This window comes from Formosa sp. Hel1_31_208 (assembly GCF_900104785.1).
Lineage (GTDB): Bacteria > Bacteroidota > Bacteroidia > Flavobacteriales > Flavobacteriaceae > Psychroserpens.
On sequence record NZ_LT629733.1, the window covers coordinates 2,108,676 to 2,339,361 of the forward strand.

199 protein-coding genes (2 of these 199 only partly in view) are annotated in these 230,686 nt (G+C 34.3%); 129 read left to right on the forward strand and 70 right to left on the reverse strand.

Annotated elements, in window-relative coordinates:
* Positions 1-830, forward strand: partial view of a DEAD/DEAH box helicase gene (locus BLT57_RS09540; protein WP_091425232.1) — the 3' portion only. The gene continues 292 nt to the left of window position 1, outside the view; only the last 830 of its 1,122 coding nucleotides appear in the window; its start codon lies off the left edge, out of view; it ends in the stop codon at positions 828-830.
* Positions 831-1,006: 176 nt separating this feature from the next.
* Here BLT57_RS09540 and BLT57_RS09545 read toward each other — a convergent pair whose 3' ends face one another.
* The 3 genes from BLT57_RS09545 to BLT57_RS09555 are packed head-to-tail and all read right to left on the reverse strand — an operon-like array spanning position 1,007 to position 3,035.
* Positions 1,007-1,453, reverse strand: a complete 447-nt coding sequence (locus tag BLT57_RS09545) for a toxin-antitoxin system YwqK family antitoxin (protein ID WP_091425233.1) — start codon at positions 1,451-1,453, stop codon at positions 1,007-1,009.
* Positions 1,454-1,464: 11 nt separating this feature from the next.
* Positions 1,465-2,421 (reverse strand): PD40 domain-containing protein, encoded by a 957-nt coding sequence (locus BLT57_RS09550; protein WP_091425234.1) that lies wholly within the window; start codon positions 2,419-2,421, stop codon positions 1,465-1,467.
* Positions 2,418-3,035 (reverse strand): GntR family transcriptional regulator, encoded by a 618-nt coding sequence (locus BLT57_RS09555; protein ID WP_091425236.1) that lies wholly within the window; start codon positions 3,033-3,035, stop codon positions 2,418-2,420. Before BLT57_RS09555 ends, BLT57_RS09550 begins: the two co-directional genes overlap by 4 nt.
* Positions 3,036-3,145: 110 nt before the next feature.
* Between BLT57_RS09555 and BLT57_RS09560 the strand changes: the two genes are divergently transcribed.
* Entirely contained in the window at positions 3,146-4,423 is a 1,278-nt protein-coding gene (locus BLT57_RS09560; RefSeq protein ID WP_091425238.1) for an FAD-dependent oxidoreductase, read from the forward strand.
* A 64-nt stretch (positions 4,424-4,487) separates the two neighbouring features.
* Positions 4,488-5,060, forward strand: a complete 573-nt coding sequence (locus BLT57_RS09565; RefSeq protein WP_091425240.1) for a DUF4251 domain-containing protein — start codon at positions 4,488-4,490, stop codon at positions 5,058-5,060.
* Positions 5,061-5,082: 22 nt separating this feature from the next.
* On the opposite strand, the gene BLT57_RS09570 is transcribed toward BLT57_RS09565, so the two are convergent.
* Entirely contained in the window at positions 5,083-5,673 is a 591-nt protein-coding gene (locus BLT57_RS09570) for a hypothetical protein (protein ID WP_091425242.1), read from the reverse strand.
* Positions 5,674-5,750: 77 nt separating this feature from the next.
* Between BLT57_RS09570 and BLT57_RS09575 the strand changes: the two genes are divergently transcribed.
* Complete coding sequence (locus BLT57_RS09575; RefSeq protein ID WP_231928675.1) at positions 5,751-6,668, forward strand: winged helix-turn-helix domain-containing protein; 918 nt, start codon at positions 5,751-5,753, stop codon at positions 6,666-6,668.
* Here BLT57_RS09575 and BLT57_RS09580 read toward each other — a convergent pair.
* Positions 6,665-7,573 (reverse strand): M23 family metallopeptidase, encoded by a 909-nt coding sequence (locus tag BLT57_RS09580; protein WP_091425244.1) that lies wholly within the window; start codon positions 7,571-7,573, stop codon positions 6,665-6,667. The two genes, BLT57_RS09575 and BLT57_RS09580, sit on opposite strands and share 4 nt — an antisense overlap.
* A 255-nt stretch (positions 7,574-7,828) precedes the next feature.
* On the opposite strand from BLT57_RS09580, the gene BLT57_RS09585 reads away from it, so the two are divergent.
* Positions 7,829-9,949 carry a translation factor GTPase family protein gene (locus BLT57_RS09585; RefSeq protein WP_091425246.1) on the forward strand — a complete coding sequence of 707 codons (2,121 nt, stop codon included), beginning with the start codon at positions 7,829-7,831 and terminating at the stop codon, positions 9,947-9,949.
* Between the two features lie 12 nt (positions 9,950-9,961).
* A complete protein-coding gene (locus BLT57_RS09590) occupies positions 9,962-10,342 on the forward strand; it encodes a hypothetical protein (protein WP_091425247.1) in 381 nt (126 codons plus the stop codon).
* Between the two features lie 97 nt (positions 10,343-10,439).
* Here the strand turns inward: BLT57_RS09590 and BLT57_RS09595 are convergent, their stop codons facing one another.
* The 6 genes from BLT57_RS09595 to BLT57_RS09620 form a co-directional block, all read right to left on the reverse strand.
* Positions 10,440-11,444 (reverse strand): type IX secretion system membrane protein PorP/SprF, encoded by a 1,005-nt coding sequence (locus BLT57_RS09595; protein ID WP_091425249.1) that lies wholly within the window; start codon positions 11,442-11,444, stop codon positions 10,440-10,442.
* Positions 11,445-11,475: 31 nt separating this feature from the next.
* Positions 11,476-19,692: a T9SS type B sorting domain-containing protein gene (locus tag BLT57_RS09600; protein WP_091425250.1), complete on the reverse strand. Its 8,217-nt coding sequence runs from the start codon at positions 19,690-19,692 to the stop codon at positions 11,476-11,478.
* A gap of 71 nt (positions 19,693-19,763) precedes the next feature.
* Entirely contained in the window at positions 19,764-22,277 is a 2,514-nt protein-coding gene (locus BLT57_RS09605; protein WP_091425252.1) for a PorP/SprF family type IX secretion system membrane protein, read from the reverse strand.
* A 1-nt stretch (position 22,278) separates the two neighbouring features.
* Positions 22,279-23,742: a gliding motility-associated C-terminal domain-containing protein gene (locus tag BLT57_RS09610; protein ID WP_091425254.1), complete on the reverse strand. Its 1,464-nt coding sequence runs from the start codon at positions 23,740-23,742 to the stop codon at positions 22,279-22,281.
* 67 nt (positions 23,743-23,809) lie between these two features.
* A complete protein-coding gene (locus tag BLT57_RS09615; RefSeq protein WP_091425255.1) occupies positions 23,810-25,123 on the reverse strand; it encodes a hypothetical protein in 1,314 nt (437 codons plus the stop codon).
* A 273-nt stretch (positions 25,124-25,396) separates the two neighbouring features.
* Entirely contained in the window at positions 25,397-25,849 is a 453-nt protein-coding gene (locus tag BLT57_RS09620; RefSeq protein ID WP_091425256.1) for a hypothetical protein, read from the reverse strand.
* Between the two features lie 456 nt (positions 25,850-26,305).
* Here BLT57_RS09620 and BLT57_RS09625 point away from each other — a divergent pair, with 456 nt between their 5' ends.
* The 10 genes from BLT57_RS09625 (at position 26,306) to BLT57_RS09670 (ending at position 36,200) form a co-directional block, all read left to right on the forward strand.
* Positions 26,306-26,938 carry a hypothetical protein gene (locus tag BLT57_RS09625; protein ID WP_091425258.1) on the forward strand — a complete coding sequence of 211 codons (633 nt, stop codon included), beginning with the start codon at positions 26,306-26,308 and terminating at the stop codon, positions 26,936-26,938.
* Between the two features lie 356 nt (positions 26,939-27,294).
* Positions 27,295-28,806 (forward strand): tyrosinase family protein, encoded by a 1,512-nt coding sequence (locus BLT57_RS09630; protein WP_091425260.1) that lies wholly within the window; start codon positions 27,295-27,297, stop codon positions 28,804-28,806.
* Between the two features lie 93 nt (positions 28,807-28,899).
* Positions 28,900-30,507, forward strand: a complete 1,608-nt coding sequence (locus tag BLT57_RS09635) for a hypothetical protein (protein WP_091425261.1) — start codon at positions 28,900-28,902, stop codon at positions 30,505-30,507.
* 10 nt (positions 30,508-30,517) lie between these two features.
* A complete protein-coding gene (locus tag BLT57_RS09640) occupies positions 30,518-30,949 on the forward strand; it encodes a hypothetical protein (RefSeq protein WP_091425262.1) in 432 nt (143 codons plus the stop codon).
* Positions 30,950-31,212: 263 nt separating this feature from the next.
* Complete coding sequence (locus BLT57_RS09645; protein WP_369825358.1) at positions 31,213-32,346, forward strand: fatty acid desaturase; 1,134 nt, start codon at positions 31,213-31,215, stop codon at positions 32,344-32,346.
* 57 nt (positions 32,347-32,403) lie between these two features.
* Positions 32,404-32,622, forward strand: coding sequence for a cold-shock protein (locus BLT57_RS09650; protein ID WP_369825359.1), 219 nt, complete (start codon positions 32,404-32,406; stop codon positions 32,620-32,622).
* Between the two features lie 213 nt (positions 32,623-32,835).
* Positions 32,836-33,891, forward strand: coding sequence for an NAD(P)-dependent alcohol dehydrogenase (locus tag BLT57_RS09655; protein WP_091425263.1), 1,056 nt, complete (start codon positions 32,836-32,838; stop codon positions 33,889-33,891).
* 84 nt (positions 33,892-33,975) lie between these two features.
* Positions 33,976-35,082 (forward strand): nickel-binding protein, encoded by a 1,107-nt coding sequence (locus BLT57_RS09660; protein WP_091425264.1) that lies wholly within the window; start codon positions 33,976-33,978, stop codon positions 35,080-35,082.
* A gap of 81 nt (positions 35,083-35,163) precedes the next feature.
* Entirely contained in the window at positions 35,164-35,781 is a 618-nt protein-coding gene (locus tag BLT57_RS09665) for a hypothetical protein (RefSeq protein WP_091425265.1), read from the forward strand.
* Positions 35,782-35,810: 29 nt separating this feature from the next.
* Positions 35,811-36,200, forward strand: coding sequence for a hypothetical protein (locus tag BLT57_RS09670; RefSeq protein WP_091425266.1), 390 nt, complete (start codon positions 35,811-35,813; stop codon positions 36,198-36,200).
* A 133-nt stretch (positions 36,201-36,333) separates the two neighbouring features.
* Here the strand turns inward: BLT57_RS09670 and BLT57_RS09675 are convergent, their stop codons facing one another.
* Positions 36,334-39,588: a glycosyl hydrolase gene (locus tag BLT57_RS09675; RefSeq protein ID WP_231928677.1), complete on the reverse strand. Its 3,255-nt coding sequence runs from the start codon at positions 39,586-39,588 to the stop codon at positions 36,334-36,336.
* A gap of 894 nt (positions 39,589-40,482) precedes the next feature.
* On the opposite strand from BLT57_RS09675, the gene BLT57_RS09680 reads away from it, so the two are divergent.
* Complete coding sequence (locus tag BLT57_RS09680; RefSeq protein ID WP_091425269.1) at positions 40,483-42,663, forward strand: amino acid permease; 2,181 nt, start codon at positions 40,483-40,485, stop codon at positions 42,661-42,663.
* Positions 42,664-42,839: 176 nt separating this feature from the next.
* Here the strand turns inward: BLT57_RS09680 and BLT57_RS09685 are convergent, their stop codons facing one another.
* From BLT57_RS09685 to BLT57_RS09705, 5 genes are all read right to left on the reverse strand, one after another.
* Positions 42,840-43,289: a KTSC domain-containing protein gene (locus BLT57_RS09685; protein ID WP_091425271.1), complete on the reverse strand. Its 450-nt coding sequence runs from the start codon at positions 43,287-43,289 to the stop codon at positions 42,840-42,842.
* Between the two features lie 300 nt (positions 43,290-43,589).
* On the reverse strand, positions 43,590-44,906 hold the full coding sequence (locus BLT57_RS09690; protein ID WP_091425273.1) for a DEAD/DEAH box helicase: 1,317 nt from the start codon (positions 44,904-44,906) through the stop codon (positions 43,590-43,592).
* Between the two features lie 5 nt (positions 44,907-44,911).
* Positions 44,912-46,252 carry a DEAD/DEAH box helicase gene (locus BLT57_RS09695; protein ID WP_091425275.1) on the reverse strand — a complete coding sequence of 447 codons (1,341 nt, stop codon included), beginning with the start codon at positions 46,250-46,252 and terminating at the stop codon, positions 44,912-44,914.
* 115 nt (positions 46,253-46,367) lie between these two features.
* On the reverse strand, positions 46,368-48,863 hold the full coding sequence (locus BLT57_RS09700) for an ABC transporter permease (RefSeq protein ID WP_091425278.1): 2,496 nt from the start codon (positions 48,861-48,863) through the stop codon (positions 46,368-46,370).
* A 35-nt stretch (positions 48,864-48,898) separates the two neighbouring features.
* Complete coding sequence (locus BLT57_RS09705; RefSeq protein ID WP_091425280.1) at positions 48,899-49,588, reverse strand: ABC transporter ATP-binding protein; 690 nt, start codon at positions 49,586-49,588, stop codon at positions 48,899-48,901.
* 26 nt (positions 49,589-49,614) lie between these two features.
* On the opposite strand from BLT57_RS09705, the gene BLT57_RS09710 reads away from it, so the two are divergent.
* The 3 genes from BLT57_RS09710 to BLT57_RS09720 all read left to right on the forward strand — a co-directional run bounded on the left by BLT57_RS09710 (position 49,615) and on the right by BLT57_RS09720 (position 51,825).
* A complete protein-coding gene (locus tag BLT57_RS09710; RefSeq protein WP_091425282.1) occupies positions 49,615-50,364 on the forward strand; it encodes an arylesterase in 750 nt (249 codons plus the stop codon).
* Positions 50,365-50,447: 83 nt separating this feature from the next.
* Positions 50,448-51,017, forward strand: a complete 570-nt coding sequence (locus tag BLT57_RS09715) for a Crp/Fnr family transcriptional regulator (protein ID WP_091425284.1) — start codon at positions 50,448-50,450, stop codon at positions 51,015-51,017.
* 67 nt (positions 51,018-51,084) lie between these two features.
* Positions 51,085-51,825 (forward strand): acyl-CoA desaturase, encoded by a 741-nt coding sequence (locus BLT57_RS09720; protein ID WP_091425286.1) that lies wholly within the window; start codon positions 51,085-51,087, stop codon positions 51,823-51,825.
* 102 nt (positions 51,826-51,927) lie between these two features.
* Here the strand turns inward: BLT57_RS09720 and BLT57_RS09725 are convergent, their stop codons facing one another.
* The 4 genes from BLT57_RS09725 to BLT57_RS09740 all read right to left on the reverse strand — a co-directional run bounded on the left by BLT57_RS09725 (position 51,928) and on the right by BLT57_RS09740 (position 56,379).
* On the reverse strand, positions 51,928-52,119 hold the full coding sequence (locus BLT57_RS09725; protein ID WP_091425288.1) for a cold-shock protein: 192 nt from the start codon (positions 52,117-52,119) through the stop codon (positions 51,928-51,930).
* 224 nt (positions 52,120-52,343) lie between these two features.
* Positions 52,344-53,018 (reverse strand): DUF6090 family protein, encoded by a 675-nt coding sequence (locus BLT57_RS09730; RefSeq protein WP_157717163.1) that lies wholly within the window; start codon positions 53,016-53,018, stop codon positions 52,344-52,346.
* A gap of 44 nt (positions 53,019-53,062) precedes the next feature.
* Positions 53,063-53,788 (reverse strand): hypothetical protein, encoded by a 726-nt coding sequence (locus BLT57_RS09735; protein ID WP_091425293.1) that lies wholly within the window; start codon positions 53,786-53,788, stop codon positions 53,063-53,065.
* 116 nt (positions 53,789-53,904) lie between these two features.
* Positions 53,905-56,379, reverse strand: coding sequence for a zinc-dependent metalloprotease (locus tag BLT57_RS09740; protein WP_091425295.1), 2,475 nt, complete (start codon positions 56,377-56,379; stop codon positions 53,905-53,907).
* A gap of 195 nt (positions 56,380-56,574) precedes the next feature.
* Here BLT57_RS09740 and BLT57_RS09745 point away from each other — a divergent pair, with 195 nt between their 5' ends.
* From BLT57_RS09745 to BLT57_RS09760, 4 genes are all read left to right on the forward strand, one after another.
* The gene (locus tag BLT57_RS09745) at positions 56,575-57,402 is read left to right on the forward strand and encodes an OmpA family protein (RefSeq protein ID WP_091425296.1); all 828 of its coding nucleotides are present in this window, start codon (positions 56,575-56,577) and stop codon (positions 57,400-57,402) included.
* 121 nt (positions 57,403-57,523) lie between these two features.
* Positions 57,524-59,692, forward strand: coding sequence for a T9SS type A sorting domain-containing protein (locus BLT57_RS09750; RefSeq protein WP_091425298.1), 2,169 nt, complete (start codon positions 57,524-57,526; stop codon positions 59,690-59,692).
* A gap of 47 nt (positions 59,693-59,739) precedes the next feature.
* Positions 59,740-60,027, forward strand: coding sequence for a DUF3817 domain-containing protein (locus BLT57_RS09755; protein ID WP_091425299.1), 288 nt, complete (start codon positions 59,740-59,742; stop codon positions 60,025-60,027).
* A 2-nt stretch (positions 60,028-60,029) separates the two neighbouring features.
* Positions 60,030-61,268 (forward strand): mechanosensitive ion channel family protein, encoded by a 1,239-nt coding sequence (locus tag BLT57_RS09760; protein ID WP_091425300.1) that lies wholly within the window; start codon positions 60,030-60,032, stop codon positions 61,266-61,268.
* Here BLT57_RS09760 and BLT57_RS09765 read toward each other — a convergent pair whose 3' ends face one another.
* Positions 61,269-61,658, reverse strand: coding sequence for an acyl-CoA thioesterase (locus BLT57_RS09765; protein ID WP_091425302.1), 390 nt, complete (start codon positions 61,656-61,658; stop codon positions 61,269-61,271).
* A gap of 146 nt (positions 61,659-61,804) precedes the next feature.
* On the opposite strand from BLT57_RS09765, the gene BLT57_RS09770 reads away from it, so the two are divergent.
* Positions 61,805-62,218, forward strand: a complete 414-nt coding sequence (locus tag BLT57_RS09770; protein ID WP_091425303.1) for a glyoxalase — start codon at positions 61,805-61,807, stop codon at positions 62,216-62,218.
* 2 nt (positions 62,219-62,220) lie between these two features.
* Here the strand turns inward: BLT57_RS09770 and BLT57_RS09775 are convergent, their stop codons facing one another.
* The 3 genes from BLT57_RS09775 to corA all read right to left on the reverse strand — a co-directional run bounded on the left by BLT57_RS09775 (position 62,221) and on the right by corA (position 64,691).
* Positions 62,221-62,901, reverse strand: coding sequence for a DUF2461 domain-containing protein (locus BLT57_RS09775; RefSeq protein ID WP_091425305.1), 681 nt, complete (start codon positions 62,899-62,901; stop codon positions 62,221-62,223).
* A 92-nt stretch (positions 62,902-62,993) separates the two neighbouring features.
* Positions 62,994-63,497 carry a Dps family protein gene (locus BLT57_RS09780; RefSeq protein ID WP_091425307.1) on the reverse strand — a complete coding sequence of 168 codons (504 nt, stop codon included), beginning with the start codon at positions 63,495-63,497 and terminating at the stop codon, positions 62,994-62,996.
* A 120-nt stretch (positions 63,498-63,617) separates the two neighbouring features.
* Entirely contained in the window at positions 63,618-64,691 is a 1,074-nt protein-coding gene (gene corA, locus BLT57_RS09785; protein WP_091425308.1) for a magnesium/cobalt transporter CorA, read from the reverse strand.
* A gap of 199 nt (positions 64,692-64,890) precedes the next feature.
* On the opposite strand from corA, the gene BLT57_RS09790 reads away from it, so the two are divergent.
* From BLT57_RS09790 to BLT57_RS09800, 3 genes are all read left to right on the forward strand, one after another.
* Positions 64,891-65,115, forward strand: a complete 225-nt coding sequence (locus tag BLT57_RS09790) for a hypothetical protein (RefSeq protein ID WP_091425310.1) — start codon at positions 64,891-64,893, stop codon at positions 65,113-65,115.
* 129 nt (positions 65,116-65,244) lie between these two features.
* Positions 65,245-65,682 carry a hypothetical protein gene (locus tag BLT57_RS09795; RefSeq protein WP_091425312.1) on the forward strand — a complete coding sequence of 146 codons (438 nt, stop codon included), beginning with the start codon at positions 65,245-65,247 and terminating at the stop codon, positions 65,680-65,682.
* A 110-nt stretch (positions 65,683-65,792) separates the two neighbouring features.
* On the forward strand, positions 65,793-67,526 hold the full coding sequence (locus BLT57_RS09800) for a sodium:solute symporter family protein (protein ID WP_091425314.1): 1,734 nt from the start codon (positions 65,793-65,795) through the stop codon (positions 67,524-67,526).
* 82 nt (positions 67,527-67,608) lie between these two features.
* Here the strand turns inward: BLT57_RS09800 and BLT57_RS09805 are convergent, their stop codons facing one another.
* The 4 genes from BLT57_RS09805 to BLT57_RS09820 all read right to left on the reverse strand — a co-directional run bounded on the left by BLT57_RS09805 (position 67,609) and on the right by BLT57_RS09820 (position 75,071).
* On the reverse strand, positions 67,609-68,469 hold the full coding sequence (locus BLT57_RS09805) for a BadF/BadG/BcrA/BcrD ATPase family protein (protein ID WP_091425315.1): 861 nt from the start codon (positions 68,467-68,469) through the stop codon (positions 67,609-67,611).
* Between the two features lie 61 nt (positions 68,470-68,530).
* Entirely contained in the window at positions 68,531-69,532 is a 1,002-nt protein-coding gene (gene gap / locus BLT57_RS09810; protein WP_091425316.1) for a type I glyceraldehyde-3-phosphate dehydrogenase, read from the reverse strand.
* A 35-nt stretch (positions 69,533-69,567) separates the two neighbouring features.
* The gene (gene pfkA / locus BLT57_RS09815) at positions 69,568-70,554 is read right to left on the reverse strand and encodes a 6-phosphofructokinase (protein WP_091425318.1); all 987 of its coding nucleotides are present in this window, start codon (positions 70,552-70,554) and stop codon (positions 69,568-69,570) included.
* Between the two features lie 137 nt (positions 70,555-70,691).
* Entirely contained in the window at positions 70,692-75,071 is a 4,380-nt protein-coding gene (locus BLT57_RS09820; protein ID WP_091426742.1) for a translocation/assembly module TamB domain-containing protein, read from the reverse strand.
* 127 nt (positions 75,072-75,198) lie between these two features.
* Here BLT57_RS09820 and tsaD point away from each other — a divergent pair, with 127 nt between their 5' ends.
* Positions 75,199-76,221 carry a tRNA (adenosine(37)-N6)-threonylcarbamoyltransferase complex transferase subunit TsaD gene (gene tsaD, locus BLT57_RS09825; protein WP_091425319.1) on the forward strand — a complete coding sequence of 341 codons (1,023 nt, stop codon included), beginning with the start codon at positions 75,199-75,201 and terminating at the stop codon, positions 76,219-76,221.
* A gap of 15 nt (positions 76,222-76,236) precedes the next feature.
* On the opposite strand, the gene BLT57_RS09830 is transcribed toward tsaD, so the two are convergent.
* The 21 genes from BLT57_RS09830 to BLT57_RS09930 form a co-directional block, all read right to left on the reverse strand.
* On the reverse strand, positions 76,237-77,019 hold the full coding sequence (locus tag BLT57_RS09830) for a tRNA pseudouridine(38-40) synthase TruA (RefSeq protein ID WP_091425321.1): 783 nt from the start codon (positions 77,017-77,019) through the stop codon (positions 76,237-76,239).
* Positions 77,020-77,117: 98 nt separating this feature from the next.
* Entirely contained in the window at positions 77,118-77,714 is a 597-nt protein-coding gene (hisIE, locus tag BLT57_RS09835; RefSeq protein WP_091425322.1) for a bifunctional phosphoribosyl-AMP cyclohydrolase/phosphoribosyl-ATP diphosphatase HisIE, read from the reverse strand.
* 44 nt (positions 77,715-77,758) lie between these two features.
* On the reverse strand, positions 77,759-78,514 hold the full coding sequence (gene hisF, locus BLT57_RS09840) for an imidazole glycerol phosphate synthase subunit HisF (protein WP_091425323.1): 756 nt from the start codon (positions 78,512-78,514) through the stop codon (positions 77,759-77,761).
* A 3-nt stretch (positions 78,515-78,517) separates the two neighbouring features.
* Positions 78,518-79,234: a 1-(5-phosphoribosyl)-5-[(5-phosphoribosylamino)methylideneamino]imidazole-4-carboxamide isomerase gene (gene hisA / locus BLT57_RS09845; RefSeq protein ID WP_091425324.1), complete on the reverse strand. Its 717-nt coding sequence runs from the start codon at positions 79,232-79,234 to the stop codon at positions 78,518-78,520.
* A gap of 87 nt (positions 79,235-79,321) precedes the next feature.
* Positions 79,322-79,903 carry an imidazole glycerol phosphate synthase subunit HisH gene (hisH, locus tag BLT57_RS09850; protein ID WP_091425326.1) on the reverse strand — a complete coding sequence of 194 codons (582 nt, stop codon included), beginning with the start codon at positions 79,901-79,903 and terminating at the stop codon, positions 79,322-79,324.
* A gap of 46 nt (positions 79,904-79,949) precedes the next feature.
* Entirely contained in the window at positions 79,950-81,083 is a 1,134-nt protein-coding gene (gene hisB / locus BLT57_RS09855; RefSeq protein WP_091425328.1) for a bifunctional histidinol-phosphatase/imidazoleglycerol-phosphate dehydratase HisB, read from the reverse strand.
* Positions 81,084-81,123: 40 nt separating this feature from the next.
* On the reverse strand, positions 81,124-82,170 hold the full coding sequence (hisC, locus tag BLT57_RS09860; protein WP_091425330.1) for a histidinol-phosphate transaminase: 1,047 nt from the start codon (positions 82,168-82,170) through the stop codon (positions 81,124-81,126).
* Positions 82,170-83,453 carry a histidinol dehydrogenase gene (gene hisD, locus BLT57_RS09865; protein WP_091426744.1) on the reverse strand — a complete coding sequence of 428 codons (1,284 nt, stop codon included), beginning with the start codon at positions 83,451-83,453 and terminating at the stop codon, positions 82,170-82,172. Before hisD ends, hisC begins: the two co-directional genes overlap by 1 nt.
* Positions 83,453-84,310 carry an ATP phosphoribosyltransferase gene (hisG, locus tag BLT57_RS09870; RefSeq protein WP_091425332.1) on the reverse strand — a complete coding sequence of 286 codons (858 nt, stop codon included), beginning with the start codon at positions 84,308-84,310 and terminating at the stop codon, positions 83,453-83,455. The genes hisD and hisG overlap by 1 nt, the downstream gene beginning before the upstream one ends.
* A gap of 231 nt (positions 84,311-84,541) precedes the next feature.
* Positions 84,542-85,357, reverse strand: a complete 816-nt coding sequence (locus tag BLT57_RS09875) for a prohibitin family protein (protein ID WP_091425334.1) — start codon at positions 85,355-85,357, stop codon at positions 84,542-84,544.
* 11 nt (positions 85,358-85,368) lie between these two features.
* Positions 85,369-87,402: a hypothetical protein gene (locus BLT57_RS09880; protein WP_091425336.1), complete on the reverse strand. Its 2,034-nt coding sequence runs from the start codon at positions 87,400-87,402 to the stop codon at positions 85,369-85,371.
* A gap of 3 nt (positions 87,403-87,405) precedes the next feature.
* Entirely contained in the window at positions 87,406-87,945 is a 540-nt protein-coding gene (locus BLT57_RS09885) for a hypothetical protein (RefSeq protein ID WP_091425338.1), read from the reverse strand.
* Positions 87,946-87,955: 10 nt separating this feature from the next.
* Complete coding sequence (fabG, locus tag BLT57_RS09890) at positions 87,956-88,702, reverse strand: 3-oxoacyl-[acyl-carrier-protein] reductase (RefSeq protein WP_091425340.1); 747 nt, start codon at positions 88,700-88,702, stop codon at positions 87,956-87,958.
* A 105-nt stretch (positions 88,703-88,807) separates the two neighbouring features.
* A complete protein-coding gene (sucD, locus tag BLT57_RS09895; RefSeq protein ID WP_091425341.1) occupies positions 88,808-89,680 on the reverse strand; it encodes a succinate--CoA ligase subunit alpha in 873 nt (290 codons plus the stop codon).
* A gap of 103 nt (positions 89,681-89,783) precedes the next feature.
* A complete protein-coding gene (locus BLT57_RS09900; RefSeq protein ID WP_091425343.1) occupies positions 89,784-90,188 on the reverse strand; it encodes a nuclear transport factor 2 family protein in 405 nt (134 codons plus the stop codon).
* On the reverse strand, positions 90,189-91,124 hold the full coding sequence (locus BLT57_RS09905) for a UDP-3-O-(3-hydroxymyristoyl)glucosamine N-acyltransferase (RefSeq protein WP_091425346.1): 936 nt from the start codon (positions 91,122-91,124) through the stop codon (positions 90,189-90,191). It lies immediately after the preceding gene.
* A gap of 2 nt (positions 91,125-91,126) precedes the next feature.
* A complete protein-coding gene (gene efp / locus BLT57_RS09910; protein ID WP_091425348.1) occupies positions 91,127-91,693 on the reverse strand; it encodes an elongation factor P in 567 nt (188 codons plus the stop codon).
* Positions 91,694-91,716: 23 nt separating this feature from the next.
* Entirely contained in the window at positions 91,717-92,502 is a 786-nt protein-coding gene (gene lpxA, locus BLT57_RS09915; RefSeq protein ID WP_091425350.1) for an acyl-ACP--UDP-N-acetylglucosamine O-acyltransferase, read from the reverse strand.
* A gap of 90 nt (positions 92,503-92,592) precedes the next feature.
* Positions 92,593-93,999, reverse strand: coding sequence for a bifunctional UDP-3-O-[3-hydroxymyristoyl] N-acetylglucosamine deacetylase/3-hydroxyacyl-ACP dehydratase (locus BLT57_RS09920; RefSeq protein ID WP_091425351.1), 1,407 nt, complete (start codon positions 93,997-93,999; stop codon positions 92,593-92,595).
* Positions 93,986-95,014: a UDP-3-O-(3-hydroxymyristoyl)glucosamine N-acyltransferase gene (lpxD, locus tag BLT57_RS09925; RefSeq protein WP_091425353.1), complete on the reverse strand. Its 1,029-nt coding sequence runs from the start codon at positions 95,012-95,014 to the stop codon at positions 93,986-93,988. Before lpxD (BLT57_RS09925) ends, BLT57_RS09920 begins: the two co-directional genes overlap by 14 nt.
* A 31-nt stretch (positions 95,015-95,045) precedes the next feature.
* A complete protein-coding gene (locus BLT57_RS09930) occupies positions 95,046-96,266 on the reverse strand; it encodes an HD domain-containing protein (RefSeq protein ID WP_091425354.1) in 1,221 nt (406 codons plus the stop codon).
* Between the two features lie 35 nt (positions 96,267-96,301).
* Between BLT57_RS09930 and BLT57_RS09935 the strand changes: the two genes are divergently transcribed.
* The 4 genes from BLT57_RS09935 (at position 96,302) to BLT57_RS09945 (ending at position 99,229) form a co-directional block, all read left to right on the forward strand.
* Positions 96,302-97,855: a PglZ domain-containing protein gene (locus tag BLT57_RS09935; protein ID WP_091425356.1), complete on the forward strand. Its 1,554-nt coding sequence runs from the start codon at positions 96,302-96,304 to the stop codon at positions 97,853-97,855.
* Between the two features lie 118 nt (positions 97,856-97,973).
* A complete protein-coding gene (gene tsaE, locus BLT57_RS09940; RefSeq protein WP_091425357.1) occupies positions 97,974-98,438 on the forward strand; it encodes a tRNA (adenosine(37)-N6)-threonylcarbamoyltransferase complex ATPase subunit type 1 TsaE in 465 nt (154 codons plus the stop codon).
* Positions 98,439-98,595: 157 nt separating this feature from the next.
* The gene (locus BLT57_RS14135; protein WP_172827444.1) at positions 98,596-98,742 is read left to right on the forward strand and encodes a hypothetical protein; all 147 of its coding nucleotides are present in this window, start codon (positions 98,596-98,598) and stop codon (positions 98,740-98,742) included.
* Between the two features lie 13 nt (positions 98,743-98,755).
* Entirely contained in the window at positions 98,756-99,229 is a 474-nt protein-coding gene (locus BLT57_RS09945) for a hypothetical protein (protein WP_091425358.1), read from the forward strand.
* Here BLT57_RS09945 and BLT57_RS09950 read toward each other — a convergent pair.
* The 3 genes from BLT57_RS09950 to BLT57_RS09960 form a co-directional block, all read right to left on the reverse strand.
* Positions 99,226-99,834: a hypothetical protein gene (locus BLT57_RS09950; RefSeq protein WP_157717164.1), complete on the reverse strand. Its 609-nt coding sequence runs from the start codon at positions 99,832-99,834 to the stop codon at positions 99,226-99,228. The two genes, BLT57_RS09945 and BLT57_RS09950, sit on opposite strands and share 4 nt — an antisense overlap.
* 99 nt (positions 99,835-99,933) lie before the next feature.
* Complete coding sequence (locus tag BLT57_RS14065) at positions 99,934-100,101, reverse strand: hypothetical protein (RefSeq protein WP_157717165.1); 168 nt, start codon at positions 100,099-100,101, stop codon at positions 99,934-99,936.
* Between the two features lie 145 nt (positions 100,102-100,246).
* Complete coding sequence (locus tag BLT57_RS09960; protein ID WP_091425362.1) at positions 100,247-101,632, reverse strand: hypothetical protein; 1,386 nt, start codon at positions 101,630-101,632, stop codon at positions 100,247-100,249.
* A 283-nt stretch (positions 101,633-101,915) separates the two neighbouring features.
* On the opposite strand from BLT57_RS09960, the gene BLT57_RS09965 reads away from it, so the two are divergent.
* The 3 genes from BLT57_RS09965 to BLT57_RS09975 all read left to right on the forward strand — a co-directional run bounded on the left by BLT57_RS09965 (position 101,916) and on the right by BLT57_RS09975 (position 104,544).
* Complete coding sequence (locus tag BLT57_RS09965) at positions 101,916-102,278, forward strand: hypothetical protein (protein WP_091425364.1); 363 nt, start codon at positions 101,916-101,918, stop codon at positions 102,276-102,278.
* Between the two features lie 673 nt (positions 102,279-102,951).
* Positions 102,952-104,151 (forward strand): alanine dehydrogenase, encoded by a 1,200-nt coding sequence (locus tag BLT57_RS09970; protein WP_091425366.1) that lies wholly within the window; start codon positions 102,952-102,954, stop codon positions 104,149-104,151.
* 18 nt (positions 104,152-104,169) lie between these two features.
* The gene (locus BLT57_RS09975; RefSeq protein ID WP_091425367.1) at positions 104,170-104,544 is read left to right on the forward strand and encodes a hypothetical protein; all 375 of its coding nucleotides are present in this window, start codon (positions 104,170-104,172) and stop codon (positions 104,542-104,544) included.
* Between the two features lie 63 nt (positions 104,545-104,607).
* Here the strand turns inward: BLT57_RS09975 and BLT57_RS09980 are convergent, their stop codons facing one another.
* Positions 104,608-108,501 (reverse strand): T9SS type A sorting domain-containing protein, encoded by a 3,894-nt coding sequence (locus BLT57_RS09980; RefSeq protein WP_091425369.1) that lies wholly within the window; start codon positions 108,499-108,501, stop codon positions 104,608-104,610.
* A 583-nt stretch (positions 108,502-109,084) separates the two neighbouring features.
* Between BLT57_RS09980 and BLT57_RS09985 the strand changes: the two genes are divergently transcribed.
* The 20 genes from BLT57_RS09985 (at position 109,085) to BLT57_RS10080 (ending at position 133,116) form a co-directional block, all read left to right on the forward strand.
* Entirely contained in the window at positions 109,085-109,840 is a 756-nt protein-coding gene (locus BLT57_RS09985; RefSeq protein ID WP_091425371.1) for a hypothetical protein, read from the forward strand.
* Positions 109,841-110,195: 355 nt separating this feature from the next.
* Positions 110,196-111,173, forward strand: a complete 978-nt coding sequence (locus BLT57_RS09990) for a hypothetical protein (protein ID WP_157717166.1) — start codon at positions 110,196-110,198, stop codon at positions 111,171-111,173.
* Positions 111,160-112,392: a lipopolysaccharide biosynthesis protein gene (locus tag BLT57_RS09995; protein WP_091425374.1), complete on the forward strand. Its 1,233-nt coding sequence runs from the start codon at positions 111,160-111,162 to the stop codon at positions 112,390-112,392. Before BLT57_RS09990 ends, BLT57_RS09995 begins: the two co-directional genes overlap by 14 nt.
* A complete protein-coding gene (locus BLT57_RS10000) occupies positions 112,385-113,395 on the forward strand; it encodes a polysaccharide biosynthesis protein (RefSeq protein WP_091425377.1) in 1,011 nt (336 codons plus the stop codon). The genes BLT57_RS09995 and BLT57_RS10000 overlap by 8 nt, the downstream gene beginning before the upstream one ends.
* The gene (locus BLT57_RS10005; protein ID WP_091425379.1) at positions 113,388-113,819 is read left to right on the forward strand and encodes a WxcM-like domain-containing protein; all 432 of its coding nucleotides are present in this window, start codon (positions 113,388-113,390) and stop codon (positions 113,817-113,819) included. Before BLT57_RS10000 ends, BLT57_RS10005 begins: the two co-directional genes overlap by 8 nt.
* Before the next feature lies 1 nt (position 113,820).
* Entirely contained in the window at positions 113,821-114,954 is a 1,134-nt protein-coding gene (locus BLT57_RS10010; RefSeq protein WP_091425381.1) for an NAD-dependent epimerase/dehydratase family protein, read from the forward strand.
* 3 nt (positions 114,955-114,957) lie between these two features.
* The gene (gene wecB / locus BLT57_RS10015) at positions 114,958-116,091 is read left to right on the forward strand and encodes a non-hydrolyzing UDP-N-acetylglucosamine 2-epimerase (RefSeq protein ID WP_091425382.1); all 1,134 of its coding nucleotides are present in this window, start codon (positions 114,958-114,960) and stop codon (positions 116,089-116,091) included.
* A 7-nt stretch (positions 116,092-116,098) separates the two neighbouring features.
* Positions 116,099-117,337: a glycosyltransferase gene (locus BLT57_RS10020; protein WP_157717167.1), complete on the forward strand. Its 1,239-nt coding sequence runs from the start codon at positions 116,099-116,101 to the stop codon at positions 117,335-117,337.
* 41 nt (positions 117,338-117,378) lie between these two features.
* On the forward strand, positions 117,379-118,527 hold the full coding sequence (locus BLT57_RS10025) for a glycosyltransferase (RefSeq protein WP_091425386.1): 1,149 nt from the start codon (positions 117,379-117,381) through the stop codon (positions 118,525-118,527).
* Positions 118,528-118,531: 4 nt separating this feature from the next.
* Entirely contained in the window at positions 118,532-120,430 is a 1,899-nt protein-coding gene (asnB, locus tag BLT57_RS10030) for an asparagine synthase (glutamine-hydrolyzing) (RefSeq protein ID WP_091425388.1), read from the forward strand.
* Between the two features lie 38 nt (positions 120,431-120,468).
* Positions 120,469-121,614 carry a glycosyltransferase family 4 protein gene (locus tag BLT57_RS10035; protein ID WP_231928679.1) on the forward strand — a complete coding sequence of 382 codons (1,146 nt, stop codon included), beginning with the start codon at positions 120,469-120,471 and terminating at the stop codon, positions 121,612-121,614.
* Positions 121,614-122,252, forward strand: a complete 639-nt coding sequence (locus tag BLT57_RS10040) for a sugar transferase (RefSeq protein ID WP_091425391.1) — start codon at positions 121,614-121,616, stop codon at positions 122,250-122,252. The genes BLT57_RS10035 and BLT57_RS10040 overlap by 1 nt, the downstream gene beginning before the upstream one ends.
* The gene (locus BLT57_RS10045; protein WP_091426745.1) at positions 122,242-123,264 is read left to right on the forward strand and encodes an ATP-grasp domain-containing protein; all 1,023 of its coding nucleotides are present in this window, start codon (positions 122,242-122,244) and stop codon (positions 123,262-123,264) included. Before BLT57_RS10040 ends, BLT57_RS10045 begins: the two co-directional genes overlap by 11 nt.
* Positions 123,265-123,344: 80 nt before the next feature.
* Entirely contained in the window at positions 123,345-124,586 is a 1,242-nt protein-coding gene (locus BLT57_RS10050) for a GNAT family N-acetyltransferase (protein ID WP_091425393.1), read from the forward strand.
* Between the two features lie 142 nt (positions 124,587-124,728).
* Positions 124,729-125,607: a cupin-like domain-containing protein gene (locus BLT57_RS10055; protein ID WP_091425394.1), complete on the forward strand. Its 879-nt coding sequence runs from the start codon at positions 124,729-124,731 to the stop codon at positions 125,605-125,607.
* A gap of 47 nt (positions 125,608-125,654) precedes the next feature.
* Positions 125,655-126,662 (forward strand): polysaccharide deacetylase family protein, encoded by a 1,008-nt coding sequence (locus BLT57_RS10060; protein ID WP_091425396.1) that lies wholly within the window; start codon positions 125,655-125,657, stop codon positions 126,660-126,662.
* A gap of 216 nt (positions 126,663-126,878) precedes the next feature.
* Positions 126,879-128,003 carry a DegT/DnrJ/EryC1/StrS aminotransferase family protein gene (locus BLT57_RS10065; RefSeq protein WP_091425397.1) on the forward strand — a complete coding sequence of 375 codons (1,125 nt, stop codon included), beginning with the start codon at positions 126,879-126,881 and terminating at the stop codon, positions 128,001-128,003.
* Complete coding sequence (locus BLT57_RS10070) at positions 128,000-129,892, forward strand: nucleoside-diphosphate sugar epimerase/dehydratase (RefSeq protein ID WP_091425398.1); 1,893 nt, start codon at positions 128,000-128,002, stop codon at positions 129,890-129,892. The genes BLT57_RS10065 and BLT57_RS10070 overlap by 4 nt, the downstream gene beginning before the upstream one ends.
* 23 nt (positions 129,893-129,915) lie before the next feature.
* Positions 129,916-130,722: a polysaccharide biosynthesis/export family protein gene (locus BLT57_RS10075; RefSeq protein ID WP_091425400.1), complete on the forward strand. Its 807-nt coding sequence runs from the start codon at positions 129,916-129,918 to the stop codon at positions 130,720-130,722.
* A 36-nt stretch (positions 130,723-130,758) separates the two neighbouring features.
* Complete coding sequence (locus BLT57_RS10080; RefSeq protein WP_091425401.1) at positions 130,759-133,116, forward strand: polysaccharide biosynthesis tyrosine autokinase; 2,358 nt, start codon at positions 130,759-130,761, stop codon at positions 133,114-133,116.
* 47 nt (positions 133,117-133,163) lie between these two features.
* Here the strand turns inward: BLT57_RS10080 and BLT57_RS10085 are convergent, their stop codons facing one another.
* Both BLT57_RS10085 and BLT57_RS10090 read right to left on the reverse strand, forming a co-directional pair.
* Positions 133,164-134,165 carry a GNAT family N-acetyltransferase gene (locus tag BLT57_RS10085; protein WP_091425403.1) on the reverse strand — a complete coding sequence of 334 codons (1,002 nt, stop codon included), beginning with the start codon at positions 134,163-134,165 and terminating at the stop codon, positions 133,164-133,166.
* A gap of 107 nt (positions 134,166-134,272) precedes the next feature.
* The gene (locus tag BLT57_RS10090) at positions 134,273-135,445 is read right to left on the reverse strand and encodes a proline dehydrogenase family protein (RefSeq protein ID WP_091425404.1); all 1,173 of its coding nucleotides are present in this window, start codon (positions 135,443-135,445) and stop codon (positions 134,273-134,275) included.
* 94 nt (positions 135,446-135,539) lie between these two features.
* On the opposite strand from BLT57_RS10090, the gene aroB reads away from it, so the two are divergent.
* The 26 genes from aroB (at position 135,540) to BLT57_RS14070 (ending at position 162,772) form a co-directional block, all read left to right on the forward strand.
* Positions 135,540-136,622: a 3-dehydroquinate synthase gene (aroB, locus tag BLT57_RS10095; RefSeq protein ID WP_091425405.1), complete on the forward strand. Its 1,083-nt coding sequence runs from the start codon at positions 135,540-135,542 to the stop codon at positions 136,620-136,622.
* 86 nt (positions 136,623-136,708) lie between these two features.
* Positions 136,709-137,896, forward strand: a complete 1,188-nt coding sequence (gene xerA / locus BLT57_RS10100) for a site-specific tyrosine recombinase/integron integrase (RefSeq protein ID WP_091425407.1) — start codon at positions 136,709-136,711, stop codon at positions 137,894-137,896.
* A 58-nt stretch (positions 137,897-137,954) separates the two neighbouring features.
* Entirely contained in the window at positions 137,955-138,755 is an 801-nt protein-coding gene (locus BLT57_RS10105; protein WP_157717168.1) for a lipocalin family protein, read from the forward strand.
* Positions 138,756-138,990: 235 nt separating this feature from the next.
* Positions 138,991-139,917 (forward strand): ester cyclase, encoded by a 927-nt coding sequence (locus BLT57_RS10110; protein ID WP_157717169.1) that lies wholly within the window; start codon positions 138,991-138,993, stop codon positions 139,915-139,917.
* A 120-nt stretch (positions 139,918-140,037) separates the two neighbouring features.
* A complete protein-coding gene (locus BLT57_RS14170) occupies positions 140,038-140,655 on the forward strand; it encodes a DUF6090 family protein (protein ID WP_197675469.1) in 618 nt (205 codons plus the stop codon).
* A 167-nt stretch (positions 140,656-140,822) separates the two neighbouring features.
* Entirely contained in the window at positions 140,823-141,689 is an 867-nt protein-coding gene (locus tag BLT57_RS10120) for a CPBP family intramembrane glutamic endopeptidase (RefSeq protein ID WP_091425411.1), read from the forward strand.
* 173 nt (positions 141,690-141,862) lie between these two features.
* Positions 141,863-142,813, forward strand: a complete 951-nt coding sequence (locus BLT57_RS10125; RefSeq protein WP_091425413.1) for an alpha/beta fold hydrolase — start codon at positions 141,863-141,865, stop codon at positions 142,811-142,813.
* Between the two features lie 166 nt (positions 142,814-142,979).
* Entirely contained in the window at positions 142,980-143,618 is a 639-nt protein-coding gene (locus BLT57_RS10130; RefSeq protein ID WP_091425414.1) for a hypothetical protein, read from the forward strand.
* 202 nt (positions 143,619-143,820) lie between these two features.
* On the forward strand, positions 143,821-144,522 hold the full coding sequence (locus tag BLT57_RS10135; RefSeq protein ID WP_172827418.1) for a DUF6090 family protein: 702 nt from the start codon (positions 143,821-143,823) through the stop codon (positions 144,520-144,522).
* 160 nt (positions 144,523-144,682) lie between these two features.
* Positions 144,683-145,405 (forward strand): DUF6090 family protein, encoded by a 723-nt coding sequence (locus BLT57_RS10140; protein ID WP_091425417.1) that lies wholly within the window; start codon positions 144,683-144,685, stop codon positions 145,403-145,405.
* 161 nt (positions 145,406-145,566) lie between these two features.
* The gene (locus BLT57_RS10145; protein WP_091425418.1) at positions 145,567-146,592 is read left to right on the forward strand and encodes a DUF6090 family protein; all 1,026 of its coding nucleotides are present in this window, start codon (positions 145,567-145,569) and stop codon (positions 146,590-146,592) included.
* A gap of 238 nt (positions 146,593-146,830) precedes the next feature.
* On the forward strand, positions 146,831-147,493 hold the full coding sequence (locus tag BLT57_RS10150; RefSeq protein WP_157717170.1) for a hypothetical protein: 663 nt from the start codon (positions 146,831-146,833) through the stop codon (positions 147,491-147,493).
* A gap of 164 nt (positions 147,494-147,657) precedes the next feature.
* The gene (locus BLT57_RS10155) at positions 147,658-148,692 is read left to right on the forward strand and encodes a hypothetical protein (protein WP_091425421.1); all 1,035 of its coding nucleotides are present in this window, start codon (positions 147,658-147,660) and stop codon (positions 148,690-148,692) included.
* A gap of 29 nt (positions 148,693-148,721) precedes the next feature.
* On the forward strand, positions 148,722-149,408 hold the full coding sequence (locus BLT57_RS10160; RefSeq protein WP_172827419.1) for a DUF6090 family protein: 687 nt from the start codon (positions 148,722-148,724) through the stop codon (positions 149,406-149,408).
* Between the two features lie 287 nt (positions 149,409-149,695).
* Positions 149,696-150,214 carry a hypothetical protein gene (locus tag BLT57_RS10165; protein WP_091425425.1) on the forward strand — a complete coding sequence of 173 codons (519 nt, stop codon included), beginning with the start codon at positions 149,696-149,698 and terminating at the stop codon, positions 150,212-150,214.
* A 366-nt stretch (positions 150,215-150,580) separates the two neighbouring features.
* Positions 150,581-152,146 (forward strand): serine hydrolase, encoded by a 1,566-nt coding sequence (locus BLT57_RS10170; protein ID WP_091425426.1) that lies wholly within the window; start codon positions 150,581-150,583, stop codon positions 152,144-152,146.
* 2 nt (positions 152,147-152,148) lie between these two features.
* On the forward strand, positions 152,149-152,673 hold the full coding sequence (locus BLT57_RS10175; RefSeq protein WP_091425428.1) for a hypothetical protein: 525 nt from the start codon (positions 152,149-152,151) through the stop codon (positions 152,671-152,673).
* Positions 152,674-152,871: 198 nt separating this feature from the next.
* The gene (locus tag BLT57_RS10180) at positions 152,872-153,609 is read left to right on the forward strand and encodes a hypothetical protein (protein ID WP_091425429.1); all 738 of its coding nucleotides are present in this window, start codon (positions 152,872-152,874) and stop codon (positions 153,607-153,609) included.
* 161 nt (positions 153,610-153,770) lie between these two features.
* Positions 153,771-155,114, forward strand: coding sequence for an ankyrin repeat domain-containing protein (locus tag BLT57_RS10185; RefSeq protein ID WP_091425431.1), 1,344 nt, complete (start codon positions 153,771-153,773; stop codon positions 155,112-155,114).
* A 167-nt stretch (positions 155,115-155,281) separates the two neighbouring features.
* A complete protein-coding gene (locus BLT57_RS10190) occupies positions 155,282-156,493 on the forward strand; it encodes an alpha/beta fold hydrolase (protein ID WP_091425432.1) in 1,212 nt (403 codons plus the stop codon).
* A gap of 121 nt (positions 156,494-156,614) precedes the next feature.
* Positions 156,615-157,670, forward strand: a complete 1,056-nt coding sequence (locus BLT57_RS10195) for a class I SAM-dependent methyltransferase (RefSeq protein ID WP_091425434.1) — start codon at positions 156,615-156,617, stop codon at positions 157,668-157,670.
* 161 nt (positions 157,671-157,831) lie between these two features.
* On the forward strand, positions 157,832-159,697 hold the full coding sequence (locus BLT57_RS10200) for an erythromycin esterase family protein (protein WP_157717171.1): 1,866 nt from the start codon (positions 157,832-157,834) through the stop codon (positions 159,695-159,697).
* 141 nt (positions 159,698-159,838) lie between these two features.
* Positions 159,839-160,558: a hypothetical protein gene (locus BLT57_RS10205; protein ID WP_172827420.1), complete on the forward strand. Its 720-nt coding sequence runs from the start codon at positions 159,839-159,841 to the stop codon at positions 160,556-160,558.
* 190 nt (positions 160,559-160,748) lie between these two features.
* Positions 160,749-161,456 (forward strand): hypothetical protein, encoded by a 708-nt coding sequence (locus tag BLT57_RS10210; RefSeq protein WP_157717172.1) that lies wholly within the window; start codon positions 160,749-160,751, stop codon positions 161,454-161,456.
* A gap of 163 nt (positions 161,457-161,619) precedes the next feature.
* Complete coding sequence (locus BLT57_RS10215) at positions 161,620-162,555, forward strand: hypothetical protein (RefSeq protein ID WP_091425442.1); 936 nt, start codon at positions 161,620-161,622, stop codon at positions 162,553-162,555.
* Between the two features lie 37 nt (positions 162,556-162,592).
* Positions 162,593-162,772 carry a hypothetical protein gene (locus BLT57_RS14070; RefSeq protein WP_157717173.1) on the forward strand — a complete coding sequence of 60 codons (180 nt, stop codon included), beginning with the start codon at positions 162,593-162,595 and terminating at the stop codon, positions 162,770-162,772.
* A gap of 396 nt (positions 162,773-163,168) precedes the next feature.
* On the opposite strand, the gene BLT57_RS10220 is transcribed toward BLT57_RS14070, so the two are convergent.
* Entirely contained in the window at positions 163,169-164,965 is a 1,797-nt protein-coding gene (locus BLT57_RS10220; RefSeq protein WP_091425443.1) for a glycoside hydrolase family 15 protein, read from the reverse strand.
* An 82-nt stretch (positions 164,966-165,047) separates the two neighbouring features.
* On the opposite strand from BLT57_RS10220, the gene BLT57_RS10225 reads away from it, so the two are divergent.
* From BLT57_RS10225 to BLT57_RS10255, 5 genes are all read left to right on the forward strand, one after another.
* The gene (locus BLT57_RS10225) at positions 165,048-167,240 is read left to right on the forward strand and encodes a bifunctional alpha,alpha-trehalose-phosphate synthase (UDP-forming)/trehalose-phosphatase (RefSeq protein WP_091425445.1); all 2,193 of its coding nucleotides are present in this window, start codon (positions 165,048-165,050) and stop codon (positions 167,238-167,240) included.
* Positions 167,241-167,431: 191 nt separating this feature from the next.
* The gene (locus tag BLT57_RS10230; RefSeq protein WP_091425446.1) at positions 167,432-167,743 is read left to right on the forward strand and encodes a hypothetical protein; all 312 of its coding nucleotides are present in this window, start codon (positions 167,432-167,434) and stop codon (positions 167,741-167,743) included.
* Between the two features lie 532 nt (positions 167,744-168,275).
* The gene (locus BLT57_RS10240) at positions 168,276-169,052 is read left to right on the forward strand and encodes a DUF1295 domain-containing protein (protein ID WP_091425451.1); all 777 of its coding nucleotides are present in this window, start codon (positions 168,276-168,278) and stop codon (positions 169,050-169,052) included.
* Between the two features lie 523 nt (positions 169,053-169,575).
* A complete protein-coding gene (locus BLT57_RS10250; protein WP_231928682.1) occupies positions 169,576-169,953 on the forward strand; it encodes a DUF4242 domain-containing protein in 378 nt (125 codons plus the stop codon).
* A gap of 79 nt (positions 169,954-170,032) precedes the next feature.
* Positions 170,033-171,130 (forward strand): nickel-binding protein, encoded by a 1,098-nt coding sequence (locus BLT57_RS10255; protein WP_091425455.1) that lies wholly within the window; start codon positions 170,033-170,035, stop codon positions 171,128-171,130.
* 224 nt (positions 171,131-171,354) lie between these two features.
* Here BLT57_RS10255 and BLT57_RS10260 read toward each other — a convergent pair whose 3' ends face one another.
* Together BLT57_RS10260 and BLT57_RS10265 are read right to left on the reverse strand one after the other, a co-directional pair.
* Positions 171,355-171,843, reverse strand: a complete 489-nt coding sequence (locus BLT57_RS10260; RefSeq protein ID WP_091425456.1) for a hypothetical protein — start codon at positions 171,841-171,843, stop codon at positions 171,355-171,357.
* A 108-nt stretch (positions 171,844-171,951) separates the two neighbouring features.
* Positions 171,952-172,428 (reverse strand): Hsp20/alpha crystallin family protein, encoded by a 477-nt coding sequence (locus BLT57_RS10265; RefSeq protein ID WP_091425458.1) that lies wholly within the window; start codon positions 172,426-172,428, stop codon positions 171,952-171,954.
* Positions 172,429-172,857: 429 nt separating this feature from the next.
* Between BLT57_RS10265 and BLT57_RS10270 the strand changes: the two genes are divergently transcribed.
* From BLT57_RS10270 to BLT57_RS10280, 3 genes are all read left to right on the forward strand, one after another.
* Positions 172,858-173,112: a hypothetical protein gene (locus tag BLT57_RS10270; RefSeq protein WP_091426748.1), complete on the forward strand. Its 255-nt coding sequence runs from the start codon at positions 172,858-172,860 to the stop codon at positions 173,110-173,112.
* 369 nt (positions 173,113-173,481) lie between these two features.
* Entirely contained in the window at positions 173,482-174,678 is a 1,197-nt protein-coding gene (locus BLT57_RS10275; RefSeq protein WP_091425460.1) for an alpha/beta fold hydrolase, read from the forward strand.
* 104 nt (positions 174,679-174,782) lie between these two features.
* Positions 174,783-175,268: a nuclear transport factor 2 family protein gene (locus BLT57_RS10280; protein WP_091425462.1), complete on the forward strand. Its 486-nt coding sequence runs from the start codon at positions 174,783-174,785 to the stop codon at positions 175,266-175,268.
* A 323-nt stretch (positions 175,269-175,591) separates the two neighbouring features.
* Here BLT57_RS10280 and BLT57_RS10285 read toward each other — a convergent pair whose 3' ends face one another.
* Positions 175,592-176,410 (reverse strand): hypothetical protein, encoded by an 819-nt coding sequence (locus BLT57_RS10285; RefSeq protein WP_091425463.1) that lies wholly within the window; start codon positions 176,408-176,410, stop codon positions 175,592-175,594.
* Between the two features lie 251 nt (positions 176,411-176,661).
* Between BLT57_RS10285 and BLT57_RS10290 the strand changes: the two genes are divergently transcribed.
* The 12 genes from BLT57_RS10290 to BLT57_RS10355 all read left to right on the forward strand — a co-directional run bounded on the left by BLT57_RS10290 (position 176,662) and on the right by BLT57_RS10355 (position 189,998).
* Entirely contained in the window at positions 176,662-177,141 is a 480-nt protein-coding gene (locus BLT57_RS10290) for a nuclear transport factor 2 family protein (RefSeq protein WP_091425465.1), read from the forward strand.
* A gap of 189 nt (positions 177,142-177,330) precedes the next feature.
* Positions 177,331-179,307 (forward strand): M1 family metallopeptidase, encoded by a 1,977-nt coding sequence (locus tag BLT57_RS10295; RefSeq protein ID WP_231928684.1) that lies wholly within the window; start codon positions 177,331-177,333, stop codon positions 179,305-179,307.
* A 220-nt stretch (positions 179,308-179,527) separates the two neighbouring features.
* Positions 179,528-179,995 carry a DUF423 domain-containing protein gene (locus BLT57_RS10300; RefSeq protein ID WP_157717174.1) on the forward strand — a complete coding sequence of 156 codons (468 nt, stop codon included), beginning with the start codon at positions 179,528-179,530 and terminating at the stop codon, positions 179,993-179,995.
* A gap of 238 nt (positions 179,996-180,233) precedes the next feature.
* Positions 180,234-180,722 (forward strand): hypothetical protein, encoded by a 489-nt coding sequence (locus BLT57_RS10305; protein ID WP_091425467.1) that lies wholly within the window; start codon positions 180,234-180,236, stop codon positions 180,720-180,722.
* 259 nt (positions 180,723-180,981) lie between these two features.
* Entirely contained in the window at positions 180,982-181,701 is a 720-nt protein-coding gene (locus tag BLT57_RS10310; RefSeq protein ID WP_091425469.1) for a CPBP family intramembrane glutamic endopeptidase, read from the forward strand.
* 335 nt (positions 181,702-182,036) lie between these two features.
* Entirely contained in the window at positions 182,037-185,312 is a 3,276-nt protein-coding gene (locus tag BLT57_RS10315; RefSeq protein ID WP_091425471.1) for an exo-alpha-sialidase, read from the forward strand.
* Between the two features lie 301 nt (positions 185,313-185,613).
* The gene (locus BLT57_RS10320; RefSeq protein WP_091425473.1) at positions 185,614-186,132 is read left to right on the forward strand and encodes a nuclear transport factor 2 family protein; all 519 of its coding nucleotides are present in this window, start codon (positions 185,614-185,616) and stop codon (positions 186,130-186,132) included.
* A 156-nt stretch (positions 186,133-186,288) separates the two neighbouring features.
* Complete coding sequence (locus BLT57_RS10325) at positions 186,289-186,768, forward strand: hypothetical protein (protein ID WP_091425475.1); 480 nt, start codon at positions 186,289-186,291, stop codon at positions 186,766-186,768.
* A gap of 313 nt (positions 186,769-187,081) precedes the next feature.
* Positions 187,082-187,405, forward strand: coding sequence for an EthD family reductase (locus BLT57_RS10335; protein ID WP_091425478.1), 324 nt, complete (start codon positions 187,082-187,084; stop codon positions 187,403-187,405).
* A gap of 488 nt (positions 187,406-187,893) precedes the next feature.
* A complete protein-coding gene (locus tag BLT57_RS10345; RefSeq protein WP_091425482.1) occupies positions 187,894-188,613 on the forward strand; it encodes a hypothetical protein in 720 nt (239 codons plus the stop codon).
* 230 nt (positions 188,614-188,843) lie between these two features.
* Positions 188,844-189,608, forward strand: a complete 765-nt coding sequence (locus BLT57_RS10350) for a class I SAM-dependent methyltransferase (RefSeq protein WP_197675470.1) — start codon at positions 188,844-188,846, stop codon at positions 189,606-189,608.
* A 165-nt stretch (positions 189,609-189,773) separates the two neighbouring features.
* Positions 189,774-189,998, forward strand: coding sequence for a hypothetical protein (locus tag BLT57_RS10355; RefSeq protein ID WP_091425484.1), 225 nt, complete (start codon positions 189,774-189,776; stop codon positions 189,996-189,998).
* Positions 189,999-190,141: 143 nt separating this feature from the next.
* On the opposite strand, the gene BLT57_RS10360 is transcribed toward BLT57_RS10355, so the two are convergent.
* Complete coding sequence (locus BLT57_RS10360) at positions 190,142-190,540, reverse strand: cyclic nucleotide-binding/CBS domain-containing protein (RefSeq protein ID WP_091425486.1); 399 nt, start codon at positions 190,538-190,540, stop codon at positions 190,142-190,144.
* Between the two features lie 374 nt (positions 190,541-190,914).
* Here BLT57_RS10360 and BLT57_RS10365 point away from each other — a divergent pair, with 374 nt between their 5' ends.
* From BLT57_RS10365 to BLT57_RS10375, 3 genes are all read left to right on the forward strand, one after another.
* Entirely contained in the window at positions 190,915-191,277 is a 363-nt protein-coding gene (locus BLT57_RS10365) for a VOC family protein (protein WP_091425488.1), read from the forward strand.
* A gap of 134 nt (positions 191,278-191,411) precedes the next feature.
* On the forward strand, positions 191,412-193,256 hold the full coding sequence (locus tag BLT57_RS10370; RefSeq protein WP_091426752.1) for a PLP-dependent transferase: 1,845 nt from the start codon (positions 191,412-191,414) through the stop codon (positions 193,254-193,256).
* 231 nt (positions 193,257-193,487) lie between these two features.
* Positions 193,488-194,960, forward strand: a complete 1,473-nt coding sequence (locus BLT57_RS10375) for a vanadium-dependent haloperoxidase (RefSeq protein WP_172827445.1) — start codon at positions 193,488-193,490, stop codon at positions 194,958-194,960.
* A gap of 445 nt (positions 194,961-195,405) precedes the next feature.
* On the opposite strand, the gene BLT57_RS10380 is transcribed toward BLT57_RS10375, so the two are convergent.
* A complete protein-coding gene (locus tag BLT57_RS10380) occupies positions 195,406-196,164 on the reverse strand; it encodes a DUF481 domain-containing protein (RefSeq protein WP_091425492.1) in 759 nt (252 codons plus the stop codon).
* A 404-nt stretch (positions 196,165-196,568) separates the two neighbouring features.
* On the opposite strand from BLT57_RS10380, the gene BLT57_RS10385 reads away from it, so the two are divergent.
* The 7 genes from BLT57_RS10385 (at position 196,569) to BLT57_RS10415 (ending at position 203,275) form a co-directional block, all read left to right on the forward strand.
* Positions 196,569-196,901 carry a helix-turn-helix transcriptional regulator gene (locus tag BLT57_RS10385; RefSeq protein ID WP_091425494.1) on the forward strand — a complete coding sequence of 111 codons (333 nt, stop codon included), beginning with the start codon at positions 196,569-196,571 and terminating at the stop codon, positions 196,899-196,901.
* 39 nt (positions 196,902-196,940) lie between these two features.
* Complete coding sequence (locus BLT57_RS10390) at positions 196,941-197,573, forward strand: low molecular weight phosphatase family protein (protein ID WP_091425497.1); 633 nt, start codon at positions 196,941-196,943, stop codon at positions 197,571-197,573.
* Positions 197,574-197,576: 3 nt separating this feature from the next.
* A complete protein-coding gene (arsB, locus tag BLT57_RS10395; RefSeq protein WP_091425499.1) occupies positions 197,577-198,626 on the forward strand; it encodes an ACR3 family arsenite efflux transporter in 1,050 nt (349 codons plus the stop codon).
* Between the two features lie 50 nt (positions 198,627-198,676).
* On the forward strand, positions 198,677-199,291 hold the full coding sequence (locus BLT57_RS10400; protein ID WP_091425500.1) for a class I SAM-dependent methyltransferase: 615 nt from the start codon (positions 198,677-198,679) through the stop codon (positions 199,289-199,291).
* A gap of 411 nt (positions 199,292-199,702) precedes the next feature.
* Entirely contained in the window at positions 199,703-201,448 is a 1,746-nt protein-coding gene (locus BLT57_RS10405) for a T9SS type A sorting domain-containing protein (RefSeq protein WP_091425502.1), read from the forward strand.
* 249 nt (positions 201,449-201,697) lie between these two features.
* Positions 201,698-202,693 (forward strand): UDP-3-O-(3-hydroxymyristoyl)glucosamine N-acyltransferase, encoded by a 996-nt coding sequence (lpxD, locus tag BLT57_RS10410; protein WP_091425504.1) that lies wholly within the window; start codon positions 201,698-201,700, stop codon positions 202,691-202,693.
* 69 nt (positions 202,694-202,762) lie between these two features.
* Positions 202,763-203,275: a RidA family protein gene (locus BLT57_RS10415; protein ID WP_091425506.1), complete on the forward strand. Its 513-nt coding sequence runs from the start codon at positions 202,763-202,765 to the stop codon at positions 203,273-203,275.
* A gap of 198 nt (positions 203,276-203,473) precedes the next feature.
* Here the strand turns inward: BLT57_RS10415 and BLT57_RS10420 are convergent, their stop codons facing one another.
* A complete protein-coding gene (locus BLT57_RS10420; protein WP_091425508.1) occupies positions 203,474-204,541 on the reverse strand; it encodes a methyltransferase in 1,068 nt (355 codons plus the stop codon).
* A 246-nt stretch (positions 204,542-204,787) separates the two neighbouring features.
* Between BLT57_RS10420 and BLT57_RS10425 the strand changes: the two genes are divergently transcribed.
* From BLT57_RS10425 to BLT57_RS10445, 5 genes are all read left to right on the forward strand, one after another.
* Positions 204,788-205,009, forward strand: coding sequence for a hypothetical protein (locus BLT57_RS10425; RefSeq protein WP_091425510.1), 222 nt, complete (start codon positions 204,788-204,790; stop codon positions 205,007-205,009).
* Positions 205,010-205,199: 190 nt separating this feature from the next.
* Positions 205,200-206,057 (forward strand): mechanosensitive ion channel family protein, encoded by an 858-nt coding sequence (locus BLT57_RS10430; RefSeq protein WP_091425512.1) that lies wholly within the window; start codon positions 205,200-205,202, stop codon positions 206,055-206,057.
* 47 nt (positions 206,058-206,104) lie between these two features.
* Positions 206,105-206,833, forward strand: a complete 729-nt coding sequence (locus tag BLT57_RS10435; RefSeq protein WP_091425514.1) for an acetolactate decarboxylase — start codon at positions 206,105-206,107, stop codon at positions 206,831-206,833.
* Between the two features lie 91 nt (positions 206,834-206,924).
* Positions 206,925-209,237 (forward strand): type IA DNA topoisomerase, encoded by a 2,313-nt coding sequence (locus BLT57_RS10440; protein ID WP_091425516.1) that lies wholly within the window; start codon positions 206,925-206,927, stop codon positions 209,235-209,237.
* Between the two features lies 1 nt (position 209,238).
* On the forward strand, positions 209,239-209,811 hold the full coding sequence (locus tag BLT57_RS10445) for a pseudouridine synthase (RefSeq protein WP_091425518.1): 573 nt from the start codon (positions 209,239-209,241) through the stop codon (positions 209,809-209,811).
* Between the two features lie 56 nt (positions 209,812-209,867).
* Here BLT57_RS10445 and BLT57_RS10450 read toward each other — a convergent pair whose 3' ends face one another.
* On the reverse strand, positions 209,868-210,329 hold the full coding sequence (locus tag BLT57_RS10450; protein WP_091425520.1) for a cold-shock protein: 462 nt from the start codon (positions 210,327-210,329) through the stop codon (positions 209,868-209,870).
* 163 nt (positions 210,330-210,492) lie between these two features.
* Between BLT57_RS10450 and BLT57_RS10455 the strand changes: the two genes are divergently transcribed.
* From BLT57_RS10455 to BLT57_RS10470, 4 genes are read left to right on the forward strand one after another with little or no spacing between them, the layout of a single operon-like run.
* Positions 210,493-211,179 carry a TetR/AcrR family transcriptional regulator gene (locus BLT57_RS10455; RefSeq protein ID WP_091425521.1) on the forward strand — a complete coding sequence of 229 codons (687 nt, stop codon included), beginning with the start codon at positions 210,493-210,495 and terminating at the stop codon, positions 211,177-211,179.
* Positions 211,172-212,836 carry a peptidase domain-containing ABC transporter gene (locus BLT57_RS10460; protein WP_091425523.1) on the forward strand — a complete coding sequence of 555 codons (1,665 nt, stop codon included), beginning with the start codon at positions 211,172-211,174 and terminating at the stop codon, positions 212,834-212,836. Before BLT57_RS10455 ends, BLT57_RS10460 begins: the two co-directional genes overlap by 8 nt.
* Positions 212,837-212,840: 4 nt before the next feature.
* Positions 212,841-214,196, forward strand: coding sequence for an HlyD family secretion protein (locus tag BLT57_RS10465; protein WP_091425525.1), 1,356 nt, complete (start codon positions 212,841-212,843; stop codon positions 214,194-214,196).
* An 8-nt stretch (positions 214,197-214,204) separates the two neighbouring features.
* Positions 214,205-215,608, forward strand: a complete 1,404-nt coding sequence (locus BLT57_RS10470) for a TolC family protein (RefSeq protein ID WP_091425527.1) — start codon at positions 214,205-214,207, stop codon at positions 215,606-215,608.
* On the opposite strand, the gene BLT57_RS10475 is transcribed toward BLT57_RS10470, so the two are convergent.
* Both BLT57_RS10475 and BLT57_RS10480 read right to left on the reverse strand, forming a co-directional pair.
* Positions 215,609-216,322, reverse strand: coding sequence for a hypothetical protein (locus BLT57_RS10475; protein ID WP_157717175.1), 714 nt, complete (start codon positions 216,320-216,322; stop codon positions 215,609-215,611).
* An 85-nt stretch (positions 216,323-216,407) separates the two neighbouring features.
* Entirely contained in the window at positions 216,408-217,922 is a 1,515-nt protein-coding gene (locus BLT57_RS10480) for a DEAD/DEAH box helicase (protein WP_091425530.1), read from the reverse strand.
* A gap of 721 nt (positions 217,923-218,643) precedes the next feature.
* On the opposite strand from BLT57_RS10480, the gene BLT57_RS10485 reads away from it, so the two are divergent.
* Positions 218,644-219,210: a biopolymer transporter ExbD gene (locus BLT57_RS10485; RefSeq protein WP_091425532.1), complete on the forward strand. Its 567-nt coding sequence runs from the start codon at positions 218,644-218,646 to the stop codon at positions 219,208-219,210.
* Here BLT57_RS10485 and BLT57_RS10490 read toward each other — a convergent pair.
* Positions 219,207-219,638, reverse strand: a complete 432-nt coding sequence (locus BLT57_RS10490) for a 3D domain-containing protein (RefSeq protein WP_369825363.1) — start codon at positions 219,636-219,638, stop codon at positions 219,207-219,209. The two genes, BLT57_RS10485 and BLT57_RS10490, sit on opposite strands and share 4 nt — an antisense overlap.
* An 80-nt stretch (positions 219,639-219,718) precedes the next feature.
* Here BLT57_RS10490 and BLT57_RS10495 point away from each other — a divergent pair, with 80 nt between their 5' ends.
* The gene (locus BLT57_RS10495) at positions 219,719-221,026 is read left to right on the forward strand and encodes a dipeptidase (protein WP_091425535.1); all 1,308 of its coding nucleotides are present in this window, start codon (positions 219,719-219,721) and stop codon (positions 221,024-221,026) included.
* Here BLT57_RS10495 and BLT57_RS10500 read toward each other — a convergent pair.
* Both BLT57_RS10500 and BLT57_RS10505 read right to left on the reverse strand, forming a co-directional pair.
* Positions 221,018-221,341 carry a hypothetical protein gene (locus BLT57_RS10500; RefSeq protein WP_091425537.1) on the reverse strand — a complete coding sequence of 108 codons (324 nt, stop codon included), beginning with the start codon at positions 221,339-221,341 and terminating at the stop codon, positions 221,018-221,020. The two genes, BLT57_RS10495 and BLT57_RS10500, sit on opposite strands and share 9 nt — an antisense overlap.
* Before the next feature lie 9 nt (positions 221,342-221,350).
* Positions 221,351-223,363 carry a thiamine pyrophosphate-dependent enzyme gene (locus tag BLT57_RS10505; protein ID WP_369825364.1) on the reverse strand — a complete coding sequence of 671 codons (2,013 nt, stop codon included), beginning with the start codon at positions 223,361-223,363 and terminating at the stop codon, positions 221,351-221,353.
* Between the two features lie 144 nt (positions 223,364-223,507).
* Here BLT57_RS10505 and BLT57_RS10510 point away from each other — a divergent pair, with 144 nt between their 5' ends.
* The 5 genes from BLT57_RS10510 to BLT57_RS10530 all read left to right on the forward strand — a co-directional run bounded on the left by BLT57_RS10510 (position 223,508) and on the right by BLT57_RS10530 (position 227,585).
* Complete coding sequence (locus BLT57_RS10510) at positions 223,508-224,455, forward strand: isopenicillin N synthase family oxygenase (RefSeq protein WP_091425540.1); 948 nt, start codon at positions 223,508-223,510, stop codon at positions 224,453-224,455.
* 75 nt (positions 224,456-224,530) lie between these two features.
* A complete protein-coding gene (locus BLT57_RS10515; protein ID WP_091425542.1) occupies positions 224,531-224,863 on the forward strand; it encodes a translation initiation factor in 333 nt (110 codons plus the stop codon).
* A complete protein-coding gene (locus tag BLT57_RS10520; protein ID WP_091425543.1) occupies positions 224,864-225,811 on the forward strand; it encodes a DUF1835 domain-containing protein in 948 nt (315 codons plus the stop codon). It abuts the gene before it with no gap.
* Positions 225,801-226,673, forward strand: coding sequence for a nucleoside phosphorylase (locus BLT57_RS10525; protein WP_091425544.1), 873 nt, complete (start codon positions 225,801-225,803; stop codon positions 226,671-226,673). Before BLT57_RS10520 ends, BLT57_RS10525 begins: the two co-directional genes overlap by 11 nt.
* Positions 226,674-226,727: 54 nt before the next feature.
* Positions 226,728-227,585, forward strand: a complete 858-nt coding sequence (locus BLT57_RS10530; protein WP_091425546.1) for a substrate-binding domain-containing protein — start codon at positions 226,728-226,730, stop codon at positions 227,583-227,585.
* A 363-nt stretch (positions 227,586-227,948) separates the two neighbouring features.
* On the opposite strand, the gene ung is transcribed toward BLT57_RS10530, so the two are convergent.
* Positions 227,949-228,614, reverse strand: a complete 666-nt coding sequence (gene ung / locus BLT57_RS10535; protein ID WP_091425547.1) for a uracil-DNA glycosylase — start codon at positions 228,612-228,614, stop codon at positions 227,949-227,951.
* A gap of 276 nt (positions 228,615-228,890) precedes the next feature.
* On the opposite strand from ung, the gene BLT57_RS10540 reads away from it, so the two are divergent.
* On the forward strand, positions 228,891-230,686 hold the 5' portion of the coding sequence (locus BLT57_RS10540; protein WP_091425549.1) for a DNA mismatch repair protein MutS. It continues 361 nt past the right edge of the window; only the first 1,796 of its 2,157 coding nucleotides appear in the window; the start codon lies at positions 228,891-228,893; the stop codon falls past the right edge of the window.

Sequence of the window (230,686 nt, forward strand, 5' to 3'; positions counted from 1 at the left end):
ATTGTGATGATAAAATCTTTAGTGAAGGTGTTTATGGTGGTGAAAAAATAGATGTTCAAATGAAACGACTAAAGCGTACCACGCATATTATTGTGGCAACTCCTGGTCGCTTATTAGATTTTATAGAACGTGGTGATATCGATATCAAACATATAGAAACACTTGTATTGGACGAAGCTGATGAGATGCTTAGTATGGGTTTTAAGCAAGATTTGAATAAGATATTTAAATACACTACTGGAACCAGACACACCTGGTTATTCTCCGCGACTATGCCTGAAGAAATTCAAAAGATCATTCGGACATATATGTCTGTAGATGCGGTGAAAGTTGAAATTGATAAAAACAGCTTAGTTAATGCTAATATATCCCATCATTATATTGTCACCTCTATCAAGGAAAAAACAAATATAATCACACGTTTATTAGATAAATATAATAATGATAGAGGAATTATTTTTGTGAGAACCAAAGCTAGTGCGATGCAACTTACTGAAAAATTAAAAGCTGAAGGTTTTTCAGTAGAGGCCTTACAAGGGGATATGCAACAAAAAGAACGCGATAAAGTCATGCGAGCATTTAAAAATGAGTCCTTACAATTTTTAGTTTCCACCGATGTTTCAGCAAGAGGTATCGATGTAAATAATTTAGCGTTTGTAATTCATCATCAATTACCAGATCAATTAGAATATTATACCCATAGGAGTGGCAGAACTGCTAGAGCTGGAAAAACTGGAGCATCAATTGCTCTCATCATTTCGGGTGAAGAACAACAAATTCAAAACTTACAGAAAGATCTAGATATTAAGTTTAAACAAATGACGCTTTAAAATTTTATTTAAATCTTATGACAAAATAGGCTATTTACCATTTATAATAGTCTACTTTCGCACTCACTTAAAGAACCAGCAATGGTTTTTTAGGTATTACACAAATAGAACTCCTTAGTATGGTCACTAAGGAGTTCGCTTTTTTATAGGTTCATTAGGCTTATATAGTGCAGTTCTTATCGCGTATAAGTCATTGTATGCACTACGATTCCTTGTTTGTCATAATAGACCCATTTGCCGATAGGTTGCTTCCAATGTAGGTATTGACCTTCCGATTTTAAACTTCCATCTTCATAATAAAATTTTACAGGACCCTCTACGCGATTATCCACATAAGTTCCTTCACATTCCTTATTTCCATTAGGATCATATTGTGTCCATTTACCATTTCCAATACCGTCAACGTATTCCTGAGTAGTGAGTAAGTTCCCATTGGCATACTTTCCGTAAAGAATACCTGTGAAAGGTTTATTGCTGCCAATTTCATAATAGATACTTCCCATCTTATAAGCTTTCTGATAGGTGTCTGACATCGCAATCATTTTTCGATCAGAAGTATCTGATTGTGCAGTCACAAAACAAGTAACATTAATTATTGCCAATAGAAATATCATGTGTTTCATAGAGATTGTTTTTATTTAAATAATTCATTTAATTTTAATGCTTGTGTTTCTATAATATATATGCTAGAAATACCGTCATATTCTTCAGGGTTATCTTTTTTATCTCTTGTAAAGAAAAAGTACTTCCCATCAGACGTCATGGCTGCGGGACACTCATTCATATTAGTATTTATGAGCTCTCCTAGGTTCTTTGATGGCATCCATTTACCTTCAACGTCCTTTTTACTTACAAATATATCATCACCACCAATACCGTCCTCACGATTATAAATTTGGGTAAATAAATAATTTCCATCCGCCGATATAATGGGTGCATATTCCCATTTATCCTCTCTATTAATGGCAGAAGATAATTTTTTTAATGCTTTGAAATCAGCACCATCATAAGTTGTTTGGTATATATCTAAACCTTTAGTTCCTCTCACTTGAGTTCCAGTATAGAACGTTATGTCGTCTGACGTCACGAAATGCGAAACATTGCTCGACGGCCAATTTTCACCCTCTATTTGTACCTTATTTATGGTATTAGATAAAGGAATTGGCTTTGTCCAAGCCCCATTCACCCATTCTGTTTTCCATACATTCATATCAAAACCTCCTAGATTAGTCTGGTTAGGTATGGGTCTCTCACTACCAAAATAGACTGTTCTTCCATCTTTAGAAAAATGAGGAGATTCATCTCTATCATTAGAAAACGAGACTATTTGTGGTGTATTCCATTGCCCATTGTTATAGCGTGTTTCGTAAATGCGTTGCTTTTCATCTCCAATTCTACGAGTGAATAAAATAGTTTTAGCGTCAATAGGTGATATTGTCATACCAAATTCTTGATCAATTTCATTTGTAACTATATGAGGTAAGAATAATTCAGGAGTCAATATGTCGTGATCTGAAAGATGAGCAGTCATAGTTGTTTTCTGGCATGATACCACTAATGCTAACATGAGTATTAATGTGTATTTTTTCATAGACTTTTATAATTTAATATTTGCATCCAATTTTGTTTTAAAATGTCTGATGCTAAACGAACGTTCTTATTTTCCAAGGCTGTAATAATATGGTGATGGTGATGTTCGGAATATTTGTGATAACTAGGATCTTGCATAAATCCCATTTCATAATAGAAGATGCGCGTTTTTAAATCGTCTAGCATTTGAAGCGCAATATTATTTTTGAATGATGACGTTAGAATGGAATGAAAATCTATATCTGCATTAATCCGCTCTATAGATGTTTTAGCGTTTTCAAATTTAAGTTGCTGTTGCTTTAATTTTGAAATGATAGTTCTACTGAAGTCTGAATTTTCTAGCGCTAAGACCTCTAATATTGCAACTAACTGATACAAATTATTAGCCTCAATGTTGGATAATTCTGGAACAATAAACCCTCTATTTGGTATTGCTCTAATAATATTGGAATGCTCCAATTGCGATAAAGCTTCTCGTATTGGTGTTACGCTCACATCCAATTCTCTAGCTAAAGCTGCCAATGAAACACTCTGTCCCGGAGTTAATTCTCCATTTCGCATCTTTTTTAGAAGTAAAGACTTTACTTGATCTCTGAAGCTAGTTTTAATTATCATAAGGTAAAAATAGTATATCGTATACGATTATTTTCAGAATTAACAGGATATTAACGCCATCGAAAATAGAAATCATTTGAGAATCCGTGGTTAGCACTTATCTTTACTACATGAAAAGAGAAGATTACAAGATTCATATTGTTGGAGCAGGAGTTAGCGGATTAATTGCTGCTAAAACTCTAGAACAGCAAGGCTATAGACCAATCATTTTAGAAGCCTCAGATCGGGTAGGAGGACGCGTAAAAACAGATTGTGTTGAGGGCTTTCAACTCGATCACGGATTTCAAGTTTTACTAGATGCTTATCCGTTAGCTAAGAAACATTTAGATTTTCAAGCATTAGAGTTACAAACATTTAGGCCAGGCGCAGTGATTTTTAAAGATAGTAGAATGCAAACTATTGGTGATCCTATTCGAGACCTATCACTATTAATGCCTACCATGTTAGCAAACATTGGTAATTTTAGTGATAAATTAAAGATATTAAAGCTTAATAACGCTTTAAAAAAGAAAAGTATCTCTTCTATTTTTTCTTCTGAGGAAACATCAACTTTAGACTATTTAGTATCTAAAGGCTTTAGCAATGACATCATACACAACTTCTTTAAACCCTTCTTTTCTGGAATATTCTTGGAACCCAATTTAACAACCTCAAGTCGTATGTTTGAATTTGTATATAAGATGTTTGGTGAAGGTCATGCCGTATTACCAAAGTCAGGAATTGAAGCTATTCCGAAGCAATTAAAAGCACAGCTAGAACACACGGACTTTAGCTTCAATACTAAAATAAAATCGGTTCATGATGATCATTTGGTGACATATGAGGGAAAACGTATAGCTACACATTTTACCATTATTGCCACCGAAGCTCATCACTTAGTTTCTAACTTGAATACCGCAAACACATGGAAGTCTTGTGATAATTTATATTTCAAAACTACTAGCAGGAATATCACAAAACCACTTATAGGTCTCATTGCAGAAGATAATGCGCTCATTAACAACATCTTCTTTCATAATAGTTTAGAAACAGATCAAACCGCATATGGTGAATTACTATCAGTTACAGTGGTTAAAACTCACGAACTTGATGAAAACGAATTGATAAAACAAGTTCAAAAGGACTTAGAGATGTATTGTAATATTTCAAATACAACGTTTCTAAAGCGTTATAAAATACCTATGGCTTTGCCAGAATTATCAGAAATGCAAAATGATTGTTCTCCAACAGAAACACAACTTAAACCAACAATTTATTTGGCTGGTGATCAGCTATTAAATGGGTCATTAAATGCGGCTATGCGATCTGGTGAACGTGCAGCAGAAGGCCTTATTTTGGCTTTAGAGGATGGTTTGCGAATAGAGGAAATTACTTCAGAATATTTATAAAATGTTAAAGCGCAAGGCTTTATGAGCATAAAAACGTATCTTAAAGGTGTAAAATCTTAAGGTTATGAAAAAGATTATTTTATTATGTGTTTCCTGTGTTTTTGTCATCTCCTGTAGTGCTACAAAAACGACTGCTTCACTAGAACAAATTAAGACTTTAGATGAATTAGTAGCCCATCAAAATTTTAGTATCGAATCAGATTATGCACTTCCTCTTGTAACGAATAGTTTAAGTGCGCTACAGAACTCAGGGATTTTAGCACCAGGTGAAAATATAGGTCGTATTAGTTTACTGAACAATGCGAATGAACTTGTTTTAAAAGGTTCTCAAATTTCTTCAAAACTTCCATATTTTGGTGAAATTCAACAATCGACTGGTTATAATGGCTCAAATAATAGTATTGTATTAGCGGGAGAGATTAAAGATTATCGCGTAAATAAACATAAAGATGGTAGTTACACTTTGAAATTTGATGCCAAAAGTAAAGGTGAAAACTTTGATGTCATTATTATTTTATACCCTAACTTAAGTAGTGAAATGACTCTAAAAGGAGCCAAACGTTTTCCAATACGTTATACTGGGTATGTGCGTGTACCGAAAGATGACACCAATGATGTTGAATCAATTAAAAAATAATGTAAAATTTTAGCAGCCCTGATTAATCGGCGCAATAATCTGATCGCAGCGTTACTGTTCTAAGTGATTGCCAAATGTCATGGTCAAATGGTTGTGGAGAAATTCTAAATAGCAAATCTGATGTGTCTGTTTGTTCGCAGTAAAACTGTGTCATTTGAATATTTAAAACGATTATACGCTCTGTATGAAACGAATCGTAAACTCTAATTTTTCCAATATAATCTATTTGATTATTCCCTGTATCTTTTAAAAACAATACCATCGTTTGAGGAACTTTAAAATCTTTCTTCTTATTAACAGCTTCCATAAGTCCGTTGTAATAAGATTTCATATGTGATTCAAGGATTGTTTCATTAACTTTCTGTACCCCTTTAATATGCCAAGTAAATGCATATGTCCAGAAGTCGGAACTATCTTTTTTCGACCAATGCTTTGAAAATCGCAAATCTTCATAACCTTCATAGCTGATGTCTGATGCAAAATTAATAGGGAATTTGATAATCTCCTTTAACCATGTAGTATCCGATTCTAATACACCTAGTTTTTCTTCTTGCCCATGGACTCCTATGGTAAATAAAAATAGAACAACTATTCTATATAATGTGTTTTTCATAATATGAAATTTGTATTGGATTAAACCGTAAAATTAAGATCAAGGTCCGTGAAAAATGTCAAAAAAATGCAAAAGAAGTGTCAACAGTTGTAAATTGTCATGAAATAGTATGTTATTTACAAGATATGATGAACAAACGACAAATTTATCTATATACCGGTTTGGCTTTTTTATTCGTGTTGTCCTATATGTTGACCAGCTCAAATGAAGACCATAATGATTTATCAGAAAATGTAAAAATTGCTGTTCGAGAAGTTGGTAATCAGTTGTTACTTTATAATGAAGATAATAGCTCCTTGATTCTTCCCGTTAAAGAAGTTGCACAAGGTTCTTATGAATTGTCGTTTGAAAAATCATTATTCATATTACCAGATCAGCTTGTCAAGATTATAGATAGTACCTTCCAGAAGTCAGATTTACCCAAGAATTATCGCATTGAAGTATTGCAATGTAGTGATCAAGAAGTCGCTTATAGTTATCAAATAAAAGAAGATAAGGAAAGTACTATTATACCTTGCATGGGACGCTCACTTCCCGAGCAATGCTATACTATTGAAGTGAAGTTTTTAAACCGAGCTGCTCTAATCTCTCGGAGTCGGACGCTTATAATTGTCGCACTATTAAGCCTCACGCTTATTCTGTTAGAGTACTTTCTGCGCAAACAAAAAACTTCGAATTCACTATCGCGCAGTAGCCAACAATTTGCTAAAATAGGTAGTTTTAAATTTTATCCCGATCAGAACAAATTGGTAAAGGAAGCTACAGAAATTAGTTTGTCTAAAAAAGAATGTGAACTCTTAGCTATTTTTATTTCGCGTCCTAATGAAATTATAAAACGTGATGAACTCACAAAAAGAGTTTGGGAAGATAACGGAGTGATTGTAGGTAGAAGTTTAGATACTTACATTTCCAAATTGCGAAAGATATTAATGGCAGACACCAGTATTAAACTCACTAATGTGCATGGTGTTGGCTATAAGTTAGAAACTATTTAATTTTCAATAATGAGTTTCTGGCCAACTTTAATTACCGAGCTGCGTTTAATTGCATTAGTTCTGCATAGTGCAGCTATAGTAATATTATTGCGTCTTGATATTCTAGACAAGGTATCTCCTGGTCTTACCACATAGATGGATTGTTTTTTGATGAGACTCGCTACCGCTTCATCTTCAGATAATAATAACTGAATCTTGCTTTGACGCTTTGAATTGTGTGAGATGGGACGTGTCCATTGACGTGTTATCCAAAGTTCATTGGCTCTTACCTTGTTATCTTTTTCAAATTCAAATAGGTATTCTGGATTAATAGATACGCCTTTATAATTTACAACTAAATGCAAATGACTTCCTCTTGCATTTCCAGAAGCACCTCCTTTTCCTAAATATTGACCTTTTACAATAGAATCATTTTCTTTTACTCCGTACACCGATAAATGTGCATATACGGTTTCTAAGCCGTTATAATGTCTGAGTACAACAGTTCTTCCATGACCTTTGCTATATCTTGACATTCGAACAATTCCATCAAACATAGCAAAAAGGCTATCTCCAGTCACCAAATCTATATCAATTCCTTTATGAGCTCGTCCTCTACGCCAGCCATATCGTGATGTTATGACTTTTTCTTTACTAATAGGAGAGGCGTATGTAGAATCGGTAAATTTTAATGGTAACGGAAATGTAAGGGTTACCTCTTTATACGGATTGTAAACAGTGTGATTCCAGTGGGAAGCTTTGATATCTGGTAAAACTAGTACGTCCTCTTTTGAAATAACTTCAGTAGAATCACTTTTTACAATTAAATCAAAACCAGAAAAGTCTATCAACTTGAGCTCTGGATTCTTTTGAGCATAAAGGTTTACTGAGATGAGGATTATTAAAAAGAAAAAACGCAATGTCATATAATGAATAAAAAATACTATTTTAAAGGTCGAATTTAGAAAATAACAAGCTTAATATATGTTAATGTATTGTTAGAGTTATTACTTTAACTAAATCGATACTCCCAAATACAGCGAAATCAATACATATGTGCATTGTAATAAAACTCCAAAAAAAGATCAAAACCTAACTTTTATCATGTTTTTTCTTCCTTTTTGATAGTACCTTTAATGGTACAATATTCACGGATTATTATAACAGAAAACTAAAACTATATGAAAGTATTTGACAATAAACACATCAAAAATGTGGCATTTGTCGGTGCACATCGCTCTGGCAAAACCACATTATCTGAGACCATGCTCTTTGAGGCTGGACTAATTAATAGATGTGGCTCTGTAGAGCAACATAACACGGTATCTGATTATCACGAATTTGAGCACCAACGCGGTGCTTCTGTTTTTGCTACACCTTTGCACACCGAATGGCGTAACTATAAAATTAATATTATTGACACTCCAGGACTTGATGATTTTATTGGTGAAATTATTTCCTCGATAAAAGTTTCCGATACTATTGTAACCGTTATTAATGCCAAACATGGTGCAGATATAGGGACAGAGATCATTTGGAATTATGTCGATAAATATCACAAACCAACGTTGTTTGTAATTAATAAAATTGATAGCCAGAAAGCTGATTTTGAAAAAAGCGTTAATAGCCTAAAAGAACTTGTTGGCAATAACGCTGTACTAGTGCAGTACCCTAAAATTATTGACGGTGCCCAATGTATTATTGATGTGCTTAAAATGAAATGTTACAAATTTGGTCCTGACGGAGGTAAACCTGAAAAATTAGCGATTCCGGAAGCAGAATTAGATTATGCCAATAAGTTGCATAATGAATTGGTGGAGAAAGCCGCAGAAAATGATGAAGCCTTACTAGAATTATACTTCGAAAAAGGCACATTAAATGAAGAGGAATTACGACAGGGGATTAAAGTAGGAATGTTAAATCATGATGTATTTCCCGTGTTCTGCGTGTCGGCAATAAAAGATATGGGAACAGGACGCTTAATGGGATTTATTGATAATGTAGCACCAGCTGCTGCCGATTTAAACCCTGAGCAAACGATTGAAGGTGATGAACTAAAACCAGAATTGGATGGAGATACTAGTCTTTTCGTTTTTAAAACGATTTACCAACCAAACTTAGGCCAGCTTAATTTCTTTAAAGTGATGGCAGGTGAAGTTAATGTTAATGATAAACTCTTTAATACGAGAACAGGTGAGTCTGAAACCTTGAACCAACTCTATATTATGGACGGAAAGCAAAAGCATAGCGTTCAAAAACTAACTGTTGGCGATATTGGTGCAACAACCAAATTAAAATATACTGAAACCAATGACACTTTAGCGTCTAAAGCTGAAGCAGGAACTATTAAACCGATAAAATTTCCACAACCTCGTTTAGTGAGAGCCGTAATGGCTGAATCAACTACTGAAGAAGAAAAGCTTAGTGATGCTTTAAGACGCATTCATAGCCAAGATTTAACCGTTGATTTGAGTTATAACTCAGAAACTAAACAGACGTTAGTCGGTACCCAAGGAGAATTGCATTTAGCAACTTTAAATTGGTTATTAGAACATGTTTATGATGTTAAGGCAATTTTTGAAATTCCGAAAATTTCTTATCGTGAAACCATTCAACGTAGTGCAACGGCCAATTACAGACATAAAAAGCAGAGTGGAGGATCAGGACAATTCGGACAAGTTCATTTAAAGATTGAACCCTATTTTGAGGGCATGCCAGAACCTGAAGGCTTTTCTTTAAGAGGTAAAGAAGTCGTTGATCTGCCTTGGGAAGGTAAATTAGTTTTTTATAACTGTATTGTTGGTGGTGTGATTGATCAGCGTTATTTGCAATCCATTATGAAAGGCATATTAGAAGTCATGGAATCAGGCCCATTAACAGACTCTTATATACGAGATGTACGAGTGATGGTTTATGATGGTAAAATGCATGCTGTAGATTCTAATGACATTTCATTTAAAATTGCAGGAGCACACGCCTTTAGAGAGGCTTTTTTGAATGCTAATCCGAAATTATTAGAACCAACAGAACGAATGACACTGCGCGTTCCAGAAGCTATGGTTGGCAATGTCATGACTGAATTACAAAGTCGTCGTGCAATAATTAAAGGAATAGAAACAGAAGCACATTATCAGATATTAAAATGTACTATTCCAAGTACTGAACTATCAGATTTTTCGACACAATTACGTTCTATCACTCAAGGACGAGCTACCTACTCATCCACTTTTAAAGGTTATAGTCCTGTCCCAACACATATTCAAAAACAATTCATACAAGAACAACAAGTATTAACCGCATAAAACCTAAAAGATATGTATACTAAATTAAAATATTTGAGCGATTTAAAGTTTAATATTGAAACCTGGAGGCGCGAACTTCAGTTTCATTTTAACGAAATGGATACCTTCCAAGAGAAATTAGAAGAGATCGTAAAACATGAGCAAGACCCTTTAGCTTTAGTAAAGCTTGAAGTATTTCAAAATCGCATTATGATAGAAAAAGATGCTATTTCGAAATTGAAGCATCGTTGTCGAAATAAACTGGCAAATTTGAACAATCTCGAAGTTAATGAAAATGTTACGGGTAAATTCCAGAATGAGCAACATACTCTAAAAGAAGATATGCGCACCTATATTAAATTGCATTATGAGCTTAAAGAGGAAATGATGAATTATTTTATAGAAGTGCTCTAATTATTATAATCAACTAACTCAATCAATTGAAAACCACAAGTGCTTATAACTTGTGGTTTTCTTATTTTATAGATCCATTGAGATGATTTTTCAAGTTTTAATTCGTACCGTTATTTCTATATTTTCTCCAGCTTGTTCCTTTAGTACATGGGCAATCACTAATCCCTTGTAAGAAATCTAAACCTATAGTAATCATATGTGTACCAGAATTAAATCCTGAAAGATCATTAATTGTCAATTGATACGAATAGGCAAAATACAGTCTATTTTTCATGATTCCAGCCATTGGTCCAACGTTCAATGGTTTTAAAAACTGGTCATTCAAAAAGCGATAAGAACCTCCGATCCAGTAATAATCACCTTCTCTATTAAATTTTCGGTATTTAAAATTAATGTCTGTACTTGAGCGGTTATCACTATTAAACATTTGATAAAATATAGATGGCTCAAATTCAACTCTTTTGTTGGTTTTACTTTGAATCACATATCCTGAATACAATTGAAAATTTAAAAGCTTACTTGGTTCTATTTCGAAACCATTAAAGTTGTCAATATCCTTATCTAAGAAATTATTAGCATTAAAACTAAAGTAGAATCGATTCCATCTATATAGAAATCCAACATCAAAATTGTTGTTTGAAATCGCTCTATCATCAGTAATACTAGGGTCAACAATAGGTATTTCTTCGGTAGGCTGAAAGTTTTCTATATCAATTCTAAAGCTATTAATGTTATACGATATACCGAAAGATAAATACTGTTTTGACGTATAATCTAAGATAATATGATGGGCAAATGAAAATTTAACTCCTTTTTGACGTGTATTTCCGTTTCGGTCATTATAAAGAGATAAACCAACACCAGATTGATTTGAGATTCTAAAATCTGCATATAAGGATTGGTTGTCTGGAGCATTCTTTATACCTACCCATTGGGTGAGTCCGTTCGCTCTTATTCTGAAATTGTCGCCAATTCCGGCGTAAGTAGGTGAAATCACGAAATCATTATCTGCCAAATATTGCGTAAATACGGGTAAATTTAATTCTTGGGCATAACCGTACGAACAGATAAGAAACAGAATATATAGTGTAATTTTTTTCATTTGAATAGGTATTTATAATTCTTCGGCACAATTACCTGTAAAGGGTGAAATGTCCGACATACTCCTTATTTAAAATTGGGCTATTAGGTTTCACTACATACCAGTAATCACCAGTCGGTAGTTCGGTTCCGTTGTATCTACCATCCCAAAATTCACCTACGCGATAGGTTGCAACTTTTCGGCCATAGCGATCAAATATGTCAAATGTGAGGTTTGGAAAATCTTCAATACAGCCTGGAGCCCACGTATCTGTAGTCCCATCACCATTAGGTGTAAAATAATTTGGAATACAAGGGCCATTGATTTCAACTTCTATTGAAGCCATGGCTTGACAACCGCTACTATCTGTTACAACAATAGTATAGGTGCCTTCCGCTGTTACAATAAATATATTGGTATCACCATAATCTTCACCATTAAGTGTAAATTGATAGTCTCCAGTGCCACCTGTGACAGTCGCAATAATTTGTCCAGGTTCATCACCTGCAGTTAATACAAGTGAAAGCGGCTCAAACACATTAATATCAAAAAAGTCGGTAGTTTGAATGCATCCATTTGTATGTCTTACATCGATATAATGATCGGTTCCAGGTACGACATCTGTAAATATATTACTCACTTGAAATGGCCCACCATCTAGAGAGTAATCCAATTGAGAAAGATCTGTAATACTATCATCCACAATCACTGTAACAGTATTACTTAAGCTGTTGTTTTCACAAATATATTCAATCTCAACTATTGGGTTTATGATTACTGCTTCTGGGAATGTAATATTCCATTGTGTTTCGCAGCCCTGCGCGTCGCGAACATAAACAATATGGTCACCTCCGTTTAATCCAGTAAAATCAAATATGGTTTGTGTTGCGGTTCCAGTTGTATATGGACCATCATATTCATTTAAACTGACGCTATATGGCAAAGTTCCTCCAGAAATATCCACACTAAATTCACCATTAGCATCGCCATCGCAGGTTTCTTCAAATAAAGAATCCGGTACTATGGAAAGAATAACTTGTTCAGGATCTGTAATTGTAAAATTAAACGTGACATAACATCCTAAAACATCTTGAACAATCACATCATAAGTACCAGGAGACAGATTTTCAAATACATTAGTTTCAAAAAATTGATCCAGTTGTGGAGAAATAGCATATTTAATAATACCCGTACCACCAGTCGCATTAATTTCTAAAATACCGTCGTTATTTCCGCTACAAGTCACATTATTGACTGTAAATGTAACTTCTAATGGCGCCGTAGGTTCAGTAATCGTTATGGGTGCTGAAGTTATTAAACAATCACCACTTTCAACACTAACTACATACGTTCCTGCAACCAGTTCTGTGAATAGACCAGGACTATTTTGAGTTGCGGGAATTGTATTTCCAAACGTATCTTCTAAAGTGTAAACATAATCGGCTAAGCCTCCTTGTGCCGTTGCATTAATACTTCCTGAGTTATCACCAGCACAATTGATTGTTGGATTAGTTGAGGCTAAGTTAATCACTAAATCTGGAAGCGGATCAATAGTAATTTCGTTCGATGCATTAGCTACACATCCATTGGCATCTCTAACATAGTATTGATAGGTTCCTACGGGTACAGAAAATGTAGTTGATGAATCAAATGTACCAAGAATAGTGGTGAAATTACTATCCGCACTATAAGCATATATTCCTGTTCCACCCGAAGCGCTCAACGTTAGTGTTGATTCTACCAAACATGTTTGAGTTGTATTTGTAACTAAACTTGCTTGAATTGGTGTAGGTTCAGCAATTACGATATCTACAGATGTTAACACACATTCATTTCCATCAGAAACTGTAACGGAATAGGTTCCTGCTCCTAAATCACTAAATACATTTGAGGTTTGCGGACCTGATATACTAGTGGTTGGCAGGATTGTGTTTAAAGTATAGATATATTCTGTTCCTTGTCCACCAGTAACATTAGTAATGCTAATAGAAGCATTTTGATCTCCGAAACAAGACAATAAGCTTGAACTAGGAGAAAAAGTAGCATCGATAGGAGCTGGTTCTGTTAATATTACCGGTACTGAAACTAAACAACCTTCAGCGTCTCTAGCGGTTACAGTATAATTTCCCGCAGAAAGATTAATAAATGTATTATTTGATGAGAATGCCACAGTAGCATCGCCAGTTAATTCATATTCATAATTACCCCAGCCACCTTCAGCAAGCGCAGTAATAGTACCTTGACTATTATCACAAGTGACATTAGAGGTTTCATTAGCAATTAGAGTTAAAGCTTCAGCAGGTGATGAAATAATCACGCCAGCGGTTGCGGTACAAAAAGGACTTTCAGTTTCTGTGATAACGACAGTAAAACTACCTGCTGTTAAACCACTAACCGTAATAGGATTTGTAGATGTATTTGTATTTACAATACCAGTTACAGATGTTCCAATACTATCAAACACTTCATAATTATAAGTGCCAGTATAGCCATTAATATTGAGTTCAAAAGACCCTGTATTATCACCAAAGCATGTTACTGCCGATGGTGTTGTCGTAAAGGTAGGAGGTATCGCTTCAGGTAAAGCAATACTAACCTCTTCGGTACATGAAGTTACGGTATCTGTAATTGTAATGGTATAAAGACCAGAGGGTACTCCTGAGAATACATTTCCAGTTAAACTTATTGAAGCTGGACTTGGAGTAATACTATATGCATATGATCCTGATCCATCAGTCCCTATAATAGTTATTTCCCCGTCATCATTATTACATGTTGGCAAGCTGGTAAGATTGGCGGATAATCCAATAGGTGCTGGTATATCAATTGATACTAGATTTCCACATCCATTGGCATCTTGAATTTCTATTGTATGTATTCCTGAAAATAAGTTCGATAAGGTAAAAGGAGCAGATTGCGTTTGAAAAGTTCCGCCATCAATACTAAAACTATATGGAGGTATTCCAGCAGTATCTAATGTAACATCTATTTCAAAGTTCCCCTCAGTAACGGTACATAAATTATTTGTTAAGGCCGATATTACAGGTTCAGGATCCATCGGTAATACTACTACGGGACTTGAAACAATACACCCATAAGCATCTAATACATGAACATAATAACTTCCAGCATCAACGTTGAATGTACTTGCGCTAGCCCAAGAAGGATCGGTAGTTGGTGGTGCAACAGCTGTTGTAGTAATTTGGTAAAAGTAGGGTGCTGTACCATTTTGACCAATAGCACTTATCGCTCCTGAGTTTGTATTACAATTGGCATTTTGATCAGTAGACACAGTTAATTCGAGTTGAAATGCAGATTCTGTGATATTGAAAGGTGCTGTTACTACGCCACAACCACTGTTTGGTCCTGAAGTTTCACTAATAGAAACGAAGTAGTTTCCGAAAGGCAACGGACCCAAATCGGTTATCGCTAATGAACCTCCGGCAGGTACAGTTCCTGTTCCACTTATTCCTGTTGAAATCAAACTAAATGAATCAAATATTTCATAGGTCACGGTTGTCGGGACACCGTAAATACTGTTGACGGTAAAAGACACATTACCATCAGCACTTCCAGTACATGTTATATTATTAGAATTTAATGCACTTACCGATAATGTTGAATTGGTTGGTATTGGTGCTGTTGCAGGTTCATAATAACTACAATTTGTAGACGCATCATAAACGATAAAGGTATAGGTGACACCTGGTGTTAACCCATAGAACGTAGCCGACTGCGTTCCCGCCATGTCTTCAGGGATCCATGATCCTGGGGGATTCGGATATACTGAAATAGGTCCTTGATAAATACTAAAAAAGAAGGGTCCGGAACTACTTAACGTTGATCCAACACTAACTACTGCTTCACCACCTGAAAGACAGTCTACCGTAGATGTTATGGAAATATCTAGATCAGTAGGAGGTGAGGCTACCAATACATCTTGTATTAAGACAGAACAACCGTTAGCATCAACGACATTAATTTGATATAAACCGAAATCGACAACATCAAAACTTACAGAAGTTGATCCTGTCGCATTAAATTCTGAATTAGAATAGCTATTGGTCCCTGTTACAAAATAATTATAAGGTGCTGTTCCGCCAACTACTGAGTTTACTATTATAGAACCTTGTGAAATCCCAGCTGCAGTACAAGTAATATCGATAGTATTATAATCCACAATAATAGGGTCTGGTTCACTTATTGTAATCGATTCTGTTCCTGTACAGGAATTTGCATCAGTAATTGTAATCGTATATGTTCCTGCTGGTAACCCTGAGGTTTGTGTACCATAATTGACACCTGAAGTATCATTATTCACATTGATCAAAAACGGCGCTGTACCTACTGTTGCATCAATACTAATATCAATAGAAGCATTCGAATCCCCATTACAAAGAATTTGTTCTGCTTGAACAATAAGACTTAAATCTGGTAGTGAGATAGGGTTAACTGTAATACTGCTTGATTCTGCGATACAACCATTAGCATCAGTAATTTGAAATTGGTAGGTGCCTGCAGTTGCTGTTGTATATGTAAACGTTGATCCGGTAACGCCAAGCGGTGTATATCCTGCACCATCTATAGAGACTTCATAAGTATAAGGCGAAGTACCTGTTATGGTTCCAGATATTATAGCATCTGGAGTCACAGTACAATCTAAGCCTTCTGTAAGAACAACATTAACGGTAGGAGTTGGTATAGGATTAATGGTATACGTTTCACTGTAGACACAATTATTAGCATCTCTAACTTGAAATGTATAGGTTCCTGGCTCTAATCCAGTAAAAATGGTTGATGTTTGATATGTTGTCGCATTTGCCGCAGGTGCAATAATTTGATATTCTAGAGGTAATGTACCTCCTGTTGTTCCAGTAATAGTGATATCACTCGTGTTTGAAGGGCAATTCACTGGTGAATTGTCAAAGTTTAAATCGGTTGGAGGGTTTAATGGATCAATAATAATATCATTTGCTACAAACGTACAATCGTTCGCATCCTTAACCGTAATAGTATAAGTCCCTTCGGTTAAGCCTGTAAACGTATTACCTGTTTGAAAATTGACACCATCGATACTGTAGGTATATGCTGGGTCACCACCGGTTACACCAGTGATACTTATAGTCCCTGGAGTTGTACAGGTATAATCTGAAGTTAATTCGACGGTTCCAGAAATAGCACTATTCGCATTTATAGTAACGGTTTGTGCATCGGTAACACAAACAGAAGATCCTATGGAATATTGAATCACAACATCATAATCGCCTTCTGCTAAACCAGTGAAAACTGGAGAGTTGGAAAAGGTTGTTCCGCCATCTATACTATATTCTATACTATTCCCATTTGTTGCTGTAACATTAACTGTAATGGTTCCTGTATCTCCTGCATCAGCACAAGTGATGTCTGTTGTGGCAATTGTAAAATCGGGTTCAGGAATCGGATTCACTAGTATTGATGTGGTTGCGCTACAGTTATTAGCATCGACAACTTCAATATCATATGTACCAGGAGTCGTTACTACTATCTCTGGCACGGTTTGGAAATCTGTAGATCCATTAACAAAATAGAAATATGGAGGTGTTCCTCCCTGAGGATAAACGGTAATTTCACCATCTGTACATGTTAAAGGAATAGTAATTGCCGCGGTCACTGTTAATAATGGCGGTTCAATAATTGTAACATCTTCAGTATAAAAACACCCGTTCTCTGTTTCGATAGTTGCGGTGTAAGTTCCTGGGTTTAAATTTTCAAATATATAGGTGTTCTCTAGAATAGGTCCGACACTATTCACTAAAGTAGCACCAGTATATAATGCAAATGAATATTGCGGATCAACATCATTAGCCGCTAATTGAATACTTCCGAGATCACCATTACACAATGGTTGTAAAATGGTTGTAGTTGCTGTAAAATCGCGTTCTCTAATTTGAACATCTAGAACCGTAAACACACATGGGTTTGTTGGTACACCTATTTGTCTGATATATACAGTATAGGTTCCTGGCGTGTTAACTGTAAATACATTACTCGCTTGATAATTAACGTTATCAAGACTATATTCATAGCCTGAAGGCACATCTATTACAGTTATACTTCCTGGCGTTGTACAAATAATGTCGGTAGCAATTACAGAAGGGTCTAAAAGATTCTGATATACATTAAAATAAAATTGCACAAAACATCCACCAGTATAATTAATGGTTAATCTGAATTGCCCTGAAGTATTCGCTAAATAATCTGGTCCTGTAGCCACTTCATTCCATATACAAGAATTATCTTCATTGGCACAATCTGGATCGGTCACTGCAGCACAACTAGACTCATCCAATTGTTCCCAAATAATTGATGATGCTCCGGAAATATTAGTTTGAATGTTTCTTGAGTCATTAGCACCACAGAGAAATATATTTGGCAGTAATTTTCCGTCGTTAGGACAGGTTACTACTTCATCCGCATAAGGAATAACGGGATTTTCAATAGTTCCACCAAATAGTTCGACTACATACTCCTGAACAATTGATTGACATGGAGCAATTGCAGTATTAAATGAATAATAAGTTCCAGTTGCGTTTACTGTTATCGTTTGTGTGGTTCCAATTTCTGGAGTTCCTGTCGGACTAGTAGACCAAGAGTACGAATCATATCCATCGGCCGCAGTAAGTTCTACACTATCCCCACATAATACAATGTCTTCAGAAAACACACAATCAAGATCTGCTAGAAAGTTAGTCGCTTGAGGTGTGAATAAACAACCTGTATTACTACTAAGACTTGGGTCATCTGTAATTGCAAAATTCGGATTAAAAAACCCATTATAAGAAGCAAAGGCCTGATTACTAATAATATTAGAACACGCATCTGCAAGCTGATTACATTCGTCAACGACCTGCACTTCAATACGTATTTCATAAACAGGATCATTCTCTTCAACTAAATAATCTTCAATAGCAAAAATAATTTCTCGTGTTGTAGGATTATAACTAACAACTGAAACACCAGGAGGTAGCACTAAATCATCTGGATAATTGAAAATAATATTGATAGGAAGAATATCTCTAATTTGAAAATTAGTCGCATTATCATTTCCAGTATTCTGAAATCCAATAACATAATTTAATGAAGAACCCAATCCAACCGTTTGATCACCAATATTATTTCCGGCATCATCCTCGACAATTTTAGTGAGTACAATACTAGGTTCAATAATTTCTACAGCGAAAGCAAAGAAATAGGGGAAATAGGTATCACCACTTGTTTCCAATCTAATAATAGCAGATGTGGCATCATTAGCTATGACTGAATTCCCCGGATTGGGAATAGCCATAACACCAGTATCAAATCCTAAGGTATTTGTACTATTTGGTACTCTGTTATTAACAGGCAATGCATTAAGCTGCGTCACCGAACTATTAAAAAAGTTATTTACTGGGCGGTCAACTGTAGATAAACTCACTCCATTAAGTAATAAACGATCGCCTAAAATTGGACTATCACCTTCTAAAGTCGCAAATGCAAAGTTAGCTCTTACTGGTGCAGGGCCTGGAATTGTTCTAAATCCGTCAACAGGAATATCTAATGATGTATTATTTCCTGGGACACTTATGGCGCTAAAACCATCAAAACTAGTAATTGATTTACCTGGCAAGGTAGGATCTTCATACACTACAAAAAGAGACCATCCTGCAGATTGGCCTGTACCGTTATATGGATTAAATGTAGAGGTTTCACCTACTGCTGAGGACACATTAGCAACAGTATATGTTCCTAGGTCGGTTCCCAAAGCTGTGACTATACCCGTAACATCGGCATAACATGCGTATGAAAAACTATCACCACCATCAACAGTGGTTCCATTAGCATCATAAATAATGGTTCCCTGTATATCGTTATAACCTCCTTCAGGGCCTTTGAATCTTACATCTGTAATTGGCTCACTTCCTGGATTTACTGCACCCCAATATAATCCAGCATAAATAATACGATAACAATTCGGGTTTGGAATATCCAAATCGGCACTTGATGAACTAAAAGTAGAAGCATCACCATCGATATCAATATATTGCATATCAACATTATGGTTATAAACGGAATTATTGTTAAATGCATTATTATCGGGTCCCAGAATGTTATTACCTATAAGCACGATATCACCCTTCAAATCGTCATTAAATCTTGGTATAAAGGGTTCGTAGTTTTGGGCATAGGATTGGAGCCCTAAAAACAATAATAAAACTGTGATTGTGATTCTAGAAAAAGTAGGTTTTTTCATGATACTTATTTTTTTTAATTTCAGTTTCGAAGAGGGCAGTATCGAAAAAGAAATTGAGCCTAATTACTTATTTAATTTTCTATCTTAACGAGGGACATTTTTTCATTATATGCACTGTTTCCTTTAGATTTTAATCCTTCATTTGCTGTTTCAACACTATCAAACTTACCGTAATAGATATAGTACTTACTCGTATTTACATCATAGAAAAAGTCGATGTTAGAATTTCCTGAGGCTACTACCTTTGTAATAAATTCATTTCGCTTATTAACGTCACTATGTACGGCTAGGATCAAATAATATCCATTGTCAACATTTTGAACATTCTTTAATATCTGGATATTATTACTTTGCTCTTCACCAAAATCTAAGTCTTCTGATTTTAAAGGTTCATTAGACAATACCGTAGTTTGCTTGATATTTTCAAGTGTAGCTCGATCTTGGATATATCGTTCCTCTTCATTGTCAAATGCTGCACGTTTAATTCTACGTCTTTTTTCGAATTCAGTGGCGACTCTAATATCCTCTAATCTAATTTCTAATTGCGTACGCGCATTTGTCGCTGATAATTGTTCTGATTCTAAACGCTTAATCGCTTTTTGGTAATAGAGATATACATCATCATTGACAATAGTATCAGCTTCATACTTATCATCATATAGCTTCTTTAATCGATTAATTTCATCGTTACGAGTTTTGATGACTTCATCAAGCTCAGACTTAATAGCATTTAAAGCGTTGTTTTCTGCAGTGATACTTTTAAACGGTTTTGGTTGTACAGTAACACCTTGTTCACTTAAGTCATTTTCTGTTTTTAAGTCTTTAAGATCTTGATTTTTAATTTCAACGATATCATCAAATCGCTTTAATAAGTCATTTTGACTTGTTTTCGATTCCTCCGTTTGTTGTGTAAGATCATACATGGATTTACTTAGTGCATCTTGAGGATTTGAAATACGTTCTTCTTTTGCTTTCTCGTCTGCTATCCACTTGGCTTGGGTTTCAGCCTCTTCTTTAGCTTTTTGTTCTGCAGCACGTTGAGCTTGAGTTACAGCATCTTCCTTGGCCTTTTGTTCTGCAGCAAGTTTGGCCTGAGCTTCAGCCTCTTTTTTAGCCTTTTGTTCCTCAGCAAGTTTAGCCTGAGCTTCAGCCTCTTGTTTAGCCTTTTGTTCCGCAGCAAGTTTAGCCTGAGCTTCAGCCTCTTGTTTAGCCTTTTGTTCCGCAGCAAGTTTGGCCTGAGCTTCAGCCTCTTGTTTAGCCTTTTGTTCCGCAGCACGTTTAGCCTGAGTTTCAGCCTCTTGTTTAGCCTTTTGTTCCGCAGCAAGTTTAGCCTGAGCTTCAGCCTCTTGTTTAGCCTTTTGTTCTGCAGCACGTTTGGCCTGAGCTTCAGCCTCTTGTTTAGCCTTTTGTTCTGCTACAAGTTTAGCCTGAGTTTCAGCCTCTTGTTTAGCTTTTTGTTCTGCAGCACGTTTAGCTTGAGCCTCAGCGTCTTGTTTTGCTTTTTCATCCAACACTAACTTTGCTTGAGCATCAGCGTCTATTTGTGCTCTGGTCTCAGTAGCTAATTTGCGATTCGCTTCTGCTTGAGATTTTGATATTTTTGAAGTAGGTTGTTTTCTTTTCTTTATGGAGATTAATCCGCTAACTTCATCACCACTGCTATAATCGTAACGTTCTTTGTTTTTAAATCTGTAAGCCAGTGTGATATCATGTGATGGTCCGAAATTCGCTAAATCACCTATAGCTTTCTCAAAGTTATATTCAATAGCGATTTGTGATGTGATGTTAAGACCTAAGCCACCAGAAACTCCGTATACCGTATTATAACCAACTTGAGCCCAAATTCCTTTAGGTACTGTTAGCATGGCAATTGCCGATACAATGGTTTCTTCCTTTCTGAATTCGGATCTTAGAAGTCCTGAGAATTTACTTTCGTCAAAAAAGCCTCTTCCATTCATGTATCCTGTATACATAATGTGGGCTTGAATACTTTGCTCTGGGTTATCTTCAATGAGTGTAGAGGATTCAAAATTATATAATGCTAAATTATTTATAGAAACACCAAAATCTAAAAACACATTACCATAGTTGATTCCAGGGCTTACAGTTAGTAAGAAATTTTCTGGAATGTTTTGAAGCGATGGATCATCAAAATTAGTGATAATACTTCCGGTGTTAATACCGCTTTTATAGGCACCTACATTTAAACCAAAGGTAAGATTGCTGTCTCGATCTAATCTTGCGTTGTAGGCGAAGTTTAAAAGACCTCCAAAGGTTGTTAACACACCGTAATTTTGTTGAAACACTCCTAAACCTGCGCCAATATTTTCACCAAAACGACCAGAATAACTAGCCAAGTAGGTGAGTGGTGCATCTTCAAATTGTACCCATTCGCGCTTGTTAAAAATACTGATATATTTGGTTTGTTCTCTAACGAAACTAAAAGTTGGGTTGATGGTATAGCGATTAAATGTGAGTGAGTTTCTTACGGGTAAGTTAAGCGATACCACCCCATCATCTTCTTGAGAATAGAACATCTGTATAGAACAGAAACATAATATTAAAACAAAAAGATGTGTTTTCATATTATTTTACTATTGTTATAGACCCTTTTTTGGTCTCGTTATTAGTGGTAGTAATCACATAATAAAATACCTGATTAATACTTGAATTATTTAAAGTCGTTTCAGGCCAATTATTGAGATAATTATTGGTCTGTAGCACAATTTTGCCTCTATTAGTCATAATCATTACTTCTGTATTTGTACCACTCACATATGCTGTAGGAATCACCCAAGTATCGTTGATGCCATCACCATTCGGACTGATCACATTTGGGATATTTGCAACTTCTGGAAACGGATCTAAAGCCTCTTCAATACTAAATAGAAATTCTCGCGAACCTTCACACCCATTAGTTTCTGTAATGATCACTATATAATTGCCAAATTCAGTAGCATCATAAGTGGCCTCAGTGGCATCTGGTATTAATTGATCATTTAAATACCATTCATATTCTGGATTATTTGCAGTACTTGTTAGTGTAACCGTTACAATTTCTCCTAGTTCTATGGTATTAATATCCAAGACATTGATTTCTGCGTCAAACAACTCACTTATAAGTTCTATTGAACCCGATCCTTGACAATCTCCTAAGTCTACCTGCACTGAAAAGATTCCAGATTCATTAGTTTGATACATCTGATTGGTAGCCTCTGGAATAAAAATCCCATCTTTAAACCACTGATAACTATTTCCTCCAATGGTACTTAGAGTTGTGAGCCCTTGTTCTGGACAATACGGATTTCCTAAACTTGAAGAAATTCCGGCATTGGCTTCACCTGAAGTAACTTCGCTAATCGTAACACGATTAGAAAATGAGTTGGAAGTACAAGTGCCATAATTGGTTTCTACAAAAAAGGTGCCTTCTTCACTTACTAATAGATTGGCGCCTTCAGCGACAAATACGGAAGTCGTTGGACTTGTTTCTTTAAACCAGTTAAAGGTTAAAGAAGGATAGTTGAGAGGTGAATCATTGGATCCTGTACCAGGATTATCTATTGTTAAAAGATAACTTCCTCCTGAACAATAAGCTCCTGTAGACACTAAGTTATTAATGGTAAATGGACTATCCTGAATTTTATAGTATGCAGCAAAAGCAACTGATCCTGCGCTGGTAGCTGCTGGAGCACTACTTTTTATTCTAATTCTATAATTTTCGCCAGCGGTTGTTGTAGGTAAAGAAAAATCTAAAGTTGCAGGTGACGTTGTTATTGCTCCTGGATTTGAGGTAAATACTATTGTAGGGGTTGTAAAATCCCCGTCAGCATCAGACATTTCTATGGTAAATTGATTAGAGCTACTTAATGCGCTATCAGGAGAAAAGACAAATGTTGTACTATATGTATTAAACGACGCGCTTGCACAAGCTTGGCTAAACCCTAAGTTTGGCGAACCAATGACAATTTGAGCATTGACCTGATATTGTAAAAACAGGAAAAACAAGCATAGTCTATAAACAAGTTTATATGCAATTTTAGAAGTATACATTTAATTTGGGGCGTAATTTTTTATCCTATAAGCTAGTTATTGTTGTATGATTTTTGAGACGCGCTATTTAGTCTTCATCATCTATAAGGTCATTAGAAGCAATGATTCTATTGATTCTTAATCTATAGTCTGGTCGTTTTGAATTATTTGAATTGATAAAGGTTTCAGAATCTGGACCTTTAGAATATACGTTGTCAAAAGCTCTACTACCATACCAACTTTCTAAGTCATCGTTGTTGGAGAATCCATTTCTGTAGATGTTTCCTTTACAATTATTAAAATACGTACGGGTAAATTTTAGTTTATTGAGATTCTCGTTATCAATTTTAATTTTATCATCAAATATCACTGCTGGTTTAAAACCAGAGATCACACTTTTATCAATAATAAATGACGTATCATTTCCAATGTATATGGCTTCATTTACCAAGCCAACTTTGATATCATAATCTAAGTCATCACTGATATTCAACAAGGTTAAATTTTCGGCATTAACAAAGGTTTGATCTTTAGTTAAATCGGCATCTTCTTTGTTGTCATTAGCCGAGACATACAAGCATCTAGACACATCTGCTCCTGAAACATAAGGAGAACGAATAGCTAAAGAATTCATTATTTTACATTGTGTTCCATTGTTGAATTCGTAGTCGTTATAATTCGACTTGTAAGACACCATTCTTTCTAGTATAACGTTTCCGCCTAAAATATTAAAAGAGTTACCTTCACAATAGCTCACCATGATATTTTCAACGATTGTTTGTTGTCCGATACCCGCTAATGTTAGTCCGTTAAAATAGCCATAATCTTTGGTGCGTTTACCGGCAAATTCAATTCTCACATATCGCAATATCCCTGAATAACTATCTGGATTATTTCCGCCATAGCTAATGTTTTCAAAATTTGACGGACGTAAACCATAGTTTAATGCAGATTCATTTCCGAATTTATTAGTAGGAGCATTACCAAGAACAAAAAGTCCTCCCCAGTCTCCTGGTTTTTTAACACTTCGACTTGATGTAAAAATAATAGGATCAGTATGTGTACCGTCGGCTATTATTTTTGACCCATTACTAATCGTAAGAGATCCTTTTGTTTTAAAATCACCAATAATTACAGTTCCTGGCTCAATAGTGAGGGTGGTACTATCAGTCACAAAAACATCTCCTAGCAATAAATATACATCTCTCTTGTATAATTTGGTGTCTTGTGAAATGTTACCACTTAGGATTTGCGTAGGTGTTCCGTATTCAATTTTATTAGGTTTGAATTCGGTCCAAGGATTAAGCCAGTTGTTATAGCCAATGATTCCCTTTTCTTGCTGGGCAAAACTATTACCAAACATCATTAGTAACAGAAATGCAGTTAGAGTAATTTTTTTCATAGTGGTTAAATTCGTTTGTTAGATTAAATGGGCACTAATATATCCTACCAAACATATAAAATATACTTACGAAACGCAAATAATATCGTTGTAATACACTATTTTTTAGCACAATTAAGTTTTTTCTTACATATTATTTGTAAATATAAGCAGGTCTTCAAACCTGTATTAAATCCAAGGTTTACATCTTAAGGTTCTAAACTTTATAAAACAACAAAAACCCCAACAATTAATACTGTTGAGGTTGTCTATAAATTAAATACGTATTAGTGACTAATCTGTTTTAAAATCATTATAAGTATGTAAAGATTTGAGAGTCTCTTCATAAAACAAAATCGCAGCTATTAGGTCACGCGTATCGGAGTAGGGTAATATTTTTTTCTGAAAGGCTACTGTACTATCAAAATAGTCAACAGAAGCTTCTCTGTTTTCTTCAAGCGCTTTCTTATTGTCTTTAGTTTCTGGAATCCCAAGAGATGCCATGGTAATACCGGGTTTAGTAGCAAAAGCGATGTTTGGTAAAATGTTAACAATCACTTCAATACGTTCACTATAGAGAACAAGCAATTCTCCTTTAGTCATTTTGTTTAATTCGTTGTGATTGTGATACTTGGAAATATTGACTTTACCACTAATAATATTTACTGGATCATTCTTTTTTTGAGCGAAACCGTAGCTTACCATCAGAAAAAAAATAACGATAATTAAAGTAGGTTTTGTTTTCATTTTTAAGGTTTTTAATAGACGTTGGGGAAACAAATCTATACAATTTATTAAAAAAACCAACTAAAATTAGACTTTTTTTTAAAGTATTTCTCCATATGAAATGCATATTTCTTGGATAAACTGCTTATTTAGTGGATAAAACGCAGATTTTTACGACGAAATACTTTTTGCTTTTTAAGACAACTTATACACATTAAATCTCCATAATTTTAACATTTTTGAGGTGTCTGTTTAAATTCTTTAAGGCTCATTTTGATCAATTTAGTCATTAAAAGACATTGATTTTGACCTACAAAATGCCTTCAAATGAGTTCTAAGTGCCAGAGTAATGTTTACATTTCATCGATAAATTTTGCACTGCAAACCCATTTATCGTCAAAATCGCACATTCATATAGTTTTTAGGAGTTTACAAAATAAAACCTGCATTTTTGATTGTCTCAAAAACCTTAACCTTATGAATATCCGAATCACCTTTTTATGTTTTGCCTGTATATTTAGTATTTCCAGTATTGGTTTTACTCAGGAAACAACCGACACGTCTTCAAATCATTCTGACAATTATCTAGAACGTCATCCTATATATGACTATACAGATAATCTCTTAAGCAATACTGATACCATTCCTGATTTTGAATCAAAGCTTAATAAGCTCGTCATTTCTGGAACTGTATACCAAAGTGATGGTGTTACACCAGCTAAAGATGTTATTCTATTTATAGAACAAGCAGATGAGAATGGTGATTTCGATTTAAGAACTCGTAATGATAAGCGATATGTTCATCATAGTGGGTGGATAAAGACGAATGCTGATGGACAATATACCTTTTACACATTTGTACCAGGAGGTGACCGACGTTACAATCAGTTACAGCAATTATTTCCTGTTATCAAAGAATCGTCAAAGCCAGAATATGAACTTGAATCTTTTCTTTTTGATGAAGATCCTTTATTAACAAAGCTTTGCCGTAAAAGGATTACTAAAAAAGGGGATCCGTCACGAATCCTTAAACTTAAAAAGGAAGGGGATGTTTTTGTCGCTCAAAAGGATATCACACTAGGATCAAATATGACGTTAGCTAATAAATAATACCTCCACAGAAATACACAATTATAATCCACTGTTGTCTCTATGCAGTGGATTTTTTGGTTTTATTAATGGATGTTTTTTCACGCTTCCTGTTTTTAAATTCACATTTGGAATTGGCGATGTAATGTTTATTTAAAGTTAAATAATTACATCACATAAATATTTATAAAGTTCATTATATCAATGATATAAAAAAATATAAAATTGACTGATATTTGAGTTTTAATAAAACAATAAAATACTATTACCCAATTTCAAAAGCAGGTATTTTCACGCTTAAAGAAATGAAGATATGTATTTACATTTGAGTTCAACACAACGTATATAATCAAGAACTTTAAATTTTTAAATACATTATGAGCACTTCAAACACAGAACCAACTTGGTATGGTGGCATTAGAGACTTATTTACACCAACCGACATTGCCCATATGGCACCACATGGTATTCACTTAAACGATTATGATGCTGTAAAAAATCACGCTCCTGATATTTATGGTCAAGTAGCATCAAAGAATATGCCTCCTGGAAACCCTTGGAATGATCAACAAGCCAATTTATTCTTAGAGTGGATGAAAAGTGATTATCCTAAAGGCACTCCTCCTAAAACAGCACCTTTATCTATGTTGAAGCGCCAAGAGACTCAGGCATCACGTATTAGAAAAGATGTAAATAGCTTAACAATTACTGAAGTAAGCAAGCTTAAGAAAGCGTTTTCAGGACTCATGGCTTTAGACATGGACAATCCTAATAGTTATTTTAAGCTGGCCGGATATCACGGTTTACCGGAAGCCTATTGTATGCATCACATTCCGCCATATAATCCTTGGCATCGTGCTTATCTCGTCGCATTTGAAAATGCATTACGAAAGGTTGATGGCTGCGAAGATGTGACTTTACCATACTGGGATATTTATTCTGATTTTCCAGATATTTTGAACGAAGCGCCTTTTGATAGTTATACATTACCAAAAAAATTGAGTGCATCTTATCCTGAAGGCTATCAAACATCGCGCAATACTCTTGATGTCATTAATGAAAAATTAAAGCAATACAGTGTCATTGAAGATTTCAAACGCGCACTATCTCAAACTGATTGGGAAGATTATCATGGTGGAAGAGCATTTGATAATGCTACAAATGATACGTCTATAAGTGCACATGATGGTGGACATGGTTCTATCGGTCCGACCATGGGAAATCAAGAAGTTGCAGCTTTTGATCCTATTTTCTGGTTCTATCATTGTAATATAGATCGCATGTTATGGGAATGGCAAAATAAAATGCATGCCACTGATACGAACGGTTTACTATCAACCATCACATCAGTATCGAGTAGAAACTATTTTACGGTTTCAGCACTGGAACGATTAGCACCATTTACAGAGGCAGCACCCTTTTTAAATACCACTACAATCATTGACTCTGTTCAGAATCTCGATGTAGATTATGCTGATCCTCTTGATGATAAAACCAAAAAACTCGCTATGACTGCATTCGCTAAAAAACAACGAGGCTCAGTATCGGCATCAGAAAAATTTCACATCGATACCGATATGGTTAATGTCCGCGTTAAGGGTGTTAATCGTGTAAAAATACCAGGTAGTTTTAGTGTTCATTTGCTTAAAGATGGAAAGATTATCGCGTCTAAAGCATTCTTTCAACCTTCAGAAGTTGATAAATGTCCGAATTGTATTGATAATCCAATTGTACATTTTGACTTTAAACTGCCTCTAGAACAGGTGAAAACCGGAAAATTAGAAACTTGGATAGAACCTAATAACCATGAACCATTTGGTGATCGTTTTCCACATAAATTAATGGACAAACCTACTATTAATGTCCGTTTATTATTGCGCAACGAATAACAGACTATAGCAAGATTCGCAACTCTTTATTATCGCTTTTTTGTCGCGTTAGAGAATGGATTAAAAAACCAGTATAACTATAAAACTCAAACTATGATACGCATCGTCAAACCTATCAACATGCATTATAACTATAAAGCACTTAGCAGAGCTGCAGTCTTTTTTAGCTTAATTATTCTGAGCACCTCTTGTAAAGATGAGTCTAATGATTATGTCGCTATAGCACCTCCAGTAGTATTTACACCAAATTTACCTATAGATGTCGACCCTGTTTTACAGAAGGCATTAAAAGATATAGGAGATATATACCAACTTAATGAAGCATTTAACCTCTATAGTTGGCAAGCTCTTGTCGCCATTAATTGGCCCCAAAATAGTGAGGGACAACCGCAGCCAGAGTTTACAGATGAAGGTGATCCTGCTTGGATTAATTGGAAAGAGGCTTTTCAAGTCTATCGTGCTGATGGGAAAACACCAGCACCATGGGATAGCCCGCGAACAAATACCGGATTAGGTATTGATAATGCAGCGATAAGTGACAGCAGCGCTCGACTGGTATTATCAAATACATCGGCTACCAATATGTCTAATATCAATATTGCGAATGAAACCGAACAAGCTTTTGCTGGAGAGTTATTTGATCAAAATGGTAATGTTGTGGTTTATGAAGTATTAATGAATAAAGAAGAATTTGATTATGTGGTTGAGAACAAACTATATAATGTCAACGGACAATTAGAATTTGTTAAAACTAATCCCGTAGCAAATTTCCCTAAAGGCGACTATCAGAAGAATATTGTTGGTGCTACTGAAATCAAACTGGCATGGAAAATATTAGGAGAGAATGATATCAAAGAGCGCTATTTTGTTGATGAGGGCTATATAGTCACTGATTCTATCGAATCAGCGCAACCAGTTCCATTAGGATTAATTGGCATACATATTAGTCAGAAAACACCAACGGGTAAACAATGGGTTTGGTCTACTTTTGAGCATATTGACAACTTAGAGCAAAATACCACCGAACGCTTTGGAGAAAAAACAATTATTCACCCAACACTTACCGATCCCGAATGTGAAATTTGTCCGGTGAATATTGACGTCTCTAAAAACAATACCACTTATACGTTTAATACAGGTGAACACGGTGATTATTGGACCATTTCAGGAGATAAAACTGGAAAATATTATGCTGACGAACCTGTCATGAAAACCCAATCGAAGCGAATGGTAGATATTCCAGTTCGTGTGAAGACGATTAATGAACTCATGCGAGACTATTTCGTGCAAGAGGGAAGTGTATGGCAGTATTATCAATTAATTGATACGCAATATCCTCTCGATCAAGATGCTGCACCTGCGATGAGTACTGCGAGTGAGTATCATATTCCAGAGAGTGTGGTTAACAAACCAGGAGGGAATCCTAATCTTACATTTTTAACCAATATATCTATGGAGACTTTTTTCCAAAAGGGCAATCAAATTGCCGGACTTATGGAAAACTCGCAGTCTGATATGACCATTTTTGGTACCGAAAGTTGTATGGGTTGTCATTCTAGTGCTTATTTATATACCTCTTATGATGCCGAAAACAATTCGTTTGTTCCAGGCACTCAATTATCAGGTGACTTTAGCTGGTTGTTAAAAAGCGCAAAATGGGAGCAGGGTATTCCAAAACCAAGTGCTCAGGACAACCAATAATACAATAGTTATGGAAAATAAAACACAAACATCCTGTTGCTGTAGTGCACCACCAAAAGCTGTTCCTTCTAAAAAAGGGAACAAAAAGATGAGCGCTTTAAACATTTGCACGGGTGTTTTGTTTTTTTTATTTCCTAAGTGTCCTGTATGTTGGGCAGCCTATGCCTCATTGTTAAGCTTTTTCGGATTGGAGCAGGTGGGTTATTCATCCAGTTGGAAATATATTATTCTTGCTGTCTTTTTACTCGGCAGCTTTTTTTTACTGCGGAAACATTATTTAAATAAATCTTGGCCTAATATGATTTTATATGCTGCTGGGATGCTGCTATTATTGACTAGTTACTCCTTAAATCTCGATCAAACTTGGTGGTTATATGTGGTAGCTTTAATGATTGTACTTAGTAATTTCTCATTAGGAAAGGCTCAAAAACTGATAGGCTAAATAAGATGTAAGATATTGATTATCATATATTTAACATATTTTATTAGTATGCAATGTTATTTTAACCTACATTTGCACTGTTAATTATTTAGACAGCTTTTCTTTTTTTTATTTCTTACCATCTTAATTAATCTCATCGCTTTCTTCATTTTTTTAATAGACGTCCTGCAGTCAAAGTAGACTGTTGCGTCACAAAACTTCAATACAAAAGTATAAGGTTTGGCCTGAAGCTAGACTTTGAGTAAGAGATACGATACTTGGTTTTGAAGCAGTCCAAATCAATAAAAAATAAAAGCATCGATAATCCAAAATTTTCAAGAGACATAAATTCAGACTTTTCAAAAACTTTAAGAAGTCGCGTAAACACCTATTTTAAAACCCATAATACAAGTAGAAATGCCAATAGCACCATGGTGGTTAAAACCATTATTATGGTATCTCTATTTTTCATTCCTTTATTAATTCTATCCTCGGGTATTGTTAATTCTGTTTGGTTACTTTTTTCATTGTATATCTTAAGCGGATTAGGCATGTCAGGAATTGGAATGGGAGTAATGCATGACGCGATTCATGGATCGTACTCAAAACACAAAAACATCAACACGTTTTTAGGATACACCTTTAATCTCATTGGTGCTAATGCTACCGTTTGGAAGATTCAGCACAATGTACTACACCATACTTATACTAATATAGATCATGCTGATGACGATTTAAATGCACCATTCTTTTTACGATTTTCTCCACATGCAAAACATTATTGGCTGCACCAATTCCAACATATTTATATTTGGTTCTTCTATGGGATTTCGACCTTATCTTGGATTACCACTAAAGATTTTGTTCGTGTCAAACGCTATAAAAACATGGGGTTTTTAGACAAAAAAAACGAATATAGAAATGCACTCATAAGTATGACAGCATGGAAACTATTTTATTTTTCCTATGCACTTATACTACCAATGATAATGGTACCATTTTCTTGGTGGGTTGTCTTATTGGCGTTTTTAAGTATGCATTTTGTTACCGGACTTCTGGTAAGTATCATTTTTCAGATAGCTCATATTATGCCAGTTAACACGTTTCCATTGCCTGATGCTCAAGGACAAATGAACAATAATTGGTATGGCCATCAATTTGAAACGACCACTAATTTTTCACCTAATAGTAAATTGTTATTTTGGTTCATAGGAGGATTGAACTATCAGGTTGAGCATCATGTACTACCAGATGTGTGTCACGTACATTATAAAAAACTAACAAAAATTGTGTCAGACACAGCACAAGAATATGGGATGCCCTACCATGTTAAAAAATCACTATATCATGCTATTAAAGATCACACAAAAATGTTGCGATCTTTAGGAAAAAAAGACAATCTAAGTATGGCGGCATGACCATTAAGATAACACACAAACACAAACATTATGATTAAGCAATTTATAAATAAATTAATGAACACAAATAAAGTAAACAACATGAAAGAAGGTACTGTAAAATTTTTCAATAACTCCAAAGGATTTGGTTTTATTAACATTAAAGATACTGAAGAAGATGTCTTTGTACATTCAACAAATCTTATTGATGAGATTAGAGAAAACGATCAAGTTACATTTGACGTAGAGAAAGGTGAGAAAGGCTTGAGCGCGACTAACGTCCGTTTGATGTCATAGACACAACAAACCCTATAAATCATAAAAAAACCATCTGTATTGATGGTTTTTTTGTGCTCATATGTATTCTGTTTATAATCAAAGTAAAAAGTAGCTCGAGTTTTATAGTATGTTTTCGTATTTTTATAAAACGAAGAAAAACGGTCATGTAGATCACAACAACATCAAATGACTTTTTGTTGGTAATTATACGAATCTTAAAATCTAAAAACAATGAATACAACACGTGTTAAAGCATACGGAACCGAATCGGCAGATGCTGATTTAAAACCATTAGATATTAATAGAAGAACAGTCACTGCAAAAGATGTGGAGATCGATATCCTATTTTGTGGTGTATGCCATTCCGATTTACATTTCGCACGCAATGACTGGGGAATGACGCAGTACCCTGTGGTGCCTGGTCATGAAATCGTTGGAAGGGTCACGAATGTTGGAAACGGTGTAAGCGCTTATAAAGTTGGCGATATCGTTGCTGTAGGCTGTTTAGTTGATTCGTGTAAATCTTGTAATAATTGTAAAAATGATTTAGAACAATACTGTCCGGAATGGGTAGGTACCTACGGTGGTTATGATAAGCATTTAGATACAACCACTCATGGAGGATACTCTGAAACCATAGTCGTTGACGAAGCTTTTGTTTTAAATGTACCTGAAAACTTAGATTTAGCGGGTATAGCTCCAGTGCTTTGTGCAGGTATTACGACTTGGTCACCATTGCGTCATTGGAATGTAGGTAAAGACAGTAAAGTGGCTGTCGTTGGTTTAGGCGGATTAGGACATATGGCAATTAAATTAGCTCATGCCTTAGGCGCTCATGTCACCTTATTCTCTAGATCTACCAATAAAATTCAGGATGCTAAAGATTTAGGTGCTGATCAGGTAATCATTTCTACAGACGAAGATCAAATGAATAGTGTAATGGGGCATTTTGATCTCATACTTGATACTGTTCCTTATGAGCATGATTTCAATCCGTATATTGGAACATTAAACACCAATGGCACCTTAGTAGTTTTAGGCTATTTAGGACCTTTAGATCCACCGTTGGTAACAGTACCAATGATTATGGGTCGTAAAAGTGTCGCCGGATCATTAATTGGCGGCATAGCTGAAACTCAAGAGCTATTAGATTTCTGCGGAAAACATAATATTACATCCGATGTTGAAGTCATCAATATGCAAGATATTAATACGGCTTACGAACGCATGCTAAAAAGCGATGTAAAATATCGTTTTGTCATTGATATGAAATCATTGAAAGCCTAATTGAAAGGCGTTATACGATAGCCTGTACAGTACCTTTTAGAGCTAAGGATTGTTTTTTTGTTTAACTTGTTGAAAAATAAGAAGATGGCTATATTCATGGATTTTCACGACTTGACAGATGGGATTACTGCAGCACATGTTGCAGAAATGCATCAGGCCGATTTAAATATTGAACATAAATATAATTGTAGCAGATTGACCTATTGGTGTGATGAGGAACGTAAAGCGGTATTCTGTCTTATTGATGCGCCTAATAAAGAAGCAGTTATTGCGTTGCATAAAAATGCTCATGGTGCCGTGCCTAGGCGAATTATTGAAGTAAATTCAACTATTGTAGAATCCTTTCTAGGACGTATAGAAGATCCCGAGAAATCCAATAATACAGAATTAAACATTATAAATGATCCAGCGTTTCGGGTTCTCATGGTGGTTGAAATTAGTAATTATTTAAACCGACTAGAGTCAGATCAACTCACCATTTTTACGCAAAAATTTCATAATAGTACCACTAAAATCATAAAGACCTATACAGGACGTATTGTTAAAAAGAATAATTACTCTTATTTAGTTTCGTTTCAGTCTGTTACTGACGCAGTCCTCTGCGCCAATGAGATACAATATAAATTCAAGTATGTCACGCCAAAATTTGATCCGAACATTCGACGTCTTAATATTGCCTTAAGTTCAGGAATTCCAGTCACCGATAAGCCTAATATATTTGAGGAGGCCATTACTTTAGCCACACGAATGTGCGAAATCTCAAAGGAATCTTTCGTAATCACTTCAGAAGTTAATGCCTTGTACGAAAGTGAAAACAGAAATGCGTCTATAGACAAAGACATCATTCATGTATTGCCTCTAAAAGATGAAAAATTCCTAACCCAATTAATGGATTTCATTGAACACATCTGGAATAAACCGGATTTCAATATGTCGCAATTCAGCACATCATTAGGCTATAGCAAATCCCAGTTATATCGAAAAATTATGGCATTGACAGGGCAGTCTCCTAATCGGTTTTTACGAGAATTTAGACTGCATAAAGCCCTTCAGTTACTGCATAGTCAGCATGGCAATATTTCCGAAATTGCCTTTGAATCTGGCTTTAATAGTGCCGCTTATTTCTCTAGTTGTTTTCTTAATAAATACGGAATTCTCCCTTCTCGATATCTTCAGCAACATATAAACTAAGATAATTACAAATCAGATGTGACTTTTATCATATTATGCCTTAAAGATTATCGATATCTTTAGTAGACTAAATGCTAACAGATGAAAACCTTGATGCCACTGCGCAAATCGTCAGTACGAATGAACCTATTTGTGCTATTACTCTTTGGATGTTTCTTCGGAAATGCTCAAGTTGAAGAGACTGAACGTACCAATCCTAACAAACCCGAAACCGAATTACCGCCAGACATCCATTGGGATGTGAAGGCGTACCGACCAGAGGCAGAGCTTTTAAAAATTAAGGCTATCGCTAAAGACGGTACCATTTATGACGTGAAAGCCATTCAAAATTCTGATGACATCAGTGTTCTTAATGTGAAGGTAATTGTGAACGGCAAGCGACTACCTGTCAAACTTATTGTTAAAGGAGACGACCGCTATTATCCGCTAAAATGCATTAACAGTGATGGGACCTTAATAGATATTAAAGCCATCACCAAAGAAGGTGATATTTTAGATGTGAAAGGCGTGAGTAAATCTGGAAATATTATACATATTAGAGCCATTACCAAAAACGATGTCTCGTATAATATTATAGCAATCTCTCCAGATGGTAAGGTTAATGATGTTAAAGGCATTAAAATGCTGGATACAGAAGTAGAAGCGATAATTAATGGCGTATCCATTTTTTCGCATGTGAAAGCGTTACGGCAAAATTGAGATAATTTATGTGATTTAAACGCAAACTAATGAAAGCTAGTCATAAATTAATTCATTGGACACCAAGAATCATTTGTATTCTGGCCATACTATTTGTCAGTATTTTTGCACTCGATGCTTTTAACCCTGAAAAAACAACCTGGCAGCAGATTGGTGATTTTTTCATCCATCTCATTCCGTCTTATGTTTTAACCATTCTTCTTATTATTGCGTGGAAACGGGAGTTTATTGGTGGAATCATATTTATAGTCATTGGGATTGGATGTAGTCCATTTATTTTTATCCATAATTACAACATGAATCAATCTGTTTGGATGAGTCTTTTGATTATTCTTATGATTACAGTGCCATTTATCATCGCAGGAATTCTTTTCATTGTGAGCTATAAAATGAAGAAAAGAAATTTGAATGCACCGTAAGACTATTCAAATAGGATCATCCTGTAGATGATAGCATTAGGATACACCGTAAATAGCGTGAATGTCATAATACATCAGATATAACCCTATTTAAAAACTGTATAGTCTTAGATGTTTGTAAAATGGTATTTAATTAATCATCAATATATGGTGCGCCAGAAGTTTTTAACAAGGCTTCTAATTTATCCATAGCATCCTCAATTGCTTTCAACTCATTTTCAGCTTTATTAAGCATACTATTAATAATCTGCATTTGCGTTTTGTTAGTCTCGGTTGGTCCATAGGTAGAGCGCTCTAAACTTAAATAAATCGTAAACATCTTATCGCTAACAGATGGTGGATTCTTTTCACCAATTTCTAATTTGGCCTGATTGCCATAATAATCGGATTTTAAAGTATTGATTTGATCTCTTATCTTATTTAATTGCTTTAAACCAGTTTCTGTATTAGCGGTACTGCTCATCAATGCTTTGTGAAATGCTACGGTCTTTTTCTCAGCTTTTATTATAGACCTATCAATTTCAAATGATTTGCGTGATACGGTCTCAAAACTGCGCCAAAAAGCTGATGCAACTTCTGGAGAAGACCCTTCAAGTGTATTTTTGTAAAGTGGTTTTACATTAAATGCTACTGGTGCATCCATTTGTTTTACAGCACCGTTATGAGACAAATACATCGCAACACTGTAAGTTCCTGGAGGCGCTAACAATCCTTTTGGTTCACCAAAATCTTCTGAAACTGTTGTTTCGTTTAATGCAATCGGGTTTGGACTCGGATATCGCAAATCCCAAGCCGTTCTATTAACTCCAGACTTAGGGTCTTTAAATATATTACGTATCACTTCACCGACTTGGTTTTTAATTACAAAAATCAGTTGAGGCTTTTGCTCTAATTTTTCGTCTTCTAAAGCTTGCCAACCTGAAAATGGAATATTCTGAGTTTTAATCTTTGCTTCTTTCTTTTTACGCTGTTCTTTTTTTAAGACTGGAACATCTTTAAGGTAATAGGTGAGTAGTGCTCCAAAATCAGGATTAGGAGCTACAAAATGCGAATCACCTTGACTTCCCTTATTCGGTTCAAAACTTAGTTGAGAGCGCTGTATATACCACCATGCATCACGTACCGGAAATAACTTCGCTTCTGCATTTAAATCGTTTTGAGAAGCTTCTCTTAAGGCAGAATAGTCATCGAGTATATAAAACCCACGACCAAAAGACGCAGCCACCATATCATTTTCACGTTTTTGTATGGCTAAATCTCTAAACGAAATCGTTGGCACATTTCCTTTTAATGCTGTCCATTGTTTTCCACCATTAACTGAAAAGAATAAACCAAATTCAGTCCCTATAAATAAGAGGTTTGGTGCCACATGATCTTGGACTAGTCGCCACACCAAATGACGCTCTGGAATGGATGCAGTTAAAGATTCCCAAGATTTCCCTTTATCAGTACTCTTGTATAGATAAGGTTTAAAATCACCATATTTATGATTATCTAAAGCTACATAAACCGTATTGGCATCATGTAAATCTGCTTTAATATCATTCACAAATGCTGTTGAGGGCACACCAGGCAATTGATTTACTTTTATTTGTCTCCAATTAGCACCACCATCCTCGGTAATATTAATTAATCCATCATCAGTACCTGCATAAAGTAAACCTTGTTTTTTTGGTGATTCTGACAATGACGTTATGGTATTATAATTAGACATGGCATATACATCCCAAGCATTGTCCCAAGACTGTTGTTTGCCCATTATAGGTAAAGTAATACGCTCTTCGTTTTTGGTTAAATCTTTAGAAATTGCCGTCCATGAATCACCTCGGTTTTCAGATTTCCAAACCCGTTGTGACGCAAAGTAAATAGTGGATGGTTTGTGCGGACTAACTAATATTGGTGCATCCCAATTATACCGTTGTATGGCATCACCTTCATCTGGTTGTGGTTGTATATCTATAGCCTCGCCAGTTTTCATATCTAATCGTGACAATGTACCTTCTTGACGTTCTGCATAAACAATATTTGGGTTTCCTGGTTCGGTAGCCGGTTGGTGACCATCCCAATTAAGAACCACGCTCCAATCACTATTCTGTATCCCATGAAGATTGTCTGTACGTGATGGTCCTCTTTCAGTACTATTGTCTTGTGTGCCACCATAAATATTGTAAAAAGGAGCTGCGTCATCTACAGCTAATTTATAAAACTGTGTCACAGGTAAATTCTCAATATATTTCCATGATTTAGTTAGATCGAAAGATTCATATAATCCACCATCGGTTCCGACGAGCAAATAATTAGGATCGTGTTTTCTGAAAGCTATTGCATGATTATCGCCATGCTTATTTTTATTATTCATTCTATAAAAAGTCTTTCCACCATCTTCAGAAATTTGCATGGTATTATCCATAAGATATAAGCGATCTTTGTGGTGTGGTGACGCATATAATTCTTGATAATAATGCGGTCCAGTACCACCAGAAATAGTATTCGATTGTTTAGACCAAGAACTTCCACCGTCATTAGAACGGTACACAGCACCTTGTCTGCGATCCAACTCAATAGCAGCATACAATACCTCTGGATTATGTGGTGAAATCGCTAAGCCTGTTTTGCCCATTGCCGTTTTAGGTAAACCATAGGTTAGTTTTTCCCAAGTCTCACCGCCATCATCACTACGATGTAAAGCAGTACCAGGACCATTACCTATATAAGCGGCCACCGTTCTATGACGTTGCCAAGTCGCGGCATACATTCGATCTGGATTTGTTGGGTCGTACACTAACTCTGTTACACCTGTCCACGCATCATCACCCAGTGTTTTTTTCCATGTTTTACCGCCATCTGTTGTTTTGTATAAACCACGCTGTCCACCTTTATTCCATAGTGGTCCTTGAGCAGCTACCCATACAACACTGCTATTTTCTGGGTGCACAATAACACGAGAAATATGTTGTGTGTTTTTAAGACCCATATTGGTCCAAGATTGTCCTCCATTATCACTTCGATAAACGCCATCACCAAATCCAACATGACGTCCTCCAACATCTTCACCTGTACCAACCCAAATGGTTTCTGGTTGGTTGGGATCTATAGAAACTGTGCCAATAGAGTAGGAGCTTTCCTTATCGAATATAGGTGTCCATGTCGTACCAGAATTTATAGTTTTCCACACACCACCAGAGCCAACTGCAACATACCATATGTTTTCGTTATTTGGATGAATAACAATATCAGCGATACGTCCGCTCATAAAAGCAGGACCGATACTTCGCAGCTCAAGACTATTAAATGGATTTTCATCTGCGTCTTTCTCTTGACCCGAAATTGTAAAAGTTATAGAAAGGGATAGCATGAATGTGCAAAAAATACGGAAAAGACTCTTCATTATTAGAATTGAATTGGTTAGAGTATAAAGTTAACCAAATTCTGATAAATTGCTAAATAGTCTCAGTTTAGCAAAATTTTAGATATAAGATATTTTGAGGTTGTTATGAAATAAAAACAAAGACGTATATGATTTAAGGTTGATACACGGCGTAGAGGGGTTGTCAATATACTTCTACAATTTCTATTTTACATAATATAAATTATAGTACAAATGTATCAATGTGAGTAAAATAGCGAATAGAACTTTTGAGTTCTATTTTACATAGTTGCAGATATGACGCCTTTAGGTTCATATCGATAGTAATTATGTAACAGCTATTTTATGTGATGATGTTTGTTAACATTCGTAAGCTATAATACTATACTATGTAAAATACCCCAGAAACATTTGTCTTCTAAAGAAACTACAGAACTTTGGGCAATTAAACTATTAAGCGGTTTGCTTCGCAGCGTTGTTTGCATTTACTCACGCATTTCTATTTTAAATTTTTGAGTTCGTGAATACTTTGTATTTCTCAGCGATTAGCATTTAGGAAATTAAAATGTAACTATAATTTGACGTTATGTAAAATTACTCACAACTTTAATATTTGAGAAAGTTGTGTTCGTGAATGTGATGAATAAAATAGTACTATTCATTTAAAACTTGAAATGTCACATTTGCCGCTGCCAACGCTTTCCCGAAAGCTTTCGGGATTAAAGCCACTTGCCAGCGTATTTAAAAAGCTAGCTTTTAACTGTTATTAAAATTATAGCATATTGGAGATTTTGTTAGTCATTTTTTTTTAAAACTATAATAGTTTTAATTCCAATACCGTCAGTTATTCTATTATAAAAAGAATAGCTATATTCACTTCCTCGTGTTTTCTTCAAAAAAAATAAAACCGCAGTAATGCCACAAAAAAGAAAATTTGGAACCTTCGCTGGTGTCTTTACACCTTCTATTTTAACCATTCTTGGGGTTATTATGTATATGCGTTTAGGTTGGGTTGTTGGTAATGCTGGCCTTATTGGTGCTATTGTTATCATCTTGATTGCCCATGTGATTTCAGTCTCTACAGGTTTAAGTGTGTCGTCTGTGGCTACAGATAAAAAAATTGGTGCTGGTGGTATTTATTATGTCCTCTCCAGAAGTATGGGTGTGCCTATTGGAGGCTCCATTGGTATTGCACTATTTGTTGGAACAGCTTTTTCTATCGCTTTGTATTTAATTGGTTTTGCCGAAAGCTTTAATGCCTATTTCGGCTTTGGAACCTCTATAAATGACTTACGACTCACGGGAACTATTGCCCTTTTTGCACTTACAGCTTTAGCGCTCATCAGTACTTCGGTAGCCCTTAAAACACAGTTTATTATCCTGGCAGCTATTGTGGTTTCACTGATATCCATATTTCTGGGCTCTAGAGAATTTGCCCCCACCACAGTCAACTTATTTACCGCTGAAAATGCGGTTCCTTTAGAAGTAGTATTCGCCGTATTTTTTCCTGCCGTTACAGGTTTTACGGCTGGAATTGCCATGAGTGGTGATTTAGAAGATCCCAAACGTTCTATTCCTCGTGGGACCTTATACGCAATTGGTGTTGGTCTTTTAGTCTATATCGTGCTGGCTGTTTTTATGGCCTATTCCATCGATTCTGAATCTCTTAAAACAGATTATAATATCTTAATGAAAATGGCCCTCTTTGCCCCTGCTGTTGTAGCAGGAATTTGGGGCGCCACATTATCATCGGCTTTAGGTGGTATTCTTGGCGGTCCTAGAATTTTACAAGCCATGTCTATTGATAAAGTCACACCCAAAATTTTTAGAAAAGGTAAAGGTGTAAATAATGAACCTGTGAATGCCTTATTTTTGGCTTTTATTATTGCTGAAATCGGGATTCTTATTGGGGAATTAGATATTATAGCACGTGTGGTGTCTATGTTTTATTTAACCGCTTATGGGTTTATAAATATTTTGTTTTTTCTTGAAAGCTGGGCAAACCCTGACTTTCAACCGACTTTTAAAGTCAAGCGATGGATTGGTTTAATTGGATTTGTGGCCTGTTTTGCGGTGATGTTTAAATTAGATACCATGGCTATGATCGCTGCTTTAGCGGTTATAAGTGCCATGTATTTTGGACTGCAACGAAAGGAAGTAAAATTACAGTCTAACGATGTATGGAAAAGTGTTTGGGAAAATGTAGTGAATAAAGGCCTTAAAAAAATTGATGCTCAAGTAGAAGAAAACTCCAATTGGAATCCTAATATCATTCTGTTTAGTGGTAAAAGTGATCACCAATCGTATTTATTAGAACTGTGCAAAACCGTTTCTGGTCGCACAGGTATTGTCACCAATTTCAAACTCATTTTAGATAAAGAAAATACCGAGCCTCCTCTTAAAAAAACGGATCAGGTGGTGAGGGATGACATATTTCAAGATCTTGGCATTTTCGCCAGACAAATAAAAGTGGATAATATTTACAGCGGGATTACTAATATAGCCTCAACTTTTGGGTTTTCTGGTGTTGAACCTAATACCATTATGATGGGCTGGCCTAAAGGGCTTGAGGACTCTGGCGAATACTCCAAAATGACGCAAACCTTGCTGCATTTAGATTATAATTTATTGTACTTAGATTTTGATAGAATGTCAAAATTCGGAAATCATAAAACAGTGGATTTATGGTGGCGAGAAACCGACAGTAAAAATGCAGAAATGATGCTCAATATAGCACGTTTCATTATTGCATCTCCAAAATGGAACAACCCAAATATTAGAGTGCTTTTTGTAAATAATAACAATGTCGATGTGTCTATTATTGAAAGTAAAATCTCAAAGCTTGTTGAAGATTTACGCGTCAATGTGGCTATTAAAATTATCAATAATGCAGTGGAACAAAAAACGTTTTATACTATCATCGAAGAAGAGTCAAAAACGACAGATTTAACCATTGTAGGCATACCCGATTACAACATTGAAAAACAAGCCGAATTTGTTCTAAAAACAAATAATTTATTCGAATCTATTGGGTCTACTCTTTTAGTTAAGGCAGCACATAATTTTAATGAGCTTGATTTAGATGTGCTTAAATAAGTATTAAAGTATTGTAGCCGTTGAACTTAGTGCACAGGGGAATCCGGATTATAGCAATTGCACCTAAATAGACTAATACCATTGAAAAAATACAGTAGAAACACCTCTTTTTCAATGCCATAACCAAACATAAGCACCTACATCAATTTTGTAAATAATAAGCTGGCTTATAGCTGCTATGCCTCTTCTAGCGCACGTTTAGACTTTCTGTAAGTATATTTAGGATAAATGGTTCGTTTCGCAAAACGATTGAGATTTCCGGCATTTATCATTTTGTGATATACCTGTTTGCTGACCCCAAAATATTCATAGGTAGAACCGTCTGTAAAGGTGATTTCTAACAATAAGCCTTTATGCTGGTAATCTGCGATAGTTCCATTTGTAATGGTTTCAGTATAAGCTTCAAGGTTTGCAGCTTTGGTTTCTGGTGCCATACTTACCAAGAAGTGATATCCATCTATAATACGACGACTCTGTATTTCGGCTTCTTCTTGTTTTGTGTCTCCGTCTTGAAACTTATCGGGATGCCATTCTTTGACAAGATTTCGATAGCTTTTTTTAAGTGCTTTAAGCTCGATGTCTTTGTCAACTCCGAATAATTTCTTGTACTCATTTATACGCTTCATAACTCGCCATTTTTAGAGGCGCGAAATTACTGCTTTTTAATGGATTTACTAACTGTATTTTCGGATAAAAAAAGCACATCAATTTTGATGTGCTTTTTTGAGTATAGGAGCAGGTTAAACTTGCTAAATCATCATTGCCAGCAATGAGGAAAGCCATTAGTTTTTTTCCAATCTTTCAATTTTTTTTTTTATAACCTTCTTCGTTACCTAATTTTAATTTTTCGGAAACCTTAATAGCGAATTTATAAGTATCAATTGTCTTATCTATTTGATTGGTTTAAGGTCGTTTTACTCATAGCATTAAAGTAAAGTCACTCTCACCTTTTTCTTTTTCAATCGTGTGTTATTGAGTAGTCCTACTAATTCATCTGCAATACTAGCTGGAACGGCCACAAACGCACAATCTTGCTTCAATTCAATCACACCTAATTGATCTTTAGTAATCTGACCTTGTTTAAAAAATAATCCAGCAATATCACCTTTAGAGATTTTATCTTTACGACCTCCAGAAATAAATAAGGTCGTCCAAAATTGCGGTTTCCAACCGCCACTATTCACAGGAATGGTTTCTACTTTTGATTTTTCTATAAACTCAGGGAAAATCTCTCTTTTTCCTTTGATTAGATATGCGGTGCCTTTAGAATTAACTCTAGCTGTTCGTCCGTTTCTGTGCGTATACTCTTGAAAAGCACTCGGTATTTCGTAGTGTATGATATATGACATCTCTGGAATATCAATACCTCTCGAGGCTAAATCACTCGCAATCAGCACTGAAGCACTTCCGTTTCTTAATTGAATCAAAGCGCGTTCGCGGTCTCTTTGCTCCATACCGCCATGAAAACAAGTATGAGTAATTTTCTTTTTATCCAAGAAGCGACTTAAATCTTCAATACTTTCTTTTTTGTTACAAAACACAATGCCAGGCTCATTTTCTAAAACATATAGAAGATCTACCAATGTGTTGTGTTTGTTTTCCGAAGGTGATAGCACCGTCTTCACCATCAGTTTTGAACTTGTTTGTTCTTTTAGAAAATTTAAAGTAACGGCCCTATCCATTTTTAAATATCCTGGAATCGAATTACCTTGAGTTGCAGAGGTTAATATGCGCTTCGATACATTTGGTAAATAAGACATAATATTTTTTAGCTCTCCTCCTGCACCAACTTCAATAGACAGGTCAAACTCATCAATCACCAATGTTTTAATGTGGTTTGTAGTAAAACGCTCTTGTTCAAAATGATCAGCCAATCGTCCTGGCGTGCCTATTAAAATGGCTGGTGTATGTTTGAGTTCTATTTTATCTTTGGAAATCGCGCGACCTCCATAAATGGCATTGGCTTTATAACCAGAACCCATATTACGAACAACGTGCTCAATTTGAATCGCCAATTCTCGAGAAGGGACAATAATTAGCGCTTGTACTTCTGCACATTCTGGATCTAATTCGTCTAGTATTGGTAGCAAAAAAGCTAAGGTCTTTCCGGTTCCTGTAGGAGAGAGCAGAATGGTATTAGCATTGTTTTTAATCACTTCCAAAGCTTCCTCTTGCATCGGGTTTAGGCTATAGATCTTTAATTTTTCAAGAATATCTTGTTGTGCTTTGATGATGTTAGCCATATCGTTTAATTGTTTTTTTTCTTTTTAGAATCTCCCGATTTTGGTGCTCCTAAAGGTGTTTGTGCTAAATAATTTGCCAATACTTTCTCTATCAATTCTTCTTTCGTTAAATGATGAAATACCGTTCTGACGTCTTGTCGCAAGTTTTCAGAAATAGTGCGATTGGGTTTGGTCTTAAATATTTTTTTCGCCCATAGCAAGGCTTTGTTTTCTTCTATGCTTTTCGTGTCGGCTTTTTTATAAACCTTAAACACAATACCCAATTCAGCTTCAAAATCGGCAATATCAACAACTTCTTCCTGCTGAAGTATGGTTAAGGCTAATCCCTTTGCTCCTGCTCGTGCTGTTCGACCACTTCTATGTACATAATTATCATATGTATCAGGTAAATGATAATTGATAACGTAGGCAATGTCTTTGATATCAAGACCCCGAGCTGCCAAATCTGTAGCCACTAAAATGTCAATATAACCTTCTCTAAATTGACCCATAATACGATCACGGATGCCTTGTGTCAAGCTCCCATGGATAGCTCCCGAAGAAAATTTGTTAATAGCTAAGTTCTTTGCCAATTTATTAACTGCTGCTTTTGTTTTACAAAAAATAATACCGCGTTGACCTTCCTTAGAATTTAAGAAATGGAGTAATACATCCAATTTTTCTATCGGTTCTACAACGACATATTGATGGTCTAAACCTTGATGTCCAACCGCAGCCATATCAACTTCAATCTGAACCACATGCTTAGACATATAGTTCTGTACCAATTGTTTTATAGGACCAGACATCGTAGCCGTAAATAACAAGGTTCTTCTTGTTTTTGGAATGTCTTTGATTATCGCATCGAGTCCTTCCTTTAAAGCACTTACCATTTCATCGGCTTCATCTAAAACGAAATACGAAATGGTTTTAATATTAATGGCGTTACGTTTGACTAGATCGGCCAATCGACCTGGAGTTGCCACGACAATATGCGTAGTGCTTTGTAAACGTTCTATTTGAGGTTTGATGGGAATTCCACCACAAACTGTAGCGATGGATATGGAAGGCATATGCGAAGCAAAAGACACTAAATTCGTGTAAATCTGTTGTCCGAGTTCTCTTGTAGGTGCTAATATAACCGCTTGTACATCAGTATTATCAACATCAATCAATTGTAGTAAAGGCAATCCGAATGCTGCTGTTTTCCCGGTCCCGGTCTTTGCCAGTGCGACCACATCTTCATTCTGATGTAATACTACAGGAATGGTTTTTTCTTGAATATCTGTTGGAACAGAAATTTGCAAATCAGCTAAACCTTGTTGTAGCTCTTCATTAATTCCTAAATCGGAAAAACGTGTGGACATAAAAATAATTTTTGCAAATGTAAGGATACTGTGGTTGGTAATGGAATAAATAGCTCCTTGAGAATCAACAATGTTTTATACTAAAGAAAGACACACTATAAATCCTTTTAAAGATTTAACTTTCTCTTCGCAATACCTCTAAAGGAGAACTTCTAATTACAGTCCGGATATTGCTTAAGCCTATACCCAAAACCAATAGTGTAATACCAGGTAAAAACACTAAAAATGGAATGAATGATGGTGAAAAAGGTTCTTTAAAAACAAATAAGGCTAAACAGAGACTACTCACTAAGGCTAATAAAATTCCAACTAAACTACCCAATAAGCCCAAAAACAGATATTCAAAAGCTGAAATTTGTAAAATCTGAGTATTTTTAGCACCAAGTGTTCGCAGTAATACACTTTCTTTTATACGTTGGTATTTGCTCGTCCTTACGGAGCCAATCAATACAATAATACCAGTTAGTATGCTAAAGAAGGCCATGAAATTAATTATCCAAGACACTTTATCTAAGATATTCTCGACAATTGTAAATACTTGTCGTAAATCAATAATAGAAACATTTGGAAATTGAGCGACCAAATCGCGCTGCAAGTCTGCAGAACGCTTTTCGTCAGGTGCTGCAGTAGTAAGCACATTGAACTGAGGCGCTTGTTCAAGGACCCCTTTAGGAAACACAATAGAGAAATTAAGCTGTATTTGTCCCCAATCTACTTTGCGAATACTGCCTACTTTGGTTTCCATAAGTACACCTTGTACATTAAAAACAATGGCATCGCCAACCGTGACTTTAGCATCTGCAGCTAAATTATCCGAAATTGAAATTACGACCGGATCATCCGACTTTAATTCTGATGTCCACTCCCCTTCTAGCAGCTCTTCTGAAGCGATTAATGCATCTCGATAGGTGGTTCTGAATTCGTGATTCAATATCCAACCGCGAACCTGGCGTGTGCTATCTTGGCGTATATCATTAACCAATTGGTCTTTAATGCTATGCATTCGCATCGTAACGAGCGGGATATTATCAAGTATAGTTAAGCCATTGGCCTTAATACTCTGGGCTACAGCATCACGCTGTTGACTTTGCACATCTAATATAATAATATTAGCGTTTTCAGCAGTCTGGCCAACTTCAGTTTTGGCTAATAAAATATCTTTAGTGAAATACAAGGTGCTAATTAAAAAGGTACCCAATCCAATAGCAACAACTAATACCACAGTTTGATTGTTTGGTCTAAACAAGTTGAGTAAACTTTGACGCGCTGTAAAACCCCAACGTTGCGGAAAATAACGTCTAATAGCTTTAATGCTAAGCAATGCTATACTTGCTAAAACGGAAAAGGTTATCAAGGTGGCAATTACAAAACCAAAAGCAAAGGCGGCATTATTCAGCAACCAAAAAGAAAACAAAAATAGAAAAACTAAAATGATTGTAAATACAATATAACGCACTTGTTTAGGCTCTTTTGTGGGCTTCTCATCGATACGTAAAACTTCTAATGGCGATACATACCAAGTTCTAAGCAACGGTAATAATGCAACCAAAACCGACATAAAGAAACCGAGACAAACACCAATTAAGATGGGCTGCGCAGTTATAGTAATTTCAACATTAAACGGAAGAAAATCTTTTAAGATATAAGGAAAGAGTTCTTGTAGTCCCACTCCAATAAGAGATCCGATTAAACCACCAATAATTCCAATGCCTGAAATCTGAATCAAAAAAATCAGAAAACTTTGAAGACGAGATGCTCCCATGCACTTTAAAACAGCAATGGCTCTCAGTTTTTCTTTAATATAAATATGAACCGAACTGGCAATACCAATACAACCCAGTAGTAAGGCGATAAACGCAGCCAAATTTAGAAATTTACCCACATTTTCATAACGTCTCCCTAGACGTCTGCTTGTGCTGGTATGTGTGTCCAAATCGGCATTTTCTGCATCTAGCATAGGTTCAATCTTATCTTCAAAGCGGTCTAAGTTTATGGTGTCTGCTACTTTGTAGAAGTATTGGTATTCCTTACGACTACCAAATTGCAAGAGTTTTGTGTCTTCGATAAAACGATATGGAATCACAATAGGTGGTGCCACAGAGGTTGAAATTGCCGTGCTTCCTGGAATGGATTTTAAGGCTCCAATAATGGGCAGTGTCAGTTCACCTACCTTGATGGAATCCCCTGGTTTGATATCAAATTGAAGCAATAATGTAGCATCAACTAAAGCTCCACCTAAGTCTTGATAAGTTATTGCAGCAGAGGTAGGTTGTGTGTCAATATTTCCGTAAAAAGGAAAGGGGCCTTCTAAACCTCTAACGCGTACTAATTTAGTACCTCCATTTTTTGGAAAGGCTATCATAGAAACAAAATTGACTTCAGAAGCATCCGGTCTTAAGGAGTCAATAATCGCTTGGGCGCGCTTTGTTGGAACTTGTCTGGTATCAATAATATAATCGGCACCCATTAAGGATTTAGATTGGCGCTGAATATTGTCTTTAAGATTAGTGCTAAATAATTGAATGGATACAACAGCTGCAATGCCTAGTATAATCGAGGCCATAAATAACAGTAATCGTACGCGACTTGCTTTGGCATCTCGCCAAGCCATCTTAAAAAGCCAACTGATGTTTAGTTTGGAAGGGTTCAAAGTATTGTCGTTGGTAAATTCGTTAATATTTGCCCACCTTTTAGTCGAAGTATTTGTTGCGTGCGATTGGCTAATTCCAAATCGTGAGAAATAATAACCAGAGTCGTACCGGCTTCTTTATTAAGTTCGAATAATAGCTGAATCACTTTTTCACCCGTTTCTTCATCTAAATTTCCAGTAGGTTCATCTGCAAATAAAATAGATGGTGCGTTAGCAAATGCTCTCGCTAAAGCGACACGTTGTTGTTCTCCTCCAGAAAGCTGAGAGGGATAATGATGAACGCGATCGGCCAAACCTACTTTATCTAATAGGGCGGTGCTTTTTTCCGAAGCATCCTTAGCGCTTTGCAATTCTAGTGGTACACTAACATTTTCAAGAGCGGTAAGTGTTGGTAGCAATTGAAAATTTTGAAAAATAAACCCTACTTCTTTATTTCGTAATTGAGCACGTTGGTCTTCATTTAAACTATTTAAATCATAGCCACATAGCTCTACACAACCTGCATTTGGTTGATCTAAACCCGCGCATAATCCTAAGAGCGTCGTTTTACCACTACCTGAAGGTCCAACAATAGAAAAGGTTTGCCCTTTATCGACATCAAAAGTGATATTCTGCAAAACCGTTAATTGTTTGTTACCACTGGTATAAGTCTTTTCTAGCCCAGTTATCTTTAATATCTTTGACATATTAATTTTAATTTAAACGACAGTTTATGTCTAAGGCTCAAAATAAACAATTGCAATTAAATCTACCAATGACACGCGCACATAAATTCTTAAAGTTTTGTTATTTTATGATGGTCTTATTACTCAGTGCATGTGGCAATGAAACCTCTAAAAAAATAACCCAAGAAGATGTGTCAACAGATAAAATCGAGGTGACTTTGACAGCTGCAGAGACATCTGGCACTATTCTATGCTTTGGTGATAGCATAACTGCAGGATATGGATTGGAGGATATCAACGATGCCTTTCCTGCTATTTTACAACAAAAGATAGACTCCCTTGACTTAAATTATACTGTAATCAATTCAGGATTAAGCGGTGAAACGACGGCTGGTGGAAAAAGTCGTATTAATTGGGTGATGAATCAAGATATATCTGTTTTTGTCCTAGAACTGGGTGGCAATGATGGTTTACGAGGCGTGCCCTTATCGGAAACCCGTATGAATCTCCAAGCCATAATAGATGCTGTAAAAGAAAAAAGCCCAGAAACCACTATTATCCTTGCTGGTATGGAATTGCCACCAAATATGGGACAAGACTATACGAATGAGTTTAGAAGCATTTTTGCGGATTTAGCGGATCAAAATAAATTAGAATTTATTCCTTTTATTTTAAAAGATGTTGGAGGTATTGAAGAACTCAACCAAAGTGATGGCATCCACCCAACTGTTGAAGGTCATAAAATAGTGGCTAATACTGTTTGGGAAGTTTTAAAACCGTTGATTGCCTTAAAATAGTTCAAACAATTTAGCCCAACAATCACAGTTAATAAATTTGTGAATCTGTATCTTTGCATACTCACCTAACAGGATTCAACAGCGTGCAACAGATAAAAGCGTACTTAGACCAAATAGCCGCCATATCACAATCAGATTGGGATTTTTTTACCTCTAAATTACAGCGTCGTGTGATTCAAAAGAAAGACATATTTCTAAAAATCAATACCGTAGAAAATCACATTTCCTTTATTGAATCGGGTGTTGTACGTTTATTTATTCCTAAAGAAAACCCTGAGAAAGAAATCACCTTTGGCTTTAGTTTTAAAGACCAGTTTATTAGTGCATACGACTCGTTCTTAACACAGACACCTTCGGCTTACCAACTACAAGCACTTACAGAAACGACCATTTTAAGTATAACCTATGACGATTTACAAGCGGTTTATAAAACAACCCAAATTGGAAATCTTATTGGACGATTAACAGCAGAACGTCTCTTTTTATTAAAATCTAAACGGGAACAAAACTTGTTGAATTTGACAGCAGAGGAACGATATATGAAATTATTTAAAGAACGCCCAGAACTCATAAAAGTAATTCCTCTTAAATATATAAGTTCCTATATTGGTGTGACTGCACAAGCGCTTAGTAGGATTAGGCGACGTTTATAAAAAGCATTTAATTGATTTAGGTTCATTGTTTCGCTCGCAACATCACATTATCTTTGCAAAAAAAGTTATGGTGATTGTTATTTTTGTTTTATTGCTTTGGTATGGAGGCTTATTTTTTCAGTCGTTCTTTTTGCATCGTTATGCAGCTCATCAAGTATTTACCATGTCAAAAACGATGGAACGTATAAGCTTTATCTTGACCTGGATTTTTCAAGGTTCAAGTTACCTAAGTGCATATGGTTATGGTATTATGCACCGCATGCACCATGCCTATACAGATACTGAAAAAGATCCGCATTCTCCATCTCATGATGCTAATGTGTTTGCGATGATGTGGAAAACAAAAACGATCTATCAAGATATTAATAAACAGCGTATTCCTATTGATCAGCGTTTTACCAAAAATGTACCGCAATGGACAAAATTTGATCTTTTTGCAAGTTCTCGCTTTTCTAGATTACTTTGGATTACAAGTTACATTCTATTTTTTGCCTTCTTTGTGACCGCTTGGTGGCAATGGTTGTTATTGCCTATTACGTTTTTAATGGCGCCAATTCATGGCGTAATTATTAATTGGTTTGGGCATATTTATGGCTATGTCAATTATAAAATGAAAAACACGAGCAAAAATCTATTCCGTTTTGATTTTTTAATGATGGGTGAAGGCTATCATAATAATCATCATAAGCATGCGAGCAGAGCTAATTTTGGTGTCAAATGGTATGAAATTGATATCACATATTTGATCATAAAACTATTGGATGCTTTCGGATGTATCAAATTAAAACCCATCACAGTTAAAGATTAGCAATCGTCTAAGTCTTTATAATACTGTATGTGGTTTGATAAAGGATATAAAAAAAAGCCCATCACATGTGATGGGCTTTCATAATTTAGGTTAAGCGATATGTTAGATAACTTTTACGTTTACTGCGTTTAATCCTTTTTTGCCTTCTGTCAAATCGAATTCAACAATATCGCCTTCGCGAATCTCGTCTACTAATCCTGAAATGTGTACAAAATGCTCATTGTTTGAACCTTCTTCGGTGATGAAGCCAAATCCTTTGGCATCGTTGAAGAATTTTACTGTTCCTTTACTCATTGTATTATATTTTAATATTTAATAATACTTAGTAGAAGTCAAATATGATGCCAAAAACCATAATGACAGATTAATTATAGTTGATATGAATTATTGGGGTTCTATAATCACTCAGTTTTACCCTAGTTTGGCCTGTTTATCACTTGTGTATTTTGAATCATGAAATATTGTGAGTATTGATAATGTCCGAGCTACGGATAGCAATGCTCACCATGATCATCGTATTATTTACTCAAGGCCTTTAAAAGTTGTTCTTTTGACTTTAATAAATCATTTTGAAAAATATCAATAATTGAATCATAGCCTACGATATATAGAAATCTTAAGGACGCTATTCTAGCCTTATGATCTTTATTATTTAGGAGGTAATTAATACAATCGTTTTTACATATAAAATCGGTTATAAATTCGATGTACCAATCCTCTGTTTTTTCTATTTCCTTTAGATTATTAGTTGTTTTCTCAAAAATAATTTTCTCAATATCGTCAATATCCTTTCTGTATATTTTATACGTACTACTTAAATCTATAAGTTGCTCAGAAGCGCTACTAACCTCAAGTTCAGCATTATCAACCAAATTAATAATATGGTTATCTAGGGTTAATGTATTCACCTCAAATAAAAGGGTTGATATCAGCCCTTCTTCACCTACTTTGCTTTTATCATAAGGACGATCTAAAGTCTTAAGATACACTTGTTGCAGGGTGTCTAATTCTTTTTTAAAGTCGGAAATCGTCTCTATATCAATATCTAGTTGTTTCAATACTTTTTGTTGAAGCACGACATTAGCCCGTTTGAGCTGCTTATCTTGGTTCCAATTATTAATGCCTAAAGCGATTAAAATCCCAATAATGACGAGTACAATCTCTCCAATAGCATATCCTATATATTTACTCATACTACTTTTCTTTAAAAATTGTAATCGTTGTTTGTTGAATATCTTCATTTTTTCAATCGTTCGTTTATTAATTCTAGAATTTCTTTATCTGTTTCTTTTAGCGCTTTTAACTGCGGTTCCAAATTCCCATAAATGAGCGTTGAATGAATGGCTAATCGGGCTCTATACGCATCGCTTAAATAGTAGCGCATAATTTCGGGGTTATCTAGTTTCCCCATGAGGATGTCAGCAATCCAAGGTTCATTTTCCTTGAAATACAACATATTATTATCAATATCATCTCCTATACGGTTATTCGTTGCAGTTAATAAATTATCAAAAGTTCTATAACTTGTTAAAATTGTTGAGATTAATGTGTCCTGTTCGCTATCACGATCATTAACATACTTCTCAAGCAAGTTAATTCCTTTTTGTTGAAGCTGAAAAGGCGTATATGAAAGGATAAGTCCATAACCTTGAGGCGTTTCTGCATAGGTTTTTGCGGTAACGGTATCACTTAAAAATAGTTTGAAATATTCTTTACGTTTTTCCACATACGTTTCTAAAACCGCATGAATGATGGTGGTGTCTTGAATGAGATCTTGTTTATAAACTTGAAGATAACTACGCAATTGATTTTGTGCATCACGCTCCTGTTTTTTATTATTGATGGTGACAGCAATTAAAATGCCAATCACCACCAAGATAATTTCTCCAATCCCATACAAGAGATAACTGGATAGCTTTTTCTTTGATAAAAATCCCATACGTTTTTTATTAAAAATACTCATGACTATTGTCTTTTAGAGACTTAGCCCTATAAATATAATGGAATGTTTCGATAATAAAAAAACACCTTTCAGACTAAAACCCGAAAGGTGTGTTGTATTCAGATATCATTTTAATCTTATTTCGGAACTAAGATAACGTCAATTCGTTCTACTAAATCTCTATAATGATATTTGGTTACCAGATTCACAGGGCGATTTGCTGCTGCACCCACCTGACGTTTTAGAGTATTTAATTCACCACGCACTAAAGCACGAATATCAGATTGTGACACATTAAAATACTGAGTGCTTCGTTGCGGATTCATGTCTTCGGTCATGAGAAATGCCATACGATCAACATAAGCTCGCTGTAAATTACGACGGAAAACATCTACATTTTTTGTTGCAGTAGTTTCGCTCATAATTCCTTTTCTCAACTCTTGAAGCATTTGCAGTGCACTATAATTTGTAGTATCTAGGGTTTCGTGGTCGATGAGTCTTCCTAAACGATCAAAACTCAGTAAGCCATTTAAATAGCGACTTTGTAAGCGTCTCACACGTTCTGTGTAACCCGCATAATCAATATTTTGTAGCATGCGCTTGTCTACTAGCCAAACTGGAGTTTCAAACGCGTTTTTGTGCAACCATTGCATCGATTCTTGCTGTAAGGCTTTTGGAACTGCTTCATAAGCGATACCATCTTGCTTTGGTGTAATGAGATGTTCCACTACACCGCCTACATTGCCCAATACATGTCCAATATAACGATTATAGCAGCCTAATAATTCACCATACAATTCTTCGAGATCGTCATAATCATTAGTTTGATCGCTTGTCCATTGTGGTAAATTTTGGGCGACATATTTTAAATTCTTTAATGCGTAATTAGATGCTTTAATGGCATCATTTCCTATATCCTCAGTTTGTGAGGTAGGATCAAATCGGCTGCTTTGTCTTCCGAAGACATATCTAGGATCACCCGCTTTGTCCATAATCCATTTTTCTAAGGTTGGTAGCTCCGCTTCAGAACTCGTAGTCCCAGGAATATTGCGATAACCCCAATTTATAGCATAGTCATCATAAGGTCCCATTTGTCTGATAAATCGAATATTCTGATCACCAGGCTGTGCAATATAATTGTAACGTGCATAATCCATAATGGTCGAGGCTATTCCGTTTTTTTGTGTGAAGTCACCACTTCTATAACTTTCTACATCATACGCTTTACTCGCACTCATATTGTGTGGCAAGCCTAAAGCATGACCTACTTCGTGAGCTATCACCATTTTCATCATTTCTCCTATCTCTTCATCAGATGTGTCTAAAGTTCTCGCTGTAGGATTTGCAGCACCTGTTTCGAGTAAGTAACGGTTTCGGTATGAACGCAAATGGTTGTGGTACCATATGATATCACTCTCAATGATTTCTCCACTTCTAGGATCGGAAACACTTGGCCCAACGGCATTTCTAGTTTCACTAGCTACGTAACGCACTACTGAATAGCGCACATCTTCCGGACTAAAATCGGGATCTTCCTCTTTTGTTGGAGGATATTTTGCGATAATGGCATTTTTAAAACCCGCTTTTTCAAATGGACCTTGCCATAATTCGATACCTTCTTTGATGTATTTTCTTAAACTTTCTGGAGTTGCAGGATCTAAGTAATATACAATAGGTTTTACGGGTTCTACCAATTCACCTCTAGCATAAGCCGCAGGATCTTTTGGTTCTAATCGCCAGCGTCTGATGTACGTTTTTGTATCTGCTTTAAGTTTCGGACTTCCATAATCTACCTGACTAAAGGTAAACCAACCAACACGATCATCTGCAAAACGGGATTGCATTGGTTCTTCGGGCAGTAATATCATGGATTGGTTCATTTGCAAACTAATAGTTTGTGCAGCCCTTGCTGATGGCGGTGCCGATGCATTATAGGTCATGTCTTGCACCACTTCAATATTTTGCGGAAAGCTTTTCATCGTATTAATATAACTACGAGAGGCATCAAGATTTCGTACCTTATAAGTGGTTCGGTAGCGCGCTGGTAGTCCGCTAATTGCTTTCACATCTGTACTGTAAAACTTTGTAACATCTACGACTACTGCTGAAGAGTCTTTACTAAAAGCGGCAATATCAAAAGCAAACAGAATTGGCTCATAATTATTAGATTTTACTGAAATACTTATTGGCAAATCGTCGTCGGCTACCGAATTATAAGAACGCTCTTTAATTAAAATTTTAGTATCAAAACGTTCCCATACTATAAGACGCTCACCCGTTTTTGAGCCTGCATTCACATAACCTCCGCCTAATCCTGAAGGTAGTTTTGCGATTCTACTTACTAGGAGCATGTCTTTATTAAGGTGTTCGTTTGGAATTTCAAAATAGTACTTCTCTCCTATTTTATGAACTTTAAACAGACCGTCATCGGTGACAGCATCACTAGTAATAACCTTATCATAAGGTTTTATTTTGCCATTCTTTTTTTTAGGTGCTGGTGATACAGCTTCGGTTTTAGCATCTTTTTTCTTCTTTCTTTTGGATTGTGCCTGTTTCGACATTGGCGCTAAACAAAGCAGGACAGTCAATGTAAATAGTATTGTTTTCTTCATGGTTAGAATCGTTTCGTTGATTTTGCTTTAAAATTAATCAAAGCTTTAAAGATTAAATTGGATTTCACAAAATTTTAAGGTTGTCCTATTTCCGAAGTTAACACATTATGGTTCATAACTATTTGGATTTAAAAAAGTCCGAAAGACCATTCATTTCGTAGATATACACAGAAACCAAAATTATAATAAAACATTATGAAACGAATTTCAATCGTTATTTTATCGGCATTAGTTTTAACAGCTTGTGTATCAAAGAAAAAGTATCTTACTTTAGAGGAAGACCATGGTAAATTACAAAGTGAACTCACTAAAACTAGGGTTGAAAAAGAAGACCTTGAAGCAAAATTTGCGAGTATTCAAAAACGTGTAGATAGCTATAATTCTAAAATAAATGAACTTACAAAAGAGAATGAGGCCCAACTCGTCTCTGTGGATGGTATGGTGATTTCTAAAAACCAAAGAGAAGCCATGAGGGAATCTCTTAAGAAGGTACCACCTGCTTATATGGCAACGGCTAAAACATTGAAAGATTCAATGAATTTGGCATTACAGTTTAATTTGAAGGCGTCTATGGATACTATTGAAGAAGATGAAGATATAGCTGTACGTATTGAAGAAACTGTGGTTATGATTTCTATTTCTGACAAGATGTTATTCAATTCAGGTAGCTACAAAGTGAGTAACAAAGCGAATGATATTCTACAAAAAATCGCAAATGTTATCAATACGGAAGAAAGTTTAGATGTAATGGTTGAAGGCCATACCGATAACAAATTGATGAAAAATACAGCTTCTATTAAGGATAACTGGGATTTAAGTGTGCTACGTGCGACTGCGGTAGTAAAGAAATTACAAAATGATTACAATGTTGCCCCAGAACAGCTTATTGCTGCTGGACGTAGTTTTTATCAGCCGTTAGTTGAAAATGACTCGAAAGAGAACAGAGCAAAAAACCGAAGAACTCGTATTGTTATTTTACCAAATATTGATAAGTTTTTCGCTATGATGTCTCAAGATAAATAAGTACTTGACCTATCGATATATGGTTTATTAAATCGTTGAAAGACTGTTAGAAATAACAGTCTTTTTTTTGTTAAAATTATTTTATTCACTAGCTTGTCTTCCTATTTTAAATGCAAGCGCTATGAAAAAAATTACTATTATTTTTCTATTATTTTTCATCACTTTTTCTCAGGCGCAACAATCGGTTGCGAGAGAATGGAATGAAATGCTATTAACAGCAATTAGGTCAGATTTCGCAAGACCTACGATACATGCACGGAATTTGTTCCATACCTCTGTTTTAATGTATGATGCCTGGGCACTTTTTGATTCTCAAGCCAGTACAGTATTTGTGGGACAAACTTTTGGTGGTTATACCTGTAATTATAACGGGATTGCAACACCATCAAATGTGGATGAGGCGAGACACGAAATTATGAGCTATGCCATGTACAGGTTACTTAATCATCGTTTTGAGAACTCACCTGGCGGTAATGATTTATTGACAGAAATCAATAATTTATTTATCTCTTATGGTTATGATCCTAGTTTCACCTCTTTAGATTATAGTTCGAATTCTTATGCTGCTTTAGGAAACTATATGGCGAGTGAAATGATTGCTTTTGGGTTACAAGACAATTCTAACGAACAATTTGATTATCCGAACGCATTCTATGTACCGGCAAACCCACCGCTAGTTTTAGAAAACTATTATCTTACGAATGACATAAACCCAGACCGTTGGCAACCACTAGCTTTTGGTACATTTATAGACCAAAGTGGAAATGAGTTTCCTATTGGAACTCCGCCATTTCTCAGTCCAGAATGGGGTGCTGTGACACCATTTTCCTTATCCACGGATGATCTTCAAATATTAAATAATGGCTTTGATAGTTACGTTTACAATGATCCTGGACCACCTGTTTATATTCAAAACTCAAATGAAGATGGTATAGATGACCCTTACAAATGGCATTTTGCTTTAGTGGCATCATGGTCGGCACATTTGGATCCTAACGACCCTACTATGATTGATATCTCTCCTGGAGCTATTGGAAATTTCGACATCGATAATTTCCCAGAGACTTTTGAGGAATATCAAGCCTTTTATGATTTTACGAATGGCGGTGATGCCGGTACAGGACATGCTCTAAACCCAATCACAGGCCAACCGTATGTTCCTCAAATGGTAAAGCGTTCAGATTATGCAAGAGTATTAGCTGAATACTGGGCTGATGGACCAGATTCAGAAACACCTCCAGGGCACTGGTTTACGATTTTGAACTATGTGAGTGATCATCCTGATGTAGAAAAAAGAATTGCCGGACAAGGAAATATTGTAAGCGATTTAGAATGGGATGTAAAAGGTTACTTGGCCTTAGGTGGTGCTATGCATGACTCTGCTATTGACACATGGGGAATTAAAGGCTATTATGATTATTTAAGACCAATATCTGCAATTCGATACATGGCTGGGAAAGGTCAAAGCACTGATGCTAGTCAGCCAAGTTATGATCCTCATGGTCTTCCATTAATAAGTGGCTTAATTGAATTGATTGATAGTACCGATCCACTTCGTGGCGATTCAAATGAAAATGTAGGTCGAATAAAAATTAAAGCATGGAGAGGTCCTGATTTTATTGCAGACCCTTTACTTGATACAGCTGGAGTTGACTGGATAATTGGAACACATTGGTGGCCTTATCAGCGTGGTACATTTGTTACTCCGCCATTTGCAGGGTACTTGTCAGGACATTCTACATTCTCTCGTGCTGCAGCTGAAGTATTAACACGACTTACCGGTGATCCATTTTTTCCTGGTGGAATGGGAACATTTGATATACAACAAAATAACTTTTTAGTCTTTGAAGTTGGTCCAACACAAAACATGACCTTGCAATGGGCTACGTATCGCGATGCGTCAGATCAGACAAGTCTTTCAAGAATCTGGGGAGGTATCCACCCACCTATTGACGACATTAAAGGCCGTATAATTGGTGATAAAATTGGTAATGAAGCATTTAATTTAGCTCTTGAATATTTTGATAGTACCTTAAGTTCTGTTACTATAGAGGATGAGAACGAAGTCATCGTCTTTCCGAATCCTTTTAATAGTATTCTAAATATTAATACCAATGCTAATTATGTCACAGAAGTGTACTCTCTAGATGGTAAATTAGTTAAAAGTGTACGCCTAGAAAATGGCAATAATCAACTTGATACAAATGATTTGGCTTCTGGTTTCTACTTTATCAAATTTAAAGACCTCGACACAAGAACTGAATTTATCAAAAAAATTGTCAAATATTGATTCTATTTACCGCACATAAGGTAATTTTGCATAAAATTTAAGACTTTATGTTATCATTATTTAATGGTTTTAGAGTGATTGCCTTTTTAGAAGGTATATCCTATATTTTACTCTTATTTGTCGCTGTACCTATTAAGTATTTTGGAGATGATCCTTCATATGTAAAGCTTTTAGGCATGCCGCACGGACTATTATTTATGGGGTATATTGTTTTAGCTATAATGCTGAAACAAGAACTTACATGGAATCGAAAAACATTTATGGTTGTTTTAGTAGCATCAATCATTCCATTTGGTACCTTTTATGTAGATAACAAATATTTGAAGACCGCTTAAGTATGAAAAATCTACGTCATTTACTTTATGATTATTTCGTTGAAGCTGGATTAAGTGAATCGACTGCTCAGTATCTGAATATGCTCGTATTGCTTTTGGCTTTACTAATTATTCTATTTATCATCGACTTTATCATTAAACGTATTTTAGTTAATATGTTTAATGCCTTTGCTGCTAAAACCAAATCTAATTTCGATGATATTCTTGTAGCTAATAAAACACCTAGAAATGTAGCCCATATCATCCCATTGATTATTGCCATTGAATTTATCCCAGACATCTTCTCTGATTTTGACTTTGCCGAAAACATTATCGAAAAGGGATTACAGGTGTGTGGAATTGTACTAACACTTTGGATAATACGCAGTGTCTTACATAGCATTAAAGATTATTTAAAAACTGTAGAACGGCTTAAGGATAAACCTATAGCAAGTTACATTCAAGTCTTCATGATTTTTGCATGGGTTATTGGTCTGTTTTCTGTTTTTGCAATACTTACTGGTATTTCATTTTGGAAATTCGTTACCACGTTAGGAGCGGCTTCCGCAGTTATTATATTAGTTTTTAGAGACACCATTTTAGGATTTGTTGCCAGTATTCAGGTATCTATAAACGACATGGTGCGCATTGGTGATTGGATAACCTTTGAAAAGTATGGAGCTGATGGGGACGTTACCGAAATCACTTTAGCAACTGTAAAAGTGCAAAACTTTGATAAAACGATTACTACTATCCCAACCTATGCATTAATTTCAGACTCGGTTAAAAATTGGCGAGGTATGGAATCTTCGGGAGGTCGTCGCATCAAACGTTCCATTATTCTAACAGCAAAAAGTATTAAGTATTTAACAGAAGCGGATATTGAGCGCTTTAAGCGTATTGAGCGTATTTCTCAATACTTAATAACTCGTGAAAAGGACATTAACGCCTATAATAAGGAAATAAACGCTGATAAATCTGTATTACTTAATGGTCGCAATCTCACCAATATTGGTGTATTTAGAAAGTACATGCAAACCTATATTGAAAACCATTCTGGGGTCAATAAAGATATGACCATAATGGTCCGCCAGCTGGCACCTACATCTCAAGGTTTGCCATTAGAGATATACTGCTTTAGTCGCGATAAGCGCTGGGTAAATTATGAATATATAATGGCAGATATTTTTGACCATGCATTAGCTGCAGTCACATATTTTGATTTGGAAATTTTTGAATTAACAACTGGTATAGCCGAATAGCTAATCCTCTATCCTATCTTTTACAAATTCAATTTCAGTTTTACCATGAGGCGTTGGCTTTCCATCTTTACCAAGATTTACCATGATGATATTATCAACAGTAAGTATGGTTTCCCTAGTCATTTTATTTCTTGCCTCACATTTCATAGTTAATGAAGAACGACCAAATTTAATTACCTCTATACCGATTTCTATGATATCACCTTGCTTAGCCGAAGCCATGAAATTAATTTCTGACATGTACTTGGTCACTATTTTATTGTTTTCTAGCTGAATGACGGTGTATAAGGCAATTTCCTCGTCAATCCATGCTAATAATTGTCCGCCAAATAAGGTCTGATTTGGATTTAAATCTTCGGGTTTTACCCATTTCCGTGTGTGAAATCTCATAGTTATATATTTATACAGAAAGTAGTGAAAACCTTCTCAAAAGCAATCATGCAATTATACTTTTTGTTAATAACACCGTTGACAACATCTATAACGCTTAAAAAAACGACTTATCATTATTCCTATTTTTAATAAAATTTAAAGCCATGAATGATCGATCTACAAATTTAAAGTCCATTAGACCAACCATAGCCTCTGCTAAAGTTAATGACAATATGAGTGCAGACGAATGTTTTCAAAATGGAACTTTACGTCCTATTATTAAACTTCAAAATCATTTGCTCATTGTCGTTTTTAAAAATTATATCACAAAGCGTAAAAACGTATTTTATGATTTGTCATTACCTAAGCAATTAGCATACATAGAAAATGCCATTCATAAGGACATGAAATTTAGAAATTCATTGAAGGGCATGATTATCGGTCAATTTACTGTAGAAGAATACGCATTATATATTCAAAATTCTTCAGCATTAAATAAACGGATGATGAATATAGTGAAGGAACGATTGGTGAGTAACATTCAATTATTTTCCAGATCATTGGCTAAAGCCATTTAGGTCTACAGGATGGATTCTCCATTTAGATTGGTGGTCAATATATCACTCATATAATCAAAAAATGGTCGAATAGCTAAAAAAGAAGCATTGACATCGTCTAGAAATGTATCACTTGTGACCTCTTTATCGGAATAGGTCTTGGTGAATATGTACTGCTTTTTTCTGATAAGATCTATTGCAGGATGATTTTTATCAAAATCTCTAGGTGCCGTTTTTAATTCATCTCCAACAAATTCTCCCCATACCGACTTAAAAGCTTTGTCATTCATAATAGTTCTAATCTCTTCGTCGTCTTGTTCAAATTCACGGCGAATTCGCAAGAGATCCTCTTTATTAGGCTCCCAAAATCCTGTCGCAATAAAAGATTGATTATTAGGTTGGATATGCAAGTAATAACCACCTCTCAATTCTGGTTTTTTCCGACTAAAAGACCCTCCAAAGTGTGTTTTATAAGGTAGCTTGTTTTTCGAAAAACGGACATCTCTATAAATTCTGAACAATTTAAAACCATCTACATGATCATGTTTATTTAATGCTTCGTAAACGTGTTTATAGGTTTCTTTAGTTTTGGCCTCAATAGACTTGAATTCCTTCTTGTGTTCATTGAACCAATCTCTGTTATTATTTTTCTCTAACCGTTTAAAGAAGTTAAGGGTCTCTATTGCGAATTTAGATGTCGGCATTCTGTGTGTTTTTATCTGTTTAAAATTACAAAAAGTCTCATTGCTAAATGAGACTTTTTATAAGTATTAATGTTTTCAATATGAGTTTGTAATTACGATTCAATCATTCTTTCTTTGAGGGTTTCAGAAGTTTTCTTAGTCCAAGCATTTAACATCCAACTGGCTTTTTCTAGTTCTCTTATGTATGCCCCTATTAAATCCATTGTCCCTTCATCATTTGCTTCACCTGCTTTTTGATTTACTTTGCTCATTTGTTCCAATAAGATTTTGTGGTCATTAATTAGTGCTTTCACCATATTCTTATCAGATTGTAAAGGCGAGACTTCTTTAATTGTTGAAATTTCTAAATAATCTGATAATTTACTCATCGGATGGTAACGTAATGTTAGAATGCGTTCGGCAATCTCATCTATTTTGGTTCTAGCGTCTATATATAATTCCTCAAATTTATTGTGCAAATCGAAGAAGTTTTCTCCCAATATATTCCAATGAAAGTTTCTTAATTTTTGATAATAAATATGATAATTTGCTAAAAGGCTATTTAATTCAACTACTACTGGCATTAACTTTTCATCTTGCATATTCAAATAACTCATTTCTATGGTTTTTTTTAGTGTTAATAATTAATTACACTATTGAAACTAAGAGAAATTCGATCTGTGTCAAGTGGTTTAACAGTCTTTAACCTTGTTGAGGTTCAATTAACTTAAATTATATTAAAGCCATCGCTTTCTTCTAAAATAAATTAACATAAAAATCAATAGAACAAACATCACCCCTAATAAAATGAAGTACCCGTTGTTTGAATTGAGTTCTGGCATATTCTTGAAATTCATTCCATATATCCCTGCAATGAACGTTAGCGGAATAAAAATAGTGGCTATAATGGTCAATACTTTCATGATTTCATTCATCTTATTACTTATGATAGTCATATACATGTCCATTAAACTCCAAATCATCTCTCGATATAAGTCTACAGATTCATTAACCTGAATAATATGATCATATAAATCTCTGAGATAACTGGTAGTTTTTTCTTCGATAAACACACAATTTGTTTTTTCCATACGATTAATTACCTCTCTTAAAGGATAAATAGAGCGACGCATCTTAAGAATTTCGCGTTTTAATTGTTGTATTTGATTTGGCATGCTGTCATCAGCTTGTCTTGCTTGAAACAATAATGATTCTAAATCTTCTATCCGATCGCCAAAAACCTCTATAACTGTAAAATAATTATCTACGATTGCATCTAGTAATGTATACATTAAATAATCAGAACCTTGAGTTCTTATTCTTCCTTTTGCTAATTTAAGACGTTCTCTAAGATCATTAAAGACATCACCATCTGCTTCCTGAAAGGTCAATACATAATCTTCACCCACAATAAGACTAACATGTTCATAATGGAGTTCATCATCGTTTTTTATAAATAGCATCTTAAATACTACAAATAAATAATTCTCAAACTCTTCAATTTTTGGTCGCTGACTGGTATTTACGATATCTTCTAACGTTAATGGATGTAAATTATAGTGTAATCCTAAAGTCTCTATATCAGAAATATTATTAAGTCCATTAATATTTATCCAAGTCACATGATCTGTACCTTTAAAATCAAAGGCATCCTCAACCTGCTTAGAATTAAAACTCTTATAATGATCTTTTGAATAATTAATGATTTCGATATCTGTTATAGCGGTTTGCTTTTTACCTCTATAAGCCATCGTTCCTGGAGGCAAATTATGAGCTTTATAGGATTTTTTATTCTTCTTTTTAACCACCATAAAAATGTTCTTTGTCTTATAAGGTTAAAAGTATAAAATCTTTTTGTCATTGTGATGCCCTATAACACAATTAGTTTTAACTATATAAATAGCTGGTTTAAAGCATTATATGACACTATATTGGATTTAAATATAAATCTCTTGCATATTGAGTTTATTTTTATTAATATGCGAGAATATATACTACAAATACATATACATGGGAAGACCTCCAACAAGACCAATAAAATTTAGAGATGGATTTTATATCGAAATACGAAATAAAGGTAAAAATTCTGGAATCAAACTGCACAGAGATACTAAGGAACAAATGATGAGAACGGTGAAAGAATACGAACTCACAAAAGATGTTCTAATTTTAGGTGAATCTAAAAATGGCAAATGGGTTAATAAAACACCTATTTTACATGTGGTAGAAGATTAGTTTTTTAACCGAGACGCATAAAAAGCTCAACTTGATTTTATTAAAACAATAAAATTGAGTTGAGTTTTTTTATATAATCACGTTAAATTTTATAAATTGTTAGCATTAACTAATTAAAAGTAGATCAAAATGACCGATTCTTATTCTCAAAAACCATCGAAATGGTTTTGGATCATTTCAGTGATTGCCTTGCTTTGGAATGCTGTTGGAGTTTTCCAATATTTGATCAAGGCTTATAATACCGAAGGCTTTAGAAGCCAATATACCGCCGAACAACTTGAGATAATAGCTAATTCACCCGCTTGGGCTACAGCAGCATTTGCTATCGGTGTTTTTGGTGGTCTTATAGCTTCAGGATTTTTATTAATGCGACGAAAATTAGCTACGATTTTCTATGTATTTTCACTTACAGGGATTATTATCCAAGTGTATCACAACCATTTTGTCATAGATTCATCAGAAATTATGGGTAACTCTGCCGCTTATTTTTCTGGCACCATTGTAGTTATCGCTCTATTACTTTTATACTTTTCAATATTTGCCACCAAAAAACAATGGATAAGATAACGATCTAACCAACCAAATTTTATCCATAAAAGGTATTAGTACGTACGCTAATACCTTTTTTATTTCAATATAAATATTAGATTTGTTTTACGAACTCATCAATTTCCATTATGACTATATCAACACTTGATTGGATTATTATTATTTTCTTTTTAATACTCTTTGCCGGTATTGGTGTGTATGTATCAAAACAAGCTGGAAAAGATTCTAAAGCCTTTTTTCTTTCTGGTAGAAATATGCCATGGTGGTTGTTAGGCGTAAGTATGGTTGCTACAACCTTTGCCGCTGATACGCCTAACTTCGTTGCAGGTGTTATTCGTGAAGATGGTGTCTATGGAAACTGGATATGGTGGAGTTTTCTATTAACAGGAATGCTAACCGTATTTTTTTATGCGAAATTATGGCGCAAAAGCGGTATTACGACCGACTTAGAGTTTTATGAATTGCGTTATAGCGGAAAAAGCGCTGCGTTTCTTCGCGGATTTAGAGCCATATACTTAGGTGTGTTTTTCAATATTGTCATTATGGCAAATGTTTGTCTAGCAGCGATTAAAATCGGACATGTGATGTTTGGGTTTACGACGTTTCAAACACTGTTTATAGCATCTATAGTAACGGTAATCTATTCAACCTTGGGTGGGTTAAAGGGTGTGCTTCTCACCGATTTCGTTCAATTTATTATTGCTATGGTAGGGAGTATTTGGGCAACAATTCATATTGTTAATATGCCAGAAATTGGTGGTATAAGTAAGCTGCTTTCAACACCAGAAGTGGCATCAAAAACAGCAATGCTTCCTGATTTTTCTAAACCAGAACTCCTCATTCCATTGCTAATCATTCCATTAGCTGTGCAGTGGTGGAGTGTTTGGTATCCAGGAGCTGAGCCAGGAGGAGGTGGCTATATAGCCCAGCGCATGCTTGCAGCTAAAGACGAAAAACATGCCACTTGGGCTGTTCTGTTTTTTAATTTTGCACACTATGCGTTACGCCCGTGGCCTTGGATTATTATTGGATTAGCTTCAATTATTATTTATCCAAATCTTGATAGTTTACAAGCAGCATTTCCCAATCTAGATGCCTCTTTTGTTAAGAATGACCTCTCCTATCCCGCGATGCTAACGTTTTTACCTGCTGGTTTGTTAGGAATTGTTATCACATCACTCATTGCAGCCTTTATGAGTACTATTTCTACCCACTTAAATTGGGGAAGCTCTTACGTAGTTAATGATTTTTATGCGCGTTTTATTCGCAAAGAAGCTACAGGAAAAGAACAAGTATTGGTTGGAAGAATATCAACAGTGATAATGATGATTTTAGCAGCACTTTTAGCTACAATCTTAGAAGAAGCACGTGATGCCTTTAACTTGTTATTACAAATTGGGGCTGGAACCGGTTTACTCTTTATTTTGCGTTGGTTCTGGAGTCGTATCAATCCGTGGAGTGAAATTGCGGCCATGATATTATCCTTCGGAATCGCATTATTTTTCTTTATCAATGGAAAAATGGAAACACCAATGGTAGAATTAGCAGGTCATTGGCAATTAGTATTTGGCGTCGTGGTCACTACTTTAGGGTGGATTTTAGTAACCTTATTGACGAAACCAACGGATGATCAAACTCTTAATTCTTTTAATAGTTTAATCTTCGAGAATGAATCTAAATTTAAAGGATTTGGTATGAAGATTCTAGGATTCTTTTGTGGAGTGATTGGCGTGTATTGCACCCTTTTTGCTATTGGGAATTTCATCTATGGTAAAACAGCTTTAGCTATGGGTCTGGTTGCCATTACACTTGTGTGTGGATTGGTAATTATCAGATCATTTAAAGCCCCTAAAGCACTTTAATTTCAAATCGCACACAATAGGTCAGCCCTAAATAGCGCTCACAACCAAAGGCATTCATAAGTCATAATATAATTTCTACTTGTTATAGTTGATTGATATGATAGTCAACTAACCCCTCAATTGGGCGTCTTTCAAAATTACCTACCTTAAAGCCTAACTCATCGGCTACTATATGAATTTCAGCTTTTGAAAAATAAGCAATAGATCCTGCAAAGTGTACAGGCACTGTTTTGAGTTCTTCTGCATATTGAAAGATCATATTCTCAGCAAACCTGCGAATCCCTTTTTTAATCAGTTCAACAATGTAATCTGAATCTTTGTTGAGAAACATAAACTCTGCAAAATTTGCAAGATACGCGTTGGGATTGGGTTGTTTATAGAGGTTATATTTAATGAAGTCGGCATCTAAATTATACTTGTGCTCAAAGGCCACCTTAATATCTTCTGGCATTTTATTATAATAATAATCTCTAATCAGCTCTTTTCCGAAGTAATTACCAGAAGCGTCATCCATGATAGTATAACCTAAGGATAGGACGCGTTGGTGAAGTTTATGACCGTCAAAATAACTACAATTAGAACCTGTACCCATAATGCAAACTACTGCAGCCTCATTGTTATGATTTAGAGTGGCACGAACAGCTGCCATAGTGTCTTCTTGAACATCTATAAGTGCATTTGTAAAAATAGATTCTAAAACGCCAGTGAGGATCAATTTAGGATTTGTGGTCCCGCAACCAGCACCATAAAAGAACACATGAGTGACTTGATCTTTAATTTGCATGAGTTCATCGCTCTTTCTTACGATTTTCTCTAGCTTCTTCTCCTTTAAGATTGCTGGATTAAGACCCTTTGTACGAATCTTTTCATAAAGTTGTTCTCCTTTTTTATCTACTACTATCCAGTCGCATTTTGTAGAACCACCATCAGTGATTAAAATCATGAGCTAAGTATAAAAGATAAATCCGTAGCTATTTGGTTTAGCTACGGATTTAAAATGATTATTATAATGAATTTATTTTTTGAGCTAAATCAACTAATTTATTAGAATAGCCAAACTCGTTATCATACCAAGATACGATCTTAAAAAATTTAGAATTCAATTCGATGGCTGCTTCCGCATCAAAGATACTCGTACGTGTATCACTCATGAAATCTTGAGAAACCACTAAATCATCTGTGTATCCTAAAACACCTTTCATGGCGCCTTCAGATGTTTTTTTGAACGCAGCTTTAATCTCTTCCAAAGAGGTTTCTTTTTGAGTTCTAAATGTTAAATCCACTACTGAAACATTAGCTGTAGGAACTCTAAAAGCCATACCTGTAAGTTTTCCATTTAATTTTGGAATTACTTTACCAACAGCTTTTGCTGCTCCAGTAGATGCTGGAATAATGTTTAATAATGCACTTCTACCTCCTCTATAATCTTTACGAGATGGTCCATCTACAGTAAGTTGAGTTGCTGTAGTGGCATGTACTGTTGTCATCAACCCTTCTTCTAATCCGAAATTATCATCGATAACTTTTGCAATAGGAGCTAAACAGTTGGTCGTGCAAGACGCATTGGAAACAATGGTATGATCTGCAGATAATTCATTATCATTAACACCCATTACAAACATTGGTGCATCTTTACTAGGTGCCGAAATTACGACTTTCTTAGCACCAGCCTGAATATGGTAATCGGCAGTTTCTAATGTTGTGAAAATACCTGTACACTCGGCTACAACATCTACTCCAACAGCATCCCATTTTAAATTTTTCGGATCTCTTTCCGCAGTAACTCTAACGGTTTTACCATCGACTACTAAATGGCCATCTTTCACTTCAACGGTTCCATCAAACTTACCATGAACAGAATCATATTTTAGTAAGTAAGCTAAATGCTCTACATCTAAAAGATCATTGATAGCAACAACATCTACATCATCACGTTTTACTGTTGCTCTAAATACAATTCTACCTATTCTACCAAATCCGTTTATTCCTATTTTCATCTTTTCTATTTTCTAGTGTTAGTATTAAATTTCATATACATTACTTATATCGACATGATGTCGGATACGCGTAATAATTCTAAGTTAATTTTTGATTTTCCTTTGACAGCTTTATCTAAAGGTGTTAATGACATCACGTCATTTTTAAGCCCCACCATACAGTTTGATTGACCGGCAATGAGGCTCTCTACTGCTTTCACTCCCATTCTACTGGCTAATACGCGATCAAAACAAGATGGTGAACCACCGCGTTGCATATGCCCAAGAACAGATACACGCACTTCATATTCAGTCATGTTCTCTTCGACATAATCTCTTAATTCAAATACGTTTTTTCCTATCTTGTCGCCTTCGGCCACCACAACAATACTTGAAGATTTTCCTGATTGCTTGCTGCGTCTTAATGATTCTAATAAACGATCTAGTCCTAAATCTTCCTCAGGAATTAAAATTTCTTCAGCTCCTGCTCCAATACCAACGTTTAAAGCAATATGCCCAACGTCACGTCCCATGACTTCAATGAAGAACAAGCGATTATGTGAACTCGCCGTATCACGAATTTTATCTATAGCTTCAACAACTGTATTTAATGCGGTGTCATAGCCTAAGGTATGTGTGGTTCCAAATATATCATTATCAATTGTACCTGGAATTCCCATAACAGGCATACCGTATTCTTGACTAAAAATCATTGCTCCGGTAAAACTACCGTCACCTCCAATCACAACGAATGCATCAATTTCTGCTTTAACTAATTCTTCGTGAGCTTTTCTGCGGCCTTCGGCAGTTCGAAATTCTTTTGAACGTGCAGATTTTAATACAGTGCCACCTTTATTGATAATCCCTTTAACACTACGAGCATCCATAGCTTTAAAATCACCTTCAATCATGCCTTCATAGCCACGGTATATTCCAACACATTCAATGTTATGGAAAGCACATGCTCTAACGACAGAACGAATGGCAGCATTCATACCAGGAGAATCTCCTCCTGAGGTCATTACGCCAACTTTCTTAATGGTCTGTATCATGAAATTGTCTTTTAATGAAGTAAAACTAATAAAGAAAAACTACAATAAGAGGGCATATAGAGATAATTTAACATGTCTCTAAAAACTCAAACGTTTTCGTTAATAAAAAAAATGAAAAATGTTAAAAACAAGAGAATTTAATTGCCTTTTGAGTCTTTTTCTGACTTGATGTTGATAAAGTCTGGAGTGAGATTTTCGTTAGTTTTTATCGCTTCTTCCTTTTTCGCTTTATCTTTCTTATTCTTCCCTGAAAATATAATTTGAAATAGTTCTTTAAACGTATCAAATTCTACATTATAGGTTATCCCAGCACCTTGAGTATACCCAATTTCTTCCCCAAAGTTTCTAATACTATTTTCTCGATTAAAGAATGTCGCTTTAAGTGTACCTTCATCATTTAATAATACTGCGATTTGAACATCACCCGCAATCACAGTTTGATTAACGCCACCTATTGGGACACCCACTTTTCCATTAATCAGAACACGATCACTTATTTTAGTACTTAGGGTTAAACCTAACCTGTCATCTGTTTGGTAATCAGTTGTTTGTTCACCAACCTGATAATCGAAACCAACTTGGAGTTTATCATTATCAGTAGAGATTAAACTGTTAATAAGGGCATTTACTTTATCAGAAACGGTACCATAAGCTTGCTGACCTAAGCCAATATCACTTTGAAAAGAACCTGTCACTAATAAAAAAGTACCTTGTGTAAACCTACTTTCTTTCGTTTCTAATCGGTAATCAAGCTCTGATCGAATTGTAGAATTTACATTTGGAAAGTTAAACGTGAAATCAGATTCTGGTTGTTCCAGTTGTCCTAATAAATTGATTTCAACTTCAATGGGAATACTTCTATTTATGGGGTTATCTAGCAGCACTGACGGATTTGCTTCGGTACGATACACTGCTTTTAAATCGATATTTGCTTTGAGAGGGTCACCTTCCCAACGAATACTTCCGCCAGGTTCTACTTCTAATTTTTTCTGAACCAATCCGCCATAAGCGAAATTATAGGTACCACTTTCAATTTGGAAATCTCCAAACATTTTAAACTTTCCGTTGGTATTAATATCAAACAATAAGTTACCATTGCCTTTACCTTGAATCGTACTTCCTTGATTTCTATCAATTACAATTTCAATATCTGCATATGGATTTACAAAAAGATTGAACTCTAATTCTAAACCTTTAACTTCGGTACTTTCCGCAACTTCGCCTAGGAATCGTGCACGTTTCTCTTCGGGAGTTACAAAGTGGATATAGGAGTTCTCCCCATAAGTTTCGTAATCATTTAATGGTATTTTAAAAATAGTGCCTTGAGCGGTGCTTCCATTGAATTCAATTTTCAATTCATTTGTAGGTCCAGTGATATTTGCTTTACCATCAACGAAAGCTGTTCCGTAGTAGAGTTCATCCTCGTCGTAATCGGTATTCAAAACCAATAACCGTTCGGTATCAATTTCTAGACCTAGTTTCCAGTCTGAGAAGTTTTGATGACCAATATAGCCGTTTAAAACTGCTTTTGAGAAGAATTCAGAATCGGTGATATCAACTTCCTGAAATATAAACTTTTGGTTCTCCAGTTTCACCTGAGAGTCAAAATCGAAACTGTAATCAACATTGAGGTACGGAATAGTCAGGCCTGCATTATCTAATAATAAATTACCATCAAAGCGTGGCTTATTCAAACTTCCTGTAACTTTAGCATTACCAGTAACTAAACCCCTAATATTGGTAATAACACCTTCTCCGAAGGGATCTAGTGGATCCAATAAGAATTCATCAAAAGCGACATCGAGATTAATATTAGGATTGTTTGAACTGACATCAATATTCCCTTTAGCTATTAATGTTTTAAGATTGTCGTTTTCAAGCGACAGATCAACAATGTAATTGGTTAAAGATTGATTTCCTGTAACAATGGCATTGAGATCACCCAATTCAAAATCATTGGCTTTTAAATCACTGATAACCACTGTAGAATTTGGCAAATAGACACCATTACTTTGACGCAATTTGAGCTCTCCATTTACACGACCTTCTAACAGTAAACTATCTATTCTAGGAGTAATCTTTGTGAGATCCACATCTGTAAAATCCAACCTAATATCTTTATTGTCTTTTAAAATGATTCCTGATAACTCAATTTGTTCATCAAAATGACTCATCACCATTTCACTTATATCAAAGTTTTTAAAATCTCTAGTGAAGGATACTTTGTTGCGTTTATTCTTGTTTTCGTTTATGATCCAATTATTATCTTTAAACATGACGTCAGACTTTCGAAAGCCTACCACCGATTTATTAGTTTCATCAATCGTATAGAACATGTTCAAGTTGAATTCATCGGCATTTCGTTTTCCGCCCTGAAACTCAGATTTAATAAATAAGGTATCGCGTTGTGTTACATTAATTAAGTTGAATTTGGACACATCATAAAACTTAGTGCTAAGCGAATCAATTTCTATATAAGTGTTAAACAACGGATTGCTATTATCAACCAATACCGAAATATCATTAGCAAAATAATCAAACAACTTAATTTGAGGTGAGCTAAATGTTAAATTGAATTGTTTTTCATCCGTTTCAATTCGTCCTTTTATTCTAGTGTTTGGACTTAATTGTAAATCATGATAAAACACTTCAACGATTTTATTATAGATTCTAAAGTCAAATTCAAGATACTGATCTGTGTCTATTTTATTTGGTACATAATTCGTGTAGATACTGCCCACTGAATTTTCAACAAGCTTGCCAATATCTTTAAATTTGAAATTGCCACTCATATTTCCCTCAATAATGTCTGGAGAATTAATAGTTAGTGTTCGTTTCGTCTTTTCAAATTTTGAAATTATTTTAAAATCCTTAAAATAATACTCATCGTGCTCATTGATATAGGTCGTATTATTAAAATCTAAGGTACCAAAGGCATCATCAATAGAGGAGCCTCTCATAGATGTTGTTACATTTCCACGAAAAACCGAAATACTATCTTTTTCTATAAAATTAAGGGCTTTTAAGTTGGCATATTCAACATTAGCACTAAAATCAAAGGCTTTTATATCTTTAGAAAGATCAGCAAGCCCATTAAATTTAAATTTGAAGTTCTTATCGTTTGCAATTAATAACCCATTATATATTTGTTTTCCCAGTTTTCCGGAAACTTCGATATCCTCATATGTATAGTCATTGTAGGTGAGATTAAAAACCTGTCCTTGCACCTGACTACTTAAATTTTCGAGTGTAAATCCTTTTCCATCAACATCTAAATCTAATGAAGTCGTTTTCACCATAGGATCATTGAGTAATACGCCCAAGTCAAATTCATCGAATACAACATTCCCAATGTAATCAGCATTATCTACATCGTCAATATGAGTCATTTTAATATCAGAAACAATCAAACCGATTTTCGTTTTTATTTTAACATCGGCATCTATCGTTGTATCTGTTATAAATGAGGTTCCTGTAATGGTGAAATTACCGAGTTTCGAAAATACTGTTGGAATAGATTCTCCCAACAGGTTAGGTAACAAAGCACGTAAATCGTAATAATTAGAAGTTAAGTTATTAAACTTTCCATCCATTGAAAAGTCTCCGTCGGCTTTACTAAAAAGGTTTTTAAAAATGATATCTCCGAAGATGCGAGTTCTTCCACTCGCATTAAGCACAAGGTTTTTAGCATTTAAGTTGTTTAATGTTCCTGAGAGGTCTACGTTAAGATTTGCCATTTGATCTTCACCAAATTCATTGTAAAACACATTGAGCTCATTTAATGCAATATTAGACTCTGTAAAGTTTGCTGTAACATTGACTTTATCTACAAATTCTTTAAAATCTTCACGGTTATAATCAAAACGCAAATTGCCTTTTAATAAGGACTTATTGGTTTTGATACTGAGATTATCAAATCTCATATCTGTCAACGTATAGTTAAAATCGGTCATCATATTTTCTATATGTGCACCGCGACTATCTTTAAATGACAAAGTATTGATACGCGCCCTTACATCACTTCCTGCAATCACGAAATCGGTTGCATTGATATCAAGTTCATTAAATTCTAGAATCTTAGGAGTTTCTTTATTATCATCTATAAGTCTGAATGTCCCATCATAGATAGACACGTCACTAGAAGACAACAGAAAATCGCTTTTGGCAGGCCTAGGGTTGTCTTCATCAAATTTAGCTACAAAAATATCCATGTTTGTATCTATCTCTCCTGCGTAGGTTTTAATATTAAAAACCAAATCCATTATATCGATGTCACCAAAATTTAATTTACCATTAATGACATTACGGAAATTTAAAATGGATGTATTAAGTTCCCCTATTGCAATGAGGGTATCTTTTCTGTAATCTTCAATGTATATTTCTTTAAGCTCTACATCACCATTAAATTGAAGTCCGACCTTACCAATATTGATGTTGGTACCAAAATCATCATTAATGCGTTTTGTGACGCGTTTTCCGAGGCTAGTTTGTACGGCAGGAATAGATAATATCAACACCAAAATGATGAATAATAGCAGAATTACCGCTAATATCTTGGATACTATTTTGAAGAATTTTTTGATACGCTTTGAAAGTTATAACTTTGAACTCAAAATTAACAATTATTGTGCCTAATTTGTATTAATGAGCTCACAAAATATATATATTCTTGCCATAGAGTCTTCGTGCGATGACACTGCTGCCGCTGTAATGCATAACGGTAAAATTTTAAGTAACATTGTCGCGAGTCAAAAAATACATGAAGAATATGGTGGAGTCGTACCAGAATTAGCGTCACGAGCGCATCAACAAAATATTGTGCCCGTTGTAGATCAAGCTCTCAAAACCGCTAAAGTTCAAAAAGAACAGCTAACTGCTATTGCATTTACTCGAGGTCCAGGGCTTATGGGTTCCTTGTTAGTGGGTACCTCGTTTGCAAAGTCATTGGCTTACGGATTAAGCATACCATTAATTGATGTAAATCACATGCAGGCTCATATATTAGCACATTTTATAGAAGAAGCCGATTTTGTTAAACCTCCATTTCCGTTTTTAGCCATGACCATATCTGGTGGTCATACTCAAATTGTTCGTGTTGACGATCATTTTAAAATGGAAGTGATTGGCGAAACTATAGATGACGCTGTAGGAGAAGCCTTTGATAAAAGTGGTAAAATTTTAGGACTTGGTTATCCTGCTGGTCCAGAAATTGATAGGCGAGCTCAATTAGGCAACCCGAAAGCGTTTCCGTTCACGAAACCTAAAGTAGACGGATTAAATTTTAGTTTTTCAGGATTAAAAACTGCTATTCTGTATTTTGTTCAGAAGCAGGTTAAGTCCAATCCGAATTTTATTGCAGAGCATCTCAATGACATCTGCGCTTCTATTCAGTATACAATTATTGGAATATTAATTGATAAACTGAAACTGGCAAGCAAACAAACAGGTATTGATCATATTGCTATTGGTGGCGGCGTTTCGGCTAATTCTGGAATACGTGCGGCATTAAAAGCTGGTGAACAAAAGTTTGGTTGGACAACGTATGTGCCCAAGTTTGAGTATACCACAGACAATGCCGCTATGATCGCCATTGTTGGTCATCTTAAATATTTAGAAGGAAATTATGCAGATCAAAGTATTATGGCATCGGCAAGACTCAAAATATAAATCGGTCCAAGAGCATTATTCAAACGCAATACTATTTAGTATCAAGCCAGAAGCAGGCGCAATAAAGTCCATGACTTCAGTACTTTCCGCAGTCAATGATTGTTCAATATAATTTAAATCAACTTCACCTCTCCCCAATTTAAATAGTGTGCCCATCATTAAGCGAATCTGATTGCGTCCAAACCCTTTTCCCTTAACAATTAGCGTATAGCTATTTTCTGGAAAGAAATTAGCCGAATATAAGGTATTCTCTACAAGCTTACAGCTTTCAACAGTTCTGGTATATAATCCGTTATCAGTTGCACGGTAACAATACGGTTTAAAATTATGCCTGCCTTCAAATAATTGCGCACCTTGTTTCATGAGTTCAATATCCAAATCATCTAAGATTGTGGTTATAATTGGCGCACAAAAAGGATGGCATTTTTGACCAAATGTGAAGAGATAAACATATTCCTTTAATTTAGAATGTTGTATAATGTTGAAGTTTTCATCAACCTCTTCAATGGCAAGAGCTCTTATATCCTGGGGTAAATTGAAATTAAACAATTCCAAAAAAGCAGCTTCATCCTCTATTTTCTCATAAGCAAACAACTCAAAAGCCGCTTCATTAGCTGAAACCATAGCATCTGTTCGTCCTGAACCTAAAGTCTTAAATCGTTTCCCCTCAAGAATGAAATTTAAAGTTCTATCAATCATTAAATGCACTGTTTTCACTTTAGGCTGTTTTTGCCAGCCATGAAATCGATACCCTAAATATTGAATCCGTATTAAATAATAATAACGCTTATTAAACATAGAGACAAGAACGTTAATCTGTAAGGTTTTACAAAATTTTTAAAGCTTTTGTTATTGTATTTTTAGAACAACTGTGGTTAATTAACTTGAGTGACAGATTATTTTTCACGCCCTATTAGAACTTCAGTAATGTCATTTAATTTAAATCCTTTGGCTTGCAATAAGATAAGATAGTGAAATAGTAAATCTGCACTTTCATTCAAGAACAGATCATCGTTTGAGTCTTTGGCCTCAATCACTGTTTCTATGGCTTCCTCTCCTACTTTTTGAGCTATTTTGTTAATACCTTCTGCGAACAATGAGGCAACATAAGACGTCTCTTTATTAGCATTATTTTTTCTAGACGCAATGACATCTTCCAAATGTGTAAGAAATCCGAAATTTTGTGTATTATTTTCATTCCAACACGTATCTGAACCTTTATGACACGTTGGTCCTTCAGGATTAACAGAAATCAAAAGCGTATCATTATCACAGTCTACTTTTAGATCTATAAGTCGTAATACATTTCCGCTTTCTTCTCCTTTAGTCCATAAGCGTTGCTTACTTCGACTATAAAAAGTTACCAATTTAGTCTCTAGAGTTTTTTTAAGAGCCTCTTCGTTCATATAACCAAGCATCAGAACCGTCTTAGTTGAAACATCCTGAATAATCGCGGGTACGAGTCCGTTATTTTTAGAATAGTCGATAGTCATATTTCATTATATTTATTATACAGATATAAGTTCAGTAGAGCGCTTTATAATCGCACTGCTATATCATTTTTTTTCAATTCTTTTTTTAATTCTACAATATCTATTTCACCAAAATGAAACACACTCGCGGCCAAGGCAGCGTCGGCTTTACCGTTCTTAAACGTATCAATAAAATGTTGAACCGTTCCTGCGCCTCCAGAAGCGATGATTGGAATATTTACCGTTTCAGAAAGTTGAGCTAGGGCTTTATTGGCAAAACCTGCTTTGGTACCATCATTATTCATAGATGTAAATAAAATCTCTCCAGCGCCACGCTCTTCAACCTCTTTAGCCCAATCGAACAAGTTTAAACTGGTTGGTATTGTTCCTCCTGCTAAATGAACAAACCATTCACCATTAACCTCTTTTGCATCGATAGCCACCACAATACATTGACTTCCAAATTTACGAGATAACTCATTAATTAGATCTGGTCGTTTTACAGCGCTAGAATTTATCGATACTTTATCTGCACCACAGTGCAAAAGATCGTCTACGTCCTCTACAGACGAGATCCCGCCACCTACAGTAAACGGTATATTGACATGTTCTGCAACATCCAATACCAAGTCATGCATGGTTTTACGACGTTCTAATGTTGCTGAAATATCTAAAAAAACAAGCTCATCAGCTCCTAATTTAGCGTACTGTTTGCCAAGTTCAACTGGATCACCAGCATCGCGGAGATCCACAAAATTAATGCCTTTAACGGTTCTTCCGTTTTTTATATCTAGGCAAGGTATAATTCGTTTTGTAAGCATGGTTTATAAATGAGTTCCTAAATCACTTAATCTAATATGACCTTCGTAAATTGCTTTTCCAATTATTGCACCTTCACAACCTAAATCTTCTAAAGTATTTAAGTCCTTTATTGAAGTCACACCACCAGAGGCAATCAGTTTAATATCTTTAGAGGCACTCAAAATGCGTTTATACAAATCAAATGACGGTCCTTCGAGCATACCATCTTTAGAAATATCTGTACATATTACATATTTAATGCCATTTTCTTGGTACGACTTAATAAAAGGCAATACGTCGAGATCACTCTCTTCCTGCCAACCGCTAACCGCAATTTTTTCATTATTACAATCGGCACCTAAAATAATCTTGGCACTTCCATATTTCGCAATCCAACCTTTAAACGCTTCAGGATCTTTGACCGCTATGCTTCCTCCCGTGACCTGACGAGCACCAGAGTTAAAGGCTATATGTAAATCTTCATTCGTTTTCAATCCGCCTCCAAAATCAATTTTTAAGTTTGTTTTAGATGTAATCTGTTCCAAAACTTTGTAATTGACGATATGCTTGGCTTTAGCGCCATCCAAATCTACCAAATGCAAGTGTTGTATTCCTGCGCCTTCAAAAGCTTTAGCAACTTCAACAGGGTTCTCATTATATATTTTTTTTGTGCCGTAATCTCCTTTGGTTAGACGTACACACTTCCCGTCTATAATATCTATTGCTGGGATGATTCTCATAATTTTATTTAGTTATATCAGGTCAAACGCAATTCAACCTGATTTCATAATCCACTTGTTTGCGCTTGAAATGAATAATTTTTTTATTTATAGTTCTAAGAAATTTTTTAAAAGTTGTTCTCCTGCAACACTACTCTTTTCTGGGTGAAACTGTACACCAAAAAAGTTATCTTTTTGCAAAGCTGTGGCATATTCTAATTCATAAAAGGAATTTGCAATACTTTCCTTACAATGCTCTGCATAATAACTGTGTACCAAATACATAAAGGCTTCTTCTTTAATGCCTTTAAAGAGATCGGTCTTTAAGTGGGTAATGGTATTCCATCCCATTTGTGGCACTTTCACAGTATTACTGAAACGTTTTACATTGACATCAAATATTCCTAATCCGCGCGTATCTCCTTCTTCCGAGTAGTTACACATGAGTTGCATACCCAGACAAATACCTAATACTGGTTGTTTCAATTCAGGAATAAGCTGATCTAATCCACTTTGGCGCAACATTGTCATCGCTGAACTCGCTTCACCTACACCAGGAAATATAACCTTATCCGAGTCCTGAATCACTCCTGGGTCTTTTGACAAAATAGCATCCCAGCCTAACCTTTTAAAAGCAAACTGAATACTTTTTATATTTCCTGCGCCGTAATCTACTATAACTAGTTTCATGTTTTTCTATCTATTGATTCCGCTTCAAATATGGGATGACAATGCATTACAATAGGCCTTTTGTTGATGGTAAAATCATTTTTTCCACGTCCCGTTTTACTGCCATTTTTATGGCTTTAGCGAACGCTTTAAATATAGCTTCAATTTTATGGTGCTCATTAGAGCCTTCTGCTTTGATATTTAAATTACACTTGGCACCATCGGTAAATGATTTAAAAAAATGATAAAACATTTCCGTAGGCATTTTCCCAATCATTTCACGTTTAAAATCCGCCTCCCAAACTAGCCAATTACGTCCACCAAAATCAATGGCAGCTTGCGCAAAACAATCATCCATTGGCAAAGCGAAACCGTAACGTTCAATTCCTAATTTATTCCCTAAGGTATTAGCAAATACTACCCCTAAGGCAATTGCAGTGTCCTCTATGGTGTGGTGTTCATCTACTTCTAAATCACCATTTACCTTAATCAACAGGTCTAATTGACCATGACGTGATATTTGGTCAAGCATATGATCAAAGAATGCGATTCCTGTATCAATGTCACTTTGACCAGTTCCATCAAGATTAAGTTCTATTTTTATTTTAGTTTCGTTCGTATTACGTTCGATACGTCCTACTCTAGCATCCGTTTTTAAAAAGCTATAAATTTCTTCCCAATCATTCGTTTCAAGAGTAATAAAGGCTTCTAAGGCTTCTCTTTCTACTGTGATTTCGTCAGTTCCTAAATTGGTGTTATCATTAATAAATACGCCTTTAGATCCAAGGTTTTTAGCCAATTCTATATCTGTCAGGCGATCACCTATCACAAAGGAGTTAACCAAATCGTAATCTGCAGAGAAATATTTTGTAAGCAGTCCTGTATTTGGCTTGCGGGTAGGCGCATTATCTTTAGCAAAGGTTCTATCTATAAATTGTTCTTTGAATACCACCCCTTCGGCTTTGAAAGTTTGCAATACAAAATTATGTACTGGCCAAAAGGTGTTTTCAGGGTAGATTGCTGTGCCTAATCCGTCTTGATTTGTAATCATTACAATTTCAAAATCTAACTCTTTGGCAATTTTACTTAAATACTGAAATACCTTTGGGTAAAACTCTAGTTTTTCAAATGAATCGATTTGTTCATCTGCTGGTTCCTTTATTAACGTTCCGTCTCTATCTATAAAAAGTACTCGTTTCATTATGTCTTATTTTTATTAAGAACTAACTTAAGTTTGTTATCTATTGTAATTGTTTTAAGGCCTTAATAAGTTTTATGTTTTCTTCAGAATTCCCTACCGTAAAACGTAAACAATTCTCACAAAGCGGTTGATTGGTTCTATTGCGCACTACGATACCTTTGGCAATTAATTCTGAATACCTTTGGGTAGCATTATCCACTTTAGCCAATAAAAAATTAGCGTCTGACTTATATACTTTGTCAATAAAACCAATAGATTCCAATTGAGACTTTAACCAATCACGTTGCTCTAAAATGTTTTGAATTTCGTCTATTACAAGCTCAGGTCGTGACAAACGCTCTATAGCTTTGACTTGCGTTAATTCGTTTACGTTATAGGGAGGTTTGATACGATCCAAAACAGCAATAATTTCTTTGGAAGCATAACATATCCCTAATCGTATACCAGCCATTCCGTATGCTTTTGACAAAGTTTGAGTGACAATTAGGTTAGGAAACTCCTGTAACCTTCTCATCCAACTCTCTTGATTTGAAAAATCAATATAAGCTTCATCAATGACCACAATTCCTTTAAAACCCTTAAGTAACTGCTCAATCTTGTGCGCTTGAAAACTATTTGATGTTGGATTGTTAGGCGAGCATAAAAACAATAATTTCGAACGACTATTTGCTGTTTCTAAAATATGATCAACTTTAGGTTCGAAGTTGGCATCCAATTCAATTGTAATACATTCAATAGCGTTTACATTCGCTAACACCTCGTACATTCCGTAAGTTGGAGGCAAAGTTATTATGTTATCTTCATTTGGCTCACAAAAGGCTCTAAAGATCAAATCTAAAATTTCATCACTTCCATTTCCTAACAATATATTCTCGGTTGACATGTCTTTCAATTTCGAAAGTTGCGTTTTAACCTTGTTTTGTTTAGGATCTGGATATCGATTTACTCCATTTTCGAATGGATTTTCATTTGCGTCTAAAAACACCATATCACTGGTAGCATCTTTATACTCATCTCGAGCTGAAGCATATGGCTTTAAGCGCTGAATATTAGACCTAATGAGTGTGTTTAAATTAAATTCTCCCATTACTCTAAATCTTTTAATCTTAAGGTCACTGCATTTTTATGTGCATGTAATCCTTCAGCTTCCGCCATTAATTCTATGGTATTACCAATATTTAGAATTCCTTCTTTTGATATTTTCTGAAAAGTGATACTTTTGGTAAAGCTGTCTAGATTAACCCCAGAATAGGCTTTGCTAAAACCGTTTGTAGGTAATGTGTGATTCGTTCCAGAAGCATAATCTCCTGCGCTTTCAGGCGTGTAATTACCTATAAATACCGAGCCAGCATTCGCGATATTATCAACATAAAAGTCTTCATTACTTGTGCAGACTATGAAATGTTCAGGAGCATATTCATTAATCATTTCTAAAGCAATATCATCGGAATCAACATATATTAATTTTGAATTATCGATAGCTTTTTGGGCCATTTCCATTCGTGGTAATGCAACGATCTGTTTTGTTATCTCATTCTTCACTTCTGCCACTAAAGATTCTGACGTAGAAACCAAAATCACCTGACTATCGGCACCATGTTCTGCTTGACTCAATAAATCAGAAGCCACATAACTTGCATTTGCCGAATCATCTGCAACTACCAAAAGCTCACTAGGTCCTGCTGGCATATCAATAGCAACTCCATATTTAGTAGCGAGTTGCTTAGCCACAGTGACGAACTGATTTCCTGGTCCGAAAATTTTATAAACCTGAGGAATCGCCTCTGTACCAAAGGTTAGACCAGCGATTGCCTGAATGCCACCAACTTTGATAATTTTTGTTACACCACATAATTGTGCCGCATAAAGAATCTCATTTGCAATGTTCCCTTGGCTATTAGGAGGTGAACATAATACGATATCCTTGCAACCTGCAATTTGTGCAGGAACTGCTAACATAAGTACTGTTGAAAATAATGGAGCCGTACCGCCTGGTATGTATAACCCAACTTTTTGTATTGGTCGTTTTTCCTGCCAGCAATCAATACCACTAGAAGTTTGAACGGATACCCTTTTAGTTTTTTGTGCTTTGTGAAACGTTTCTATATTAGCTTTAGCGTTTTGTATCGCCTTTTTAAGGGCTTTAGAGACCAGACTTGAAGCTTTTGTAATTTCATCTGGGGTGACTACTACGGTTTCTAAGTTTGCACCATCAAACAACTGAGTGTATTTGGCAATAGCTTTATCACCATGCCGCTGAACATCATTAAAGATCTCAGTCACTGTATGTTCAATGTTTTCTACAGTTTGGGTTGGTCGTTTTAAGAGTTCTGACCAATCTTTTCTACTAGGATTAAATATCGTTTTCATCATACTACCATGTTTTCGATTGGACATACTAAAATTCCTTCTGCTCCATTTAGTTTAAGCTCATCTATAATATCCCAGAATTCATTCTTATTAATTACAGAATGTAACGAGCTCCAACCCTCTTTAGCCAAAGGTAAAATGGTTGGGCTGTTCATCCCGGGTAATATATTGATGATAGCGTCTAGCTTATCATTTGGTGCATTTAATAAAACGTATTTGTTTCGTCTTCCTTTAAGAACGGACTGAAGTCTAAACTGAAGTTTATTTAAAATCAACTGATTCTCTTCGGAAATTAATGGAGACACCGCTAATACGGCTTGAGATTTAAGAAGGACTTCTGCTTCTTTTAATCCGTTTTTAAACAAGGTACTTCCACTGGAGACAATATCCACAATGGCATCAGCTAACCCAATATTTGGAGCAATCTCGACAGAACCATTTATGATATGAAGATTAGCATTCACCTTATGTTTTTCTAGGAACTGATTAACAGTATTGGGGTATGATGTTGCAATTCGTTTGCCTTCAAGATCTTGAATGGAATTGTAATGCACGGATTTTGGTACAGCAACAGAAACTTTACACGATGAAAAACCTAATTTTTCCATGATTGTGATACCGTTTCCTTTTTCAATTAAGACATTCTCACCTATAATAGCTGCGTCAACGACACCGTCTTTTAAATACTGAGGGATATCTCCATTTCTTAAATAAAACGCTTCTAAAGGAAAGTTTTTAGCAGATGCTTTTAACTGATCCTTTCCATTATCAATAGAAATTCCCACATCTTTCAAAATTTTCATGGAGTCATCATGAAGCCTTCCTGATTTTTGTACTGCAATTTTTAATTTACTCATTATTGTTTTGTTATGCTTGAGCTAATTTCTGAATTAAAAAACCCGTTCGATTAGCTCAAACGGGTTTACATATGTGTTGATTTTATTCAATACATTCTCAGCTCGCTTGATTACAAGAATGAAAATGATGGTGACGAAATTGAATAAAAAACATGTCTCTCTTTATTTGAACAAAGTTTGCAAAATATTATTTAAAATTCCTAATTTGGAATTATTAAATTTCTGTTAAGGCTATTGATTTCCTAAAATAATAGGTAATCCTGAGTCACCAGAACCAATAACTATTATTTTACTATTTGGAGATTCAGCAAGCTTCATCGTTGCATCGATACCTTTATCTTGCAAAATTTTATCGGTTAACGAAGCGCTTAAAATTCTATTTGATTCTGCTTTTCCTTCTGCCTCAATAATTACTTTCTCTGCTTCTTTTGCCGCTGTCACAAGTCTAAACTCATATTCTAAAGATTCTTGTTCTTGTTTGAGTTTACGTTCAATAGCATCTTTAATCGTATTAGGTAAGGTGACATCACGAACTAATACTTCGTTAAGCTGAACAAACTGCTTACTTAAAATAACCTTGGTTTCCTCATATATTTCATCTTGTATAGCATCACGTTTACTAGAATATAATTGTTCGGGTGTATAACGTCCTACAACACTACGCGCAGCACTTCGAATTGCTGGTTGAATTACTCGTTGCAAATAGTTTTCACCTAATGATTGGTGAAGATTCCCGAGGTCGTTGTAAACTGGCTCATACCATGCCGATGCATCAATTTGAATTTCTAACCCGTTAGATGATAATACTTTCATTTTTTCGAATAATTCTTGCTGTCTTACTTCATAAACAATCACCTTATTCCAAGGCGCAATGATATGAAACCCTTCACCTAAAGGCGGTTTATCAGTTACTACCCCTTTGTCAAATGTTTTGTATAATACCCCTGCTTCACCAGAACCAATTGTAACAGCTGATTTCGCTAATAGTATTATTAGTACGATTGCCACAAATATTACTGGCAACGCAATTTTTGGTAATTTTTCCATGATTTTTAGTTTTAAATTAGTCCGTTATATTTTCTCATAAACCACTCAGCAGCCAGTGATAGCGCAATAAGTGCGAGTAAATATTTCCAATCAATCAAAGGTACGACTTTTTTAGTGCTTTTTTGAATGATCGTGAATCGAGAATCCGTTAATAAATCGTTAATAACAGACGATGTGTTATCAATGAAATAGGCTTGACCATTACTGTTTTCGGCAAGACTATTCAGTTTAGTGACATTAGCATTTAAGAATTGTTGTTCAACATTATAATCCAGTATTTTCAAGACTCCAGATTTAGACATGTTTTCATTTGAGACACTCACCGTAAAGTTGTAATCTCCAGGTTCTAATCCGCTAAGATCAACTTCATAGTTTGTGTTTTTAAGTACGAATGGGAATACTTTTTCGCTTCCGCTATCAGTATTTGTGAGTGTGATAGTCAGATTAGCATTGGCATCAAACTCATAATTCTTATTAAAGAATTGAGCTGACATAAGAATATTATCATTTCCATTATAAAATGATTCATGAATTACATTGAGTCGAGTGCGACGTTTGTTTGTGCTTAAATACTGAACAAGCTTCCCTATAAAATTATCAAAAGAATTAAATGAATCTTCACTTATATATGTTTGCGCTCTCCATCTCCAAATACCTTCACCCAGTATTAGTGCTTCTCGCTTTTCATTGATTTCAAAAGTAGCGAATAAAGGTTCATCTATTTCGGTACCATTAATCGTTTTATAGAGGATGGTTTGAAAGGGAACTGTAAATGACGTTTCACCAAATGCTGCCTTTAGTGGTGGGAATTCACTGAAATTTAAATTATCAACTATAAATGTCGAATAATTCTGATTTAATGTGGCTTGATAGTCTTCTGTTTGATTTGTTTGCTCTTGTTTATAATAGGTTTGAAGTTGATTTAATAGCGACCAATTCGTCTGAGTTCCGGCAATAACAATTTTATTGAGTTTTAACTTGTCAATCTCTTTAAAGAGTGCCCTAAAATTATTGGTTGGCTGGTAAACCACTACCAATTGAAATTCGCTAGATTTTTTCAGAAACGCTCTACTTGTTAAAATTTCCGCTTGTCGCTGTTCATTGGATTCTATAGATTTCTTTAGAGCACCTAGGTCTGGATGCACTATATTTGACACGATTGCTACGTTAGTTTTTTGATCAATAACTTCTACTGCAAAGCTTTTAACGTTATTAATTGTATTCTTTTCATTAGATATTGGAACGACTTCAGCTTTAAAACTAGTCACGCCAACGCGATTCGCTGGCAAGGTTAAATTAACAATTTGTGAGGTTTCAGTTTTACTAAATGCGATAGGCTGAGAAAAAACTGTGGTATTGCCAACTGTAATGCGCAGTTGGGTGTTCACCTTTGAGTTCCCATTGTAAGTTGCAATGATTTCAACGGGGAATTTATTTTTTAAATAGGCATAGCGATTAACATTTAGCTGTTGTATTTTAATGTCGGTATACGTAGTGGTGTCACCCAATATAATAGGAAATACTGCTTGTTTATAGCGCTTAGTGAGATAGGCATAATCATTTCCGTAGGTTTGATTTCCATCGGAAATAAGCAGCGTTGGAGCAATAGAATTGTTATACACTTCTGATAAACGCTTAAAAACTAATGCCAAATTGGACTGCTTTTCAGTAAAGGACAACGAATCGGAAGCGGTTACTATTTTTCCAAATGTGTATAACTCTACATTGAAATTCTCGTTTAATGCTTTATTGTCTTTTAATACATTTATAAAATTGGTGGCGTTTTGCGACTGATTGAGATAACTAATAGATTCTGAATTATCAATAGCAATTACCAAATTTGGTTTTTCATTGTAATAAGTGACCTTATCAAACTTAGGATTGATGATTAATAAAAAAACAGCAAATAGCGTGACAAAACGTAAAATCGTCAAAATATAGGCGCGTTTACCTTTTATTTTAGATTGATATGCGTACTGAAAAAGCGCTAGTGATAGCGCTATAATTCCTGCAAGTAATATGTAAACTATTGAGTCTGTCGGCAATGTTTATTTTACTTTAATGAGTTCAAATGATTCTTGAAATTTCTTAATGCTAGTATTTTTATCATTTTCAGGGGTACAAATGACCTGAGTTATATATATCATATTTTCAACAAGGTAAGCATTAAGGTAAAGAAAAGCACCGGTAATTTCAATCTTAACATATCTTGCTGGATAATTATTAAAGGAGACACTTTCATCATAAATTTTGGTGCCTTGCACATTGGTTACAGCTCCTTCTATTGCGCCATCCAAAACGTTTTTTATAAAGTCATCAGTTGCATCAATAAATCCTTCACCTGGATATTCTGATCTTATCACGCTATATATTAAATTGTCATCATCTTCAGTATTAGGCGTTGCCATGGCCATTTTCATCTGCAATTCTCCAACCGCAGTTGAAACACCTTGGGTTTGAAACTCCGGCTCTACTGGAAACCTTGCGCTATACCCTAATTCAGTTGATTTATATGTTATCCATTCCTGTGCATCAACAATTAAAGTTGACATAGAAACAAGCAATAAGGTAAAAATGATTTTTTTCATGTGGTTACCATTAGGTGAGCATTCCACCATCAACATTCAATGTTTGACCGGTCACATAGGCACTCATATCACTTGCTAAAAATACACAAGCATTGGCAATATCTTCGGGTGTGCCTCCACGTTTTAGAGGAATTGCATTACGCCAACCTTTGACCGTATCTTCGTCTAACTTAGCCGTCATTTCAGTTTCAATAAACCCTGGTGCAATCACATTGCTTCTGATGTTTCTTGAACCCAGTTCTAAAGCCACAGATTTTGAAAACCCTATTATACCTGCTTTAGAGGCTGCATAATTGGTTTGACCAGCATTTCCTTTCACACCTACAACAGAACTCATATTAATGATAGAACCTTTTCGTTGTTTTAGCATGGTGCGTTGCACGGCTTTAGTCATATTAAACACCGATTTTAAGTTGACTTCAATAACTTTATCAAAATCATCTTCGCCCATTCTCATGAGAAGATTGTCTTTAGTTATTCCTGCATTATTAACTAGGATATCAATACTTCCAAATTCTGCAAGTACATCCTCAGCTAACTTTTGAGCATCGTCAAAATTTGCGGCATTACTTTGATAGCCTTTGGCTTTAATTCCTAGACTATTCAATTCATTTTCTAATGTATTTGCTGCTTCTACTGAAGAACTATATGTAAACGCTACATTCGCACCATGTTGTGCAAAAACTTCCGCAATACCTTTCCCGATTCCTCGGCTGGCACCTGTTATTATGGCCGTTTTTCCTTCTAAAAGTTTCATTTATATTTTTTAAATTAGTTAGTACTCAAATATAGCAATTACAAATTGCAAGAAATAAAAAAACCTCACAAAATGTTGTGAGGTTTTTAACAATATCGTGTTGTTTTAGCCTAAGACTTCAGCTACTTTTTTTCCTATTTCGGCAGGAGATTCAACAACGTGAATTCCGCACGTTCTCATAATCGCTTTTTTAGCTTGAGCAGTATCATCACTACCTCCTACAATAGCACCTGCATGTCCCATTGTGCGTCCAGCAGGAGCAGTTTCGCCGGCAATAAATCCTACGATAGGTTTTTTGCTTCCGCTATTTTGATACCATTTTGCAGCATCGGCTTCTAATTGTCCACCAATTTCACCAATCATCACCACACATTCTGTTTCTGGATCATTAATTAACAATTCTACTGCTTCTTTTGTTGTTGTTCCAATGATAGGGTCACCACCAATTCCGATAGCTGTAGTTATTCCTAGTCCTTGTTTTACTACTTGGTCTGCCGCCTCATAAGTTAATGTTCCTGATTTAGAAACAATACCTACCTTTCCTTTTTTAAATACAAAACCTGGCATAATGCCTACTTTTGCTTCACCGGGTGTAATCACTCCAGGGCAGTTAGGACCTACCAATCGGCAGTCTCTATCTTTTATATAATCTGAGGCTTTAATCATATCGGCTACAGGAATGCCTTCAGTAATTGTAATAATTACTTTGATTCCAGCATCAGCAGCTTCCATAATTGCATCTGCAGCAAACGCTGGTGGAACGAAAATAATTGTTGTATCGGCACCAACTTCTTTCACTGCTTCGGCAACGGTATTAAATACAGGTTTATCTAAATGAGTTTGTCCTCCTTTACCAGGTGTGACACCACCAACAACGTTAGTTCCGTACTCAATCATTTGACCTGCATGGAATGTCCCTTCACTTCCCGTAAAACCTTGAACAATTATTTTTGAATCTTTATTAACTAAAACGCTCATTTGTGTTTGTTTTATTTGTTTTGAATTTGACTATTAACCTGAAATTTGTAATGTAAATTTCGTTGTGCAAAAGTAAGATTTTGAATATGATTTTTAAAAGTTTTTAAACTTTTATTTCGGCATAAGAATTTAAACTCTCAGAACTATCATCAGCTAACTGACTCATCTCGTAGCATCGGTAAAGTTTTTGATCTCTCACTTCCCAAATAGAAATGAAATGTGCTAGAGCATCTTCTTTCTCAGATCGTTCAATAGGGGTTCCATAAATGGTATAACGCGCCGCAACCGTATTGCCATCTTGAAGTAAATGACTTATTCTGTAGTTAAAGGATAAATAGGCTTTCTTTAAGCCGTCAAGCATAGCAGCGATACCGTCATAATCTAAGGACTTAAAACCTTTGCTACTGTTCCAATACAGTTGACAATCTTTGTGAATTAAATCCATCGCTTTATCAGATTTCGCTAAATCTAAATCGTAAAATGCTTTAACTGTTTCTTTTGGAGTCATTTATAAGTTTTTTAGTTTTTCAAGAATTTCAGGGATCTTTCTAATTGCAGCAATTTCTTTGTATTTACTTCTGAAATCATCTGCAGGAATTCCAAAATAGCTTTTATGACCTTCCAATGACTTACTCACTCCTGCTTTTGCAGAAATAACTGCTTTTTTTCCGATGGTAATTCCACTTGTGATGCCGACTTGTCCCCAAATTGTCACTTCATCTTCAATAATCACGCAACCTGCAATGCCAACTTGAGAAGCAATGAGGCATTTTTTTCCAATGACAGTATCATGTCCAATTTGAATTTGGTTATCAAGTTTAGACCCTTCGCCAATTATCGTATCAGCTGTTACACCTTTATCAATGGTACATAATGCACCAATATCTACATTATTTTCTATAACCACGCGACCACCGGAACGCAATTGATCAAAGCCTTCTGGGCGATTCTTATAGTAAAATGCACTAGCACCTAAAATTGCACCAGCATGAATTGTAACATGGTCCCCTATAATGGTGTCATCATAAATACTCACGTTGGAATGAATGATACAATTATCGCCAATTGTTACATTATTTCCTACAAAACAATTAGGTTGAATTATTGTGTTTTTACCAATTTTGGCCGATAATGAAATCGCAGTATTAGATGATTGAAATGGTTTAAAGTGAAGTGTTAATGTATTAAAATCTCTAAACGGATCATCACTAATTAGAAGTGCTTTTCCTTCAGGACAATCTACTTTTTTATTTATCAGTATAATAGTAGCAGCAGACTCAAGGGCTTTATCGTAATATTTGGGATGATCTACAAACACGATATCTCCGGGTTCTACAACATGAATTTCGTTCATTCCTAAAACAGGAAAATCATCTGGGCCTATATATTCCGTTGCAATAATAGTTGCAATTTCTTTGAGTGTGTGAGTCTTTGGGAATTTCATCCTTATTCCTTGATACGTTCTTTATACGTTCCTTTATCGGTTTCAATTTTAATTTTGTCTCCTTCATTAATAAATAATGGGACATTAACCGATGCTCCTGTTTCAACCGTAGCAGGCTTGGTTGCATTTGTTGCCGTATTACCTTTTACCCCTGGCTCTGTAGCTGTGACTTCAAGAATAACACTTGCAGGCATATCTACTGACAACGGCATATTGTCTTCGGTATTGATCAACACTGTAACAACTTCACCTTCTTTCATTAGGTCTGGTCTGTCAAGAGCAGCCTCAAGCAAACGAATTTGCGTATAATCTGCCTCATTCATAAAATGATAGAATTCTCCGTCGTTGTATAGATATTGAAACTTATGTGTTTCAACACGCACATCTTCGATTTTATGTCCTGCAGAAAAGGTATTATCTAAGACCTTTCCGGTTGTAACACTTTTCATTTTTGTTCTAACAAAAGCAGGGCCTTTACCCGGTTTTACGTGTAAAAATTCTATTATTTTATAGATATCGTGATTGTATCTAATGCATAATCCATTTCTGATATCTGATGTTGTTGCCATATGATATTGTTATAATTTTAGTATTAATTTGATTTAAAATATCCTTTCATGATTCCTCGATGCGAGTTTTTAATAAACTGCAGGATCTCATCTCGTTCGGGTGTTGCTTGCATTTCAGCTTCAATTAAGTCTGAAGCCTGGGAATTATTAAAGTTTTTTTGATACAATATGCGGTAAATATCCTGTATTTCTCTGATTTTTTCTGTTGAAAATCCTCTTCGTCGTAGACCTACAGAATTAATTCCAACATACGATAATGGTTCACGACCTGCTTTTACGAATGGTGGTACATCTTTTCTCACTAATGACCCACCGGTCACAAACGCATGATTTCCGATAGAGCAAAACTGATGCACAGCAGTCATTCCTGCTAACACCACATAGTCACCAACTGTGATATGACCTGCTAGAGTGCTATTATTTGAAAAGATACAATTATCACCAACCACACAATCGTGAGCGATATGACAATAGGCCATAATCAAACAGTTATTACCAATTATTGTTTTCATTCTATCAGTGGTTCCGCGATTTATCGTAACACACTCTCTTATAGTAACATTATCCCCAATTATTGTAAGTGTATCTTCATCATCAAATTTAAGATCTTGTGGTACTGCGGAAATAACTGATCCTGGAAAAATATTACAATTTTTTCCAATACGAGCACCTTCCATAATTGTGACATTACTGCCAATCCAAGTTCCTTCACCAATAGTGACATTACTATAAATTGTTGTAAACGGTTCTATGACTACATTCTTAGCTATTTTTGCTCCAGGATGTACGTATGCTAATGGTTGGTTCATTTCTAGGTTTTTATTTTATTCACTAAAGTGACATGTGATTTCTAAGACAATTAATAAATTTCATGTTATGTTGTCTATGCTCGGTTCATTTTATTTTACTTTTGAAATTTGAGCCATTAATTCGGCTTCTGCACATAGTTTTCCATTGGCATAGGCATATCCTTGCATATGGCAAATTCCTCTGCGTATAGGTGTAATTAAATCACATTTAAATATCAAGGTATCACCGGGTACAACCTTTTGTTTGAATTTAACTTTATCAATCTTCATAAAGAATGTCAAGTAATTTTCAGGATCAGGAACTGTACTCAAGACTAAAATCCCTCCTGTTTGAGCCATCGCTTCAACGATTAAAACACCAGGCATCACTGGAGCCCCAGGAAAGTGACCTTTAAAGAACTCTTCGTTCATAGTCACATTTTTCATTCCAATTACATGGGATTCTGAAAGTTCAAATACTTTGTCTAATAGTAAGAATGGCTGTCTGTGCGGCAGCATATCCATGATTTGATTCACATCCATTAAAGGTGTTTGATTCAAATCTATTTGAGGAACATTATTACGACGTTCGTTTTTAATAATCTTTGATAGTTTTTTAGCAAACTGTGTATTGATGAAGTGACCTGGTTTATTAGCAATCACTTTCCCTTTGATACGTGTTCCAATCAATGCCAAATCGCCTACAACATCTAATAATTTATGCCTTGCAGCTTCATTAGGATAATGTAAGGTCAAATTATCTAATATCCCATTTGGCTTAATTGCGATTGAATCTTTGTTAAATGCTATTTTTAACTTTTCCATCGTTTCTGGAGATAACTCTTTATCGACATAAACAATAGCATTATTTAGGTCTCCCCCTTTTATAAGTCCGTGTTCCAGTAACATTTCAAGCTCATGTAAAAAGCTAAATGTTCTCGAATCTGAAATGTCATTTTTAAAATCTGAAATACGATTAAGTGTCGCATTTTGTGTTCCAAGAACTTTTGTGCCAAAATCAACCATTGCCGTGATTTGATATTCTTTAGCTGGCATAACGATCAATTCGCTACCTGATTCTTCATCAGAATAGGAAATGACATCAGAAACGACATATTCTTCTCTAAACTCATCCTGTTCAGTAATACCAGCTTTCTCTAATGCTTCCACAAAAAACTTTGAAGAGCCATCCATTATTGGTGGTTCAGAAGCATTCAATTCAACAATAGCATTATCAATATCTAAACCCACTAAAGCGGCTAATACATGCTCTGATGTTTGAATGGTAACACCATTTTTTTCAAGGCAAGTGCCTCTTTGGGTATTTGTTACATAATTCGCGTCTGCTTCAATAACTGGTGAACCTTCGAGATCCACTCTTTTAAATGAAAATCCACTATTTACTGGTGCTGGACAAAAGGTAAGTGTTACATCTTTTCCTGTATGCAAACCGACACCGGTTAGTGAGACTTGTTTTTCTATCGTCTTTTGTTTGACGTCTGTTTTAATTATTGCCATGTACTTTTTTCTCTAATTCATTGATATTCTTCACAATTTTCGGAAGATTTTTAAAATGCACATATGATTTGTTATAGTCTGCTAAATTCAATGCAGGTGAACCTTGTAATATTTCATTATCTTTTATATTACCTCCGATTCCAGATTGTGCCTGAATTTTAACATTGTTACCAATCGTGATATGTCCCACAATTCCTACTTGTCCGCCAATTTGGCAATTTTCACCAATTTTAGTAGACCCAGCAATTCCTGTTTGAGCAGCAATAACGGTATTTTTACCAATTTCAACATTATGAGCAATTTGAATCTGGTTATCGAGTTTCACGCCTCTTCTTATGATTGTAGACCCTAAAGTTGCTCTATCAATTGTTGTGGCAGCACCAACATCTACAAAGTCCTCAATGATGACATTTCCAATTTGAGGCACTTTGCTATACTCTCCTTTTCCGTTAGGTGCAAATCCAAAACCGTCGGCTCCTATGATTGCACCAGAATTAATAACACAATTTTTACCGATTCTACATTCAGCATATATTTTTGCGCCTGCAAAAACGATGGTATTATCTCCAATAGTAACATTATCACCTACATACGAACCTGGAAAAACCTTTACATTTTTTCCCATACTCACATTCTCACCAATATAACTAAACGCTCCAATATAAATATCATCTCCTAATACTGCAGAATCAGAAATAAAAGAAGGCTGTTCAACACCTTGTTTATTTAATTTTATCTGATTGTAATACTCTAATAATTTAGAAAACGATTCATAGGCGTCATCTACTTTAATAAGTGTTGTAGAGATCTCATTTTCAGGCTCAAAAGTTTTATTAACGATGGTAATGGATGCCTTTGTTGAATAAATATACGGCTTATATTTTGGGTTCGCCAAAAAGGTTAAAGATCCTTCTGTACCCTCTTCAATCTTTGAAAGCCTAGAAACTTCAATCTCAGGATTACCTATGATTTCCCCTTCTAAAATTCCAGCTATTTGTTGTGCAGTAAAGTTCATCCTCGCAAAAATAGGAAAAATGTGTTAAAGTTTATTTAGGATAACAGATATAATATTTAGTTACAGGTTTAGAAAGGGCTTTGATACTAAATTGATCTGATGCTTTTGTGATATCAACCACCTTTCCTGTTTTTTGTAATATTTTTATACGCTGGTTTTCAGCCTGATATGCCTGATTTGAAATTTCATCGATAAACACAAAATACTTTGCATCATCTTTTGAAATCTTATATTTTTCAATAAGTTGATTGATATGTTTATCTAAAGTTGATGCCTTTATGGGTTTATTTTTTAGTTTAATCCTCAAGAGTTCTCTATTAATGATCATATCACAAAGATTACTTAAAATGAAATCACTATGGTATTGCCATTCTTTCATAGCTGCTATAATATCGGTATCGTCCAAGCGAGAAAAGATATCTAAGGTTTTATCATCGAAGTTTTCTGCAGAGATTTCATGGTTAAGAAAATAAGTTAACGCATCACTCGCATTAAGCTTCACTCCTAAGTTTGTAAGTTCTTTAGCACGTTTCAATACACGCATTAACAACTGTTCAGCTACTAAACCTGTTTTATGCAAGTAAACCTGCCAATACATAAATCGTCTAGCAACTAAAAACTTCTCCACACTATAGATGCCTTTTTCTTCAACCACCAATGAATCGTCGACAACGTTTAACATGGTAATTAAACGTTCGCTATTAATATTACCTTCAGCGACACCTGTATAAAAGCTATCACGTTTTAGATAATCGGCGCGATCCATATCAAACTGACTTGATATGAGCTCACATAAAAACGGTCTATTATAATTTCCTTTAAAAATTTGAATGGCTAGCGTTAAACTTCCGTTAAATTCTTTATTGAGCTTTTGCATAAAACGCATCGAAATTTCCTCATGTGAAATGCCATTTACGATACTGTGTTCCATGGCGTGAGAGAACGGACCATGACCAATATCGTGTAAAAGAATAGCGATATATAAGGCCTTTTCTTCGTCGTCGGAAATTGTAACTTCCTTAAAACGAAGCACATTCACAGCCTTTTGCATGAGATGCATACAACCAATAGCGTGATGAAAACGTGTGTGATGAGCACCAGGATAAACAAGATACGATAAGCCCATTTGCGAAATACGACGTAAGCGCTGAAAGTATTTATGCTCGATTAAATCGAAAATAAGAGAATTCGGAATCGTAATAAATCCGTAAATTGGATCGTTAAAGATCTTAAGTTTGTTGTATGTCTTCAAACTGATACTTTTACATTAATATTAAACAAATATACATGAACACTATAAATATTCTTTGGGTTGACGACGAAATCGACCTTCTAAAACCTCATATTCTCTTTCTAGAAAAAAAACAATACAAAGTAACCACCTGTCAAAGTGGTATGGAAGCTATAGAAATTATAGATGACACCAACTTCGATATTGTGTTTTTAGATGAAAATATGCCAGGGCTTACTGGTTTGGAAACGCTGAATGAAATTAAAGAGAAACGAGCCAATCTGCCCGTGGTTATGATCACTAAGAGTGAGGAAGAGTATATCATGGAAGAAGCCATTGGTAATAAGATTGCTGATTATTTGATTAAACCTGTTAATCCGAATCAGATTTTACTGAGCTTGAAGAAGAATTTGGATCACTCTAGGCTCGTTTCAGAAAAAACGACTTCTAACTACCAACAAGAGTTTAGAAAAATCGCTATGGATCTCTCTATGGTGAATAACTTCGAAGAATGGAGTGATTTATATCAAAAATTGATTTATTGGGAATTGCAGTTGGAAGATATTGAAGATGTTGGGATGACTGAAATATTAGAATCTCAAAAGAATGAAGCCAATGTTCAATTCGGAAAGTTTATAGATAAAAACTATCCTTCTTGGTTTGAACAGGATGCAGATGCACCAACACTTTCGCACACGTTATTTAAAGAAAAAATAGTTCCAGAATTGAGTAAAGAACAGCCCACACTCCTCATTGTAATTGACAATTTACGCTACGATCAGTGGAAGGCTTTTGAGCCTATAGTCAACAACTATTATAAGAAAGTTTCTGAAAAACCCTTTTACAGTATTTTACCAACGGCAACGCAGTATGCTAGAAATGCGATTTTCTCCGGACTTATGCCAATTGACATGGAATCAAAGCATCCAGACCTATGGAAAAATGATACGGATGAAGGCGGAAAAAACATGCATGAAGCTGAATTTTTGCGCGCACAATTGAAACGATTGCGCCTGGATCATCTTAAAATGGAGTATCATAAAATCACCAATTTAAGAGCGGGTAAAAAATTAGTTGAAAACTTTAAAACGCTAAAGGATAATGATCTTTCGGTCATTGTTTATAATTTCGTGGATATGCTCTCCCACTCTAAAACAGAGATGGAAGTCGTTAAAGAATTGGCATCTAATGATAAGGCTTACCGCTCATTAACAGTGAGTTGGTTTAAAAATTCACCGTTATTAGAAATGATTCATCAAGCACAGGGTCTAGGATTTAAGTTGATCCTAACCACAGACCACGGAACGATAAACGTTAAAAATCCATCTAAAGTTATTGGTGATCGCGATACCAGTTTAAATTTACGTTACAAAACAGGTCGTAGTTTAACATATGAAGACCGCGAAGTATTGGTGGCAAAAGACCCTAAAGCTATTAAACTGCCTTCCATAACAATGAGCAGCTCCTTTATTTTTGCTAAAAGTGATTATTTCTTAGCCTATCCAAACAACTACAATCATTACGTTAGTTATTACAGAAACACCTATCAGCACGGAGGCGTCTCATTGGAAGAAATGATCATTCCATTTGTGGTCATGAATCCCAAGTAGCACTCCGTAAAATGCAAATAAATCCGACGAAATACACTTTTTTCTAGTTTTTTTCATATTTTATGCGTATAATTGTGCGTTAAATACCGTTTAAAATGGTATTGACGCTTTTATAATTATGAAAACTATTTTAGACATAGCATATCAAATTGATGATATTGAGGCGGTTGCGCGACAGCTACTGGAACACATGACTTCCAAAACTGTATTGTTTTATGGGGACATGGGTGTTGGTAAAACCACTTTAATTAAGGCCTTGGTAAAAGCAATGGGCAGCACTGATGATGTCAGTAGTCCGACCTTTTCCATCGTCAATGAATATCTGACAGATGATGTCTCAATCTATCATTTTGATCTCTACCGCATTGCAGATGAAGAAGACGCTTTAAATTTCGGATTTGAAGACTACTTTTTCACTCCAAATTGGGTGTTTATAGAGTGGCCTGAACGGGCTATTAATTTATTACCTGAAGACGTCACTCGCATTGAGATTACGCATAAAGATTTACACTCAAGATCCCTCAAATTGAGCCAAAACGAAACATTAACCCAGAAAAACGCTATGGAGCAGCCAAAAATTTAGTAAATAAATTGACAACCTAACACCGCGTCATTGTTGGTACCTACGGAAAAACCGTAAGCATAGGTGATTAATAGAGTGCTTTTTAACACTCGTTTTAACTATTTAAAGTATAAGCACACCTTATATTTGAATAATTAATTAATTAATCCCTTATATTATGAAAACTAAAAAGTATGTACTGGCACTTGCGATCTTTGGTGGGATGTTGTTCACTGCTCAAGCAATGGATATAATCAACATAGATGGACAAGTTAAAACTCAAATCGACAAAAAGAAAATTAAACTCCCTGGATCGGGTGGATAATAAATCTTTAATAATGGGTAGTATTATTGCTACTTTTTTGGCGTTGTCGCCATTTTTATTTACTTTATATGAAAGTGTCCCTGACGATCAAGTCTGGGATACTTTTTTGTTTACATATAATAGTCCTTATTATGAAAGCGTGAGAACTTTTGCATGGACTCTAACATCTAAAGTTCTTCCTTTATTATTTTTGACCGTCTGGTTTTTGACCAATAGGCATTGGTGGTATCATGCCCTCTTAGTACCAATGGCTATGTACTTTTATCAAATCATCGTGATATTGAATGATGATTTAAGGTTTGCAGATACAGAAGAACAAAAACTTTACCTTTTACCAGTGATGGCTATTGTCATACCCTCTATCTATTTAATTAGAGCAAAAATGTTCAATAGAATTAACGATGCTGGCAAATCCATGCAGGAATTGGAAGAGGAATTTATGATGAAGCCCAAAGGCGTTTGGGGGACCATTAAACAGTATTTTTAATTTAAACTGTCTCTTAATTGAATGAGTTGAGCTAAGTACTGTTTTGTAGTCATTTTTGATTTTTCTAATCGTAATTTTAAAACCTTTGCTTTTACCTGTTTGTAATCGGTACTTTTGACCTGCGACACCTCTTCAAATAATAATTTGATTTCTTGATCTAGATCTTCCGAAAGACTCTTAGATCTTGAATAATAATCCAATTTATTCGAAATATAGATTGAAATTAAAATATACGGTAGGGCTACAACTGGACCAATCCAAAATTCATTCCCATCAACATACTCAATTTCATCTCTTAATGCCAGAACTAATTGAGTTATTGAAATAAAAAGTACTATTAAAATTATTGGTTTCCACCAGTGCTTATTCGTTATATACCAAATGGTATATATTATCACAAAACTAATTTTCATTAAAAAAACCCAAAACATAGTTTGGACATTTTCATAGTAACCACTAGAAATTGTAAAAAAAGAAGACTCATAGATGACACTTTTCGGAAAAACTAAATGGAAATATATTAAAAAAGGAGTAGTAACTATAACAACTGCGATGATGACGTCCCTTAAAAACGCCTTCCGTTTATATACTTTTAATGGTATCATTTATCATGATTTAAAACGGTTAATTTATGTTCCTCTTAGGTTGAAACACAACCACAGCCAATGTAAATTGGCTGCGATTGATCTCGTAATGAATACTCATTAACTTTTTTTATGCTCCATTTCTTCAATTCTTAACTTTAAGAATTTCATGAATCTCAAATAGAGCATAATCACTAAGATAAAGATTGCTATATAGAGTATAAATGAAAAATAAAACAAGATATTCATCCCTATCCCTATGCCTTCTCCTTCGACAATTGTTTCCATAATGTTATAATTTGATTAGTGTTATCTAAATATAGTAAATATTCTATTAATATTTAAATTAAATGTTCCATTTCAATAAAACCCCTAAATAAAAAAAAAGATAAATACTTCAAGAATTTACGATTATTAAGCCAATACTCGCGAATCAATAGTTTTCAAAAAACCATTTAAATTCGGTGTCACCAGTATTTTTATTGAGCTTTATGATGCAGGAATATGACTTCACCACAGTAATTGGATAGCCTAAAATCTCTATGTCAAATGTGATATGCCCTTGAATATCAATTCTAATTTGGTCTCCTATCGTTTGGGCAAAAGGAGGAATACTTTCCTCCCATTCTGAAAATAAAGTTATTCCAGTAATTTCAGAAGTAATTTGAGACACTTCATAATCATCTTCTGAACCTTCATCTGGTGATGTTAATATATATTGAACTTCAAAAAACATTAAAGGGACAGAGCTAATTTTAATTTTTTCAGTAACAACAAGCTCTCCATCTATATTTAAAAACTCACTACTAGAACCTATAGTTGAATTATCAATTTCATTTAAGAATTCCTCAAACGAATCTACAGACTCAAAAACGAAGGCTTCATCTGGATTAATACTAGTGTCAAATTCAAAAGTGTCTCCAGCATTAAGTATAGTATTTAATTGATTCGCAATCAAACCTTGACTAAACGAAAAGGCTTCTGTAGTGTCATCAGCCTCATTACAACCATCACTTAAACCTGATGCATCAAAAGCAGTATTTACTTCACAGTCGGTTACAAAATTAGGATTGGTTGAAGATGCTCTTACTCCTGGTCCACCTCCGCCTGGGCCGTCTGGAGGACTTGTGTCAAAATCTTCTGATTCCTCATCAGGATCTTCAAATTCTTTAACTTCAATGCAAACGGTTTGAGTCGTTTCATAAATGTATGAAGCCGTACAATTTGGTCCTGCAGGATGTTCCTCGCCTCCGTAATTACAATAGGTATTTGTAATGGTATAACAGTCGAGTCTTGCATAATTAAGAAAGTCTAATTCATTATTATACTCAATACGCTCCATGTTATATTCCCCTTCAAAAATGGTTTCAGAATCTAAAGCAACCTCATTCAAGTATATGGTATTAGGAAAGTAATTAATGATATACATTAAGGTATCTTCGTTGTCTTTGAAATTTATAATCAGATTACTAAAACTGTTTTCAGGTTGATCATCCTTGATGATTTTTAATGTAAATGTCCTACCATTATCATCATTAACCTCAGTGATATAGTCATCAATAATTGTAAATTGATTACTATCTTCAGTCACTGTTCTGAGTGTCATAGTATCTATAGAGGGCGCTAATATGTTAGCGTTTATAAACGTTTGCAACGTATTAAAATCGCTGAGCTTACCGACTTTAATAATCTCATTATAACCACGCTCGATTTCGGAAAAATTAGTCGGTTTGTCCAATTCTTCGTTTTGGCAGCTTATGATAAAGGCAGCACATAGTATACAACACATGCCTATAAAGTTTAGTTTTTGTGTTTTCATAATTTGTAAAATTTACACCTATGATTATAGGTTGATTAATAGATTAATTAATCAAAGTCTACACACAAAGTCAAAACAGAGCCATTACAAAGTCAAATAAAAACTAACGTTAGTTTAAGGAAACTTCCCTTATTGAATTGATAATCGGAGCGACTTTGTAAACTCTGGTCATAAATTCAATACCACTAATATAGAAAATATTCTACACTAAACGATGATAATTAAAAAAAAATTACATTTGTATCAGATAAATAGTTTTAAAATTTAACATCCCTAGTTAAAAATGAGTAAAACCGTACATCGTATAATGCAATTAATCTCTGCATTAAACATGAGTGCCAGACAATTTGATATCTCTATTGGCACGGCCAATGGTTATATATTGCGGATGCAAAAAAATAATGCATCTGTAGGAAGTGACGTTATTGAACGTATCATTAAAGAATATCCACAGGTGAATTTAGTGTGGCTTATTACTGGAAAAGGCGATATGTTTATTGAAAATAAGCCAAAATCAAAAGCGCGTAGTACTAAAGAAATTGAAACCTATATCGATGCGCGATTAAAATCGCAGTGGTCTGACGAAAAGAAAGCGCTTCTTAATGAAATTTTATCAGAGATTGAGGAGGCCAAAAAGAAAAGCTAAGCTTTAAATCGTGATTTGATCTCTTAAAGTGATGAGTTGAGTTAAATAGTCTTTTTTGTCTATTTGACTTTTATATTTTTTTAGAATTTTTAATTGTTCATTTAATTCAGTATAATTTTTATTCTTATGTAATTATATTTTATTTATAAATGTGAATATTTCATAATTCAATTCTACCGGAAGTTTTCTTTTAGATAAATAGTACCTTACTTTTTCAGAAAGGAGCAACAACACAATTATAGTAAAAAGAACCAAGGGCATATTGTGATAAAAATTGAAGTTATCGTAGAGATTATATCTATCATTAACAAAACCTAATAGTTTAAATATTTCAAAACTTAGAGGCAAAAATAATATATAGCGCCACCAATGTTTACAAGTGAAATACCATATCAGACTAAAAGAGATAATTAGTGTCTTCATTTTTGAAAAATAAATTAAACGCTCTAGACTCCATAAATCAAATATCTCTTTGGAAAAAACTGAGAAAAAATATTCGTCCAAATACTATCTAAAAGTCACTCCTGAAATTAGTAATGAAATAATAATATCTTTCGTATTGAATCTATTTATAAATAGTTTATTCATAGAAAATTATCTATATCTAATATTAAATAAAAATTGTTAATACTGATTTTTTATTTGTAATTTGATTCACCAATTAAAAACAACAATGAGCAAATCATTATCGCCATTTACTAAGGCACAACTATTACCACAAGAAGAAACACTAGAAGTCTATAAGAAGAAAGGTGATCTTTTTATTGGTATTCCAAAAGAAGCCCATTTTCAGGAAAAACGAGTCTGCTTGACTCCAGATGCTGTATCTGCTTTAGTGTCTAACGGACATCGTGTTATGATTGAATCTGGTGCTGGTGAAGGTGCTAATTTCAAAGATAAAACCTATAGTGAAGCAGGTGCTGAAATAACTAATGATACTAAAAAAGTATACGCCTGCCCTATCCTGCTTAAAGTTGAACCACCGTCTTTAGATGAAATTGAACTCATCAATCCGCAGACCTTATTAATTTCTGCGTTGCAACTAAAAACACAAAGCAAAAAATATTTTGAGCTTCTTGCCGCTAAGCGTATTACAGCTTTGGCTTTTGAATTCATTAAAGATGATGATGGTGCTTACCCTGCAGTTCGATCTTTGAGTGAAATTGCTGGAACCGCCTCTATTCTTATCGCATCTGAGTTACTCTCAAACGTCAATGGTGGTAACGGCCTCATGTTTGGGAATATTTCTGGCGTACCCCCTACAGAAGTTGTGATTTTAGGCGCAGGAACGGTTGGTGAATTTGCTGCACGATCGGCCATCGGTCTTGGTGCCAACGTTAAAATATTTGATAATTCTATTACCAAATTACGATGTGTACAATCTAATCTCGGACGTACCATCTACACTTCAACGATGCAGCCCAAAAATTTAGTTAAAGCCTTAAAACGCTGTGATGTCGCTATTGGTGCGATTCGTGGGAAAAACAGATCTCCTATTGTAGTCACTGAAGCCATGGTAAATACCATGAAAGCTGGAGCCGTTATTATTGATGTAAGTATCGATATGGGTGGCTGCTTTGAAACAAGTGAAGTCACTAATCATGACAAACCAACTTTTGAGCACAACGGTGTAACTCATTATTGTGTTCCTAATATTCCAGCGCGCTATTCGCGATCAGCTTCAGTTTCGATAAGCAATATTTTTACCCCTTACCTCTTAAAAATCGCTGAAGATGGTGGTATAGAAAATGCCATCCGTTTTGATCGTGGTTTAAAAAATGGGTTGTACTTTTACCACGGAATTTTAACAAACAAATCTGTTGCCGACTGGTTCGACTTAGATTGCAGTGATGTGAATTTGTTAATCTTCTAAAACACAAAACAAATACACATGAAATTAATTCATCGAATAGGATACTATTTGGGCGGTTTCTCTATAGGTCTTGTTATTCTAGCTTTCTTTTTAGGCGGAAAAAAAGCCTCTTGTTCCTATAGTCCAAATGCAAGAACCATTAAAAATATTACCATTAAAAAACGCATCTATTCTGAAACGGCTCAAAATGCAATGATGACCTATAGTTTGGATACTTTAGCTATTTCAGAGTTAATCAAAACCGGAGATGTAAATTTTTCAGAAAGCGATACTAGAAGCGAAGGTTGTAAAACCTACCTCATCGAAAATACGTGGAATGAAAAAGATGTGGAGCTTTATGTCAAAAACTGTGACTCCTCTGCCACCTTAGAAGACCTTATTATAAAACAATAACCACCGCTATAACGTGATTAGCGATGGTTATTGATAACTAAATTCAAATAATTATAATTGTTTCTATCTAATCGGTATTTTCTTTAAAATACTGGTATCATCATAGTTTAAGCGCACGATATAAATTCCTCTAGCATACGTGGTAGTGCTAATCTCTTTTGTCATTTGTGCCTGATTTTGTAATTCAGATGGGTTGAAATTTTCTGTATGGACTACTTTTCCTAGCAGGTCATAAATCGTTATCCCTTTTACCGTGACACTCTGAAGTCCGTCTATTTTTACTTTTAATACGTCACTCGTTGGTTCCTGATAAACTAAGAATCCGAAATTTTCGTTTTCTGGTGGCCCTTGTGCAGCATTACATTGTTCAACAAATACCATCACAGTATCTTCATCACTATCTAAGGCATTATAAACCAATACGGAATATTCAGTATCTGCATCTGGCGCTACTTCAATGCTTTGCGTTGTTTCGCCTGTATTCCATAAATAGTCATCACCTCCAGAAGCCGTCAGTACAGCGGTTTCTTCTGAACAGATAAGCACATCTTCACCTGCATTCGCTTCAACGATATCTAAAACATTTACGACCACAGCTTTTGTGTCCTCGCAATTATTTATGAAACCTGTGACTTCATAGGTTGTCGTTTGTGAAGGACTAACGGCTATGTTAGGTTGTGTTGCGCCGTTGTTCCACAAATACGTATTTCCTCCAGACGCTGAAAGCGTTATAAACTCTCCTTCAAGAATCATAACTTCATCGCCATTGGCAATGGTTACATCCGGATTAAGGTTAACGGTAACGGTCACCTCTGCGTCATCCTGAAATGCTCCTTGAAAAACCGTGACCGAATAGGTTTGTGTGTTGTTAGGGCTTACGTCTATACTTTGAGTTGTTTCTCCTGTACTCCATAAATAACTATCTCCTTCAGAAGCGGTTAACGTCGTCCCAAAGCCTTGACAAATCACCTGATTTGCACCAGCACTTGCTGTAAACTCAAAAGGATTAACATTTACAATGACTTCATCAGATACTTCGCAACCATTGGAAAATCCTGTTACAGTATAAGTTGTTGTGCTATTTGGAGCTACTGAAATACTAGAGGTTGTTTCACCTGTGCTCCATACATACGTATCGGCTCCTGTTGCTGATAGAGTTGTCGACTCCCCTTCGGTAATCGTAATATCATTACCTGCATTGGTGCCTGGTAAATCGTTTACTGTTACCGTCACATTGGCATCATCTGAAGCTGTTTGCGCCGCATTAAAAGCGGTTACCGTATAAGTTGTTGTTGCTGTAGGACTCACAGTAATACTTGAAGTTGTTGCTCCTGTACTCCATAAATAGGTAGTTCCTCCTGTTGCTGTTAAGGTTGTACTCTCTCCATTACAAATACTTATATCAGATCCAGCATTAGCCGTTACATTTTCTATTTCTACTGTAACAATAACCTCATCAGATGCTTCACAACCATTGGAAAATCCTGTTACAGTATAAGTTGTTGTGCTATTTGGAGCTACTGAAATACTAGAGGTAGTTTCACCTGTGCTCCATAAATATGTATCAGCTCCTGTCACTGTTAAAGTTGTGGTATCTCCCTCAGTAATTGTTATATCATTGCCCGCATCTACAGTTGGCGGTTCATTGACGGTTACGATAACACTGTCTTCTGCAGAATTAGTTCCAGAGGCACTAAAGGCAGTAACCGTATATGTTGTTATTGCTGTAGGAGACACATTGATACTTGCAGTCGTTTCACCGGTATTCCAAAGATATGTTGCTCCTCCAGTTGCTGTTAGTGTTGTCATCTCGCCAAGACAGATTTCAGTATCATCGCCAGCACTAACATTGACACTATCATCTAGCAAAAAAACACTAACGGTATCAGTAGATTCGCAATTGTTTATAATTCCTGTCACGGCATATGAAGTATCGAGTACTGGATTAACCGTAATACTTTGAGTTGTTTCACCTGTACTCCATATATAACTATCCGCTCCAGTTGCTGTTAACGTCACAGATTCGCCTAGAAAGATTGATTCATCTGATCCAGCGTCCACTTCGGGCTGTTCGTTAACCGTCACAATAACCTCATCAGAACTTGTACAACCGTTTTGTGAAACCGTAACTGTATAAGATGTAGTCGCATTAGGCGTAACAGTAATTGTGGCGGTGGTTGCTCCTGTATTCCATTGGTATGAAGTTCCTCCAGTGGCAGTTAAAGTTACCGCTGTACCTTGGCATGTTTCTAGATCTGTACCAGCATTTGCTATTGGTAATTCATTTACAGTAATGGTTATTTGATCTTGTGTTGTGCTACCATCAGAATGTGTTCCTGTTACTGTATAAGATGTTGTCACAGATGGTGTTACTGATAAACTTGATGTTGTTTCACCCGTATTCCAAGAATATGAATCGGCACCTGATGCAGTCAGTGTCACATCTTCACCTTCACAAATGGTGTTGTTAGAGGCATTTATCGTTACTTGACTTCCTTGAGTGGCATCAACTCCATTTAAAAATTCTTCAATCCATGTGTAACCGCTTGGTGCAATATCCATTGCAGTTTCTCCACTTGGAACATTAGTGGTGAACCAATTTTCAGGAATATGTGGACTTGATACATAATAATTATCACCTCTTGAATTAATTGGTGTTGCACTAATATTGCTTAAAAAGTTTTCATAATGTGTTTTTCCCGCCATAGTAATACCAGACTGTACTGTCAATAATGTTCCTGCATTTACATGTCCTAAATAATAATCATCAACAGAATCCCATATAGTAGTTGCATCACCTGACCCATCTAATGTTTTATTTGCACCTACATCAGTCTTTGCATGTTCTAATGATTCTAATGCTGTTAATACATTCCAGTTCTCACCTATCAATGGATGTTGTACGGCAGTAAAAAATTCGGCTGGTGCTGGGTCATCATCATAATAACTTTGACCATTATAATTAAATGCATATGCTCCATTTGATGTTCCAAAAGCAGTCCAAGTATCGTTGTTATTAGGTAGATTTGGATCTGTTACAGTTGTGGGTAAATGAAGATTCCCTTTTGCATATATTTGTGGCACTGTTCCTTCCCAATCTATTTTACCCATTTCTCCTAAAATTCTAGGTGTATCTGTTATATAATAATTATTTATTTCATTAAGTTGAGGATGACCATCAGCAGGTCTATTCGTTCTATAACGATATCCATAAATAACATTATTAATAACATCTACTCGTCCGTTTGTGGGTGTATTAGGATGTCTATGTCCGATCTGGAAAAACAAATTCCCAATCATGCTTAAATTTTGAGCATTTCCTGGATTACTAGGGTTTCCTAATATAGAACCTGTTTTAGATTCTGCAATGATGTTATTTTGGATAGAGATATTGGAAGTATTTCCAGTAAAAGAAAGACATTCATCTCCTCCCCATGACACCGAACAGTGGTCGATAATAACATTTGTACAACTATAACATTGAAAAGAATCAGCATTACTACCTCCACTATAAAATTCGGGTCTCACTCTAATATGTCTAAAAATCATATTATCTCTACCTGAAATTTCAAAAATTGGGCTATTTCCAAGGTCTCCTGTAAATGTGATTCCTCCTTCTGGCGCTGATTGACCTGCTACAGTTACATCATCATAAGCTGTTGACAATGAACTTAAACAATTTATTGTCCCTGCAACATCAAACACAATAATTCTTGGTCCTGGTGTAGTAAAAGCTTCACGAAAACTACCAGGTCCGCTATTGTTAAGGTTGGTAACATGTATAACTGTACCATTACGGCCACCAGTTACATAAGCTCCAGCTCCACTAGCAGTAGGGAAAGCAAGTTGCTGTGCATTTAAATTAAAACTTGAAAGAATAATAATTAACATAAATATCGTTCTTTCACAAGACTTCATGATGCCAAAGGCATGCAATTGAGAATTTGGGGACTTCATTTGCTATTAAATTTGGGGCACTAATTAATTATTGGGGCAATTTATATAATAAATATCAAAATAACCGTTTAAAGTATTTATTATTCGTTTAAATGCATTTAAATTAAAGTATATTCTTACTTTTAAATAATAAATATTACAAATAAGAGGATTATACCTAAATTAACCTTTATTTAATTACGGCAACAATTACCATTTAGATGTCTGTTTAATAGGTTTTAAGAAAGTTTAACAGAAAAATCCAAAATTCTTACAAAAAACATTGACAACACCCATTATCTATTTTAAATAATGTGCATTTCAATAGTATTGATGTCCCTGTTCAATATGAACCCGATGATATATTTAATATTTGTAAGCGCTGTTATCTTTGCTAGGACAACAGGTTAATCCGTTAAATATTTTTAAGAAAGTTAAATTATATTAAAATTAGTCACATAATTTAGACAACAAAGTCGCTATACTTGCCCAGCTTTTTTAAATACATAAGTTATTTTTTACACTCTTTTTGATTACTTCTCTTAGGTGAGTAATGATTTTGTGTTTAATTTTATTAGTTTAGCTTAAAATATTTGATGTTTTTATGAAAGTTAAAAAGGAATATTGGATTTTATTAATAATCCCCATAACCTATATCTTGATTTATAATTTAAGAGCAGATTATATAGGGGCTTTTGTTGAAGAAGACGGATTTGTTGAAAGTATTGGTGCTTTAGCTTTTTTAATGTCGTCTGTTGTTTTTACGTACTTATTTTTTTTAAAAGAAAGCGATTCTCAATATAAGTTTTTTGGTAAATCAACAAAATGGAATATCTATTTTGGACTTCTTGGAATACTTTTTTTTATGGCTTTTGGTGAAGAAATTAGTTGGGGACAACGAATTTTTGGTTGGAATACCCCAGAAAGGTTTAGTGATATAAATGCTCAAAAAGAAACAAACCTACATAATTTGTGGTGGTTTCAAGCTTATAAGAAAGATGGGACATCAAAATCATTTTTTGAAAACATGTTAAACTTCAACAGATTATTTAACATTTTTTGGTTTTTGTTTTGTGTAATTACTCCTATTACTTCCCTTATTTCCAAAAAATTCAAAAGCGTAATTTTATATTTAGGGATACCGATAGTTCCATTATGGATTGGCGGTTTTTTTCTTCTGAACTATATCGTGTTTATTAGTGGCGTAAATATTGGTCGCGGTAGTGATTATGGTACTGGTATTAATTATTCCAACGGCTTTGATGAAATTAAAGAATCTTTTTATGCGGTTGGTTTTGCGATATTGAGTCTGTTTTTTTTAAAAACCCATGCAAGACGTAAATTCATGCAAAATGCTTGACTATAGCTATCGTTTAATGTAAAATCAAATTTATAATCGTCAAAATTTCACATCTTTGAATTCAATTAACGATATACATAAAATGAAAATACTATATACAGAAACCGAACCTTATAACTTTTTAAATAAAAATTCATCTATCTAATTGAATAATCCTAACAAGTTAATCACGTCTTTATTCTTTATAGGTTTAAGCCTGAGCTTAATTTTTATATATTTTGATCAGGGGAGACTCTATAACAATATTACATACGGTGATTTATCTTTGGGTTCAGAAAAGTATATAAGATCATTTTCAGTTGTGTTTCTTTTTTTAACGGTAATTTTGAATCTTTTTGCTGCCAAAAACAAGTATTTGCCTAAATTATTCATTGCATACTTTTTGATTCTTGGTTACATTACAGTTATCTACCTTTTAACGGGACCCGGATTTGATGACTTAACTGGTTTAATGGATTCTAAGGGAATTGGGCCCTGGCTCGCCTTCGGTTTAATTTTTGTTAGTTTTGATGATCATAGATACAATTTATTTAAAAAGTTCTTAATTGTTTCAGTAATTGTTATTTCAATTTTTGTTATCTATAACCTCATATTTAATGGCATTGGTTTATATAGAGGGCAGTCGCTGGCACAATATCGTATTTATGCCACTGATTTGGTGTGGATAACTCCTTTTGTGTTTTTAATGTCAAAAAACAATAAAAAGCTAAGAACAATAAGGGTCTTTGCTATTTTTATTGGAATCACTTCGGCTCTTATTACGATAACCAGATCATTTCTACTAATTTATTTTTTAGTTCTTGTTTTTGATTTTTTCCACGCGAAAAAAAAGACCTATTATGTTATCGGTGCCCTTGCGGTAGGAATACTATTTATATATATGTTATTCAATACAGAATCCTATAGTACTTCTTTTGACTTATTGCTAAAAAGAGGTGTAGAAGATTCTCGATCTAATCAACTAATCGGATTTTTAAGACAATTAAATTTCTTTGATTTAATAGTTGGAAAAGGTTTTGATCCCTCCTATTATTTTGAAGGACAAAAATCTAGTGGTATTGATAATCAATGGCTTAAACTAATTTGGTGGGCTGGTTTAATTCCAGCAATATTGTATTTTTATTTGACCGCAATTATTCCGTTTAAATTATTCATCAAAAAAAACCAAGACTATGAAACAAGAGTCGAATCTTTTATATTAATAATTTGGACCCTCGCGTGTGCTGGTTTAGCAATATATACAACAATGTCGATTGATTTTTTCTTCTTCGTTATTTGCATAATTCAAGGACGTCTTTTATATAAATACAGTATGAGACGTGAATATAGATAGAGACACCATACAGAAAATACTTACCTTATATGGATCAACGTTTATTGGTATTGGCTTAGGTTTTGCAATCAGTATTTTTAATACACGAGTTCTAGGTAAGGAAGCTTTTGGTGATTTTAAATTTATTGAAACCGTATTTCGTTTTTTGGCGAGTCTTGTGTCTATTGGTGTTTTTATTTCTATTACTAGAATGCTTGCTATAGCAAGGGATAAAATCTACAAGCATAATCTTATTGGTTTTTTCGTTATTGCATTAGCCACTGCTGGTTTGATAGGAATTATTCTCTTAATTATTTTTTCTTACATAGAGCCTATTTGGTTTTCAAATAATCTAGGTTCTATTTTTAGGAAATATTCTTTTTTAATTTTTGCAATTCTTGGAACCATAGCGTTAAAAGAAATACTCAAAGGTTTAAATAAAATTTACGCGCTTTCATTTCTAAATGCTATTCCGGCCCTTGCCTATTTGGTCATCGCATACACATACAACCTAGATAATGCGCTGTATTTAGAAGATATATTCTTGTTATTATATGGCCTTCAGTTTATTTGTATGATTGCAATTATCTATAAATTAAAACCAAAATTCAATATCAAAAAAAGTCTTGTAAAAGATGTGATTCATGAAAACAACACCAATGGAAGACCCATTTACTATGGGAGTTTAGCGGGAGTGGCAACAGCTCATATAGTCGGTTTTTCTTTGTCCTATTACATTGATAACACACAAGTTGGTTTTTTTACATTAGCATTGACAATCTGTTCCCCTTTAATAATGATTCCATCTGTATTAGGAACCGTGCTTTTTAAAAAATTTGCAAACTTTGATTATATACCAAAAAAAGTTTTTCTTTTTTCCATCTTGGCATCGGCTGTTGCATTAGTTATCTTTTTCCTTTTTATTGAAAAAGTATTTCTTTTGTTTTATTCTGATGACTTCTCGCCAACGATAGCAATAGCGAAACTATTAATTTTAAGTTTTTTATTACATGGCTTGGGTGACTTAATCAATAGGTTTTTAGGTGCCAAAGGACAGGGTAAGTTAATACGAAACTCAGCATTTATGGTAGGAATTGTAAATATTTTAGGATATACCATATTAGTTAATTATTTTGGGGTTAACGGAGCTATAATAACTAAAATATTAGCAAGTGGAACTTATCTAATCATGATGTATTATTATTATACCAAATTCACAAAAAAAAATAAATATGTTTAAAGAAAAAATCCTTTTAATTACTGGAGGAACAGGTTCATTTGGTAATGCAGTTTTAGATCGGTTTTTAGATACTAATATCAAAGAAATTCGAATTTTCAGTAGAGATGAAAAAAAGCAAGACGACATGAGAAATCGTCTTCAAAATGACAAAGTCAAGTTTTATATTGGTGATGTTAGAGACTTTAGCAGTATTGATAGAGCCATGAATGGCGCAGATTATGTTTTTCATGCTGCTGCTCTAAAACAGGTTCCTTCTTGTGAATTCTTTCCTATTGAAGCTACTAAAACAAATGTTTTTGGTACTCAGAATACTATTGATGCTGCAATTAAAAATAAAGTTGAAAAAATTATTTGTTTAAGTACTGATAAAGCGGCCTATCCTATTAATGCAATGGGCATAAGTAAGGCGCTCATGGAGAAAGTCGCTATCGCAGCCTCAAGAAATATCTTACACGACAGCACTACCGTATGTCTGACAAGGTATGGTAATGTCATGGCATCAAGAGGTTCTGTAATACCACTTTTTGTAAAGCAAATAAAAGAAAATATGCCTCTCACAATTACAGATCCAAATATGACTCGATTCTTGATGTCTTTAGAGGATGCTGTTGATTTGGTATTATTCGCTTTTAAAAATGGAAAACAAGGAGATCTTTTTGTAAATAAGGCTCCTGCTAGTACAATAGGAGATCTGGCAGCTGCACTACGAGATATATTTAATGCTCGAAATGAGATTAAAATTATTGGAACGAGACATGGCGAAAAATTATATGAAACGCTTTGTACCCGTGAAGAAATGCAAAAAGCAGAAGACATGGGTGATTTTTATAGAATCCCAGCCGACAATAGAGATTTAAATTACAACAGGTATTTTTCGGAAGGTGAAAAAAATATAAGTGAAATAGAAGATTACCATTCTCATAACACAACGCAGTTAACTCAAGATACTTTAAAACAAACGCTTTTAAATCTAAAATTTATTAAAGACAATTTAAATGACTAATGAACATCAACTAATTAAGGGTGATCTTTTTACCGATGACCGCGGTTCTTTATCATGTATTAATGAGTTTTCATTAAAACCAATTGTCCGATTTTATGAAATCACACCAAAAAATACCTCTATCATCAGAGCATGGCAAGCACATAAAAATGAATGTAAATGGTTTTATTGCACTCAAGGATCTTTCAAGGTGAATGTGATTAAATTGGATTCTTTTGAAAATCCTTCTGAAGATTTGACGGTGCATACCTACGAATTAAATTCTGAACAACCACAAGTGCTTTTTATACCAGGTGGTTATGCGAACGGATTCAAAGCATCATCCGAAGGATCCAAACTCATGGTGTTTTCAGATTTTGAGCTTGAAGCCTCAAAGCGTGACGATTTTAGATTTGAAACTAACAAATGGATAAATAAATGGTAAAATGATGAAAATTGGAATTACAGGTCAGAACGGATTTATTGGAAATCATCTCTTTACAACCTTAAGTCTAGATGACACCATTGAGTTGATACATTTTGAACGCCATTTCTTTGAACAAGAGGATGTATTGCAAACTTTTGTTTCCCATTGTGATGTCATAGTTCATCTCGCAGCGATGAACAGACATGAGAATCCACAAGTCATTTATGACACTAATGTTTCCTTAGTATCGAAACTTATCAGTGCTTGTGAAAAAACAAATTCTACACCGCATATCATATTCTCTTCTTCCTCACAAGAATTACAAGATAATCTTTATGGACAATCAAAAAAAGAAGGTAAAGCGTTACTAGAAAAATGGGCATTACATTCTAAAGGAAAAATCACCTCGTTAACCATTCCAAATGTGTTTGGACCTTTTGGAAAACCAAATTACAATTCCTTTATAGCAACATTTTGCTATAAATTAACCCATAATGAAGTTCCTGAAGTTCATGTTGATTCCAACGTAAATCTTATTTATATAAATGAGCTCGTTGCTACATGTATTGCTGTTATTAAAGGAACCATAGACACTATCGAGTTTAACACGTCGTGTTTTGATTATGTGGTACCTCATACAAGTTCCAATAAAGTATCCCATATTTTAAATTTACTTATCACTTTTAAGGAGGATTATTTAATGAAGGGTATTTTCCCTTCCTTAGAAGATCCATTTGAAAAAGCATTATTTAATACCTTTAGGTGTTATATACCAGAAAATCATTTTCCTGTGCGTTTTCAAAAACATACAGATCCTAGAGGTAGTTTTGTTGAAATTGCAAGAACAAACACAAGTGGACAGTTTTCATTTTCAACAACAGTTCCTGGTATTACACGAGGAAATCACTTTCATACCAGAAAAGCTGAGCGCTTTGCTGTGATAAGTGGAAAAGCATTAATACAATTGCGTAAAATTGGAACCAATAAAGTCATAGATTATTATCTGGATGGAGAGCATCCAGCTTATGTTGATATGCCGATTTGGTATACTCACAATATTAAAAATATCGGAGATACAGAACTTGTAACCTTATTTTGGATTAACGAGCCTTATAATCCCGAAGATGCAGATACTTATTTTGAAACCGTATAAGTCATGAAAAAATTAAAAATTGTTACAGTAGTAGGTACACGACCTGAAATCATTAGACTATCGTGTGTGATTTTAGCTCTAGATAGAAATGAAGCCATAGATCATGTATTAATACATACAGGTCAGAACTATGATTATGAGCTTAATGAAATATTTTTTGATGATTTAGGACTTCGGAAACCAGACCACTTCCTGAATGCTGCAAAAGGATCTGCTATCGAAACTATTGGACAAATATTAATTAATATTGACCCCTTGCTAGAAAAAGAACATCCAGATGCTTTTCTTGTATTAGGTGACACTAATAGTTGTTTAGCAGCGATTAGCGCCAAGAAACGAAAAATTCCTGTTTTTCATATGGAAGCGGGAAATCGATGTTTTGATCAGCGTGTTCCAGAAGAAACCAACAGACGAATTGTAGATCACCTAGCCGATATTAATTTAACCTATAGCGATATTGCGCGAGAATACTTATTAAGAGAAGGGCTACCTGCTGACAGAGTCATTAAAACTGGAAGTCCCATGTTTGAGGTATTGCACAGATATTTGGATAAAATTAAAACATCAGATGTACTCAAGCGCTTGAATCTTGAAGACGGAAAATATTTCGTTGTCTCTGCACATAGAGAGGAAAACATTAACAGTGACACAAACTTTAATGCGCTTATAGAAAGCCTAAATACTATTGCTTATACGTATAAATTCCCAATAATCGTTTCAACACATCCGAGAACTCGAAATATGATAGATTCGAAAAAAATTAAGGTGCGTGATGAAATTGTATTCATGAAACCCTTAGGATTTAACGATTATAATGCATTGCAGCGTCATGCTTTTGCGGTACTTTCTGATAGTGGTACTATTTCTGAAGAATCATCAATTTTAAATTTCCCTGCGTTAAATATACGAGAAGCTCACGAACGCCCAGAGGCTATGGAAGAGGCTGCGGTTATGATGGTAGGTTTGAAATCTGAACGTATATTACAAGGTTTAGCGGCTTTAAAAGTTCAAAAAAGAAACCCTGAACGGAATTTTAGGATGGTTGCAGATTATTCTATGCCTAATGTAAGTGAAAAAGTAGTTCGAATCATGATCTCTTATATCGATTATGTCAATAGAGTGGTTTGGTCTAAATAATTAAAAGTTGAAGAAGGGTGTTTTTATATATAGTAATTTTGATTTCTCGGTAAAAAATGCTGGTGTAACACGAATGCTTTATTATGCACAAGCCTTGGCTAATAAAAACACAGCTGTCTATCTATTGACCTGTAGCGCTTCACCAATACATAAGAATACATTTAAAGAGATTCACCCCAATGTATTTATATTAAAAGATAATAACATCACACAAAGCTTTTTTGGTACTTTCAGATTTATAAAAAATATATTTAAATTTTCGAAAGCACGTGCTGAAGAACAGTCGTTCTTATTCTACCCATCTCCTCTTGTTTATCTAGAAATCATTGCGCTTTTCTATTTGAAGTTTTTAAAAAAATGTAATGTCTATTACGAACTCAACGAAATTAGAAAATACACGTCCACTTTTCATGAAAAAACAAGTATAAAGCGTCCAAAGTACTCCATTAAAAAAATCATCTATATTGCTGTTTTTTCGACTTTAGAATGGTTGCTGCCTCATTATGATGGACTCATATGTATTTCCACTGCCATTCAAACCTATGGTGATACATTTAACCGCTCTACAATTCGAATACCGATTTTAACAAATCCAGATTTAAAGAAAGAATTTTCTAGTGAAATTTATAGTCAAAAAGACGCATTTAATATAGGCTTCTCTGGTAGTATTCATCCAATAAAAGAGAACTTAACATCTTTTTTTAATGTGTTGGGAGAACTTAAGAAAAACGATTATCCCTTTGCGTTTAACCTCTGTGGGTACATAGATAAAGAACATCATCATTTACTCTTCGAACAAATTGCAAAAGAATTAAATATTTCGGAGCATATTAATTTTTATGGACATCTAAATGCAAAAGAGTTATCCACTTTTTTAAATCAGCAACAGTTATTAGTTATTCCAAGAGGATTTACGCTTCAAAATAATTATGGCTTTTCAACTAAACTGTCTGATTATCTTGATCATGGAAAGCCTGTTTTAGTAACTGATGTTAGTGATAATCATATGTTCATTAAAGATGGTGTCAATGGGTTTATTGTACCAACAGATGATAACAATAAAATGTATGATAAGCTAGTATACATAATGACTAACTACAATGCCATTTATGATGACATTCAGAAAAATGCCAATGAGACTTCTAGAAATAGCTTCTATTATGAAAATTATTCTAAGAGTCTTCGTGACTTTTTGTTTAAAGCTTCTTATGGCAGTCAACATGAAAAAAATGTTTCAAACGTATAATTAAGCAAATAAAGAAATCTATTCTATAGAAGGGTAAAAAAATGTCGCAAAAACCAAAACTCAGTATATTAACCATAGATTACGGTACAGGCGGTACAGAACGATTTATAAGTTTGCTCCTACCCGAACTCATTGCTGATTTTGAGGTGACTTTAGTTATTTTTTATAACTATGTGGACTATGAGATACCCAAAGAAGTCAATCTTATCATTTTAAAGCCTAATACCAAAAAGAAAAAGTCCTATCTGTTCAAGATTAAAAATTTTGCCTCTTTATTTTTTAAATATCGAAAATTCATTCAAACCGAACAGATAGACATATCATTCGCACTGTTACCTATTCCTAACATTATAAATAGTCTCATTCATATGAGTTTAAAAAATGTGCGAACGGTGATTAGTGAGCGCTGTTATCCGTCACTCATGTATCAGGGAATGCAACTCAAATTGGCGACATTAGTTTTCCCCATTTTTTATAATAAAAACGATGCCTTGTTTTCTAATTCTGAACATATCAACGCAGATTTAAAATCTAATTTTGGAGTTAAAATTCCGATGAACGTCATTTATAATCCCATTGATACGGATGATACATTAAAAGTTCATTCTAATGTTAAAAGTCAAATAGCACCATTAAAATTGGTTAGTACGGGCAGAATGTATAGTGCTAAAAACCAAAAATTGATACTTGAAGCTATAGGCTTATTAGATATTGGCGCTTTTGATTTGACCATCTTTGGAATAGGGCAATTGAGTGATACATTGACATCGCAAGCCAAGGCGTTACATTTAGAACCTTATTTTCATCAGCCCGGTAAAGTAAGTGATATAAAAGACCGTCTCATTCAGTATGATTGCTTTATTTTGTCTTCCAATACAGAAGGGTTTCCTAATGTATTATTAGAAGCGTTATCTGTAGGTTTGCCTGTCATTTCAACAAATTGTCTTTCTGGACCTCTAGAGATGCTGAATGATAATGAACCCATTGAGATCATAATGGGAACCTTCTTTAAAGCTAAATATGGAATTTTGGTTAATGTCAATGATGCTTTAGGATTATCTAAAGCTATTCAGTATTATTCAGATCATCCAGATGAGCGTCAAAAATATAGTAAGTTAGCTTTTGAAAGAGCTAAATCTTATAACATGTACAAAATCTATAATCAGGTTAGAGACTTGTTAATGAATTAATGATATGTGTGGAATTAACGGAATTATTACAACATCACAAGCTGACGAACAGCAACTAAAAAACAAACTGACTATGATGAATGATCTTATCATTCATCGTGGCCCAGATGATCATGGGACTTATATCAATACCTCTGAGAGTAGTTCAGTGGCTATGGGAATGAGACGCTTGTCTATTATTGATTTGCATTCTGGTCATCAACCGATGTATTCTGAAGATAAGAAAATTTCCATCGTATTTAATGGAGAAATTTACAACTTCAAAGTTCTTAAAGCCCAGCTTATTTCCGAAGGTGTCACCTTTCAAACCACAAGTGATACCGAGGTAATTATTAAATTATACCAGCAAAAAGGAACAGATGCATTTAAAGTGCTTGATGGGATGTACGGCTTAAGCATTCATGATCAAAACTTAAATAAAGTCTTTATCGCTAGAGATTATTTTGGTGAAAAGCCACTATACTACTACCATCAAAATGATGCGTTTTATTGGGCTTCAGAGTTAAAATCAATTATAAACGTCATAGACCATAAGCCTCAAATAGATAAAAAAGGGCTTAATTTATTTTTTAGATTAACCTATATCCCTGCGCCTTATACCATTTACGAGGGTATTTCTAAATTGGAGCCTAATAATTTTATGACCTTTGATGTAGTCAAGAATACCTTTTCTATAGATACTATTCACGACGACCCTAAAAAGGAACCCTCTTCGTTAAGTTTTAATGCCGCTAAAAAACAAGTGCATGATATGGTTTACAAAAGTGTCGAGAGCAGATCTATATCAGATGTTCCATTGGGAACATTCTTGTCTGGCGGCGTTGATTCTTCAATTGTGTCCTACTGCTTAGCTTATATGACAGATGCAAAGATTGATACCTTTTCTATTGGTTTTGAGAAGAAATCATTCGACGAAACCGATAAGTCTCAAGTAATCGCTAAGCTTATTAACAGTAATCATCATGAATATATTATCAGTGAAAATGACCTCAAACACGACATTGATAGCATCCTAAATAATTTCGACGAGCCTTTTGCAGATGATTCCTCGCTCCCAACCTATTTGCTCTCAAATCAAACAAAATCTCATGTAAAGGTAGCATTAACAGGAGATGGCGGAGACGAAATGTTTGGTGGTTATAACAAATATTACATCGGAAAACTCAATACAAAGTATACCAATATCATACCTAAAAGTGTGCATGGCATCATCAATACTTGGTCATCTAAACTCTTAAGTCGTAAAGATGATAGCAGAGGTTTTAAATACAAATTAAACAAACTGATAAAAGCGATAGACTATAGTGATGGTTATTATTGGGATATCATCTCTCTCGCCTTTAGTTCAGAGGACATCAATTCATTTTTAAATCAGGACTATCAAGACCATTCCATGTTTGATTATTTTAAATCTGTTTCTGGCATTGAAAACCCTAAAACATTAAACGATTTTAGACGTATTGACAAGCATGTGAGTCTTGAAGGTGATATGCTTGTTAAAGTAGACCGAACCAGCATGCTTAACTCCTTAGAGTGTCGGTCTCCATTTTTAAATCGTGAGTTGTATGAATTTTCGTTAACCTTGCCCGAAGACTATTTACTTCATAATTGGAGTAAAAAACATATTTTAAAGGAAGCATTTAAAACTAATTTCCCAAAAGGATTTCTCGAAAAGTCGAAACAAGGCTTTGGAGTCCCTGTGGGTGATTGGTTACGTGGTCATTTAAAAAAAGAATTAATATCATATATTGACAGTGCTTTCTTAGAACGTCAGCATATCTTTAATACTACTGACATTAAAACACTTGTTGAAGCTCACTTGTCTGGAAAGCAGGACAATTCATTTAAAGTATGGACATTTTTCTGCTTTCAAAAATGGTATTCAAATACCTATTTAAACTAAATAATTCCTCACTTTTGTAGCATCAAGCAATACCTATTTTGAAAAAACTGATACGCATAACCACGGTACCTTCATCACTTAGAACATTACTAAGAGGTCAATCCCGTTTTATGAGTTCATATTTTGAAGTGATTGGTGTATCAGGTGATGGAGAGGCATTGGCTGAAGTGAGACAAAATGAAGGTATTAAGACGCACGTTATAGAGATGACACGCTCTATTACACCTTTCAAAGATTTGAAGGCGACATACAAACTGTATCGGTTTTTTAAAACCGAAAAGCCTTTTATTGTGCATACGCATACGCCAAAAGCTGGAACACTTGGCATGTTAGCCGCCAAACTTGCTAAGGTTCCACATCGTTTGCATACCATAGCTGGTTTACCCCTTCTTGAAACTTCTGGCTTAAAACGAACTCTCTTAGATTGGGTAGAAAAATTCACCTATAGCTGTGCGACTAAAATTTTGCCAAATTCCTTCGGTCTTGAGCAGATTATCATAGATCATAAGTATACCAATCGTGATAAACTCTTTGTTATTGGAAATGGAAGCTCAAATGGCATTGATTCTGCCCATTATGATGCCGCTCATGTTTCCGAAGAACAACAAACACAATTAAAGCACGTGCTGGGTATTACTGATACGGATACTGTTTTTATATTCATTGGAAGAATTGTAAAAGACAAGGGTCTCAATGAATTAGTTCATGCTTTTAATCGCTTGTCACAACAACAGCAGCATTGTAAATTACTATTAGTCGGTCCGAGAGAAAATCATTTGGATCCGCTCTTACCCGAAACGGAACAATTAATTGAAGCTAATCCTGCTATTTTGGCTGTAGGCGTTCAAAAAGATATTAGGCCTTATGTGGCTATATCACATGTGCTCACTTTTCCTAGTTATCGTGAAGGGTTTCCAAATGTGGTGTTACAATGTAGCTGTATGGAACTGCCTTGCATCGTTTCTGATATAAATGGCTGTAATGAGGTGATTGAAAACAATGTAAACGGATTAATCATTCCTGTAAAAAATGAATTAGCTTTGGAGCGTGCTATGCAGTACATGATTGATCATCCTGAAAAGAGGAACAGCATGATACAACACACACGGTCTCGTATTTTAGAACGTTATGAGCAACAGTTTGTTTGGAATGAAATTCTGAAATTTTATAAAAGTTTAGACTAATGTCTGTTTATAAACACATTATAAAACCATGTTTTGATGTCCTCGCGGCATCTATAGGCTTTTTATTACTTTTTCCAATCTTTGCAACGACTTGGTTTGTATTAATGATTACGAATAAGGGCAAAGCTTTTTTTTATCAGGCGCGTCCGGGTAAAAACGAGCGCATTTTTAAAATCATTAAGTTTAAGACTATGAATGACAACACTGATGCGAATGGCCTGCTGTTAGAGCCTTCAGAACGATTAACGAAAGTAGGTGTTTTTGTTCGTAAATACTCCTTAGATGAAATCCCACAACTACTCAATGTCATTAAAGGTGACATGAGTCTTATTGGTCCCAGACCTTTATTAATACGCTATTTGCCACGATATAATGCTATTCAAAAACAACGTCATGATATCAAACCTGGCATAACGGGATGGGCTCAAGTTAATGGTAGAAATGCCATTTCGTGGGAACAAAAATTTGAATTTGATGTGTGGTATGTAAAACACATGTCATTCTTTTTAGATTTAAAAATACTGTTTAAAACCGTGTATAAGGTGTTTAAAAAAGATGGTATTTATAGTGTAGATAACGATATTGTACCCGATTTTACAGGGACACAAACTAATGAAAACACAAGCCATGGCAATTAATATACTTTTTACTTGCGCCGGACGTCGCAATTATCTGATTAATTATTTTAAAGACGCCTTAAAAGGTGAGGGAAAAATAGTGGCTGCCGATATGAGTCTTACCGCTCCGGCCATGGTAGATGCCGATTTGAGTATTCTCGTCCCTCCTATTTACCACAAGAATTATATAGATGAGCTAAAAAAAATTATCGTTGAACATCGTATTACTGCAGTGATTTCCTTGAATGATTTAGAGCTGCCTATTCTTTCTGCTCATAAAGCAGAACTAGAAACTACAGGTGCTAAGGTTATTATCTCCAATGAAAAGGTAATTGATATTGCGTTTGACAAAGTTCAAACCTTTAATTTTCTTAACCAAATTGGACTGCAAACACCACAAACCTATACAAGTATAGCACCTGTTTTGAAGGCCATCAGCGATGGAAAACTTAGTTATCCTTTAGTCGTAAAACCACGTTGGGGTAGCGCGTCTATTGGCATAGATTTTCCAGAAACGGAAGATGAACTAAAGCTTGCATTTCAATTGCAACATCTTAGGCTTAAAAAATCTATCTTAAAAACGGCAAGTTCACATGATATTGACAACGCCATTCTTATTCAAGAAAAACTAAATGGTAAAGAGTTTGGAATGGATATACTTAACGATTTTGAAGGGCATTATTACGGCACCTTTGTACGGGAGAAACTAAATATGCGATCTGGTGAAACTGATAAAGCCATCTCGGTTATTGATGAACGTTTTGAAGCTATTGGTAAAACCATTGCATCACATTTAAAACATATTGGGAGTCTAGATTGTGATGTGTTTATAGCAAACGATCAACTTTACGTATTAGAGTTAAATCCAAGATTTGGAGGCGGTTACCCCTTTTCACATGAAGCAGGAATTAATACAGCGGCTATTTATATTGAATGGTTGAAAGGGCAACATAATGTCGATCAATTTAATAATTATCAATCTGGAATTCAATTTTCTAAGTGCGATCGTATGCTGCGAATTATCACCAGATAAATTACTTCTATATCTTGTTTGTTAATAAGATTACGCTTAATTTTGAGCTTCATTTTTAAAAGTACTGCCGAACGCATTCAATGAAAAACAATCCGTTTACATCTGAGATTTTTAATTCTGTTTGGCTTAAGCATTTTAATCATTCAAAACCTTCTTACACCTTTGATTTTATTCAAAATGTCGCGTTCTACAAAAGAGCTTTCTTGCCTTTATACATTAATATAGGCAAGAATCTTACTAAAGGTATCTATTACAATCTAGTAGCGCAACAAAATGATTTCAAGGGAAAAGCATTTTTAATATATGATGTTCCCGATTATTTCAATGTGAATGAACATACGGCTCTGGTCAGTAAAAACCTAGGACTCAAAAAAATCTATCAATATAAAGGGTATTTGATGGACTTGACTAATTTTGCTACTGCCGAAGATTATCGGAAAGAACAATTCAAAAAAAAGAACAAGCGCTACATTAGATGGTCTCATATCAAGCGCCTTGAAACGTGTTTTGATATTACAGACGAATTCGTTTTTGGGGAGGTGAGCGATGAGAAATACGAGTTTATTTTTAATCATTTTTATCGTTTATTAAGTGCTAGATTTGAAGAAAAAAACACCGATTATCACCATCTGCATAGCAATAAATGGCAGTTTTACAAAGATTTGATTTTACCTTTAATACGTTCAAAACAAGCATCGTTTTTAGTCATCTACAACGAAGGTATTCCCATTGGGATAAATCTTAATTACCACGGTGAAGGCACTTTATTTAAAGCAATCACTGTATTTGATACCGATTACTATAAGTTTAGTATCGGGAAGCTCTCTGTACTAAAACTATTAGATTGGTGCTATGAGCACGACTACTCCTTTTCAGACTTTTCAAAAGGATATTTTGATTACAAGGAGATATGGAGTAATACTCAGTACGATTTTAATTACCATTTATTATATGATAAATCTTCGATTATAGCTACAGTAATTGCCAATACCATTGCCGCCACATTTAATTTCAAATCGTATCTAAGAAAAAACAATATCAATCATATATATCGGAAAATTATATTTAAATTTAAGGGTGCCAAACAGTCACAAAAAAGCCTTAGTCAATTGAAGATTGAAACGCTTTCAGAATTTAAGCCATCTGAAGACTTTGACATCATTACTAATAAAGACGAGGAATATCGTTATTTGACAAAACATGTGAATAGTTTTTTGTTTTCTAATCCAGAACATTATAGCAATATAAGCGTTTTTAAAAACCTGAAAACGAATGTGATAATCATAAAAGGCACATCAAAAGCTATTCAATTAAGTTTTTAAAATTCTAGAATTAAATCCCCACAAATTAAAAGTAAAGTCGTTAACAAAGTACTTTAACTAAAAAACAATACCTATTATCTAAATTATTGATAATGTGGTTTTGTATGTTTTATTAAAGTTTAATTTAGAACAAAATTTAGTCATGCACAATACAATTATATCCTACGTACAAGACATCTTAAACCATCCTTTAGAAGAAATTGAAACTATAGAAACAATTTCACATAAAGATTTTCATAATACCTATACTAAAAACAACACCCCAATTGTCATGACTAAGATGATTGATGATTGGCCTGCGATGAAAAAATGGAATTTAGATTATTTTGAGACTATTGGTAAGGACAAGCAAGCCTATATTTCTAAAGGAAATATCAGACAAGGCGATACAGCCTGGGAATTTGGTAATTTTTTAAGTTATATTCAAGAAATAAAAGACTCTCAGACAAACAATTCAGACGCCTACTTGTCAAACCTGTCCATACAAAAGCTTTTTCCAGAAGTCATGGATGATGTAGACTTTTCATTGATTTCAGATTTTAAAAAATACAACTCCACATCATTTTGGATTGGTTCTCCTGGCACCATAACAGGTTGGCATACCGATAGACTTAATGATAATATTTTAGCCCAAGTATACGGCAAAAAACTTGTGTTTTTAGTATCACCAAAAGACAATGCAAAAATGCCTTTAAGCGATAAATACGAACCCGGATCAAAGCTCTGTGCTGTATCTATGGAAGAGTTTGACGAGGCAAAGCATAAGGTATTTAAAGATGCCCATGTGAAATACACCGTCTTAGAACCGGGCAGAACATTATTTATTCCTAAAAATTGGTGGCATTGTGTTTACGGTATCGACATCTCTATAAGCTCAAATAACTTTGGGCATACTGCAGTTGATCATTTTAGAATGAAATCTGTAGAACGGGTTAAAAGAAGTTTACACAGTCTTGGCCTTTATGGTAAAAACTGTGTTTGTCATTACTATGACGACAACGGTAAAAGACAAAAACGATAAACCATCACTGTCTAATATCCTATATTAAAAATAAAAGCACCTAAATCGTGAACGGACACTTCGTTATATCATTAGATTATGAGATTCATTGGGGAGTTTTTGACAAAAAAACTGTTGAAGACTATAAAGAAAACCTCTCAAATGTTGGAAAAGTTGTTGACCGGCTTCTAGCATTAAGTGATCAATATGGTGTGAAACTCACCTTCTCCACTGTTGGAATGTTATTTGCTGAAAACAAGCAAGATTTGATATCCCATTTCCCAGAACAGAAACCCTCATATCTCAATGAAAAATTTAGTCCGTATCCTATTGTTCCTAATATTGGCAATAGCGAAGCCGATGATCCGTTTCATTATGCCTTATCTGGGATTCGAAAAATCAAAGACAATGGTAATCATGAACTAGGCACACACACCTTCTGTCATTTTTATTGTCATGAGCATGGTCAAACCGCAGAGCAGTTTGATGCCGATATTAAAGCCGCTAAAGCAATAGCAAAAACTCAAGGCATTACTATTAAAAGTATTGTATTTCCTCGTAATATGATTGAAGCAAACAAAGCCATTGACAAACCGTATTTAGATGTTTGTGAAAAGCATAGCATCACATCATTTCGCGGGAAAGAAAAAGCATATATTTATAATATTCACACCACAAAATCATATCACGGTTGGTATGTTTTTAAACTCTTAAGGCTTTTAGATACTTATGTAAATATTACAGGTTCTAATACCTACAAGGTTGAGAATATTAACAAAGGTCGAACTATCTATAATTTACCTTCTAGCCGCATGCTGAGGGCATTTAGTAACAAACTAAAGTTTTTAGAACCCCTTAAAATTCGTCGTATAACAAAGGCTATGACACGCGCCGCAAAAAGGAATGAAATGTTTCATCTATGGTGGCATCCTCATAATTTTGGTGCTCAAATGGATGAGAATTTCAACAATTTAGAAACTATTTTTAAAACCTACCGGGATCTCAACAAAAGCTATGGCTTTCAAAGTGAGACGATGACAGGTCTTACAAATAAAATAAAAACGGTTATTAACTAAATTATTTTTATGGTCATACAAACCTTTATAAGTCAACGTGAAAAACTGTTTTTTATCGTGTTTATTTGGTTGGTGGTGCGGTATTAACGCATATTTAGACAGGTTTTTTAATAGATAATCCCAAAAGTTTTAGGGTTGTTACATTTTAACATCTAACCCAAATCCTTCGCTAATCAAGACAATTGACTAGTAATAAACTGACGAAACACGTTGATTATGGAATCAAAAATATGGTTGTCATCTCCGCATATGAGTGGAAAAGAACAATCTTATGTAAACAATGCTTTCGAGACCAATTGGATTGCTCCAATGGGTCCTCATGTTAGTGGGTTTGAAAACGATATTAAAAACTATCTACAACACGATAGTCACGTTGCTGCCCTCAGTTCTGGGACAGCTGCAATTCATTTAGGTCTTATTCTATTAAATGTTTGTCATGGCGATGAAGTCATATGTCAGAGTAAAACCTTTTCAGCATCGGCAAATCCAATTGTTTATTTAGGGGCTACTCCTGTTTTTGTAGATAGTGAAAGTGACAGCTGGAATATGTGTCCGGAACAACTTGAAATCGCTATTAAAGACCGTATTCAAAAAGGAAAGAAACCCAAAGCCATTATCCCTGTCCACTTATATGGTATGCCTTATAATGCAGACGCTATTCATGGCATCGCTAAAGCTTATGATATTCCTGTATTAGAAGATAGTGCTGAAGCTTTAGGAAGCTCATATCACGCTAAGAAATGTGGTACGTTTGGAGATATCGCTACACTTTCATTTAATGGTAATAAGATTATTACCACCTCTGGAGGTGGTGCTTTAGTATCTAAACGGGCTGATATAAAAGAAAAAGCTATCTTTCTTGCTACACAAGCTAGAGAAAAAGCTGTAGAATACTTGCATGAATCTATTGGCTATAATTATAGAATGTCAAATGTCCTAGCTGGTATTGGCCGCGGACAAATGGAGGTTTTGGATGATCGTGTTGCCGCGAGACGACAAAATTACGAGCATTATAAAGCGGCTTTTAAAGACATAGAAGAATTAACCTTTGTTGATGAGCCTAATGGCTATTATTCAAATAGGTGGCTCACTTGTGTACTTACACCTTCGGAAGGTATTAGAGAAGGTATAAGAACTGCTCTAGACGGCTCGAATATAGAGTCAAGACCACTTTGGAAACCCATGCACCAACAGCCCATTTTTAAAGATGCACCAAAATATGTTAATGGTGTTTCTGATACTTTATTTCAGAATGGACTGTGTTTACCAAGTGGTTCTAACTTAACTGAAAATGAATTAAATAGAGTGACATCTGCAATAAAAACGTATTTTAGAGTATGATTAAGCGGCTATTACAAGACATATCGCACAAATATGCCTCCAAATGGATGGTCATGCTTTTCGATTTAAGTATCGTAGCATTTACCTTTATTGCGGCTTATGTAATCAGGTTTAATTTTATATTAGATTTTGATTTTGTGACCATGTTTAAGCAGATTCCTTTTGTGTTTCTCGCTGGACTTATCAGTTTTTTAATGGTAGGCTCATACAAAGGTGTGGTACGTTTTACAGGGTTTAAAGATGTTATCAATATTATAATTGGGGTTAATATTCTCGCCACAATTCTTATCATCACTACCTTTTTTAGTAGACGCTTCCATTATGATGGTATCTTTAATATTTCAGGATCCATTATCTACATTCATTTATTACTTAATATCCTCTTCCTTGTTGGCTTTAAGCTATTTATAAAATCAATGTACAACAAGTTGATGCAAGATTTTGAAACGCAGAAGCGAACGTTAATATTTGGTGCTGGAAGCTCTGGAATGATTACGTATGATGCTATTTCTAATGATCCTAAAAACAGTCACGTTGTTGTTGGTTTTATTGATGACAATGACAGTAAAATAGGTAAAAAAATAAATACCCTTTCGGTTTATAGTTTAGATAAGCTCTCGAAAAAATTTGTTGAAAAAAACAACATCGAGGAAGTGGTTATATCCATTCAAAACATTGAGTCTGCTAGACTTTTACAAGTTTCTGGTTTTCTATTTGAATTGGGGCTAACCGTAAAAATAGTTCCTCCTATCCAGCATTGGATTGATGGTGATTTGAGTGTGGGTCAAATTAAAGAGGTGAATATTGAAGACCTTCTTGGGCGTGATCCTATTTCGATTAGTAATCCGGCGTTAATGGATGAATACGAAAATCAAATTATCCTTATTACGGGAGCTGCTGGCTCAATAGGAAGTGAAATAGCGCGAAAAGCGACCAATTACAATTACAAAAAGCTCATTCTTTTAGATAGTGCCGAATCACCTTTATACGATTTACAGCAAGAGTTTATTCAAAATGGGGTTAAGAATTTTATCGCTATTGTTGGTGATGTTAGAGATTTTAAACGCATGGAACAGCTCTTTGAAACGCATAAACCCAAGATACTTTTTCATGCTGCTGCCTATAAACACGTGCCTCTAATGGAAAACAATCCGTATGAAGCAGTAAGCGTGAATATAAACGGCACGCGACATATGGCGAGTTTATCAGTGAAGCATGGGGTCAATAAATTTGTTTTAATTTCTACAGATAAAGCTGTTAACCCTACAAATGTTATGGGTGCAACCAAGCGTATTGCCGAATTGTACGTGACCTGTTTACAAGGCAAAGGACAAACAAAATTTATCACTACGCGCTTTGGAAATGTATTAGGCTCTAACGGATCAGTCATTCCGCTGTTTAAAAAACAAATTGATGCTGGTGGACCACTTACGGTCACACACAAAGAGATTACGCGTTATTTCATGACAATTTCCGAAGCCTGTCAGCTTGTTTTAGAAGCGGCAACTATGGGTAATGGCGGTGAGATATTTGTGTTTGATATGGGCGAATCTGTGAAAATATTTGATCTCGCTAAAAACATGATTATTCTTTCTGGGTTGCGCTATCCTGAAGATATCGATATCACAATTTGTGGATTACGTCCAGGTGAAAAAATTTATGAGGAACTGCTTGCCGATGGTGAAAACACTAGAGCGACCTATCATGAAAAAATTATGATTGCTAAAACAAAAGACATTGATGTGCTGAGCATTAGTAATAAGATTTCTAATTTATGTACTGTAAATTCGAAATCCCAAAGTCTTGAAATTGTTTCACTCATCAAGGAAATCATCCCAGAATACATATCTAATAATTCTAAGTACGAAGTATTAGATTCGAAAAAATAATAATTGCATTTAAATAAAAAACAATGAATACACATTCTAACTTAAAATATTCAATCAAACTTTTATCTATTTTCATTCTAATAATAGCCTCATCTTGTGGCTCTAGGAAAGAAATTGTCTATTTTCAAGACGAACCCTTAAAAGAAAATCGTCAATTAGATAATATGTTTGAATTAACGTATAAAACTAATGATATACTCACTATTGATGTGTCTTCTATTGAGCCTGCTGCTGTAATGCCTTTTAATTTATCACCTGTATCTTATGCCAACAATAACAACGGGAACAATAATTTAAATGCCAACGGAAACCTTTTAAGACAGACCTATTTGGTAGATCCTAAGGGTAATATTGAATTCCCTGTTCTTGGTACTATCAAGGTCGGTGGACTTACAAGAGCCCAAGTGACTGAAATGTTAAAAGGAAAGCTAAGAGAATATGTAACAGATGCTATCGTAAATATTAGACTCATTAACTTTACGGTTACCGTTTTGGGAGAAGTTAATAATCCAGGAACCTATACCATACAAGATGAACGAATTTCTTTATCAGAAGCTCTTGGATTAGCCGGAGATTTAACGATATATGGAAAAAGAGATAATGTCTTTTTAATTCGAGAAGTAGACGGAAAAAAGAAATTTGCCAAATTTGATTTGACATCTATAAATGTGGTAAACTCTTCTGTTTATTATTTGTCTCAAAATGACGTTATCTATGTGGAACCAAATAATGCAAGAATTAAAACCTCATCGTACAACCCGAACACAGGAGTATTAATTTCTGCCATTGGCACATTAGCAACCATTGTTGCCATTTTTGTTGTACGCTAATTAAGCCTCGCTTACCCAATACCAATATAAAAATTCATGAATACCAATATAACCAATAGTATACAGAACGAATTTAGAGACAAAGTTGATTTATTTGTTTCAAAATGGAAGTTGATTTTAGCATGTTTACTCATAGCCCTAGGTATTGCTTTTGTGTACCTGAGATATGCCAACTATCAATATGAAGCTACGGCCATCATAAAGATAAATAGTGAAAAGCAATCGCAACAACTGCCTGAAATTTCAGCCATACAAAACTATGGGATGTTTTCTTCTGATTTCAGTAATATAACCGATGAGATTGAAATTATTAAATCAAGAACACTCGTTCGTCAAGTTGTTGAAGACCTAAAGCTAAATATAAAATACTATGTGAAAGGAAAAATTAAAGAGCAGGAAGTCTATAAAAACCCACCTGTTGTGCTTAACTTCTTTGCAAGTGACTCTATCATTAATAACGTAGATACTACATTTTACTTAAAGGTTAAATCTCCTAATAAATTCACATTATCAAATGAAGAAGGAAATGAACTTTTAAATATTGAAAGCTCTAACGCAAAACAATATGATTTTGGAGATCGCATATCTTCAGGCTTTGGGGATTTTATTATTACTCCAAATGTTGGGAAATATAAAATTCAAACTGGTACTAGTTTAAAAATTGAATTATCTAATATTGATCAAGTTGTTGAGCGCTACCAAAAGAAGCTTCTGACCACAAATGAAAAAGGATCTAATATTATTAAAATAATTTTAAACGAGAACATTAAGTATAAAGCAGCATTAATATTAGATAAGCTTGTTGAAAAATACAATAATGATGTAATTGAAGATAAAGAAAAAATTGTAACTGCGACTTCAGATTTTATAAATAACCGACTTAACGTAGTTTCTAATGAATTAGAACAAGTAGACTTTACAGCAGAAAACCTTCAAAAAAACAATAGGTTAACTGCTTTAGCCTCGCAGGCAGATATATTTTTGCAAAGTGAAAAGGCTAATGATGTTAAAATTATTACGACGTCAAATCAAATTCAGTTAATTGATTATATGAAAGATCATTTAAAAGACAGTGATTCTGACAGTGATCTTTTACCAGCAGATGTTGGAATTGCTGATAATTCTGTAATGCAAATCACAAAAAGTCATAATGAACTTGTGCTTCAGCGTGATCGTATTTTAAAGAACTCTACTGAAAAGAACCCTACGGTTATCAATTTAAATGAGCAAATTAATGCCTTAAAACAAAATTTGAATCAAAGTTTAGATAATATTAAATCTGCAAATGAAATTACATTAAACTCACTTAATAAAGAAGATGCCAGAATAAGTTCTCAAATCTATTCAGCTCCAGGAAAGGCCAGACAGTTTAGAGACGTTAAGCGTCAACAAGATATTAAAGAATCCCTGTATTTATATTTATTGCAAAAACGAGAAGAAACGGCCATATCACAAGGCATGTCTTCACCTAATGCAAAGATTATTGACAATGCATATGTTGATGTTAATCCCGTAGATCCGAAACCGACAATTGTGTATTTGGCTTCTATTATACTTGGTTTGTTAGTACCTGTTGGGTTTATTTATTTAAAAGACATATTAAACACGAATATTGAAAACAGAAAGGATTTAGCTAAAGTTTTAGATATTCCATTTTTAGGAGACATTCCTTTATCGAGTAAGAAGAAACTGATGATTCAAAAAGTTGATTATTCTCCTAAAGCGGAAGCATTTCGAATTATTAGAGCGAATATTAACTTCATTCTTCAAGATCATAGTAGTAATTGTAAAACGTTATTTGTTACCTCTACGACGGCTCAAGAAGGGAAATCTCATACATCAACGAACCTTGCTCAATCTTTCTCTTTTTCTGAAAAGAAAGTACTGCTGTTAGAAACAGATATTAGAGTTCCAAGAGTCAATGATTATTTAAACATAAAGGCAGATAAAGGATTAACCGACTTTATTTCAGACAAGTCCTTAAGTATACATGATGTGACTAAAAAGGTTAAAGACAATGCGTTTTTAGATGTAATTCCTTCAGGAGCTATTCCGCCAAATCCTGCAGAATTATTGATGAGTAATCGCGTCAATGCGCTTTTTGAAGAGGCTAAAAAAACGTATGATTATATTGTTGTAGATACTGCTGCCGTGGGTTTAGTTACCGATACACTACTTATTAGTGATCATGCAGATATGTTTATTTATGTTGTGAGTGTGAATAGTATTGACAAACGCGAATTGCATATTGCTCAAACGCTTTACGATGAAAAACGATTACCTAATATGGCGTTACTTTTAAATGGTACCATTAAAAAGAAAGGTTATGGCTACGGGTATGGGAATAACCCAAGGTCTAAAAAGAAGTGGTATTCTAAAGTCTTTGGAAGGTAAATTACAGCACAAACAAGATTCTAAAATTAGACCCCTTTTTATGTGGGCTAGCTTTGGCGCAATAAGCGTTTTTTAAAGTGTTTAAGTTTCACATACAAGGAGTTCACATTTTTATCTCTTAAATATTGTTTAAACTTAAAAAAACGAACCAATATATTGCCTAATAGGCGCGATACAAGAGATTTTGAATCATATATAATGTGAAAATCGTAATGGTATTGCGTATCTGTCCATCGTTTTTTATAGTAGTTTTCACCTTTTGAAAAATCTATAATTTTAATATCATTAGCTAAGCACCATTCTATGAGTTTATAGATTTCTATATTGCCAATATTCAATTTATTATAATCAATATCAAAGGTTCGTATAGCCACCGAAATTGAATCTTCACTCACAAAATTAATTGACATGGCGATTGGCTCTGTTCCGTTATATAAAACATTCATAACAACCCGCTTTTCAATAATCATTTCATAAATAAGATCTTTGAAAAAGGCCCACATTGGTAAGACTGTATTAAAGACATTCTTGTCATCAAAACGCTTATTTAGCAACGATTTAAAAACGGCCATTTCGCGATGATAGGTCTCTTTCTCAATCGACCCATAGTAAACCGTCCATTGAAGATCTGCGGTTTCATGAAGTTGTTTTAAACTCCGTCTAAAATTGTATCTGCTCTTTGATGAACTGAAATTTGCTAAAATTACATCATCAATTGTATTGAACCCACTTAAATCTCCATAAAACCCATCATATTGTTTTACTTTTTTTAGTTTAATTTGATGGTGTTCTGGGAAATTAATATCATAAAAACTTGGCACATCATAGATTAATGCCACTTTACCTTTGAAATCTCTTTTCTTGGCATCTACACTATAGTTCATGCCATTGGTAAAGTTTTTTCCTAAATTGACATAAATAGGCCACTTCTTCGTTTTAGAAAACTTAATATTCTGAAAAAACTCAAAAGAATGAACCGTCTTTCCTTTGCAGTAATGCTGAGTCCAAATGTTCTCAAATGTGTGTGAAGTATAAGGGTTCGTCTTCATTAACTGACGGACTTAAAAAAAAGGTTTTGTTTTGACGAAAATAGACGATTTATATTATATCTCGTTCTTTTGTCTTTAAATAGCATTTATACTTGATAAAGCGTCTGTTATAATTTTCGACGTTTTCTTTCTTGTTTTAGTAGATTGAGCTCTCTACTTGTTTGTCCGGCAACAGAGGTATTTTCTTCGGCTCGTCTTATTAAATAGGGCATTACGTCTTTTACGGGTCCGAAAGGGACATATTTGGCGACGTTATAGCCTTGTTCTGCTAAATTAAAGCTGATATGATCACTCATGCCGTAGAGTTGTCCGAACCACACATTATTATCTTTTTTGTCGATGCCTAAATTGGTCATCATTTCCATGGCCAGATAGCAACTTTGTTCATTATGTGTACCAATAAAAATAGACATCACCTGCAAATGGTTTAAAATATACGTCATACACGCATCGAAATTTTTATCGGTATCTTCTTTGGTATCACATATTGGAGATTGATAGCCCTTCTCCTCTGCTCGCTCCCGTTCTTTTTCCATATAGGCACCACGAACAATTTTTAATCCCACTTTAAAGTTGTCTTTTAGAGCTCGTTGGTGTATGGCTTTAAGATAGTCTAATCGGTCCCAACGGTAGCATTGTAAGGTATTGTAAACAATAGGCTTATCGGTATTGTACTTTCGCATGAGGTCTTCACACAAGGCATCGGCAGCATCTTGCATCCAGCTTTCTTCGCCATCAATAAGGACTTCAACATCTTTTGATTTGGCTAGGCTGCAAACCATATCAAAACGGGCCACAATGCGATCCCATTCGGCTTGTTCATCTTGAGTAAAGAATTGTCCTTCTCCTTTTTTCTGATATAAATAAAAACGTCCGAAACCTGAAGGTTTAAACACCACTATTGGCATGGACTCTTTTTCATCGGCAAACTGAATGATTTTTAAAATCTTATCTCTAGCTTCATCAAACGTTGCTTCCTCCTCTTTGCCTTCTACAGAATAATCCAAAACCGAACTCACGCCTTTGGTGAACATTTTATCAATTACTGGCAGACAATCATCTTCATTTACACCACCACAAAAGTGATCAAATACGGTTGAACGAATCAAACCTTCTACAGGGAGTCTCGCTTTCAAGGCAAAATTAGTCGCTGCGGTTCCAATACGCACAAGAGGTTCGTTTGAAATCATTTTAAACAAAAAGTAAGCACGTTCTAGTTGTGCATCATTTTTAAGCGCAAATGCAACTTCGGTATTATTAAAAAGCGTGTTTTTATCCATTTCAGAAAAATATGTAACAAAAATAATTATTCGGTAGCTATTATTTTACTAAAAGTCGCTAATTTTCCACTTTCTAAGAACGCACATAAACGCAATGAATTCTATAATCACCGATACTTACACTGTTCATTTTAACGATAAGGCTTATACAGCGCTAAATACGTACATTGATAAGCATGACTTTTCAAAACTATTTATTCTCGTAGACAGCAATACTCATGAGCATTGTCTTGCCAAATTTATGGCACATATAGAGACTAGTATTGCGATAGAAGTTATAGAAATTGAAGCCGGTGAACATTTCAAAACCATAGACACTTGTGTTGGTGTGTGGAATGCCTTATCTGAACTTGGTGCCGATCGCAAAAGCCTGATGCTAAATCTTGGTGGTGGCGTGGTAACCGATTTGGGCGGATTTGTGGCTTGCACCTTCAAACGCGGGATTAAGTACATCAATATTCCGACCTCATTATTGGCGATGGTAGATGCCTCTGTAGGCGGGAAAACTGGCGTCGATTTGGGGGCTCTAAAAAACCAAGTTGGTGTGATTAGCTCTGGAGATATGGTGATTGTAGACACGTCTTATTTGGATACGTTACCACAAAATCATTTGAAATCGGGTTTAGCGGAAATGCTCAAACACGGACTTATTCGCGACAAGGCCTATTTTGATAAGCTCACTAATTTATCGGAATTGACCCTGAATGATTTAGATGGATTGATTCACGAATCTATTGTGATTAAAAAGGATATCGTTCTGGAAGATCCAACAGAGCAAGGTGTGCGGAAACATTTAAATTTCGGTCATACCTTGGGTCATGCCATAGAATCATTCTTTTTGAGTGCTACTGATAAAACCGATTTGCTCCATGGTGAGGCTATAGCGGTAGGCATGATCTTGGAGTGTTATATTTCCGCAGCACTACTAAATTTCCCAAAAACCGACTTAGACGATATCACAACTGCGATCAACGCCATTTATAAACCGGTGACCATAGACATTTCTGATTATGATGCGATTATTGATTTGCTGAAGTACGATAAGAAAAATGAGCACGGTAATATTAATTTTGTATTGCTAGAACGCATTGGTGCGCCAAAAATTGATTGTCTGGTTGCCAATAATCTTATTATTAAGAGTATTGAATACTATACGGAAAGTACTACCTTCAAGTAATTAATGTGTTTTTTTCTGAAAACCTCTCCGGCATCTCACTGGTTTAAGTGTAGTATTTTTTCTATATTTACATTAAATACGGTCTCATGAATTTACCTCAGATTAGGTTGCAACAACTGAAGCACCGCAGTCGCCATTGTATTGGGTTGAAGTTTCCATATCACAAGTCGCTCATTTCGCTTGTAAAGCGTATACCAAGTGCTACATGGAGTCAAACGAAGCAGATGTGGTTGGTGGATGATAACGAGGACAACCTTAAGGTTATTGCTACACATTTTGAGGGTCTGGCTGTGATTGATGATTCGGCTTATAAGCCTCTTAATGCTCGTATGAGATCACAAAAATATAAGGTGCTTCACCGAAATCTAAATACCAGTCAAAAAACATTGCTCAATGATTTTTATATCTATTTAAAAGGCAAACGGTATAGCAAAAGTACTATGAACACTTATGTTCATTATGTTGCCGATTTTATTGCTTTTCATGCTGATACGGCATTGGAAGCACTTGATAATCGTTCGGTAGAGCGTTTTATTGAAGCGGTGGTAATACAGCGACGTTTGAGTATTAGTTCACAACGGCAATTTATTAGTGCTTTAAAGCTTTTTATTGTTTTTGAACCATCAACTGCGATAGCAGAACTTGAACTTACGAGGCCCAAACGGTCCCGATATTTACCTGTAGTTTTATCACAAGATGAGGTTTTGAGGATATTACAAAAAACAACCAATTTAAAACACCGAACGGTTATTGCGATGCTCTACTCTTGCGGTTTACGAATTAGTGAGTTGTTACATTTACACATTTCGGATATTGACTTGAGCAGGCGGCAGATTCATATTAGGCAAAGTAAAGGGCGTAAAGATCGTTATGTAGGCTTGGCAGAAATTAGTATGCCTTTACTTTTAAATTATATACAAACCTATGAACCTGACACGTATTTTATTAAAGGCCCAACGAGCGAGCCTTACAGTGCTTCTGCGGTACGTGCTTTTTTAAAGCGCAATTGTCAAGCTGCAGGTATTACAAAGCGTGTGACACCACATACATTGCGTCACAGTTATGCGACACATTTATTAGAGCAAGGCGTTGACATTAGGCATATTCAAACTTTATTAGGGCATTCTAGACCAGAGACCACGATGATTTACACGCATGTAACGCGTCAAGATGTTTTAGAAATTAGGAATCCATTAGATGTTGCGGTACAGAAATTTAAGTCTACTGATAAAAACACCACTAACGTGCGTTTATCCAGTAGATATAATTTATAAACGGCTATATTTGTATCACTATAACCAGTTACCCACAATTAAAACCAAACTTTACGAAATGAAAAAACTGAATTTATTACTTACGATTATTTTAGGAATTACAATTTTATCTTGTTCATCTGATGACGAAAATAGTAGCGGAAACGATAGCGACTTAATTGGAACTTGGTATGGAGTTTCAAGCACATTTAATGGAAATAACTCTGGAATACCTGATAACAGTATCTTAAAATTTACAACTGACAACCGAGTAGAATTTATTTATGAAGGTTTTGGAAATAACGGAGAAGATATTTCTGAGTTTGGAGATTGGTTGGAAAATGGAAATACATTGACTATCACTTTCGATGAGGCTGACGCTGGATTGGAAAACTATGTTTTAGAGATTTTAGAACTTAATGATACAACGCTAAAATGGAGAACAGAAATTGTAGGAGAAGGAACATTAATAGAAACATTTAGTAAAAATCAAAACGCAACTGTCGATTTATCTCAATTTCAAGACTATAATTTAGAATTTACAGTTGATATTGCAGCTTTCGGACCAAATGAACCTTACGAATTTCAAGCGACTTTCCTCACGACAGATGGAGACGACCAAGTTGTAGAAATGACTGAAACGTACTCGGGTCTAACCGCAAATACAGACGATTTTATTTCTGACTCAAAAATTGTGAAAGAGTATAAAGTTGTCGGAGTTAGAGCAACAGCAGTTAGCAGTAATGTTGGTGCTTTACAAGTCAAACTTACAAGAGTTTCGAACCAAAACGAAATTGTAAATTCCTTTGAGAATATACCAAATTCAGCGACTATCAGCTACGATTTTGAAACTGGAAACGAAACATCAACATCGAACTAAAATAACTGTGGGTAACAACGTATATAGCTCATAGCTAGTCAGTTGCTTAATCGAAGTTAAGGCATATTTGCGAAATCCGCCAAATTTTTTAATTTGGCTTATTGAGAAAAGATAATAAGAAAAATTAAAAAATTCGGCTCGTGCTTCATCCGAAAGTAATTTCATAATTTGCACGCTACGAGCCATATACAGAGACGTTGACAGCAATTAAACCAATCGAAAAATGAATAATATTATGAGAAATCAAATTTTATTATCCTTGTTACTGTCCTTGCTGATTGTGAGTTGTCAATCTAATCAGAGCACAGAAAAACGTTCAGAAAACACTACTTCAGACCAAATAGAAAGCACATCAAGTCAATCTGAAAAAGAAATAAAAGCTATACTTGAAAGGATCTTGGCTGCAGTTGGAAACCGGGATGCTCAAGAATTGGATGACCTGAGTTTCGACCAGGCCATTATCGCATATACGTATCCGAAAAATGGGCAATGGCAGCATAAAGAGATGACTATTGACGCGTATTTGGAAACCATCCGAGATATGAAAGATCCTAAGCCTATTTTAGAATCCGCCGATTCGTATGAGATAAGTATAACCGAAGATCGATTGGCCTCAGTAACAATGCCTACCGTCATTTCAAAATTCGGTGTTGCCAGTAGCAATGAGGTTAATCATGCTATAATGATGAAAGACAGCGACCAATGGAAACTGTTAAGTGTTTCATGGACCGCTCACCGGATTCCCGAAGAAGAAAGAGAATTCGACCTAAATCTCTGTGCACGCAACTATGCCCAAGTCTGGGGTAGTAACCGACCTGAGTTTGTAGCTATGTTTTATGCTGAAGACGGTTCATTACAAGTGAATGATAGAGAACCTGCCATTGGAAGAAATGCCATTACAAATGTTGCTAAAGGATTTATGGACGCTTTTCCTGATATGATTGTTTCAATGGATAGTCTAGTCACTAAATCTGACAAAACACGATTCTATTGGACACTAACTGGAACAAATAATGGGCTAAGCGGAACTGGAAACAAAATAAAAATTAACGGATTTGAAGAATGGACTTTGAATGATAATGGATTAATCCAAGAATCAAAAGGCTATTTTGATGAAGAAGAATACCAGCGACAACTAGAATTTGGAACAAACAATAAATAACTGCAGCCAACAACGTATATAAGCCATTAAAACAGCTCATATACAATACCGTTGTGCTTCATTATGACAAACCATTAACCAATGATAAAATTCTTTAGAAAAATTAGACAAAACTTGCTTATGGAAAATAAAACTGGAAAGTACTTGAAATATGCAATTGGAGAAATCATTCTTGTAGTTATTGGAATTTTATTAGCACTTCAAATCAATACTTGGAATGAGAATAGAATTGATAGTAAACGCCTTAATTTATATACTCAATCACTCTTAAATGACCTAGAATTAGATAAAAAGCGTTTAATTGAGTGTATGGTATTTGATTCCACTAAAGTTTCAATCATTGATAGTCTATCAGAACCAGTACAAGATTTTATAGAAGATTATAGTGATAGAGGTATTCTTACGATAAAATCCATAAAAGTAAATAATGCCACATTTAAGACAATGTCTTCAAATAATGATTTAGAATTATACCAGAATATTGACTTACAAAATAGTATTTCTAAATACTATGCTGATGTTGAATATGTTATTCGGTTTGAAAATGTATATATAAACAATAGCTATTCGAATTTCGAAGAATTCGTTACTCGAAACCGAGGTTATACCTTGGAAGGTTTAAAAGGTTATTTGAATTCTATGAAATCTGCATCAGAGAATGAATCTGACTGGTATAAAGAATTAATTGAACTTAATGAATCTATAACAAAAAAATTAAAAGACCTACTAAAAAAATAACGAAAGCACAACAATGTGTATAATTCATTGCTAGTTAGAGCTTACTTACGAAAGTCCTCGCGGACTTTCTATCTGTGATTTATTTGCTAACTTTAGTGCTTAAACACGCTACGAAATCATACACTAGACCGTTAGGCACAAGTTGACATAAACTAACCCAATTAAATATGGACAATCAAATCGATAATAAGTTTAAGCCTATTGGAATATTCCTTTCCATAACTTTTGCTTTAAGTGCAATTTTTTATTTCCTAATAATATATTCTGGAAAATTAGGCGGAGGTGCTGGACAATATGTTATGGGACTTATGTGGTGTCCAGGAATTTCTGCCTTGATTACAATGAAAATTTTAAAGAGAAATATTTCTGACCTAGGCTGGAAATGGGGAAAGACAAAATATCAAATTAGAAGTTATTTGATTCCTTTACTTTATGCATTTATTGCCTATATAATTATTTGGAGTTTTGGCTGGGGAAAATTTTATAATGGAGAAACGGTAAATTGGATAACAGAATCTTTTGGACTTGGTGAAATTGGCTCTGGATTTAGCATATTATTTTACTTTATTCTTGTTGGAGTTTTTGGAGCAATTAGTAGTATGTCTAGTGCTCTAGGAGAAGAAATTGGTTGGCGTGGATTTTTGGTTCCTGAATTATATAAAAGTCAAGGATTTACAAAAACGTCTTTAATTACAGGACTTATTTGGGGAGTTTGGCATTTACCAATTTTATTATTTGCTGATTATAATAGTGGAACACCATCTTGGTTTGCTATGCCATGTTTCATGGTATTAGTTATCAGCATAAGTTTCATTTACACATGGTTTCGTATGAAATCTGGAAGCTTATGGACTGCTGTAATACTTCATGGAAGTCATAATCTATTTATTCAAAGTATTTTCACCCCTTTGACAGAAGACACAGGTAATACAGCTTATTATATAGACGAATTTGGAATTGTACTACCAATTGTCGCAATTGGTTTTGCAATATACTATTGGAGCAAAAGGAATGAATTAAAAACCAGTGCCTAACAATGGCTATAAGTAATTGCTTATTCTCGCCTACTTTGGAAATTCCGCAGGAATTTCCAGTTCTGTATGTACCTGCCTGCCGGCAGGGAGGCTTGCAAAGTTAAGTGCCAAACCACGCAACTATTCATAGCCGAGACCGTTGGCAACAATTAGAACCAAAAAATACACCAAATATGAGAAATAGTATTATTTATGAAATAACCCAAATTTCAATATATTTTATTTTAATATTCTTTAATATCACGGTTTTAGCTCAAAACGAATTAAATGAAGGGATTCAATTTGTAGATATTGACGGTTATAAATTTGAAGTAAAATTTCAAGGAAAGCATCACCTTTCTACAGGTGTTCCAGTAGTTGTATTTGAGGCTGGAATTGGTGCTGGTAATTTAGATAATAATGCTTGGACTACTGTTTTGGACTCTATTGCAGAGTTTGCACCAGTATTCAGTTATTCACACTCAGGATTGGGCAATTCAGAATGGAATGAAATAGTGCCCACACCAAGAAATATAGCCTCTACACTTCATAAGCTTTTAAATAAGCTTGAATTGCCTAAACCATACGTAATGCTTGGGCACTCATGGGGCGGTGTTTTAATAAGAACCTATGGAGGACACTATCCTGAAGACGTAAAAGCTTTGATTTATGTGGAACCCGACAATTTTATGGCTGAGCCAGGTGAAGGAGATGAATCTTTTGAAAAACGAGGTATGGATCCAAAAGCAGTTGATAAATTTGACAGAGAGAGCTTCGCTGCTTTTCTAAATATGATACAAGCACCAGAGGCCTTAGTTGCGGAGTCTAAAACTCTTGCAAATTATTGGGGTCAAAATGTTAAAGATAGAGATCTTGGACCACATCCAGAAAAACCTATAGCTTTATTATTAGGGACGAAAGGTTTTCCAAGTTATCCACCTACACCACCAGGTCTTACTAAACCATGGGATAGCGATGAACTTTGGTTTGAAGCTCATATTGAGAAACGGATTACTACATTCAGTAAATGGCCTTTGATGTTCAAGAACTGCTATGTGGTTATTTCCACAGATGCATGGCATCACTTTCAAAGAGATGAGCCTGAAATTATAATCGATATAACTAGAAAAATGCTAAAAGAATAGCAAACTGTTGCCAACAATGGCTATAATTCAGCGTGGCTGAAGAACTAATATGAACAAGAAAACAATACATACGGCCGATTTCAACTGCGGAACGATTCTGACGTATCGTTCCACGCCGAAATCATAGCCGAGATCGTTGTGTACAATTTCAAAAAACCAATAAATCATGGTTGAACAAAATCAACATTATTTAAGAAAGAACTTTCATTTATTAATGGCATTGTGTTTCTGGATTCTAATGATGGTAGGATTTAGTGATAATTGGCTATGGGACACAGGACAAGACACGAATTTTATTCCAAGATTTATTATCCATGCCATAACTGCATTCGGATGGTTTACGATTTTAGTTCTTCAAAATATTTTAATAAAAAAAAGATATGTTAAACATCATATGACATTGGGATTATTAGCCATGTTCATATATGGTGCAATGATTTTATCTTTAGGTTACATGGTTTATGAATTATATGAGGAATTTGGAAGAATTGATAAGATGTCGTTGAATACTTCGATTCAGGCTATTATTGCTACAGTAATCATTGGTATTGGTTTTTTGAGTAGAAAACGAAATTTAAATGAGCATAAATTTCTAATGACTTTTGGAACATTCTGCCTCATACAACCTTCAATGAACAGAACTGCTTTTTATATAAGTGATGAGTATTTTTTCATACCCTTCGTTAGCATATATTTAATTTTGTTTACAGCTTTTGTTTGGTATAAAAAGAAATTAACATGGTATATGATTGCATGGCTTTTAGTATGGTTATTTTTCTTCTATTATATTTTTTTAAGTAGATAAAAACAGTACACAACACCGTGTATAATTAATTGCTATGGCAAGTGCCTACTTGGAAAATTCCTTCGGAATTTTCTCTGGCAAGTATTTGTTTACTAAATTAGTTGCTGAACCACGCAACTAACCATACACAAACACGTTGTGCTTCATTATCAGAAACCGCTAACCAATGATAAAATTCTTTAGAAAAATACGATACGACCTTATGGAGAAAAACAAAACTGGAAAGTATTTTAAGTATGCAGTTGGTGAAATATTACTTGTTATGGTTGGTATCCTTCTAGCCTTACAAGTAAATAATTGGAATGAAACAAATAAACAACAAACAGTTTCTGTAAAATATTTAGAAAATTTAAAAAAAGAAGTTATCCTAAACGAAAACAAGCTTAAAATTAAATTAAGACAGCATCAATTTGTCTTAAATAAAACAACTGAGCTTTTAGATATTATGTCAATTAAACCAAAGGAAATTAGTAGTACTAAATTAGACACTCTAATGTTTGCCATGGCTCTTGCACCAAAATTCACACCAATAAAGACGTTTATTAGTTCTGAAGAACTAGGCGCCATCAAAAATGATAGCTTAAAAAACTTAATTAGTCTTTGGAGTTTTAATTTTGAAAAATACACCTATGATTCAAAAATTATATACGATTTGTATTACAACTATATTTATGACTTCATGCAAGATAATTACCAAATGAAAAATGTAAAAAGTATTGGGTTTACGAGTTTAGACGAAAGCGATTTTAAGGTTAATTCAATCGACATACTAGGAAGTGCTACTTTCGAAAATCACGTAACAATGAAAATGATTAACGCAAATGCAGTATATAGTAATGCTCTAACTCTTTCCAATATTCAAAAAAAAATAATTATACAATTAGATGAAATGTTAATTAATTAATAATGATTAAATTCTTTAGATTATCGAAACGAAATTTTGCAAAGTAAAATCAAAGGTCTAGTAGACCTTTGGTAGAGATAGCTCCGCCACAGGCGGACAGGCGCTTGCTGATAAAAAGGAAACTATGATTAAGTTTTTTAGAAAGATTAGATTCAATCTTATGAGTGAAAACAAAACTGGAAAGTATTTTAAATACGCCATTGGCGAAATTATTCTTGTTGTTATTGGAATTTTGATTGCATTGACAATAAATAATTGGAACGAAGAAAGAAAAGAGAAAACTATCGTTAAAAATGTATTGAAAGATATACGTAATGATTTGGTGGCAGATACTACAGTTTTTTCAAAACAAATAGAAAGATTTCCAGTATTTATCAATAATGCCAAATCTATATTAAATGGTAATTTTTCTGACACTTTATCTGCAAATGATTTATACTTCAAACTACCTTACACTGTTTTCAATTTTAAAATTAGAAATCAGAGCTATGAAAAGATTCTCAACACAAGCATTACAGATTTCTTTTACTTTACTGAACTTTTCAATGATATTAATAACTATTACACAATAAATTCAAATGATTTCTATCAACTTACTGGTTGGGATTATGAGGATACTCTTGATGACGGAAAGCTCTGGTCAGCTATGAACTTTGAAGTTGATATTTACCCTGATGAGTTTTATGAAGAAAAAGAAATTGCATTTGCACAACCAGAAGACACTAGAAAAGTTGTTTTTTTAGAACAATTAAAAACACCAAATATGCGAAACTCTATTAAGAATAATATATATCGAAAAATGCGATTAAATGAAATATTTATTATTACTAAACAAAGAGCTGAAGACATTATCATAAAAATTAATGAACAATTACAAGAATAACGAAAGCACAACACCGTGTATAATTCATTGCTAGTACTCGCCTACTTACGAAAATCCTCTCGGATTTTCTATTCGGTTTGTATTTGCTAATTTAGTTGCTGAAACACGCAACGAAATCATACACAAAACCGTTGTGCTTCATTACCAGAAACCGCTAACCAATGATAAAATTCTTTAGAAAAATTAGACAAAGACTACTGACTGAAAATAAATTCAGCAAATATTTGATTTATGCTATTGGAGAGATTATTTTAGTGATTATCGGGATATTAATAGCGTTGAATATTAATAACAGAAATTTAGTTAAACAAAATGAAGCGAAATTTGCTGTACTATTTGATAAAATAATGAAAGATATGATTATTGATTTCGAGGAAGCCGATAGAGTTTTGAAATTTGATGTTGAGCGAGACTCTTTAATCACTCTTGTACTAAATAATAAAGTAACCGAAGAAGATTACACGACAAATCCAATGTTTGGTTTTCTAATTACAAATTATGAAAAAATGCTGTTTTCCGAAAATGGGTATAACAATTTAACAGCAGTTATAGACCAAGTTCCAGTAAAATATAAAGAAGTGGTGGACTTATTAAACACTCTTAATATAGAATATAAAACGAGTATTGTGAGACCAAATAATATTCTATCTGAATTGTGCCTTGAAAACCTTAAAAAGTGGGCAAATAGTAAACCTTGGTTTTCTAATACTCATTCGCAACCAATAGACAGTGAAAAATTGACATATTTTCTTACTGACCCGTTTTATAAAAACGACTTAAAACTTTTTCAAATTTATTTGACCCAAAATCACATTGCAACTATAAAAATGTATAGGTATCAAATTGCGAAGTCTTATACAAAAATCTCAAAACTCCTTGAACTGGAGCAACAAATTCCTGAACTTATTTCATCTTATTTAGTAGATGTACCAGAAAATATAATTCAACAGTATACTGGAGAATACAAAAATACGGACGATGATTATATTTTAAAAATCACTAGCGACAAAGAGGGTTTATTTATGAGAGTAGATGATTGGAAAACTTTATTAATACCAAAAACCGATTCGACATTTGTTCCTTTTGATGAGTTGCCTATTCAGATTAATTTTAACAAAAATGTAAAGCCAACAAAATTGATTTTTATATCAGAGAAAGGAGAGTTTCCATTCATTAAAACTGATTGATAAATAAAAAATAACGAAAGCACAACAACGTGTATAATTCATTGCTAGTGCTCGTCTACTTACGAAAATCCTCGCGGATTTTCTATTCGGTTTGTATTTGCTAAATTAGTTGCTGAAACACGCAACGAAATCATACACAAACACGTTAGCCTTCATTATGACCAACTATTAACCAATGATAAAATTCTTTAGAAAAATTCGGCAAAAATTACTGATTGAAAATAAATTCAGTAAATACATGATATATGCCATTGGTGAAATTTTACTTGTAATGATTGGGATTCTACTTGCCTTTCAAGCAAATAAATGGAAGGAAGTTAAAACTGAACAAGAATTAGAAATAAAGTTGATTAAAGAAATTCAAAATGGTATTAAAAGTGATTTAATTGACATACAAGAAAACTATCACTTTCATGAAAAAATTCTTAAAAGTCAATACAAAGTTATTGATTGGTTGCAAGGTGATTTAAAATTTAATGATTCTACGGCCTATCAATTTTCAATGGCAACAAAAAGAACTTCCTTCATGGTTTCGAAAGCACCTTTTGAATCGTTGAAAGAGTTTGGATTGAATAGAGTTTCAAATGATTCTATAAAACATAAAATTATTAGATTATACGATGTTTTATATCCACAATATGAGGACGTGCTTTCAATGTATTATTTACATGGCGATAAACTTTTTGATTCAGCAATTAATTATTTTGAAGATTGGGATTTGACACCATCCGTTCTATCTAATATACCGATAAATATTCCTGAACTAAAAGCAGACCATGTTGTTTTAATGCGGTTTAAATATCTAACAAACTTTAATAAATATTTAGTGAATGCAAACTCTAGAATGGAAGAATTGCAGATTGAAATTATTGACTTAATGGAGTTAGAATTGAATAAATAACGAAAGGCTAACAACGTGTATAATTAATTGCTTTGGTAAGTGCTTATTTGGAAAATTCCTTCGGAATTTTCTCGCGTTCGTTTTTGTTTACTAAATTAGTTGCTTAAACACGCAACTAACCATACACAAAACCGTTGTGCTTCATTATAACCAACCTCTAACCAATGATAAAATTCTTTAGAAAAATTAGACAAAGACTTCTCTCTGAAAACAAGTTCAGTAAATATCTGATTTACGCAATCGGAGAAATTATACTCGTGGTTATTGGAATTTTAATAGCGGTAGCAATTAATGGTAAGTATAACGAAGCTCAAAACGAGAAAAAAATAAAAAGTATTTTAACTCAAATTCAAAAGGAACTTCTTGTAGATATTGCTGATGCTGAACGCATTTTTGACGTTAAAATGGGTAAAGATTCATTGGCTCGTAAAATTTATTTTAATACTGTTTCTGAAGAAGAATTTATAAAAAATCCATTTCAATTAAGAATTACTGGTAATTACGTCTCGTTTACAACTCAAAAAGCAGGTTATAACAGGTTGATGCAAAATTTAGAAAATCTACCAGAGAAATATCAATACATATTGTCTTTTTTTAATGATTTATATGTTGAAAAACAAAATGATATTAATGATTACAACGAAACAATTAAAAATACATGGGTATTAAACAGAAATAGTAATAACAAAAACCCAATTTATGCTGATTTAAATTTGGGCATACTTTCTGAAGAAGAATCATTAAGACATTTATTTAATGATCCGTTCATTAAAAATAGAACTATGACTTACTTAAATGATTTAAGAAATATCTCTAAAATTGCCAATGATTACAAAGTAGATGCTATAAAAATATACAAAAATATAGATTCCTTATTAGGAATAGAATCTAATGATTTAAAGCTAAAAACATTACCAAGGAAAGATTCAATAGAACCGTTTGAAGGAACCTATAAAACAATGTCCGCATTTAATATTCCAGATCAGAAGTTAACTATTAAAAAAGATCATATTGTTATAAGTTATTTAAATTCAATCAGTCTTTTATATTGGCATAAAACTAATTATTTTTATGAATACAATGATGATGGGGTCTTTGTGCTTTATAAAAATGAACATGGTCAGCGCATGCTAAGATTTAGTAATGATAAGGTAAAGTACGAGTTTATGCACAAAGATGATATTATAGATATACAATGATTAAATTCTTTAGAAAAATTAGACAAAGAATGTTGACAGAAAATAAATTCGGCAAATATCTGATTTATGCTATCGGAGAAATCATACTCGTAGTTATTGGAATCTTAATCGCATTACAAATTAACAACTGGAATGAAGGCCAAAAACAAAGGCAAGAAGAAATTGAGATTCTTAAAGAAGTAAAAAGCGCTCTTATTTATGACCTCAACAATGCATTTCACTCAATGAAAAATCGTGCGATATCTCGAAGAGACCTCGCAATTGATCTATTGGAAACTATTAAAACTGGGAAAGAATTAAATGATTCGATTAACTTTATATTTATAGCAGGAGGTGAGACGTTTAGACCTAGTTATACGGCCTACAAGGCACTTGAAAGCAAAGGGATAGATATTATAAAGAATGATTCCATCAAGTATGGAATTATTCAAATTTATGATTCTGATTATGTAAACTTAAAATTAAGACTTGAGAAAAATAGTTTTTCCAATTTAAGAGATTTTAATAGGCCTTTTTTGTTCGATAATTTTAAATTAAATGAAAACGAAATGTATACTCCGATAGCACCAAAATTATTACTCGAGAGTGAAAAGTTTAAAATAATTTTATTCAGAACTAAAGGTTCAGATCAGGCCACAATTTATCAAATATCAGATCTTGAAGGAAAAATTAAAAAAGTGATCAGCCTAATTGATAATGAAATTCAAATTAAGTAAATGATAAATTTAATAGAAGAAGAATTAAAAAATTAACGAAAGCACAACACCGTGTATAGTTAATTGCGTGGTCACTGTCGACTTACGAACATTCCTGCGGAATATTCTATCCGTGATTTATTTGCTAAATTAGGTGCTTAACCACGCAACTAACCATACACAACAACGTTGGCATTCATTTGAGATGAACCAAGAAATAATCGAAATATTAACGAAATTAAAAAAACCGTCTTCTTCAAAAGTTGACCAAATATTGCTTTTATAAAAATTATAATTAAACACAAATTATGAGAAAATTAATTTTCCTGATCCTTTCTATCGTTTTAAGCAGGGGTATTTCAGCCCAAACTTTTACACCAAAGTGTGAAAAAACAGTTAAAGAAGCTATAACTTTTTACAAAAGCAAAATGGAAGGAGTAACGGACAAAGGTAATGTTCAAGTAAAATATAATTGGAAAGAAATGGACCATGTAGATGAATATAATCTTATTGGATTAAAAGTTGGAAACTTCAGATTAGCTTTATCTGAAAGTGGAGCAATACCAGTATTATTAAAAGAAATATTACAAAGTAATGGAGAACTAAAAGGAATAGATGTTTTACCTTGTGTAAATTGGGAGACCTTTGTAATTATAATCGAGCCAATGGTAAAAGAGGCTTGTGAAGGTCAATATAGAATTATAAATGCTACGGATGATAAATATAGCAATATAAAGATATACGGTAACCACAGTGAAATTCCTTTAGAACTTGGGGAGATAAAAATAAAAGTGCCTTATGCTATAGAAGTTGAAAAAGATAATTAATTATTTTTTCAAACCTTTTTTGCGGATTTTTTCTCATGCCACATCTTGAAACATCTAGAAGAATGTTATAGTTTGTCCATAAATGTTCTATGAGTTTTGGTTTAAAGTACTTTGAATTAAAAACTAATAATAATAAATAGTAATAACGAAATGCCAACAATAGCTATAAGTAATACGGGTTTTGGTGCTTAAACCAAAGTTTAGAGATTTAAACGAAGTCCGCCAAATCTTTTTGATTTGGCTTTAGAACTAAAAAGATAAAACAAAATAAAAAGTTTTGGCTAAGTGCTTAATCGGAAATTCAGTAATTTTAATTCCCGTACTAACCATAGCCGAGACGTTAGTGGCAATCGTAAAAACTAAATCATGAACTTAAGAAAGCTTTCATATTGCCTAATTTTATTCGGAGTCATATTGTCTTCTTGTGACAAGAAAGAAAAGATTCAAACAGAAGGTGGGTCAATATTTCCATCTATTGATGCTAATAAGGTAGGTATCTCTAGCGAAAAACTAAGCTTCCTTAAAGATGAGATAAGTTCTTGGGTTGAGACTGGAGATTTAGTCGGTGGAGAAGTTTTAATCATCAAAGACGATTATACTATTTTTCATGAATCTTTTGGATGGTTTAATAAAGAACAAAATAAGAAAATGGAAAAGGGAGCTATATATCATACCTCTTCTATGTCAAAACCATTTTCCACAACCCTAATCTTGCAATTGTCTGAAAAAGGTATACTTTCTTTAGATGAGCCTGCTCAAAAATTCATATATAATTTCCCAAATGATTCTGTTACAATCAGAAATCTAATGAATCATACAAGCGGTTATACTGGTTGGGGACCTGATGGAGTTAATCATGAAAATATTGGACAATACAAAAATCTATCCGACTGGATTACATCATGGACATCAATGGGCCCTAATATTTCAGTAGGTGTTCATCATTATACAAATTATAACAACGCCGCCTTGATGCTAATTGCAGAAGTAGCAACAGGTAAACCAGCAAAACTTCTAACAGAAGAAAATATCCTGAATCCTTTAAACTTAAGCAATACGCATGTATATCCATTAAATGAATCGGTTAATGAAAAAATACCACCACTCTACAGATGGAGCTCTGTAAAGAAGGCTTACGATAAAATTGATAATTTTGAAGCTTTAAACTGGCCTGCTTATGCAGGTTCCTTTGGTATTTTTTCGACTGCCGAAGATTACGCATTGTTTATGAAGTTTTGGATGAACAGGGGATCTTATGGAGGCCACAAATTATTAGCCGAAGAAAGTATTAATCAAGCATTCTCAAATTCTAATCCCAATATAGTTGAAAGCGATACCACAAAAAAGTATGGGTTGGGTTGGCGCTTCACTCCTTCAAAGTTTTCAAATATGCCCCTGGAGTTTAATCATGGAGGAATTATGCGTTCGTATGCCGTAGCTTTTCCCTCAGAAAATGTAATAGTTATTTACGCTACCCATTCTTGGAAGCGAAGATCACACAGAGAAGCATTTATTAATCTAATTTGGCAAATTGGGTTATTTGATTTACAGCCGTCTCCAAATCACGTCAGGGTAAAGGATAATAATGTCAAATTTATGAAGCTTGATGATAAAGAAGCAAAAAAGTACATTGGCACTTACATTGGTGAGTATGCAGATGGTTTCAGCATAAATGTGAAAATAAGGTATGAGTATGGCCAATTGGTTAATCGGATCGAGTATTCAGATTTGTCGTTGCCAGACATCAATTATTTAAGTTTTGTAGATAGTACAACCGCTCACTCAACAATAATTCATAATCAAGAATCAATATGGTTCAATCCTAATAACAGAATTAGGTTTTTGGAAAAGGAAGGACTAATAACGGGCTTTAAAGTGATGCGTAATAATGAATTGGAAATCGAATTATTAAAAATTAATGACAGCCACTAACAATGTATATAAGCCATTATCCCGATAGATATCGGGACGGCTCATATACTAGACGTTACCATACATATCAGAAAACCATCGAAAAAGAAGAAAAATACGGAATAATAAAACTGACTGATAAAAATACAGTTGAAATTATTGGTGGAATAAATCCTCTGAAAATAGATGTTTCGGAAATAAAAGCAATTGGTGAGTTTACAACTTCAGATGGACCATTCATTGATGATTGGTTTCTGACTTTTATAACTCAAACAAATTGGATTGAAATACCAATGTATACGGACGGAATGACGGAATTTTTAACGGAATTAGGAAAAGTATTGAATTCGGATTTGAGCGCTGAATTGACAAATAGTTCGAAATGGAATACTCGAATCGTTTATCCGACTGAATTTCGTGAATCTGAATTGTATGAAATTGAGTTTATCGAACCGAAAACCCTTTACGAAAAGTTTAAAAAATGGATTGGAATGCAGGACAACGTAAGAGTATATTCGGCTGAATTAAAGAAAATTATTAAGGAATAAAATACGTATGGTAACAACGTGTATAGCTAATTGCGGCTGAATTCCTAATCGGAATTCATTGCAATTTGCTATCTTTCGGTTACGGCGGAAAATCATAGCTGATTTCCCGCAACGAGCCATACACAAAACCGTTGTGCTTCATTATGACCAACCATTAACCAAATGATAAAATTCTTTAGAAAAATACGTTACGACCTTATGGAAAAAAATAAAACTGGAAAGTATTTTAAATACGCTATTGGAGAAATTATTCTTGTTGTTATAGGGATTTTGATTGCACTATATCTAAATAATCTAAACCAACAAAATACCATTCAGAAACAGCAAGAAAACCATCTAATGTTGGTTAAACGTGAGATGACTAGTAATATTAACTCGCTTTCTGTAGAAACAGCGGAATTGACCCGAATAATAAATGCTACTCGGGATATGTTGAATGTAATTAATTCTGAAGTTCTATTAAATGATTTAACCGAAAGTAATATATCTATGCTTTTAGCCACAAATGTTAGTTCTGATTTATTTATTCAGTATGAAAATGGAGCCTTGAACCAAATAATATATTCAGGAGGTTTAAAAGATATTGAGAATGACAGTATTCGCGGAATTTTAGCATCTTGGGAAAGTAAAATTAATGTAGTGAGATTACAAGAAGAGCAAGTAAACAATGTCATAGAAAAAATAAAGAATTTAATGAATAAATCTGGAGATATTCGAATTATCACCGAGGACTTGGGCTTGTCCAAACAGTTCGAATTAGATTTATCGAGTACTAGAGGCAGCAACAAAAATTTAATAAGATTAAAAGAATTCGAAAATTTGCTTTACGAATTATTTTTATCTGGGACTGCACTACAAGAACCTACCTATTCTAATTTTGAAAATGAGATGCATTCTCTTAACGAACTAATAAACCAAGAATTGAGTAAAAAATAACGAAAGCACAACACCGTGTATAATTAATTGCTTGGTCACTGCCGACTTACGAACATTCCTGCGGAATATTCTATCTGTGATTTATTTGCTAAATTAGTTGCTTAATCACGCAACTAACCATACACAATTCCGTTGTAAATAATTTAAAGAACACTAAGTTCATGAAAAACATTAAACCATTATTAATCTTATGCTTGGTATTAACAACAAACTACGTTTCAGGGCAATTATGTGACCAAGACAAGAGGTTTACAGCTTTTGAGTATTTCTCGGACACACAAATTGATTCACTCAAAAATATAACCTATGGCAATGCTATTGATTATTCAGGGAAGTCACAAGACCTAAAAATGGACTTATTTTTCCCTAACAATAAAATAGACCCTATAGAAAAACGCCCTTTTATACTTCTTATTCATGGCGGCGGTTTTCATGGAGGTAGTAGAGAAAGTATGATTTATCATTCTAACGAATTTGCCAAAAGAGGATTTGTTGTAGCTACCATGAGCTATCGATTAGGTTTTGATCCAAATGTTAGAGGTGATATTCAAAAAGCGGTATATAGAGCACAGCAAGACGCTAATACTGCACTCAGGTATATAGATTCTCAGGCAGAAAGATTGAAAATTGACAGATCATGGATCTTTATTGGTGGATCTAGTGCAGGAGCAGTCACCTCTCTTTTTACAAGTTATGCAAGTCAATCGGAATGGAATATGGTATTACCACAATTTGAATCAACTCTAGGTTCTTTAGAATCTTCTGTAACAAATAAGGATCAAACTTTAACAATTAAGGGAATATATAACTTCATGGGAGCGGTTCAACCTATTGTTTTTAACTCTGGAGAATTAATTCCAACCATTTCTTTTCATGGCGATTTAGATAAAACAGTGCCTATTGGCAAAAGTCAAACCGGATTTGGATCTAAGCCAATTCATGAAATGTTAACCGAAGCAGGAGTATGCAATGATTTAACAATAGTCTTAGGTGGTGGTCATGGTATATACAGGTCCAAAGATGGTCAGGATTACAGAATTAATCGTGTTGCCTCTTTCTTTAAAAGTTTGTTTTGTGACACTTGTACAAGTTCGATATCTTCTGAAGAGGATGCTACAAGTAAAACAGATATTAGCTTAAAATTATTAAATGCAATTAAGGATGGAAATATCCAAAAAATAGAGGAACTCATTGATATAGAAAGTTTAGATAAGTGTCATGAAATAAACGGTGGATTGTATAATTATTTGGCAGTGAGTATTAAATCTGAATCTATAGAGTCGCTTAAATACTTTGTAAGTAAAAAGGCAGATTTAGAGGGAAATTGCAGTGGAAAAACACCCTTAATGTATGCTGTTAAATACGGGCAATTAGATGCCGTGAAGCACTTACTCAAAAATGGAGCTGATTTAAATGCTACAAATAAGAAATCTGCGCTTCAATATGCTGTAAAATATAACCATACTGAAATCAAAAAATATATAGAGCAATACAAATCCGATTAAAAACTATTTACAACATTGTATATAAGTAATAACGGTTTAAGTGATAAAACGAAAATATAAACTTAAAATAATGGTCAGTGCAAAACCGAAAGGTTTGTGATTAGAAATCCGATACTACTCATATACTATACCGTTGTAGCACATTCTAAAATCACCCAATAAATTCAATGAAACCATTAACAAAGTATGCCAAAAACGGAGATATAAACATAGCATATCAGGTTATTGGAAATGGGCCTGTTGACTTCATATATGTTTCTGGTTGGATATCTAATATTGATATTTTATGGACTGATTCGAAAATTTCCACTTTTCTAAATAAAATCACCAAATTTTCAAGATTGATATTGTTCGATAAGAGAGGTACTGGATTATCCGATAGAGTTAGTGCTACATGCTCGTTAAAAGAACGGATGGATGATATTAGTTGTGTTTTGAAGGCCGTAGGATCAAAAAAAGCAATTTTGTTTGGACACTCTGAAGGAGGCACTGCTTCTTCCCTTTACGCTGCGACTTTTCCAGAACGCACAGTAGCATTAATAACATTTGGTGTATTCGCAAAGCGAAAATACTCAGCGGAATATCCTTGGGCACCAAAACCAGAACAACGTGAATCATTCTATCAGACTATCCAGAAGGAATGGGGAAATGGCCAAAAGATGGGGCTTGAGTATCTTATGCCTTCTTTAATTGAAGATAAAAAGTATTATGATTGGTTCGCAAGTTATCTGCGATCAGGAGCAAGCCCTGGAGCTGCACTTGCACTTGCCAAAATGAATACTGTAGCAGATATAAGTCTTGTATTAAAATCTATCAAAGTTCCTACATTAATACTTCATAGAACTGGTGATAAAGATGTGAATATAGAAGAAGGAAAATATTTAGCTGACAAAATACCAAATGCAAAATTCGTTGAACTACAAGGTAATGATCATCTCTTTTGGGTTGGTGACACTCATTCAGTAATTGCTGAGATTGAAGAATTTATAACAGGTATAAGGCCTATTAAATCAAAAGAGAGTACTGCTCAAAATTCAATTAACAAAAGAACAAGTGAATACTCAAAAATAAATATTGAAGATGTTATGCTAAACAATTTTCAATACAATTTAAAGATATCTGAGTTCGCTATTTTAAGTGGAAGAAGTTTGTCTGCTTTTAAAAGAGATTTTCAAACCCAATTCAAAACTACACCTTCATCTTGGTTAAAAAACAAGCGACTTGAATATGCTAGAGAACTTTTGTTAGAAAACAATTTAAATGTTAACGAGATATGTTATGAAATTGGCTTTATTAATAGCTCTCATTTCATTAAAGCTTTTAAAAACAAGTACCAATTACCGCCTAATAAATTCAAACAAGGGCTTCTTGACTCATAAACCTCACATTTAATAAACTTGGGCTTTAGAGAACACTATTTGAACTTTAGAGCAAATTGCCAGAAGATTTAATGTTTAATCTTTGATTTAGTATTTAATAACGCATTAAAATCTGAATCATATGGAATTAAACGAAAACAAATTACACGACTTATTAGGGAAAGTTGTAACAGAAATGGGCGCTGCGGCCAATGGACCTCTAATAACCATCGGTGATAAATTAGGGCTCTACAAAACATTATCAGAATCTAACGAAATGTCATCACAACAATTGGCAGATGCAACAAACACTGCAGAACGCTATATAAGAGAATGGGCTTCCGCTCAAGCTGCTTCGGGTTATATTAATTACAATCAGAATAGCAACACCTTTTCAATGACACCCGAACAAACTGCGGTTTTTGGTAATGCAAAAAGTCCTGTGTTTATGACAGGTGCTTTCTATGCTATTTCATCCTTATATTTTGATGAATCAAAAATTGAAAATGCTTTTAAAACGGGCGAAGGTGTTTCTTGGGGAGATCATAATAGTTGCTTATTCTGTGGTACAGAAAAGTTTTTCAGTCCCTCGTATGAAGGTAATTTAATTGGTAACTGGTTACCAGCTTTAGATGGCGTTGTAGAAAAATTACATCATGGTGCAAAAGTAGCCGATATTGGTTGTGGTCATGCAGCTTCAACTATTATTATGGCAAAAGCATTTCCAAATTCTACTTTTATTGGCTATGATTATCACGATAAATCTATAGAACAAGCAAAAGAGAGAGCAAAAGAAGCCGGAATTACAAATATTTCTTTTGAAGTTGCTACTGCTAAAGATTTTACCGGAAAAGATTTTGATTTTATTGCATTCTTTGATTGCTTGCACGATATGGGAGATCCTATAGGTGCTTGCGCTCACGCTAAGAATGCATTGAAACCAGATGGCACATGTATGATTGTTGAACCTTTTGCTCAAGATTCCTTAGCCGAGAACCTAAATCCTGTTGGGCGTGCATTTTACGCGTTTTCTACCATGCTTTGTGTACCTTGTTCTTTAAATCAAGAAGTTGGGAAAGCTTTAGGAGCGCAATCTGGAGAAAAACGATTAAAAGATACGATTATAGCTGGAGGGTTCAGCAGTTTCAAAAGAGCAACAGAAACACCATTTAACTTAATTTTGGAAGCGAGACCTTAAACCAAAACGTGCTACAACAACGAGTATAAGTAATAGCGATTTGAGTTCTAATTCAAATCGCTATTCTTTTTTATTTTGTAAATTACTTCCTGAAAAGTGGTGCTTTTTATTTCGCTACTACTCATACACGAAGACGTTGTATGCTATTAAAACCGGCTAGCATGAAAATTCTAAGTATTATATGTCTCCTTTTTGTTCTGCTGACCTCATGTAAACAGAAATCAACTGATGACTATGTTTCAGATTGGATAGTAGATCATGCTATCCCACTTAAGACCGTAGAAGCTGGAAATGGATTTGAAGACCTCACTCCAATTGGTAAAATCATAAGTAACGCACGAATCGTTTCCTTGGGGGAACCCACCCATGGTAATCGTGAGGTATTTCAATTGAAACACCGCTTTGTCGAATATCTCGTCACTGAAGAAGGATTTAACTTATTCGCTTTGGAATGCCCCTTTGGAGAAGCATTCGATGTTAATCAATATATTTTAGAAGGTATCGGAACTCCGGAAGAGGCTTTGGCAGGCATTTATTTTTCGACCTGGGATACAAAAGAGTTTGTGGAATTGTTAAAATGGATGCGTGCCTACAATGCAGATTCTGCTCATACTACCAAATTAAAGTTCTACGGTTTTGACATGCAGGATCCTGAGCGATCAGCACGAGTAATGTTGGACTACATAAAAAAGGTAGACACAGAATTATATCAATCTGTTAAAGCTGAATTAGCCATTCTTGAAATTCAATTTTCCGAGCCAATCTCCTTGGGACGAAGGCCCTATATTCCTAAAGAATATGATGAAGCGAGTTTATTGGCAATAAAAAATGTGATGAATGCTTTCCAGCAAAACAAAGAGACTTATAAATCTAAAACTACCGAAAAGGAATGGGTATGGGCACTACATTATGCACGGCAAGTAGAGTTGTGGATAGAAGCGTGTTTTAATGATGGTGAAAATTATGATGAAATACGAGATAAAGGTCAGGCTGAAAACATCAAATGGATGCTTGATCAGGAAGGAGAGTCTTCTAAGGCCATAGTCTGGGCACATAATTGCCACGTATCGAATGCTTCTCCAAAGGATGACATTAATATGCACGGTTATTACCTACGAAAGATGTATGGAGACCAATTAAAAATATTCGGGTTGTTTTTTAATAGAGGTGGATTTAAAGCGATTGATACCAATATCCCTTCCAAAGGGATGTTCAACTTCTCTCTTGGTCAAGCTCCTCCTGGCACGTTAGAAAACACATTGGCCGCTACACAGCATTCTCTAGCAGTGTTGGATATGCATGAGTTACCAAAGAAAGGCCCTGTTCGTGAATGGTTCTATACAGAACGTCCTACCAGACATTCTGGAGGAGGATATGATGAAAAAAAGCCCGAGGACTATTTTTGGTCTTACATCCCTGCCGAGGCTTATGATGTCCTTGTCTATTTGGATAGAACCAGCCCGGTAATATCAGTCAATGATGACGCTTATGAATATATCTGGATGCTTAATAAAAAATTAGATACGCCAACGAATCTGGATTTCGAAGAGGACTTTGATGGCGAAGAACCAAGCGGTTGGATGGTTTGGTCTAAATTTCAACGACTGGGGGTTGAACTATTGGTAACCAATAAGAATCCATACCAAGGGAAACATGCCGCTATGATTCATCGTCCCGAAGGAGTTAAATTTGGAGAAATTACTCCTAGCCTAACACAAAGGATTGATGCCACGCCCTATCGTGGAAAAAAAATTAGGATAACTGCTACCGCCCGATCTGAAGTAAAAGACCGTGGTTTTTCGTTTTTCCGATTAGCAATCGAGCCTGATATACTGCAAAGTGCCCATAATGGGTCACCTCCATTGTTTGATAGTTTAGATGAATTTCGAATTAACTCAGCAAATTGGGAAACGATTCAGATTGAAGCAGAAGTTACCGAGGTTGCAAATACCATTAACTTTGGAATATATCTCCGAGACTCCGGAACAGTTTGGATAGATGATGTAGCCATAGAAATAATAGAATGAACTATAAAACTAAATTAAAACGGCATACAACATTGTATATAAGCCATTAAAACGGCTCATATACGAAACCGTTAGCCTTCATTATGACCAACCACTAACCAAATGATAAAATTCTTTAGAAAAATTAGGCAAAACTTACTTATGGAAAATAAAACTGGGAAGTATTTTAAATATGCTATTGGTGAGATTGTGCTTGTGGTTATTGGAATTTTGATTGCTTTGCAAGTCAGCAACTGGAATCAACTTCGCGTTGAACAAAACACCATAAATACATATTACATAAAACTTATTTCTACTTTAGGAAACGACATCCAGGAACAAAAAAGGAATTTAGATAGATTAAATTCAAGTGAAAATAAATTTAAACGAAGTCTTGAGATTTTAAATTCGCAAAGTACTGCTGATATTGAAGAACTTAAATCTTCCGTAGGTGAGCTTAATACTGCTTTTGTTAATGATTACTCCATGGAATTGTTTGATGAGTTTATAACCAAAGGTTACCTTTCTAAAATAGAAGATGAAGAACTTAAAAGTCAGTTTGAAACCGTAAAAATATTGTTAGTTCAAGGTGTTACATGGTCCGCAGTGTTAGATGATGAATTTATAAGTATTATAAAGCCCTTCATAATTAAAAATCTAAGTTACTCTGATATTCCCCAAGGCTATAAGCGATTAGAAAATGAAAGACCAAAAGATGGACCCGAAGTTGATTACACCAAACTATTTAACAACAATGAGGCTTGGAATGTAATCTACGGTAGATTAGGTTCTTTAGGAGCTACGATTAGAATGAAAAACATTATGCTTGAGGAACTTCAAAAATTAAAAGCAATGCTTGAAGAAAAAATCAACAAATCATGAAGTTTCGATTAAATGTCTTAGTGCCGAATTGACAAATAAAAAATAACGAAAGGCTAACAACGTGCATAATTAATTGCTCAGGCAAGTGCCTATTTACGAAAATCCTCACGAATTTTCTATTCTGTTTGTATTTGCTAATTTAGTTGCTGAAACACGCAACGAAATCATACACAAGACCGTTGCCCACAATATGAAAAAACAATTGATAAGAACAATTTTAACTCTATTTTTGATTTCGTTTAGCTATTTAACTTTTGCCCAAAGTGGAAAAGCTACTTTAATATTGAAAGATAGTACTAGAATTAATGGGTTTGGCGAAATAAGCGGAATTTCATCAATCGTTTCAATAAAATTCAAGAATGACAGCCTAAAATGGAGAAGTTATAAGTCAAAAGAAGTTATCGGAATAGACATATTAGAAAACGATTATTATAGACAGTTTCGATATAAATATAAGGACAAAGACAAGTTCCCAGAAATATTGGAAATAGTTTCTATTGATAGTTTAAGCCTCTATGTGCGAACTTATAGCGGTAGTGTTTTAACAAACTCATTCGTGAATGAACCAATTAATATTAATGGAGTTGACAACCCGCAAACAATTGAGTTAGATAATGGACAAAAAATAAATATAAGTAACCGACCTCGTAACAGCTACACGGAAATTAACTTTCCGAGATACAGTTATTATGTTGGCTTTGGAGAAAGTGACCAAGTTGAACATTTATATACTAAAGGTATACCATTTGCGAAAAGTTTCAAAAAGTCAATGAAACAATACTTTAAGAATTGTCCCTCATTAATTGACAAAGTTGAAAACAAAGAGTTTAAAAATGATGAGCTATGGAAAATTTTAGATTATTATAACCGAAATTGCTTAAATGTAAAATCCGAATAAATACTGTGGGCAACACCGTGTATAATTAATTGCTTTGGCAAGTGCTTATTTGGAAAATTCCTTCGGAATTTTCTCGCGTTCGTTTTTGTTTACTAAATTAGTTGCTTAAACACGCAACTAACCATACACAAAACCGTTAGCAAAAATTAAAAACAGAACAAACATGAAATATATTTTAACTTTCCTACTAGCCTTAGTATTTTACACACCTATATTTTCACAAAATGAATTAAAAAAAGAGATTCAGAAAGATGGAAGTTATATATCCGAACTATTAACTAAAGCGGACTCTATTTCTTACGAATACTCCAAACGATCTTCTTTTGAAGCCATTATTAATAAAGCTTTTATGTATTATGATGAAAGAATCATCTACTATTCCAACCATGATAAAGCAAGTAATGGATTATATGAAATAGGCTTTCCTAAAGAAGAAGGTTACGAATATTCTAAAAAAGACTTTTTAACCTTTTTAAAACAGAAATTGCAAGATCCTATAATCGAATTAAGCACCAAAGCTGACAATTATAATTTACTGTGCGAACAAATTTCAATCAATCCCGCTATTAATAACGAGGCAGAAATTCGAGAAATAATAGCTGTTTACGATTCTTATGATGAATTAACTCAATATTACAATTCTTTAAAACGAGCATTACACCTTGATGATCTAAGTTATGCAAGGCGCAACGAAAATTACAGCACTGACAAGATAGAATGCAAGGTCTTACGAACAGTTCTGAAAGACTATGATAAAGTAGATACAGCTATAGTTTCTTACCTCGAACAAGTAGATTCCGTTAACAAAAAATTTTTTGCCCTTCCAACACAACACCAAAACTTAAGAATAATAAAGAAAAGAGACCAAGAAATAGAAAGAGAGTTGGCTGCAAACGAAAACGATACTGATAATGAACGAAGTGAAAAAAACATACTCAGAGCTGACTACAATTCTCTTTCTATTGAGTATTTCTATTATTTTAATGGATTTAGAGGTGAACTTGATTTAAGGAATTATTACACCCAATACAACGAAATTACGACTAAATATGCTCGAGAATTTTTAGAAGGTTGGATGAAAGAAAAAGGTTGTATATAGAACTTTAGCTAACAAAATATATAAAAAATAGCGTTTTGTGCTTAAACAAGAAGTTGTTAAAATGACCTCAGATGATGAAAATACTTTTATTGGATGCTATAAACAAATCACCAAAAGTCGTCTTTCTTCACCAGAGATATTTATCGAAATTCAAATAGATAGTTTAGGCAAACTACAGATTTACAATAGCAATTTTGATGAAGAACCTAATTATTAGATACTGAAACCAACTTCAATTAGGAATGTCTATTTAGATGACAACCCTCTTAACAATTTTTCATTGTCTGGTCAATCCCAATATGCATTCCTAATAGATGAAAATGGAAACCAGGTTATTCAAAAATTAGACTATTCATGGGAAGCTTATGAAAAAATTGAATGTGAAAAGACTAATTAACGTTTGCCAACACCGTGTATAGTTCATTGCGGCTGAATTCCTAATCGGAATTGCTTCGCCAGTTCGCTATGCTCGTGTCATTGCAATTTGCTATCTTTCGGTTACGGCGAAAAATCATACCTGATTTTCCGCAACGAGCCATACACAATCACGTTAGCCTTCATTAGTTTGCTTTCAAAGGGTAACAGAAAATTTTAAAATAATAAGAGAGAGAAATTAAGATAAAATATGTTTAACTTTTTTTTCAGTGATTTCAGATAAATTAATAGCTGTTTCAATTAGTGCTAAATGTGAATAGGCTTGTGGAAAATTCCCAAGAAGTCGTTTTGATTCAAAATCTAAATCTTCACTAAAAAGCCCTAAATGATTACTGTAAGATAAGAGTCTTTCAAATTGCTTAATCGCTTTTTCCTCCTCACCTATTAAGTATAAGCTATTGATAAACCAGAATGTACAAATAGTAAAGGATGACGACGGCAATCCAAAATCATCTTGATTCTTATATCTGTATAACAATCCGTCATTAGAAAGCTCTCGTTCAATTGCTTTTACTGTACTTACATATTTAGGATGTTTCGCCTCAATAAAGCCATATGACGCCATCAATAACACCGAAGCATCAAGATCATCCGATCCATAAGCTTGAGTAAATGCCTGTGCAGTATCACTCCATGAATGTTCCATAATATCTTCTCTGATAGACTCTTCCAACAGTTGCCAACGTGCTAACTTGGTTGTTTTTCCTAATATTTTGGCTACTTTTATTGCTTTATCAACTGCTGTCCAACACAAGACTTTTGAAAAGGTAAAATGTTGATCTTCGCCTCGAAACTCCCATATCCCTTTATCTGGTTCTTGCCAATGTTTATTTACAACCCAAACAATTCCTTTGGTAATATTCCATAGCTCTTCTCCATTTTCTATATCATTGCCGAAGTTTAATAATAGTTGATGAATCATATCCATCAAAATGCCGTAAATATCATTTTGTTTCTGCTTATAAGCAGCATTTCCAATACGTACAGGGTTTGAATCTTCATATCCAGATAAATGGTCTAAAAACTCTTCTGTCAATTTCTTTTCACCATCAATCCCATACATGATCTGAAGTTTTTCATCCTTATCTGGAATTTGATCAATAATGAATTGCAAATAACGTTTCCCAATATTTTGATGCCCCAAATTTGACATCACTTTAATTACCATAGATGCATCGCGTACCCAACAAAATCGATAATCCCAATTACGAACTTCTCCAATACTTTCTGGTAAAGATGTTGTGGCTGCGGCTAAAACAGCACCAGTTTTATCATAACTCAACAACTTTAATGTCATAGCACTTCTGGCAATCTGTGTATTAAATCGCTTATAAGTTGGTGTACGTTCCATCCAATTTAACCAGTAGACTTTTGTACGTTCATATTCTAAAAATATCGTTTTTAAGGTTGGCGCACTTAACTTTTCGTGATATCCTACCAAAAAAAAGTGATCTGAAGTAATTGTTATGGTTTGGTGATTAACCACAGCCTCTTTATTAAGATCAGTATATAGAAATAAGGTATCAAACTCTCTGCTATTGGTCAAACTCACCACAAAATCATTTTTGACATAAGTGTTTGTTTCTCCTTTAGCGTATTCTAGCTTTGGATTGTATATTACACTTATGATTGGCTTTCCTGAAATATGTTTTATATACCTTATAAATTCTGGGGGCGAATAATATATTCCATTTCCCCTGTGATACCTTGGCATAAAATCATGAATTTCAAAAGCATCCGACCCATTACTAAAGCTGGTCACCAATATAGCTGTGTTTTCAATATAATATTGATTGATTGTGTAACTCTCATCAACATTAAAAGCAAATGAACCTCCAATCTCTTGATCTAAAAGTCTCCCAAAAACTGAAGGAGAATTAAATTTTGGCAAGCAACACCAATCTATAGAGCCAGTTTTAGAAACCAGTGCAGCGCTTCTACAATTCCCTATAATGCCGTAATCTAAATTATTCATAAAACTATTTTCTTTTTAAGTCGGTAACAATTTTAATTTCTTTAAATTAACGAAATGAAACTCTTAAATACAAATTTTAACTTTGAATAAAACAATAGTTATTTCCAACCGATTACCGCTTCAGGTATCTATACTAGATGCGTCACTTAAAATAACACCAAGTGTAGGTGGTTTGGCAACTGGTATGAAGTCTGTTCACGCTGAAGGAAATGGAATTTGGATTGGTTGGTCTGGTATTCCTGAAGAGAAACTGAATACAGAACTTTCAAAAAAAATTACTAAAGAGATTCAAAAAGAAAAATGTGTTTCTGTTCCTTTAACGACCCAAGATATTGAGGACTATTACGAAGGTTTCAGTAATAGAGCTTTGTGGCCATTGTTTCATTATTTCATGGAATACACCAAATTTGAGCAGAAAGAATGGGAAGCTTACAAACGTGTCAATCAGAAATTTGCAGATGTTGTTATAGACAACTATGAAGAAGGGGACACTATTTGGGTACATGATTACCAGTTATTACTCTTACCGCAGCTCATAAAAGATAAAAGGCCTAACGCTACAATTGGATTCTTTTTGCACATTCCTTTTCCGTCCTATGAGATTTTTAGAACATTCCCATGGCGAAAGGAAATCCTAACTGGATTGCTTGGTGCTGACTTACTAGGTTTTCATACATATGATTATGAACGGCATTTTTTAAGTTCTGTTAAACGAATTTTAAGATTAGAAGTCCATTTTAATGAAATAAGCTATCAGGATAGAATTGTAAAAGTAGATTCCTTTCCAATGGGAATCGATTATGATAAATTTCATAGTATAGCTCTGGAGCACAACCGTAAAAACAAAGAAAAATCAGAGCTTCTTAATCGCCTTGAAGAGCATACTTTAAATGGTAAAAAATTAATCTTATCAATTGATAGAATGGATTACACCAAAGGAATTCCCAATCGGATAAAAGCCTTTGAATATTTTTTAGATAAATATCCTGATTATAAAGAGAAGGTGCGCTTGGTTATGCTTGCAGTTCCATCGCGATCAAATGTTCCTCAATATCAAAAACTAAAGCGAGAAACAGACGAACTTGTTGGTCGGATTAACGGAAAATTTGCAACTGTTAGTTGGACTCCTATTTGGTATTTTTATAGATCTATGCCTTTTGAAAAATTAATCGATCTTTATATCTCATCAGATGTCGCACTAATTACACCTATAAGAGACGGAATGAATTTAGTTGCAAAGGAATATGTGGCGACGAGAACAAACACAGATGGCGTGTTAATCTTAAGTGAAATGGCTGGCGCTTCTCTTGAAATGAATGAAGCTTTACTGATCAACCCGAATAGTTTTGAGGATTTTGCCGAAAACTTGAATCATGCCTTAACCATGCCATTAAAAGAACAACAAAAGCGCATGACGTTTTTGCAAAAACGTTTGAAACGCTACAATGTAGAGAAATGGGCTGAAGAATTTTTGAAATCTTTAGAAAATTCCAAACAGCTTAAAAACACCTACACTGCAAAAAAGATGATCGGTGAACATGAAGTTAATTTGATCACAGATTACCATCAAAATAAGAAAAGACTTTTGCTTTTAGATTATGATGGCACATTGGTTGGTTTTAAAGATAATCCGCAGGATGCAAAACCTGATGAAAAACTTTACACACTTTTAGACAATCTTCAAAAACAGAAAAACACAACAGTAGTGCTAATAAGTGGAAGGGATAAAGAGACCTTTAAAAACTGGTTTGGACATAAAAACTATGATCTAGTGACTGATCACGGTGTTTGGTTATATCAGAATAATGAATGGGTCATCATTGAGCGTTTAAAAACAGATTGGATGCATAATATTCGTCCAATTTTAGAAACCTTCGTAGACAGAACACCAGGAACCTTTATTGAAACAAAAAACTATTCATTGGCTTGGCATTATAGAAAAGCAGATCCTGAACTTTCAAGAACACGTACCATGGAGTTAAATACTGTTTTAACTAGTATGGTCACCAATAACGATCTTTCTGTGCTTAAAGGCAATAAGGTCATAGAAATAAAAAGCAGTAGTGTTAACAAAGGAAGAGCAATGAGTCGTGTCTTAATGAATGAAGATTACGATTTTATAACCGTAATTGGAGATGATTGGACAGATGAATACATGTTTGAAGAGGCTCCCGAATCAGCTTATACAATTAAAGTAGGCTTCACTAAAACTAAAGCGAAGTACCAAATTAAAAGCCCAGAGAAAGTTATTCAATTACTTAATAAATTCATATGATACAACGAAAGACTAACATCGTGTATAATCAATGCTAACATTATACTGCAATTAAAATGTATATATTTAAACAACTGATTTGCTACATCTGAAAACCCTGCGCATTTTCAGCCGCACAAATCATACACGAATACGTTAGTCTGCATTGAAAACTCTCATATATTAAAAGAAACTAATTAAATCAAAATATAATGAAACCAGCTCAAACATATTTTCTAATAATGCTTATAACAATTTTGTTTGGGTGTAATAAAAATTTAGAAAAAGAAGTTATTACTATAGAAAAAGGTAAAGTTGGAATGATTGGTTATGGCTCTTTAATGTCTAAGGCTAGTATGGAAAAAACCTTAAAGAGAACCTATCAAGATTCTGTTTATCTTGTTCATCTCAAAGACTATCAAAGGTCTTGGAATTTCTTCTCTTCAGTATTAAACCCCAAAAGAGATTTCTTCTATTCTAAAGATAACGACACCATTCAAATATATAACAGAATAATGAATTAGATTTTGAATTAACTAAAAAAGAAGGTCGAGAATTTGAGAAATTTGACAACCCTCAAATGAATTTACGACCATTAGTAGTTAACCATTATCAAATTGACAATGAATCATCTTTAACATTGTCTAGTCAAAATCATGAGTTTAAGCATGTCACCAATGGTATAAAAATTAAAGACTACACCTTATTAAGTAACGATGGAGTTTACATTACTTTATTGCAAAATTCTATATATCATCGATTTCAAAAAATTAACAGATACAATCGTGTAATTAGCAAAATTGATAATCTCGTTGATTTCATATTACTTGAATTAAATTAACTGACTTAAAAATAAATAACGACAGCACAACAAGGTGTATATTGAATTGCTAGGTTTCTGTGCACTCGGAAAATCCTAACGGATTCCCCTATTGGTTCGGTTTCTTTTACTAACTTAGTTCTTGCCAACGCAACACATCATAACTCAAACACGTTGTGCTTCATTGCTACTAGGCTGAAGCTTCGGTAGTAGAAACTATGACCAACCAATAACCTATGATAACTCTATTTTATCAAGCAGCTTTAATTATTTTAGCTTTTGTAACTCTATTATGGATTTGGAGTGTTTTTATAAAAAATGTAAGTATTGTAGACATTTTTTGGGGTTTTGGGTTTGTGGTTATTAATACGTTTTACGTGTTTAATTCAGGAGAACTAAATGCTAGAAAAATATTGATTTTAACTTTAGTGAGTATTTGGGGACTTAGGCTTGCAATTCATCTTGCATTTAGAAACATTGGCAAAGGAGAAGATTTTAGATATAAGGAATTCCGAAAAAATTATGGCGCAAAACGCTATTGGTGGTTTAGTTTTTTCCAAACATTTTTATTACAAGGAGCCTTGATTATGATTGTTTCTTTACCCCTTTTGGGTATTAATGCAAGTACAAGTAATGGAACCCTCAATGTATTGGATTATATAGGAATTGTAGTATGGCTTATTGGATTTACTTTTGAAGCTGGTGGCGATTTTCAGTTAGCACGTTTTAAAAGTAATTTAAAAAACAAAGGGGAAGTCTTAAACAAAGGGTTTTGGAAATACACAAGGCATCCAAATTATTTTGGCGACTCAGCTGTTTGGTGGGCATATGCTATTTTTAGTATTGCAGCCGGAAGTTACTGGCAAATAATAGGTTCTATTATAATGACTTTATTAATTATTAAAATATCAGGTGTGAGCTTACTTGAAAAAACTTTAAAAGAGACAAAACCTCATTACAGAGATTACATTCAAAAAACAAATTCCTTTTTTCCTTGGTTCCCAAAAAAATAAATGATAATGGATTTTATAACTAAAAATATTTGGTTTATACTTTTTGTGATTTGGGGATTACCATTAAGTTTTTATAGAAGTAAATTCCGCAAAATTGTATATCAAACCGATAGTTGGTTAATTAACATTAAACCTCTTTTTTGGAAAGAAATTAAGGGTCTTTTTGGAAATATCTATCCTGAAAATCTTGAATATAAAAAGTTTAGAAACTTCTACATGTTCTATCTGGCTATTTATTTTTTGTTATTTATTGCTTATCTGATTTTTGATACAAATTCCTAAAAAAATAACGAAAGCGCAACACCGTTAATAATTCATTGCCAGTACTAGCCTACTTGCCAAAATCTTCTCGGTTTGTATTTGATAAATTAGTTACTGAAAGACGTTACTAACCATACACAAACACGTTTCCTGCAAGTAGAATAAAGCATTGAACCAAAATTGTGGTTTTTTGGACTAAAAGCATAATTAATTGATTATAAACTGTTTTAGTTTTGAAGTATTAATAATTAAAACATTTATAATGAAAACATTCAAATTAGTTTTAGTCCTAATTGTGTTTAATCTGAATTATTCTCAAGCACAACAAAAAGAAAACCAAACAACAATCAAAAACAATGACACTATGAAAACTTTTGTAATAGAACGTATTATTCCTGGAGTAGGAGAATTAACAGCTGAACAACTGAAAGGAATTTCACAAACATCATGTTCAGTCCTAAAAGAAATGGGACCAAAAATTGAATGGCAACACAGTTATGTTACTGGTAACAAAGTCTATTGTGTTTACAAAGCAGAGAATAAAGAATTAATTGAAGAACACGCAAAAAAGGGCGGTTTTCCTGCAAATTCCATAAGTGAAGTTGCAACACTAATTAGTCCAGCAACAGCAGAACAGTAAAAAATTAAAGAGAAGCTACATACAAATAGGTAGCTTCTCTTGTCAAGATTATTAGTAAATTACTTAAAATTTAAAGACTATGCCAATATATATGGATTTTCATGATGTACCAAAAGGTATAACAGCAAAACACGTTGCTGAGATGCATCAAGCTGATTTAAAAATTGAGCATAAGTATAACTGTCGTGGCTTAACTTATTGGTGTGATGAGAGACGACAAACCGCATTTTGTTTAATTGAAGCTCCCAATGAACAGGCAATTATAGATTTACATGAAGAGGCACATGGTGATATTCCTCAGCGTATTATTGAAGTAAACGATACTATTGTAGAATCTTTTTTAGGTCGCATTGAAGATCCAGTAAAATCACAAAATATTAAACTCAATATTATTAACGAATCAGCCTTTAGAACATTAATGGTTATTAATATCAAAAAACATATTTTAAGAACTGAAAATATTGAAACTCTTAATGCAGCAATTCGTGGTTATAAAAAATCAATAATAAATATTATTAATAGTGAAGATGGACGTCTTGTTAAACAAGAAGGAAATTCATTTTTAATGTCATTTACTTGTGTTACAAATGCTGTACAAAGTGCCATTAAAATTCAAGAATTATACAATTGTGTTATTACTCCAGATTTAGAGTTTAATATAGGTCTAAGTGCTGGAGTTCCTGTAACAGAAAATGAAAATATTTTTGAGGATACTATAAAAGAAGCTAACTTTTTGTGTTATATCATTAAAGGTGAAATAATAATATCCCCTGAAATTAAAGATTTATACGAAAGTGAAAATCAAAACAATCCTATTTACACAAATGGTGTTAAATCATTAACTGCTGTTGAAAAGGAATTTGTCATTAATTTACTTGACTATACTAATACTGTTTGGAAAGACACAAAGACTAGTGCTTTAGATTTTAGTAAAAATTTAGGCCTAAGTAAATCAAAATTATACCGAACAATGATGTCTATAATCGGGAAATCTCCAAATAGTTTTTTAAAAGAGTATAGATTAAATAAAGCACTTGAATTATTAGATAGAAAAACATCAAATATTTCTGAAATTGCCTATCAAACAGGGTTTAGTAGTCCAACTTATTTTTCTAAATGTTTTCAGGAGGCACACGGAATTTTGCCATCGAATTATATTAAGTCACAATTGCTCTAGCTAGTTAAGTCAAGGAAAAAATCTTATATAAATTTTTACTCTCTTTTAAGACTAAGAAAAATAGACTGGCTCTGCCTCACTCCTTTTTCCATCCTAATTTTCGCAGAAAACGATTCGGCCAACTCTAAATCACCAAGGTAGAGAAAATCGCAACTAACCATAAACAAACGCGTTGTGTGCAATGCAAGAACAGCAGTACTGACAAGAAAAAAAGCGAAAACTATTTAGTTTTCACCTTCAGGTTTCATAAATTCTGATTGATATTTTTCTAGAAATTTTTTCTGTCTTACGATCATTTGTTGCCTTATTTTGTCAATATCCATAAAATCTAAACCAAAATCACTTCCGAAAAAATTGTCATTGAAGAAATGTTTAGTAAAAAGTGAATCCTTAGAGAAAACATCTTCAAACCCTTGATTTTCAAATTCCGAAAAATTAGTAAAAAATCTTGATTTAAAAGATTGCATCAAACTATTACGCGCTGACAACGATAAATTGTTGTACTTATCATCGGATGACCAGGAATAAATACTATCATATCTAATTAAATTTCCTTTTTCGTCAAATTCTTTATCGACTTTCCAAGTACCTTTTGGTTCTTTAACTATTTTTTTTTCGCTTTTCTTTGTTTCCGTATTTTTTATGTCATTATTTTGACTGTTGCAACTGACACTTAACAAGCCAATTATAAATAATAAAATATATTTTTTCATCGCTTTAGATTTTCGAGATTAAACATTATTGAGTAGTATAGAGGAGACCGATTACTCGGGCTCCCACTATATACTTTATACTTCAATCAAAAAATTTTAGAAAATCAATTATGAAATCTTAATGCTTCTAGCAGGCTTTTGTTTTGCCTCTTCTTTTTTCGGTAAGAGAATACTTAAAATACCTTCGTTATAACTGGCATTAATTTTTTCATCATTAACACTTTCAGGCAGAGCAAAGGTTCTTTTGAAAGAAGAGTAACTAAACTCTCTACGAGTATAATTTTCTTCTTTATGTTTATTTTCTTCCTTTGTCTCTGTCGAGATTGATAATACTTGATTATCAATGTCAATTTGGAAATCTGATTTTTTAAGACCAGGAACTGCCATTTCTACCGTAAAATCATCAGCACTTTCTTTGATGTTAACTTTTGGCAAAGTAATTCCAGTATTGAAGTTTGAGGTTACTACTGATGGTAGGTCTCGATTAAATATATCATCTAACCAATTTGACAAAGTTGGGAAGTTTTGGTTTGAATTGCTGTTCACTAAACTTCCGTTTTTAGGAACATTAACTAAATTGCTCATAATTACAAAATTTTAATTTAAACATTATTTCGAATTTGAAATCTTCGTTGATTTCGACTTCAATAAAACAAAAAAAGTACCAAAATGGATTTACCATATTTTTGTCCTCCATATTTTATTAAAATTATCTCTTTCGCTGTCAATTTTTCAGAATAATTATCATTTTTTCACTTAAATATATGTCATATTGACGTTTTGAATATATCGAAATTAGAAAATGACGAACAAAACTCTCTAATACAAAGCTGAGGATAAGCACTACTTAAAACAACGTGTAAAACTAATTGCTGGTTCTGTGTATACTCGAGAAATCCTAGCCGATTTTCTTCTGGTTCGTTTTCTATTTATTAACTTAGTGCTTGCCAACGCAACTAGCCATACATGAATACGTTGACATTCATTAACCGATCGCAATCAAAACCTTATAATATGAATAAAACAAAATTGACTTTGATTTTTATGCTAATATTTTCTTTAGAATGTTTCAGTCAAAACTCTGGTAACAACGATATTAGAAATACTGCAATAAGTAGTGGAATTGGATTAGGAAGTGTGTTAGCTGTGGTGGTTTCCTGGGAAAGAAACAAATCTGTTCTCTTAGCGTTTTTACACGGAATTTTTAGCTGGTTATATGTTTTATATTTTGTAATAACAAGAAAACCTGAAGAAAGACATAAAAAATAAGTCAGAACTTATACAAGTTTATCTAAATACGAACTGAATGTGGAATTTGGTAAGTTGCGGAATTGTTAACTCAATCGAAATTGAAAAAGTCTGCGGAATAGAACACTGATCGCATTCACTCAAACGCTGGAAAATCAGAAAACGAAATTAAGCTGAATAATTAGTATTCTGAATAAAAACAACGAAAGTACAAAACGGCTTATAACTAATTGCTGTAGTGTGAAAGTCTTAATCGAAAAATTCTCCGAATTTCCCTCAGATTCGTCTCCTTTTGATATCTTTAGACCAGGCACAATTAACTATACACGAACACGTTGTAGCTCCTTCTGAAAACAAGCGATTTAATTAATATATTTTGAGATATTTCTTTTGAAACCTACAACCAATTATACAAAAAGCGGAACTTTTAATATTGCCTATCAGGTAATAGGAAAAGGCCCTGTAGACTTAATTTATATTCCTGGTTGGGTATCTAATATTGATATGATGTGGTCTGAGCCTAGATATGCTACGTTTTTAACAAGACTAACATTCTTCTCTAGGTTAATAATATTTGACAAAAGAGGCACTGGATTATCAGATAGATCTGATAAGTATTCTACTATGGATGAACGAATGGAAGATATAATAGCTGTGATGAATGCTACAAATTCTAAAAAAGCATTCTTATTTAGTCATTCAGAAGGAGGTTCAGTAAGTTTATTATTCTCTTTAAAGTATCCAGAAAAGACACTAGGAGTAGTCGGTTTTGGAATATTTGCCAAACGTAGGTTCTCCGAAGATTATCCATGGGCACCAACAGATGAAGAGCGTGAGGTTTCAAATAAATTAATTGAGGACAATTGGGCACATGGTAAATTAGATGAATTACGAACACTTGTCCCTTCTCTAGCCCACGATAATGGATTCATGCATTGGCTAGCCAGTTATTTGCGTTCTGGAGGAAGCCCAAAAGCTGCCTTGATTTTACATAAACAATGTACACAGATTGATGTGACTGCTATTTTAGGTTCAATACAAGTTCCAACTCTTCTACTCTTTAGAAAAGGTGACATAGAAATCCTAGTTGAAGAAGGCAGATATATAGCAGAACGAATAGCAAATTCTAAATTTGTTGAATTAGAAGGAGAGGATCATCTGTTCTGGACCGGAGACACATATCCTATTCTAGCAGAAATACAAGAGTTTATGACAGGAATTCGCCCTCATAGGACAGATTTTAACAACAGTAAAGAAGAAAATAAAAAATCAGGTATTGATATAAAAACAGTTATGTCTGAAAATTTTTTATATAATTTAAAAGTTGAAGAGTTTGCGAAATTATGTGGCAGAAGTCTTTCTGCTTTTAAGAGGGATTTTAAAATAGCTTATAATACCACCCCTTCCAAATGGATTAAAACCAAACGCCTAGAGTATTCGAAAAAACTCCTTCTTGAGAGTAGTCTGAATATAAATGAAGTATGCTATGAATGTGGTTTCGTAAATTCATCACATTACATCAAATCCTTTAAAGAACAATATGATATTCCTCCTCACCAATTCCGACTTGGTCATAAAGTATTCTAATTTGTGTTTTTGGACTTTTCAGAATATTTTTTGAACTTTTTTGAAAGTTATTTGTATTAGTTTAAGGTGATATTTGTTGTATTAACTTAAACATGTATTACATTATGAAATCAAGATTAACCTTTACACTAATTATTACTTTAGGGCTATACAGTGCTAGTTGCAATGCTCAAGTTGACCTTATCAACAATGAATTTCCAGAAGCTAAACAAGAAGTCATGAAAACTTTTGGTGCAATCGCTCAAAGTATCAAGGATAAAGATATAGACAAACTTATTTCCTTCCATGCCTATGGCCCTAAGTTTACAGAATTTAAAAATGGTGAACCACGTAATGGTGATAAAGCAAACGAAACTCATGAACGCAATGTATTTGGTTCAGTTTCAGAAGTTATTAAATTTGATGCAATAGATTTACAAATAGCCGTTTATGGTGATGTAGCAAATCTAACTTTTCATTCTGATTTTCATTTAAAATTTGGTGAAGATTTAGTAATAATAAACGATCAAATAACTTTATTATTTGTTAAAACAAACGATGGATGGAAAATGGTTCATGAACATCACTCACCTTTGAAAAATATTGAATAACAAAGTACAACAACGTTTATAATTAATTACTTGTATCTCAGTGCCAATCGGAAAATTCTGTGGTTTTTCCTCTGGTTCGGCTTCTTTTGTTAACTTAGTTCTCGTCAACGCAGCAAGCTATATAAGAATAGGTTGTGCATAATATAAAACCTAAGTACACGTATCGTTAGATAAATAAAAAATGGGACTAGTAGTAAATAAATAGGTGGGCAATTTTTAAGGTGAAACCATAAATCTGAAACCTAAACTCCTTTCTATTTATTCAGATGACAAAATGGTATATGGGCTTTTTTAACAAATGTAATACCATTACATTCTTGTCATTATTTAGTATAAAGAGGGGTTCTTTTTGCTAAAAATTTCAAGGTAACTTTGTAGGCATCATTAGATTGCCAAAAGGATTCATGATTCTTGTTAAAGATATTGTCTCCTTTATCATTATAAACATTCATGGTAATTGTGGTACTATAATTTTTGTTAGTCGTACTGGATTTACTAGTGTTAACATTTGTTCCGGAATTGTCAAATAATTTGCCCACAAACGTTTTTGCCGGTTTTTTGTTATTGGTCTTTATATTCGTATTCGATGCTGAATAACTTGATACACTTGTCTCCTCTATAGAAACTAAACCTTGTACTACGAATTCGACGCCTAATATATCGCACAGCTCTCCCATGGAGTAGTTTTGCTCGTCGTTAGCTCCAATTCCTGCTTTACCAAGCAGTCTATTGGTGGTCATTGGGTCTTGAAAATTCAATATTCCTTTATGGGCATTAAATATTGCATAGGTTTCCTGCTGAATCTTTTTAGACATAGCACTAGAGCCATCATCTTGATTTTTTAAAAATGCAAAAGGCAAAATGGCTACTTTATTATGGTGATCTTTTAAACTACTGGAAGCATTGTAAAATTCAACACGTCCAGAAGAAAAGGTGATTTTTGCAATTTTAACCTTAGGAACTTTATATTCAATAGTTTCATTTTGATAAATGAAATTGATATTTGTATCGCCAATGGCTATGACTTTGCCAATCATTTCAGTCCCATCAACCTTTAAAACAATATCATTTTGAGCTCCGACATTTTCAATTACTACGGTGAATAAAAAAATGGTTAGTGATAATTGAATACATAATTTCATATTAATACTTTATTTTTATTTTAAGTAATTTACAAAAACTAAATTAAATTACAATAGCTTTAATTGAAAACACTATGCACAACACCATGTATAATTAATGGCTAGTTCTCATCCACTTACGAAAATCCTATCGGATTTTCTGTTCGATTTATATTTGCTAAATTTGGTGTTTAAAACACGTCACAAAATCATACACAAAACCTTTGGCAGCAATGCTGACCAGACTTTAATTCAATTAAAGAAAAAGAGAAATGAAAAAAATCTTTGCACTATTAATTGCACTCACAATTTGTTTTTTAGCTTCTGCCCAACGGCCAGCTGAAGAATTGGATATAGAATCTGAAAAAGCTACTGTTAAAAATTTAGTAGAGAAATTTCTAACTGCTATTGGTAAGCACGATATAGAGACTGTACAGACAATGTTTAGCGATAAGGCTAACATATATGGAGCTTCTTTAAGAGAAGGAAAATGGATTACTAATACATATACAATTCAGGAATTTTTGGAGCGCTTAAAATCTTATGATAACCCAACAAAATATACAGAACCTGTTTCTCATTTTACAGTACACATCGAAATGGGAATTTTAGCGTTTGTAAGAGCTGATGCAATTTTTACCATAAACGGTGAGCCAAGAAATAATAATTTAGACTACTTCACACTAATTAAAGAAGATGGTAATTGGAAAATATTAAATGCCTCTTATGTATCAGTACGCATTAAAAAATAGTATAATTACAGTTGAATAAAAAACACAGCAGCCAACAACGTGTTTAACCAATTGTTTAGTTGGTGTGTACTCGGAAAATCCGTAGGATTTTCCTTTGATTAGTTTTCTTTTACTAACTTAGTTCACACCAACGCAACTAGCCATAGACAAACACGTTGTAGGCAATTATCCAACCAAAGAATTTAAAACATGAAAAAAACAACATTTATTATCCTTTGTCTTCAACTATCCATTTTCACCCTATTTGGACAGAACGTAACTGGAAAATGGTATGAAATTGAAAACCCAAATGCAAGTTTAGAAATCACTATTAATAAGAATAACGATGTATTTTCTGGCTCTTTTACCTGGGAATGGAAAAACTGGATTAGCACAGTTAATGCACCTCTGGATAATCTAATCTTTAAGAACGATTCTCTTTTATTTGAATTAACACATGGAAACTTTAAGACTAATTTCAAATTACAAAAGAATAATGAAAAGTACACTTACAACGGTTTTTTCTATGTGGACGGGCGTCAAATAGGACCTGTAACTTTGAGTTGCTCCCCAATAAAACGCGATATGACCACTAGCCCAATTGTTGAAAAAACATATACGAGACAAGATACCTTAAGAGGCAAAATTACACCTGAAAGGGCATGGTGGAATTTAACACATTATGATTTAAAAATTGAATTGGATATCGAAAACAAGTACATTAAAGGTTCCAACATCATTACATACACAGTGCTAGAACCAAAAAAGTCCATGCAAATAGACTTACAAGAGCCTTTGAAAATCACTAAAGTCATTCAAGCTGGTAAATTGTTAACCTTTGCGAGAGAAGGAAATGCGTATTTCATCCAATTGAAAGAAAATCAGATAAAAGGATCTTCGCAAGAGATTGAAGTATTCTATGAAGGAAAGCCCAAGGAAGCACCAAGAGCGCCTTGGGATGGTGGCTTTTCGTGGGAAAAAGATGCGAATGGCAAACCTTTAGTCTTTACTTCATGTCAAGGTAACGGTGCGAGCTTGTGGTGGCCAAACAAAGACCACATGTACGATGAGCCCGATAATGGGATGACAATAAGCGTAACCGTTCCTGAGGAGCTGATGGCTGTTGCCAATGGCAAACTCACTACAACGAAAAAAATGGACAATGGAACAACTAAATATCAATGGACGGTAGTAAACCCTATCAATAGTTATGGTGTCGCTTTAAATGTCGCCGATTATGCGCATTTTTCAGACCCATATAAAGGAATAAAAGGAACACTAGAATGTGAGTATTATGTACTGCCAGAACATCTGGAAAAAGCCAAGATACAGTTTAAACAAGCACATTTAATGTTAGAGGCCTTTGAGTATTGGTTCGGCCCCTACCCCTTCTACGAGGACAGTTATAAAATAGTAGATGGCGTAGGAATGGAACATCAAAGTTCAGTTGGTTACTCTGGTGAATATATTGATGGGAATCGTGGTAGAGATATGTCAGGTTCTGGTTGGGGCTTGAAATTTGATTATTTAATTATTCACGAATCTGGTCATGAATGGTTTGCAAATAACATTACGTACAAAGACATGGCAGATATGTGGGTTCACGAAGGATTTACAACCTATTCTGAAGCCTTGTATGTGGAATATCATTATGGAAGAAAAGCTGGAGCAGAATATATTAAAGGTCTATCCAAACGTATCGCTAACGATATACCAATAATTGGAGATTATGATGTTAATGATATGGATTATACTGGAGATATTTATATTAAAGGCGCTACAGTTTTGCATACTTTAAGACAAGTGATTAATAATGATGAAAAGTGGAGGTCTATCCTAACTGGTTTAAATTCAGTATTCTACCACAAAACAGTGACCACCGCAGATATTGAAAATTATATTTCTAAACAGTCAGATTTAGACTTAAGCACATTCTTTGAGCAATACCTAAGAACTACAGATATACCAACATTAGAATACTTTTTTGAGGGTAACAAATTTGTTTATCGATGGATAAATGCCGTGCCCGGATTTAATATGCCCTTGAAAGTAAAACTAAATGACAAAAAGCAATGGATTAAACCGACCACCAATTGGACACATGAATTTACCCAAGAGAATAATAAAGAATTAATTATTGATTCTAATTTTTATGTGGCTGAGTTTAAGAATATGACAAATAAATAAAAGCGCACAACAACGTGTATCAATAATTGCTCGTTCTGTCTGTATTCGAAAAATCTTATACCCTACATTAGTCTACTTCGCCGAAGTAGTTTGGCTACAAGGGCTGAAAAACCTCTATTTTCTTGGGCGGATTTTTCTATTGGTTAATTTCCTTTTTACTAACTTAGTTCTCGCCAATGCAACTAGCAATACAAAAGACCATTGGCTAACATTAAAAACAATGGCGAAAAATATGAACAGCTGGAATTTTAAATTAAAAAAACGACCGAAAGAAGTTATTGAAGAACTAGCATCTGAACTTAATTCTATTGGAGGGTTTTCATTTAATAACAAAAACACTAATACTTTTAATTTCCGTAAAAGGATTCTGTACCCTTGGTATTATGCGTTCCAAAATTGGACTGTTGTTTATGGTGAATTGGCAGAAAATAATGTTGAAAACATTACAGAAGTTAAAATTTCTTTCAAACAGCACTTTTTAATAATATTAATAATAATTACTCATCTTATTCTAGGACTGGGACTTATTCTCGGACTATTCCTAGCGACAAACAATGAACCTATAACTTATATTTTAGCTGGACTAGTTATCGCTTTCGGAATAATTATTTGGATTACGGCAACTAGAAAATTTAAAAACGATTCTGAAAAATATAAAGTGCTAATAACCAAAACATTCGGAATTTAAAAAAATAACGAAAGCACAATTCCGTGAATAATTAATTGTTAGGTCACTGCCGACTTACGAACTTGCTTAGCAAACCATACACGAACAAGTTGTATATAATATTCATATGAAGCGAAGTGATAAAAATATAATGTAAGTTTACATAATAAAATATAATTTATGAATAGGCTCCTAAATCAAAGGGCATAAAAATCTAAATTATCTTGCTTCATACATTACAAATTTAAAAAATACCATTATGAAATACTTTAAAATCATTACATTATTGTTCAGTTCAGTCATTTTTTTCTATGCCTGTAATGACAACACTAAAGCATCAAAACAAGAATCCTTAAAACCATTAGAAGTTATAGATTCGACTAAACCATTAAATGCAGCAACTCCAAACCCGACTACTCTTGAACCCTCTCAAAATGCAGGAGGAGTCTGGCACTATACCTGTAGCAAAGGTTGTTCTGGAGGTGCTGGATCTGCTGTTAATTGTGATAATTGTGGAAGTCTCTTAGCACATAATACTAGTTATCACGCCAAGGCTAATAGTACACCAACTTCTACTGCTCCTTATGCTAATCCTCCTGCTGCTACTCCTGCTGCCGAACCTAGTCAAAATAAAGCTGGAGTGTGGCATTATACCTGTGGAAGAGGATGTGTTGGAGGATCTGGTGCTTCTGGCGCTTGTGGCACTTGTGGTGATGCCTTAGCTCATAACACAGCTTATCATCAGTAAGATGTAAGGTGTTGTGGTGTTGTGATTTACAAGGTACGTGTTGGTGAAATGGGTTTTTTAAAGCAAAAACGTAAACACAACAAAGTGTATAATTAATAGCTCGTTCTGTGTATACATGGAAAATCCTGCGGATTACCCTTTGGTTCGTTTTCTTTTATAATTTAGTTCTTGTCAACGCAACACACGAGCGAAGTGAACTGGCGCATCAAACCATACTCCATCAATATATATGCAATTTGAATGAATCGTAAATACAGAAATGAAAATTGACTGGAAAAATATAATTCTATTTGTTTTAATTGCTTTTGGAATATCCTATCCAGTTCAGCAGGGTTATTTAACCGACTTTTTTCTATCATTTACAAAAAATTCTTTTATCTCTGAATCAGAATATCTTCTGGCTGGATTTAGTACTTTAATTGCAGCAATAGTAGTATTGACATTTCATCAAAACCTATCAAAAAGAATAACCATTTTAGGAGATGACAAAATTAAAAACGCACTCATTTTAGTCCTGCCTATTATTGCTTTTTCCATAAGTGGCTTAAACAACAACTTTGGAATGAACGAATCGTTTTATGGATTTGCTTTTGCTTTGATTAATACAATATATGCTTTTACAGAAGAATTTGGTTGGAGAAGATATTTACAAAATGCACTTGAAGGCTTAAATAAAAATTTAAAATACATTTTTATTGGTGTTATTTGGTGGATTTGGCATTTAAGATTTGAGACGCAATTTGATATTTTTATCTTTCCTTTGATATGTATCTGTGGTGGATTTCTTTTAGGAAAACTAGCGGATGATACTGGGTCAATTTTGCCAGTGACAGCTATGCACACCTTAATAATTTTGACTACAAATTCAGGGATTTTTGGAATTAATGAAATAATGGGAATTGGGATCGTGATATTGGGATGGATATTAATTGAACTGTTATGGAAAAGAAAAAAAGCACATAATACCGTGCATAACTAACTGCTCTAGCTGGTTTAGATGGTTTAGCTGGTTTGACTGGTTTGACTGGTTTGACTGGTTTAGCTGGTCAAATACAAGAAAAAATTCTCACATAAATTTTACTATCTTTAAAACTCGGAAAAATAGCCTGGCTCTACCTCGCTCCTTTTTCCTTCCGTTTTTTAGCCGAAAACGGCTCAGCCAACCCGAAGTAGCCAAGGCAGATAAAAATGGTAACTAACCATGCACAAATACGTTGTGCAACATTTAAAACAAAATAGTAGCTAGCTAAAATCATATTTGATAAAAAACATTTTTAAATCTCAATAGTATATTACTAACTAAAAAACTCTTTAATGAAAAAATTAAATTTTCTCGTATTTGCATTCTTATTGGTCGGATTGCAATTTATTCAAGCTCAGAAAACAAAAAAAGAAGACAAACAACCTCTTGATAAAGTCAATATCGATGGACTTAAATGGCGAAGTATAGGACCTTCTTTAACTTCTGGTAGAATTTCAGATATTGCAGTAAATCCTAATAATCCATTTGAATATTACGTAGCATCATCTGCTGGAGGAGTATGGAAGACTATCAATTCTGGCGTAGATTATGTTCCAATTTTTGATAATGAAGGCTCCTACTCTATTGGTTGTATTACCATAGACCCAAACAATTCTAATGTCATTTGGGTTGGTACTGGAGAAAACAACAATCAACGTTCTGTGTCATATGGAGATGGTATTTATAAATCCCTTGATGGAGGAAAAACATGGAAAAATATGGGGTTAAAAACATCAGAACATATTGGAAGGATAATTGTCCATCCTGAAAATTCTGATGTAATTTATGTTGCTGCTATAGGACCTTTATGGAGCAAAGGAGGAGAAAGAGGTTTATATAAAACTAGTGATGGTGGAAAAACATGGGAAGCTATTCTTACAGTAGATGAACATACTGGTGTTAATGATGTGCAAATGGATCCTAGAAATCCTAATGTTTTATATGCGTCTACATTTCAACGTAGAAGACATGTTTTTACTTATGTTGGAGGTGGACCAGGTTCTGGAATGCACAAAAGTACAGATGGTGGAAACACATGGACAGAAATTAATTCTGGATTACCAAAAACTGAATTGGGACGAATTGGATTAGCCATTTCTCCTGCAAATCCAGAAATTATTTACGCTATTGTTGAAGCAGCAGAGGGCAAAGGTGGATTTTATGCGTCTACAAATAGAGGTGCAAGTTGGGAAAGAAGAGGAGATCATAAAACAAGTGGGAATTACTATCAAGAAATTATTGCAGATCCAATTGATGAAAACACCATCTATTCAATGGACACATGGATGTCTGCGAGTCACGATGGCGGAAAAACATTCAATAAAGTAGGTGAAGTCACTAAACATGTAGACAATCACTGTATGTGGATAGACCCAAACAATAATAAACATTGGCTAGTTGGTTGTGATGGAGGTATGTATGAAACATTTGATGCTGCCAAAACATGGGATTTTAAAGAAAATATTCCAGTTACCCAATTTTATAAAGTGGCTGTTGATAATGATTATCCGTTTTATAATGTATATGGTGGCACTCAGGATAATTTTAGTATAGGTGGTCCCTCTAGAGTACTCACAGGACACGGAATTACTAATTTTGATTGGTTTATTACGAATGGTGGTGATGGATTTGAATCTCAAATTGATCCAGACAATCCTAATATTGTATACGCTCAATCTCAATATGGTTTTTTAGTCCGCTACGATAAAAAAAGTGGCGAAATTATGGGTATCCAACCTAGTGAACGAGAGAATGAAAATAGCTACCGTTTTAATTGGGATTCACCTTTGGCTGTAAGTAAGCATGCTTCTGGACGATTATATTTTGCAGCTAATAAAGTATTTCGTTCTAACGATTATGGCAATAGTTGGGATGTTATTAGTGATGATTTGACACAACAAATTGACAGGAATAAACTAAAGGTTTTTGATCGTGTAGTGAGCATTGATGCAGTAGCAAAAAACGGCTCGACATCACTATATGGAAGTATCGTAGCATTATCTGAATCGCCTATTGACGAAAACCTCATTGCTATTGGTACCGATGATGGTTTGATTCAAATTACCGAAAACGGAGGAACAACTTGGCGCGCAGTCGATAACATATCTGGCGCACCAAATCAATCCTATGTCAACAGTGTATACCTCTCTAAGCATGACGTCAATGTGATGTATGTGGCATTTAATCATCATAAATATGGTGACTTTAAACCCTATATATTTAAATCGAACGATAAAGGAAAAACATGGAATTCTATTAGTACTAATTTACCAAAAAAAGGAAGTATCTACGCTATTGAAGAAGATCATATAGATAAAAATTTGATATTCTGTGGTACCGAGTATGGCGCATTTTTCTCACCCAATAGTGGACAACGATGGAAAGAATTGAGTTCAGGGTTGCCAACCATAGCTGTTAGAGATATTGCTATTCAGGAAAGAGAAAATGATTTGGTACTTGGTACTTTTGGCAGAGGCTTCTATGTAATGGATGATTATTCTGCACTGAGAACTATTGAAAACACCACACCCACTGAAGTAGCAAAAATATATCCAATTCGTAAAGCGTTATCATGGGAAAGAAGTCTTCCATTAGGTTTGCCTGGAAAAGCTTTTCAAGGCGATAATTTTTACACAGCTCCAAATCTTGGTCCTGAAGCTATGATTACCTATTACTACAATGATACTTATACATCTTTAAAGGAAAACCGCACAAAAAAAGAAAAAGAGCTTATTGAAAATAGAAAAGATGCCGTTTATCCAGATTATGATGCTTTAAAAGCTGAAACAGAAGAAGAAGAACCATCATTAGTATTTACAATTAAAAATAGTGAAGGACAGGTCGTTAAAAAAGAGTTTAAAAAACCAAAAGAGGGATTACAGCGCTTTCATTGGGATTTAAGATATACACTTCAAAATCCAATAGATTTGAGTAAGTCTTCCTTCTATAATCCTTGGGAAGCTTTAGATGAAGGGACTTTGGTACAACCTGGAACATATACTATAGAAATGGATATGTATAATGATGGCGAAATAAGTACGTTAGTAAGTCCAGTTTCATTTGATGTTATTGGATTGGAAAACACGGTAATGCCAGCTGCAAATAGAGCAGCCAAAGTAGCTTTTCAAAAACAAGTGTCACAACTTGAAGCCGATTTAAAAACTTGCCAAAAAATTATAGGCGAAACCAATACAAAACTAAAATATATCAAATTAGCAATCAAACGATCTGAACTACCTTATGGAGAACTTTCAAAAGCTGTTTTAGACATTGAAAACAAACTTAAGGTCATTAATCTATCGCTTTATGGAGATCCCGTAAAAAACAGATTAGATCTAAGACAACCTAAAAGTCCCGCAGCGCGCATTGGAAGCATAAGCTACGAACAGAAATATTCAACCTCTGCGCCTACACAAACCCACAAAGACAGCTACACTATTGCTAAAACTGAAATTATAGCACTAAAGGAAAAAGCAGAAGCTATTTTTAATTTAGATGTAAAACAATTAGAAGACAAACTTATTAAATCTGGAGCACCGTACACACCTGGACGTGGATATAAAAATTAAAATAAAATTGCAATTAAATAAACGTTACACAACAAAGTGTATAGCCAATTGCTTGTTCTGTGTGTACTCGGAAAATCCTACAACCTAAGCCCGCCTACTTCACCCAAGTAGTTTGGCCACAAAGGCTGAAAAGCTTCGGTTTTCGTGGCTTTTTTTCCCATTGCCTGTTGTTTTTAACTAATTAGTACCTAGTCAAAGTAACTCGCCTTAGGAGAATAGGTTGTAGCACATTGCCGAAATCCAACTAATTTATAAATTTCATATCTTTATAATTAACTAATAACCAATTAAATATAAAATCATGAAAACAAAATTGACATTTATAATGATTATGATTTTCGGAATTGTAATTACGAGTTGTAAACAAAAGGAAGAAGAATTGGAAGTTGAAGAAGTGAAAGTAGATTTAATTAATGATGAATTTCCTGAAGCAAAACAAGAATTATTGGCAACCTGGGATACCATTGTGCAAAGCCTTAAGGATGGAGATATGGATAAACTAATTGCTTTTCATGCTTATAGTCCGAAGTTTACTGAATTTAAAAATGGAGCACCTCGAAATGGAAGCGAAGCTAATGAAGAATTTGAACGCAATACTTTTGGTGCTGTAACTGAAGTTGTGAAATTCGACACTAAGGATATGTTGGTTGCCGTTTATGGTGATGTCGCCAATGTAACCTTTCATTCAGATTTTCATCTCAAATTTGGTGAAGATCTTGTTGTTGTAAACGACCAAATTTCATTGTTATTCGTAAAGACCGATAAAGGATGGAAAATCGTGAGCGAACATCATTCCCCTCTAAAAAAAGAAGAAAGTTAAAAACGTACTACAATAATGCATATAAAAATTAGCTCATAAAACGCAGGCCATTTCAGCTTGCGTTTTTTTTAATACATTTATACCCACCGACAAGTGAACGAATAAAACTCCCTACTTTTCTTACAAGAAGTTGTTGGCAACAACCTAAAAAAACAGATGGACAAGAAATCAAAAACGCAAAAATTAAGGCTGTCATTATATGCAATATTTACTTTGGCTTCGCTTATAATCATAGTTGATTTTGTTTTGCCAGGAAGAATAATAAATGATGAAATCATCCAAATACAAAGGGAGTTACAGCAATATTACAATGCCGCAAGCAACTACCATTATTCGTATAAAGTCATCACCAATCAACATGAATTTTTAATAACAGAAGATTTTGCCGAACTAGAACTCTTAAATGAAAAAATCGAATATTCAGTTTCTCGAATATTTAAAGAAGTAAATTGGTATCAATTGCTTTCATCTGAAAATAAGACTTTTTTTTCTTTAAGAATTGTATCAGGACTCGCTCTTCCATTACTGACAATTATTTCGATTTTTGTGGCTTTTCGATATAAAAAGGAAATAGGCACATTCGTTTTTATTCTTCAGATACTATTGATAGCAGATCTGATATTTTTAATGACATAAATAAAGGCAGGTGCCAATAAAGTGGATAATTAATTGCTTAGCTGGTAAAGTCAAGTAAAAGGTCTTATATTTATTTAAAATTATAAAAACTTGGAACATTGAGACATAACTTCCCTACTGCCAACTTTATATTTGGCATCCTTCCCAAGTTTGACTTATGTGGCAAAAGGTAATAAACCTAGAGCAAGACCTAAAGCGCAACTAGCTATAATACAAATACATTATGCTTCGTGCGATTTCAGATTATTAAAAGGCAGCTCTTTGATTAACAAGGGTGTTGAAAACAGAAAATATAAATCTAAAATATATAAAAATGAAAAAAGGTTCAATTAAAGTAAGTGTAATTTATCCTAACTCAGAAGGCAAAAAGTTTGACATGGACTATTATTGCCATAAACATGTTCCAATGGTTGGCAGTCTATTAGGTGATGCACTTAAAGCAGCAACAGTCGAAATGGGTATTGGTGGCGGTGCCCCAGGATCGTCAGCGCCTTATGCTGGAATGGGTAATATGTATTTTAATTCTGTTGAAGAATTTGAAAATGCCTTTGGCCCTAATGCTCATGAAATAATGGGAGATTTACCCAACTTTACTGATATTGAACCAATAATACAAGTAAGTGAAGTTATGATTTAACAGAAATAAAGATGATAAAAGGACGTTTTGAAGCAGAAAGCCCCCCCTTTATTCCGGATTTAAGATATTTTACCTTTGAATGTGACCGGGAATAGATTTTGAATGAATCTGTTGATTTTCTTAAATCCAATGACTTACATTTTTGGAACTTTTTTAGTGACGAGTCTTAACGACCAATGGTATTTGCCAATATTTCTGCAATAGCAATTTACTTTTCAAATCCTGACGGACATTCTTTAGAATTTATTATAAAACTTCCCCGAAAATATCGTTTTGAAAAAGGCCGTTTAGTCATTTCATATGAAGCTTGGTTGGAATTAGAAAAAAATGAAAAACAACCCCATGCAACAAGGTGTGAAATTAATTACTTGTTTCGCTTGTACATTGTATCTCGAATACAGGAATCCTCTAGTTCTTTATTTTATTAATTTAGACCTAACTAACGCGGCAATATCTTAAGCAAACACCTTAGCTATAATTTGAGAAAAATGAAAATATCTGTAATAAGTATATTAATAATTGGAATCGCAATCTTTATTGCTGCAAGGGAAAAGGATAATCCATTGTATCAGTTTATTAACACTGAAAAGGATTCAAAAATTACTGCAAAGGAATTTGTAAATAAAATAGATGCTTTGGGTTATTTTAAATACACAGAAACAAAGAATTTAAACGCCTTAAAACAAAATCATTTGGAGAGTTTTAGCCAAGGTGGATCTTGGGGTGGAATTTGGGATGAAGAAACCAATTTACCACTTGATAATCGTTATTACATCTGTGATGGAGAATCTGTATATGAGCAAGACGGATTTACTGAAATGTTAGATGAAATGAAATCGACATTAGAGAAAATTGGATTTACATTACATATTGATGACCACTTTGAAGAATGGGATAATCAAAATGAATGGCTAAATCATAGAATTACTATAAATGGTAATGAGTATGTTATTTTCAAAAACTTTAAAGGATATGGCTGGGGTGAAGCGGTTCAAAGATTGGCAGAAATACTAAACTCAGAATTTAAAAAACAGAATATTGCAGAAAGAGTATATTTAATAAACGGTGGAAATGACGGTTCATTAATATTCTTAGATGATGATTTATATCATTATTTCTATAACGTTTTTACAGACCCTCAATGGAAACCACTTGAAGTTAATGAATGGATGGAAGTAATGGGTGTTAAGCCCATGAAGTTAGATTAGCAAACTATAGCTGATAAAGTCAATCATTAATTGCTCAAGAGTACTTAATGATTATCACATATGTTTTGCCTTTCCTCAGCACTCTCCTTTTTACTATCTTAGTGCTCACAGCAAGTAACATGTTATAGCTATACTGGATAATTTCATGAAAGAGAAAACTGTTAAAAATACCGTGAAAATAAATAGGATTATCTAAGAAATTAAAATAGTATAAAAACAATCTTTAGATTTTGAAAAACAAAATAGAAAATAATTATAAAGTTGGTGATTTAATTTATGATGCAAATATTTATGATGGAATGAATACCAACCTAGCTGATTTGAAATTTTACAAGCGGTGGTTGCCAAAAAAACAGAATGCTCGTATACTTGAACTTTGTTGTGGCACAGGTAGACTTACAATTCCAATTGCAAGGGATGGATTTGATATTAGTGGAGTTGATTTCACGTCATCAATGCTCGAACAAGCAAAATTAAAAGCTTCTGAAGAGGGATTAGAAATTGAGTTTATAGAAGCAGATATGAGAACTTTAGATTTACGAAAAAAATACGACCTCATTTTTATTCCTTTTAATTCAATCCATCATTTATATAGTAATAATGATTTATTTAAGGCATTTAATGCTGTTAAAAAGCATCTCAAAGATGGAGGTTTATTTCTGTTAGATTGCTATAATCCGAATATTCAATATATTATTGAAAGTGAAAAAGAACAAAAAGAAATTGCTGAATATACCACCTACGATGGAAGAGAGGTATTGATAAAGCAACTAATGCGATATGAAAGAAACACTCAGATTAATCGCATAGAATGGCATTATTATATTAACGGCGAGTTTGATTCCATTCAAAATTTGGATATGAGGATGTTTTTTCCTCAAGAATTAGATGCATACCTAGGATGGATTGGTTTTAATATTATTAATAAGTTTGGAGGTTTTGAAGAAGAAGCCTTTAATGACAATTCAGAAAAGCAGATATTCGTTTGTCAATAAACTGTCAATACTATGTCAGATATTGAGTTTCTATTTATTTGCTAACTTGGTGCTCATATCAAAAACACAGATACAAACACATTGTACGTCATTATATTGAAGACTGATGTGTATTTAATCCAGATTCATAGCAACTCTAATATATTGCGTTAAATTATCATTATTATGAAATTAAACTTATTGTCTTGTAATTCACAGAGGCCAGATAAAAGAGCGATCGCCAAATGCATTGCAGAAATTTCGTCTAACATGAGTGAATCATTGTCGAATGAATTAACAACTATACTCTTAGAAGGAGACATTGTTGATATTGAAATGGATGACAAAAATACTGGCTCTGCTCTGAGAGCTTTGCGAAAACTAAGTATTGATTACGAAATTATAGAATGAACCAATAATGAAATGCCTTAGATTATCAAAACACAATTTTGTGCAACATAGTGGAAGTGAATTTGCGACGCTAAACCATATACACACACTTTATCTCCAATTTAAAAAAAAGACGTTCTGAGTCTCTTTATTTGGGGCAGTTTTTATTCTAAAGAATATTCCGCAACTAACTTCACAAAATCCATCGAGCTAATCATCCCTTTAATTTCTCCATCATCCATAACCACTATATGATGCACCTCATGCCTCAACATCATTTTGGCAGCTGCATTAGCGCTTGAATCTGTATGAATTACATGTATGCTTGAAGAAGTCATGACATCCTCTACATTGGCATTACTATTCACGTCTTTACCTATATCAGTTGCAGTAATAATACCTCGTATAGTAATATCAACTTTTAATGTGTCATTAGAATACGAAATAATCGGAACTGCATGAATTCCTTTTTCCTTCATCAGTTCTCTAATTTCTTGAACGCTATCTTCTCCTACCGCAGTAGTGACAGGAGTAGACATAAAATCTTTTACTTGTATTCGCATAACTAGTGTTTTTAAGTTTATTATGGGTAGGCATTAATTTAATCGCGATTTATAATCCTCTTTATCTGCCCTACTTTAGAAATCCCGAAAATAACATACAATAATTCCTGTCGTTCGACCTGCTCTAAAATAACTAAAATTTTTACAATGCATTTAATTTGAAGTAAAATTAAAATTGTGGAAAGCAATTAAAGCAACACTACTTGCTAATTCGTCAACCACTAGCGACTCCTCTGGTTGGTTTTCTGTAACTAACCTAGTCATACTAGTCAACAAAACATGCCATGAATATGAACATACAAATGCAACCATAAATCAATAATTTAATGGCTAATGGAATAAAATCTTAACTTAACAGACCAAACCAAGAACTTATGCTAACCGAAATTCATCCGAAAATACCAATGCGTGACAAAAAAGTTACAAGAGAATTTTACCTAAAGAATTTGGGGTTTAAAGAATTTGGAAGTGCCGATTTTGACGGGTATTTAATGATTGAAAAAGACCGAATTCAAATTCACTTCTTCGAATTTAAAGAACTGGATCCTAAAGAGAATTATGGCCAAGTATATATTAGAAGCAACAATATTGATGATTTTTACCAATCACTATTGGATAAAAAGGTGCAAATACACCCGAACGGACCGCTACAAATTAAACCTTGGGGTCAAAAGGAATTTTCTATACTTGACCCAGATAGTAATTTGTTGACATTTGGACAAAGTCTTATAGAATAAAATAACAAACCTGCCATTACAGGTATAAATCATTACTTCTCTTTTACATTTGGAAAGATGTAACAAAACATCTCGTAACACTTTAAAAAAAATCAAATTAATGTATCTTGCCTATCTATCTAAAGATGGAAATTATGGAAGACAATAAAATGATGAATTACATTAAAAATGTTATAGAAAACATGCCTACTGGCTGGTTGAGTACAACAACCCATCGATTAGATATCTATAATGAGAAAATGGCTAAAATTGAATTCTTAGAACAGTTTGAAATCTTATGTAATGAGAACAATACCAAATCTTCAGCACTCAATGAATTACCAACTGCTTATGACTATATTCGATTAGGTCATCCCTTATCTTGTATACTAGAATGGGGAATCGCTAAATTGCATGATCTAAAACCGGAACATGTCATCAGTTTTTCATCAAAGACAATTCCTGTTTTAGCCGTTTTAAGAAAAAATTTATTAGATCATAAAAACACCCAAATCATTTATACGGGTGAATTACCAGATTCTTTTGATACCGAAGTGCTTCGTCGTGTTTATGCATACAAATTTGATTTAAAAGGAGTTGAGAATACGTCAGCCATTTCCACTTTTGATGGTAGCACCATTTTTATTTCACAGCAAGATGAAATTTCTACTTTCAGCCCAAATCCTAACATTGATTTTTTTATCAACTTTCATGAGCCCCTTGGAAGTATTTTACTCATAAATGGCGAACACAATGAAAGTTATATTTCAGAAATTCAGCACGTGCGACGAAGAGAGACCATTGCAATGACCCCAACCAATTGTCTCGCTGCCTTAAAGTTGCTAATAGATAAGTCTTCGTATGAAAATAAGAACAGTAATGCGAAGAGAAACAAAACACTTGTTTTAGAATCAATAGCAGCCATTACTGGCACAAATACAAAGGCGCTAATTGGTTCTAGCGGACTATCGATACAATATGCAATTATGATGGGGCTTATTCATCATGCACAAGAAAATCATAAAGGAAAGGCCATCAAATTTGTTGTGCCGCCAAATTGTTATGGTGGAACAAATGACCAAGCAAGGCGAGTTGCCGCATGCATTGACAATGTGGAAGTGATGGATTTACCCGTTGATGGTGATAATGATATGGTTCACAGTCTTAATGTCGTTTTAGATAAAATTGCCGTCGAAAATGCCATCCCTTACATCATCGCTGAAATCCCAACAAACCCGAGAGTTGAAGTTCCAGATCTTTTTAAATTAAAAACTGTTTTAAGTGCAGCCCGTCAAACTGCATCAGGTGAAATAGCTGTTGATCCGGTTTTTATTTTAGACCAAACATTTTGTCCTAATGTACACTTTTTAGGTGACAATAACATACTCTCAACAGTAAGGACGATTTCATACGCTAGTGGATCAAAATTCCCAAGTGGCGGTCAATGCACCTCAGGCTACTGCGTTGGAAATAAGAAAACTGAAGCTTTAATAGGTAAGATAGAACTGCATCTGAAACTTTGCGATAACGAGGCTACCAATCTTCAATTAGACATATTAGCAAAACAATTACCTTCAATGAATCAAAGAATAAATGATGCCTATAAGAATACACGTGAATTTGTCAACTTTATCAACGAAACTTTACCTACTGCTAAAATAAATTTTGTTTCAGAAGAACTGGCAGACCAAGGGTTTACCCCATCTGTGTTTTCATTAGATCTTCCCACTAAAGGAAATACTGCCGAAGAAAAAGAATCATACAAAAGAGCATTAAATCATAAATTAATCAATTTAATGATTACAAAAATTCCGAAGGAAAGCAAGTATTGTGTGAGCTATGGGCAACTAAATGGTTGCTACTGGACAATACCCGCAACATCTACCCAAGGGACAACTAAAGAAGGTGATAAAGATTACATTGCCCGTGTATCACTTTCTCCGAATATGGATATTGAACGTCATAAAAAAGTGTTTTTGGATTTTGTTGAAACTATTTGATTCTGGTCGTTAGAGGGTTGCAATTAAAAATTAACACCTTAAAAGGCATTATAATAATTAAGAAATAACTAGTGTTAACATTGTGTATGGTCAATAAATGGCTTCTCTCCTACTCGAAAAATAGTGCTGATTTTCCACATTTCATTTTCTTTTACTAATTTAGCTCGACGACAATCTAAGCTATCACGCATTCGCGTACGAGGTATCAATAAAACATAAAGTTCAAATAACATGAAAAAAATAGTTTTACTCGCATTAGTAATATTTACTGTGTTTGGCTGTAAAGAGAACCAAAACCAAGAGAAACAGGAAAACTCGTTTGAAACAAATGAACCTAAAGGGGTTGATAATATTGCCTATAAGTGGGGCCAAATGGCTTTAACTGCAACAGCAAATGATACAGAAAGATTTGCGCCAAGGCCGACCATTACTTCTCGATATCTAGGCTTGATTTTTGTATCCATTTTTGATGCTTGGTCAAGATATGATGACAAAGCAACACCTGTTTATCTTAATACTATTAAAAGAAGGCCAGCGAGTGAACATTCGCTTACAAACAAAGAAATCGCGATTAGCTATGCCGCTTATAGAGCAATGAATGAATATTACTACTCCGACCAAAAGTTATTCGAGAACTTTATGTTAGAGCTAGGCTTAGATCCAAAAAATGAATCATTAGACCCAAATACTCCGGAAGGCATTGGGAATTTAGCTGCAAAAGCTGTCATAGAAGCAAGAAAAGGGGACGGCTCCAATCAATACGGTGAAGAAGAGGGCTCAAATGGTGAACCTTATTTTAATTATGTAGGTTACGAACCCATAAATTCAGCCGATAAAAATGTTGACCCTAACCGTTGGCAACCCAAATATTTTTCTGATGGAAAAGGGGGAGAATTTGCGCCGGGATGTTTAACACCCTTTTGGGATAAGGTTAAACCTATAGCATTAAAGTCAGGAGATCAATTTCGCCCAGGACCACCACCAATGATTGGTTCTGAACAATTGGAAAAAGAAGTTCAAGAGGTTATCGAAATGCAAGCTAACCTTACCGATTACCAAAAAGCTTTAGTGGAGTTTATGCGCGATGGACCACAATCAGTTCAGCAAGCTGGACATTGGTTGAAATTTGCTCAAGATGTTTCTCGTAGAGATAATCATACACTTGATGAGGATGTGAAAATGTATTTCTATAATCAGGTCGTTGCGATGGATGCTTTCATTGCGTCTTGGGATTCTAAAATGTTCTATGATTATGCAAGACCTTATGCATTGGTGCATCAATATTACGGTGAACAAAAAATTAAAGCTTGGGGAGGAGAAGGAAAAGGAATAATAGAAATGCAGGGTAAACATTGGAGGCCTTATTCTCCAGAAACTTTTTTATGCCCACCATTTCCAAGTTATGTTTCAGGTCACAGTACCATTAGTGGAGGCTGCGGAGAAGCTCTGAAAATTTGGACTGGAAGCGATGAATTTGGTTCCGAATCTGAATTAATTGCAGGTGCAATGACCGAGCCTAATAATTTAGGAGATACAATTACTTTAAAATTCCCAACCTTTACAGAGACTTCAGAAATGGCTGGTATTTCAAGGGTTTTAGGAGGTTATCACATACAAGCAGATAATGTCGCAGGATTAGAATTAGGCAGAAATGTAGCTAAAGAGGTTTGGAAATTTTACAAAAAACATATCGGCGAGGAATAAAAACACACATCATAATCTAGGGTACATTACAATGCATGTGCTAAAAGCAGACAATTCTTTCGTTTAAATCACTATATTTATTACTAGGGAAAATTATCTGGCTCGACCACACTTCTATTTCCTACGGATTTTCCTTGATTAATAGCTTGGCCGTGCACAAAGTCACATCTATTGATTACACAACACGCGATTAAAACAAAGAAGGGGAAATAATTAGTGAAGCTACGAATCTAAGGGTTAACTAATTGTTGAGTATAACAGAAACAAAAAACAACCGTTTAAAAGAAAATATCATGGCAAAAAGTAAAGACTCGAAGAAAAATGTAAAAAAAGAACCCGCGAAAACTGCCAAAGAAAAAAAAGCAGAAAAAAGACTAAAGAAATCTAAATAAGTTTACCCAGATCTCTAAGAGAGATAGAAAAATATAAACTAGAGAAAACCTTTTCAATAACTTTTTAAAGTAAATCCGAAAGTCAAAAACCGATCTTCTTGTTTTTGGTTTTCTATAACTATACTTTCAAAAGTATGGCGGTAGTTTATTTTAAAGTTTAAAAATTTCCAAATAGGCAGTTCAAAACCAATATCTGCTTGCCAACGATAATTATTACTTTCTGCAAGAGAAGGCTGAAAATAGAGCTCATGATTTAGAATTATTTTATTTTTAAACAAATGATATTTACCATTTGCCCAGAGCGTTCCACGGATGGTGTTGATAGATTGGTTGCCATCATACTGTGAATAGTTAAAGTCAGTTTTTGAAAATTCTGTTTGTTCATATTCACTTGAAATCGACAATTTGAGCCAATGTTCTTTTTTGTTCAGAATTTGAAAAGTGGCTCCTGCACCTAAAAGATAACGCAAATCAATTTCCCTTCGGAAATTAGTACTAATAAAACCCAAGACAAACGGATATATTTTTCGCTCAGGATTAAGATATAAGAAATTGAGACTTAATATATCTTCATCTGCTTTTTCCTTTCCAAACTCTTGATAAACATAAGAATTTTGGTTTTTGAAAACCCAATTTTTCCAAGGTTTAAAACTCAAATCTGTTTTTGTTCTAAAAATCAAAGTCTCTACATTTCCACCTTGATAAAACCCCGTTATAGAAAGACTAGCTTTGACACTAAGCGTATCACTTTCATTGATTTGGGCTAAACTAAATATGGGTAAAAATAAGAAGTAGTATAATACCTTTTTCATTATGTATCGCTCTAATATTACTCTTTTCTAAGAAGCTCGAAAGATAATTATTTATGAATCATTAGCGACAAGTTTATTCAAGATTTTCTATAACCTTGGCTCCAGATCCAAACGCATCATTATCTCATGAACTGTCATGTTAAGCAAATAGCAAAATTGATAACCAACTAAAAAATTTATATCACATCTGAGTAATGCATATTATTAAACTGAATGAAGGCTATCTCACAAAATATTTAGAGTTTTTTTTAAACCCATCTACAATTGTAAATCCCAAAAGACATGCTCGTCCGACCCAAAACTATCCTACATTAAGCACATTGCATGAACTAACTCTCAAAAATAGTTTTCTGCTCTTGAGTATTAATCGTAATATTGCAATAAATAAATAAATAAAGCAAATAATGGGATTAGCTAAAACAGAAATGTTTACAGACCAACAAAATGAAATTTCACTTTTCGCTAAAGTATTTGGGCATCCAGCACGAGTTTCTATTCTGCAACACTTGTTTAAGATTGACTCTTGTGTTTGTGGCGATTTAGTCAATGAAATTGGACTTGCCCAACCTACTATTTCCCAACACTTAAAGGAATTAAGACATTTGGGGTTAATCAAAGGCAATGTAGAAGGCACGAGTGTTTGTTATTGCATTAATACCAAAAACTGGACTAAAATGAAGGAAACAATGTTGGCGTTTTTAAATCAAGATATTTCAATAAATCAAAATTGCTGCTAAATTACGTCACCTATTATTTACAACAACCAAACGACCAATATGACAACAACTAAATCGCGGACATTTGCGGAAATTCAAAATGTAATCAACACTCTCAATATTGATAATATTGCCAATGACCGTAAAACAATCTTACAACCTCTAACTGATTTTATTCAGTCAAAAGTGTCTCAGGATCAAGACATCCGATTGAACTTTATTTGCACACACAATTCACGCAGAAGTCATTTATCACAAGTTTGGGCTCAAATAATGGCGAACCATTTTAACATAAAAAACGTGTTTTGTTATTCCGGTGGAACAGAAGCTACAGCACTTTTTCCTATGGTTGCAGTAACCTTACAAAATTCTGGCATTGAAGTCAAAGCCATATCAGAAGGCAACAACCCTGTTTACAGCATTAAATATGCTGACAACGAACATCCTATTATCGGGTTTTCTAAAACATTTGATGATTCCTTCAATCCGAAAACTGAATTTGCTGCAATTATGACTTGTGATTCAGCTAATGAAGCTTGTCCATTTGTTCCAGGTGCAGAAAAACGTATTCCAATCACTTATGAAGACCCAAAAGCATTTGATAACACACCCCAACAAGAAGAAAAATACAAGGAAAGAAGTTTTCAAATCGCAACTGAATTATTGTACATCTTCTCTCAAATACATACATAAAAAATGACTAAAAAAAAATTAAGTTTTCTAGACAGAAATCTCACTTTGTGGATTTTTGTAGCAATGGCTCTTGGCGTTGGGCTTGGATATTTTATCCCTACGTTTCCTAACATCATAAATTCGTTTAGTAGTGGGACAACAAATATCCCTATTGCAATTGGTTTAATACTAATGATGTATCCTCCTTTAGCAAAAGTCAATTATTCGCTTTTACCTAAAGTGTTCAGAAATACAAAGATCTTATCTATTTCTCTTATTCTAAATTGGATAATTGGTCCCGTTTTAATGTTTGTTTTAGCAATTACGTTTTTACGTGATTATCCTGAATATATGGTCGGTTTAATTTTGATCGGTTTGGCACGTTGTATTGCCATGGTTTTAGTTTGGAATGACCTTGCCGAAGGAAGTAGCGAGTATGGTGCAGGTTTGGTGGCTTTAAATAGTGTTTTTCAAGTGTTTGCCTACAGTTTTTACGCATGGATTTTTATAACAGTGCTTCCACCCTATTTTAGTTTTGAAGGTGCCATTGTAGATATTTCAATCGGAACAATTGCCGAAAGTGTAGCTATCTATTTAGGAATTCCGTTCGTTATGGGAATATTGAGTAGACTTGTTTTAGTGAGATTAAAAGGTGAAGAATGGTACACAAAAAAATTCATTCCAACAATTTCACCAATGACCCTAATTGCACTGTTATTTACCATTGTGGTTATGTTCTCGTTGAAGGGAGAATTAATCGTAGAAATTCCGATGGATGTTCTAATTATTGCAGTTCCTTTACTTATCTATTTTACGTTAATGTTTATTATCGGTTTTTTCTTTACCAAAGCAACAGGAGCAGAATACGACAAGACCGCTTCAGTCGCTTTTACCGCTGCAGGAAATAATTTCGAATTAGCTATTGCGGTTGCTATTGCAGTTTTCGGACTCAATTCAGGACAAGCATTTGCAGGAGTTATTGGGCCATTAGTTGAAGTTCCAGCTTTGATTTTATTAGTTCGCGTTTCGTTTTGGTTACGTAAAAAATATTATGGAAGCATAAGTCCTTCATAGCACCTTAAAAATTATCTTATTTTTATTCATATCAAGTAATTCGTGAACAAATGACAGATAGAAAAAAACATTGGGAAACCGTTTATGAAACTAAAAATCCAGATCAAGTTAGTTGGACGCAAGATATCCCGAAAACTTCGCTTGAATTTATTCATTCATTCGGACTCGATAAAACTGCGAAAATAATAGATATAGGTGGTGGTGACAGTAAGCTTGTCGACTGCTTACTTGATGAAGGTTTTAAAAATGTTACTGTACTAGACATTTCCGCTAAATCACTGGAAAAAGCAAAGAAGCGTCTTGGACAAAAAGCAAATCAAGTAAATTGGATTGAAAGTGATATTATTGATTTTGAACCACATACGACTTTTGATGTTTGGCACGACAGAGCGGCTTTTCACTTTCTCACATCGACAGAAGACATAAATACGTATTTGGAAATCGCTAGAAGAGCTGTAAGCGGATTCATGACAATCGGAACCTTTTCACAAATGGGACCTAAAAAATGTAGTGGGCTTGAAATAAAACAATACAACAAAAACAAATTAACATTGAAATTCGAAGAAGGATTTGAAATAATAAAGTGTGTCACAGAAGACCATATAACACCATTTGACACTTCACAAAATTTCATGTTTTGCAGTTTCAAAAGACAATACAATTAAAATATAATTAGCTCAAAATTTTCAGAATACTTTCTTAAGGCGAACACAGGTAGTAGCTTATTATGCCTAACATTTTGAATCCATTGTTAAAACAAGGCCTCAAAAACAATAAGTTTTACATATAATTATCAGTACAAAACCTTGAATAATAAACTACACCTCTCAACATCTTACACTACTAATAGCTTATTCTGTGTGTCCTCATAAAATCTTAGTTTTTTAATTAAAATCTAACATTCTTAGGAATTTGTTATTAAAACGAAAAGTATTCTTATTAAATTCGCATTTAAAATTTAACTGTAGCTACTTCCAAAGCCTAAATAAAAATTATGTATTTCATTAACTCCTGTTCATGGGGTCATTAAGAATACTAGTGCTAACGCGGTACTCAAATTAACTATTTTATTTAGAATGAAAAATTTTGTACTGTTTTTAAGCCTATTCTCACTCTTTTTCGGATTTTCACAAAGTTTACCAATAACTTTTGAAGGTGATGTCACGACAACAGACTTTGTTGATTTTGATGGAGGAACGGCAACCGTCACTGCCAATCCGCTAATTTCAGGAATCAACAACAGCAATTCGGTTGCTCGCATAGTAAGAGATGGCGGAGCTGTTTATGCTGGTAGTAAAATACTATTGTCTGATAATCTTGATTTTTCAGTATTAACCAAAATTTCAATGAAAGTATACACCACTGCGCCAGCAGGTACAATCGTTAAGTTCAAGCTTGAAGGGTCAGGTCCCTCTGTTGAAGTGGATGCTCTTACAACGGTTTCTGGTTCATGGGAAACTCTAGAATGGATCTTTGTCGGCACCGCTAATAACCTTAACGAGATTGTTTTTATGTTTGATTTTGGCAACGTCGGTGACGGTACGGCTAATTCTACCTTTTATTTTGACGATATTCAGCAAATAACGGGTCCTCCTGCTCCAATACCTGCCTCTTTACCAATTGATTTTGAAACAGGAATTGTTAGCAGTGATTTTCTCAATTTTTCTGGATCTACGGCTAGTATCATTCCAAATCCGCAAATGAATGGTATAAATACGAGTAATACTGTTTGCCAAATCATAAGAGATGGTGGTGAATTTTTCGCTGGGAGTAAAATATTTCTAACCAATAATCTAGATTTTTCTAGCATGTGGCATATTTCTATGAAGATCTATACAACGGCTCCAGTGGGTACTAGAATTAAATTAGAATTAGAAAGTGCCAATGGCAGAACTAATTTAGACTATTTGACTACGACAACCGGACAATGGGAAACTGCCAGCTGGAATTTTGATGGTGCGTCTAATGATTATAATCGACTCATATTTATGTTTGATTTTGGTAATGTAGGAAATGGAACAGCCACATCTACATTTCTCTTTGACGATGTGCAACAAATCGCAGGACCTGCCATACCTGATCCCGCAGCAACAAGCCTACCTGTCGATTTTGAGTCAAGTGTCGTTACCTCCGACTTTTCAAATGTATTTGGTGCAATAACCTCAATCATACCGAATCCGCAGATGGACACAGACAACCCTAGTGCTACGGTTGGTCAATTTGTGAGAAGTGGTGGAGCACCGTGGGCTCAAAGTAAACTAGTGTTAACAGACTTTATGGACTATTCAGTTCTTAGCTCTATTTCCATGAAAGTGTATACAGATGCACCAGTTGGAACCTTATTGAAATTTAAAGTAGAAAGTACTGCGTCAGGCGCCGCAAACGAACGAAACGTCCTTACGACTGTATCGGGTGCTTGGGAAACTTATTATTGGGATTTCGCAGGAGACCCTCCTGTTTATAACGTATTAACATTGATGTTGGGTTATGCCACACCAAACGATGCATCACCTAATGCGACATTCTTATTTGATGACATTGAACAAACCACAGATATATTGAGTGATGGTAATGATTCATCGTCAAATATAGATGGCGTGAACGCTTATCCAAACCCAGCAAAAAACTACTTGACCATAAACGCTGAGAATAAAACTATTAAAACAATTGCTCTCTTTGATATTCTTGGTAATCAGGTTACAGTGCTTCATCCAAACAGTCGCAATACAACTATTGACGTGGCTAATTTTGCCAGTGGCGTTTATATCGCGAAAATTTTAACTGAGACAGGTGTAGGTAGTATTAAGTTGATCATCGAATAGAGAACCCACAAATAATGTTTATTACTCAAGTAGCAGTTAATCATATCTTATCTTATGGCTGTGCATTGATAATACTACAGTTTTACCTTTGTTAATTTTCATTAACTAGTAGTTACTATCCAGCTCAAGGATTGATCTAAATGAACCATAAAAGAGTATGTTGAAAGGAACATCTCAACGTAATTAATTTTAAAATATATATAGTTCTCGCTACTTTTTCTTAATTTACAACTCACTAACAAATTACATATGACATCTTACTCGATAAGTGAAATTAACGACATTTTAAAAGGCGAATTAATTGGTAATACCAGCCAAAAAATTGAAGGACCTGAAGAACTACAAAAAGCAAACCATAATCAAATCACTTTTATTGGAAGCAATAAGTATTTAAAATATTGGGACGATTCAAAAGCCTGTGCTGCACTGATAAATGAGAATGTAAATATTGAACCTGGTGACAATCGTGCTTTTATTAAAGTAAAAAATGTCGATTTAGCAATGGCGAAAATATTGGAACTTTTTAATCCTCCAGCACCAGTTTTTGATACAAACATACACCCAACTGCCGTGATACATAAAACCGCAAAAATAGGCAACGATTGCAAAATTGGCGCACATTGTTATGTAGGTAAAGATGTTGTATTAGGAAACGGAGTTGTTTTATATCCTAATGTTTGTGTGTTTGATGAAACGATTATCGGTGATAATACTACGGTTTGGTCTGGAACTGTAATACGTGAACGATGTATTATAGGTAGCCATTGTATTTTTCATACTAATGTGAGTATCGGAGCTGATGGATTTGGATTTAGACCAAGTGAGGATGGCAGGCAACTCGTGAAGATACCACAAATAGGTAATGTGATCATTGGACATTACGTTGAAATTGGAGCAAATTCATGTGTTGATAGGGCTAAATTCAGCTCCACTATAGTTGGTGATGGTTGTAAAATTGACAACCTCGTACAAATTGCTCATAATAGCATTATGGGACGTTCTTGCATTATGGCAGGACATAGTGGACTAGCAGGCTCTGTTACTTTAGGTGATGGCGTTATTATTGGCGGAAGTGCCTCAATTAAAGACCATACAACTATACACTCTGGTGCTACCGTTGGTGCAGGTTCGGGAGTTATGAATGACGTGGAAGCGGGGAAAACTGTGTTAGGTTATCCTGCACAAGATGCGAGAGATATGCTAAAGCAATGGGTATCAATAAGAAGACTTATAAAAAATCAATAATACGTTACAGCGTACAAAATAAACGGGGAAGCCGAAAACCGATCAAAATAGGCGCATAAAACAACCATTATGAATACATTAACAAACGTTTCAAATCTATTGACCTTAATAGTACTTTTCGGTTTAACTATTACAATTCAAAGTTGTAACCAAACTGAAAAAGTAGTAGAAAAAGAAATCATTGTTAAAACCGAAAAACCCGAATATTTCCTACTACGCCCTGAAGTCGAAAAAGCTTATGGCTATTCGCACGCCGTAAAAATCGGAAATGATATAAAAATTTCAGGCGCTGTCAGTATGGATAATGAAGGAAACCCAACCGCAATAGGAGATTTAGGAGAGCAAATGAAAAATTGTTATGCTGATTTAGAAAAAGTATTAACACATTATGGTTGTACATTTGATGATGTGGTGGTAGAAAATATTTTCACTACTAACATGCCATTATTTCTTGAAAACGCAGCATACCGAAATTCAATTTATACCAAACATTTTCCAACAGGTTCATGGCTTGGTGTTAAAGAATTGGCACTACCAGAATTTATGATAGAAATTGAACTCGAAGTACATAAATCTGAATAAAAAGCAACAAGCTAAAACGGCTTACCAAATACCAGTTCAAATATTATAAGAAGTGTAATTGTAAATATTTGATAATAACTAGGTCGTTAAATTATGTGTTTCAAATTTTATAGAAATGCAAGTACTAATTCTAAATTCAAGTAAAATCCAATTATTAATATCCCAAAAATCAAGCAACTCTATTAGTAAAATAAAATTTTAAATATGAGTTAGTGCCCAAAGCTCAACTTCTTCTGAAGCACGCCAATACTGGTCTCGTTTTGATTTACTCGAAGCAGCACTCACAGATTTTTTAAAGCATCGTTCTAATTTAAATCTGTTTCCTTCTTCTAATTCTCTTTCAATAGGATGTTCTTGTGTTACGTTGGTGATTTGAGCTAAGTTTGAGAAGATAAGTACAAGCTTCCCTTCTGGTAAGAGTCTTGTTTTTGCCGCAGCAAAAAAATCTGTAAATAAGGTTTTATTGTAATAGATAGCATCATCTATATTGCTGAAGTCATGAGCTCCAGGCATCCAAGGCGGATTAAATACAATCAATTCGGTCTGATTGTCCCACTTTCCAAAGAGATGTCCCAAATCCAGTTCAATCTTTCGAGAAAGCTTCGTTGTACCCATAAACTCTGTCAATCCAATAATGGCATTTGGATTTATATCTGTTGCATACACCTTTTGGAATTGATGCTGTATCATTTGCAAGGATAATACACCGCACCCAATGCCAATTTCTATTGCTGTTTTTTTTAATCCTTTATAATGCTTCAACCAATTATCAAAAAGTACTAAATGTTCAAAACGCGTTGGAAAATATGTGCCGTAGTAAGGATGTACTTTGTTGCGCAGCACGGGTATAGAAATTCCATTTTGATACCATTGCCAGGCACTATTCAACCCTTGTATTTGAGGTAAGGTCAAAAAGAAATGATTGTTTTCTGGGTAAAATTTCTCAAGCCAACCAATGCTAGGAGATTTCTTTACACATAATTGTTGATCAACAATTTCTAACAAAATTAAATTTGATAGTCTGTGGTACTCCGAACGATACTCGTGTTGCTCCTTATAAGATGTATTAGGTAAGTTTAGTTTTAGATATTTGTGTAAATCATGAAGAAGAGATAGTCCATCATTATAAAATTCTCTAACTAATACCGATTCACCGCGTTCTAACGCCTGAATCGCTGGCTCAACGTCTGCACCTTGATTAAATATATTATGCGTTTTGCCTATTGAGATCGGCTCTGGCTTCTTGACTTCACTATTAGAAATCATAGGGTATTTTCCTTTTTTTTATAAGGTAGGGAATCCATACTGCTCATTGCCGTTTTCTATGAATAAAGATTGAAATAACATTGTGTTGGATCTTCTTTAGTTCATTATTTCATTTATATGTACTCTGAAAATCCTAAAGATTATCCCTTAGCTCGTTTTCTTTCACTAATTTAGTCCCTACACACAGCGTCATTTGTCTTATAAGAACTCCTGTTATTGATTGTGTAACTAAAAAAAACGGAAATTATGAAAAAAAACAATTTTTACTATTTTAAGCGAGCACTTTTGTTGAGTTTACCAATTGCAGTATTTATCATTATTAGTGAACTATTTGATATTGAGTTATCCGACTCTAATGCAGTTATAAAAGCATTTGCAAAAGGGTTTTTTGTTGGGGTTTTGACTGGTGTGATTTTGGGAATATTAAACATTTTTGCAAAAATTGATACATTTTTAAAAAAAGAATAAACATATATAAATTGAGAACAATCAAAAGTTTATATTATATCCAACTCTCGCAACTCGAATTGGCTAAGACATCTATTAAGACTAGCAGAATTATGTTTTAAAATATAGCCTTAGAAAAAACAAACTAGGAAACATAATAAGGCGAAGCTAAACCATACACTATTAAGCTAGAAACAAGTAAAAGGATCATATGGAAACATTAAAAAAAATTTTAGAATTTGAGCTTATTGCCGTGGGGGATTCTAAGATACGGGTTTATACATTAGTGGCCGTTTTAGTAATTATTCTAATTACTAAATTAATAATTTGGTTAATCAAAAAGGCACTTTTCAGAAAAGCTAAATTGAAAAATTTTGACAAAGGTAATACGTATGCCCTATTTCAAATCATTAAATATGTTATATGGGTTATTTCAATTGGCCTAATTCTAGAAACCATTGGCATCAAAATAACTGTATTAATTGCTGGATCGGCTGCTTTACTCGTCGGAATTGGGTTGGGCTTACAGCAAACATTTAATGATATCATCTCTGGCTTAATACTACTTTCAGAAAAATCTATAAAAATTGATGATGTTTTACAAATAGATCATGACGTTGTGAAAATTCAAAGTATTGGGTTAAGAACATCTAAAGGTTTAAATACCGATGATATTTCCATTATAATTCCAAATTCCTTAATAACCACTAATAAAGTGATCAATTGGAGCCACCAGACCAAGAAAACTCGCTTTAAAATTGATGTTGGTGTTGCCTATGGTAGCAATGTAGATCTGGTGATAAAAATCCTTGAAGAAAGCGCATTTGAGCATCCAGATGTATTGGATAGGGATTTAACTGAAGCGCGATTAGTGAATTTCGGGAATTCATCCTTAGATTTTCAAGTATTGTTTTTTAGTAAAACAATCTATCGAATAAATAAAGTGAAGAGTGATATCAGAAGAAATATAAGTCAGAAATTTGCTGAAAACAAGATTTCTATTCCATTTCCACAAATGGATTTACACTTAAAATCAAATTATACAGAAATACTAAAAAAGGACGAATAAAAACAGCATATCTAAACTTATTATAATGGCATAAAATACGCGATGTAATGACCACAAAACAAATAGTATTTACGTTATTGACTATAACTATAGTGTCTTGCAATACCACTACTAAACCGAAAACATTACAAAAAAACTCCGATAATAAGATCACTATTATTGGTGCTATGAAAAATGTAATGTGGAAAGGGGAACTCCAGGGTATAATTAAACTAGATACGATTACAAATAAAAGAGGCCTTTTTGGAATTGGTCCAGAGAGCTTTCTGACCGGTGAGCTATTGATAAATAACGGACAATCCTATGTGTCGAGAGTGTTATCCGATTCAACAATGATAGTTCATAAGACATTCAATGTGTCAGCTCCTTTCTTTGTATATGGCAACGTAGAAGAGTGGCAAAAATTAACCTTACCAAATAACATTGTCACCATTACTGACCTAGAAGCCTTTATTTCTAAAAAAACAATGACTGCCTCACATCCATTCGTTTTTAAACTCATCGGAAAAGTAAAAAAAGCAACCATTCATGTACAAAATCTACCAAAAGGGACAAAAGTAGCTTCACCTCAAGAAGCGCATCAAGGACAAATAAATTATACTTTGACCAATGAACCTGTGGAAATCATCGGTTTCTTTTCAACTGAACATCAAGGGATTTTTACTCATCATGATTCCTATATGCACATGCACCTCATTACCAAAGATGAAAGTAAAATGGGGCATTTAGACGACGTTAATTTTGAGGAAATGACTTTATACATCCCTCTACAGTAAGGTTGTTAATAACTCCATACAATTCCATTTAAAAAACAAGCAGCAAGTTCCTATTTTGCAGTCCTATTTGAATCATAAAACAAGTTTATAAATGAAGGTCTGTATCGCCGAAAAACCTAGTGTGGCTCGAGAGATTGCTCAAGTACTTGGTGCCAATACCAAACGTGATGGCTATTTCGAGGGTAACGGCTATGCAGTCACTTATACCTTCGGGCATTTATGTACTTTAATGGAGCCAAATGATTACAAACCGTATTGGAAAAGTTGGGATTTAAACAACTTACCCATGCTTCCTGAAAAATTCAAAACTAAGGTGGTAAACAATTCAGGAATTCAAAAGCAATTCAATATCGTTAAATCACTATTTGATAAAGCTGATCTCATCATAAACTGCGGTGATGCTGGTCAGGAAGGAGAGCTCATTCAACGCTGGGTTATGGATCAGGCTAATTACAAAGGTAAAGTACAGCGATTATGGATTTCATCACTTACTACAGAAGCTATTAAAGAAGGTTTTGAAAATTTAAAAGATGCTAAATCTTACGATAATCTCTATTATGCAGGGTTTTCAAGAGCGATAGGAGACTGGCTTCTAGGTATGAACGCTACGCGCCTGTATACCGTAAAGCATGGAGGTTATAAACAAGTGCTTTCGGTAGGTCGCGTGCAAACACCAACTCTTGCCATGGTTGTGAATCGATTTAAGGAGATAGAAAGTTTTACACCACAACCATATTGGGAATTACAAACCTTATATCGTGATACACTCTTCGCGTATGAAGAAGGCCGTTTTTTAAAAATGGAAGATGGTGAAATTCTTGCCAATAAAGTAAAAGAACACGAATTTGAAGTGGTTTCTATCACCAAAAAGAAAGGTAAAGAATATGCGCCAAAACTCTTTGACCTTACGGGTTTACAAGTCTATTGCAATACAAAGTTCGGATTTTCGGCTGATGATACTTTAAAAATCGTTCAGAAGCTTTATGAAATGAAAGTAGTGACCTATCCAAGAGTAGATACTACTTTTTTGCCCACAGATATCTACTCCAAAGTATCAGGTATACTACAAAAATTAACCAATTATAGTGCGATAACTCAATTGCTTTTAGGAAAGAAAATCAAGAAATCGGCTAAAGTATTTAATGATAAAAAAGTAACCGATCACCATGCCATTATTCCTACTGGAATACAAACAAATCTTCAATATAATCAGCAACAGGTGTACGACATTATTGTTAAACGTTTTATTGCTGTGTTTTATCCAGATTGTGAGGTATCAAATACAACAGTTATCGGAAAGGCAGACGATGTTAACTTTAAAACTACTGGCAAAGAGATCTTAAAAGAAGGTTGGAAAGTCGTATTTAAATTTGGAAAAACACCAATGTCTATTTCTTCTGAAAAAGATACATTACCAAATTTTGTTAAAGGCGAACGAGGGGCACATGAACCATCATTTCTTGAAAAACAAACGAAACCACCAAATCAGTTTACTGAAGCCTCTCTCTTACGCGCTATGGAAACAGCAGGCAAGCAAATAGATGATGATGAGCTCCGTGATTTAATGAAAGAAAACGGTATTGGTAGACCTTCAACACGAGCCAATATAATTGAAACACTATTTAAACGTCAGTATATTATACGTAATAAAAAGCAAATACTTCCAACAATTACTGGGGTTACGTTGATTGATACTATTCAGAATGAGTTGCTGAAATCTGCTGAACTCACTGGACGTTGGGAAAAGCAACTGAAAGACATTGAAAAAGGGGAATACAGCGCTAGTAGATTTATTAACAATATGAAGCAAATGGTTGACGAATTGGTATATGAAGTGCGCAGTGAAACCAAACGCGCTAACATCTCACAAGCTGCAATAGTTAACCAACGACAAGCTAAAGCGAAACAAAAGAAAGTTGAAGGAATTGCATCAGAAACCTGTCCAAAATGTAAACAAGGACATCTATTGAAGGGTAAATCGGCATATGGTTGCAGTCTTTATAATAAAAGCTGTGACTTCGTTTTACCTTTTAAAATCTATGAAAAGAAAATTTCCGAGAAACAATATATACGGTTATTACAAAAAGGATCTACAGTAAATCTCAAAGGTTTTTCTTCAGACCATGGTATTACTGAAGGTTTATTGCGATTTGATAAAAACTTTAAGCTGGTACTAGAACAAAAGAAAAAAAGTGTGACTATTTCCAAAAAGAAACAGACAGAACAAATGAGCTGTCCCAAATGCCAAAAAGGAACTATTATTAAGGGCAAAACTGCTTATGGTTGCAGTGGGTATAAATCGGGTTGTGATTTCAGAATATCTTTCGATATCATACGCTTGAAAGCTAAAGACCAAAAGCTTACAAAAGATCTCGTTTATAGCATTCTTAAAGGTGATATATAATATGGAACATTCACATTTCAAACTCTTCAAGCCTTATGGTTATTTAAGTCAGTTTCAAAGTAATGCTAGACATGAACGCAATAAAAAGTTTTTAGGAGAATTATACGATTTTCCTGAAGGAACGATGGCGATTGGGCGACTAGACAAAGACTCTGAAGGTCTACTTCTATTGACCACAGATGGCAAAGTGAGTTATAAGATTACAGGTTCAACCACCGATAAAGAATATTATGTTCAAGTGGATGGAGAGATTACCGAAGAGGCTGTAAAACAATTACAACAAGGTGTTATTCTTAGTCATAATACTGAAAGCTACACTACAAAACCATGTGAAGCTTTTGTACTTGATAAGGTTCCTAACTTTCCTAAACGTATAAAAAAAATACGTGATGAACGCCATGGAAAAACCACTTGGGTATCCATCACTATTAATGAAGGTAAGTTTAGACAAGTGCGCAAAATGACGGCTCAAGTAGGATTCCCAACACTACGATTAGTGCGTGTGCGTATAGGAGCTATAACGCTAAATGGTTTAGATATGGGATCTGTAAAAGAACTAAGGGAGCTCTATTAAAAAAGAAAAAGCAAACATTGTAACAACATTTGCTTCTAGATAGATATATTTTATACTTAAATTAGTTTTACACGAACCGCATTCATTCCTCGCTGCCCTTTTTCTAATTCAAATTGTACTTTATCATTTTCTTGAATCTCATCGATTAAACCACTCACGTGACAAAAGTATTTTTCTTGATCTTCTGTATCAATAATGAACCCAAAACCTTTAGAATTATCATAGAAAGATACTTTTCCTTTTCTAATTGGATCATACTCATCCTCGTCTAAATCTTCTTTCTTAGGAACTCCTAGAACGATGTTTTTAGCTTTTACTTTAATCTTATCTGATGGATCAGGTGGTGTATCTGTTAAATTACCAAACTGATCTACGTAAGCAAACGGAATGCTTTCTGCACCTCCACTCTCCTCTTTTTCGAGTTTACGTGATTCCATTTTTTTGCGCTTATCCTCGCGCTTCTTTAAACGTTTTTTTTCTTTTTCACTTTTGTTAAATGTCTGTTGCGACCTACCCATTCTCTGTTTTTAATAATTAATATAAATTGCGCACTGCGCAAATGATTGTAAAGATAACAGTAATATTTGGAAATTCTATATCAAATAACATTTAGTTAATCAAAAGTTAAACTTATTTAAACCGATAGTAATACTATTATATTTGCGTGTAAATAAATTTAATATGAATACTTTACTATCAAGTATCAAGATTACAATAAATGATAAAATCTATTTGAAAGACCCGGAGTCTTCCGATCTTGGCAAGCGCATTATTGAACATAGCATCAAACTTATTGACGAAATTGGTTTTGAAAGCTTTACTTTTAAAAAGCTGGGAATTATAATTGGATCCAATGAAAGCTCGATTTATCGCTATTTCGATAGTAAACACAAACTGCTCCTCTATTTAACCTCTTGGTATTGGGCTTGGTTAGAGTATCAATTAGTGTTCTCGACAACCAATATGAGTAATTCTAATCTTAAACTTGAAAAAGCTGTAGATATTTTGACTAAAACTATAGAAAGCGATTCTACATTTGCTCACATTGATGAAGTGTCGTTAAATAGAGTGGTTATTAATGAATATTCAAAGTCGTATTTAACTAAGGAGGTGGACACTGAAAATAAAGAAGGCTACTTCTCTATATATAAACGTCTCATCAAGCGCTTACACGATATGATTATTGAAGTAGATAAGGACTATAAATTTCCTCACAGTTTATCAAGTACTATTATTGAAGGTGCCTTACACCAACACTTTTTAAAAGATCATTTTAAATCTTTAACAGACTGTAATCAAAAGACACAACCTTCAGACTATTTTAAACATTTAGTTTTTAATGCTTTAAACACCAAAATAAATGACTAAAATTTTAACTTCTTGGCAGCGCTTAATTGGCCTCTTAAAATTAGAAGTAAAAGACATTAAGCAAATATTCTATTATGCCATTTTTGCCGGAGTTGTAAATCTGTCGCTCCCGCTAGGTATTCAGGCGATTATCAACCTTATTCAAGGGGCTCAAATTAGTAGCTCTTGGATTGTGTTAGTCGTTCTGGTCACTATTGGTGTGGCGTTTGTAGGTATATTACAGTTAATGCAAATGCGGATTATTGAAAACGTACAACAAAAAATATTCACAAGATCCTCCTTTGAATTTGCATACCGTTTTCCGAAGATAAAAATGAGTGAATTACGTCAATATTATCCGCCTGAATTAGCCAATCGTTTTTTTGATACGCTTACTGTTCAAAAAGGATTATCAAAAATATTAATTGATTTCCCTGCAGCAATTTTGCAGATTGTTTTCGGATTAATGCTTTTATCCTTCTATCACCCATTTTTTATCATCTATGGAATTTTACTTATTATTTTGGTTTATGTCGTATTTAAATTCTCTGCACAACGTGGGCTAACGACGAGTCTTAGTGAATCAGAAAAAAAGTATAAAGTTGCTCATTGGCTGCAAGAAATTGCGCGCTCGGTATTAAGTTTTAAACTTTCTGGAAAAACCAATTTAGCACTCGAGAAGAATGATGTCTTAACCTCAAATTATCTGGATGCTAGAGAAAGCCATTTTAGAGTATTAGTTCAACAGTTCATAAAACTTATTGGATTTAAAGTCCTAGTCACAGCTGGTTTGTTAATTATTGGCGGGTTTTTAGTACTAAACCAACAAATGAACATTGGTCAGTTTGTTGCTGCCGAAATCATCATATTATTGGTGATTAGTTCCGTAGAAAAGTTAATCTTGGGTTTAGAGTCTTTTTACGATGTCCTAACTTCTATGGAAAAATTAGCACAAGTCGTCGATCGTAACATAGAGCCACAAGAAGGTGATCGTTTACATGATGGTGATTCTAAATTTAAGGTAGAATTAGAACATGTATGTTATTCGGTTCCAGATAAAATTACTCCAATTCTATCCGACATTTCTATGATTATAGAGCCTAAAGATCGCATCATGATTTATGGATCAAATGGTTCTGGAAAATCAACACTTTTAAAACTAATCTCTGGAATTAATGAACCCTCAAAAGGATCTATTTACGTGAATGACATCGACCTTAAAGGCATGAGGCTCAATGACTACAGAGCACTTATCGGACAATCATTACCTGAGGAGTCTCCTTTTGAAGGCACGATTAGAGAAAACCTCACTTTTGGTGATGACCAAATTACAAGTGAGGAAATCAATAGAGTTCTTGAAAAAACAGGATTAATGGCTTTTGTAAAGTCACAGCCTCAAGGACTTAGAACGATTCTCTATCCAGAAGGCAAAAAACTATCACAAACGGTATCTAAGAAAATTATTTTGGCAAGAAGTATCCTTAAAAAACCAAAACTATTATTACTAAAAGACCCATTGGAGCAATTTGAAACGCACGAAGCCTTGCGTATTATGGATTTTTTAACAGATAAGAACAACCCTTGGGCATTAGTTATTGTGAGCTACAATATGGATTGGAAAGCGAAATGTACGAGAGTGATCAAACTAGAAAACGGTAAAATTGAATTAAATCAGTAAAACAATGTTAAACATTTCAAATAACCCGCTGAATAAAAAAGTAGACCTGAAGCATTATAAGTCTGGTGAGAAAGTGTTTCACAAAAGACATTTTAAGCATTTCAATCGATTTTTAATGGCTTTCGCAATTGCTGGAGTTATCATTCTATTTTTACCATGGACACAAAATATCAATAGCCGAGGAAAGGTAACTACGTTAACACCTGATCAAAGACCACAGACCATTCAGTCTCCTATTCCGGGACGTATAGAGAAATGGTTTGTTAGAGAAGGAGATCAAGTTAAAAAAGGAGATACCATTTTATTTATTTCTGAAATAAAGAATGAATATTTTGATCCTAATTTAGTTAATAGAACAGGTCAACAAATAAAAGCAAAAGAAGCTTCGGTAAGTTCTTACGGATTTAAAGTCAACTCTTTAAACAATCAAATTGCTGCCTTAAAGAGAGAACGCAAACTTAAGCTCGAACAAGCGGAGAATAAATTATTACAATCACGGTATAAAGTCCAAAGCGATAGTATTGATTTGGAAGCTGTGAAAATTGATTTAAGCATTGCTCAAAGGCAAATAAGTGCTTTTCAAGGATTGTATGATGAAGGTTTAAAATCGCTCACCGAATTAGAAGAAAAGCGGTCTAAATTTCAAGAAAAACAAGCCAAATTAATTTCTCAAGAAAATAAATATTTGGCCTCTCAAAATGAGGTAATTAATGCCAAGATTGAGCTCAATCGCATTGGTGCAGATTATATGAATAAAATTTCTAAAGCCGAAAGCGACAAGTTTACAGCTGAATCTAATGGGTTTGATGCAGAGGCTCAAGTAACAAAACTAGAAAGTGATTTTACAAGTTATGAAATGCGAAATGATATGTACTATGTCAGAGCACCACAAAACGGATTTATAAATAAAGCGATTAAAGGAGGTATTGGAGAAACTTTTAAAGAAGGCGAACAATTGGTTGGGATTATGCCTGCAAATTATGATTTAGCCGTAGAAACTTATGTAGATCCAATTGACTTGCCCTTGGTTCATATTGGTGAGGAAGTACGAGTTCAGTTTGACGGCTGGCCAGCAATTGTTTTTAGTGGATGGCCTAATATCTCTTACGGAACTTATGGCGCGAAGGTAGTAGCAATAGAGAATTTTATTAGTGAAAACGGGAAATTCAGAATCCTATTAGCACCAGATGAGACAGATCATGAATGGCCTGAAGCCATTAGAGTTGGCTCTGGTGCCATGACTATTGCGCTGCTTGAAGATGTGCCAATTTGGTTTGAATTATGGCGTAAACTTAACGGCTTCCCTCCTAACTATTATCAACCTGAAGGGAATGCATCCACAAAAACTGATAAAAAATAACGACTGTCATGAATAAATATCTGAGTATATTATTCCTTCTTGTTTCGTCTGTAGTTACCGCGCAATCTCAAGATTCTATTGTGATGAGCTTTAATGAGTATTTAGGCTATGTAAAGAAATTTCATCCTATTGCGAAACAGGCTGATTTAACTATACAAATAGGCCAAGCGAACCTGATGAAAGCGAGAGGTGGTTTTGATCCGAAAATTGAAGTTGATAATATTCGTAAAAAATTCAAGACCACCGAATACTACGATCAGTTAAATGCAACATTTAAAATACCAACATGGTACGGTATCGAGCTCAAAGGAAATTTTGAACAAAATACAGGTGATTTTTTAAATCCGGCATCATTTGTCCCAGATGATGGCTTGTATAGCGCTGGTATTTCGGCATCCTTAGGTGAAGGATTGTTCATTAATGAACGTATGGCAGATCTTAAGAAAGCTAAATTTTTTAAAGAACAAACAGCAGCCGATAGAGAAATATTAATCAACCAGATCTTATATGATGCATCGGTAGCTTATTTTAATTGGTTGCAAGCTTATAACGAGACTAAAACCTTTGAATCCTTTTTAGAAAATGCTAGAATGCGTTTTCAAGGTATTAAGCGCAGTGCAGAGGCCGGAGATAAGGCTGCTATTGACACATTAGAAGCTAAAATCACAGTTAAAAACAGAGCTTTAGGTTTAGAAAAGACAAAAGTCAAATTGATGAAAGCCTCATTAGAATTGTCGACATTTTTATGGTTAAATGATAACATCCCTGTAGAATTACAGCCCAATGTGATTCCTGATGCATTTCTAGAAGATACAGTAGATAACGTACTTGAAATATCAGGACTACCGCTTACAGATTTTGTTTTAGAAAACCATCCTAAACTGCGTTCTTTAGGGTTTAAATATGAGGGTTTAGAAGTAGACAAACGTTTAAAAGCTAATAAATTATTACCAACAATTGATATTCAGTATAATTTCTTAACAGAACGAGCGGATATTGCCAGATCCTTTAATACCGCCGAATACAAAGGTGGATTCAATATTGCTTTCCCGCTATTTTTGCGCAAAGAACGCGGTGATTTGCGATTGGCTAAGTTTAAACTTCAAGATTTACAATTTGAAATAGACAATGCCAGAATTACAATCCAAAATAAAGTATTAGCTATATATCGCGAATTAGAATCTTTTGAGAGACAAAATCTATTACTATCGGAAATCGTTACCGATTATGGCACATTATTAAGTGCTGAAGAACGCAAGTTTAAATTCGGCGAAAGTTCAATCTTTTTAATTAACTCACGTGAAAAAAGTTTAATCGATTCTCAATTAAAAGCTATCGATCTTCAAAATAAGTATTTAAAAGCAAAAGCGAAGTTATTTAATAGTCTGTCGAGAGATTTACAAAACTTATAGTTAGTTCTCTTTCTCTGTGTTGGTTTCCTCCTTTTCAGAGGTACTTTTAATCACGTTAACTGTGGCCTTAACGCCTGTGAGTAGATTCCATTTTTTAGAAGACACCAAATTGCCATCATCGTCATAGACCAGAAACTCAGCTGTATTTGGACCGGAATCTCCTTGGTTTAATGCTAAAAAGTCGATTTTATTAATACCCGGACTTAATACAATATCAAAACCTTTATATCCTGAGGTCAATAATAAACTGGAAATTATAATTTGATCATTCAACAAGACTCGCACTAAATCTCCATCTGGGAATTCATGATCACGACATACAATTTTAACGAAAGTACCGTTGCTACTTATATCTCCTAAAAAGACATCTGCCATGGTTTCAATTTTCAAACCTTTTTCGGTTGCGACCTTATTGTAGCGTTCTTCAAATAGTTCACCTGGATTTCTCAAACCATTGCTGTCTATCATAGAAAACTCTTTTTTTGGTTTGGTAATCGCTGTTTTACTTTCAAGAGGAATTCCTCCTATATTCTTTTTGGTCTTTGTGAGTCCAAAATTAGAATTCGGTTTAATAATTAACTTTTTTGAGGTTGTATCAGGCTTTTTAGTCTCAACTGCAGGTATTTTTATAGAGTTCTTCTTCTCTGTGTCTGGTTGTGCAGAAACAGAAGACATACATACAATACATAAGAACAAAACAAAATAATATTTCATCTCAACTTTATTTGACCTAGTGAGTTCAAAAACTATACCTAACTCAAATGTAACAAGTTTGAGTCGTAAACTTTTTAATTTTACGTTAAAACTTTCCGTTAAAACTTAGTCTTAATTTGCGCGTATACTCTTCTAAAAGCCAATCTTTGTAGTTCTTTGTACTATTCATAATACAATAACAATATTGTTTAATGCGATAGCAAATATCATCATGGAGTAGTTTCGCTAGTGCTCTGGCCTCAAACACATCCTCGCTGTTAGCAATAACTAATGCTGAATGTTGGGCAATACTATTTTCAATGGCTTGCATTGACTTTTTCCCTTCACGAATCACCTTCTTATACTCTGCTTTGATATCAAAATCGTCATTAGGGTTCTTTTTAAAACGTTTACGTAAAGACTCTGGCATTTGATAAACAAATTCCCGTTCGATGTCTTCATCATTGCGCAAATTTTCAAGGTAATAGTCTGGATTTTTAAAAATGTGCTGCCAATCTACCGGTTGACTCCATGGTCCGAAACGCACCGCGTTATTACCTAAATCTATAACCTTAAACGTGGATTTATTGTTGTATATTCTAGATCCTCTTCCTATCATTTGGAAATATAAGGTGAGAGAACGAGTAGCTCTATTTAATATAATAGCCTCAACGGAAGGTTCATCAAACCCAGTCGTTAAGATACTCACTGAGGTCAAAATACCATCAGGTGTATTTTTGAACCATTTTAAAATGTCTTTTCGTTCTTGTCTGCTAGAGGTATTATCTAAATGTCTCACATCATATCCAGCACGTTTAAACGTATAGTATACTTCTTTTGAAGTATTAATTCCATTGTTAAAAATTAGGGTCTTCTTTCCTTTTGATAATTCTTCGTAAGCAAACAATAATTTTCCTTGCATCGAAGCATTAGTGTATAATGCTTCAGAAGATTTTACGGTATAATCACCATTGATTCCAATTTTTAAGGATGTTAAAGACACATCGTAATTATAAATTTCAGCGGAAGCAAGGAATCCATTCTTAATAAGCTTCGAGATATTATCACCAACGATTAATTCCTTATAATTATCCTTCATTGGTAATTTGATATTACTACTTAATGGTGTAGCTGTAACACCAATGATAAAGCAGTTATCAAAGAATTTAAATAATTTTCTAAACGAGTTATAATGTGCTTCGTCAATAATAACTAGACCTATATCTTCAAGGTTTAGCTTTCCATCGTTTAATCTATTGTTAAGGGTTTCTACCATAGCTACAAAACACTCATATTGGTCTTGATCTGGCAATTCTTTAACCTTACTATTAATGATTTTATTATTAACACCAAAGCCATTTAAGACTTTAGAGGTTTGCTTGCACAACTCGATACGGTGAGTTAAAATAACCACCTTTTTCTTATGCTTCTTGATATACTGTCTAACGATTTCAGAAAAGATCACAGTTTTACCGCCACCTGTTGGTAATTGATACAACAGGTTATAGTTGTCTGGAGCAGACTCAAACACCTCAAATATGCGATTTAGATCGGCAATTTGATAGTCATATAGGCGTTTTTTAGTGGCTTTTGTATTTGTAACTTCGAGAGTATCGGACATATATTAATTAGCTTCTGAAAAAAAAATTCGTACAAAATTAAGGTTTTATAAGGTTAACTAAGCATTTTGTTAAAAACAATTGAAAAGTAATTCCTACTCTATTACGTTAAAATATGTTAAATTACTACTTTGTAATGCATAGTACTGTAACAATTTTATTATTCTGTCGTCTATCTAGTATAACATCAATCATTAATAATTTAAATCAAAACATTATGAGAACTTTAAACAGCAATCAATTAACAAGTACATCAACCGAAACAAAAACATATACTTGGAATACTAAAAGACGTTATAGATAATATCTATTTAAATTTATCAATCAATCAATAAAAACTAAACATCATGAGAACTTTAAACAACAACCAATTATCAAGTAGATCAACAGAAACTAAGATTTATACTTGGAATCAAAAAAGACGTTATAGATAAGTATCTATAACAAAACATCAATCAAAACATCAATCTACCATGAAAGCTTTAACAAAAATTATCGATACATCACATACAACAAACGATGACTTAGAAACGTTAAAACATTAGACATCATCAGTCAAAATTGCTATTGAGTTTACATTCAATGCACAATCCATAAAAACCAGCAGGCCTATAGCTTGTTGGTTTTTTTGATACCAATAATCACATAAGCCCTCTCATACTTCAAACTGGTATTGTTTTTGATCCCTCATGAAACTAGATATAATTATAAAACACTATCATCATGAAAACATCAAGACGACAAGCCCCTCAAGTCAACGCAGGTTCTATGGCCGATATTGCGTTTTTACTCCTTATCTTTTTTTTGGTAACTGCTATGATACCGGACGACAACGGCATTCGTAGAAAGCTACCTCCACCATGCCCACCTAATACCATTTGTAATGAAAATTATGTGAAAGAACGAAACATTCTAGAAGTAAGAGTAAATTCAAAAGATGCATTATTAGTAGAAAATTCAATTATAAGTATTGAAGAACTCAAACAAATAGCCAAAGACTTTTTAGATAATAATGGTGATGGTTCCTGTAGTTACTGCGATGGATTGATGCTGGTGACATCTTCAGACAATCCTAAAGCAGCTGTTATTTCGCTAACAAATGATAAAATGACCTCTTATAATTTTTACATTAAAGTTCAAGATGAACTCACTAAAGCTTATTTTGAACTGCGGAGTGTGTATGCAAAGTCGCTATTCAATAAATCTGCCGACGAGCTTTCAAAAAACGAGCTTAATGAGGTAAGAGCAGCTTATCCATTTATGCTTTCAGAAGCTGGAATAAAGCATTAATCTGATAGAGAATCTAGGTCTACTTCCACCCTATAACTAATGTTAACTTTGCGTCTGCCCCATGTTCTTGCAGCTTTAACATCAGTTCCCATATAAATATCAATACGGTTTCGCCAACGTTTATTCATTTTATCTTTAACGAGGTAAGTTCCTTCTAACCCTTCAATTTTAACTAAAGCATTATGTCCTAATCCTTCTTGTAATAAATTTCGAGATACCGCTATGTATTTTAATCCTGGTTTTAGACTGTCTCCAAAAGCCGTAATGTGCGGATTAGAGCTTGTTTGATATGCTAATGAGTTATATGCCGTTGCAGTTACTTCTCGTGTTTTCCATTCAAAAGGTTGTTGCGTCTCTTTTTTGCACCCAACCACAAGGCAAAACATAAATGCGATTACAAACCACTTATTTCTTATTATGCAAATCATTTTTAAATATAAGATTTAGATTTAAGATAATATCGAGAGAATTAGATTTTGTAACTTCACGGCTGTAAAAATCTCGTGTAATGAAAGCCTATTATGTATTATTTTGCCTATTGATGATGTTTAATTCCTGTAAAACAGACACGTCAACACCTACAGACACCTCCTCTAAAAATGACTCGATTGCGCTTTTCAATCGAGCTAAAATTATCCATGACCGCGTGATTACCTTGGATACTCATTGCGATATTAATGTGAAGAATTTTACAGATTCAATCAATTACACGCAAAATCTGGATACCCAAATAACCTTACCAAAAATGAAAGAAGGCGGTTTGGATGTTGCTTGGTTTATAGTCTATACAGGACAGGATACCTTAACTGCCGAAGGCTATAAAAAAGCATATGACAATGCCATATCAAAGTTTGATGCTATCCATAAATTAGTAGAAGATATTGCTCCAGAACATATAGAGTTGGCTTTAAATTCTGATGACGTACGCCGTATTTCTAAAGCAGGTAAAAAAGTGGCCATGATTGGAATTGAAAATGGCTATCCTATTGGAACAGATATTACTAATGTAGAGAAATTCTATAATCTTGGAGCGCGCTATATGTCTTTAAGTCATAATGGGCATAGTCAACTTTGTGATAGCAATACTGGCGAAGCTGATGATATATGGTTACATAATGGACTGAGTGATTTAGGAAAAGACGTGATCAAAGAAATGAACCGATTAGGTATGATGATTGATGTATCGCATCCTTCAAAAGAATCCATGCAACAGATGATTGCGTTGAGTAAAGCTCCAATTATAGCTTCCCATTCTTCAGCAAGAGCTTTATGTGATCACAGCAGAAACCTAGATGATGAACAGTTGCAATGGCTTAAAAGTAATAGAGGCATTGTTCAAACTGTTGCTTTTCAAACCTATATCAATACAGAAAAAAACAATTTGAGAAACGAAGCTATAAAATCATTGCGACAACGTATTGCTGATTCTCTTGGAACAAATTGGTATAACCGGAGTGAGGTGAGAAAGTTACCCGATGATGAAAAAGAAGCTTACTATGATATGAGAAAAAAAATCATCAAAATAGCTGATGAACAAGCAATAAAAATGGCCGCGTTTCCTCCAAAAGTAAATGTTTCAGATTTTGTAGACCATATTGATTATTTAGTCGAAAAAATCGGGTTAGAACATGTTGGCATCAGTAGTGATTTTGATGGAGGCGGTGGAGTTGATGGCTGGAGTGATGCTTCAGAGACCTTTAATGTCACGCTAGAATTGGTAAGACGAGGCTATACGGAAGACCAAATTTCTAAACTTTGGAGTGAAAATCTGTTACGTGTTTTAGATGAGGTTGAAGCTATTGCTAAATCAATATAGCTTCGAATATTTGATAAGATCAATAATATTCGCAATTGTTGTTGTTAAAAACAATACCATGAAAATGGTATTCAATACCAAACTCACTATTTTCTTCATTGATTTTGGTTCTTTTAGACCTTTCATGTTATAAGTAAATCCAATAATAGAAAATAGAACAACCATAAACATAATGAATGCGCTTATATATCCATATTTTTCGATGTCAATTTTCTCGGCACCTACCAAAGCTTTAACGACCATAAATACTATAAATAAACCAGCAGTTACTAGTGCGTATTTGAATGCTTTTTCTGAATTTGATTTTTTAGTCATAACGTCTTATTAATAAGCCAATAATTCCTTTAATGCTTGATCGAAGCGACCTTTAGCCATGTATTGATCTTCCAACTGATTAATAAACGGTATTGGTGTTTCCATCCCTGCCACACGTTTTACAGGAGCATCAAGTTGCTCAAAACAGTGTTCCATAATTAAAGACGAAATATCACTAGCAATACCACCAAATAAGGAGTCTTCTTGTAATATTATTGCTCGACTGGTTTTCTTAACCGATTTAAAAATCGCTTCAGTATCCAGAGGTTGCAACGTACGTAAGTCAATTAAATCGGCTCTAATATCAGGATTATTGTCAAGAGTTTCTAATGCCCAATGTACTCCTGCTCCATAGGTGATTATTGTTATTTGATCCCCTTCTTTTAATACCGATGCTTGACCTAAAGGAAGCGTGTAATAATCTGATGGAACTTCTTGTCGGATACTACGATACAGTGCTTTATGTTCAAAAAACAATACTGGATTTGGATCATCAATAGCTGTTGCTAATAATCCTTTTGCATCGTATGGAAATGCCGGATACACTACTTTTAATCCTGGTGTTTTTGTGAACCAAGCTTCATTAGTTTGAGAATGAAAAGGTCCTGCTGCAACACCACCACCACAAGGCATACGAATCACAACATCAGCTTGTTGATTCCAACGATAATATGATTTTGCCAAATAGTTAACTACAGGATTAAAACCTGAGGTGACAAAATCTGAAAACTGCATTTCTACTACTGATTTTATGCCAGCGATAGATAAACCCATAGCTGTTTCTATAATAGCAGATTCGCAGATAGGTGTGTTTCGAACACGTTCCTTTCCGAAGGCGTTTACAAAACCTTCAGTAATTTTAAAAACGCCTCCGTATTCTGCCACATCCTGCCCCATAATCACCAAGTCTTTGTGCTTTTGCATAGACTGTTTAAGCCCCTGAGATATGGCATCAATAAGTCGCAACTCTTCAGCCTTGGATGTTGGTTTGATGTGTTTGTATTCGAAAGGCTTATAGACATCTTTCAATTCTGTGTCCACATCAGCAACAATTGGCGCTTCATCAAAAGCCATTTGCAAATGCTCATGGATTTCATGCATAATTCCTTCTTTTATCGCAACTTCCTGCTTTTCGGTAAGAATTTTTTGTGCTCTTAAGTAAGACTGAAAATTCTCGATGGGATCCTTTTTTGCCCATTGTTGCAAGAGCTCTTTGGGTACATATTTAGTACCACTTGCCTCCTCATGACCACGCATTCTAAACGTCTTGAATTCTATAAGAATTGGTCGAGGCCTCTTGCGTATACTAGCTGCCAGTTTTTGTATTTTAGTATAGACTTCAACTACATTATTACCATCAAGTATAAAAGATTCCATACCATAGCCTTTGCCTCTATCAGCCAAATCTTTGCAACGATACTGCTCGCTGGTTGGTGTTGATAACCCATAACCATTATTTTCAATGCAGAATAATACAGGTAATTGCCAAACTGAGGCTACATTTAAAGCCTCATGAAAGTCTCCCTCGCTAGTTCCTCCTTCTCCAGTAAAGACGGCAGTTAACTGGTTTTTATTCTTTAATAGACTTGCTAAAGCAATGCCATCTGCGACTCCTAATTGTGGTCCCAAATGCGAAATCATTCCTACTATATTATACTCTTGCGTACCAAAGTGAAATGAGCGATCACGCCCTTTAGTGAATCCGTTAGCTTTTCCTTGCCACTGACTAAACAAACGGTGCAGTGGAATTTCTCTTGTTGTAAACACCCCTAAATTACGGTGCATTGGTAAGATGTATTCGTCTTTATTAAGGGCCATTGTTACGCCTACTGCTATGGCCTCTTGTCCTATTCCAGAAAACCATTTAGATATTTTTCCTTGGCGCAAAAGAATGAGCATTTTCTCCTCTATCATGCGAGGCTTAAGCATATTTTTATAAAGTCTTAAGAGCGTTTTATCATCTAGATTCTTCTTATCATAGGTCATAATACTCTTGGCTGAGGTCAACATTATTATCTTCATTAGGTTTGTAAATCAAATGTAAATAAAAATTGATTGACATACAGAACTTCAATTAGTTATTTTTAGAGCAGGTATTTGACCTGTGATTATATGAATGTTTTCTTTATTTTTGTAGTATTGTTGTTAAACCTAACACGTTGTATTATGAATAGTATACCAAGCGTTAATCTTCAAGATTTTATTTCTGGTGATCCTGATAGAAAGCAAAAGTTTATAGCTGAAATTGGAAAAGCTTATGAAGATATTGGTTTTGTCGCCCTTAAGGGCCATTTTTTGGATGATGAACTCGTCGATAATCTGTATAAAGAGGTAAAGAATTTCTTTAGTCTTCCTGTGGAGACAAAACGGCATTATGAAATAGAAGGTATAGGTGGCCAAAGAGGTTACGTATCCTTTGGAAAAGAAAGTGCTAAAGGTAAAAAAGAAGGTGATTTAAAAGAATTTTGGCATTTTGGTCAGTATGTAGAAGATGACCCTGAACGCGCCAAAGAATATCCAGCCAATGTAGAAGTCCAAGAGCTTTCTGGATTTAATATAACAGGGAAGCAAGCCTATAAAATGCTTGAAAAAACGGCAAAGTATGTATTACGTGCCTTAGCGCTTTATTTAGGTTTAGAAGAGACCTATTTCGATAATTATATACATAATGGTAATTCTATCTTAAGACCTATTCATTACCCTCCTATTCTAGAAGAACCTGAAAATGCGGTTAGAGCTGCTGCCCATGGCGATATCAATCTGATTACATTGTTGATGGGAGCTCAAGGACGCGGATTGCAAGTTCAGAATCACGAAGGTGAATGGATTGATGCCATTGCTGATCCAGATGAACTAATGATTAATGTGGGAGATATGTTATCTAGACATACGAATAACAAACTTAAATCTACAATTCATCGTGTGGTTAATCCTCCAAGAGAACTTTGGGGAACATCACGTTACTCTATACCTTTCTTTATGCATCCTGTAAGCGAAATGAAATTAGACGTTTTAGATAGTTGTATTGATAATAACCACCCGAAGCAATTTAAAGATATCACAGCAGGAGAGTTTTTAAATCAGCGATTAGTTGAACTCGGATTAAAAAAATAATCAATTTATAACATTGAGCGAGGTTGAGATATTTTGCAATTACTCATTTCCCTCAAAGACATTTGCGATAGGCATATGGATTTACAAGACCAATTAAAAAATCTTTTTCCTGATCATGTTTCAGAGGAAATTTCCAAAGAAAAAGATACTAAAACGAACAAGCTTTGGTTACAAGACGACCCTATTATTTGTAAATATGAAAAGCGTAAAGGCAAACCAATTACTATATTAGAGGGCTATACTGGCGCTACTGAAGATTTTAAAGCGCTAGCAAAACTATTAAAACAAAAACTTAGTGTTGGTGGGAGTTTTAAAGATGATAAGATCATTATACAAGGTGATTATAGAGATAAAATTATGCGAATTTTGAAAGATATGGGATTCAATGTAAAACGAGTAGGCGGTTAAATGAGTTCTAATCCTCTACATATTACAAACGGAAACAGCCTAACCGATTATTTATTAAAATTAGGTTTAGCAACTCATGACAACACCATATCATGGCAAGAAACATTATGTGTTGGACCTACGGTTGAAGACCTCACTTCTGACGAATTTTTTAATACGAGAAAGACGTTTTTTAAGGCTTTTTACGACATTACGTTGAGTCGTACCGAAATGAATAGAGAACTTCAAAAACTAAATGCTATTTCAGAATTTACTGAAATCATTTTATGGTTTGAATATGATTTGTTTTGTCATATTAATATGGTAGCCGTAATTAGTCTACTGGAGCAAAAAGGCATTTATTTACCCATTTATTTAGTGTGTAGCGGACGAGTAGATGGCGAAAAGGGTTTAAAAGGTTTGCCCGAACTTACACCAGTGCAATTAAAATCGCATTATGAAGCACGTATCAAGTTGACCGTAGATGATATTGCCCTAGCCAAAAGAATATGGCGTATCTATTGTGATAATGATCATAATTTACTTTTACCATTAATACTCAGACCGTCATCTTTTAAATATATGAGTAATTGCCTTAAAGCACATATTAAACGTTTTCCAGATACGCGAAGTGGTATTAGTACATTAGAATATAATATTTTAAAACTGATAAAAGATAATACCATTAAATCAAAGCATCATTTAGTTGGTTACGCACTGCATTATCAAGGCTATTATGGCTATGGCGATTTACAATTAGAGCGTGTTATCAATTTACTAGACCTGTTTTTTAGAGAGGAAGATGGTATTTTAAAACTGAATAGAAAGGGACATCTTGCCTTAGGTCATCAACATAATTATCAGAAAGAAATGAATAACACAATCTATTTTGGTGGTGCGCGTTGTTTGGACTATAAATTTGATAAACAAGAAAATAAACTTATTAAAACCGCTGTGCATGTCAATTAGAGACTCAGAATTAATTCTCAATCCCGATGGTAGTGTCTACCATTTAAATTTAAAACCAGAGAATATTTCAGACACCATCATTTTTGTAGGTGATCAAGATCGTGTAGAAAAAATTACAAAACATTTTGATAGCATTGAGTTTAGTACACAAAAGCGTGAATTTAAAACCCAGACAGGCTATTACAAAGATAAACTGATTACTGTTATTTCGACGGGTATTGGACCAGACAATATAGATATTGTATTAAATGAACTTGATGCACTTGTCAATATTGACTTAAAAACACGTCAACCTAAAAAAGACTTGACCAGTTTAAATATAATTAGAGTTGGCACATCCGGTTCTTTACAAAAAGATGTCCCCATAGATTCATTTGTGATTAGTACTCATGGCTTAGATATTAATGGAATGTTACATTTCTATCAAATTGAAGGCATTAGTAATCCAGATATTGAAAATGCATTTATCAAACATACCAACTGGGATAAAAACAAAGCAAGACCCATAGTCATCAACAATAGTAAATACTTAGAAAAGTATTTTGATAGTTCTCAGGTTCATAAAGGAATGACGGGAACCGCTGGTGGTTTTTATGGCCCTCAAGGACGTGTCTTACGATTGCCTCTTCAGGACGCTACACTCAATTCAAAACTAGATTCTTTCTCCTATAATGACTGCAGGATTACCAACTTTGAAATGGAAACTTCGGTAATTTACGGATTATCAAAACTTTTAGGTCACGAAGCCCTATCACTTAACGCGATAATTGCAAACAGAGCAAATGGTACTTTTAGTAAAGATCCAAAAAAAACTGTTGAGCATCTCATTATGTATGCTTTGGAGCGCATCATTAATGTGTGATCAAATTAAAAACAGTCATTTGAAGTTAAGAACAGCTATTACAGAATTGCAACTATGAAAAAAATAAATATTGGTGGTGTTCCAGAACATTTTAATCTGGCTTGGTATCTAACGCTCAAGAACGGTGAATACAAAGCTAAAGATATTAACCTAAGATGGAAAGACTATTTTGGAGGAACTGGCGCCATGAATAAAGCGCTTCGTGACGGTGAAATTGATATGGCTGTGATTTTAACGGAAGGCATTATTAAAGACATCATTGATGGTAACCCAAGTAAAATTGTCCAAACCTTTGTGCGGTCTCCGTTAATTTGGGGTATACATGTTGCAAGCGATTCAAAATTCCAAACCATAGAGGACCTTAAAGGGGCCAGAGCTGCAATTAGTAGATATGGATCTGGTTCACATCTCATGGCCTACATAAATGCAGAAAATCACCAGTGGAATCTCGACGAAGACCTTCAATTTGAAGTTATAAGAAATCTTGATGGTGCAGTTGAAGGACTATCAAACGGGAACGCTGATTATTTTATGTGGGAAAAATTCACAACCAAACCTATTGTTGACAACGGCATATTTAGACGTATTGGAAATTGTCCGACACCTTGGCCCTGCTTTGTCATTGCAGTAAGAGAGGACTTTTTAGAGCATCAACTGGACGATGTGAAAACTATTCTAGAAATTATCAACAATACAACTTCCGAGTTTAAGCAAATTCCTTCCATCGACCAAACCATTGCAAATCGATATGATCAACAATTAGAGGATGTCCAAGAATGGCTGACATTAACAGAATGGTCACAAGATGTAATTGATGAAAAAACGATAAATACCATTCAAGACAAGCTATTGAGTTTAGATATAATTCCAGAAAAAATAGACTACGAAAAACTCGTGCATATTATCACATAATAGAGGTAGGAATTTTGACCATTTAATTGTTATCGTATTGAACATGACCTTATTAATAGGCGTTAAAAATTAACAAAATTTTAGCTTTTTAAGGGCTTAACTTTCTATTTATCAAAATTTTAATTACATTTAACCCACCAAATCAGTGTGCTGACTTAACTAAATCTAAAAAATATGATTATAACAATTACTCTTGTACTGTCTTTTTTAGTGGCTTTAAACTTTTTGTTATTACTATTTAGTTGCAACAAAACAACTAAGAAATTGTCTACAAAAAAATCAACCAAAATAGAAGCTATTAAGGCGCCTACACCTACCAAACACCTAACTACAAATCACTTAGCACCTACAGGGAGCTAAGACCTACCAATCAATTTCTTTTTTTTCTACAGAACGCAAAACTGCGTTTGTTTTATTAAAATGTCCATTGCCAAACCAATACCCTCTGTTCGCACTTAAAGGCGACGGATGGCCTGATGTCAATATGGTGTGCTTAGTACTATCTATTAATTTTATTTTCTTTTTAGCAAAACCTCCCCAAAGTAGAAAGACTACATCACGCTTTTCTGTACTAATAAGTTGAATTATATGATCTGTAAATTGCTCCCAGCCTTTCTTTTGGTGACTACCGGCTAGATGAGCTCTTACTGTCAGCGTCGCATTTAACAACAATACACCTTGTTTAGCCCAACGTTCGAGATTACCCGATTTAGGATAAGGAATATCTAAATCATGTTCTATCTCTTTAAATATATTGATAAGTGAGGGCGGATGGGCGATACCTTCCGCTACAGAAAAACACAATCCATTGGCTTGGCCTGATCCATGATAAGGATCCTGACCAATTATAACAACCTTAACGTCTTGAAACGGGCAAAGGTCAAAGGCTGAAAACACCTTTTCAACTGGCGGAAAACATTTATAATTAGCATATTCTTCATGAATAAATTCCAACAAATCTTTGAAATAAGGTTTTTGAAATTCTTCAACACATCGCTCTTTCCAACTATCGTGAATATCTATATCCATTTGTATCTTAAAATCTAATTGCTCTATCCTATTTGCAGTTCTACAAATATAATGCAATCATTATCATCATATTCATCAATCTTTGATACTATAACCCTTTTAGTTTAATGATATAAAAGACTAGCGCAACAAACTGTATCTTTAAAATGACTATATGTAATAAAAATGGACAATACAAACAGTAACTTTCATCTTAGACGAATGCTCTTAAAGATTTTATTTCTATATCATTAATAAGTACCTTTGCTGTTTTTAGGAGTAACCGATTAACAATTAATGATTAATATTCACGAAAAGACACTTCAAGATATTGAGTTTTACTCAATTTCACAACAGGTTGCAGCATTGTGTATTACCGATTTGGGAAGGCTTGAGGCACTAGAAATAAAGCCTTTGTCAACGCGAGAGGACGTTTTGCAGTCTCTTGAGTACACCAATGAGTATGTCTCTTCTTTTTATAATGATAATAGAATACCAAATCATGGTTTCGAACCCATTACTAAGGAGCTAAAGCTTTTAAAAATTGAAAACTCATATTTAGACACCAAGAGTTTCAAAAAAATAGCATCTATTACACTTACGGTAAACGATATCCTAAAGTTTTTCAAAAAATTTGAAGAGTACTACCCTTCACTTCATAAGTCTTCTTTAGACCTAGAAATTGTTGCACATATTGTAATAGAGATTGATGCAATAATCGACCGTTTTGGTGATATTAAAGATAATGCCACAGATACCTTATATCAATTACGGCAGGCTATTAATTCGGTGCGCGGAAAAATCAATCAGAGTTTTAATTCGGCATTAACGACCTATCACAATTTAGAATATCTTGATGACATTAGAGAATCAGTGGTTGAAAACAAGCGTGTTCTTGCTGTAAAAGCCATGTATCGACGTAAAGTCAAGGGCAGTATTATGGGGAGTAGTAAAACGGGAAGTATCGTTTACATTCAACCCGAAACTACTTTTCAATATGCTCGTGAACTCAATAATTTAGAATTTGATGAAAGCGAAGAAATTGACCAAATACTGCGCAATCTCACCGAGTATATTAGACCTTATACGCTCCTTTTAGAAAAGTATCAAGCCTTTCTGGTGCGCTTAGATGTTATTTATGCCAAGGCGAAGTATGGACAATCATTAGACGCGATTCTTCCACAAATCAATAACGATAAATTCTACGAAGCTAAAGACGCGTATCATCCTTTACTCTATTTATCAAACAAAGAGCAAGGCAAAAAGACATTTCCACAAAGCATTGTCCTTCATCCCGAAAATAGAATTATCGTAATTTCAGGACCAAATGCTGGAGGTAAAAGTATTACACTAAAAACTATAGGCTTATTGCAGGTGATGCTGCAAAGCGGTTTACTAATTCCTGTGCATGAAAAAAGTAATATTTGCCTGTTTGATAGAATCATCAGTGATATTGGTGACAATCAATCTATTGAAAACCATTTAAGCACCTACAGTTACCGTTTAAAACAAATGAACTTTTTTCTACGGAAATGTAACAAAAACACTTTATTTCTTATTGATGAATTTGGCACTGGAAGTGATCCCGAACTTGGTGGGGCATTAGCTGAGACCTTCTTAGAGGAATTTTATCATCGAGAAGCTTACGGTATTATTACTACCCACTACTCCAATTTAAAAGTACTCGCCAACGAATTACCATACATGCAAAATGCAAATATGATGTTTGATGAGAAGAGCTTAGAACCTATGTTTAAACTAGCATTAGGACAAGCAGGGAGTTCTTTTACCTTTGAAGTTGCCCAAAAAAATGGAATTCCATATAGTTTAATCAATAGAGCGAAAAAGAAGATAGAGCGAGGAAAAGTGCGCTTTGACGCAACGATTGCGAAGCTTCAAAAAGAACGCAGCAAACTTGAGAAAACAGAGCGTTCCTTAAAAGAAAACGAAAAGAAAAAACAATCAGAAGCCGATAAGCTCGAAGAGATCAACGCTAAGGTTCAGAAGAAATTAGAAAGTTTCCAGGAGCTTTATGACAGCAACCAACGTCTTATTTATTTAGGTCAGAAATTTAATGATGTTTCCGAAAAGTA

Excerpts from the sequence above, each read along its gene's own strand:
- BLT57_RS09545 (WP_091425233.1), bottom strand. The coding sequence starts at position 1,453 with ATGAAACACATGATATTTCTATTGGCAATAATTAATGTTACTTGTTTT.
- BLT57_RS09550 (WP_091425234.1), bottom strand. The coding sequence starts at position 2,421 with ATGAAAAAATACACATTAATACTCATGTTAGCATTAGTGGTATCATGC.
- BLT57_RS09555 (WP_091425236.1), bottom strand. The coding sequence starts at position 3,035 with ATGATAATTAAAACTAGCTTCAGAGATCAAGTAAAGTCTTTACTTCTA.
- BLT57_RS09560 (WP_091425238.1), top strand. The coding sequence starts at position 3,146 with ATGAAAAGAGAAGATTACAAGATTCATATTGTTGGAGCAGGAGTTAGC.
- BLT57_RS09565 (WP_091425240.1), top strand. The coding sequence starts at position 4,488 with ATGAAAAAGATTATTTTATTATGTGTTTCCTGTGTTTTTGTCATCTCC.
- BLT57_RS09570 (WP_091425242.1), bottom strand. The coding sequence starts at position 5,673 with ATGAAAAACACATTATATAGAATAGTTGTTCTATTTTTATTTACCATA.
- BLT57_RS09580 (WP_091425244.1), bottom strand. The coding sequence starts at position 7,573 with ATGACATTGCGTTTTTTCTTTTTAATAATCCTCATCTCAGTAAACCTT.
- BLT57_RS09585 (WP_091425246.1), top strand. The coding sequence starts at position 7,829 with ATGAAAGTATTTGACAATAAACACATCAAAAATGTGGCATTTGTCGGT.
- BLT57_RS09590 (WP_091425247.1), top strand. The coding sequence starts at position 9,962 with ATGTATACTAAATTAAAATATTTGAGCGATTTAAAGTTTAATATTGAA.
- BLT57_RS09595 (WP_091425249.1), bottom strand. The coding sequence starts at position 11,444 with ATGAAAAAAATTACACTATATATTCTGTTTCTTATCTGTTCGTACGGT.
- BLT57_RS09600 (WP_091425250.1), bottom strand. The coding sequence starts at position 19,692 with ATGAAAAAACCTACTTTTTCTAGAATCACAATCACAGTTTTATTATTG.
- BLT57_RS09605 (WP_091425252.1), bottom strand. The coding sequence starts at position 22,277 with ATGAAAACACATCTTTTTGTTTTAATATTATGTTTCTGTTCTATACAG.
- BLT57_RS09610 (WP_091425254.1), bottom strand. The coding sequence starts at position 23,742 with ATGTATACTTCTAAAATTGCATATAAACTTGTTTATAGACTATGCTTG.
- BLT57_RS09615 (WP_091425255.1), bottom strand. The coding sequence starts at position 25,123 with ATGAAAAAAATTACTCTAACTGCATTTCTGTTACTAATGATGTTTGGT.
- BLT57_RS09620 (WP_091425256.1), bottom strand. The coding sequence starts at position 25,849 with ATGAAAACAAAACCTACTTTAATTATCGTTATTTTTTTTCTGATGGTA.
- BLT57_RS09625 (WP_091425258.1), top strand. The coding sequence starts at position 26,306 with ATGAATATCCGAATCACCTTTTTATGTTTTGCCTGTATATTTAGTATT.
- BLT57_RS09630 (WP_091425260.1), top strand. The coding sequence starts at position 27,295 with ATGAGCACTTCAAACACAGAACCAACTTGGTATGGTGGCATTAGAGAC.
- BLT57_RS09635 (WP_091425261.1), top strand. The coding sequence starts at position 28,900 with ATGATACGCATCGTCAAACCTATCAACATGCATTATAACTATAAAGCA.
- BLT57_RS09640 (WP_091425262.1), top strand. The coding sequence starts at position 30,518 with ATGGAAAATAAAACACAAACATCCTGTTGCTGTAGTGCACCACCAAAA.
- BLT57_RS09650 (WP_369825359.1), top strand. The coding sequence starts at position 32,404 with ATGAACACAAATAAAGTAAACAACATGAAAGAAGGTACTGTAAAATTT.
- BLT57_RS09655 (WP_091425263.1), top strand. The coding sequence starts at position 32,836 with ATGAATACAACACGTGTTAAAGCATACGGAACCGAATCGGCAGATGCT.
- BLT57_RS09660 (WP_091425264.1), top strand. The coding sequence starts at position 33,976 with ATGGCTATATTCATGGATTTTCACGACTTGACAGATGGGATTACTGCA.
- BLT57_RS09665 (WP_091425265.1), top strand. The coding sequence starts at position 35,164 with ATGAAAACCTTGATGCCACTGCGCAAATCGTCAGTACGAATGAACCTA.
- BLT57_RS09670 (WP_091425266.1), top strand. The coding sequence starts at position 35,811 with ATGAAAGCTAGTCATAAATTAATTCATTGGACACCAAGAATCATTTGT.
- BLT57_RS09675 (WP_231928677.1), bottom strand. The coding sequence starts at position 39,588 with ATGAAGAGTCTTTTCCGTATTTTTTGCACATTCATGCTATCCCTTTCT.
- BLT57_RS09680 (WP_091425269.1), top strand. The coding sequence starts at position 40,483 with ATGCCACAAAAAAGAAAATTTGGAACCTTCGCTGGTGTCTTTACACCT.
- BLT57_RS09685 (WP_091425271.1), bottom strand. The coding sequence starts at position 43,289 with ATGAAGCGTATAAATGAGTACAAGAAATTATTCGGAGTTGACAAAGAC.
- BLT57_RS09690 (WP_091425273.1), bottom strand. The coding sequence starts at position 44,906 with ATGGCTAACATCATCAAAGCACAACAAGATATTCTTGAAAAATTAAAG.
- BLT57_RS09695 (WP_091425275.1), bottom strand. The coding sequence starts at position 46,252 with ATGTCCACACGTTTTTCCGATTTAGGAATTAATGAAGAGCTACAACAA.
- BLT57_RS09700 (WP_091425278.1), bottom strand. The coding sequence starts at position 48,863 with ATGGCTTGGCGAGATGCCAAAGCAAGTCGCGTACGATTACTGTTATTT.
- BLT57_RS09705 (WP_091425280.1), bottom strand. The coding sequence starts at position 49,588 with ATGTCAAAGATATTAAAGATAACTGGGCTAGAAAAGACTTATACCAGT.
- BLT57_RS09710 (WP_091425282.1), top strand. The coding sequence starts at position 49,615 with ATGTCTAAGGCTCAAAATAAACAATTGCAATTAAATCTACCAATGACA.
- BLT57_RS09720 (WP_091425286.1), top strand. The coding sequence starts at position 51,085 with ATGGTGATTGTTATTTTTGTTTTATTGCTTTGGTATGGAGGCTTATTT.
- BLT57_RS09725 (WP_091425288.1), bottom strand. The coding sequence starts at position 52,119 with ATGAGTAAAGGAACAGTAAAATTCTTCAACGATGCCAAAGGATTTGGC.
- BLT57_RS09730 (WP_157717163.1), bottom strand. The coding sequence starts at position 53,018 with ATGAGTAAATATATAGGATATGCTATTGGAGAGATTGTACTCGTCATT.
- BLT57_RS09735 (WP_091425293.1), bottom strand. The coding sequence starts at position 53,788 with ATGAGTATTTTTAATAAAAAACGTATGGGATTTTTATCAAAGAAAAAG.
- BLT57_RS09740 (WP_091425295.1), bottom strand. The coding sequence starts at position 56,379 with ATGAAGAAAACAATACTATTTACATTGACTGTCCTGCTTTGTTTAGCG.
- BLT57_RS09745 (WP_091425296.1), top strand. The coding sequence starts at position 56,575 with ATGAAACGAATTTCAATCGTTATTTTATCGGCATTAGTTTTAACAGCT.
- BLT57_RS09750 (WP_091425298.1), top strand. The coding sequence starts at position 57,524 with ATGAAAAAAATTACTATTATTTTTCTATTATTTTTCATCACTTTTTCT.
- BLT57_RS09755 (WP_091425299.1), top strand. The coding sequence starts at position 59,740 with ATGTTATCATTATTTAATGGTTTTAGAGTGATTGCCTTTTTAGAAGGT.
- BLT57_RS09760 (WP_091425300.1), top strand. The coding sequence starts at position 60,030 with ATGAAAAATCTACGTCATTTACTTTATGATTATTTCGTTGAAGCTGGA.
- BLT57_RS09765 (WP_091425302.1), bottom strand. The coding sequence starts at position 61,658 with ATGAGATTTCACACACGGAAATGGGTAAAACCCGAAGATTTAAATCCA.
- BLT57_RS09770 (WP_091425303.1), top strand. The coding sequence starts at position 61,805 with ATGAATGATCGATCTACAAATTTAAAGTCCATTAGACCAACCATAGCC.
- BLT57_RS09775 (WP_091425305.1), bottom strand. The coding sequence starts at position 62,901 with ATGCCGACATCTAAATTCGCAATAGAGACCCTTAACTTCTTTAAACGG.
- BLT57_RS09780 (WP_091425307.1), bottom strand. The coding sequence starts at position 63,497 with ATGAGTTATTTGAATATGCAAGATGAAAAGTTAATGCCAGTAGTAGTT.
- corA (WP_091425308.1), bottom strand. The coding sequence starts at position 64,691 with ATGGTGGTTAAAAAGAAGAATAAAAAATCCTATAAAGCTCATAATTTG.
- BLT57_RS09790 (WP_091425310.1), top strand. The coding sequence starts at position 64,891 with ATGGGAAGACCTCCAACAAGACCAATAAAATTTAGAGATGGATTTTAT.
- BLT57_RS09795 (WP_091425312.1), top strand. The coding sequence starts at position 65,245 with ATGACCGATTCTTATTCTCAAAAACCATCGAAATGGTTTTGGATCATT.
- BLT57_RS09800 (WP_091425314.1), top strand. The coding sequence starts at position 65,793 with ATGACTATATCAACACTTGATTGGATTATTATTATTTTCTTTTTAATA.
- BLT57_RS09805 (WP_091425315.1), bottom strand. The coding sequence starts at position 68,469 with ATGATTTTAATCACTGATGGTGGTTCTACAAAATGCGACTGGATAGTA.
- pfkA (WP_091425318.1), bottom strand. The coding sequence starts at position 70,554 with ATGATACAGACCATTAAGAAAGTTGGCGTAATGACCTCAGGAGGAGAT.
- tsaD (WP_091425319.1), top strand. The coding sequence starts at position 75,199 with ATGAGCTCACAAAATATATATATTCTTGCCATAGAGTCTTCGTGCGAT.
- BLT57_RS09830 (WP_091425321.1), bottom strand. The coding sequence starts at position 77,019 with ATGTTTAATAAGCGTTATTATTATTTAATACGGATTCAATATTTAGGG.
- hisIE (WP_091425322.1), bottom strand. The coding sequence starts at position 77,714 with ATGACTATCGACTATTCTAAAAATAACGGACTCGTACCCGCGATTATT.
- hisF (WP_091425323.1), bottom strand. The coding sequence starts at position 78,514 with ATGCTTACAAAACGAATTATACCTTGCCTAGATATAAAAAACGGAAGA.
- hisA (WP_091425324.1), bottom strand. The coding sequence starts at position 79,234 with ATGAGAATCATCCCAGCAATAGATATTATAGACGGGAAGTGTGTACGT.
- hisH (WP_091425326.1), bottom strand. The coding sequence starts at position 79,903 with ATGAAACTAGTTATAGTAGATTACGGCGCAGGAAATATAAAAAGTATT.
- hisB (WP_091425328.1), bottom strand. The coding sequence starts at position 81,083 with ATGAAACGAGTACTTTTTATAGATAGAGACGGAACGTTAATAAAGGAA.
- hisC (WP_091425330.1), bottom strand. The coding sequence starts at position 82,170 with ATGGGAGAATTTAATTTAAACACACTCATTAGGTCTAATATTCAGCGC.
- hisD (WP_091426744.1), bottom strand. The coding sequence starts at position 83,453 with ATGAAAACGATATTTAATCCTAGTAGAAAAGATTGGTCAGAACTCTTA.
- hisG (WP_091425332.1), bottom strand. The coding sequence starts at position 84,310 with ATGAGTAAATTAAAAATTGCAGTACAAAAATCAGGAAGGCTTCATGAT.
- BLT57_RS09875 (WP_091425334.1), bottom strand. The coding sequence starts at position 85,357 with ATGGAAAAATTACCAAAAATTGCGTTGCCAGTAATATTTGTGGCAATC.
- BLT57_RS09885 (WP_091425338.1), bottom strand. The coding sequence starts at position 87,945 with ATGAAAAAAATCATTTTTACCTTATTGCTTGTTTCTATGTCAACTTTA.
- fabG (WP_091425340.1), bottom strand. The coding sequence starts at position 88,702 with ATGAAACTTTTAGAAGGAAAAACGGCCATAATAACAGGTGCCAGCCGA.
- sucD (WP_091425341.1), bottom strand. The coding sequence starts at position 89,680 with ATGAGCGTTTTAGTTAATAAAGATTCAAAAATAATTGTTCAAGGTTTT.
- BLT57_RS09900 (WP_091425343.1), bottom strand. The coding sequence starts at position 90,188 with ATGACTCCAAAAGAAACAGTTAAAGCATTTTACGATTTAGATTTAGCG.
- BLT57_RS09905 (WP_091425346.1), bottom strand. The coding sequence starts at position 91,124 with ATGAAATTCCCAAAGACTCACACACTCAAAGAAATTGCAACTATTATT.
- efp (WP_091425348.1), bottom strand. The coding sequence starts at position 91,693 with ATGGCAACAACATCAGATATCAGAAATGGATTATGCATTAGATACAAT.
- lpxA (WP_091425350.1), bottom strand. The coding sequence starts at position 92,502 with ATGAACCAACCATTAGCATACGTACATCCTGGAGCAAAAATAGCTAAG.
- BLT57_RS09920 (WP_091425351.1), bottom strand. The coding sequence starts at position 93,999 with ATGGCAATAATTAAAACAGACGTCAAACAAAAGACGATAGAAAAACAA.
- lpxD (WP_091425353.1), bottom strand. The coding sequence starts at position 95,014 with ATGAACTTTACTGCACAACAAATAGCTGGAATTTTAGAAGGGGAAATC.
- BLT57_RS09935 (WP_091425356.1), top strand. The coding sequence starts at position 96,302 with ATGAACACTATAAATATTCTTTGGGTTGACGACGAAATCGACCTTCTA.
- tsaE (WP_091425357.1), top strand. The coding sequence starts at position 97,974 with ATGAAAACTATTTTAGACATAGCATATCAAATTGATGATATTGAGGCG.
- BLT57_RS14135 (WP_172827444.1), top strand. The coding sequence starts at position 98,596 with ATGAAAACTAAAAAGTATGTACTGGCACTTGCGATCTTTGGTGGGATG.
- BLT57_RS09945 (WP_091425358.1), top strand. The coding sequence starts at position 98,756 with ATGGGTAGTATTATTGCTACTTTTTTGGCGTTGTCGCCATTTTTATTT.
- BLT57_RS09950 (WP_157717164.1), bottom strand. The coding sequence starts at position 99,834 with ATGATACCATTAAAAGTATATAAACGGAAGGCGTTTTTAAGGGACGTC.
- BLT57_RS14065 (WP_157717165.1), bottom strand. The coding sequence starts at position 100,101 with ATGGAAACAATTGTCGAAGGAGAAGGCATAGGGATAGGGATGAATATC.
- BLT57_RS09960 (WP_091425362.1), bottom strand. The coding sequence starts at position 101,632 with ATGAAAACACAAAAACTAAACTTTATAGGCATGTGTTGTATACTATGT.
- BLT57_RS09965 (WP_091425364.1), top strand. The coding sequence starts at position 101,916 with ATGAGTAAAACCGTACATCGTATAATGCAATTAATCTCTGCATTAAAC.
- BLT57_RS09970 (WP_091425366.1), top strand. The coding sequence starts at position 102,952 with ATGAGCAAATCATTATCGCCATTTACTAAGGCACAACTATTACCACAA.
- BLT57_RS09975 (WP_091425367.1), top strand. The coding sequence starts at position 104,170 with ATGAAATTAATTCATCGAATAGGATACTATTTGGGCGGTTTCTCTATA.
- BLT57_RS09980 (WP_091425369.1), bottom strand. The coding sequence starts at position 108,501 with ATGAAGTCCCCAAATTCTCAATTGCATGCCTTTGGCATCATGAAGTCT.
- BLT57_RS09985 (WP_091425371.1), top strand. The coding sequence starts at position 109,085 with ATGAAAGTTAAAAAGGAATATTGGATTTTATTAATAATCCCCATAACC.
- BLT57_RS10000 (WP_091425377.1), top strand. The coding sequence starts at position 112,385 with ATGTTTAAAGAAAAAATCCTTTTAATTACTGGAGGAACAGGTTCATTT.
- BLT57_RS10005 (WP_091425379.1), top strand. The coding sequence starts at position 113,388 with ATGACTAATGAACATCAACTAATTAAGGGTGATCTTTTTACCGATGAC.
- BLT57_RS10010 (WP_091425381.1), top strand. The coding sequence starts at position 113,821 with ATGATGAAAATTGGAATTACAGGTCAGAACGGATTTATTGGAAATCAT.
- wecB (WP_091425382.1), top strand. The coding sequence starts at position 114,958 with ATGAAAAAATTAAAAATTGTTACAGTAGTAGGTACACGACCTGAAATC.
- BLT57_RS10025 (WP_091425386.1), top strand. The coding sequence starts at position 117,379 with ATGTCGCAAAAACCAAAACTCAGTATATTAACCATAGATTACGGTACA.
- asnB (WP_091425388.1), top strand. The coding sequence starts at position 118,532 with ATGTGTGGAATTAACGGAATTATTACAACATCACAAGCTGACGAACAG.
- BLT57_RS10040 (WP_091425391.1), top strand. The coding sequence starts at position 121,614 with ATGTCTGTTTATAAACACATTATAAAACCATGTTTTGATGTCCTCGCG.
- BLT57_RS10045 (WP_091426745.1), top strand. The coding sequence starts at position 122,242 with ATGGCAATTAATATACTTTTTACTTGCGCCGGACGTCGCAATTATCTG.
- BLT57_RS10050 (WP_091425393.1), top strand. The coding sequence starts at position 123,345 with ATGAAAAACAATCCGTTTACATCTGAGATTTTTAATTCTGTTTGGCTT.
- BLT57_RS10055 (WP_091425394.1), top strand. The coding sequence starts at position 124,729 with ATGCACAATACAATTATATCCTACGTACAAGACATCTTAAACCATCCT.
- BLT57_RS10065 (WP_091425397.1), top strand. The coding sequence starts at position 126,879 with ATGGAATCAAAAATATGGTTGTCATCTCCGCATATGAGTGGAAAAGAA.
- BLT57_RS10070 (WP_091425398.1), top strand. The coding sequence starts at position 128,000 with ATGATTAAGCGGCTATTACAAGACATATCGCACAAATATGCCTCCAAA.
- BLT57_RS10075 (WP_091425400.1), top strand. The coding sequence starts at position 129,916 with ATGAATACACATTCTAACTTAAAATATTCAATCAAACTTTTATCTATT.
- BLT57_RS10080 (WP_091425401.1), top strand. The coding sequence starts at position 130,759 with ATGAATACCAATATAACCAATAGTATACAGAACGAATTTAGAGACAAA.
- BLT57_RS10085 (WP_091425403.1), bottom strand. The coding sequence starts at position 134,165 with ATGAAGACGAACCCTTATACTTCACACACATTTGAGAACATTTGGACT.
- BLT57_RS10090 (WP_091425404.1), bottom strand. The coding sequence starts at position 135,445 with ATGGATAAAAACACGCTTTTTAATAATACCGAAGTTGCATTTGCGCTT.
- aroB (WP_091425405.1), top strand. The coding sequence starts at position 135,540 with ATGAATTCTATAATCACCGATACTTACACTGTTCATTTTAACGATAAG.
- xerA (WP_091425407.1), top strand. The coding sequence starts at position 136,709 with ATGAATTTACCTCAGATTAGGTTGCAACAACTGAAGCACCGCAGTCGC.
- BLT57_RS10105 (WP_157717168.1), top strand. The coding sequence starts at position 137,955 with ATGAAAAAACTGAATTTATTACTTACGATTATTTTAGGAATTACAATT.
- BLT57_RS10110 (WP_157717169.1), top strand. The coding sequence starts at position 138,991 with ATGAGAAATCAAATTTTATTATCCTTGTTACTGTCCTTGCTGATTGTG.
- BLT57_RS14170 (WP_197675469.1), top strand. The coding sequence starts at position 140,038 with ATGGAAAATAAAACTGGAAAGTACTTGAAATATGCAATTGGAGAAATC.
- BLT57_RS10120 (WP_091425411.1), top strand. The coding sequence starts at position 140,823 with ATGGACAATCAAATCGATAATAAGTTTAAGCCTATTGGAATATTCCTT.
- BLT57_RS10125 (WP_091425413.1), top strand. The coding sequence starts at position 141,863 with ATGAGAAATAGTATTATTTATGAAATAACCCAAATTTCAATATATTTT.
- BLT57_RS10130 (WP_091425414.1), top strand. The coding sequence starts at position 142,980 with ATGGTTGAACAAAATCAACATTATTTAAGAAAGAACTTTCATTTATTA.
- BLT57_RS10135 (WP_172827418.1), top strand. The coding sequence starts at position 143,821 with ATGGAGAAAAACAAAACTGGAAAGTATTTTAAGTATGCAGTTGGTGAA.
- BLT57_RS10140 (WP_091425417.1), top strand. The coding sequence starts at position 144,683 with ATGAGTGAAAACAAAACTGGAAAGTATTTTAAATACGCCATTGGCGAA.
- BLT57_RS10145 (WP_091425418.1), top strand. The coding sequence starts at position 145,567 with ATGATAAAATTCTTTAGAAAAATTAGACAAAGACTACTGACTGAAAAT.
- BLT57_RS10150 (WP_157717170.1), top strand. The coding sequence starts at position 146,831 with ATGATATATGCCATTGGTGAAATTTTACTTGTAATGATTGGGATTCTA.
- BLT57_RS10155 (WP_091425421.1), top strand. The coding sequence starts at position 147,658 with ATGATAAAATTCTTTAGAAAAATTAGACAAAGACTTCTCTCTGAAAAC.
- BLT57_RS10160 (WP_172827419.1), top strand. The coding sequence starts at position 148,722 with ATGTTGACAGAAAATAAATTCGGCAAATATCTGATTTATGCTATCGGA.
- BLT57_RS10165 (WP_091425425.1), top strand. The coding sequence starts at position 149,696 with ATGAGAAAATTAATTTTCCTGATCCTTTCTATCGTTTTAAGCAGGGGT.
- BLT57_RS10170 (WP_091425426.1), top strand. The coding sequence starts at position 150,581 with ATGAACTTAAGAAAGCTTTCATATTGCCTAATTTTATTCGGAGTCATA.
- BLT57_RS10175 (WP_091425428.1), top strand. The coding sequence starts at position 152,149 with ATGTATATAAGCCATTATCCCGATAGATATCGGGACGGCTCATATACT.
- BLT57_RS10180 (WP_091425429.1), top strand. The coding sequence starts at position 152,872 with ATGGAAAAAAATAAAACTGGAAAGTATTTTAAATACGCTATTGGAGAA.
- BLT57_RS10185 (WP_091425431.1), top strand. The coding sequence starts at position 153,771 with ATGAAAAACATTAAACCATTATTAATCTTATGCTTGGTATTAACAACA.
- BLT57_RS10190 (WP_091425432.1), top strand. The coding sequence starts at position 155,282 with ATGAAACCATTAACAAAGTATGCCAAAAACGGAGATATAAACATAGCA.
- BLT57_RS10195 (WP_091425434.1), top strand. The coding sequence starts at position 156,615 with ATGGAATTAAACGAAAACAAATTACACGACTTATTAGGGAAAGTTGTA.
- BLT57_RS10200 (WP_157717171.1), top strand. The coding sequence starts at position 157,832 with ATGAAAATTCTAAGTATTATATGTCTCCTTTTTGTTCTGCTGACCTCA.
- BLT57_RS10205 (WP_172827420.1), top strand. The coding sequence starts at position 159,839 with ATGGAAAATAAAACTGGGAAGTATTTTAAATATGCTATTGGTGAGATT.
- BLT57_RS10210 (WP_157717172.1), top strand. The coding sequence starts at position 160,749 with ATGAAAAAACAATTGATAAGAACAATTTTAACTCTATTTTTGATTTCG.
- BLT57_RS10215 (WP_091425442.1), top strand. The coding sequence starts at position 161,620 with ATGAAATATATTTTAACTTTCCTACTAGCCTTAGTATTTTACACACCT.
- BLT57_RS10220 (WP_091425443.1), bottom strand. The coding sequence starts at position 164,965 with ATGAATAATTTAGATTACGGCATTATAGGGAATTGTAGAAGCGCTGCA.
- BLT57_RS10230 (WP_091425446.1), top strand. The coding sequence starts at position 167,432 with ATGAAACCAGCTCAAACATATTTTCTAATAATGCTTATAACAATTTTG.
- BLT57_RS10240 (WP_091425451.1), top strand. The coding sequence starts at position 168,276 with ATGATAACTCTATTTTATCAAGCAGCTTTAATTATTTTAGCTTTTGTA.
- BLT57_RS10250 (WP_231928682.1), top strand. The coding sequence starts at position 169,576 with ATGAAAACATTCAAATTAGTTTTAGTCCTAATTGTGTTTAATCTGAAT.
- BLT57_RS10255 (WP_091425455.1), top strand. The coding sequence starts at position 170,033 with ATGCCAATATATATGGATTTTCATGATGTACCAAAAGGTATAACAGCA.
- BLT57_RS10260 (WP_091425456.1), bottom strand. The coding sequence starts at position 171,843 with ATGAAAAAATATATTTTATTATTTATAATTGGCTTGTTAAGTGTCAGT.
- BLT57_RS10265 (WP_091425458.1), bottom strand. The coding sequence starts at position 172,428 with ATGAGCAATTTAGTTAATGTTCCTAAAAACGGAAGTTTAGTGAACAGC.
- BLT57_RS10270 (WP_091426748.1), top strand. The coding sequence starts at position 172,858 with ATGAATAAAACAAAATTGACTTTGATTTTTATGCTAATATTTTCTTTA.
- BLT57_RS10280 (WP_091425462.1), top strand. The coding sequence starts at position 174,783 with ATGAAATCAAGATTAACCTTTACACTAATTATTACTTTAGGGCTATAC.
- BLT57_RS10285 (WP_091425463.1), bottom strand. The coding sequence starts at position 176,410 with ATGAAATTATGTATTCAATTATCACTAACCATTTTTTTATTCACCGTA.
- BLT57_RS10290 (WP_091425465.1), top strand. The coding sequence starts at position 176,662 with ATGAAAAAAATCTTTGCACTATTAATTGCACTCACAATTTGTTTTTTA.
- BLT57_RS10295 (WP_231928684.1), top strand. The coding sequence starts at position 177,331 with ATGAAAAAAACAACATTTATTATCCTTTGTCTTCAACTATCCATTTTC.
- BLT57_RS10300 (WP_157717174.1), top strand. The coding sequence starts at position 179,528 with ATGGCGAAAAATATGAACAGCTGGAATTTTAAATTAAAAAAACGACCG.
- BLT57_RS10305 (WP_091425467.1), top strand. The coding sequence starts at position 180,234 with ATGAAATACTTTAAAATCATTACATTATTGTTCAGTTCAGTCATTTTT.
- BLT57_RS10310 (WP_091425469.1), top strand. The coding sequence starts at position 180,982 with ATGAAAATTGACTGGAAAAATATAATTCTATTTGTTTTAATTGCTTTT.
- BLT57_RS10315 (WP_091425471.1), top strand. The coding sequence starts at position 182,037 with ATGAAAAAATTAAATTTTCTCGTATTTGCATTCTTATTGGTCGGATTG.
- BLT57_RS10320 (WP_091425473.1), top strand. The coding sequence starts at position 185,614 with ATGAAAACAAAATTGACATTTATAATGATTATGATTTTCGGAATTGTA.
- BLT57_RS10325 (WP_091425475.1), top strand. The coding sequence starts at position 186,289 with ATGGACAAGAAATCAAAAACGCAAAAATTAAGGCTGTCATTATATGCA.
- BLT57_RS10335 (WP_091425478.1), top strand. The coding sequence starts at position 187,082 with ATGAAAAAAGGTTCAATTAAAGTAAGTGTAATTTATCCTAACTCAGAA.
- BLT57_RS10345 (WP_091425482.1), top strand. The coding sequence starts at position 187,894 with ATGAAAATATCTGTAATAAGTATATTAATAATTGGAATCGCAATCTTT.
- BLT57_RS10355 (WP_091425484.1), top strand. The coding sequence starts at position 189,774 with ATGAAATTAAACTTATTGTCTTGTAATTCACAGAGGCCAGATAAAAGA.
- BLT57_RS10360 (WP_091425486.1), bottom strand. The coding sequence starts at position 190,540 with ATGCGAATACAAGTAAAAGATTTTATGTCTACTCCTGTCACTACTGCG.
- BLT57_RS10365 (WP_091425488.1), top strand. The coding sequence starts at position 190,915 with ATGCTAACCGAAATTCATCCGAAAATACCAATGCGTGACAAAAAAGTT.
- BLT57_RS10370 (WP_091426752.1), top strand. The coding sequence starts at position 191,412 with ATGGAAGACAATAAAATGATGAATTACATTAAAAATGTTATAGAAAAC.
- BLT57_RS10375 (WP_172827445.1), top strand. The coding sequence starts at position 193,488 with ATGAAAAAAATAGTTTTACTCGCATTAGTAATATTTACTGTGTTTGGC.
- BLT57_RS10380 (WP_091425492.1), bottom strand. The coding sequence starts at position 196,164 with ATGAAAAAGGTATTATACTACTTCTTATTTTTACCCATATTTAGTTTA.
- BLT57_RS10385 (WP_091425494.1), top strand. The coding sequence starts at position 196,569 with ATGGGATTAGCTAAAACAGAAATGTTTACAGACCAACAAAATGAAATT.
- BLT57_RS10390 (WP_091425497.1), top strand. The coding sequence starts at position 196,941 with ATGACAACAACTAAATCGCGGACATTTGCGGAAATTCAAAATGTAATC.
- arsB (WP_091425499.1), top strand. The coding sequence starts at position 197,577 with ATGACTAAAAAAAAATTAAGTTTTCTAGACAGAAATCTCACTTTGTGG.
- BLT57_RS10400 (WP_091425500.1), top strand. The coding sequence starts at position 198,677 with ATGACAGATAGAAAAAAACATTGGGAAACCGTTTATGAAACTAAAAAT.
- BLT57_RS10405 (WP_091425502.1), top strand. The coding sequence starts at position 199,703 with ATGAAAAATTTTGTACTGTTTTTAAGCCTATTCTCACTCTTTTTCGGA.
- lpxD (WP_091425504.1), top strand. The coding sequence starts at position 201,698 with ATGACATCTTACTCGATAAGTGAAATTAACGACATTTTAAAAGGCGAA.
- BLT57_RS10415 (WP_091425506.1), top strand. The coding sequence starts at position 202,763 with ATGAATACATTAACAAACGTTTCAAATCTATTGACCTTAATAGTACTT.
- BLT57_RS10420 (WP_091425508.1), bottom strand. The coding sequence starts at position 204,541 with ATGATTTCTAATAGTGAAGTCAAGAAGCCAGAGCCGATCTCAATAGGC.
- BLT57_RS10425 (WP_091425510.1), top strand. The coding sequence starts at position 204,788 with ATGAAAAAAAACAATTTTTACTATTTTAAGCGAGCACTTTTGTTGAGT.
- BLT57_RS10430 (WP_091425512.1), top strand. The coding sequence starts at position 205,200 with ATGGAAACATTAAAAAAAATTTTAGAATTTGAGCTTATTGCCGTGGGG.
- BLT57_RS10435 (WP_091425514.1), top strand. The coding sequence starts at position 206,105 with ATGACCACAAAACAAATAGTATTTACGTTATTGACTATAACTATAGTG.
- BLT57_RS10440 (WP_091425516.1), top strand. The coding sequence starts at position 206,925 with ATGAAGGTCTGTATCGCCGAAAAACCTAGTGTGGCTCGAGAGATTGCT.
- BLT57_RS10445 (WP_091425518.1), top strand. The coding sequence starts at position 209,239 with ATGGAACATTCACATTTCAAACTCTTCAAGCCTTATGGTTATTTAAGT.
- BLT57_RS10450 (WP_091425520.1), bottom strand. The coding sequence starts at position 210,329 with ATGGGTAGGTCGCAACAGACATTTAACAAAAGTGAAAAAGAAAAAAAA.
- BLT57_RS10455 (WP_091425521.1), top strand. The coding sequence starts at position 210,493 with ATGAATACTTTACTATCAAGTATCAAGATTACAATAAATGATAAAATC.
- BLT57_RS10460 (WP_091425523.1), top strand. The coding sequence starts at position 211,172 with ATGACTAAAATTTTAACTTCTTGGCAGCGCTTAATTGGCCTCTTAAAA.
- BLT57_RS10465 (WP_091425525.1), top strand. The coding sequence starts at position 212,841 with ATGTTAAACATTTCAAATAACCCGCTGAATAAAAAAGTAGACCTGAAG.
- BLT57_RS10470 (WP_091425527.1), top strand. The coding sequence starts at position 214,205 with ATGAATAAATATCTGAGTATATTATTCCTTCTTGTTTCGTCTGTAGTT.
- BLT57_RS10475 (WP_157717175.1), bottom strand. The coding sequence starts at position 216,322 with ATGAAATATTATTTTGTTTTGTTCTTATGTATTGTATGTATGTCTTCT.
- BLT57_RS10480 (WP_091425530.1), bottom strand. The coding sequence starts at position 217,922 with ATGTCCGATACTCTCGAAGTTACAAATACAAAAGCCACTAAAAAACGC.
- BLT57_RS10485 (WP_091425532.1), top strand. The coding sequence starts at position 218,644 with ATGAAAACATCAAGACGACAAGCCCCTCAAGTCAACGCAGGTTCTATG.
- BLT57_RS10490 (WP_369825363.1), bottom strand. The coding sequence starts at position 219,638 with ATGATTTGCATAATAAGAAATAAGTGGTTTGTAATCGCATTTATGTTT.
- BLT57_RS10495 (WP_091425535.1), top strand. The coding sequence starts at position 219,719 with ATGAAAGCCTATTATGTATTATTTTGCCTATTGATGATGTTTAATTCC.
- BLT57_RS10500 (WP_091425537.1), bottom strand. The coding sequence starts at position 221,341 with ATGACTAAAAAATCAAATTCAGAAAAAGCATTCAAATACGCACTAGTA.
- BLT57_RS10505 (WP_369825364.1), bottom strand. The coding sequence starts at position 223,363 with ATGAAGATAATAATGTTGACCTCAGCCAAGAGTATTATGACCTATGAT.
- BLT57_RS10510 (WP_091425540.1), top strand. The coding sequence starts at position 223,508 with ATGAATAGTATACCAAGCGTTAATCTTCAAGATTTTATTTCTGGTGAT.
- BLT57_RS10515 (WP_091425542.1), top strand. The coding sequence starts at position 224,531 with ATGGATTTACAAGACCAATTAAAAAATCTTTTTCCTGATCATGTTTCA.
- BLT57_RS10520 (WP_091425543.1), top strand. The coding sequence starts at position 224,864 with ATGAGTTCTAATCCTCTACATATTACAAACGGAAACAGCCTAACCGAT.
- BLT57_RS10525 (WP_091425544.1), top strand. The coding sequence starts at position 225,801 with ATGTCAATTAGAGACTCAGAATTAATTCTCAATCCCGATGGTAGTGTC.
- BLT57_RS10530 (WP_091425546.1), top strand. The coding sequence starts at position 226,728 with ATGAAAAAAATAAATATTGGTGGTGTTCCAGAACATTTTAATCTGGCT.
- ung (WP_091425547.1), bottom strand. The coding sequence starts at position 228,614 with ATGGATATAGATATTCACGATAGTTGGAAAGAGCGATGTGTTGAAGAA.